This is a genomic window from Streptomyces sp. NPDC027189 (genome assembly GCF_055566975.1).
In genome coordinates, this window is record NZ_JBVHRI010000004.1 from 57672 (window position 1) to 287117 (window position 229446).

The window sequence follows — 229446 nt, forward strand, 5'->3', positions numbered from 1 at the left end:
GGCCGAGGATGGTTCGCTTGGACACGGCCTCACCGGCCCTGCGTAGCAGGAACTCCAGGACGGCCAACTCCCGTGCGGTGAGCTCGACTTCACGCCCGGCACGGGTGACGGTCCGGGCGGCCGGATCGAGCCGCAGATCACCCGCGGCGAGCACCGCGGGCCGCTCCCGTGCCTCCCTCCGCAACAACGCCCGCAGCCGAGCGAGCAGTACGGCGTACGAGACGGGCTTGGTGAGGTAGTCGTCGGCCCCGGTGTCCAGCCCCTCCACCTCGTCCCACTCGCCCTCTTTGGCGGTGAGCATGAGGATCGGCGTCCAGTCGCCCCCGGCGCGCAACTCCCGGCAGACGCGGTAGCCGTTGAGCCGCGGCAGCATGATGTCGAGGATGATCGCGTCGTACGCGTTCTCGCGGGCCATCCACAGCCCGTCGACCCCGTCCGGCGCGACGTCCACGGCGAACCCCTCGGCCTCCAGCCCGTTCCTGAGCCCGGCCGCGAACCGCTCCTCGTCCTCGACGACCAGCACCCGCATGGGATTCACGCTACGCGAGAGTCGCGCCACGGGACCGGTGCGACCGCGGCCGGGCGCGGGCCCCAGACGACCGTCAGACCGGCGGCCGGGGCATCACCGTCACCTCCGGGATGGTGACGCCGCAGCGCAGCACGGTGTCGCAGCCGCGGAGGAACTCCTCCAACTCCAGCAGGGCGCCCGTGAGATGGCCCCTTTCGAGGGCCAACTCGCTCACAGATGGGCCGCGAACCCGGGCCGGGCGGGCGTGAGTGTGACGCCGAGCGTGGACACGTAGGCGGCGACGCCGACAGGCGCGGGAGCGCGGCGTTCGTGACCAACTCCGCGCCGATCGCGCTGGTGTCCATGCCCCGGCGCCAAGTGGCGGCATCGTGCTGCTCGATCCGGGCGAGGGGCCCGATACCGGTGGCGTGGACGAGGGCATCGATACCGCCCAGCCCGGCGGCGGCCCCCTCCATCGCCGCCCGGCAGGACGACTGGTCGGTCACGTCGCACGCGACGGCGAGCGTGCCCGCACTCACTTCCTTCGCCACGTCGACCAGCCGTCCGTGCCGGCGTGCCGGCAGGGCGATTTGGTCGCCACGACGGCCCAATCGGTCACGTCGCACGCAACGGCGAGCGTGCCCGCACTCACTTCCTTCGCCACGTCGACCAGCCGTCCGTGCCGGCGTGCCGGCAGGGCGATTTGGTCGCCACGACGGCCCAAGTCGATCCCGATGCACCCGCCCAGGCCACTGAATGCGCCGACCACCACAGCCCTCATCGTGAGAATTCCGTTCTCGCCGAGCGGTAACCCCATGTGGCCGCTTGCCCCACGGCTTCGGCCCGAAGGGCAGCCCCTCCGGCGGCGAGCGTCCTCGACCAGGTCCACGATGGCGCAGGCCGCCGCACCCGTGATGCGATGAGGCCATGGAGCTGCGGGAAATGCGCGCGTTCGTCGCGGTCGTCGAGGAGGGCGGCCTGTCCGCCGCGGCACGCAGGCTGCACATCAGCCAGCCCGCTCTCTCCCAGACCGTGGTGGGGCTGGAGCGCCAGTTCGGTGTGCGGTTGCTGGTGCGCAGCAGTACCGGGGTCCGGCCCACCGACGCCGGGCTCACCCTGCTCGCCGAGGCGCGCGCGGTGCTGGCCCGCCACGACCGGCCACTGGCCGCCATGGCTGCAAGCTGATCACGGGGATCGATGATCATTCTCGTTTTGTCGTGATCGCCAAGGTCGCGGCGGAGCCGTTGGGCCGGGCGGCCCCCGGCGGCGTTCGCCGAGGCCATGTGGCATTTCGGAATGCCATCCGAGGAGGTGCTGACCGGCAGCGGGGAGTAGTTCACTGGCCGGTTCACCAGGCCCGCCCCGGCTGGGTGCTCTTCGAGCGGCAACACAAGCGTGACTCACCAAGCCCTCTCTCGCCTACGGCCGCCTAGAAGATCGAGCGGTGTGGCGGTCGATGGTCTGCAGCGAGTGAGCCGCCAGTCCCGGGGAATCCTGCCGTCCCTGCCGCGGTGGCTTCGTGGACGGTGCGGTTCTACCGTGGGAGCAGCAGGCAGATCCTTGGAGCGGGTCATGATCGTCATCCTCGGACGCGAACGCGCAGGGAGGCTCACTCCACGGTGATCGCGCTCCCGCCCCGGACGGCGGTCATCGGAGCAGACTGCACTTTGTTCGGGCACCGGTCCGCCCCCCGGTAGACCGCCCCCACGCGCAGATCGGTGGCCGGCCAGCGCCACGGATCTTCCTGCCACCGAACCCCAGCAGAGAACTCACCCAGGCAGGCCATCCATGAGTCTCGCTAAGAAGATCGCGCACAAAGCCGAAGCGATGAAAGGCGGCGCCAAGAAGACGGCCGGCCGCGCCACCGGCAGTCGGCGCCTGCAGGCCGAAGGCCGCGGAGACCAAGTCAAGGGCAACATCAAGCAGGCCGGGGCGAAGATCAAGGACGCCTTCAAGCACTGACCACTCCACCCCGGGCCCGCCGAAGTACGAGTCGATGGTTCCCGTGGGGCCGTTCCGTTAGGGGTGGAAGCCGTGCACAGTGGGGAGTTTTGCTGTCTGCGGGGAGTTGTCCGCCAGTGGGGTGATCGTTTCCGCCACCGGGGAGATCAAGGTTTCCGCCGACAACCCGGGCCCTCTAACGGGTTCGCCGTGCAAGCAAGTCGGTCACCGCGACTGTCCTGTCCCTGAACTGGCGGCCAAACGATCTCAGTACGGAAAGCGGGTTTCGCCGCTACATGCCTCTTCTCCCGCCGTGAGTACGCTGAGAGTAGGTGTTCACCATGGATTGGCTGACAAGGCTTCCTGGTATCGCACGGCTGATGCGTACGCACGTGTGGCGGGCGTACGAGCGGCTGGCCAAGACCCACTGGGCCCGGCTCGCCGCCGCCGTCACCTACATCAGTTTCGTCGCGCTCTTTCCGCTGATCACTGCGGGCGCGGCGATCGGCGCCAAGCTGCTGAGCGAGGACCAGCTCAGCAAGCTTGAGGACAAGATTGCCGGCCAGGCGCCGGGCCTTTCCAACCTGCTGAACCTGAAGGGCCTCGTCGCTCACGCCGGAACCGTCGGGCTCATTGCGGGCGCGCTGCTGCTCGTGATCGGCATCAACTGGGTCGGCGCCCTTCGCGGGTGCCTGCGTGCGGTCTGGGAGAAGGAGCAGGACCCGGGAAATCCGATCCTGCTCAGGATCAAGGACACCGGGGTGCTGGTCGGTCTCGGAGTGGTCGGGCTGGTCGCGATGGGCAGTTCGGTCTTCGCGAACAGCGCGGTCGGCTGGGCAGCCGACAAGGTCGGGATCGAGGGCGGGGCGGGACGGGTGCTGCTGTTCTTCGCGGGCTTGGCCATTGCCCTGCTCGTCGACTTCCTGCTCCTGGTCTACCTGCTCACCCGGCTGCCGCGGGTGCATCCCGGCCGACGTGCGGTCGTGGTCGCCGGTCTGATCGGTGCGGTCGGCTTCGAACTGCTCAAGCTGCTGCTGACCGGCTATTTCCAGGGCGTCGCGGGAAAGAGCATGTACGGCGCCTTCGCCGTCCCGGTCGCCGTCGTGCTGTGGATCAACCTCATGGCCAGGCTGCTGCTGTACTGCGCCGCCTGGACGGCGACGGGCACAGCAGCGCAGCCCAGCGAAGCAGACGCAGGTGAGGTCCCGGTTCCCGGGACCGGACCCGCAGTGACCGACGAACCCCAGCGGGCAGCGGACGGCAGCGGTCCACCAACAACACCGCGCAGGCCCTGATACCGAGCGGTCACCGACCCGCCCCTTGCGGCGAGTGCCCACCGCCACCCACCGAGGGGCGAGTGGGGTGGGGCTCCCCGGCCAGTAGCGCGTTCCCGGCTCGCCCCGGACGAAGCGACCCACCGCCCACGGGGGTCTCAACCAGAGGAGAGGCCGATGTACGAGATGATCGCCGACCCTGCGACGACCGGTGCCGGGGTCATGTGGCACGTCAGGGCCAAGGGTGATGCCCGCACCACACTGTGCGGACAGGAGGTCGCACGAACCGTCGGTGCCAGACCGGTCCTCGATGACACACCGGCCGAACGCTACTGCTCGCCGTGTATGGCCGTCGTCCACGCGAGGATGCGGTCTGATGCACGCTGATCAGGCGCACGCCCCCGGCGTCGGGCGTTCGGGCGTGAGCAGCTCCGGGCTCCGAGGTTCCCGTCTCATCCTCGCCGTTTCAGTGCACGTGCCACGCGTGGGAGCTCCTCGTGCAGCAGCCGGCCGACCAGGGCACCGCCGAATACGACGACGCCCACACCGACCAGCCAGGACTGGATGACCAGGACGGTTCCGACGGGGCCGTAGGTGACGGCGTTGGAGGCGATCAGCGGCGAGTAGACGAGCCGGGAGAAGATCCTGAGACCGAGCAGCCCGACCGTGGTAGCCACCGCGCCGGGCACCAGGGCGCGCCAGCGAACCCGCCCGCCCAGCAGTATGCGCTGCGACCACCAGAAGAACAGGACGGCGCTCAGCGATGCGACGAACCCACCGGCCAGGGATTCGGGTCGCAGCGTGGTGGTGGCGGAAGCGAAGAGGTAGCCGATGAGTACGCCGAGCCACACCACATGGCGCCACCTGGCCCACCAGCGGGCCGGGGGCAAATCCCAGACCTTCTCATAGCCGGACTGCACCGCTGCCCCGAAGGCCAGGCCGAAAGCGGCGAGGACGGCGAGTCCGAACGCGGTCGTGGTCCGCAGAGCCTGACCGGGACGAATAAACAACTGCTCCACATGTTCCCTGGAGGTCGTCGACACGCCGAGTCCTTCCCCCAGCCACTGCGCGAATCCCCGCCCATGCTTTGGATCGGCCGAGGAGACGATGATCAGCAGCGGCACCAGTGTGAGGAACCCCAGCGCCGCGAAACCCAGCGAACGCTGCCCCAACCCCAGGTCGCTGCTCCGCCGCCATCCGCGTGCGACTGGTGAATGGCTGATCACGCGGCCCAGCCGTTCGAACAGAGAGGAACGGCCTGCGGCACCCGGGGTCTGCATCGGCATGCCTGTCGACTACCACGGTCGACACCGGCGGCCCGCGAGGGCGCGACGCAGCTTCCCGAACGGCTCACGACGCGGCCATGATCCAGGAAGCCGACATCCGTGAGTGCGCAACCACAACATCGCGGATCCTCAAGGGGTCACAACATCGCCAAACGGCCCGTGATGATCCTGCCCTTCGCCGCGATCACAACAAGACCTACGGCAGCATGGCCGCGATCATCATCTTCCTGGTCTGGACGTGGATCTCCAACATCGCCATCCTGCTCGGCCCGGGATTCTGTCAGTGGCACGCCGAACTAGAACGCGCCCGGGCCATCGACAGCGGCCACCCGCCCGGGGAAAACCCCTACGTCGAGCCCCGCGACGCCCGCAAACTCTGACAAGCACCCCGGCTGGTGTGCCGGCCGCAGGGATGCGGGTACCCGGCTGCCGCCTCGCATCCGGCACACGGACGGACGCGGCCCATCGGCCGGGAAGGACACACCGACAGCATGACCACGCATACCCCGCCCCGTCGCCTGCCTCCCCCCGCAGGCGGCAGTGATTTCGCCCGCCTGTCCAAGAAGATCGCCGAGGCCGGCCTGATGAACAGGCGCCCCGGCTACTACACCGTCCGCTCCATCGCCGTGGCCGTCGCCTACGCCAGTGGCTGGTGCGCGTTCGTCCTCATCGGCGCCGGCTGGTGGACTTTGGCGGTCGCCGCGTTCCTCGCCGTGATGTTCGGGCAGGTCGCTCTGCTCGCCCACGACGTCGCCCACCGCCAGGTCTTCCGCCGGCGCCGGCCCAGCGAGACGTCCGGCCGCATCGCCGGGGCCGCGATCGGGATGGGCTATGGATGGTGGCAGGACAAACACACCCGCCACCACGCCAACCCCAACCACGAGGACCTCGACCCCGACATCGCCCCCGACCTGCTGGTGTGGTCCCAGGACCAGGCCCGTGCCGCGACCGGACTGCCGAGGATCATCGGCCACTGGCAGGCGTTCCTCTTCTTCCCCCTGCTCGCTCTGGAAGGAGTCAACCTGCACGTCTCGAGCGCGCGGGCACTGGGCAACCGCGCCCTGAAGAACCGCGCCCTGGACGGCACGCTGCTCTACGGGCACATCGCCTCCTACCTGACCGCAGTGTTCCTCGTCCTCCCGCCCGGCATGGCGATCGCGTTCCTGGCCGTCAACCAGGGCCTGTTCGGCCTCTACCTCGGCTGCCTCTTCGCCCCCAACCACAAAGGCATGCCCATCCTGACCGGCAACGACCGCCCCGACTTCCTGCGCCGCCAGGTCCTCACCGCACGCAACGTACGCGGCAGCTGGTTCACCGACCTCGCCCTGGGCGGACTGAACCACCAGATCGAACACCACCTGTTCCCCAGCATGCCCAGCCCCCACCTGCGCAAGGCCCGGTCCATCGTCCGCCACTACTGCCAGGACCTGGGCGTGGACTACCTGGAAACCGGACTGATCACCTCCTACCGGCAAGCACTCGCCAGCCTCCACCGAGCAGGAGCGCCACTGCGGCGAGCCCGTATCAGCACCGCCCACGTGTGACGCGCATCTGCCCCAGGAAGCTGTGACCAAAGGGCACCTCACACAGGAACTCGCGTTCAGCGCCCTGCATCGGCATTCAACCGCGGAAGGCGGGTTGGGGAGCCCGAAGATCTCGGTCGTCCCCCTATGAGGGGCCGCAAGCGATGCCCTCGGCTCCCCATTCCGAGCTGACGCGCCTCGAGCTCGACAGGGGCTGCTTTGTGGACACGCTCAAGACTCGTACTATATCTTGTACAAGTCGAGAAGGGAGGCGGCAAGCATGTCCATCACCGCCAGCGAGGCGCGCCAGAACCTGTTCCCGCTGATCGAACAGGTCAACGAGGATCACGCACCGGTTCACATCACCTCCCGCAAGGGGAACGCCGTCCTGATGTCCGAAGAGGACTTCAGCTCCTGGACCGAGACAGTGCACCTCCTGCGCTCCCCCAAGAACGCCCGCCGCCTGCTCGACTCGATCGCCGAGGCCGAGGCCGGCGAGGCCCGGCATCGTGAGCTGATCGACCCCGACGCGGAGCGTGCGTGAAGATCTCGTTCACGTCGCACGCCTGGGAGGACTACACCTACTGGGCCGAGAACGACCGCAAGATGGTCAAGCGCATCAACAAGCTGATCGACGACACCACGCGCGACCCCTTCAAGGGCATCGGCAAGCCGGAGCCCTTGAAAGGGGACCTGTCGGGCTACTGGTCACGGAGAATCGACGACACCCACCGGCTCGTGTACAGGCCGACCGACGATGAGTTGATCATCGTCCAGGCTCGATACCACTACTGACACGGCCCGAAGAACCATCGCCGGTCCCGAAGCGCGCATAACGCTGAGGCGACGCCCCCAGAACTGCGGCAGCCCAGCGCGCGAGAACACACACGCTGCGGTTCGAGATCCGCCCCGTCGAGGTGAGCCCGGCCCACGAAGCGAGCCTGCGCGCCGAGGCGGACCGAACGATGCTCTCCGCCTCTGCCAGCGACCTGACGCGCCCCCTGCCGCCTGACTGTAGGCCCCGCCCGCTTCGACGGCTTGTTCCGTCACGACAGATCCGATGGAAGCCGACCGGTCACAAGAAGAGGCCTACCGCCGGGCACTGCACGACGAACCGAGCTGAAGTTCCCGAAGCCTCGTGTCCCCTGAGTGTCCCCTGGCCTCGGCTCCATGCGATCCCACTGCCTCTCCAGTCACTTCATCACCGCAGGTCACAGCACAGATGCGCCCCCAGCCCCATGCGTTCACCGAAGTAACGGCCAACGGAGTGGAATCCGTTGCCCCAGAGCGCCGAATCCGGCCACCCGAAGAGACGTTTCTGCAGGTCGGGACACATTAAAGGTGGGGCGGGTGGGACTCGAACCCACGGCCGACGGATTATGAGTCCGCTGCTCTAACCGGCTGAGCTACCGCCCCATACGGCGTGTCGCGCACATTTGTGCGCGCCGTCTGCCGCAGCATAGCCGCTCATACGATCTCCTGCTTCGGATGGTCGGCATCGCACGACCATGAGGACTTCGGCGCGGCCTGCGCGGTTCCCGCGACATGAAAAAGGACCCCGGAGGGGTCCTCTTCCGCTGCTCTCCCGACTGGACTCGAACCAGTAACCTGCCGGTTAACAGCCGGCTGCTCTGCCAATTGAGCTACAGGAGACCGAGCTCCCCCGACTGGACTCGAACCAGTAACCTGCCGGTTAACAGCCGGCTGCTCTGCCAATTGAGCTACGGAGGATTGCCTCGTTGCATCGAACGTACCTACCTGGGTATTCGCCAGGGGGCGTGCGCTCGCTGCGACACATACATTAGCGCAAGCAGGGGGGTGGTTCGCCAATCGGTTCCCCCCGCACCGATGCCGACGCAAGGGAAGGGTGGCCGTCATGCGCTACCGGCTCACATTCGTCGCCGGACTGGCCCTGGGTTACGTGCTCGGCACGCGCGCCGGGCGCGAGCGCTACGAGCAGCTGAAGAAGTCCGCGCGCCAGGTCGCCGAGAACCCGGCAGTGCGTAACACCGCGGAGACCGCCGCCCAGCAGGGCCGCGAGTTCGCGGGCAAGGCGTACCACGTGGTGAGCGAGAAGGTGGGCGACCACGTCCCCGACTCGGTGGCCGAGCGGGTGCGCTCCCTGCGCGAGCGGAACACCAACGGCACCGGCGGGGACGACTGGGGCACCAGCAACACCTAGGGCCGGCCCTTCCGACCGCGCCCGGGACGCGAGCTCCGACCCGCCGTGCCCACGCGGCGCGGTCATGCCCCGGCGTACGGCAGAATTTCCGCCATGGGGATAGTCGCCGGGTTGGACAGTTCGCCCGATTTCACTCGTATCGTCGTCTGCGACACGGACACGGGTGCCGTGCTCAGGCAGGGGTATGCGCCGCATCCGGTAGAAGCCACCGAGGGCGGCGGGCGTCCTTCCGACGTCGACCCACAGGCCTGGCTGCTGTCCCTGGGCGAGGCCGCCGGCGGCGGACTGCTCGAAGGTGTGCAGGCCATCGGCGTCTCGGCCCAGCAGAACGCCCTGGTCCCGCTGGATGCGCAGGGCAATACGGTGCGCCCGGCGCTGGTGGGCGGTGACAAGCGGGCGCAGGTCGCCGCCGCCGATCTCATCGACGCGCTCGGCGGACGCGAGGCGTGGGCGCAGGCCGTGGGCTGCGTACCGCAGGCCGCGCAGCCGGTGACCAAGCTGCGCTGGCTGAACAAGACCGAGCCGGAGGCCGCGCTGCGGACCACTGTGCTCTTGCAGGCCCACGACTGGCTGGTCTGGCAGCTGCTCGGGCGCCCGGTGCGCAGGACCACCGACCGCGGCGGGGCCTCCGGGACCGGCTACTGGTCGGCCGCGACCGGCGCGTACCGGCCTGATCTCGTCGAGCTGGCGCTCGGACACCAGGCCGCGCTGCCGGAGGTGCTCGGCCCGTCCGACGCGGCCGGTACGACGCCGGAGGGGCTGCTGATCTCCGCCGGGACCGGCGAGACGATGGCGGCGGCGTTCGGGCTCGGCATCGGGCTCGGGGACGCGGTGGTGTCCCTGGGCGCCTCCGGGTCCGTGATGGCCGTGCACCCCGAGGCGCTGGTGGATTCCAACGGCATGATCACCTCCCTCGCGGACGCGACCGGCATGCATCTGCCGGTCGTCACCACGCTCAATGCCGTACGGGCGCTGCGCGGCGCCGCCGAACTCCTCGGCGTGCCCGACCTGGAGGGCCTGTCCGACCTGGCGATGAAGTCGACTCCGGGCGCCCACGGGCTCGTACTGCTGCCCTATTTGGAGGGCGAGCGGACACCGAATCTGCCGCACACCGCGGGGACGCTGTCCGGGCTGCGGCGGGAGTCGATGCGGCCCGAGCATCTGGCGCGGGCCGCCTTCGAGGGGATGCTGTGCGGGCTCGCGGACGCGCTGGACGTGCTGCGCGGGCGCGGTGTCGACGTACGGCGGATCTTCCTTCTGGGACCGGCCGCCGAGCTGCCCGCCGTCCAGGCGGTCGCGCCCGCGCTGTTCGGGGCGCAGGTCGTCGTACCGCAGCCCGCGGACTACGCGGCGCTCGGCGCGGCCCGGCAGGCGGCCTGGGCCCTCGGGGTCTCGCAGGGCACGCTCGACCCGCGGCTGCCTCCCGTCTGGCAGGGTGCGGTCGCCCAAGTGCTGGAGCCCGGTGAGGAACTCGCCGTGGGGCAGGCCGTACGGCAGCAGTACGTCTCCGTACGCGAACAGACGCATCCGGGGGCATTCCGGGCGTGACGCGCCCCCACCGGCCTACGTCCGAGGTCTGAGGTCTTGTCCACTCTTGGCCCGCAGTTGGGTTAATCAGTTGAGGTAACACGGGTGGAGTGTTCGACGATAGGGGGTGGTGCACCACCGATCGCCCGCCGATCGACCACTGATCGTCCGTCGATCGCCCTGCCGTCGTCGACTCCGAGAGACCCCGCGTGCTCATACGACTCCTTCGGACCTACCTCAGTCCGTACAAGAAGCCCATCTCCCTGTTGGTGCTACTGCAGTTCCTGCAAACCTGCGCAACTCTGTACTTGCCCACTCTGAACGCGCACATCATTGACAACGGTGTCGTGAAGGGGGACACGGGTTACATCCTGTCCTTCGGCGCCGTGATGATCGCAATCTCGCTGGCACAGGTGGTCTGCAACACGGGGGCCGTCTACTACGGCGCCCGTACGGCGTCGGCGGTGGGCCGGGACATCCGGGCCGCCGTCTTCGACCGCGTCCAGTCCTTCTCGGCGCGCGAGGTCGGCCACTTCGGGGCGCCCTCGCTGATCACCCGCACCACCAATGACGTCCAGCAGGTGCAGATGCTCACCCTGATGACGTTCACCCTGCTGGTGTCGGCGCCGATCATGTGCGTGGGCGGCATCATCCTGGCCCTCGGCCTGGACGTGCCGCTGTCCGGGGTGCTCGTCGCCGTGGTGCCGGTTCTCGGCATCTCCGTGACCCTCATCGTGCGCAGGCTGCGCCCGCTGTTCCGCACCATGCAGGTCCGCCTGGACACCGTGAACCGGGTGCTGCGCGAGCAGATCACCGGCAACCGCGTGATCCGTGCGTTCGTGCGCGACGACTACGAGAAGGACCGCTTCCGGGGCGCGAACACCGAGCTGACCGAGGTGTCCCTCGGCACCGGGCGGATGCTGGCGCTGATGTTCCCGATCGTCATGACCGTGGTGAACCTGTCGTCCATCGCGGTCGTCTGGTTCGGCGCCCACCGCATCGACAGCGGCGGCATGCAGATCGGCGATCTGACGGCGTTCCTCGCCTACCTCATGCAGATCGTGATGTCCGTGATGATGGCCACCTTCATGTTCATGATGGTGCCGCGCGCGGAGGTCTGCGCCGAGCGCATCCAGGAGGTCCTGGCCACGGACAGCAGCGTGGTGCCTCCCACCGCGCCCGTCCTGGAGCTGCGGCGCCACGGTCACCTGGAGATCCGCGGGGCCGGGTTCCGCTATCCGGGTGCCGAGGAGCCGGTGCTCAAGGCCATCGACCTGGTGGCGCGGCCCGGCGAGGTGACTGCCGTGATCGGGTCCACCGGCAGCGGCAAGTCGACGCTGCTCGGGCTGGTCCCCCGGCTGTTCGACGCCACCGACGGGGAGGTGCTCGTCGACGGCGTGGACGTCGCGACCATCGAGCCCAAGCTGCTGGCCAGGACGGTCGGTCTCGTCCCGCAGAAGCCCTACCTCTTCGCGGGCACGGTGGCCACGAACCTGCGGTACGGAAACCCGGACGCGACCGACGAGGAGCTGTGGCAAGCGCTGGAGGTGGCGCAGGCCAAGGGCTTCGTGCAGGCTCTCGAAAACGGCCTGGACTCGCCGATCGCGCAGGGCGGCACGAATGTCTCGGGCGGCCAGCGCCAGCGCCTGGCCATCGCCCGCACCCTTGTACAGCGCCCCGAGATCTACCTCTTCGACGACTCCTTCTCTGCGCTGGACTACGCGACCGACGCGGCGCTGCGGGCGGCACTCGCCGAGGAGACCGCCGAGGCGACCGTCGTGATCGTCGCCCAGCGGGTGTCGACCATCCGGGACGCCGACCGGATCGTGGTCCTCGACGAGGGCCGGGTCGTCGGCACCGGGCGCCACCACGAACTGATGGCGGACAACGAGACCTATCGGGAGATCGTGCTCTCCCAGCTGACGGAAGCGGAGGCTGCCTGATGGCCGGGCCGATGGGACGCATGATGGCCGGGGGCGGCCCCGATCAGCACTCGATGGATTTCAAGGGGTCCGGCAAACGGCTCCTCGCACAGTTCAAACCCGAGCGCGCCACGATGTGCACGATGCTGCTCGCCGTCGTGCTGAGCGTGGGGCTCTCGGTGGTCGGACCGAAGATCCTCGGCAGGGCCACCGACCTGGTCTTCGCGGGCATCGTCGGGCGGCAGATGCCGTCCGGCGCCAGCAAGGCCGAGGTGCTCAAGTCCATGCGGGAGCGCGGCGAGGGCGGCATGGCCGACATGCTCTCGGGGACGGACTTCACGCCGGGCAAGGGCATCGACTTCAACGCGGTCGGCGAGGTACTCGGGCTCGCGCTCGTGGTGTTCGTACTGGCCGGACTGCTGATGGCGGTGGCGACCCGGCTGGTGAACCGGGCGGTCAACAAGACCGTGTACCGGCTGCGCGAGGACATCCAGGCGAAGCTGTCGCGGCTTCCGCTGTCGTACTTCGACAAGCGGCAGCGCGGTGAGGTGCTCAGCCGGGCGACGAACGACATCGACAACATCGGGCAGACGCTCCAGCAGTCGATGGGCCAGCTCATCAACTCCCTGCTGACCATCGTGGGCGTGCTCGCGATGATGTTCTGGGTCTCCCCGCTGCTCGCCCTGGTCGCGCTGGTCACGGTCCCCCTCTCCTTCTACGTCGCCACGCGCGTCGGCAAGCGGTCGCAGCCGCACTTCGTGCAGCAGTGGCGCACCACCGGCAAGCTCAACGCGCACATCGAGGAGATGTACACCGGGCACACCCTGGTCAAGGTGTTCGGGCGGCAGGAGGAGTCGGCGGCGCAGTTCGCCGAGCAGAACGAGCAGCTCTACGAGGCCGGGTTCAAGGCGCAGTTCAACAGCGGGGTCATGCAGCCGCTGATGATGTTCGTGTCGAACCTGAACTATGTGCTGGTGGCGGTGGTCGGCGGTCTGCGCGTCGCTTCGGGCTCGCTGTCCATCGGAGACGTGCAGGCCTTCATCCAGTACTCCCGCCAGTTCTCGATGCCGCTGACGCAGGTGGCGTCGATGGCGAACCTGGTGCAGTCGGGTGTCGCCTCGGCCGAGCGCATCTTCGAACTCCTCGACGCGGACGAGCAGGAGACGGACCCGGTCCCGGCGGCCCGTCCCGACGAGCTGCGCGGGCGGGTGGCGCTGGAGAACGTGTCCTTCCGGTACGACCCCGAGAAGCCGCTCATCGAGGATCTGTCGCTGAAGGTGGAGCCCGGGCACACGGTGGCCATCGTCGGCCCGACGGGCGCCGGCAAGACGACGCTCGTCAACCTCCTGATGCGGTTCTACGAGGTCACCGGCGGGCGCATCGCTCTCGACGGGGTCGACATCGCGACGATGTCCCGGGACGAGCTCCGGGCCGGGATCGGGATGGTGCTCCAGGACACCTGGCTGTTCGGGGGCACGATCGCCGAGAACATCGCGTACGGGGCCTCGCGGGACGTTACGCGCGGGGAGATCGAGGAGGCGGCGCGGGCCGCTCACGCGGACCGGTTCATCCGCACGCTTCCCGACGGGTACGACACCGTGATCGACGACGAGGGGACCGGGGTCAGCGCGGGTGAGAAGCAGCTGATCACGATCGCTCGGGCGTTCCTGTCCGATCCGGTGATCCTCGTTCTCGACGAGGCGACGAGTTCGGTGGACACCCGTACGGAGGTGCTGATCCAGAAGGCGATGGCGAAGCTCGCGCACGGACGGACGTCGTTCGTCATCGCGCACCGTCTGTCGACGATTCGCGATGCCGACACCATCCTCGTGATGGAGAACGGTTCGATCGTGGAACAGGGCGCCCACGCGGAGCTGCTCGCCGCGAACGGGGCCTACGCGCGGCTGTACAAGGCCCAGTTCGCGCAGGCAGTGGCAGAGGTGGACTGAGTTTCTCGCCCCCGCCCCTGCCCTCCCGTACCTGGGGGCTCCGCCCCCAGACACCCGAAAAGACTGCGCAGTTCTCCGCGCCCCTGCAGGGGCGCGGAGAACTGCGCGACAAGCCGCCACCCACCCGCAGGCGAGAGACCAGTACGGGACAGCCCTGCTCAGTCCAAGTAGCCCCGCAGCTGGTCGGCGAACGCGTGATCCCTCAGTTTGTTGAGGGTCTTGGACTCGATCTGGCGGATGCGTTCGCGGGTGACGCCGAAGATGCGGCCTATTTCCTCCAGGGTGCGCGGGCGCCCGTCCGCGAGGCCGTACCGGAGCTGGACGACCTTGCGTTCACGCTCGCCCAGCGTGGAGAGGACCGCCTCCAGGTGCTCCCTGAGCAGCAGGAAGGCCGCGGACTCGACCGGGCTCGTCGCGTCACCGTCCTCGATCAGGTCGCCGAGCGCGACGTCGTCCTCCTCCCCCACGGGCGCGTGGAGCGACACCGGCTCCTGGGCCAGGCGCAGGACTTCGCTGACCCGCTCGCTGGGAAGGTCGAGGTGCGCGGCGACCTCCTCGGGGGTGGGCTCGTACCCGCGCTCCTGCAGCATGCGCCGCTGGACGCGGACCACCCGGTTGATCAGTTCGACCACGTGCACCGGGACACGGATCGTCCGGGCCTGGTCGGCGAGCGCACGCGACATGGCCTGCCGGATCCACCAGGTCGCGTACGTGGAGAACTTGTACCCACGGGCGTAGTCGAACTTCTCGACGGCCCTGATGAGCCCGAGATTCCCCTCCTGGACCAGGTCGAGCATGGTCAGCCCCCGTCCCACGTACCGCTTGGCGACGGAGACGACGAGCCGCAGGTTCGCCTCGATGAGCCGGCGCTTGGCCATGCGGCCCATGACGACCAGCTTGTCCAGGTCGAGGGCGAGCTGACTGTCCAGGTCGGGGGTGAGACGCAGCTTCTCCTCGGCGAAGAGTCCGGCCTCGACCCGGCGGGCGAGCTCGACCTCCTCCGCCGCGGTGAGCAGCGGAATGCGGCCGATCTCCCGCAGGTACTGGCGGAACAGGTCGGACGAGGGACCGCCGGTGTCGGCCGTACGGCCGCGGGGCAGTTCGACCGGCTCGGGGGCCTCGGCCTCAACCTCCGGGGCCTCGACGGCGCCCGCGGGCGGCTCGTCCGGCCCGGGCGGGCCCTCCGGCTCCGCCTCAGGGTGGTGCGCGGCACGGCTCTGCGGGGGTACCGCCGTGACGACGTCGGTATCCGCGTCCGTGTCCGTGGTGTTGTCGGTCTGGGTGAGGGTCTGGGTCTGCACGGGGGCGACCTCCAGGAATGTCGCTGCTGAGACGTGCGGCAGCGGTACGTCGGGGATGGGGTCGACGGCCTCGCCGCTGTCCATCCCGTAGTCGTTTAGCGGAACCGCGGGGATCGGGAACCCGTCGCGTTCGGGTCGGCCGCGCTCCGAGGACTCAGGCACCGGAACCCAGTGTGGAGTACGACACATCGCCGCCACGAGGGGCGTGCGGTGACTTTTTGCGTCCGGTCCGTGACCGCGTGGTTACCGCGTCGTACGAGTGCGCAGCTCACCGGGCGCGAAACAGATTGATGGGCGTACCGGATTTGGCATGTGCGCCCTGCGCCATGCAGCAGGGCCCCACAGGCCTCAGAGCGCCTCCGCGCCCCGCTCGCGCAACGCCTGCCCGTACTGCTGCAGCACCCACAACTCGTTCTGCACGGCGGCCAGCTGTGCCGGGTCGCCGTGGGCGCTCTGCCGGGCCAGGGAGCCCTGGACGTCCCGGATACGGCGGTCCACGGCGCGGCGGCGGACCATGACGAGCTGGTCGCCCGCGTAGCCCTCGTCGACGGTCTTGCGCATGATCGCCTCGACGGCCAGCTCCGTGACCATCGCGCGCACCACGTCGTCCGGGGCGGCCTCACGGACCCGGACCAGATACTCCTGGGAGTCCTGGACGCCGTACTCGGCGCCACCCGCCTCCATGATCGCCTGGCGCACGGCCGCGTACGGCGGGGCGGTGAACTCGTCGATCCCGTACGCGTCGAACGCCGGGGACACCAATTCCGGCCGCTGGAGGGCGAGTTTGAGCAGCTCGCGCTCGGTGGCGAAGACGGGGTTGCGGAGGTTGAGCGCCGGGCCGCCGACGGGTGCCTGGCCGCCGGCGTACGTCTGCTGGGGGCGCTGCCCGGCCGGCGCCGGGCCCTTGCCGCCGCGGTCGCGGGCCCAACGGGCCAGCTGGGCGACCCGCTTGACCACGAACTGGGTGTCGAGGATGCCGAGCATGCCGGCGAGCTGCACGGCGACCTCGTGCTGCGCGCCGCTGTTCTTGATGCGGGCGACGATGGGCGCCGCCTCGTCCAGGGCGGCGGCGCGCCCCGCCGGCGTCTCCAGGTCGTAGCGCAGCACGATCTGGCGCAGCGCGAACTCGAAGAGCGGGGTGCGGGGTTCGACCAGGTCGGCGACCGCCTCGTCGCCCTTGGCGAGGCGCAGCTCGCAGGGGTCCATGCCGTCCGGGGCGATCGCGATGTACGTCTCCGCCGCGAACTTCTGGTCGTCCTCGAAGGCGCGCAGGGCCGCCTTCTGGCCGGCCGCGTCGCCGTCGAAGGTGAAGATCACGCGCGCCGAGCCGTTGTCCATCAGCAGCCGGCGGAGGATCTTGATGTGGTCGCCGCCGAACGCCGTACCGCAGGTCGCGATCGCCGTCGTGATCCCCGCCAGATGGCAGGCCATCACGTCCGTGTAGCCCTCGACCACGACCGCCCGGCTGCTCTTGGCGATCTCCTTCTTGGCGAGGTCGATGCCGTACAGGACCTGGGACTTCTTGTAGATCGCCGTGTCGGGCGTGTTCAGGTACTTGGGCCCGTTGTCCGACTCGTACAGCTTCCTCGCGCCGAAGCCGACGACCTCGCCGCCGATGTCGCGGATCGGCCACATCAGGCGGCCGCGGAAACGGTCGATGGGGCCGCGGCGGCCCTCCTGGGAGAGGCCGGAGAGGAGCAGTTCCTTGTCGGTGAAACCCTTGCCGCGGAGGTAGCGGGTGAGGTGGTCCCAGCCCTGGGGGCTGTAGCCGACGCCGAAGTGGGCGGCGGCCGCCTGGTCGAAGCCGCGCTCGGCGAGGAATTTACGTCCCGTGTCGGCCTCGGCGCTGGTGTCGAGCTGCTCGATGTAGAACTGCGCGGCCGCCTTGTGCGCCTCGACCAGGCGGATGCGCTCGCCGCGCTGGTGGGAGGGGTTGTACCCGCCCTCCTCGTATCGCAGCGTGATGCCCGCCTGGCCGGCGAGGCGCTCGACGGCCTCCGAGAAGGAGAGGTGGTCGACCTTCATCACGAACGTGATGGTGTCGCCGCCTTCCTGGCAGCCGAAGCAGTGGAAGAGTCCCTTGCTCGGGCTGACCTGGAAGGACGGTGACTTCTCGTCGTGGAACGGGCACAGGCCCTTGAGGTTGCCGCCGCCCGCGTTGCGCAGCTGGAGGTACTCGGACACCACGGCGTCGATCGGGACCGCGTCCCGAACAGCCTTCACGTCCTCGTCGTTGATCCTTCCAGCCACGCGTGAATTCTACGGGGGTGGTGTGACAGTCGAGCGCCGCCGTCGGTCACGGGGCAAGGCTGTCCAGCGGAACGTGCGGGTCGGCAAGTGCCTCGGTGTCCACCTGGGCCCGGGACCGGATCAACCGTTGGATCGGCTCCGTGACGTCCCACACATTCACGTTCATCCCGGCCAGCACCCGCCGGTCCTTCACCCAGAACGCGATGAACTGCCGCTTGCCCGCGTCTCCCCTGATCACCACCTGGTCGTACGACCCCGGAGGCGCCCACCCCGAGTACTCCATCCCCACGTCGTACTGATCGGAGAAGAAGTACGGCACCCGGTCGTAGGTCACGTCGCGCCCCAGCATCGAGCGCGCCGCCGCCGGTCCGCCGTTCAGCGCGTTGGCCCAGTGCTCGACGCGCAGCCGGGTGCCGAAGAGCGTGTGATGGAAGGCTGCCACGTCACCGGCCGCGTAGATGTTGGGGTCGGAGGTGCGCAGCCGCTCGTCGACCGCGATGCCGCCGCCGTGCGCGCGGTCGGCGAGGGTGAGGCCCGCGGCCTCGCCGAGGGCGGTGCGCGGGGCCGCCCCGATGGCCGCCAGGACGTCGTGGGCGGGGTGCTCCTCGCCGTCGTCCGTACGCGCGGCGAGCACCATGCCGTCCTGGCCGACGATCTCGGTGAGCCGGCGGCCGAAGTGGAAGCGGACGCCGTGCTCGCGGTGCAGTTCGGCGAAGACCTGGCCGAGCTCGGGGCCGAGGACCGCGTGCAGCGGGGTCGGCTCGGGCTCGACGACGGTGACCTCGGCGCCGTACTCGCGGGCCGCCGCCGCGACCTCCAGGCCGATCCAGCCGGCGCCCGCGATCACGATGTGCCCGTTGTCACGGCCGAGGGCGCTGAGGACGCCCTTCAGCCGCTCGGCGTGCGCGAGGCGGCGCAGGTGGTGGACGCCAGCGAGATCGGTGCCCGGGATGTCGAGCCGGCGCGGCTCCGCACCCGTCGCGAGGAGCAGCTTGTCGTAGTGGACGAGGGTGCCGTCGTCACCGAAGCGGACGGTCTTCGCGCCGCGGTCGATGGCGTCTACGGTCTGGCCGAGGTGCAGCTCGATGTCGTTCTGCGCGTACCACGCGGGTTCGTGCACGAAGACGCTGTCGCGCTCCTCCTTGCCGAGGAGATAGCCCTTGGACAGCGGAGGGCGTTCGTAGGGGTGGTCGCGTTCGTCGCAGATCAGTATGACGCGGCCGGTGAAGCCCTCCGCTCGGAGCGTCTCGGCCGCCTTCGCGCCGGCGAGACCTCCCCCGACGATGACGAATGTCTGATCCGCGTCGACCACTTGATGCCTCCTCGTAAGGATGTCGCCACATGCGAGCGTCCCGCACAGAGCGTGATGCGGGAAGAGGGAGTGGCCCGATCAGGCCACGCAGGGTCACACTCCTCCGCTCCCATAGGAACCCGTGGTGAGCCTGAGGTGCAGGGAACGCGCCGAGGCATCGGTGAGCGAAGCGATCTGGTCGACGATCACGCGCTTGCGGGCGCGGTCGTCGATCGCGTCGTCGAACAGCGCCCGGAACTGCGGATCCAGGCCGTCGGGCGCGCGGGCCGTGAGCGCCTTCGCCAGTTCGGCGACGACGATCCGCTGGTCGGCACGGAGCCGCTCCTGCTCGGCGCGCTGCATGACGTACCGGTCGGCGACGGCTTTGAGAACGGCGCACTCGTGGCGCGCACCGCGCGGGACGACCAGCTCCGCCGCGTACCGCGTGAGCCGTCCGCTGCCGTACGTCGCACGCGTGGCGCCCTCAGCCGCCAGGCAGAAACGACCGATGAGCTGGCTGGTGGCGTCCTTCAACCGGGCCTGTGCGACGGCCGATCCGTCGTACCCGTGCGGCCACCACTCCTGGTCCAGGAGCCGGTCGAGGGCTTCGGACAGCTCGGCGTGATCCGTGTCCGCGGGCACGTACCGCCCGATGGCCACCGCGAAGATCTCCTGCCGTTCGGGCTCCGCGTGCAGGCAGTTGGGGTCGATGTGGCCCGCGTGCAGACCGTCCTCGACGTCGTGCACCGAGTACGCCACGTCGTCCGACCAGTCCATGACCTGGGCCTCGAAGCACGTACGGGTGCCGGGGGCGCCCTTGCGGACCCAGTCGAAGACCGGCCGGTCGTCCTCGTAGACCCCGAATTTCGGTGACTTGGGGTCGGTGGGGTGGGCGCCGCGCGGCCAGGGGTACTTGGTGGCGGCGTCGAGGGCGGCGCGGGTGAGGTTGAGCCCGACGCTGACCAGTTCTCCCGACTCCTCGCTGCGGACGAAGCGCTTGGGCTCGATACGGGTGAGCAGCCGCAGGGACTGGGCGTTGCCCTCGAAGCCTCCGCAGTCCTCCGCGAACTCGTTCAACGCCTGTTCGCCGTTGTGCCCGAAGGGCGGGTGCCCGAGGTCGTGGGAGAGGCAGGCCGCCTCGACCAGGTCGGGGTCGCAGCCGAGGGCCGCGCCCAGTTCTCGGCCGACCTGGGCGCACTCCAGGGAGTGGGTCAGACGCGTACGCGGGCTGGCGTCCCAGACCTGGCTCCGGGTGCCCGGGGTGACGACCTGGGTCTTGCCCGCGAGGCGTCGCAGGGCGGCGGAGTGCAGCACGCGCGCGCGGTCGCGCTGGAAGGCGGTGCGGCCGGGGCGTTTGTCGGGCTCGACGGCCCAGCGCTCCAGGGCCGCTTCGCCGTACGCGCACTGCGTGGCATGGTCTCCGTACGCCTCCGGGGCGGTGCTTTCCATGCCACGACAGTAAACGCAGGCATTGACTCCTCCCCTTCTATGACGAGGGGGATTCCTGGTTCATGCCGCTCGATCGCCCGGCGGACGAGTCTTGCACAATCAGCACCAGCCGGGTTGAGACCAGCCCGGTTGAAGCTCTATGGGTACAGCCCGCCGACAACGGATTGCGCGCTTGGTTCTCGCTACGCACAACCGTGAGGCGACGCAAGTTACCCACTCCTCTCATGCCGTAGCCAACTCGCGCGCAGCGGGCTCGGGGGTCGCGACGGCCTGGTCGTAGCGGTGCAGCACGAGGCGGGCCATCGCCGGGTGGTCGCCCAGCGGATCGGCGGCGATCCAGGGAGCGGCCGCGGCGCACTGGGTGGCGAAGCGGCCGGGGGCGGTGAAGTAGGAGGCGACCGCGACCCGGTGGCGGCCGCGGGCGGCGAGTGCGCGCAGAGCCGCGGGGACGGTGGGCGCGGCGGCGGACGCGTACGCGGGGACGACCGGAACGCCGAGGCGTTCGGCGAGCAGCTGGGCGGTGCGGCGGGTGTCCACGGCCGCGTCGGGGTCGCGAGAACCGGCGGCCGCGAGCACGACTCCGCTCGCGCGGCGGGAGCTGTCGGTCATTCTGGTGCGCCATCCGGCCTCGACGAGCCGCGCGTACAGCGTCTCCACGAGCAGCGGGTGCGGGCCGAGCGGGGCGGCGACGCGGGTGCGCACGTCGGGCGCGGCGGCCGCGGCATCGGGGATGTCGTGCTTGACGTGGTAGCCGCGGCTGAGCAGCAGCGGCACGAGGACGGCGTCCTCCTTGCCGCCGAGGGAGGCGAGCGTGTCGGTCAGCAGTGGCTCGTTCAGCTCGATGTGGCCCAGGTGCACGGACAGGTGCGGGCGCAGCTCGCGGATCCGCTCGATCAGTGTGCGTATGGTGCTCAGCGCGCGCGGGTCGCGGCTGCCGTGCCCCACCAGGACGAGCGCGGGCGGCGCCGGGCGGCGGGTGCCGTCGAGCGAGACGAGGCTGAGCTGACTGCCGAGCTGGCTGGTGATCCGGTTCATGAGTTGCGCCGTACTGTCGAGGTGACTGTCTGGGTGGGCACCACGCGGCGGCCGGCCGCCGGGGCGGTGGGGGGACTCGTCGCGAGGAGGGTTCGACGCCGTCATGGAGCGATCCTGGCGGCAGGAGGTTGCCGGGCCGTTGCGCGGGCATGACGGGTGTTTTCCAGGGGTTCACGATGGGATGCACGGGGTGTGTGAGCCTTCGTGACCTGCGGGGATACTTCCGCGAGTGAATCTGGTCACTCTCATGGCCGCGAACCGGACCGCCGCGCGCCGCGTCCTCCATGGGCGAGGCCACCTGGGGAGGGGACCGTACCGATGCGCCGTCCGAAGCTGCGTACGTTGCTGAAACCGCGCAGGCTGCGCATGCCACGGCTGCCGCGCACGCGTACCGGACAGCGGCGGGCCGTGCAGGGGATCATGCTGCTCTGCGTCCTGGCACTGCTGCCCGCGACCTGGATGTACGTGGTGACGGGCGACCGGCTGCGTACGACGGCGGACGCCCCGCGCACCGAGGTCGCGGTGGTCTTCGGCGCCGGCCTGTGGGACGGCGAGCCGTCGCCGTACCTCGCCCACCGCCTCGACGCGGCGGCGAAGCTGTACCGGGCGGGCCGGATCGAGGTGGTCCTCGTCACCGGCGACAACAGCCGCGAGGACTACGACGAGCCGGACGCGATGCGGGCGTATCTGGCCAAGCGGGGCGTACCGGACAAGCGGATCGTCAGCGACTACGCCGGTTTCGACACCTGGGACTCGTGCGTCCGTGCGAAGAAGATCTTCGGCGTCGACCGGGCCGTGCTGATCAGCCAGGGCTTCCACATCCGCCGCGCCGTCGCGCTGTGCCAGGCGGCGGGTGTCTCGTCGTACGGCATCGGTGTCGACGCGAAGCATGACGTCACCTGGTACTACGGGGGCACCCGGGAGATCCTCGCCGCGGGGAAGGCTGCCCTGGACGCGGTGTTCAAGCCGGATCCGCGGTTCCTGGGGCCGAAGGAGTCGGGGGTTGCTCGGGCGTTGGGGGCGGGGCGATAGGGGGTCGCCGCGTGGGATTTCACCCCCTCGGTCCTTACCCGTCCCGTACCTGGGGGGCTCCGCCCCCCAGAGCCCCCGTATCGCGCTTCGCACTCGTCCTCAAACGCCGGACGGGCCAAAAGTCTCCCTCACGGCGAGTCGTGCCCGGCCGGGAGGTCACCGTCCCGGCCGTGTAACGTGCCCCGCCCCTGCGTGTAACACGCCCGACGCACGCTGAGGTGTATGAACACCACCGCGACGCCCACCCACTGCCCGTACTGCGCCCTGCAGTGCGGGATGAATCTGACGCCGGCGCCCGGCGGGGGCGTCGAGGTGAGCGAGCGCGCGGACTTTCCGGTGAACCGGGGCGCGCTGTGCGGCAAGGGCCGTACGGCGCCCGAGCTGCTCTCGTCCCGGGTGCGGCTGACCTCCCCGCTGGTCCGCAACGCGGGCGTTCTGGAGCCCGCGACCTGGGGCGAGGCACTCGACCGGATCATCGAGGGGCTGTCCCGCACGCGCATGGAGCATGGCCCGGACGCGTGCGGGGTGTTCGGCGGGGGCGGACTGACCAACGAGAAGGCGTACGCGCTCGGGAAGTTCGCCCGCGTCGTCCTCGGCACCTCGCAGATCGACTACAACGGCCGCTTCTGCATGTCGTCCGCGGCGGCGGCCGGCATCAAGGCCTTCGGCCTCGACCGGGGGCTGCCCTTCCCGCTGGAGGACATCCCGCGGACCGGCTGTGTGATCCTCGTCGGCTCCAACCTCGCCGAGACGATGCCGCCCGCGCTGCGCTACCTCACCGAGCTCAAGGAGAACGGCGGCACGCTGATCGTCGTCGACCCGCGCCGCACCCGTACGGCCGAGCAGGCGGACCTGCATCTGGCACCGCGCCCGGGTACGGACCTGGCGCTCGCGCTGGGACTGCTTCACCTGATCGTCGCCGAGGGGCGTACGGACGAGGAGTACATCCAGGCCCGTACGAGCGGCTGGGAGGAGGCGCGGTCGGCGGCCATGGCGCACTGGCCGGAGTACGTGGAGCGGATCACGGGGGTGTCCGTTCCACAACTCCGGGAAGCCGTACGGCTGTTCTGCGAGCCGGAGGCCGCCATGGTGCTCACCGCGCGCGGGCCCGAGCAGCAGTCCAAGGGCACGGACACCGTGGGCGCGTGGATCAACCTGTGTCTGGCGACGGGCCGTTCGGGCCGTCCGCTGTCCGGGTACGGCTGCCTCACCGGGCAGGGCAACGGGCAGGGCGGGCGCGAACACGGACAGAAGGCCGACCAGTTGCCCGGCTACCGCAAGCTGACGGATCCGGCGGCGCGGCGCCACGTTGCCGAGGTGTGGGGAGTCGACCCGGACTCGCTGCCGGGGCCCGGGCGGAGCGCGTACGAACTCCTCGACGCGATGGGGACGGACATCCGCTCACTGCTGTTGATGGGCTCGAACCCGGTGGTGTCCGCGCCGCGCGCCGCGCACATCGAGCAGCGCCTGAAGTCCCTGGACTTCCTGGCGGTCGCGGACGTCGTCCTCTCCGAGACGGCCGCCCTCGCGGACGTCGTCCTGCCGGTGACGCAATGGGCCGAGGAGACCGGCACGACGACGAACCTGGAGGGCCGGGTGCTGCTGCGCCGCCAGGCGATCACCCCTCCCGACGGCGTACGCAGCGACCTGCACGTCCTGCACGAACTCGCCGCCCGACTGGATGTGGAGAAGGGCTTCCCGACGGACCCGCAGGAGGTCTTCGACGAGCTGCGCAGGGCGAGCGCGGGCGGGGCGGCGGACTACTCGGGGATCACCTACCGGCGGCTCGCGGAGGAGGGCGGGGTGTTCTGGCCGTGCCCGGCGCCGGCCGGCGCGGAGGGCCCCGGTGACTGCGAGGACGCCTCACTGGACGTGCTCCCGGACGACCCGGCCGAGGACACCTCGCCGGGGCTCCTCCCGGACGACCCGGCCGAGGACGACATCCCGGGCGGCGCCCACCCGGGCACACCCCGCCTCTTCCTCGATCGTTTCGCCACCGAGGACGGCCGGGCGTGCTTCGTACCGGTGTCCCATCGGCCGGCGGCCGAGGAACCGGACGACGAATACCCGCTCCTGCTGACCACCGGCCGAGTGGTCGCGCAGTACCAGTCGGGTGCGCAGACCCGGCGGGTCGACGAGCTGAACGCCGCGGCGCCCGGGCCCTTCGTGGAGATGCATCCACGGCTGGCCGAGCGGCTCGGGGCGGCGGACGGGGACACAGTGGCGGTGGTGTCACGGCGCGGCCGGGCCGTCGCACCGGCCCGGGTCACGACCGCCATCCGCCCCGACACCGTGTTCATGCCCTTCCACTGGCCGGGCGAGGGCCGGGCCAACACCCTGACCAACCCGGCCCTCGACCCGATCTCGCGGATGCCGGAGTTCAAGACCTGCGCGGTGCGGGTGGAGTCGGTGAAGTAGGGGCATCGGTCGGGCAGTTGGCATCCCGGGCACGCGGCGGCGCCGTGCGGCGGGAGCCGCACGGCGCGGGGGGATCGCACGGCTCAGGAGTCCGGCTACCGCTGGGGGCATTCGGGGCTCACCGCCGACTTCGACCTCGACGGTGACACGCCCAGACTGGTCCGGCTCGCACGTCCCTCGGCTCCGCCCTGCCGGCCGGTCCACCTCTCCGGCCACCTGGATCGCATGACGCCTGATCAGCTCGCCCTGGTGCGCGACGCGATGGCCACGTACAAGTCGATACGGGCCGATCTGGCACACAGCTACGACGACGGCGACGATCGCCACTCCCCGCCCTCGATGAGCTTGCCCCGGCCCCGCAACCGCGCGGCGACGCCGGGCGCGGCCACGTACACCCAGGCCCGTACGACAGTCCCGTCCGCGCGGGTCACGTCGCGCGCCACGCGCTCGTACAGGTTGCGGGAGTCACCCGGCACGCACTCCTCCAGCCGATCGAGCGCGGCGAGCAACTCCCCGTACACCTCGGGCAACGCGGTGACCACCTCCCCGCACACGACACCCCCGGGCTCCTCCACGGCGTACGGATACCCGGGCCCGTCGTAGAGCACGACCCCGCGCATGCGTCCCGGCTCCTCGGATTCCGTACGCCCGCGCAGGAACAGGTCGTGGTTGTGCTCGCCGGGACGCAGGGTGCCGTAGACGAAGAAGGGCAGTTCCACCTCGTTCAAGAAGCGTTCTCCTCCTCCAGCCGGCGCGGACGGTCCGCGCTCCCCCGGCCGACCGGCGTCGCGACGATCTCAGGGCTGTCGTAGTCGTGCGCTCCGCGCAGAGACGCCTCCAGCGCGTCGTACCGGGCGCCCGTCGTCTTGAACAGCACCTGCCACTCGGCGGTGGTCTCGACGGCATCGGTCGTGGTCAGCGCGGTCGGCCAGTCGTCCGTGACCATGATCGGCCTCCCTTCCGAGTTCTTGCCGAGGCCCCGTCGGAGCTCTTTGCAGAAACGATTCGTGCCCCTCTCCACACCCTCACACATCCACACACATCCGCCAGTGCGCTCTCTGGACATGGCATGTCATGGACCTTTAAATCTGAGTCAACTTCAGCGCCGCCCCCACGCGCCCCGAGGCGCCTTCCCTAGGAGACCGATGAGTCGGATACGACACATCCGAGGTTCCCGTCTGGCCACCGCCGGCGTAGCCGCGACCACCGCCACGCTGCTGGCCACCGCGCTCGCCCCCACGGCGAGCGCGGACAGCAGGCCGAGCCGGGCCACCGCGATCAGCAACGCCGTATCGGCGCTGACCGCCCAGGCCGCGCGTCTGGGCCTCACCTCGGCCCAGGGCACCAGCGTCCGCGACGTGGTCGTCGACGCGGACGGCAGCCAGCATGTGCGCTACGACCGGACGTACCATCAACTCCCGGTACTGGGCGGCGACTTCGTTCTCCATCTCGCGCCGAACGGCTCGTACCGCAGCGCGAGCCGGGCCACGGAGCGCAACATCTCCGTACCGACCATCACCCCTGCCGTACAGGCCCCGCAGGCCGCCGATCTGGCCGCGAACGCGCTGCGTGCCGCGAACGCCGGCGAGCTGCTGCGCAAGGTGACGGCCAAGCCCCAGCTCGTCGTCGACGCCCTGCACGGCGCGCCCAAGCTGGCCTGGCGCACTGACGTGGCGGGACAGGACTCACTGGGCAACCCGGTGGCCCGCACGGTGCTGACCGACGCCCGCACCGGCCGGCAGATCGACGCGTGGGACAACATCGAGACCGCGAGCGGCGACGGAAAGTCCCTGTACAGCGGAACGGTCCCGCTGCAGACGACGCTCTCCGGATCGACGTACCAGCTCAAGGACCCGACGCGCGGCAACACCTACACGGGCGACGCCGAAAACAAGACGGACCTCTGCATCCTGACGGTCTGCATCAGCCGCGCCCCCGCGACCCTCTTCACCGACGCGGACAACCACTGGGGCACCGGCACGACGGCCGACCGTTCCTCGGCCGCGGTCGACGCGCAGTACGGCACCAACGAGACCTGGGACTACTACAAGAGCGTCCACGGCCGCAACGGCATCGCGGGCGACGGCAAGGGCTCGTACAACCGCGTGCACTACGGCACCAACTACAACAACGCCTTCTGGGACGACACCTGCTTCTGCATGACGTACGGGGACGGTGACGGGACGACGTTCGGCCCGCTCGTCGCGCTGGACGTGGCGGGGCACGAGATGTCGCACGGCGTCACGTCGAAGACGGCGGCGCTGACGTACTCGGGCGAGTCCGGCGGGCTCAACGAGGCGACCTCGGACATCTTCGGCACGATGGTGGAGTGGTACGCGAACAACTCCTCCGACCTCGGTGACTACCTCATCGGCGAGAAGATCGTCCGCCCGGGCTTCGGCAAGACGGCCCTGCGCTACATGGACAAGCCGTCGAAGGACGGCAACTCCGCCGACTGCTGGAGCAGTTCGGTGGGGAACCTGGACGTGCACTACTCCTCGGGCGTGGCCAACCACTTCGCGTACCTGCTGTCGGAGGGCAGCGGCGCGAAGACCATCAACGGCGTCAGCTACAACTCGCCGACGTGCAACGGCTCGACGGTGACGGGCATCGGCCGGGACAAGGTCGGCAAGATCTGGTATCGCGCGCTGACGGTCTACATGACGTCCTCGACCAACTACGCGGGTGCCCGCACGGCCACCCTGAACGCGGCGAAGGACCTGTACGGGGCCGGCAGTGCGGAGTACAACGCGGTGGCGGCTGCCTGGTCGGCGGTGGCGGTGAGCTGATCGGCACGCCCGGCGGTGGGCCCTCGCCCATGGGCAGGCGCCGATAGGATCGCCTGTCCATGGGCGCGAACGCAGGAAACGAGACGACCCCCGTCCCGGCGGGGCGGGTGACGATGGTCACCGTCCCGGCGGGGCGGGTGACGCTGTCGGACCGGCGGACCCGGCGGAGTTGGCCGGTCGAGGTCGCGCCCTACGAGCTGGCGGCGTTCCCGGTCACGCAGGAGCTGTACGCGGCGATCACGGGTCTGTGGCCGAGTGCCGCCCGTGGGGAGCGGTTGCCCGTCGAGAGCGTTTCGTGGTGGGACGCGGTCCGGTTCTGCAACGCGCTGTCCGAGCGCGACGGGTTCGCGCCCGCCTACCGCATCCGCGGTGATGGCGAGCTGGTCGAGTGGACGGCGTCCGCCGACGGGTACCGGCTGCCGACCGAGGCCGAGTGGGAACACGCCTGCCGTGCCGGGACGACGGGACCGCGGTACGGGCCGCTCGACGAGATCGCCTGGTACCGCGACAACTCGCACGAGACGATCCACCAGGTGGGCACCAAGCGGCCCAACCTCTGGGGCCTGCACGACATGATCGGCAACGCCTGGGACTGGTGCTGGGACCTCTACGACCCCGAGGTCTACGGCAGTTACCGCGTGCTGCGCGGCGGCGGCTGGTTCGACGAACACTGGAGCTGCCGAGCCTCCGCGCGCCGCCGCAGCCATCCGACGTTCCGGGTCGACGACGTGGGGTTCCGGTTGGCACGGTCGCCCGTGCGCTGAATGAAGGTGCCGCGGAGGCCGCCTCGCGAACGGGTTCTGGGGCGGAGCCCCAGGTACGGGACGGGCAGGGGCCGACGGCGCGAAAACCCTCCCCGTTACCCCCCGTACGGCCTCCTCCCCTTCGCCTCCCTCAACGCCCGTGCCCACCATCCCAGCTGATCCAGCATCACCTTCGCGGCGGCCGCAGGAGCCGCAGGATCGCGTGGCTGCCCCTCCGCGTCGAACGCGGCACCCGCGCCATGGAAGGACACCGTGTCCCGCACGGTCACGGCGTGAAGTTCCGCGAAGACCTGGCGAAGGTGTTCGACGGCGCGGAGGCCTCCGGAGACGCCGCCGTACGAGACGAGCGCGACGGGCTTGGCGCGCCACTCGGCGTAGTGCCAGTCGATGAGGTTCTTGAGGCCGGCGGGGAAGGAGTGGTTGTACTCGGGGGTGAGGACGACGAAGGCGTCGGCGCCGGCGAGGGCGGGCGTGACCTTCGCGAGCTCGGCGGCAACCGAGGGGGACGGGGAGTGCGAGAGGGCCGTCGGGAGCTGGAGGCAGGCGACGTCGACGACCTCGGGGGCGAAGTCGTCGCGTTCGCGGATCCGGGCCAGCAGCCAGTCGGCGACGACGGGCCCGAAGCGGCCCTCTCGGTTGCTGCCGATGACTACGGCGACCCGCACGGGGGTCTCCGACGTCTGGACGGGGACGGTGGAATCGGCTGTGGCTGTCTTCATGAGGCACAGCCTCATACCTCAAGCTTCATTGAGGTCAAGTGGTACAGGCTTCACGCCGTACGGGCCACAAGCCGCACAAGCTTCAAGCCACACTGGTCCCCACTGGGCCTCCACATCGACCCCCGACCCCGACCCCGACCCCGACCCCGACTCGGAAGCGTCCCTGAACGCCCACCCCAGTCACCCGTTCACACCCCCACCCCCCACCCTTCGGGTTCTCTTCCGCAGTACACCCGCCGCATGCCAGTGACCTGCTGAAATGCCACCGACCCGCCCCCTTCCGAGCGCCCACCTGACACCCATTCACATCATTTCTGACGCCCCCTCAGCAAGCGAACGCGGCCATGTGCCACTTACCTCGGAAGGGCAGGGGCACGACCGACACAGCGGCACTTGGGGGTGTCGCGGGCCGTGCCCCCTCGGAGGTGCAAGCACGATGCGACGTACCGCCCGTCTGCTGACCGGTACCGCGCTCGCCGTCGCCGCCGCGGGCGTCGCCACCGCGCCCGCGTACGGCGGGGACGCGAGCCGCCTGGAGGTGTTCCCCTCCAGCGTCATCCCGGGCTCGGCAGTCACCGTCAACACGGCGGCGTGCGGCGCGGACGCGGCGACGGGCGACGCCAGCGCGGTGGGCGCGGGCGCCTTCGCCCTCGCCCCGAGCGCGCACGAGCACGACGTGATCGGCCAGTTCCAGGTGCCGCCGAGTGCGCAGCCGGGGACGTACGAGATCGTCGCGAGGTGCGGCGGAAGGAAGGTGACGGGGGACCTGATGGTGACCCTGACGTCCACGCGCGAACAGATCCAACCGCGTGGACATGTGAATACGGGGGTCGGCGGCGCACTGGGCCCCGATCCCGTGCAGACCGCGGCGGGAGTGGCGGCCTTGGCCGTCGCCGCCGCGGGCGGTACCTGGCTCCTGCATCGCCGGGCGAGAGGCGACGGGATCTGACGGACACCCTCCGCTGTCCGTCCACCGGTACCGCCGTCCCCTCCCCCTCCGTGGCCCGACGCCCCTCGCGGCCCGGAGGGGGAACGGGGCTCAGAGAGGAGCAGCAGAGAGGAGGCTCACGTGCGGCGTTTCAACAGGACCGGCAAGGTTTACGAGATCGGCAGGATCCGAGCGGCCGGTCACGCCGGCAACATCGCCATAGCGTCCGTCACCATGGTCGCACTCTGCTCCGGCGCCTGGCTGCTGCGCAGCGGCGCCGAGACCCACGCGCCGCCCCAGCCGTCCGCCGCGCAGGCCGCGGCGCCCGACACCCGTGACCGTCCCTCCGGGGCGCCCGCGCTGCCGCACTCCCCGCCCGAACGCATCCGCATCCCCTCGATCCGGGTGGACGCCCCGCTGATGGGCCTCGGCCTCACCCCGCAGGGCAGCCTGGACGTCCCGCCCCCCGAGGAGAAGAACCTGGCCGGCTGGTACGAGGCCGGCACCACCCCCGGCGAGCAAGGCACCGCCATCGTCGCCGGACACGTCGACAACGCCGAGGGCCCGGCCGTCTTCTACGACCTCGGCGCCGTCAAGAAGGGCAGTGCCATCGAGGTGGCGCGCCGCGACGGCGGCACGGCCGTCTTCACCGTCGACGCCGTCGAGGTGTACCAGGCCCGCGACTTCCCCGACGAGAAGGTGTACGGCGCCGCGCCCCGCCCCGAACTCCGCGTCATCACCTGCGGCGGCGGCTACTCGAAGACGACGGGGTACGAGGGGAATGTGGTCGTCTTCGCCCATCTGACGGGGAGCCGCCCCGGAGCAGCCTGAGGGGCCGGCTGACCAGCAGTGCGCCTTCACCGCGACAGCGGCCCAACCTGCCGTCCGCCGTGCAGCCTTCGGCGACGCCTGGAACGCCGGCTCACGCTGAAGCAGTGACGCCCCGCCACCGCACTACGCGATCCACTGCTGATACGCCAGATTCGCCACCAGCGCGAACACCACCGTCAGCAGCACCACCCGTACGAATCCACTGCCCTTCTTGAGCGCGGTGTGCGCCCCCACCGTGCCGCCCACCAGATTGAAGACGGCCATCAGGGCGGCCAACTGCCAGTGCACCGTGCCCTTCCAGGCGAAGGTCGCGAGGGCGCCCGCGTTGGTGCAGCAGTTGACGATCTTGGCGGTGGCGGAGGCGGTCACCAGGTCGAGGTGGAGGAGCGCGGAGAGGGCGAGCACGAGGAAGGTACCCGTGCCGGGTCCGATCAGCCCGTCGTAGAAGCCGATGCCGAGGCCCGCGAGCCCGATCGCGGCGAGGACACGGCGCGGGGAGACCGCGGTGGTCGAGGGCGCCCTGCCGAAGGCGGGCTTGAAGATCACGAAGGCGCCGACGCCGACGAGGACGACCATGACGACCGGCTTCAGGACGTCGGTGCTCAGCCCGGCCGCGACGAACGCCCCCGCCGTCGAACCGGCGAGCGCCGCGAGTCCGATCCGCACGGCCAGGCGCACATCGACGGGCGCCTTGCGCGCGTACGTCACCGCCGCGCCCGTCGTGCCGACGATCGCCACCGCCTTGTTCGTACCGAGCGCGTACGCCGCCGGGGTGCCGCTCGGCAGCCCGAGCAACAGCGCGGGGAGCAGAAGCAGCCCGCCGCCGCCCACGACCGCGTCGATCCAGCCGGCTGCCAGGGAGGCGAGGCAGAGGACGGCGACCATGGTCAGCGATATGTCGGGCATGATCGCGACCCTATGGAGGGGATAGATGTGCCGTCCATGAATCTTGGTGAAGCTTGAGGGTCTTCTGAGGTTGAGCCCCGTTCCGCCTGTGCGGTCTCAGTTCACCGTGTCCAGGTAGCGCAGGACCGCCAGTACCCGCCGGTGTCCGGTGTCGGACGGGGGCAGGTCGAGCTTGGTGAAGATGTTGGCGATGTGCTTCTCGACGGCCCGTTCGGAGACGGTGAAGGCCGCGGCGATCGCGTGGTTCGTGCGCCCCTCGGCCATCAGGGCGAGGACCTCGCGCTCGCGGGGCGTGAGCGTGTCGAGCGCGGTGGCGCGGCGGCTCGCGCCGAAGAGCTGGGCGACGACCTCGGGGTCGAGGGCCGTGCCGCCTCCGGCGACGCGTTCCATGGCGTCCACGAACTCGCCGATGTCGACGACGCGTTCCTTGAGGAGGTAGCCGAATCCGGCCGGTTCGCCGAGGAGTTCGGTCGCGTATGTCGTCTCCACGTACTGCGAGAAGATCAGCACCCCGGTGCCGGGGTGGTCCTTGCGCAGTCGTACGGCCGCCCTGACCCCCTCGTCTGTCTGGGTCGGCGGCAGCCGGATGTCTACGACGGCGACGTCCGGGCGGTGCTCGGCCACGGCGGCCAGCAGCGCGTCGGCGTCCCCCACGGCGGCCGCGACCTCCACGCCACGCAGCTGGAGGAGCTGCACCAGCCCGTCCCGCAGCAGGGCGGAGTCCTCGGCGATGACGACGCGCATGCGACCCATGTGACTCTCGTGACCCTCGTGATCAGTACGGCAGCTCGACCGTGACCACCGTAGGCCCTCCTGGCGGGCTGTCGCAGGTGAGCGTGCCGTCGACGGTCCGGGCCCGGGTGACCAGCCCGGTAAGGCCCGAGCCCGCGCCGACCACCGCTCCTCCGCGTCCGTCGTCGCGCACGCCCAGCCGCAGCAGCCCGTCCCGCGCGCTCACCGTCACGGTGGCACCGCTCGCCCCGCTGTGCTTGGTCGCGTTGGCGAGGAGTTCGGCGGCGCAGAAGTACGCGATCGACTCGACCGCCGGGCTCGGGCGGGCCGCGATGTCGGTGCTGACCTCGACAGGCAGGGCGCTGTCGGCGGCGAGCGTGGCCAGGGCGGTGTCCAGGCCCTGGTCCAGTACGGGCGGGTGGATGCCCTTGACGAGATGGCGCAGGTCGGCGATGGCCTGTGTGGCGTTGCCCTGCGCAGTGCCGACGACGGCGAGCAGCTGTTCCGGGGAAGCCCCCGCGCCGATCAGCTCGCGGATCATCGTGAGGTGCATCGCGAGGCCGACCAGCCGGGCCTGTGTGCCGTCGTGCAGGTCGCGTTCGATGCGCCGCAGGGTCGCCGCCGCGTCGTCCACGGCCTGGGCGCGAGTCTCCTCCAGGGCGCGGATGCGGCGCTCGGCGGCATCGGGGCCGAGCAGCACCGTGAGCAGCGCGCGATGCGGGCCGAGCGCGTACCGCAGCAGCCAGGAGGCGGTGCCGAGGAGCAGCAGTCCGAGAGCCACGGGGATCAGCCACCGTGGCCAGGAGTCGACTTGGAACCCGAAGAACTCCAGCGACACACGGCGCTCCGTGCCGTCGCTCGCCCGCTCGGTGTTGTAGTTCCAGTGCTTGAGGAGGGGGTGGAGGGTGAGCAGGACGCCGTACACGTAGCCGATGACGATGGCGGCGTACGCGAAGACGGCGGTGAAGGGTGTCGCCAGCGCGCAGGCGACGGCGCGCCAGCCGCTCCGGTCGCCGAGCAGAGCGCGTCGCCAGCCCAGGATCCCGGCACCCTCACGGCGCGCCGGGTCCTCGATCTCCAGCCCCAGCAGGCGCCGGGCCAGCGCGCGCTGGAGCCTGCCCAGGGCGAGCGCCCCCCGTACGGTGACGGCGATCAGCCACAGTCCCAGCGTGGTCACGGACAGCACGCTGCCGACCAGCAGCCCCACGAGGGTGAGGACGAACCCGAGCAGGGCGAGCGGGAAGGCGATCAGCCCGTAGAGGAGGGCCGCGAGGGCCTGCCGCCCGAAGGGGAAGCGCAGCGTGGCGCGGAGGCGGTTCATGGGATCAACCTAGGAGAGGAGCGCCGCCGCGAGGCGGAGCTGTACGGACGCCATGACCCGGCCGAGCCACGGCATGAGGAGCAGGAAGCCGAGCCCGCCGACGATCGCGTGGAAGGTCCAGGCCCCGGCGAAGGTGGGCCCGCCCCAGGCGTCCGCGTAGTCGGATCCGGCGGCGCGCAGGGGCCAGCCCAGGTTCATCGGCACCAGGGACCAGCCGTAGACCGTGACCGCCAGCACGAGGAGGTTGAGGGGTGCCGCGAGGACCGCGTGGGCCAGACCGCGCGAGGACCCGGGCGGCTCGCTGCCGGGGACGCCCGGGACGCCCAGGAAGCGGCGTACGAGGGCTCGCTGCGGGTGCGCCGTCGCAGCACCCACCAGCGCCGGTGGGACGCAGATCACCCCCACCGGGAAGGCCAGCAGCGCGTACGCGACCCGGCGCCAGGTGTCCGCCGTGAACGGTTCCCGGACGACCCGCCAGACGCGTACGGCGGAGTCGTCGCGGACGGGCGGCGGCTGGGGTTTCCGGGCGATGGCCATGATGTGTCCCCCTGGGCGTGAGCTGGTGGAACCCGATGCCTCAAGGCTTCCGCGCCGGCCCGCCGAGATCGATCGTGCCTGCACGGAAACCGCAGGTTCGGTCAACCCCACCTCACACCCGTCCCCGGCGGGTGCGCCGAACCCTCACATCCCGACCCCGCCCCCGCTGAGGGCAGCGTTCCTCCCGGGAAACAGTCGTGATGCGGCCGGGTAACACCGGCACCGCACGGTGTGGTCATGACCTCGAATACGCGTGTGGTGGTGATCGGCGCCGGGCTCGCGGGTGCCCGGCTCGCCCGGCGGCTCGAAGAGCTCGGCGCGTCCGGCGGTACGGCGGGCGCCCCCGCCCTGTCCGTCGAGCTCGTCGGCGAGGAGGAGCACCGCCCCTACAACCGCGTCCTGCTCGCCGAGGTCCTGGCCGGCCGGTACGCACCGGAGGTGATCGCCCTCCCGGTACCGGGCGGACTGACCCGCGGCCGGGTCACCGGCATCGACCGGGCCGCGCGCACGCTGCACTGCGCGGACGGCTCGGCGATCGCATACGACACGCTGGTCCTCGCGACCGGCTCGAACCCCGTGCTCCCGCCGCTGCGCGGCCTCTTCGGCCACGGCGGGCACGAACTCCCGGAAGGCGTCCACGCGTTTCGCACCATGGACGACTGCCTGGGGCTGTCGAAGGCGGTACGGCCCGGCGCCCGCGCCGTCGTGATCGGCGGCGGCCTCCTCGGCGTCTCCGCCGCCCGCGCGCTCGCCGTGCGCGGCGCCCAGGTGGTGCTGGCCCAGCAGGCCGAGCGGCTCATGGAGCGCCAGCTCGACCCGTCCGCGTCCCGCCTGGTCCACCGGCACCTCACGGAACTGGGCGTCGAGGTGCACACCGAGTGCCGGGTGCGCGACGTGCGCTGTGTCGGCGGCGCGGTCCGCTCGGTCGAGATGGCCGACGGATACGCCCTCGACGCCGACCTCGTCGTCATGGCCTGCGGCGTCCACCCACGGGTGGGCCTCGCCCAGGACGCGGGACTCGCCGTCCACAAGGGCATCCTCGTCGACGACGAACTGCGGACGTCCGACCCGCACATCCGGGCGATCGGCGACTGCGCCCAGCACAAGGGCACGCTCTACGGACTGGCCACACCGGCGCTCGAACAGGCCGACATCCTCGCCGAGTTGATCGCCGGGGACGCGAGCGCCCGCTACACCGGCACCCGTTCCCTGACGCGCCTCACCCTCACGGGCGGCGACACCCCCTTCGACCTCGCCGCGTTCGGCGAGCCCGAACCCCGCCCGGGCGACGACGTCGTCCAGCTCACCGACGCCACCCGCGGCACCTACCGCAAGGTCGTCGTCCGCGACGATCGCGTGGTCGGCGGCGTACTGGTCGGTGAACTCGGCACCGTCGGCGCGCTGGCCCGCGCCTGGGAGGGAGCAGAGCCGCTCCCCTCGGACGGCGCGCCCCTGCTCCACCTGCTCACCAACGATGGAGGCTCCTGAATGTCCACGGACGCGACGAAGGCGGCGAACGCCACCGACGGGACCGCACACACGATCGTGCTCGTCGGACACGGCATGGTCGGCCAGCGCTTCCTCGAAGCGCTCGCCGAGCGCGGCCTGACCGCCACGCACCGCGTGGTCGTGCTGTGCGAGGAGCCCCGCCCGGCGTACGACCGGGTCCAGCTCACCTCGTACTTCTCGGGCCGCACGCCGGACGAACTCTCGCTCACCGACGAGGAGTTCATCAAGGAACACGGCATCGAGCTGCACCTCGGCGACCCGGCCGAGTCGATCGACCGCGAGGCACGGACCGTAACGGCCCGCTCGGGCCTGGTGGTCTCGTACGACACCCTCGTCCTCGCCACCGGCTCCTACCCCTTCGTCCCGCCGGTCCCCGGCAAGGACACCGAGGGCTGTTTCGTCTACCGCACGATCGAGGACCTCCTCGCGATCGAGGAGTACGCGAAGGCGCGGGCGACGACGGGTGCGGTGGTCGGCGGCGGGCTGCTCGGACTCGAGGCGGCCGGCGCGCTGAAGGGGCTCGGACTGACCACGCACATCGTGGAGTTCGCGCCGCGCCTGATGCCGGTGCAGGTCGACGAGGGCGGTGGCGCCGCGCTGCTGCGCACCATCGAGAACATGGGCCTGACGGTCCACACGGGCACGGGCACGCAGGAGATCGTCGCCGGCGACGACGGCGCCGTGACGGGCATGAAGCTGTCCGACGGCTCCGAACTCCCCACGGATCTGGTGGTGTTCTCGGCGGGTGTACGCCCCCGGGACCAGCTCGCCCGCGACACCGGACTCGACATCGGCGAGCGCGGCGGCATCAGGGTCGACGAGCAGTGCCGCACCTCGGACCCGCACGTGTTCGCGATCGGCGAGTGCGCGCTGGCGTCGGACGGCCGTGTGTACGGCCTGGTCGCGCCGGGCTACGAGATGGCCGAGACGGCCGCCGCCACGATCGCGGCCGACGAGGCGAGCTTCACCGGCGCCGACCTCTCCACCAAGCTCAAGCTTCTCGGCGTCGACGTCGCGTCCTTCGGCGACGCGCACGGCGCCACCGCGGACTGCCTCGACGTCGTCTACGCCGACTCGCGCTCGGGCACGTACAAGAAGCTCGTCATCGGCCGCGACGGCCGGCTGCTGGGCGGCATCCTGGTCGGCGACGCCGAGACGTACGGCACCCTGCGCGCCCTGACGGGTTCCGTCCCGCCGATCGCCCCCGAGCAGCTCGTCCTGCCGGCGGGCGCGGGCGCCCCGGTCGCCCTCGGCCCCTCCGCGCTCCCGGACTCCGCGGTCATCTGCTCCTGCCACAACGTCACCAAGGGCACGATCCGCGGCGCGGTCACCGAGCACTCGTGCGCGACGGTTCCGGAAGTCAAGAAGTGCACCAAGGCCGGTACGGGCTGCGGCAGTTGCGTCAAGGTCCTCGGCCAGCTGGTCACCGCGGAGCTGGAGGCGAGCGGCGTCGAGGTCGACAAGGGCCTGTGCGGCTGCTTCGCGCAGACCCGCGAAGAGCTGTACGAGGTCGTCCTGGCCCTGAGGATCACTTCGTACCAGCAGCTCCTTGACCGCTACGGGCGGGAGAACGCGCGCGGCGGCGACGGCTGCGAGACCTGCAAGCCCGCCGTCGCCTCGATCATCGCCTCGCTCGCCCCGACGATCGGCGCGGACGGCTATGTCCTGGGCGGCGAACAGGCCGCGCTCCAGGACACCAACGACCACTTCCTCGCCAATCTGCAGAAGAACGGCTCGTACTCGATCGTGCCGCGCATCCCCGGCGGCGAGATCACCCCCGAGAAGCTCATCGTGATCGGCGAGGTGGCCAGGGACTTCGGCCTCTACACGAAGATCACGGGTGGTCAGCGCATCGACATGTTCGGGGCGCGGGTGGAACAACTCCCCTTGATCTGGGCGAGGTTGGTGGACGCCGGCTTCGAGTCGGGCCACGCGTACGGGAAGTCGCTCCGCACGGTCAAGTCGTGCGTGGGCCAGACCTGGTGCCGCTACGGCGTCCAGGACTCGGTCCGCATGGCCATCGACCTGGAGCTGCGCTACCGGGGGCTCAGGTCCCCGCACAAGCTGAAGTCGGCGGTCTCCGGGTGCGCCCGGGAATGCGCCGAGGCCCAGTCCAAGGACTTCGGCGTGATCGCCACCTCGAGCGGCTGGAACCTGTACGTCGGCGGCAACGGCGGCGCGACCCCGCGCCACGCGGACCTGCTGGCCCAGGATCTGTCCGACGCCGAACTGGTCCGCCTCATCGACCGGTTCCTGATGTTCTACATCCGTACGGCCGACCGCCTGGAGCGCACATCGACCTGGCTGGAGCGGATCGAGGGCGGCCTGGACCACGTACGCGATGTGGTGGTCCACGACTCGCTGGGCATCTGCGAGGAGCTGGAGTCGCTGATGCAGGCGCACGTGGCGAACTACCGCGACGAGTGGGCCGAGACCATCAACAACCCCGAGAAGCTGGCCCGGTTCGTATCCTTCGTGAACGCGCCGGACACCCCCGACCCGGTCGTCGGCTTCGTCCCCGAGCGCGACCAGATCAAGCCCGACCTGCCGCTGCTGACCATCGGCACTCGTCCCCTGGAAGGAAGCGCCCAGCGATGACCCTGGCACCCGAGACGACGGCCCTTAGGCTCCAACTCCGCCTGGAGGACGACTGGTTCACGGTCTGCGACGTGTCGCTGCTGATGCCGGGCCGCGGAGTCGCCGCACTCCTCCCCGACGGCCGCCAGGTCGCGCTGTTCCTCGACCGCGCGGGCCGGACGTACGCCATCGACAACCGCGACCCGTTCAGCGGCGCGGCGGTGCTCTCCCGCGGCCTGACGGGCACGCACCAGGGCCGCCCGTTCGTCGCCTCGCCTCTCCTCAAGCAGCGCTTCGACCTGGAGTCGGGGCAGTGCCTGGACGACGAGACGGTACGGGTGACCACGTACGAGGTACGCACCTCCTGACCGCCGGGGTGGCCGGACCAGCCCACGCCCATCGGCCACCCCGGATTTACTTGACCGATCGTTCCTGAAAACCCTAGGGTCACGCTTGTGGCCAGGACCAAAGAGTTCGATCCCGACGCCGCGCTGCAGGCAGCCCTGGAGCTGTTCTGGCGGCGCGGCTACGAGGCGACGTCCATGGCGGACCTCGTCGAACACCTCGGCGTCGGACGCGCCAGCATCTACGCGACGTTCGGCAACAAGCACGAGCTGTATCTCAAGGCGCTGGACCGCTACCAGCAGGCGCGCGACCCCAGGCTGCTGCGCGAACTCTCCCAGCCGGGGCCGGCGTTGCCCGCCGTACGCACGGTGATCCGCCGTTTCGCGACCGAGGCGGCGACCGACGAGCAGCGCCTGAGCGGCTGCTTCGTCACCAACACGGCCGCCGAGCTCGCCCCGCACGACGCGGCCGCGGCCCGCCGGGTCGAACACAGCTGGGACCACATCGAGACCCTGCTGCACTCGGCACTCGTCCGCGCACAGGCGCGGGGGGAGCTGCCGGAGGACCGCGATCCACGGGCACTGGCCCGCATGCTGCTGGTCCTGATGCAGGGACTGCGAATCGTGGGCAAGGCTTCCACGGACCCGACCCGCGTCCAGGACGCGGCGGAGCAGGCACTGACGCTGCTCGACTGATCCACCACCCTCACCCCGGGGCTTTTCAGCATGCTCCCATACTGAACCGATCGGTCAAGAAAAGAGACCTCATGGCTACGCGTTTCCCCGGCCGGACGGCCCTCGTCACCGGCGCCGGCTCCGGCATCGGCCGTGCCACCGCCCTCGCACTCGCCGCCGAGGGCGCCCACGTCGTCGCCGCCGGGCGCACCGCCGCCCCGCTCGACGAGACCGTCGCGTTGATCGAGGAACGGGGCGGCAAGGCCCTGGCCGTGACGGCGGACGTGTCTCGCGCCGCCGACTGGCGGACCTTGATCGCGGCGACCGTGGACCGCTTCGGCTCCCTGGACGTGGCGGTGAACAACGCGGGCGTCTTCCGCGGCGGGCAGCCCCTCGCCGACCTCGCGGAAGCGGACTGGCACGCGCAGCTCGACATCAACCTCACGGGCGTGTTCCTCGCCCTCCAGGCCGAGATCAAGCAGATGCGCACCCAGCCGTCCGGCGGCGCGATCGTCACCATCGCCTCCAACATCGGCCTGCACACCCGCCGCCCGGGCGTCGCCGCCTACGCCGCCTCCAAGGCCGCCGTCGCCTCGCTGAGCCGCGCCGCCGCCCTGGACCACATCGCCGACGGCGTCCGGATCAACGTGGTCAGTCCCGGCGCCTCCGCCACCGCCATGTCGCTGCGGCCCGGCGAGACGGAGAGCGAGCGCGGGGACCGCGTGAAGCACGAGCTGCCGCTCGGCCGGGTGTCGGCGACGGAGGAGGTGGCCGCGGCCGTCCTCTACCTGGCGTCCGACGACGCGGCATCGGTGGTCGGCACGGATCTGGTGGTCGACAGCGGCGGCTCCCTCTGACTCAGCTCGCGTCGGGGTGGTCGGCGCTCAGCGTGAGATCGCGCCAGGTGTCAAAGGCGGTCCTGAGGGAGTCGAGCCTGGCCGTGGAGATGTTGGTGGTCGTCCCCGTACGGCAGGGCTGACGACGGGACCGGCCGGGAGGGCGGCGGGGCCGGCCGGGAGGGCGGCGAGGCCGGCCGGGAGGGCGGCGGGAGCAGCCGGGGAGGGCCGCAGGAGCAGCCGGGGAGGGCCGCAGGAGCAGCCGGGGAGGGCGGCAGGGCTGGCCGGGAGGGCCGCAGGGCTGGCGGCGGGAGCAGCCGGGAGGGCGGCGCGGCCGCGAAGCCCGCTCCCCGGGCCGTCACACCTTGAACGCGTCGTACGTGACTCCGGTCAGCCGCTCCGATGCGGCCCAAAGCCGTTCCGCCGCCATGTCGTTGAGCGTCCACCCGGCACGCCAGGACTTCCCGGGCGAGCCGCGCCACATCGCGAACGACGGTCCGATGAACGCGTCGGGCCGCACGTCCGGTGCGGTGGCCGCGTACAGCGAGGGCAGCGCCCCCGCCTCGGCGCTCTGCGCGAAGACCCGGTTGCCGATCTCCATGAACCGCTCGGCGCCCTTGCGTCCCTCCAGCTTCGGCCCGGCGGTCTGGAGGTTGGTGGAGGCGTATCCCGGGTGCGCGGCGGCCGGGACGACATCGGACCCGACGGCGGCCAGCCGCCGTGCGAGCTCATGGGTGAAGAGGAGATTGGCGGTCTTGGACCGTCCGTAGGCGATCCACTTCCGATACGGCCGACGCTCGCTGTTCAGATCATCGATGTCGATGTTGGCAAGCGCGTGGACCACGCTCGACACGGTCACGACGCGCGCGCCCGGCGTGGCGAGCAGTTCGGGCATCAACAGCCCGGTGAGCGCGAAGTGCCCCAGATGATTGACCCCGAACTGCGTCTCGAACCCGTCGGTGGTGCGCCCGAGCGGCAGCGCCATGACACCGGCGTTGTTGACGAGCAGATCAAGGCGGTCGTACGCCCGCTCATACGTGCCCGCGAACTCCCGTACGGACTGCAGATCCCCGAGATCCAACCGTACGAACTCGACATCGGCGCCGGGCACTTCGGTGGCGAGCCGGTCCCCCGCCTCGGCCCCCCGCACCTCACTCCGACAGGCGAGCACGACCCGGGCACCACGCCGGGCGAGCTCACGTGCTGTCACGTACCCGAGGCCACTGTTGGCTCCCGTGACGACGGCGGTGCGCCCACTCTGATCCGGGATGTCGCTCAGATTCCAGACCGCCATGACGCATTCCCTCTCCGGTGATCTCCGGCCCCACGGTACGCCGCATCGCCCCCCCGAAGTCCCGTTGAACCCCAAGAGGGCGGCACCCCCCGCACAGGGGTACCGCCCTCTCGTGGTGGACCGGGACCGCGGCCGGCCGGTGAGGGTCAGGATGACCGGCTGCGGTCCCGGGGGTCGGGTGGGTCAGCGGTGGTCGCTGCCCTTCGACGTCGACGCCGCGCGCCCCGCCTCCAGGCGGGCCACCGGGATCCGGAACGGCGAGCAGGAGACGTAGTCGAGACCCACCTCGTGGAAGAAGTGGACCGACTCGGGGTCACCCCCGTGCTCGCCGCAGACGCCGAGCTTCAGGTCGGGGCGCGTCTCGCGGCCGGCCTTCACCGCGGACTTCACCAGCGAACCGACGCCGTCCTTGTCGATCGTCTCGAAGGGGGAGACACCGAAGATGCCCTTCTCCAGGTACGCCGTGAAGAAGGAGGCCTCCACGTCGTCCCGGCTGAAGCCCCACACCGTCTGGGTGAGGTCGTTCGTGCCGAAGCTGAAGAACTCCGCCGCCTCCGCGATCTGGCCTGCCGTCAGGGCGGCGCGCGGCAGCTCGATCATCGTGCCGATCGCCAGCTTCAGCTCCGTACCCGTCGCCGCCTGGACCTCCGCGATGACCTGGTCGGCCTCGTCGCGGACGATCTCCAGCTCCTGGACGGTGCCGACGAGCGGAATCATGATCTCCGCCCGCGGGTCGCCCTTCGCGTTCTTGCGCTCGGCCGCGGCCTCCGCGATCGCCCGTACCTGCATGGTGAAGAGACCGGGGATGACCAGGCCCAGGCGCACGCCCCGCAGGCCCAGCATCGGGTTCTGCTCGTGCAGCCGGTGCACCGCCTGGAGCAGGCGCAGGTCGTTCTCGTTGGAGTCCTTGCGGGACTCCGCGAGGGCCACACGGACCGACAGCTCCGTGATGTCCGGGAGGAACTCGTGCAGCGGCGGGTCCAGGAGACGGACCGTCACCGGAAGACCGTCCATCGCCTCGAAGAGCTCGACGAAGTCCTGCTTCTGGAGCGGGAGCAGCTCCTTCAGCGAGTCCTCGCGCTCGGCGTCCGTGTCCGCCAGGATCAGGCGCTCGACCAGCTCGCGCCGGTCACCGAGGAACATGTGCTCGGTACGGCACAGGCCGATGCCCTGGGCGCCGAAGCGGCGGGCCCGCAGGGCGTCTTCCGCGTTGTCGGCGTTGGCGCGAACCCGGAGGCGGCGCACCCGGTCCGCGTACGCCATGATCCGGTGCACCGCGGCGACCAGCTCATCGGCGTCGTCGGCGCCCGCGTGCATCCGGCCCTCGAAGTACTCGACGACCGGCGACGGGACGACCGGGACCTCGCCCAGGTACACCTTGCCGGTGGAGCCGTCGATGGAGATGAGGTCGCCCTCCTCCACGACGTGCCCGCCGGGCACCGTCATCCGGCGCCGCTTGGTGTCGACCTCCAGCTCCTCGGCGCCGCAGACACAGGTCTTGCCCATGCCGCGCGCCACCACGGCCGCGTGGGAGGTCTTGCCGCCGCGGGAGGTCAGGATGCCCTCCGCCGCGATCATGCCGTCGAGGTCGTCCGGGTTGGTCTCACGGCGGACGAGGATGACCTTCTCGCCGGAGCGCGACCACTTCACCGCGGTGTACGAGTCGAAGACCGCCTTGCCGACCGCCGCGCCCGGCGAGGCAGCGATGCCGCGGCCGACCTGCTCGACCTTGGCCTCGTCGTCGAAGCGCGGGAACATCAGCTGCGCGAGCTGGGCGCCCGTCACGCGCTGGAGCGCCTCCGCCTCGTCGATCAGGCCCTGGTCCACCAGCTGCGTGGCGATGCGGAAGGCCGCACCCGCCGTGCGCTTGCCGACGCGGGTCTGCAGCATCCACAGCTGGCCGCGCTCGATGGTGAACTCGATGTCGCAGAGATCCTTGTAGTGGTTCTCCAGGGTCTCCATGATCTGCATCAGCTGGTCGTACGACTTCTTGTCGATCTGCTCCAGCTCCGCGAGCGGGACCGTGTTGCGGATGCCCGCCACCACGTCCTCGCCCTGGGCATTCTGCAGGTAGTCGCCGTACACGCCCTGGTGGCCGGAGGCCGGGTCCCGGGTGAAGGCGACGCCCGTGCCCGAGTCGGGGCCCAGGTTGCCGAAGACCATCGAGCAGATGTTGACCGCCGTGCCGAGGTCGTGCGGGATGCGCTCCTGGCGTCGGTACAGCTTCGCGCGGTCACCGTTCCACGAGTCGAAGACCGCCTTGATGGCGAGGTCCATCTGCTCGCGCGGGTCCTGCGGGAAGTCGCGACCGGCCTCGGTCTTGACGATCTTCTTGAACTTGGTGACCAGCTTCTTCAGATCGGCCGCTTCGAGGTCCGTGTCGACCGTGACCTTCTTGGCGTTCTTGGCCGCCTCCAGGGCGTCCTCGAAGAGCTCCCCGTCGACACCGAGGACCGTCTTGCCGAACATCTGGATGAGACGGCGGTACGAGTCCCACGCGAAGCGCTCGTCGCCGGCCTGCTTGACCAGGCCCTGGACCGACTTGTCGGAGAGGCCGATGTTCAGGACGGTGTCCATCATGCCCGGCATGGAGAACTTCGCCCCGGAACGGACGGATACGAGCAGAGGGTTATCGGCCTGGCCGAGCTTCTTGCCCATCTTCGCTTCGAGGGCCTCGAGGTGCGCACTCACCTCGTCACGCAGTGCCGCCGGCTCCTCGCCACTGTCGAGGTACGTCTTGCACGCCTCGGTGGTGATGGTGAAGCCGGGAGGGACCGGAAGGCCCAGGTTGGTCATCTCGGCAAGGTTCGCGCCCTTGCCGCCCAGGAGGTCCTTGAGGTCCTTGTTGCCCTCGGTGAAGTCATAAACGAACTTCACGCCCTCGACGCCGCTCTCAGCTACGTGGGGATCTTTGTTTTCCGACACGAGTCTCGACTCCTCGACGTCGCGGTGGCTGCCCTGACGACGGGGAACATACCCAGATCGAAGGCGCCTGGGTACGTCCACTTGCGCGTCATACGCCTGTAACCACTCGTCCGCCAGCAGATCGAAAGTCAAGGCTTGGCAAGTCCTCACGGGCTGATGTTTTCACTTCTTGAACGAATCAATGCCCGAAGATACCCGCAGACGCTCAGGTGAGCGACGTCCAGCACGTCTGAGTTTAATCGATGAACGATCAAGGGGTGGCACTGAGTGCCACCCCTTAGGGAAGTGCAGTCGCCCAAGATCCGCTCATCTGAGCGGAACCCTTATCAAGGGTGGCGAGAATCACGCCGCATGAGGCGGCCAAATTTTACTATTCGGACCACGATGCGGACACGACACATGGATGTCACACGCCTGGATGTGCCCTGATGTGCCCGGATGCTCCTGCGTATGCGTGGTGCTCCTGCGCATGTCCGGCACTCCGGCGGGCGTGCCCTGGTGTGCCCTGGTGTGCCCTGGTGTGCCCTGGTGTCACACGCCGAGCGCGGCCAGTCGCTGCTCGGCCCGCTCCGGCGCGTACAGGTACTCCACGACCAGCGCCCCGGCCCCGACCAGCCCCGCCCGCTCGCCCAGTTGCGAGGTCACCACGTCCAGATGAGCGGTGGAGCGGGGCAGCGCCCGCTGGTACAGCAGCTCGCGCACACCGGTGAGGAAGGGAGTTCCGGCCAAATCCCCGGCGATCATCAGCACACCGGGGTTGAGCAGCGTCACCACGGTGGCCAGTACGTCACCGACCTGCCGCCCCGCCTCCCGCGCGAGCGCCATCGCCTCGGGGTGCCCGGCCGCCAGCAGGTCGCGCACATCTGAGCCGGAGGCGGCCGGAACCCCGGACTCGGCGAGCCGTCGGGCCACCGCGCCACCACTCGCGACGGCGGCCAGACAGCCGTACGAGCCGCACCGGCACAGCGCGTCGGCGCCCACCCGGATGTGCCCGATGTCGCCGGCGCCTCCGTCGACACCGCGGTAGATGGCGCCGCCCACGACCATGCCCGCGCCGATGCCGGTGGAGACCTTGACCAGGGCGAACGCCGAACAGTCCGGGTATCCGGTGCGCTGTTCGCCGTACGCCATGAGGTTGGCGTCGTTGTCGACGAGTACGGGGATGTCCGCCCTGGCGCCCGAGCGCTCGGCGAAGGCGCGGCCCAGGCGTCCTCTTATGTCGTAGCCGTCCCAGCCCGGCATGATCGGCGGCTGTACGACGCGGCCGGTGTCGCTGTCGACGGGGCCCGGCACCGCGAGCCCGATGCCGCACACCGCGTCCGCCGGATGCCCGGCCTTCTCCAGCAGTTCGGCGAACCAGCGCGCGAGTTCGCCGAGGACCGCCTCCGGGCCCTCGTCGATCACCACGACACCCGTGTGCTCGGCCAGGATCTCGCCGGTCAGGGTGAGGACGGCCGCCCGGCCGTGCCGGGTGTCGAGGTCGGCGGCGAGGACGACGGCGTGGGCGTCGTCGAACTCGAGGGTGATGGAGGGACGGCCGCCCAGCGGCGAGTCCACCGGACCCCCCGCACCCTCGCGCAGCCAGCCCGCACGGAAGAGCCGGTCGAGCCGCTGGCCGACCGTGGCCCGCGACAGGCCGGTGGCCTGCTGCAGTGCGCCGCGCGTCGTGGCGCGGCCACTGCGCACCAGTTCGAGCAGATCTCCGGCGCTTGCCTGGTTCCCGGCCTTCACGGTTCTCCCTGCCCTTCCTGTCATGCGCACCCCCTTGCGTTCCTCAACTCTGCATTACATATTGAGTTTTGCGTGTTAAATAGACGTAACCCTACGGTACCTACTGCCGAACTGGCCGGCCGGACGTCTTCGGGGAGACCTGAGTGGACAGCACAACCCAGCTCACCGCCCTGCGCACGGGTATCACCACCCCCGTGCGCACCTCCGGCACTCCCGTGCACACCGCCGGCCCGCCCTCTTCGCCCGGTCCGGGCGAGATCAGCCATTCAGGATCACTTGTATACGATTCCGCCGACCCGACGGGTTCACTGCACCTCAGGGCCGCCCGGGTCCTGAACGGCAACTGGACGGGAACGTCCACGGTGCCCTCGCGCGGTCTGTATCCGCACCAGTGGTCGTGGGACTCCGCGTTCATCGCGATCGGACTGCGCCATCTGTCCCCGCTGCGGGCACAGACGGAGCTGGAGACCCTGCTCGGCGCGCAGTGGGCCGACGGGCGGATCCCGCACATCGTCTTCAACCCCTCCGTGCCGCTGGACGCGTACTTCCCGAGCCCCGACTTCTGGCGCTCCTCGACCGCGGGGCGCGCTGCGGGCGCCCCGCGCACCGTACAGACGTCGGGCATCGTGCAGCCACCGGTGCACGCGCTCGCCGTGTGGCTGGTGCACCGGGCCGACCCGGGGCTGTCCCGGGCCCGCAACTTCCTCCCCCGGATGTATCCCCGCCTGGCGGCCTGGCACCGCTACCTCCTGCACCGCCGGGACCTGGGCGGCGGGGGGCTCGCCTCCGTGGTCCACCCCTGGGAACAGGGCATGGACAACAGCCCGTGCTGGGACGCCCCGCTGAGCCGGATCACCCCGGCCCCGGCCCGCTCCTTCCGCCGCGCCGACCTCGACCACGGGACCCCCGAGGACCGTCCGACCGACCTCGACTACGGGCGGTACGTTCGCCTCGCCACCGACTACCGGGACCGCGGGTACGCGGACGGGGTAGACGAAGGGGTGGCCCGCAGGGCCTCGGTTGAGGGTGGCGGTGGGAGACGGGCGGGCGAGTTCGCGGTCGAGGACCCGGCGTTCAACGCCCTGCTGATCGCGTCGGAACACGCGCTGGCGCGCATCGCGCAGGAGCTGGGTGCGGCGGGGACGGCCCGGCACGCCCGCGCCGAGCGCCTGACGGCGGCGCTGGTGGAGCGGCTGTGGGATCCGGCGGCGGGGATGTTCTTCTGCCGGGATGTGTATGGCGGGGACGGGGACGAGAGCGGTGCTCTCGATTCGGAGCGGGTGACACGGAGCGGTGCTCACATTCCGGAGCGGCGCTCGCAGAGCAGTGCTCACGTTCCGGAGCGGGGCTCACAGAGCAGTGCTCACGATTCGGAGCAGCGCTTCCAGAGCACTGCTCACGGTTCAGAGCGGCGCTCGCCCAGTGGTGTCCTGATCCCCGAGCGCAGTGTCGCCGGGCTGCTCCCGCTCATCCTCCCCGCGCTGCCCCGCGACATCGCCGCCACTCTCGTACGCACCGCGAGCGGCCGGCACTTCGGGCTCGGCGGGGCCACCCGGCTCGCGCCGAGTTACGACCTGACCGGGCACGCGTTCGACCCGCACCGGTACTGGCGGGGACCGGCCTGGTTCAACACCAACTGGCTGCTGGAGCGGGGGCTGCGGCTGCACGGGCAGCACGCGCGGGCGGACGGGCTGCGGGCCGCGCTGCTCGACACGGCCGGGGAGTCCGGGTTCGCGGAGTACGTGGACCCGTACACCGGCGAGGCCTGCGGAGCACTCGGCTTCAGCTGGACGGCCGCGCTGACGCTGGACCTGCTGCACGATCCTTCGGGGGCGGACCAAGTCGTGTCCCACCCGGGGCACGGCGCGTTCGACAAGGCACACAGCTCCACGGGGAACGGCACAACACGACACAGCGCATTCGAGACGGGCGCCAAGGGAGGGGACCGGGGATGACGGACCGGCATCATCTGCTCGTGCACGGTGGGACGTTCGCCGCCGTGGGCGACGGCGGGGACATCAGCGGCGTGCGGGGCGGCAGCTCCCCGGACGGGTTATTCGTACGGGACGCCCGGCACCTCAGCCGCTGGCAGCTGACCGTCGACGGCGCGGTGCCCGAGGCGCTCACGCCGGTCACGGACGGCGACACGGCACGCTGTGTGCTGGTGCCGCGCGGCGGTCGCACCGAGCCGCCCGCGTACACGCTCTTCCGTGAACAGGCGGTCGCCGACAGCGCGTTCGTGGAGGCCCTGCGCGTCACCAGTAACCGTCCGACGCCCACGACGGTCCGCATCGCGGTCACCGCGGACGCCGACTTCACGGACCAGTTCGAGCTGCGCTCCGACTACCGTACGTACGCCAAGACGGGCGTGGTCCGCCAGCGCCAAGTCCTCGACGACGGCGTGGAGTTCAGCTACCGGCGCGGTGAATGGCGGTCCTCTACGACCGTCACCTCCGAGCCCGCCCCGGACGGCGTCGAAGAGACGGGCACGGGCGCGCGTCGCCTCGTATGGACCCTGGATCTCGAACCGCACGGTTCGGCGGAGCTGTCGCTGCGGGTCGCGGCGCGGCCGCACGGTGCCGCGCACGATCCGCGCGTACCGCTCTCCCCCGCCGCCGCCAACGAGCAACTCCTGGCTCTGGAGGGCGAGTTCGCGGAGGGCGTGCCCTTCCCGACTGGCTGGCCGGAGCTGGCCGCGGCCTGCGCGCGGGGCCTGTCCGACCTGGCGGTACTACAGGTCCCTGCGACGGGCCCGGACGGTGAGGAGCTGCGTGTCCCGGCGGCCGGAGTGCCGTGGTTCCTCACCCTGTTGGGCCGCGACGCCCTCCTGACCTCCCTGTTCGCGCTCCCCTACCGCCCCCAGCTCGCCGCTGCCACGCTGCCCGCGCTGGCCGCGACCCAGGCGACGGAGACGGGGGCAGGGGCGGTGGCCCAGCCCGGCAAGATCGTGCACGAGGTGCGGCACGGTGAACTGGCGCACTTCGGGCAGGTGCCGTACGGGCGCTACTACGGTTCGGTGGATGCGACACCACTGTTCCTGGTGCTGCTCGGCGCCTACACCGAGCAGACCGGTGATCCGACGCCGGCCCGGCGCCTGGAGGCCAACGCCCGCGCGGCGATCGGCTGGATGCTGGACCACGGCGGGCTGACCTCGCGCGGCTATCTCGTCTACCGCGCGGACCGCGGTGGTCTCGCCAACCAGAACTGGAAGGACTCCCCGGGCGCCATCTGTTCGGCCGACGGCAGCCGTCCCACCGGCCCGGTGATGGCGGCGGGCGCGCAGGGGTACGCGTACGACGCCCTGCGCCGCACCGCGCACCTGGCCCGCACGGTCTGGGACGACGAGGTGTACGCGGCCCTGCTCGAACAGGCCGCAGGTGACCTCCGCGACCGCTTCCAGCGGGACTTCTGGATGGCCGAACACGCTTTCCCTGCACTGGCGTTGGACGGCGACGGGCATCACGTCGACGCTCTCGCGTCGGACGCGGGCCACCTGCTGTGGTCCGGCCTTCTGGACAAGGAGTACGGCGAGTTGGTCGGCCGCCGACTCCTCGAACCGGACTTCTTCTCCGGCTGGGGCGTGCGCACGCTGGCCGCCGACCAGCCGGCGTACCACCCGCTCTCGTACCACCGCGGCTCGGTCTGGCCGCACGACAACGCGCTGATCACGCTGGGGTTGGCGCGGTACGGCCTGCACGACGAGGCCCGCACGGTCGCCCACGCCCTCGTCGACGCGGCCACCGCCGCCGGCCACCGCCTCCCCGAGGTCCTCGCGGGCTACGGCCGAGACACCCACGGCGAGCCGGTGCCCTATCCGCACGCGTGCGTACGGGAGTCGAGGTCGGCGGCGGCTCCCTTGGCGCTGCTGACGGCGGTGGGGGGCGCTTGACTACCTCAGCTCGTCCTTGCCCTTTGATCGGTGAGGCTACGTTGTCCTTTGCCCGGTGAGGAGTCGAGCCGGCCGCTCCACCGCACGCCTGCGCGGCCCTGTTGTGAACCCTGCCGCCTGCACGGGTGTCGGACGAGTGTTCAGGTGGAGGAACCCTCAGGGCGCGGCCATGGCGACTCGGGCCGCCTCGATGAAGCCGTCCAGCCTCTGGCGGAACACTCCATGGGCCTCGTCGAAGCGATCACGGGCGCCCGAGTCGCCCTCCGTGACCCGCCACAGCGCACGGCTCGCATGCACCGCCGCGAGCTGAACGGCCTCGGCCGCCTCGGCGGCGCGGGCGGGGCCTTCCAGCAGGATGACCCTGACGCTGCGCATGAGAGGGTCGAAGGCGGCGCGCAGTTCGACACGGATTTCCTGAATGCGTGCCAAACGGGCACCGGGGTCGGAGAGTTGGACGTAGGCGTCGCCGACTCGCCAGTACAACTGGCCCGCAGCGTGCGCCTGTTCCATGAGGTCCAGGTAGGCGGCCCGCCGGAGCTCCCGGATCCGGTCGCGGTGCTGGACCTGCGCCGATGCCTCCGCCTGGACCTTGGCCGCCCGGGCGTTGCCCTGGGTGGTCACCCAACTGGCCAGCACCGCCGTGGCGCCGGTGAAGACCGCGACCCACACCGTGCTGTCCGTCACGCCGCCCAGTGTCGGGGAGTCGGCTCCCGGCTGTCGAGGGCGCCCGGCCTCGCGGCAGCGGCCCGGCCAAGGGAGCGCGGGCCCGGTAGGGACGGGTATCAGCCCCCGGACGTGTCCAGTTCCGCGTCCTCGCTGATCCCCGCGCAGTCGTAGGGGTCCTTCAGCCAACCGTCCGGCAGGACGACCCTGTTGTTGCCGGAGGTACGGCCGCGGGGCCCGTCCGCGCCGAGGGGCCAGGGCTGGTCGAGGTCCAACTCGGTGAGGCCCTCGGAGAGTTCGGCGAGCGACGAGGTGATCGCGAGGCGCTTGCGCATTTCGGAGCCGACCGCGAAGCCCTTCAGGTACCAGGCGACGTGCTTGCGGAAGTCGATGACACCGCGCGTCTCGTCGCCGATCCACTCGCCGAGCAGGGTGGCGTGCCGGACCATGACGGCCGCGACCTCGCGCAGCGTCGGGCGGGCATAGGCGTCCGTACGGCCCTCGAAGGCGGCCACCAGGTCGCCGAACAGCCACGGCCGGCCGAGGCAGCCGCGCCCGACGACAACCCCGTCGCACCCGGTCTCCCGCACCATCCGCACCGCGTCCTGCGCGGACCAGATGTCGCCGTTGCCGAGCACCGGGATCTCCGGCACGTGCTCCTTGAGGCGCGCGATGGCGTCCCAGTCCGCCGTGCCGCCATAGTGCTGTGCGGCGGTGCGCCCGTGCAGCGCGATCGCCGTCACGCCCTCCTCGATCGCGATCCGGCCGGCGTCGAGGAACGTGATGTGATCGTCGTCGATGCCCTTGCGCATCTTCATCGTGACGGGCAGGTCCCCGGCGCCGCTGACGGCCTCGCGAAGGATCGCCCGCAGCAGGTTCCGCTTGTACGGGAGGGCGGAGCCGCCGCCCTTGCGGGTCACCTTCGGCACCGGGCAGCCGAAGTTCAGGTCGATGTGGTCGGCCAGGCCCTCCTCCGCGATCATGCGGACGGCCTTGCCGACGGTCGCCGGGTCCACGCCGTACAGCTGGATCGAGCGCGGCTTCTCGCTCGCGTCGAAGTGGATCAGCTGCATGGTCTTCTCGTTGCGCTCGACCAGCGCCCGCGTGGTGATCATCTCGCTGACGAACAGGCCCTTGCCGCCGCTGAACTCGCGGCACAGCGTGCGAAACGGCGCGTTCGTGATCCCCGCCATGGGTGCGAGGACGACGGGCGGCTGCACCGTGTGGGGGCCGATCGACAGCGGGGACGCGGGAGCGAGGGTCGGCGTGGACATTCCCCCATTGTCGCGTACGGCGGCGTGTGCTCGTACGGCCGTATCTCGCGTAGCACGGCGCGCGCCCGGACCGCTCTGGGGCGGGCGCCTCACCGAGATGCGAGAGAGAAGATCATGTAGCAGTCATTAGTTAGACACACTATCGAAAACGGCGTACCCTGTTGGAATGCCAGAGCTCAGCCACCGTCACCGGATGCTGGTGCTCGCGATCTGCTGCATGAGCCTGCTGATCGTGAGCCTCGACAACACGGTTCTGAACGTTGCCCTGCCCTCGATGCAGAAGGAACTGCACGCGAGCGTGGCGGGCCTGCAGTGGACGATCGACGCGTACACCCTGGTGCTGGCCTCGCTGCTGATGCTCGCGGGCTCGACCGCCGACCGCATCGGGCGGCGCAAGGTCTTCATGGCGGGCCTGATCATCTTCACGATCGGCTCGGTGCTGTGCTCCCTCGCCCCGAACCTCGACTCCCTCATCGCCTTCCGCATGGTGCAGGCTGTCGGCGGTTCGATGCTGAACCCGGTGGCGATGTCGATCATCACCAACACCTTCACGGACCCGCGCGAGCGCGCCCGCGCGATCGGTGCGTGGGGCGCCGTGGTCGGCATCTCGATGGCCGCCGGTCCGCTGGTCGGCGGCCTGCTCGTGGACTCGGTCGGCTGGCGGTCGATCTTCTGGATCAACCTCCCGGTGGGCCTGGCCGCGCTGCTGCTCACCCTGCGCTACGTCCCCGAGTCCCGCGCGCCCAAGGCCCGCCGCCCCGACCCGGTCGGCCAGTTCCTCGTGATCGCCCTGCTCGGCTCGCTGACGTACGCGATCATCGAGGCGCCCAGCTCCGGCATCCCCAAGACCCTCGCCTTCGGCGCGATCGCCGTCGCCGCGCTGCTCGGCCTTCTGCGGTACGAGCCCCGGCGCGCCGAACCCCTCATCGACCTGCGCTTCTTCCGCTCGGCGCCGTTCAGCGGGGCCACCGTCATCGCCATCAGCGCGTTCGCGGCGCTCAGCGGCTTCCTGTTCCTGTCGACGCTCTATCTGCAGAACGTCCGCGGCCTGGACGCACTGCACGCGGGCCTGTGGATGCTGCCGATGGCGGCCATGTGCTTCGTGTGCGCGCCCGTGTCGGGCCGACTGGTCGGCAGCCGCGGCCCGCGCTTCTCGCTCCTGGTCGCCGGGGTCGCCATGACCGCGAGCGGCATCCTCTTCGCCGCCTTCGAGGCCGAGACCTCGAACGCCACGCTGGTCCTCGGTTACGTCCTCTTCGGCCTGGGCTTCGGCTTCGTGAACGCCCCCATCACCAACACCGCCGTCTCCGGCATGCCCCGCAGCCAGGCGGGCGTCGCCGCCGCCGTCGCCTCGACCAGCCGCCAGATCGGCGGCACCCTCGGCGTCGCCGTGGTCGGCGCGGTGCTGGCCTCCGGGGTGGGGGCGTCGGCGTACAAGGACACGTTCGTGTCGGCCGCCCGCCCCGGCTGGTGGATCATCGCCGGGTGCGGTCTCGCGGTTCTGATCCTGGGCGCGCTGACCAGCGGACGCTGGGCGCGCGGCACGGCCGAGCGGACGGCGCAACAACTGGAGTCCCCGGAGGCACGGGACCAGGTGCGCGTACGGGCCCAGGACGCACCCGCCGCCTAGGCGACCTGGCCGGACCGCCGCTCGGCCGGGCACCGCCGACGCGACGATCTAGGCGACCGCGGCCTCGGCCTCCGCCGACAGCGCGCGCTCGTACAGCTGCTCCAGGCGCTCGCGGCTCTCCTCGTCCGTGGGGGCGTACGTCACCATGCGGGCGCCCATGTCGGGCGCCAGCCACAGGTCGGTGTGGTCGAGGGTGAGCAGCCCGACGTACGGGTTGAGGAACTGCTTGGTCTTGCTGCGGGCGCCGCCCACCACCTCGTACCGCTCCCAGATCTCCCGGAATTCCGCCGACTCCGTCTTCAGCCGCTTGACCAGCATCTTCCAGGCGGGTTCACCGAGGTGTCCGGCCATCGACGCGCGCAGTTTGGCGGCCATCATGCGCATGGTCTCGTCCAGGAGCACGATCGATTTGCGCCACTCCTCGTTCGTGTAGACGAGGATCATGCAGTTGCGGTCCTCGGGCGGTACGGCGTCGAGGTCGCTCATCATCAGACGGGCGTACGTGCGGTTGTACGCGAGGATGTCGTACCGGCTGTTCTGGATGCAGGCCGGGACCGGCTCCAGCTGGGTCAGCATCAGGCGCAGGGCCGGGGTGATGGTCGGGCACTGCGCGGCGGGCGAGGGGTCGACGGCGCCCGCCAGCTGGAAAAGGTGGGCGCGCTCGCTGGAGTCCAGCAGCAGGGTGCGGGCCAGGGCGTCGAGGACCTGCTCGGAGACCTGGATGTCACGGGCCTGTTCGAGCCAGGTGTACCAGGTGACGCCGACGGCGGAGAGCTGCGCGACCTCCTCGCGGCGCAGGCCCGGGGTGCGCCGGCGGCGGCCGCGGGGCAGTCCGACCTGCTCGGGCGTGATGCGTTCGCGGCGGTTGCGCAGGAAGGCGGCGAGTTCGTTCCGCCGGATCTCGCTGCCGCGGGGGGCTGCGGTGCCGTGCGGCTGCGGGGGCTCGGGGGTGCCCATCGGGGCGACGGTGCCAGTCGTCGTCTCCGGGGCAGCGGTGCCGGGCGTCGCATCCGGCGCGGCGCTGCCGGGCCTCGTCTCCGGCGCGGCGGTGGTGGGCGTCGGGGCAGGGTTGCTGGTCGTCGTCTCCTGCGCCATGGTCGTCATGCCTCCAGCCTGCCGCTCACCGGAACCTGTTTCCAGGTACTGCTTCTACCAGGATAAGAAGACTCTGGTACCAGCCTGAGACCGGGAGAAGGCTGGACCACGTGACCGAAACCGGAACTATCACGACCCCCGTCCGTTCCCCCGTCGCACCACCCGTGCTCGGCGGCCTCGGACTCTTCACCGTGCTGCTCGGTGCGGCACTGCCTCTCATCGACTTCTTCATCGTCAACGTAGCCCTGCCGACCATCGGCCGTGACCTGAACGCGAGCGAGGCCGTCCTCGAACTCGTCGTCGCCGGCTACGGAGTCGCGTACGCCGTCCTGCTCGTCCTGGGCGGACGCCTCGGTGACCTCTTCGGGCGGCGTCAGTTCTTCCTCGGCGGCATGGCGGCCTTCGGCCTGACCTCGCTGGCCTGCGGGCTCGCGCCCACCGCCTGGACGCTGGTGGCGGCGCGCGTCGCGCAGGGCGCGGCGTCCGCGGCCATGCTGCCGCAGGTGCTCGCCACCATCCAGTCGGCGACCGCGGGCACGCGCCGCGCCAAGGCCATGGGTCTGTACGGGGCCACGGCCGGCCTGTCCATGGTGGCCGGGCAGATCCTCGGCGGCGTCCTGGTCGCGGCGGACATCGCGGGCACCGGCTGGCGTGCGGTGTTCCTCGTCAACGTGCCCGTCGTGATCCTCGGTCTGATCCTGGCCGCGCGTGCCGTGCCCGAGACGCGCTCGCAGCACCCGGAGCCGATCGACGCGCCGGGCACGGTACTGCTCGCGATCTCCCTGCTGACTCTCCTCGCCCCGCTCACGGAGGGCCGGGCAGCGGGCTGGCCGCTGTGGACCTGGGTGTCACTCGTCCTGTTCCCCGTCGCGGCGGCGGCGTTCTACTTCGTCGAACGCCGGGAAGACCGCAGCGGCCGTACGCCCCTGGTCCCCCCGAGCCTCTTCTCGCTGCTCTCGCTGCGCCGTGGCCTCGTGATGATCGTGCCGTTCTCGATCGGCTTCAGCGGGTTCATGTTCGTGATCGCCGTGGCGTTGCAGCGGGGCGCGGGCCTCGGTCCGGTGCCCGCGGGCCTGGCTCTCGCGCCCATGGCGGTCGTCTTCTTCGTCGTCTCCCTCTGCGGTCCCAGGCTGGTCGCCCGCTACGGAACCCGGGTCGTCACCGCCGGCGGGCTGATCCAAGCGGTGGGTGTGGGCCTACTGGTGGTGACCGCCTGGCGGTCCTGGCCGAACCTCGGAGTGTGGGAGCTGGCACCGGGCGCGGCGGTCGCGGGCGCGGGGCAGGCCCTCCAACTCCCCGTCATCTTCCGGATCATCCTCTCCGAGGTCCCGCCCGCCCGGGCCGGCGTCGGCAGCGGCGTCATGATCACCACCCAGCAGTCGGCCCTCGCCCTGGGCGTCGCCACCCTGGGCACCCTCTTCCTCTCCCTCGTACCGAGCCACGGCATGCAGAACGCCCTGGTGACCACCCTCCTCGTCCAACTGGCAGGCGTGGCCCTGACCACGGCCTTGAGCCTGCGCCTGCCGCGTACGATCAGCTGAGCGCGGGGCCGGATCCCAGGTAGGGCGGGGGACGGCCGTCCGGGGTCCCCTCCCTCCGCGCGCCCCTACGCAGGCGGAGCGACCAGCGTCTCCGGCTGGTGCGCGCGGCGAAGGGCGGCCGCGACGAAGCCGTTCGTCTTCAGCTCCTCGACGACGTCGTGGAGGAAGCGGACGGTCTCGGGGCGCCGGGTCGTGGTCGTGCCGACCGCCTGGCGGATCTGCATGAAGCGGTCCTCGAGCAGGCGGAGTTCGGGGTGCGCCGCGACAAACTCGGTCATCGGCCGGCGGATACCGGCGGCGGCCTCCAGGCCCTCGGCGCGGAACACCTCGACCCCCTCCTCCCCGCGCACGACGCTCGCGTGCCGCAGCGTGCGGGAGAGGAAGAGGTCGTAGGCGGAACCGCGCTTCACGCCGATCCGTACGCCGGAACGGTCCACGTCCGCGACGGTGGTGAGGTCCGAGTCCCGGGGCACGGCGTACACACCCTCGATCACGACGTACGGCGCCGTGAAGGCGACCTCGGCCTCGCGCGCGGGCTCCACGGCCAGGAAGCAGATGTCTGCACGGTCCTGCGCCATCGCCTCGTACGACTTGCGCGCGGCGTCGAAGCAGAGGAGTTCGACGGGCAGTCGCAGCCGCGCGCCGATCTCGCGCGCAAGGTCGACGGTGATGCCGGCCGGGGCCGCCGGGGTGCCCTGGGCGAGTACCGGATTGCCCAGGTTGATCGAGGCTCGCAGGGTGCCATTCGGGGCGAGGTCCTTGGCGATGGCGGCAGTTCCGGTCCCGGTCGTCATGGAACGGAGTGTAGGTCGGAGGCAAGGGGTGGGTGCGGGGCCGCGGCCCGATGACCGGTTACGCCGGGCTCGGCTCCCGTGCCGGATTCCGTGGCACCGGTGGCTCTCGTCGCCCACTGGTGTGCCACCCGCTTCACGAGCCTCACGGCCACCTGGCTCCCCGTGAACCACCAGGTGGAGCAGCAGGTCAGCGTGACCACCATCGCCGTCGAGGCAGCCGAGGGTCACCTGAACCCTTCACGACCGCGACCGACCCCACACCGAACTCGCCGCCGAAGAACCCCCGTTGATCTTCGCCATGATGCACACTCCTTGCTGCGCAAGCGGAGCGGTAACACCTGGAGGTGTCATGCTGCAGATCAACACGAGCAAGGTAAGCCGCTGGGACCAGCACGGCCGCGAGCACGTCGTACGCGTCCAACGAGCGGGCGTACAACGCACGATCAGATGCGACACCTGCGGCTGGCGCAAGGGCGCGCAGTTCCTGCCGTGGCTCAAAGCGGAGGAACACCTGGCGGAGGCACATCAGGCGACGGTGGATCCGGCGGAGGCGTAGGCCCGGCGGGCGGCCCTCCGCCGGGCGCCGGTCAGCGGCGCAGTCCGCGCAGGACCAGGTCGACGACCGCCGTGAACTCCGCTTCGATGCCGGGCTGTTCCCATTCGTGGGCGTAACACGGGTCGTGGAAGCGGTTCGTGGCATCGAAGATCGCGCGGGCCGTCGCAGCGGAGTCGCCGTCCACGGCCGTGAAGTCGCCCTCCTGTACACCACGGAACACGATCTGCGTGAGCTGCTCGACCAGGTCGGTGATGTGTTCCTGGACCACCGCACTGGCCTCGCCGAGCAGCACCGAGTACGTGGCGAACAGCTCGGGATCGTCGCCCGCCTTGTGCCGCTTGGCCGTGAACAGCGCGCCCAGCCAGTGCCGCAGGGCCACAGGAGGAGTCTGGTCCCGAGTTTGGGCGATCTCCTCCAGCATCTGCGACGTACGGTCCAGCCAGCGCTTCGTGACCGCCTCCCGCAACGCCGCCTTCGTGCGGAAGTGACGGTAGACGCTGCCGTGGCTGACGCCGAGCGCGCGGGCCACGTCCACCACGGTGGCCTTGGCGGGCCCGTGGCGGCGCAGCACCTCCTCGGTCGCTTCGAGGATGCGCTCGGCGGTCAGTGCGTCGGTGGTCGGTGCCATGACGAAGACCGTACCTGCCGGTACCGTCAGCGCTCCGTGCCGAGGTGCGACATCTGCGCCTGCGGGTAGCGGTCGCCCGCTGCGGCGCCGTCCGGTACGGCCGCCTCGATCGCGGCGAGGTCGTCCGCTTCGAGCGTGACGTCCAGCGCGCCCAGCGCCTCCGCCAGACGCTCCCGGGTCCGCGCGCCGACCAGTGGCACGATGTCCTCGCCCCGAGACAGCACCCAGGCGATCGCGATCTGCGCCACCGAGACGCCCTTCTGCTCGGCCACCTTCCGCAGCGCCTCGACGAGACCGAGGTTGTGCCGCAGGTTGTCGCCCTGGAAGCGGGGGCTCATGGAACGGAAGTCGGTCGGGGCCAGCTGCCGGTCCGGCGTGAAGTGTCCGGAGATCAGACCGCGCGACAGCACTCCGTACGCGGTGATGCCGATGCCCAGCTCACGCGTGGTCGGCAGGACCTCGTCCTCGATGCCGCGCGAGATGAGCGAGTACTCGATCTGCAGGTCCGAGATGGGCGCGGTGGCGGCGGCCCGGCGGATGGTCTCCGCGCCGACCTCGCTCAGGCCGATGTGCCGTACGTGCCCGGCCTCCACCAGCTCCGCGATCGCCCCGACCGTCTCCTCGATCGGCACGTTGGGATCGGCCCGCGCGATCCGGTACACGTCGATGTGGTCCACGCCGAGGCGCTGCAGCGAGTACGCGGCGAAGTTCTTCACGGCGGCCGGGCGACCGTCGTAGCCCGACCACCCGCCGTCCGGGTCGCGCAACGCGCCGAACTTCACGCTGGTCAGCGCCTGCTCACGCCGCGCCGCGGGAGCCGCGCGCAGCGCCTCGCCGATCAGCATCTCGTTGTGACCCATGGCGTAGAAGTCACCGGTGTCGAGCAGGGTCACGCCGGCCTCCAGGGCGGCGTGGATCGTCGCGATGGACTCGGTCCGGTCGGCCTCGCCGTACAGCGCGGACATGCCCATGCAGCCGAGGCCGAGGGCGGAGACCTGGGGGCCGGTGGCTCCGAGGGGGCGGGTTTGCATGAGGACTCCTTGGGTGTCCGTGGGGGGTGGTGCATCCACCATGACATAACAGATGACAGATTTCAATATCTGTCATCTGTTATCTGTTATCTGACATCCGTCATCTGTTAGTTGCCATCTGCTATCTGTCACCTACCGTCCGTCACCTGACATCCGTCACCTGACATCTGTTAGCCGTCACCCCCTCCGACCGCCCGGCCACACAGACTCAGCCCTGATTTGGTCCAGACCTATTGACGACAGGTCTGGACCGCGCGCACTGTCATGCCTACGACACATACGGCACCTACGACACCTCGCCGCACCCCCACCGGGAGGCCTCGCATGATCCGTCGCAAGCTGCGCCTGCTCGCCGTCGCGCTGACGGCAGCCGTCCTCGTCCCCCTGTCGATCGCCACCGCCCCCACCGCATCCGCGGCCGACACCTGCGCCGTGAAGTCCCGCCCGGCAGGCAAGGTCCTTCAGGGCTACTGGGAGAACTGGGACGGGTCGTCCAACGGTGTGCACCCGCCCTTCGGGTGGACGCCGATCACCGACTCCCGTATCGCCGGGCACGGCTACAACGTGATCAACGCGGCGTTCCCGGTCATCCGCTCCGACGGCACCGCGCTGTGGGAGGACGGGATGGACACGGGCGTGAAGGTGGCGACACCGGCCGAGATGTGCGCGGCCAAGGCGTCCGGCCAGACGATCCTGCTGTCCATCGGCGGGGCGGCGGCCGGGATCGACCTCAGTTCGTCCACCGTGGCCGACCGGTTCGTCGCGACGATCGTGCCCATTCTGAAGAAGTACAACTTCGACGGCATCGACATCGACATCGAGACGGGGCTCGTCGGCAGCGGCAACATTGGTCAACTCTCCACCTCGCAGGCCAACTTGATCCGCATCATCGACGGGGTGCTGTCCCGGATGCCGTCCAACTTCGGGCTGACCATGGCGCCGGAGACCGCGTACGTCACGGGCGGCAGCATCACGTACGGCTCGATATGGGGCGCGTATCTGCCGATCGTCAAGAAGTACGCGGACAACGGGCGCCTGTGGTGGCTGAACATGCAGTACTACAACGGCAGCATGTACGGCTGCTCCGGCGACTCGTACTCCGCGGGCACCGTCCAGGGCTTCACCGCGCAGACCGACTGCCTGAACAAGGGGCTGGTCGTCCAGGGCACCACCATCAAGGTGCCGTACGACAAGCAGGTTCCCGGGCTGCCCGCCCAGTCGGGCGCCGGCGGCGGCTACATGTCACCGAGCCTCGTCTCCCAGGCATGGAAGCACTACGGCACCAGCCTCAAGGGCCTGATGACCTGGTCGATCAACTGGGACGGCTCGAAGAACTGGACGTTCGGCGACAACGTGAAGGCCCTCCAGGGCCGTTGAGACGCCTCAACTCGTGAAACACCTCAACTCGTGAACTCCTCAACTCGTGAAACGCCGCCGCTCGTGAAACGCCTCTCGTGAGAGGCCTCAGCCCGCAACCTCCAGCGACAGCAGCTCCCCCGGCCCGCCGCCAGGCCGGCCCGAACCCGGAGTACCTGCTGCTGGTGGCGCCGATGATGGCGGCGGGCTCTGCTGCATCCCGCGGAAGGCACCCCGCCACGTCACCGGCTGAACAGCCGCGGGCCCGGGCAGGTACGCCAGGGAAAGGGACATTCACGGCGTCGAGGCAGCACGAAGCCCCCGGTTCCCACGGAGGGAACCGGGGGCTTCCACACGCGAAGCCGCGCGGACAGCCGAGTCGGCAGTCAGGTCGGCGGTCAGGTCAGCAGCCGGGTCAGCAGCCGATCAGACGCGAGGCCAGGTAACCCTCGATCTGGTCCAGCGACACGCGCTCCTGCTTCATCGAGTCGCGCTCGCGCACCGTCACCGCGTTGTCCTCGAGCGTGTCGAAGTCGACCGTGACGCAGAACGGCGTACCGATCTCGTCCTGACGGCGGTAGCGGCGGCCGATGGCGCCGGCGTCGTCGAACTCGATGTTCCAGTGCTGGCGCAGGGCGGTGGCCAGGCCCTTGGCCTTCGGGGAGAGCTCGGGATTGCGGGACAGCGGGAGGACGGCGACCTTGACCGGCGCGAGGCGCGGGTCGAGGCGCAGCACCGTGCGCTTCTCCATCTTGCCCTTGGCGTTGGGGGCCTCATCCTCGACGTAGGCGTCCAGGAGGAAGGCCAGCATCGCGCGGCCGACACCGGCGGCGGGCTCGATGACGTACGGAGTCCAGCGCTCGCCGGCCTCCTGGTCGAAGTAGGAGAGGTCCTGGCCGGAGGCCTTGGAGTGGGCGCCCAGGTCGTAGTCCGTGCGGTTGGCGACGCCCTCCAGCTCACCCCACTCGTTGCCGCCGAACTGGAAGCGGTACTCGATGTCGGCGGTGCGCTTGGAGTAGTGGGAGAGCTTCTCCTGCGGGTGCTCGAACCAGCGCATGTTCTCTTCGCGCAGACCGAGGCCGGTGTACCAGTTCCAGCGCTCCTGCATCCAGTACTCCTGCCACTTCTCGTCCTCGCCCGGCTTGACGAAGAACTCCATCTCCATCTGCTCGAACTCGCGGGTGCGGAAGATGAAGTTGCCGGGCGTGATCTCGTTGCGGAAGGACTTGCCCATCTGGGCGATGCCGAACGGCGGCTTGCGGCGCGAGGTGGTCTGCACCTGGGAGAAGTTGGTGAAGATGCCCTGCGCGGTCTCGGGGCGCAGGTAGGCGATGGAGCCGCTGTCCTGCGTGGGGCCGAGGTGGGTGGAGAGCAGGCCGGAGAACTGCTTGGGCTCGGTGAACTGGCCCTTGTTGCCGCAGTTGGGGCAGTTGATGTCCGCGAGGCCGTTCTCCGGGAGGCGGTTGTGCTTCGCCTCGTAGGCCTCCTCCAGGTGGTCGGCGCGGAAGCGCTTGTGGCAGGAGGTGCACTCGGTGAGCGGGTCGGTGAAGGTGGCGACGTGACCCGACGCGACCCAGACCTCGGTGGCAAGGATCACCGACGAGTCGATACCGACGACGTCCTCACGGGAGGTGACCATGTAGCGCCACCACTGGCGCTTGATGTTCTCCTTGAGCTCGACGCCGAGCGGGCCGTAGTCCCAGGCGGCGCGCTGTCCGCCGTAGATCTCACTACAGGGGAAAACGAAGCCACGGCGCTTGCTCAGGCTGACGATGGTGTCGATCTTGTCGGCGGCCACGGTGCTCTCTTCATTACGAACGGACGGCAGCGAATGCTTCAGGTTACCGGCGGGGCCCACCCCCGTATCAAATCGGTTGGGCACTGTGCCCGGAGTGCGGGCTTACCGACTGCTTACTCAAGCGCTTGTTGACAATCGTTTCCAGATTTGTTGAAAATGAGTGTCATGAACGTACGACGACGCCTCATATCCGGGTCCGCGGTCGCGGCGGCCACCGCCCTCGGCCTCGGCACCCTCTCCGCCTGCTCGGGTTCCGCCTCGGCCGACGGCAAGAGCAGCGGGAAGCTCGACGTGGTGGCGTCGTTCTACCCCCTGCAGTATCTCGCCGAACAGATCGGCGGGACGCATGTGAAGGTCACGAACCTGACCCAGCCCGGTCAGGAACCGCACGACCTGGAGATCAGCGCCCGGCAGACCGCGCAGCTCCAGGAGGCGGACGCCGTTCTCTACCTCAAGAACCTGCAGCCGGCCGTCGACGACGCCGTGGCGCAGTCCGAGGTCAAGACCAAGATCGACGCCGCGTCGCTGACCACGCTGGAGAAGCACGGCAACGAGGTCGGCGGGCACGCGGCCGCCCACGACGACACCAAGGGCGAGGAGAGCGGCGGCACCGACCCGCACATCTGGCTCGACCCGGTGCGGTACGCCGAGGTCGCCCGGGGTGTCGGCAAGGCCCTGGAAAAGGAAGACCCGGACCACGCGGCCGACTACAAGAAGAACACCGAAGCCCTGGTCAAGAAGCTGGACGCCCTCAACACCCAGTACAAGGACGGGCTGGCGAACACCAGGACCAAGGTCTTCATCACCACACACGCCGCCTTCGGCTACCTCGCCGAGCGCTACGGCCTCACCGAGGAGGCCATCAACGGCCTGGACCCGGAGTCGGAGCCCAGCGCGAACCGTGTGAAGGACCTTGAGAAGATGGCGAAGGCCGATGACGTCTCCACGGTCTTCTACGAGACGCTCGTCAGCGACAAGACCGCCAAGACCATCGCCAAGGACGCGGGGCTCGGAACCGCCGTCCTCGACCCGATCGAGGGCATCACCGACAAGTCCAGGGGCAGCGACTACCTGCAGGTCATGGAGTCGAACCTGAAGGCGCTGCAGACGGCTCTCGGAGCCAAGTGATCATCGTGGAGGACCCCGTGAGCGAGCCCGTCATATCCCTGCGCGGCGTGACCGCCGAGCTGGGCTCGCGCCCGGTCCTGCGTGGCATCGACCTCAGCGTGCACCGCGGTGAGGTCGTCGCGCTGCTCGGCGCCAACGGCTCCGGCAAGTCGACCGCCGTACGCAGTGTCATCGGCCAAGTCGCCATCAGCGGCGGGGAGATCGAGATCTTCGGCACCCCGCGGCGCCGCTTCCGGGACTGGCACCGCGTGGGGTACGTCCCGCAGCGCACGACCGCCGCCGGTGGCGTGCCCGCCACGGTGACCGAGATCGTCTCCTCCGGGCGGCTGTCCCGCGCCCGCTTCGGCATGCTGCGCAAGGCCGACCACGAGGCCGTACGACGGGCCCTGGAGCTCGTCGGGATGGCGGACCGCGCCAAGGACTCGGTGAACGCGCTGTCGGGCGGCCAGCACCAGCGTGTGCTGATCGCCCGCGCGCTCGCCTGCGAACCCGAGCTGCTGATCATGGACGAGCCGATGGCGGGCGTCGACCTGGCCAGCCAGGAGGTGCTGGCGGCGACCCTGCGCGAGCAGGTCGCCCAGGGCACCTCCGTGCTGCTCGTCCTGCACGAGCTGGGCCCCCTGGAGCCGCTGATCGACCGCGCGGTCGTACTGCGCGACGGCTGCGTCCTGCACGACGGCCCGCCCCCGCAGGCGGTCGGCCAGCACGCGCTGCCCGGCCACGACCACGTACACCCGCACGCGGCTCACGACGCCGAACCGATCCGGACCGGACTGCTGAGCTGATGGGACCGCTGAACTGATGGACATCCTCGACTACGCCTTCATGCAGCGGGCCCTGCTCGCCGCCGTCCTCGTGGGCATCACCGCGCCCGCCGTCGGCATCTACCTCGTGCAGCGCCGCCAGGCCCTCATGGGCGACGGAATCGGCCACGTCGCGATGACGGGAGTCGGCCTCGGCTTCCTGCTCTCGACCAATCCCGTGTGGATGGCGACGGCCGTCTCGGTCCTCGGCGCCGTCCTCATGGAGCTGATCCGCTGGTACGGCAAGACGCGCGGCGACATCGCCCTCGCCATGCTCTTCTACGGCGGTATGGCGGGCGGCGTGATGTTCATCAACCTCGCGCCGGGCGGTTCGAACGCCAACCTGACGTCGTACCTCTTCGGCTCGCTGTCCACCGTCTCCGAGTCCGACGTGACGGCGATCTGTCTGCTGGCCGCCTTCGTCGTCCTCGTCACCCTGGGTCTGCGCCGGCAACTGTTCGCGGTCAGCCAGGACGAGGAGTTCGCGCGGGTGACGGGTCTGCCGGTGCGCGCCCTGAACCTGCTCACCGCCGTCACGGCGGCGGTCACGGTGACGGTCGCGATGCGGGTCGTCGGCCTGCTGCTGGTGAGCGCGCTGATGGTGGTCCCGGTGGCCGCGGCGCAGCAGCTCAGCCGCAGCTTCGCCGCCACCTTCGCGATCGCGGTGGCCATCGGCGTGAGCGTGACCATCGGCGGCACCGTGACGTCGTACTACCAGGACGTGCCGCCGGGCGCGACGATCGTGCTGCTGACGATTGGCGCGTTCATCGCGCTGACGGCGCTGGCGACCCCGCTGGCCCGGCGCCGGGCCCGGGCGCTCGCCGCCGCGCAGGCCGCCGGGGACCCGGCAGAGTGCGCGATTCCGGCCACGCGCGGCCAGGAGACGAAGGTCGGCGTCTGACTACGCACAGTCCGGACTGGCACAATGGCCGGGCAAGGGCAGACGTGAGGAGGCAACGGTGACAACCGCTGGATCGCCCGTACGGGGCCGTTCCACCCGGCAGCGTGCCGCCGTGGCGGCGGCGCTCGACGAGGTGGACGAGTTCCGCAGTGCGCAGGAGCTCCACGACATGCTCAAGCACAAGGGCGACTCGGTCGGGCTCACCACCGTGTACCGCACGCTGCAGTCCCTCGCCGACGCCGGCGAGGTCGACGTCCTGCGCACCTCCGACGGCGAGTCCGTCTACCGCCGCTGCTCCACCGGCGAGCACCACCACCACCTCGTCTGCCGCGTCTGCGGCAAGGCCGTCGAGGTCGAGGGCCCGGCCGTCGAGAAGTGGGCGGAGGCCATCGCGTCGGAACACGGGTATGTGAACGTCGCGCACACGGTGGAGATCTTCGGCACGTGCGCGGAGTGCGCGGAGTGCGCGGCGGCCAAGGGTTAGGGCCTGTCCGAGGGGTCGTGTGACTGCTTCCCGTTCTGATCGTTCCGGTTGACGTGGGGCGGGGTGGACGGTGGAAGTGTCTCCGTCAGGTGATCAACGGGGTCCTGTTCCGGCAGCGGACGGGTATTCCGTGGCGGACCTGCCGACGCGGTCCGGGAAGTGGAAGACGTGCCACGATCGCCGGCGTCGGTGGTCGACGGACTGCACAGGGGAGAGAGTCCCGGTGAGCCCGAGCAGTCTTATCGCGTGCGGGAGTTGGGCAGGTGCGCGACTTCCAGGGCTCCTGGGGCGGCCTCCTCGACTGCCTTCGTACAGGCGGTGGCCCGGTTCCGGCAGATGATCTCCGCGCCGGGATGCTCCTTGAGCCCGGGATCGACGCGCGAGTGCAGTCACGCGAGCCCTCGGACAGGCTCTATAGCCGCTCGAGGTTGCGGTCGAGGATCGACCGCAACCTTTCGACGTCCGCGGGGGTCGGCGCTCCGCGCTTGGGCAGCAGGATCGAGGCGGGCGCGTACGAGCCCGCGCCCAGCAGCACGAAGGAGCCGGGCATCTCCGCGTAGCGGGCCATCCGCGCCCAGCGGGTGAGGTCGCTCCCCTGCTCGGTCGTGACGGTCACGCCCCACCCGTCGACCACCGTGCGGTACTCGCCGCGGGCGGCCGCGCACCGCTGGAGGTGCCGGGCCCGGAGCCATGGCAGGACGACCAGACCGAGCACGGCCGCGCCCAGCATCACGGGCACCTTGGGGTCGGCGGAGCCACCGAGGGCCACCGGCACCGCGCCGACGAGCACCCCCAGGACGGCGGAGGCGACGAGCAGGCGCCGCCCCCAGCGCCCCGCGGCCGAGGCGTTCTCCGAGGCGCGCAGCGCCTCACGGAACTCCCCTGCCGTGGCCCGGTACACCAGCTCGACGCTCTCCCCGTCATCCATCAATCCGCGTCGGGCCGGCCCTTCATGGCCTCCTCCATCGCGAGCAGCTGCTCGTTCGGGACGGCTCCGCCGAAGCGGCGGTCGCGGGAGGCGTACTCGACGCAGGCACGCCACAGATCGCGGCGGTCGAAGTCCGGCCACAGCACGTTCTGGAAGACCATCTCGGCGTAGGCGCTCTGCCAGAGCAGGTAGTTGGAGGTGCGCTGCTCGCCGCTCGGCCGCAGGAACAGGTCCACGTCCGGCATGTCGGGGTAGTAGAGGTACTTCGCGAAGGTCTTCTCGGTGACCTTGGACGGATCGAGCCGCCCCGCCTTCACGTCCTCTGCCAGGGCCAACGCCGCGTCGGCGATCTCGGCGCGACCGCCGTAGTTCATGCAGAAGTACAGCGTCAGCCGGTCGTTGTCCTTGGTCTGCTCCTGCGCGATCTGGAGCTCCTTGGCCACCGACTTCCACAGCTTGGGCATCCGGCCCACCCAGCGGACGCGGATGCCGAGTTCGTCGAGCTGGTCGCGGGTCTTGCGGATGAAGTCGCGGTTGAAGTTCATCAGGAAGCGCACCTCGTCGGGCGAGCGCTTCCAGTTCTCGGTGGAGAAGGCGTACAGCGAGATGGCGCCGACCCCCATCTCGATCGCGCCCTGCAGCACGTCGAGGACGCGCTCGGCGCCGACCTTGTGCCCCTCGGTACGGGGCAGCCCGCGATCCTTGGCCCAGCGCCCGTTCCCGTCCATGACGATCGCCACATGGTTCGGCACCAGCTCACCGGGGAGCTTCGGCGCGCGGGCACCGGACGGGTGCGGTTCCGGTGTCCTGTACTCGCGGCGCTGGCGTCCCAGGATCCCGCGTACGACCATGTGCTTCTCGTCTCCCCTGCTTGCTTGTCTTTGTGGTGCTTGCTTCGGTGCTTACTTCGCTGCGTAACGCCTACTTCGCTGCGTAACGCCTACTTCTCTGCGTAACGCCTACTTCTCTGCGTAACGCCTACTTCTCTGCGTAACGCCTACTTCTCCACGTAACGCAGGGAGCGCAGTCCGCGCTCCAGATGCCAGTGCAGATAGGCCGATACCAGCCCGCTGCCCTCCCTGACATACCGCGGCTCGCACGCGTCCGCGGTCTCCCAGTCTCCCGTCAGCAGCGCGCCGAGCAGTACGAGGGCCTGCGCCGAGGGTACGACGCTGCCGGGCACCCGGCAGTCGACGCAGACGGAACCTCCCGCCGCGACCGAGAAGAACCGATTCGGTCCGGGCATCCCGCACTTCGCGCAGGCGCTGAAGCTGGGCGCGTAGCCGTTCACGGCGAGGGAGCGGAGCAGGAAGGCGTCGAGGACGAGATGCGGTTCGTGCTCGCCGCGGGCGAGGGTGCGGAGCCCGCCGACCAGCAGCAGATACTGCTGCACGGCGGGCTCCCCCTCGTGATCGGTGAACCGCTCGGCGGTCTCCAGCATGGCCGTCCCGGCGGTGTACCGCGCGTAGTCGGTGACGATCCCGCCACCGTACGGAGCGATCGTCTCGCTCTGCGTGCACAGCGGAAGCCCGCGCCCGACCAGCTCGCTCCCCCGCGCGAAGAACTGCACGTCCACGTGCGAAAAAGGCTCGAGCCGCGCTCCGAACTTCGACTTGGTACGCCGGACACCCCGGGCTACGGCGCGTACGCGGCCGTGACCGCGGGTGAGCAGCGTGATGATCCGGTCCGCCTCACCCAGCTTCTGGGTGCGCAGCACGATGCCGTCGTCGCGGAACAGACTCATGGGCCCATTCTCGCGTACAGAGTCAGCGTGCGTGGTCGGGGTGGCTGATCGCTTCCCACGGCGCCATGTTCCAGGGGCTCGCCCGGTTCGCCGGGTCCAGGAGGGACTTCAGATGCGCGTCGGACACGGCCTGCGGGGCGGGGAAGTTCGCGTCCGGCGTGCCCTTCAGATTGTCCCGCCAGACCATCCGGCCCAGCAGATAGTGCTCGGCGTACTCGTTCCAGGAGGCGTACGACCGCACCACCGCCGGCACGATGTTCTTGAGCGCGGTCCACGCCTCTGCCTCGCTCAGCATCCCGCAGGCGAAGCCCCTGCGGGAGATGTCCACATACAGCCCGGCGTCCCACGCCAGTGGTTCGACGCCGAGCCGCAGCCGCGCCCGGGTGCGGTACCCGGTCCGCGCGAGGCCGTCGAGCCGGCCGACCAGAGCGTCACGCGAGGTGATTTCCCACTGTTCGGCCAGCCACCGCCGAGCCTTCTCGTCGTCGATGCGGGTGAACGGGTACAGGGTCGTCCGCGACGCGTCCCGGTCCCGGCTCACCGGCGCACTGAGCGACACCATCCACAGCTGGTGCGTGGTGAGGGGAACGGGGTACTTGCTCGCGGCCTTCGGCTTGCGACGGTTCCATATCGCCATGGCGCCGCACCCTATGTCACGATGTCACGCCGCTGCTCAGGGGATCAGATGGTGTCCCGCGAAGTGGTGTAGCAGCGATCTCCGCATAGCCCCTGGTCATGGGGCGGCCATCGCGCAACTCTCCGAGTAGAGAGGCTCGTTGAGAGAGGTGACGCGATGGCCTTGTCCCAGCATGACTTACTCCGGCTGATGGAGTCACTGCGTACGGCGGACGGAATCGAGTTGGTCCGGGTCCTGGCCCAGCGGATCCTGCAGGAGCTGATCGAGGCCGAGGCCACCTCGTTCATCGGGGCCGAGCCCGGCGAGCACACCGAGACCCGGACCAACCTGCGCAACGGCCACCGTGGAAAGACGCTGACCACGCAGGCCGGGGATCTCGACCTGGCGATCCCCGAGGTCCGCACCGGCAGTTTCTTCCCCAGCCTGCTCGAACGCCGCCGCCGCATCGACCGGGCCTTGTATGCCGTCATCGTCGAGGCATACGTCCACGGGGTGTCCACCCGCAGCGTGGACGACCTGGTCAGGGCCCTGGGAGCGGACAGCGGGATCTCCAAGAGCGAGGTCTCCCGGCTCTGCGCCGCCCTGGACGGCGAACTCACCGCCTTCCGCACCCGGCCGCTGGACCATACCCGCTTCCCTTACGTGTATTTGGACGCGACCTACTGCAAGGCCCGCGTGAACCACCAGATCGTGTCCCAGGCCGCGGTCATCGCCACCGGCATCACTGAGGATGGCGGACGCGAGGTGCTGGGACTGATGGTCGGCGACAGCGAGACCGAGGCGTTCTGGACCGAGTTCCTGCGCTCGCTGCGCGAGCGGGGCCTGTCCGGGGCCCGCCTGGTCATCGCTGATCACCACAGCGGCCTGGTCAAGGCCGTGCGCAAGGTCATGCTCGGCGCCGGCTACCAAAGGTGCCGCGTTCACTTCCTGCGCAATGTCTTTGCGGTGATCCCGAAGGACTGTGCCGAGATGGTGGCGGCGACCATCCGCACGATCTTCGCCCAGCCCACCGCAGCAGCCGTCCGGGCCCAGCTCGACACCGTCGCCGACATGCTCGGCCGACAGTTCCCCAAGGTCAGGGCCATGCTCCTGGAGGCAAAGGAGGATCTGACCGCATTCGCGGATTCCCTGATCGGCACTGGAAGAAGATCCAGTCGACCAATCCGCTGGAGCGGATCAACCGCGAGATCAAGCGCCGGACCGACGTTGTGCAGATCTTCCCCAACCCCGACGCCCTCGAGCGCCTCACCACCGCCGTCCTCGTCGAGATGCACGACGAGTGGATCGCCTTCCCCCGCCGCTACCTACCCGAGGGAAGCATGGACACGATCTACAAAGATCAGATCGACCTGGCTACACCACCACAGGGGACATGACCCTGGGCCGTCTCCGCCATTCCCGGGGCGGAGGCCCTCGAAGCCTGCTCCCCGAGGCGGACCTGACGATCGCCGAGGCGGCAGCACGGCTCGTGCCGCGCGCCCGCACGGCCTCTGAGAACACCGCTTCCGCGGCGGCGTCCGAGCCCGACAGGGCGGAAGAGTCCGTGCCGGATGATGCTGATCCGTCGGGCGGTGTTCCGGAGATCAACTCCCCGTCCGCTCACGCACCCTCACGCAAACGGCCTCGGACGAGTCGTCCGAGGCCGAGTAGGGCCCCTCCCTGGGGATAAACCCCAGGTCAGAGTGGCAATGCGTTGCGCCCCCGGCAGGATTCGCCTGCGACACCCGCTTTAGGAGAGGCGCTATAACCTTCCCCGTTAGTGGTGATCTTCCCTGGGATTCACTGTTCGTACTGGTCAGCGAGGTGTTGCCTTCCGTCCCTGCCTGATCGTTCCCCGCCTTTACACGGCCTTCCGTTCCCATAAGGGCCCCACGAGCCCGTGGTAACCAAGGCGGGGGAGCCGGCTGAGGTCAGCTGCGGTCGCCGAAGCGGTGAGCACCGCAGAGCCCTTCGGGGGCGACAAAGGCCCCGCCCCCATCAGCCATCAGGGGGTCGGGGCCCTCGGCCGTCCACACGGGCCCGTACAGGCCGCTGAGCACAGGCTACAGCGCGCCACGGTCTGGCACGGCGCAGCTCAGGAGTACGACTCGAACCAGGATTTCAGTCATCAGTCATCACCAGGCTCCGCTGCTGTGTAACGGTGGGCAGGACCTGTTCGCCAAAGGCGTCGGCGCAGCGTAGGGCCATCTCGATGTGGGTACGCCGTTCCTCGATGGGGCGGCCGAGCAGCTTTTCGACCCGGCGAATGCGGTACCGCACGGTATTGAAATGCACACCGAGTAGCTCTCCGGCGGCGCGCGCGTTGCTGTTTTTGGCCAGATAGGCTGCGGCGGTCTGGCGCAGCCGAGCTGTGGCGTCGTCTGCCTCGGCCAACGCGCCCAGTTCTCGTTCGACAAACGTGCGAATTGCGTCGAGCCCACCATGCCCCGTGGTCAGGCACACCAACTCGACATCGGAGTATCGGGTCAACAGCCTGTCGTGGCGCCCGGCGATCGCGACTCGTTGAGCGGCGAGGGCCTCACGATTGCTACGTCGGAAGCCAGCGAGACCAGGTGCACTGCACCCTATGGCGGCGCGCACGCCACCCTCCGACACTCGCAGATCGGTCAGAGCGTCCGGGTCCGGAAGGCGCCGTGTGGCAGCCCACCCCCACAGGCCACGTGCTCCGCTGCTCACGGTGAGTGGTCGCGCCGCCCCCAGCGCACTCGCCAACTCCCCGGCCAGTCCCTCGAGTGCACGGGCCAGGTTGGCGTCTGCGGCGGTCTCGTCTGCCCAGAGCACGAACGCGGTCTGATGAGAGCGCAACGGGTGCCCGAGGAGTCCACTGGCGGCGTCGACGTCGACGTTGTTCCCTCGCCGGATTGCACACACCGTCGCTACGCGGCGTGCGAGCACGCTGCGTTCGGCTTGTTGGCGCTCCTCGGTGTAGCTCTTGATGAGGGCTTCCACGGTAGTGTCCAGCCACTCGGTGACGCGGTCCCAGAAGTGGACGAGTACCGCCGACCGCAAGGTCACATCGGCGATCTGCTCGTCCAGTGTGCGAGTGACGTACCGCCACATCGCACGCTGCCCGACCCGGTAAGTCTTGAGCAGCACGCCCAGCTCCAGCCCGCGGCGGGCGATGGTATGGGCGAGATCGAACGCCTCGGGCTGGACGAGGACTTGGAACTGCTCGCGAGCGATCACCTGCAGGATTCCACGCCAGTTCGCGCGAGTGCTTGCGTGCAAGTCAGCGAGCAGCTGCTCATCGGCGGCAAGCTCTGGCACCTCGAGGGTGATCTCCTGGTCGATTCCCAGGGCCACCTGCTCCAGCAGCTCACCGCGCTCGATGTGCGCAGCGTAGCTGGTCAGCCACTGCACGACGTCATCGTCCAACATGGTTCACCTCACGACCTTGTTCGGAGAGAACAATGACCCGGCGAACATTGGCTGGCAAGCCCAAGACTTTGTCCCACGGCATACGAGACCTTTGTGCCCGCTCGCGGGGCCGGCATGGGATCTGGTCCATGCGAGAACGACAATCTTGGAGGATCCATGAGTGCAGGCGCGAGATACCGCGCTGCCGTCGGGGCGGGTTGCTTCGCCTGGTGGCGCAGAGCAATCGCCGCCGTTGTGGGCACGGCTGTGGCGGGGACGGCCTTTTTCCTCGTGACGCCGGTCGCGCAGGCCGAGGAAGTCTCGTCGGTGATCCAGGTCGACAGCACCGCTGACGCACCGTTGGCGAGCACCGACGGCAGCTGTGCTGATGCCCAGGGCCGCTGCACACTGCGTGCGGCGATCATGTTGTCCAACCGCAGGGGCGGTGGCACGACGATCGTGGTGCCGGCCGGCCATTACGGGTTGACGATTCCACCCAATCCGGCCCTGATCGTAGGAGATGTTCCGGATGACTCGACGGGCGACCTGGACGTCCTGGCGCCGACCAAAATCACAGGCGCCGGGGCTCGCAGGACAACCATCAATGGCAACGGCCTCGACCGGGCAATCTTCCACTCCGCCCCGAACGGCATGAGCGTGCTCAGTGACGTGACGATCACCGGGGGCATCGACCGCGAGCAAGATGTGCCCAATGCGACCGGTGGTGGAGGCGTCTGGAACGGCAATGGGCAACTCACCCTGGAGCGAGACACGGTGACCGGCAACCGCGCCGACTACGGTGCCGGGGTATTCAGCACTCCCTCGGCTACGACTGTCGTGGACTCCAGCACCGTCAGCAACAACGTGGCGTACCACGAGGCGGGAGGGATCCGCTTCGATGGTTCTGGCACAGCCGTCAATTCGACGATTACCGGCAATCGAGTGCTCTCTACGTGCTGCTCCGACACCACTTCCGACGGCGGTGCCTATGGCGAAGGTGGTGGCATCGACGTCCGTGGCGCCGGCCCTGTCAGGATCATCAACTCGACGATCACAGACAACCATGCCGTCATCGGCGGCGGGGGCGTGAACGCTGCCTTTGCCTACCAGGACACCGTGCGTACCAGCCCCACGCCACAGGGCGGCGAAGTACTGCTGGTCAATACGATCATCGCAGGCAACACCAGCGACTACGGATCAGGTGATTGCAAGCAGAGCTCGGCTCCCATCGTGTCGCTGGGTCACAACATCGACACTGATGGAAGCTGTGGCCTGGATTTTCGTGGAGACCAGCCGCGAACCAATCCCGAACTCGGCCCGCTCTCTGACAACGGCGGCCCCACGGACACCCAGGCCGAACTCAGAAACAGTCCCGCCATCGACGCCGGCGACGAGTCGGCATGCCCCACCTATGACCAGCGCGGAATCCTCCGCGGCAGCCCCTGTGACATCGGCTCCTTCGAAAGCGAAAAGTGACGGGTCAGGGATCGTCACCGGCGCCCCGTCGGGTGACGATCCCTGCCTCCTTCTGGCCGGCACCTCATTGCTGCGGGAGCAGACGACGCGGCGATCGCGGCTGCGGTCGCGTCGTGCAGCGACGTGGCGGACGACGCCGCCGAGGATGTGGCGCAACTGCACGGCGGTAGCGGAACGACCTCGGAACACCCCACTGACCTTCACCTCAAGCGGGCGAGTGCGGGCCGGATCAGCCGGGGCCTTCTGGCCTACCACCGCCGTGTGCTCGCCGGTCTGTTGGACCTGCCGGCCTGAGCGCGTTGTCGTAGTTGATGACGCCGTATTCATCTAGGTCTCTTGGATCGCCTGACTCGAGGAGGAGCCGTGTCGAACGTCGCCGGATCGGTATGGGAGCACGCCGCCGCAACGCCGGAGGCCGCGGCGTTGAGGGCAGGCGAAGAAGTGTGGAGTTATGCCCGGCTGCGCGATGCTTCCGCTGCCTTCGGCGGGGAGCTGCGGGCGCGCGGTGTCCGGGTGGGGGACCGGGTGCTGCTGGTGGCGCCCACCGTCCCCGAGTTCGTGGTCGCCTACCTCGGCGCCCATCTCGTCGGGGCCGTGGTCATCACGATGAACACCATGGCCACCGCGCCCGAAATCGACTACGTCGTCGAGGACTCCGGCGCGGTCCTTCTGATGGCCTGGCACAGGGCCACGCAGGCCGCGCAGCGTGTGGCTGACGATCGCGGCCTGCCGCTGCGGATCGTCGAGCCGGGCGCCGTGGCCGGCGGCGGCGAGGGCATCGACGCGCCGGTGGACCAGGACCGCGACGAGACGGCCGTGCTGCTTTACACCTCCGGGACGACCGGTCGGCCGAAGGGCGTCGAGCTCACCGTGGCCAATCTTCTCGAGGTCGCGCATATCCTCGTCGACGAGCTGCGTCTGACCGCGGAGGACCGCTTCGGGTCCGGCCTGCCGCTCTTTCACGTTTTCGGCCAGGCGGTGTGTCTGAACGCCAGCTTGGCAGCGGGTTGCTCGATATCCCTGCTGTCGCCCTTCGACCCGGTTGCCATGCTAGAGATGGTCCGGCGCGACCGGCTCACCTGCGTGGCCGGTGTGCCGACGATGTGGAACGCCATGCTGCACGCCGCAGGCGACTTCGGCCCCGACGGCTTCGCCTCGCTGAGGCTGGCGGTGTCGGGCGGCGCGTCTCTCCCAGGCGGGGTGATCAGAGCGTTCTCGGAGCGGTTTGGCTGCACCATTCTTGAGGGCTATGGGCTGACCGAGTCCACGGCCGCGTCGACGTTCAACCGCTTGGCCATGGAGCAGCGCGTCGGGTCGGTGGGGGTGCCGCTGCCTGGCACGACGGTGGAGATCCGGGACCCGCTTGGCTGCGTGGTGCCGACAGGCCAGGTGGGGGAGGTGTGGCTTCGTGGCCCGGGTGTGATGAAGGGGTATTGGAAACGGCCGGACGCTACCGCAACCGATTTGGTGGACGGCTGGCTGAGGACCGGTGATCTCGGCCGACTTGACGAGGACGGCTACCTCGCCATCGTCGATCGCGCCAAGGACATGATCATTCGCGGTGGCTACAACGTCTACCCGCGTGAGGTCGAGGAGGTTCTGTACCAGCATCCGGACATAGTCGAAGTGGCCGTGATCGGCGTTCCCGACGAGAAGTACGGCGAGGAGGTCGCCGCTGTCATCGCGGCCCGCCCAGGTGCCGCCATCAACCCCGCGGAGCTTCGCGTATGGGCGAAGGAGCAGCTGTCCGCGTACAAGGTGCCGCACCTGGTCCGATTCGTCGACGCCCTCCCCAAGGGAGCCACCGGCAAGATCCTCAAGCGCGAGTTGGACTGGGACACGCTGGACACAGCGACGAGCTGAACGTCTGCAGATGCGGGCCGCATGACGACCGTCCAAACAGCTATAGGTCCGATGGACCCCAGCGAGCTTGGCCGATGCTGGTCCACGAGTACGTCTTCGTGATGGGTGAGAGGTTCCGGCAAAACTGCGCGGAACACCCGTACTTCGAAGGCAGCGCGGCATGAGCGACACCCGGGGATCCGGTGCTTCGCGATTGGGAACCTCCGAGCGCTCCGCCGTCGAGATCCTCCGCTCGGTCGGCAGGACCACCTCTCCGCGATCAAGGACACGGCCGATGGAGGAGCGATCACCGTTACTGCGCGGGCGCCTCTAGTAAGGCAACTGGCGTGGCAGTCGTCGGTCACGACCGTGCCCCGGCACCCGAACTCGTCCCGGCCTCACCTGCGGCATCAGCCTGCCTGCACCCATATCACAAAGAAACTGCAGCGCCCGTCGGGAGTCAGAGCTTTGTTCCGATGCCTCCGGGCGCATGGAAGAGTCGAAGGAGTCATCTCATGCGGATGAAGGAAGAGCTCGCCAGCGCCTATGCACGGGCCACCTGGAACATGGTGGAGCCCTTCCACGGAGCCGTGTACTTCGCTCCGGAGGCCCAGGCCCGATACGCGGAGCTCGGCGTCGAAGGCAGGGCCGGCTACTTCGGCTCGCGTGCCGCGGCCCTCGGCCCGGCATCCGCCGAATTGGTGATCGCCACCTTCTACAACTTCAACCCGGAACTGGTGCGCAGTGTGGTCCCCGCGGTATGGAAGACAGCGTCGCCGGAGAGACTGCTCGCGGCCCGGCTGGCGGCCGTCGATGCCACGCTGCGCCGCATCCTGGGCCCCGCCGTGCAGTCCCCCAAGATGGAGCGCGCTGCGGAACTGGCGCAGGAAGCGGCCCGAGCGACGCTGCTCCACCCGCAGGGTCGCCCACTCTTCGCCGCGCACGCTGCCCTGCCCTGGCCGCACGAACCACACCTGACGCTTTGGCACGCACAAACGCTGCTGCGTGAGTTCCGCGGCGACGGCCACATTGCGACGCTGCTCGCCGCCGAGCTGGACGGGATCGAAGCGCTGGTCACACATGCTGCCGCGGGCCCGGTGACGGCCGCGGCCCTTCGGACAACACGGGCCTGGTCCGAGGAACAGTGGGCACAGGCAGTGCAGCGGCTCCGCGAGCGCGGCTGGCTGGCAGAGGGCCCCGACCTTGCCTTCACCCCGGAAGGGCGGGAGCGGCGCGAGATGGTGGAGCACACCACCGACGAGCTGTCCGCGCTGCCGTATGTCGCGATAGGCCCCGAGAAGTGCGCCGAACTTCGCCGTCTGGTCAGGCCCTACAGCCTGGCCTTGGCCGAGGAGCTGTTGCCCTGGCGTGTCGGCAACTTGTGAAGCCCGATGCCGATGCCGATGCCGATCGTGAGCATGCAGTCAAGACGCGCTTGCCAGAGCGTTGTTCCACCTGGCGACACCGACCAGATCGCGCGCCGGCACGTGACGAGGCCTGCGGCGACTGCGCCCACGCAACTCGATTGGCCGGGTCCTCTGCGCGCGAGCAAACCCGAGCAACCTCGGCTGCGAACGCAGAACGGACAGTCCCTACCCATCTGGTCCGCGCCCGGCCCGCCCAGCCCCGCCGACTCTCTATTCAACCCACAGTCCTCACATTCCTCCCTGAGCGCTTGCTTACCGGTTGCACGACAACCGGTCGGCAATCGCGCAGGCAGACACTCAACACTAGGAGCCAACGTGCACGAACCCACCGGAACCGAAGCGCCCCCGAGACGTGATCAGATCGCACGCCTGGACCGGATCCCCGTTTGGCCGTACCGGCGGCGGGTCATCGTGACCGTCGGGGTCAGCTACCTCTTCGCGTTCTTCGACATCTCGACGTACGGGCTCACGTTGCCGGTCATGGTGGACCAGCTGCACTCCACACTGGCGGCGCTCTCGGTTGCACTCACGACGAACCTGATCGGCTACGTAGTCGGCGCGTACCTCATCGCCACGCTGTCCGACATGTACGGCAGGAGACCTGCCTTCCTGGTGGCGGCGCTCGCAGTCAGTATCGGTTCGCTGTCCACGGCAGCCACCATGAACGGCGTCTGGCTCGACGCGTGCCGGTTCGTGACCGGCATCGGGATCGGTGCCGAGATCGCGCTCGCCGCCACCTATGTCGGCGAGATCGCGCCACGGGCGGTCCGCGCCCGCTACAACGCATGGGCCACCGTCTGGGCAGGCGTCGGCATAAGCCTGGTGCCGTTCGTGGCGCTCGCATTGGTGCCGCACCTGACATGGGGCTGGCGCGCGCTGTACGTGCTCGGCGGCCTCGGTGGGATAGCCGCGATCGCCACGCCGTGGGTGCTGCCGGAATCGCCGCGATGGCTGATCGCCAAGGGCCGGATCGTCGAGGCGGAGGCGATCGTCACCGAGGCGGAGCGGACCGCGCTGCAGCGCCACGACGGCCCGCTGCCGGAACCCGCACAGGCCGCTGCCGACGCGCCCGCCGAGCGATTCCCCACCACGGAAATCCTCCGGCGTCCCTACCTTGCCCGGGTGCTGCTGTGGATCGCTGTGTGGTTCTTCATGTACATCGCCAACTACGGCTGGCTCGGCCTGGGCCCCACGCTGCTGGAGAAGCAGGGATTCAGTCTGAGCAGCACCTATACCCTCCTGCTGTTCAGCAGCTTGGGCATCATGGTCGGCGTCCTGAGCGCCACACGGCTGGTGGATCGGATCGACCGGAAGTACATGGCCAGCGGCGCTGCGCTGACGGCGGCGATCGGGATGCTGGCGATCGCCTTCTTCCCCAACGCCGCAGTGATTTTGATCAGCGGATTCACCGCAGCATTCGGGACGGCTGTCGGCACCGCGGTGCTCTACCTGTACACCGCCGAACACTTCCCGACCCGCGCCCGGACAACCGGTGTCGCGTTGACCGACGGTCTCGGGCACCTCGGCGGCGCACTTGCCCCGGTGCTAGTGCTGGGAGCGTACGCGCAGCTCGGGTTCCGCGGCGCCTTTGTGTTCCAGGGGGCATGCCTCATGGTGGCGAGCGCACTGGTCGCCCTCTTCGGTCTGCGCACCAGGGACATGTCGTTGGAACAGCTCGCCTCGTAGCGGACCGGCGAGTTCGGTCAGCGAGGCACGAAGCCGGCGATGCCCGGCCGGGACCGCTGAAGCCGGTCGAGGCGGAGAACCACCGGTCGCGCCACACGGTGGAAAGTCAGAAACCAGGAGGCCATCTGTGACGAGCAATTCCGCCGATCAGTTCAAGCAAGGAGGGATGTCATGCGCATGCCATTGAGAAGGGTGCTTCGCTGGACAGTTGGGTTGCCCGTGTGCGCGGCGCTGCTGGCCGTGCCCGCTCAGGCCAATGCTGGACAGGCGACAACCCTCGCCGGGCCGCCGATAGTCGTTAACAGCATGGCTGACGCGCCGCTCGCGAGCACGAGCGTCGACAGCGGCAAATGCGCCGACAGCCTCGGGCGCTGCACGCTGCGCGCCGCGATCATGCTCTCCAATGACCTGGGCGGCGGCGCGACGATCATCGTGCCGGAAGGCCATTACAAACTGACGATTGCACCCAATCCAGCCTTGACCACAGGCGACGTTACGGATCCCTCAACGGGTGACCTGAACGTTCTGGTGCCGACCACGATCAAGGGCGCCGGCGCGCGCAAGACGATCATCGACGGCAACGGGCTCGACCGCGTGATCACCTTCGATGACTTCAACGGCTCGAGCACGATCAGGGACGTGACGATCACCGGGGGCGTCGACCGTGAGGAGGACGTGCCCGGAGCAACCGGTGGCGGCGGCATCTGGAACTGGGGCAACCTGACGCTCGAACGCGTCACCGTCACGCACAACAATGCCGGCTCGGGCGCCGGTGGAAGCTTCGGCGGGGGAGTCTTCTCCGCCCCCGGCAGCTTCCTGACGCTTGTCGACAGCACGATCAGTGACAACGTGGCCGGGATGGCAGGCGGGGTCCGCTTCGATACCGCTGGGAACGTGATGAACACCACGATCACAGGCAACCACGCGGTCGGCAACGCCGATGCCGGCAGCGGAGTCGGCGGCGGCATCGACCTTCGCGGCGAGATGCACCTCACGATCTCCTACTCGACGATCGCCGGCAACAGCGCCCGCGACGGCGGCGCCGGCATCAACGCCGCCCCGGCCTACAGCGACCAAAATTGGCCCGCCTCGACCGTACCCTCGCCATCCCAGCAGGTCAGCCACGTGTACCTCGACAGCACGATCGTCGCTGACAACACGGGGCCCAGTGAATGCACGGAAGTGTTCTCCGGCTACGTCTCACTCGGCAACAACATCGCTGGCGACGACACCTGCGAGCTCACACAGCCCACCGACCATCCCGGCGTCAACCCGCGCCTCGGCCCCCTGACTGACAACGGCGGCCCGACCGCCACGCTCGCCCTGCTCCGCGGCAGCCCAGCCATCGACGCCGGCAACGACGCGACATGCCCGTCCGCCGACCAGCGAGGCGTGCCTCGCCCCCAGGGGCCGCACTGCGACATCGGCGCGTTCGAGTTGCAGCGGTAGCCGACGCCCGCGCTCGCACCACAAGGCCGGGAGCCCGTCAAAGGCAGAGGCCAGTCTCAACTCCGTCAGCCGTACGCAGTGACTCCAGCAGCCGCATCAGGTCAGACTGGGACAAGGCCATCGTGCGCTCCTCCGGTTGAACTGCCCGTTCACCAGGGAGACTTGCGCGATGGCCTGCCCATTGTTCAGGGAGCGGTCGCAGACAGCGGATGCGCACCCGGAGCAGAGACCGCGCGTGCCCGACGCTTGACCGGCTACACCATTCGACGGGACGCCATCGGGGATCAGGGCACTTCCCCCTTCAAGCCCCTTCAAGGGACCTCCCCCCGACTGCGTGCATTGGCGTACGCCGTCGCCGCGCTCAGCCGCTCCGCCGCGGTGGCTCGCCGGACGGCGTCCGGTTCGCAGTCCCACTCCTTGCCGCCGCCGTACGGTCTCAGCTGTACGTACGGTCCCTCGTGCCCCATGACCATCCCCACCTTCCCGGTGCGCGTGTCCACGGCGTAGGAGCCGATCGGTGGCAGCTTCACCGCAGGGCCGCCGCGAGCCGGGCGGCGACCTCGACGGAGCAGCCGCCTAATTCGACCCGTGGACAAGGTGCCTCGCGCGCCAAAGTCGCCGGGTCGATCCGCAGTGACGGCAACGAAATTCCGGCGTCGGCGAGCGCCGCCCGCAATTCCTTCACTGTTTCCTCCGCCTCTTCGACGCACTGCGCCGAGTGTCGTCCCCCGAGTGATGCGTGTTGTTCCCTCACCGTGTTCCCCTGTCTCTTTGAGTTTCACGCTTCGCATCCCCAGGGTGACGCTCTGCATCTACACTCGATAGGAGTCTGTCCTCTACAAGTGCGGCGCAGCGTAAGGGGGTTGACCTGTGGCCAACGGTTCGCGGCAGGCGGCCTGGGAGTTCTTCGGGGCGGAGCTGAAACGACGCCGCGAGGAGGCCGGTTTCACTCAGGTGGAGTTAGGGGCGCGCGTATTCGTCTCCGGGGGCTACATCGGCCAGTTCGAACAGGCCATTCGGAAACCGCAGTTGGATGTGGCACAGAGGATCGACGAAATCCTGCAAACCGACGGTTTTTTCGAGCGCACCTGGCGAAAGCTGATCGACGACAAGCGGTACGCAGACTATTTCGCGGAGGTTGTGGAGCTTGAGCGGACGGCGACGAAGATTGCCGAGTTCGCGCCGACGCTTGTGCCGGGCTTGTTGCAGACGGCCGCGTACGCACATGCGGTCACGCTCGCGGCCAACCCCTTCGTCACGGACGAGTACGTCGAGGAGAAGGTGACCGCCCGACTGGAACGGGCTCGCATCCTCGGCGACGCCGCAAGGCCTGAGTATTGGGTGGTCCTGCACGAGAACGCGTTGCGTATCCCGGTGGGCGGGGCGCCGGCGATGGCCGAGCAGCTCGACGGCATCGCCGGGATGGTGCGGGAGCACAAGGTGGTGGTGCAGGTACTGCCGTACGTGGCTGGAGCGCACGCTTCCATGGGCGGGATGCTGACGCTCCTGGAGTTCGAGGACGCCCCGCCAACTGCCTATACAGAGACGTCGTTTTCGGGAACTCTCGTTGACAATCCGGCGGTGGTGAAGCGCGCGCAGCGAGCATACGATCTGCTCAGGGCCGTCGCACTGTCGCCGGAGGCGTCCCTCGCCCTGATCGAATCGGCGGCGGAGGACTCCAGACGATGCGCGAGTACGACCTGAGCAACGCCCGCTGGCGCAAGAGCAGTTACAGCAACGGCGAGGGCGGCAGCTGCATCGAGGTCGCGTACGACTTCATCGGCGCCGCCCAGTGGCGTAAGAGCACGTACAGCAACGGCGAAGGCGGCGACTGCGTCGAAGTAGCCGACGGAGTCCCCGGCGTCGTACCCGTTCGTGACAGCAAGGTCCCGGACGGCCCCGTCCTGCTGGTCAGTGCCCTCGCCTGGACGGAGTTCGTCGGCGCCGTTACGAAGTGACCGGCGCCGCAAGTTCTCAAGTGACCGTCGGGGCCGCCCGCTCGCTTCTCCCCCGTGCTGGAGCGCGCCGAGTCAAGGGTGGAGCGCAGCGGAATCGGCGCAGCCGACGCGGAGCGAAGCGGAGCGCCCTTTACTCGGCGCGCGGAAGCACGACACTGGCCAAGAAGCGGGCGGCCCCAACGGCCACGTCACCAACCAACGCTCACCGAACCGCAGGTACTGGGCCACCCCCGGTCAACCGACCTTGCGCAACTCGCCGTCACCAAAGACCGTGACCAGCACCAGGCTTCCGCCCAGCGCTTCGACGTACCGCGCCACGACATCCGTACCGGACACCTGACCACTCTCGATCTGCGAGACGCGCCCCTTGCTCACGCCCATGCGCTCGGCCACCTGCGCCTGGGTGAACCCGCGCTCCTGACGTATGTCGACCAACCGCCAGGCCCGGGCCTCGGCGAGCATCCGCTGAGCGCCCTCCAGAAACGCGTCCCGGCCGCCCGCTAGCTCTTCCGCCCTCTCACGGTGCCCATTGGCCGACCACCTGGCGTGTTCGCTCACTTCCCCGACTCCTTGTTCCGATCAGCCACGTACCCAAAGGCGCCCGCCACCCGTGCCAGGGGCGTGTCCAACTCCTCACCGGTTCGCAGAAACCAACCCCGCCTCATAGGCGATGATCACCAGCTGCACCCGGTCCCTCGCGTCCAGCTTCGACAGCAGGCGGGTGAGGTACGTCTTCGCCGTGGCGACGCTGATGAAGAGCTGTTCGGCTATCTCGGTGTTGGACAGGCCCGTGCCGACCAGGGTCAGGACCTCGCGCTCCCTCTCCGTGATGCCCTTCAACTGCCGGTGCGCGCGTGCCTGTTCGGGGCGTGAGGCCGTGAAGTCCTGGATCAGGCGGCGTGTGACGCTGGGGGCGATGAGCGCGTCGCCGGCCGCCACGACCCGTACCGCCCCGATGATGTCGTCCAGCGCCATGTCCTTGACGAGGAAGCCGGAGGCGCCCGCGCGGAGCGCCCCGTACACGTAATCGTCGTCGTCGAAGGTGGTGAGGACGACGATCCGCGCGTCGCCGGAACCGTCCGCCGTGATCAGGCGAGTCGCCTCGATGCCGTCCATGCCCGGCATGCGGATGTCCATGACGACGACGTCCGGGGCGAGTCGCCCGGCCAGCTCCACCGCCTCCTGGCCGTTGGCGGCCTCGCCCACCACCTCCAGGTCCTCGATGTCGGCGATGACCATCCGCAGGGCCGTACGGATGAGTTGCTGGTCGTCGGCCAGTACGACCCGGATCGTCATCGCGCTCCCACCTGGACCGGGACGGGGAGGCGGGCCGTCACGCGGAAGCCGCCCTCGGGGCGCGGTCCTGCTGTGAACTCGCCGTGCAGCAGGGCCACTCGCTCGCGCATGCCGACGAGGCCGAGCCCGTGTCGGTGGTGCTGCCCCAGCCCCTGCCTTCGTCGGTGACGTCGACGGCGACTTCCTCGTCCCGGTAGTCGACGGTCACCCGGCAGGCGGTCGTGCCCGCGTGGCGTACGACGTTGGTGATGGACTCCTGGATGATCCGGAACGCCGACAGGTCTATGTCCGAGGGGAGTTGGCGCGGCTCGCCCCGCCGGCTGACCTGCACGCGCACGCCCGCGGCCGTCGTCGCGGCGGCCAGCCGGTCGAGGTCGGCCAGCCCTTCGGCAGGGCTCAACCGCAAGGGGTCGGGAACCCGGCCCTGGTCCGCCTGCCGCAGCGCCACCAGCATGCGCCGCAGCCCGGCGAGGGTCTCCCGCCCCGCCGTCTCCACCGCCGTCATCGCCTCGCGCGCGGCGCCCGGCTGGGTGTGCACGACGCGGGCCGCCGCCCCCGCCTGGAGGGCGATGATGCCGATGCTGTGGGCGACCATGTCGTGCATCTCGCGTGCGATGCGCAGGCGTTCGTCGGTGACGGCCTGGGTCGCTGCCTGGAGACGCAGCTTCTCGGCGTACACGCGAGTGCGGTGGGAGGCGTCGCCAAGCAGCCAGGCCACGACGGCCGTCAGCGCGACGGCGAGTTCGACCGACATACCGATGCCCCAGCCGCGCAGCAGCCGTACGGCCAGCCAGGCCACCAGCATGCCGAGCGCCATGGAGACCGCGGTGACCCCCGTACGGCGCGGGCGGGCGGCCGCGATGAAGTAGAGGGCGACGTCGACCGCGAGGAACTGGGGCAGCTGGATCGCCCCCACCCCCAGGTTGATGGTCGTGAAGCCGGCGGCCGCGAGCAGCAGCGCGAGGGCCTTCAGCGGCCGTCGCGCCAGCAGCCGGCCGCCCGCCAGCGCCAGCGCGGTGGCGAGCGCGAGGATCACCAGTCCGTCCCAGCGGTAGAACTGAGCCGCGGCCCGCTCGTCCGGTGTCTCCTCGCCGGGGAGCCTGATGCGCGCGAGGAACGTGAACACGGCGCTCGCGCACCCGGCCAGCGCCACCCAGGTACCCGGCGGCACGCGCTTGAGCAGGGGAAGCGGTGGCGTGACATGCATGCGGCGATCGTAGGCTCGCGCCCCCGGCACGGCATCGGCCCGCGGACGTACAACCCGGGTCGACATCCGCCCGTGGTGAGTGTCGGCGCCGGGCCGATGTCCCGGGCCCGTCCCCGGCGAGACGGTGTTCCGCGTGATCGAAGTCGATGGACTGACCAAAGGCTACGGCGACACCACGGCCGTACGACAACTGACGTTCCAGGTGCGCCCGGGGCATGTCACCGGGTTCCTCGGCCCGAACGGCGCGGGCAAGACGACGACTCTGCGCATGCTCCTCGACCTGATCGCCCCGACCGGCGGAACCGCCACCGTCGGCGGACGCCCCTTCCGGGACCATCCGCGCGGGTTGCGGCACGTCGGCGCGCTGCTCGACGCGGGTGATGTGCACGGCGGGCGCAGCGCACGGGCCCATCTGTCGGCCCTGGCGCGCAGCAACCGCATCCCGTACGGCCGGGTGGACGAGGTGCTGGCGGAGGTGGGGCTGTCGGGCGCGGCGGCCCGGCGCCGCGTCGCCGAGTTCTCGCTCGGCATGCGACAACGCCTGGGCATCGCCACGGCGTTGATCGGCGATCCCCCGGTGCTGATGTTCGACGAACCGCTCAACGGGCTTGATCCAGACGGTGTGTTGTGGGTACGCGGCTTGTTCCGGCGACTCGCCGCCGAGGGCCGCACCGTCTTCGTCTCCAGTCATCTGATGTCCGAAATGGAGAACGCCGCCAACCAGTTGATCGTCATCGGGCGCGGTGAGCTGATCGCCGCGGAGAGCGTGACGGAGTTCGCGGCGCGCGGCACCCGGCTCACCGTGACGGTCCGTACGCCGGACGCCGACCGGCTGACGGCCGTGCTCTCCGCCGAGGGCGCCGCGGTGGCGCCGTACGACGACCGGACCCTCAAGGTGACGGCCCTGAGCGCGGCGCGCATCGGTGAACTCGCCTTCCACCACCGGATCCTGCTCGAAGAGCTGACCCCGCAGGCCGCCTCCTTGGAAGCGGCCTTCATGGAACTGACCGCCGACAGCGCCGAATTCCTCGCCGGAGACTCCCGATGACGCCGACCACGCCCACGGTTGCCCTCGCCCTGCCCGCTCCCCGGTTCATGGACCTCCTCGCCGCCGAGTGGATCAAACTCCGCTCGCTGCGCTCGACGTACTGGGCGCTCGGCACCGGTGCCCTGGCGGTCATCGCCTTCAACGCGAACGCGGCACGGGTGGACGCGAGCGACTTCCCCAGGTTCGACCCGCGCATGCGGGCCAACATGCAGTGGCTGGCCCTCCGCGACGCGTTCACCGACGGCTCCGCCATGATCCTGATCCTCGCGGTGGCGGGCATCGGCGCGATCACGGTCGTGGGCGAGTACTCGACGGGCCTGATCCGTACGACGTTCGCGGCCGTTCCGGACCGCCGCGCGTTGATGGCGGCGAAGGTGACCCTGGTGACCGCGGTCATGACGGTCTACGGCGCGCTCGTCGCGGGCGCCTCCTTCGCCTTGACGCAGGCCATCCTCGACACCCGTGACCGGGGTCTTCCGCTCTCCCACCCCGGCGCCCTCCGCGTCGTCGTGGCCTCCGCGCTCCTCGCCCCGGTCTGCGCCCTGGCGGGCATGGCCCTGGGCGCCCTGATCCGGCACAGCGCGACCACGATGATCGCCACCACCGCCGTACTCCTCCTGATCCCCGCCTTCATCACCGACCGCTATCGGTGGACGGCCGCCGTGAAGCACGCCCAGCCCATCAACGCCTGGACCCGCCTGACCGACATCGCCTTCGGCCACGACCCCTTCACCCTGGTCCCCCGCCACCCGGCGACGGTCACGGGCGCCTGGATCACGTTCGCGGCGTGGGCGGCGGTGTCGGCGGTGGTCGCGGTGGTCACTGTGGATCGTCGGGACGTGTGAGTCCCCGCGTCGCCTCCCAGAGGCTGTTGAACCGCTGGACTCGCTGGCTGACGTGGTGATCACGCGCGTTCAGCGTGGTCCTGGCGTTCACCCGGAACAGATCGGGATCGACCTCATAGCACAGTGACCCGTCGAAGATGATGAAGTCGTTCGTCGTGCCCCGTCGGTCGTTCAGCGACAGCTCGGACAGAGCGACCACCCGTGCTTCGATGCCCAGATCGCTCTGGTCCCGGCAGAAGCGGGTCAGCTCTTCGTCGATGTCCTCGGGCCGCTCCACGATGAACAGGCGCCTCACCTTCACCTCACGCAGTTCGATCGCCTCGCGCTGCGCCTGCAGATAGCGGCTGGCGGGCTCGCTGTTCCAAAAGTCCCGGTCGACGGAGGTGCTGGTGGCGTCGATGCTCTTCTTGGTGCACTTGGTCAGTCCCAGGAGCCAGTCGTGATTCTCGCCCTGGCAGTCGGCGCTCTGATTGGTGAGGTCCTCCATCACCGAGGCGAGACGGTTGATCTCCTCGAGGGCGAAGGCATGCATGATCTCCGGGCCCAGGGAGACGACCTGCGTGGCGCTGCTGGCCAGCCGGGGCACGCCGTCGGATCGCAGTTTCTCCACTTCGCTGAAGAGCTTGGTCGCCACGCTGATACGGGCGAAGCTCTTGTCGACCACCTCTTTCATCTCGCTGTTGTGTTGGGCCAATCCGTCCTTCAGTTGGCTCAGTTGCTGTGCAAAGGTGATCATGTACTGGACGATCAGTACCGCCCCGCTGCACAGGACCGAGACGACCATCTTCCACACGTCGTCCTGGTCCGGGTTCAGCACGTTGGTGAGCACGTACACGAAGCCGCCCACCACCACGGTGACCACGAGCTTCTGCAACAGCGGACGTACGCTTTCGCCCTCTTCCGTCGGCCCGGTCCGGGCCTGTGATGCCGTTGGTGCGTTCATCTCTCTTTCTCCCCCCGTCGGGATCGTGCGCGGTTCCTGTCGTCAGCCCGGTGCCAGCGCGTCGCGCGGCAACGGGATGGCGTGCAGGGCCAGTTGGTCCCGGATGCGCTGGACCAGCGTCTGCCACTGCCGAGTGAATCCGGGCTCCTCCTCCAGTGGCTCCCACAGCGTGGCCAGTGTCCGGTCCAGCCGTGCCCTGGGCATCCACAGATGCAACAGATGGTCGACCGCGGGCCGCAGCGCCCGTACGACGGCCGCTCCCTCCGCGGAGCCGAGCCTGCCGGCGTCGAGCATCCGTACGACGGTGGTGAGCAGCCAGTCGTGGAGGGCGAGGTCCTCGCACAGGCCCGCCACCGCGGCCGGATTCGTCCCGTCGGGCACCCTCAGCCGCAGCGTACGCAGCTCGTCCTCGGCGAGCGTGAAACGCTCGATCTCGGGGCCCCGGCCGTCCGGGGCGGGAAGGGCGGTCCAGCGCAGCCGGGTGCGACGGGTCTTGAAGGGTGCCTTCTGGTCGATCATCGGGTGCCGCAGCAGCCGTGTGAGCAGGCCGTCGGCGATCAGCCCGAGGTTCAGCTCGCCGGGCCGACAGTCCATCAGAATGCCCTGTGCGGTGGCCTCTTCGGGCATCTTCCCGAGGGGCTCCACCACCCCGGGCCGTACGAGGTAGCGCCCCCAGGGCTGCCGCTGGTCGGGCCCTGCGGCGGGGGCGCGGAAATACGCGGTGGCCTGCAGGACACGGCCCTCGGTGAGCGCCGCGCGGGCCGCGACCGTGCCCACGGCGCGCACCTTGGCGCCGTTGGAGGTGGGCAGCAGACAGTCCACCCCGGTGAGCGTGTCCGGCGAGCGCGCGTACAGATTGGGACGTTTGGAGACGAGGACCCGTTCGTCGGCGCGCAGCCGCAGGAAGTGAGCGGCGGCATAGACGTCGAGCGCTTGGAAGGACGGCAGCAAGCGGGTGTGCACTTCGCCGCACGCGAGCACCGAACGCGTCGTGTCCCCCGGGGTCCCCATGTCATAACCCCTGGTAGAAGACGTACGAGGCACGGTCCGCGACGGAGTCGGACACCGCCATTCCCTCATGGGCGGAGCGCTCGGCCGCCTGCCGCAGCGCGCCCGCGTCCACGTCGGTCTGATCGAGGATGACGCGCACAGCGTGCTCGATGGGCAGAAACCGGGAGGGCAGCACGGAGTAGGTGCGGTAGGCGCTGAACGGGGCGGCGGAGGCGTTGAGCTGGAGCAGCGGTGCCAGTTCGTCCCACTCGCCGGGGAGGTCGCCGGCGTCACGCCCGCGGGGGACGAGGACGGGCTCTCCCTCGTTGCGCAGGAGCCCGAGGCGGACCAGCTGCCAGACCGCCGCGAGGAACGGGCAGGACCAGGTGCGGTGCCCCGCCGCGTCGATGTCCCACAGCTCGATGTCCATGAAGACGGAGTGCCGGCGCGCCGCGGTCTCGCGGGGCGGCTGCCAGGCGTCGGTCTTCTTCATCGCCTGCGGGGTGCGCGGTGCCGGGGTGCGTTCGCCGTTGGCGAGCCAGCCGGTCTGGCCGACGGGCGGGCGCAGACCGTAGCTGCCGGGCGGTGGTGACTCGACCAGGCGGTTGGCGACGGATTCCGCCAGTGCCACCTTGTCCGCGACGGAGCAGCCGGACTCCCTGGCCAGATAGTCGATGACCAGCCCGGCCCGCTCAGCCTCGGCGAGCAACTGCGGTACCAGTTCGGCGGGCGACGAGAAGCGGGTGAAGTAGTCGTCGATCAGGAAGCAGGTGCTGATCCTGGGCCGCTTGCCGCCCGCGTGAACCGTGGCGACGGCGCGGACCGCGTCCGCCCACGGGCGTACCTGGGCGAAATGCGCCCGCAGTCGCTCTGGGCCGCCCTCGAAGTCCTCCATGTACAGGTGCCCCAGTTCCAGGGACACATGGGCGAGCGGCACGGACTGGGTACGGGGCTCGGCGGTGGTCTCCCGGAATACCGCTTCCGTCACGGCCGCCCCCAGAGGGTTTCGTCGGTCAGTCCCCGGGCGAGGTTCTCCAGTGCCTCCAGGGTCTCCTTGTTGGCGATCTGGGTGGAGATCACGTCCTCTTCGGTGATCAGCTGCTCGCGATACTGCAGGACGGGCTCCAGCGGCACGGTTCCCAGCACCACGCTGTCTCCGATCCTGAGGTCGGAGGCAAGCTTCCTCAGCCGCTCGTCGCAGCGTTGCATCCAAGTGGACTGGGCGGCCGACACCTGGGCCGCCCCGGGGTCGGGAACCGCGGCCCGTACGAAGCGGATGGCGTCCCGCAGCGCGGCTCTGTCGTGTCCCCTGGCGGCTCCGCCCTCCAGGATGCCGTGCTCTTCGAAGGCCAGCCCGGCGGCGCTCAGCACATGTTGCGGGGTCCAGCGATGGAAGACGAGCCAGCGGCATTCAACACCCCTCATCTCGCGCTGCGCGGTCGCTTCCAGCACCATGTCCATGGCGTAGCTGCGGCCTGCGCTCAGGTCCACGAGGATCATGTCGAACTCGCTGTTGAGACGGAGCAGGAGATCGACACAGCGGCGCAGGGTCTCCTGGTCCGTGGCGAATTCGCCGCCGCCGCGGTCGCCCGGGATCAGGACCAGGCGGCCGGATCCGTTGGGCCTGCTGCCCAGCACCGGGTGCTGGGTCCTGGCCCAGACGTCCACCCGGACCGGTTCACCAGCAGTGCCCTCCAAGTAGGAGTGCAGGCCGCCCCGCTCGACCCCGCGCAGCGCCTCGGGGACGTCGAAGACCACGGCGGCGGTGGGAGAGCCGAAGTCGAAGTCGACGTAGGCCACGTCGTCACCGGTGAGTGCTCGCTGGTAGGTGAGGTTCGCGCTGGTGATGGAGCGGCCGGTGCCTCCTTTGTCGGAGACCGCGAAGACGAGCAACGCTCACACCTCCTGGCCGGCCGCGTTCCTGGCCTGGGCCAGGGTGTCCAGTTCACCGAGCACCGACAGGGTCAGCGCGCAGGCCGTGGCGGGCTGATCGTCGACGATGTCGCGGGCGCGGCGGAGTCTGATCTCCATGCTCTTCAGCGCCTTCGCCCGGCTGCCGTCGACCGCCAGGGTGGGCTGCAGCCGTTCGGTGCCGAAGAGGTGCATGGACTCACTTAGCAACGCGTGTGCGTGAAGGGCGAGTTCGGTGCTTCGGATCGGGGGCTGCTTGTAGAGGTCATGGGCGGCGACCAGGCACTCGCTGACCCGTTCGGTGATACTCCACGACAGCGGTCCCTGCTTCTTCGGTGAATCGGGATAGACGGAGTGGACGTTGTCCCACAGGCCGATACCCTCGCCCTCCTGGACGCGGCGCTTCCACAGATGGTCGAGGGTCTCCTCCGCGAGCAACAGCAGCCGGTCCTGGGCGGTGATGTTGCGCGACAGCGCGCTGAGCTGGACGGTCCGCTTGAGCAGCTGCGCCGAGAAGTCGGTCATCGTCCACCACAGGGGCGGGCCCAGACGCTCGCTGCCCTCCAACGGAAGGCTGACACCGGGGTTGTGGAGTTGTACTGCCGGGTCGTCGACCGTCACGCTGCTGGTGATGCGGCCGCGTTCGGCGAGCCGCTCCATGACGGTGACGGTGCGGGTGAGGTCGTCGTCCGTGGCGCGGCGCCGCAGCAGGTCGTGTACGAGGATCGCGGCGACCGAGAGCGAGAAGTACGCGGACTCCAGCGGCTGTCCCGTGGTACGCCAGGGGATGTCCTCCAGGGGCCAGCGCTCGGCGTTGAAACGGGCGATCCCCGACCAGTACCGCTGGGTGACCGACCAGCGCAGCTGCAGCGCCTCGGCGAGCTTCTGCTGGTCGGGGTTGAGCAGGCGAAGGGTGAGGGTACGGTCCGAGAACAGGTCCTGGATGCCGTCGAGGGCGACCACGGTGAAGTAGAGGTACGACACGGGATCGGCCACGCCGTCGGGCTGCGGTCTCCTGTCGTCGATCTCCTCCACCTTCGGCGCGTCCTTGACCAGGCCCCATGACCAGCCGCACTCGAACAGTTTGCTGTCGTCCTTGAGACCGTCCTCGATGCCGACACCGAGTTTGACGCTCTCGATGATCGTGGCGCGCAGCGGCTGGAAGCGGCGTCGGAACTCCTGGAGGACGGCCCGCTCGGACATCCGCCCCTGGCCGACCAGCCCGCACAGTCGTCGGCCCTGGCTGGATTCGGCGTCGAAGACGTTGACGGTGTAGGAGCGCAGCAGGCTGACCATCGCGGCGGTGAGGCGGGCGCTCGTGGCTTCCGTGAGCCGCGCGATGGCCTCCTTCGTCTCGGTGCGGGACGTCTCCTTCTCGTACTTCTTGAGGAAACCTAGCGTGGAGAGGCAGAGAGTGACCGACATCGAAAAGGAGTCGACCACTCCCAGTCCCAGCTGCTCCCGCGTGACGTCCTGCTTCGGGTCCTCGGAGCTGAAGTAGTAACCACCGGCGAAGGTGGGAGTCGCGTCCGGGGCGGCGTGGGTGGACATGAACTGATTGAGGACCGTCACGAGATTCGCGGGGATCTCCGAGCGGCCGCCGGCCCCTTTCAGGACCCTCAGAATGTCCTGGTGAGTGGTGTCCGGCTCATCGAGGCGGAATTCGGGAATCTCGGTCGCGGGGTACATAAGGCAGAGCAGTCGTTCGGCGTCCGCGACGCTGCTCAGGGCTCCCCAGTCCCCCCAGGACCATTTGCCGCCGTCGAATGAGTGACGGGAAATTGCCTGCCAAATATCCAGCAGGTTCTGACGTGGCTCGATCTGCATCCCCATGCCCCTCACACAGGTCGCTTTGCCCGCTCTCGGGAGTTGACCCTAAGAGTCTCGATGGCCGCAGGCCAGGATCATTCCCGTGTGTCCCGGTCGCACCACGTCACCCGGTTTGGCAAGGCGGTGAATTTCCACCTTTCCCGCAAACGGAACCAGACTTTCGTGCACCTGCGCCTCATTGACCTTGCAGGCGGGAAAATGCTGATCCCCGACGTCGTAACCCGTCGAGTCCCTCATGAACGCCGCGGCGAAGGGAGCACCGTGCGCCAGCGAACGCATAAAGCATTCGACACCGCGCCGGAACTCGTCATGGGAAGTGGACATGGACTCGGCCACGAAGAACATGGTGCCGATCGACCAGTGCCCCTGACGGCGTCTCAGCCCGAACAGGCTCCGGCGCCCCAAGTCGAACAAGTTGCCCTGCCGCACCCGGACGGCGTCCCTGAACCGCGCCCTCCGGTCGGCGTCGATGTCGCGGTAGGCCGCGTCCTCGCACAACACCTTCCAGAAACTGTCCCAGTCCTGGTCGAAGTGGGCTCGCTGGCCCTTCAGGTAGTCGACATTCCGGGCAGAGCGTTCCAGCAGGGTGATCTTTGTGCACCAGGGCAGCATGGACAGTGCCGGATAGAGGTTCGCACCCGCGCCGACGTCAATACCCAAAACCGGACGCTCGAATTTCTCACGAAAATGATCGCTGAAGTGATCGCGTACGAGACCGACGATCTCCGCGTCGACGTCGAGCAGATCACGGTAATTGTGATCAATATATGCGCGAGGGTCGAATGCGTCCCACGGTGCGTCAGCATTGAGCGTGCCGGTGCCCTCTCGGGCTCTCAAGTCCATGCTCCACGGTACCAACACCGGGGACAAGCGGGACCCCTTTCGACATGTTGAAGCGGGCACGTGACACAAGGAGTTGCGGGACAACCAATCGACATTTGGCCCTGAAGTGCCCTTGAAGGGCCGGATGATGGCGAGCGATGCTGGTCCAATCTCTGCCGAACACACTCTCAGAGCGGGGCGTGTGGCACTTGATCCGGATTCACCCAAATGAGGCGACACGCCCTTGACTCCCGACTCAAGGGGTGGCATGACCGTTCATCCTGCGGACCGCTCCGGAGATCGTTTCGCGCTGCCCGCCGGCTCGGCGCTGTACCCGCCGTCCCGGGGCCGCCCCCTTCGGATGAGAGGGGTCACCGAGTCGGACCTGCCCGGACTCGTCCGCCTCGACGAAGAGGTGTTCGAAGAGGGCGCGTACCCCTACTTCGTCCTGCGCCAGCACTTCGACGTACGCCCCGAGGGCTTCCTCGTCCTGGACGACGGCGAAGCCCTCCAGGGTTACATCCTCGTCGACACGGAACGGGACGCCGCGAGCAGCTGGGTCCTCAGCCTCGCCGTCAGCGCTGCCCGGCGCGGCAACGGTCTCGGCCGGCGCCTCATGGCCGAGATCCTGCGCCGTCTGCGCTCGGACGGGGTTCGGGAAGTCCGCCTCACAGTGGAACCCACCAACGCTCCCGCCATCGTCCTCTACACATCCCTGGGCTTCACCCCCGAAGGAGGCATACACAAGGGCCACTTCGGCCCGGGTGAGGACCGCCTCGTGATGACACTCGGACTGTGACGCCGACCGGCGGAGCTCAGTGACTCAATGACTAAGCGGCTGAGTGGCTCAGAGGTGCAGTGGGTCAGTGGTGCAGTGGTGCAGTGGTGCAGTGGTGCAGTGGGTCAGTGGGTCAGTGGGTCAGTGGGTCAGTGGGTCAGTGGGTGAAGCGTCGTACGTACCGCCGCTGCCAAGGCGTTTCGACGGCGTGGCGGTCGTAGTGCCGACGTATGTACGCAACCGCCTCCCGCGGGGGCACTCCGTCGAGGACGGCGAGGCAGGCCAGGGCCGTGCCGGTGCGGCCGCGGCCGCCACCGCAGGCGATCTCGACACGGTGGGTGGGGGCTCGCTTCCAGGCCTCGGCGAGTACCCTGCGGGCCTCGCCCCGGTCGGCGGGCAGACGGAAGTCCGGCCAGCGCAACCAGTGGGTCTCCCATGGGACTTCGGGGGGCTGCTTGCCGAGCAGGTACACGGCGTACGTCGGTGCCGGGCCGTCTTCCGGGAGCGGCCCGCGCAGGGCGCGGCCCCGCACCAGCCGCCCGGAGGGCAGACGCAGCACGCCGGCGCCGTTCGGGTCCCAAGTCTCGTTCATGGGTGTTTCGCCCCCTCCGCCCCTACGGGGAACCGACGCACCACGTCCTCCGCGTCGGCCGCCGACCCAAGCATCTCGTAGGCGACCGTGAACAGCAGGCTGCGATGGGCGACGAACGGGTCCTCGGTCATGCCGTCGATGCCACGCCGGACTTCTCGGGACGCGCGGCCAGCGGAATCTCGCACGCATCGGAGTAGCCCTGCGACGTGATCTCGTGCGCCGTGTTGGTCCTGGTCGAAAGGTTCACAAAGCCGATGAACACGGTGAGCTCGACCATCGCCCCCGGGCCGAGCCGGTCGAGCAGACTCGCGGCCCGCGCCCCTTCAGGGGCGCGGGGAACTGCGCGACAAGCCCCCGTTCAGCTCACCCCGCGTGACTCCTGTGCCGCCCGTGCCTCGATTCCGCGGAAATGGTCCGCCATCGCGCGCTGCGCGCCCTCGACGTCGCGGGCGCGCAGTGCGGTGACGATGTCGCGGTGGCGGCGGACGGTCACCTCGGGTGCCGGGTCGTCGGTCCAGCCGCGTGCGCCGGCGACGCGGCGGAATACCGTCCAGAAGGCGCTGAGGAGCTGCGGCACGAAGGTGTTGCCGAGGGACGCGTACAGCAGCTCGTGGAATTCGCGGTCGAGTTCGGGGAAGGGACGGCCCGCGCGGCCCGCCGCCTCCATCTGGGACACGACGGATTCGAGGCGGTCGAGCTCCGCCTCGGAGAGCGTCGCCGCGACCCGGCGGATCAGCCCCTCTTCCAGGACCTCGCGGACCTGCAGTATCTCCGTCAACGCACCCGTCTCGTCGTCCGGCTGGGCGAGCGTACGGAAGGTGAGACCGTCGACGAGCGGGGTCAGGGAGGCCTGGCCGACGTAGGTGCCGTAGCCGTGTCTGATCTCGACTATGTCCAGCGCCTGCAGGGCCTTGAGCGCCTCGCGGACGGAGTTCCGGCTCACGCCGAGGTCGGTCATCAGCTCGGTCTCGGTGGGCAGCGGCGCACCGGCCTGGAGCTTGCGGTCGAGGATCAGCTGCATGACCTCGCGCTGGATCTGGCCGCTCACCCGGCGCTCGGGCCGGCGCCGGTTCCCGGTCTCCTCAGACATGCGCCGCATCGTACGCTCGCTGGACATCGGACGTCCCACCTCCGGGCTGATTAAACGCCAACTGCCGCCAACTACCCTGCTTCACACCGCCATTGGTCGCACCTCTGGAAGATACGCCATTCGTGTGCGATCCCTTGACCCCCTCCACGCCCCCTCTTATGGTCACGCTGCCCCCTATGACGTAGGACGTCGTATCTCCTACGCACTGGATCACTTCACTGGACCACTCCTTGCTGGAGGAACCGTGCGCGACGTGACCCACACTCCGGCGCTGCACCGCCGGTCGTTCCTGAAGTACACCGGCGCCCTCGGCGCGGCCGCCGCCCTCTCCTCGTCGCTGGCGGCCTGCTCGTCCGGGCCGGAGTCCACGAACGACACCGGAGGCGGAGGCGGCGGCAAGAACGCCACACTGACGGCGGTCATCGGCTACGGGAACGACGGCAGCTGGGATCCGACGCAGACCGCGTCCGCCTTCTGCATGGCCGGCAACAACCACATCTACGAGGGTCTGCTCGACACGGACCCGATCTCCCGCGAGCCGTACGCCGCGCTCGCCACCGAGGTGCCGTCCGATCTCAGCGGCACGTCCTGGAAGTTCACGCTGCGGGCGGGCGCCAAGTTCCACGACGGAAAGCCGGTCACCGCCGACGACGTGGTGTTCGTCTTCGACCGGATACTCGATCCGAAGACGCCGTCCCTCGCCAAGGGCTTCTTCGCCAGCTGGCTGAAGGAGGTCAAGAAGATCGACGCGCAGAACGTCGAGCTGGTCCTCAAGTTCCCCTTCCCCGAGGGCATTTCGCGGCTCACCCTGGCGAAGATCATGCCGAAGCACATCTTCTCCCAGCCGGGCGCCTGGGACGACGCGATCAAGGGCAAGGCGGTCGGCTCGGGGCCGTACCGGCAGACCGCGCACCACCCGAAGTCGAACACCACCTTCGAGGCGTTCGCCGACTACAACGGGCCGCGCAAGCCCGCGTTCAAGAAGATGAACTGGCTGACCATAGTGGATGCCGCGCCCCGGGTCGCGAAGATCTCGGGCGCCAGCGCCGACGCGCAGATCGCCGACAACATCCCGTACGCCAACATCGAGCAGCTCAAGAACAGCGGCATGACCGTCCAGGGCGGCGCGGGCATGAACAACCTCTTCCTCATGTTCAACACCCAGCACAAACCCTTCGACGACGTACGGGTCCGGCAGGCGCTGCACTACGCCATCGACACCGGCAAGATGGTCGAGGTCGCGCTCAAGGGGCACGGAAAGCCGTCGAGTTCCTTCCTCAACGAGGGCAACCCGAGCTACCGACCCGCGAAGACCGTCTACTCGTACGACCCCGAGAAGGCGAAGAAGCTCCTGAAGGAGGCCGGGGTCAAGGGGCTGAAGATCGAGATCCTGTCGGTGAACGTCAGCTGGATCGTCGACTGCCTGCCGACCATCAAGGCGTCCTGGGACGCGATCGGTGTCGAGACCACCCTGTCCCCGCAGGAGACGACCGCCGTCTTCACCAAGATGGACCAGAAGCAGGACTACCAGGTCGTCGCGGCCGCCTCGAATCCCAACCAGTTCGGGCTGGATGCCGACCTGATCATGCACTACAACTACGGGCCCGAGAACCTGTGGATGGGCTACGCGCGCTGGGCCGGCAACTCCGTGGCGAAGAAGCTCTTCAAGGACATGGACCAGGCAACGCAGGAGCCGAACGCCGACAAGAAGAAGGCGATGATCCAGGACTACATCGACATCGTCGCCGAAGAGGCCGTGCTCTACCCGGTCGTGCACAACGAGCTGATGACGGCATGGAACCCGAAGAAGCTCACGGGGATAAGGGCACAGCCGTACCCGGGCATCAACCTGTTGCAGGCCAAGTGGGTCTAGGCGACGAAGGAGTTCGTACGTGGTCGCCATTGCCAGGATCCTGCTGCGCCGCGTGGCGCTGCTCGTGCCGCTGATGCTCGGGATCGTCCTGTTCGTGTTCTTCGTAATGCGGTTCTCCGACGTCGATCCGGCGTCGGCGTTCTTCCAGGGCGCCAATCCGACCCCGCAGCAGCTGCACGACTTCCGGGAGCAGAACGGGCTCCTCGACCCACTGCCGGTGCGCTACTTCCACTTCGTCGGGGACCTGCTCCACGGCGACATGGGCACCAGCGCGCTGACCCGGGGGTCGGTCCTCGACCAGGTCACCACCGCGCTGCCGCTCACGCTCCAGCTCACCTTCCTGGGGCTCGGCATCGCGGTGGTGCTCTCGTTGCTCGGCGGTGTCACCGCCGCGATCTACCGCGACCGGCTGCCGGACCAGATCATCCGGGTCGTCTCGCTCACGGGGGTCGCGGCGCCGGGCTTCTGGCTGGCGCTGCTGATGATCCAGTATCTGGCCGTCGACCAGGGCTGGTTCCCGACCGGCGGCTACATCAACCCGGCCGACTCGCTGAGCGGCTGGCTGAAGACCATGGCCCTGCCCGCGCTCGCGCTCTCCCTCCCGGTCGCCGCGCAGCTCACCCGGATCGTGCGGACCTCCGTGGTGGAGGAGCTGGACAAGGACTACGTACGGACGGCGATCGGGAGCGGTCTGCCGCCGCGGGTGGTGGTCGGGCGGAACGTGCTGCGCAACGCCCTGATAAACCCGCTCACCGTGCTGGGCCTGCGCGTGGGCTATCTGCTCGGCGGCGCGGTCGTCATCGAGACGATCTTCTCGCTGCCGGGCATGGGCAAGCTGATGATCGACGCGGTGAAGAACGGCGACCCGGCGGTCGTGCAGGGCGTCGTGCTGACCACGGCCACCGGATTCGTGGTCGTGAACCTCGTCATCGACATCCTGTATCTGCTGGTCAACCCGCGGCTGAGGGAGGCCACCTGATGTCGCTGCCCGGGGGTGCGACCTGATGTCACTACTGAGGGATGCGACCTGATGTTCACGCGCAAGAGCCTCACCGAGGCCCTCTCCCGGCCCGGCGTCCGGCTGCGCGGCTGGCGCCGGCTGCCGCTGCTGTCGAAGGTCGCCGTCTGCTTCCTGGCCGTGGTCGTGCTGGTGGCGCTCTTCGCCCCGCTGCTCGCCCCGCACGACCCGCTCGACCAGCAGGCGCCCGTGGACGGCACCGGACACCCGTCCGCCGACCACTGGATGGGGCAGGACAGCCTCGGCCGGGACATCCTCAGCCGGCTGATGTACGGCGCCCGCTGGTCCCTCGCGATCGGCCTGGGCGCCACCGCGCTGGCCCTCGTCGTGGGAGCGCTCCTCGGCGCGGTCGCGGCGACGTCCCGCAAGGCCGTCGACGAGACGCTGATGCGCTGCCTGGACGTGGTCATGGCGTTCCCCGGCATCGCGCTGGCCGCGGTCCTGGTGGCCGTCTTCGGCGGCGGCATCACGGTGCTGATCTGCGCCATCGCCTTCCTGTTCACACCGCCGGTCGCCAGGGTCGTACGGGCCAACGTCCTCGATCAGTACGGGGAGGACTATGTGACCGCCGAGCACGTGATCGGCGCCCGCACCCCGCACATCGTCCTCAGGCACGTGGCCATCAACTGCGCCGCCCCCGTGCTGGTGTTCTGCACCGTGCAGGTCGCGGAGGCCATCGTCTTCGAGGCGTCGCTGTCGTTCATCGGCGCGGGCGTACGGCCCCCGGACCCGTCCTGGGGCAGCGTCATCGCGGACGGCAAGAACATGGTGCTGACCGGCGGGTGGTGGGCCACGGTCTTCCCCGGCCTGCTGATGCTGATCACCGTACTGTCGCTGAACATCCTCTCCGAGGGCGTCTCGGACGCGTGGGCGGCACCGGCGGCCAGGGACGTGTCCGCGCCGGCGGCGGAGGACCGGCTGGAGGCCCCCGAGCCGGGCAGCGGCAAGGTCCTGGAACTGCCGGGCCTCGCGGAGGCGGCCGCGCGACTGCGCTCACTGGCCCGTCCGCTCCCCTCCGGTCAGCAGCCCGTCCTCGCCGTCGAGAACCTGGCCATCGGCTTCGACGCCCGCCACGGAGGCGTGGACATCGTCGACGGCATCAGCTTCGAGGTGCAGCCGGGCGAAGTCCTCGGTCTGGTCGGCGAGTCCGGCTGCGGCAAGTCGCTGACGGCGCTCACGGTGATGGGCCTGGAGCCGAAGGGGGCGCGGGTTCGCGGCCATGTCCGGTTCAACCAGCGGCAGTTGATCGGCGAGCCGATGCGTGTACGACGCCTGCTGCTGGGCCACGAGATGGCGATGATCTACCAGGACGCGCTGTCGTCCCTGAACCCGGCGATGACGATCAGGGCGCAGCTGAAGCAGGTCGTACGCAGGGGCGGCAAACGCTCCCCGGCCGAGCTGCTGGAGCTGGTCGGCCTGGACCCCGACCGCACCCTGCGCAGTTACCCCCACGAGCTCTCCGGCGGCCAGCGCAAGCGCGTCCTGATCGCGATGGCCCTGTCCCGCAGCCCCAAGCTGATCGTCGCCGACGAACCGACCACGGCCCTCGACGTGACGGTGCAGGCGCAGGTCATAGAGCTGCTGCTGCGGCTGCGCGCGGAGCTGGACTTCGCGTTGATCCTCGTCTCGCACGACCTGGCGCTGGTCTCGGCGGTCACCGACCGGGTGGTCGTCATGTACGGCGGCCAGATCGTCGAGACCGGGGTCACCGCCGACCTGGTGGAGGCCCCGGCCCACCACTACACGCGCGGGCTGCTGGGCAGCGTGCTCTCGCTGGAGTCGGCGGCGGAGCGCATGACCCAGATCAAGGGGGTCGTGCCCTCCCCGGCCGACTTCCCGGCCGGCTGCCGCTTCGCCGACCGCTGCCCGATGGCAAGCGAGGTGTGCCGTACGACGGTGCCGGACCTGGTGGGGACACGGACGCACACGGCGGCCTGCCATCACCCGGCCGCGGACCTGGGGACCATGGCGAGGGAGAGCGGGGGCGCCATCGCGCTGGCCGATCCCAACGGAAGCGAGGGGGCCGTCACGTGACCGCGCGGACCGGAGAAGCCGAGGCCAGCAAGTGACCGCGCCGACCGGAAACGCCAAGGCCAGCAAGTGACCGCGCCGACTGGGAAAGCCGAGGCCCTCAAGTGACCGCACTGGTATCGCTGTCCGACACCCATGTCGTCCACAAGGCCCGCACCGGCGGTCTGTTCGCCCGCGACCGGGTGTACGCCCTCACCGGCGCCGACCTCGCCATCGCGCCCGGCGAGACGGTCGGCGTCGTCGGCGAGTCCGGCTGCGGCAAGTCGACGCTCGCGAAGGTGCTGGTGGGGGTGCAGCGGCCGACGTCCGGCACGGTGACCTTCCGCGGCCAGGACGTGTGGTCCATGAAACCCGCGGAACGGCGCACGGCCATCGGCAGCAGCACCGGCATGATCTTCCAGGACCCGTCGACGGCGCTGAACCGGCGGCTGACGATCCGCCAGATCCTGCGGGACCCGCTGGACGTCCACCGGCGCGGCACGACCGCCGAACGTGCGGACCGGGTACGGGAGTTGATGGCACTGGTCGGCCTGCCCCGCGCCCTCGCGGACGCCCTGCCCGGCCAGCTCTCCGGCGGCCAGCGCCAACGCGTGGCGATCGCCCGGGCCCTGGCGCTGGACCCGGACCTGGTGGTGGCCGACGAGCCGACGAGCGCTCTCGACGTGTCGGTCCGCGCCCAGATCCTGAACCTCCTCCTGGACCTGAAGGAGCGCCTCGGCCTGGCCCTGGTGTTCGTCTCGCACGACATCCAGACGGTACGACGGATGAGCGACCGGGTGATCACGATGTACCTCGGCCGGATCGTCGAGGAGTCACCGGCCGACGAGGTCACCGACCGCTCCCGCCACCCGTACACGCGAGCCCTCTTCTCGGCGACCCCGGGCCTGCTCGACCCCATCGACCCGATCCCGCTGGTGGGCCCCGTCCCGTCGGCGACGCGTCCGCCGAGCGGCTGCCCGTTCCGCACCCGCTGCTGGAAGGCGGACGAGGCATGTGGCGCCTCGATGCCCGACTTCACGGCCGCGTCGGCCCCCGATCACCGCTACCGGTGCCACCATCCTGTGGAGGAGGGCCAGTCCACGCGCGCGCTGGTCGCGCAGGCCGAGTCCGCCGCCCCGGCCACCGCCATGGCCGACGTTCCGTTCCAGCAGCACATCAGGGAGCCTTCATGACCGCCCACCCGTCTCCCACCACCGCCCTTTCAAGGCCGCGCTTCGCGCCTTTTTCAATTCCGTTGACCGGTGTCGTACCGCCCGTCTGCACTCCCCTGACACCGGAACGCGAGGTGGACGTCCCCTCGCTCATCAGGCTCGTGAACCATCTGGTGGACGGCGGGGTGGACGGTCTGTTCGTGCTCGGCTCGACGTCGGAGGCGGCGTATCTGACGGACGCGCAGCGCAGGCTGGTCGTGAAGACCGTGGCCGGCCATGTCGCCGGCCGTCTCCCGGTGCTGGCGGGTGCGATCGACATGACGACGCCGCGCGTCCTGGACCACGTTCGGGATGTGACGGCGGCGGGCGCGGATGCCGTGGTGGTCACGGCCCCCTTCTACACCCGCACCCATCCGGCGGAGATCGCCCGCCACTACCGCGTGATCGCCACGCGGTCGCCCGTGCCGGTCTTCGCCTACGACCTCCCCGTCTCCGTCCACACCAAGCTGAGCGCGGACCTGGTGCTGGAGCTGGCCGCGGACGGTGTTCTCGCCGGCCTCAAGGACTCCAGCGGCGACCTCGGCGCCTTCCGCACCGTCGTGACCGGTGCCCGCTCCCACCCCGACATCAGCGGATTCACCCTCCTCACCGGTTCCGAAGTCGTCGTCGACTCCGCGCTGGCGCTCGGGGCGGACGGGGCGGTGCCCGGGCTCGGGAACGTCGATCCGGTCGGATACGTGCGTCTGTTCCGGCTCTGCCGCGACGGTGACTGGGAGCGGGCTCGGGCCGAGCAGGAACGGCTGTGCGCGCTGTTCCGGATGGTGGGTGTGGGGGATCCCGCCCGGATGGGCGGTAGCTCGTCGGCCCTCGGGGCGTTCAAGGCCGCGCTGTATCTGCGGGGGATCATCGACTGCCCGGCTACGGCCGAGCCGCAGGTTCCGTTGGCGGAGGGGGAGGTCGAGCTGGTGGGGAAGTATCTGGCGGGCGCGGGGTTGCTGTAAGGGGTGGTTTTCGCCCCCACCGCCCCTACCCTCCCCCGCTCTCGGCTTCGCTCGAGCGGGGGACCCCCATCGTCCCTGGGGGCTGCGCCCCCAGACCCCTAAAAGATCGCGCAGTTCCCCGCGCCCCTAAAAAGGGGCGCGGGGAACTGCGCGAACACCCCCCGGCCCGCGGCCGAACCCTCACCCCAGCAAGTCGCTCACCGGCACCCGGCGGAACTCGATCGTGTCGTAGGTGCCCGTCGCGCCGGTCTCGTAGAGGATGCCGACCCGGGCGGCGCTGAGCTGCACGAGGTCGGAGTACGCGGCCCGCAGCGAGGAGAGCGTCTTCGCCTTGGTGAAGGAGCCGCCGGCGTCCGTGCTGCGCCAGATGGCCATGGACTGACGGGCGGTGGGAACGGAGGGGCCGGAGAAGAGGAGAGGGGCGGAAGGACCCTTCAGTTGGAGGACGCTCGCTTGGACGACGGGGACGTCGTTCAGGGCGGGTTGGACGGCGTAGGGACGGTCCAGGGTCTCGCCGCCGTCGCTGGAGTACGAGTCGAGGCGGTTTCCGGTACTCGTGCCGTTCTGGTCACGGGACGTGAAGTACAGCCGACCGTCGGGGAGCTCCGCGGCGCCGCTCTCGTTCGCGTTGTCGACACCGTCGTACGAGTCGTCCACAAAGCCCAGCCGCCAGGTGACCCCGCCGTCGTCGCTGTAGATGGCGTGCGCGCCGTAGTACTTGGGCTCCTGCCCGGTGTCGGCGGAGCCCACCGGCGGGGCGGCGGAGTGGTTGGCGGCGACGACCAGGCGCCCGGCATGCCGGCCGTGGCGCAGCGCGATGGCGTGGCCGGGGCCGGTGGCGTACCACCGCCAGCCCGGCAGCTTCACCTGAGCCGTGATGTCGCGCGGAGCGGAGAAGTGCCGGCCGTCGTCGCGGCTCGTCTGGACGAAGACCCGACGACTCTGTTCCGGCGTGACCTCGCCTCGCATTATCTGCGCCTCGGTCACGGCGCCGCTGTTGTAGGACGTGACCAACACGATCCGGCCGGTCTTCGGGTCCACCACCGGCGCCGGATTGCCCCGGGTGTCGCCGTCACCGGAGGCGACGACCCGGAGCGGGCCCCACGTACAGCCGCCGTCGGAGGAGCGTCTGAGGACGACGTCGATGTTGCCGGTGTCGCCCGCGCCGTTGTGTCTCCCCTCGGCGAAGGCGAGCAGCGTGCCCGCGCGCGTGGTGACCGTCGCCGGGATGCGGTACGTGTCGTAGCCGTCCTGCCCCGCCGTGTACGGCACGGAGGAGGTGCAGCCCCGGCCGGCGAGCGGCGCGCCGGACGCGGTGCCGGTGACGGCGAGCGCGGTGAGGAGCCCGACGGCTGCCGCCAGCGCGACCTTGCGGCTCGTGATGCTCATGGCACTCCCTGGACTCCGGGGACATAGGACGTGGGATGTCCAGGAGAACGTAGTGCGCCCGGGGTGACGTATCAATATCCGTGCGGCTACGGCGTGTTGATGTCGCGTCAGTTCAGCAGGCGGTGCCGGGGGTGACGAGTCCCGACTCGTACGCCACGATCACCAGCTGGGCCCGGTCGCGGGCACCCAGCTTGCCCATGATGCGGCTCACGTGGGTCTTCGCGGTGAGCGGGCTCAGGCCCAACGCACCCGCTATCTCGGTGTTGTTGAGGCCGCGCGCGACCAGCGTCAGCACCTCGCGCTCCCGCTCGGAGAGGCCGTCGGGACCGCCCGCCGCGGGCGCCGGAGCCGACGGGCTGCGCAGGAAACGGGCGATCAGCCGGGCGGTCGGGCCCGGCGAGAGCAGGGCCTCGCCACCGGCCACCGTACGGATGGCGTCGAGGAGCTCGGCGGGCCTCGTGTCCTTCACCAGGAAGCCGGATGCGCCCGCGCGCAGCGCCTCCGCGATGTACTCGTCGGTGTCGTACGTGGTGAGGACCAGGACCCTGACCCCGGCCAGGTTCTCGTCGGCCGCGATGAGCCGGGTCGCCTCGATGCCGTCCAGGTCGGGCATGCGGATGTCCATGACGACCAGATCGGCCCGCGCGCTGCGCGCCAGCTCCACGGCCTCCCGCCCGGTGGCCGCCTGCCCGACCACCTCCATGTCCCGCGCCGACTCGACCAGCATGGCGAACGCAGCCCGCACGAGCGTCTGATCGTCGGCGAGGAGTACACGGATGGTCATCGGGACTCGCCTCGCTGGAGTTCAGCCGCACGCACGGGATCAGATTCACTTACGGCATCGGACGCACGTACGGAACCAGACTCACGTACGGCTTGAGGATCAGGTACGGAACCAGACTCACGCACGGCTTGAGGATCAGGTACGGCTTCGAGATCACGTACAGCCTCAGGATCATGTACGCCGTCCCGCCGGGACAGCTGCTCAGGCACCCCGGCTCCCAGTGGCAGCACCGCCGACACCCCGAACCCGCCCCCCTCCCGCACCCCGGCCTCCAACGTCCCGCCCACACTACGGGCCCGCTCCCGCATCCCCACGAGCCCGAACCCGGGTGTGCCGCCCGCGTCGCCGACGCCGTCGTCCGTGACCGTGACGTGCAGCGCCCAGTCCTCCGCCCGCAGGTCCACGCCTACCGTCACGCCGGGACCCGCGTGGCGGACCACGTTGGTGAGCGCCTCCTGGACGATCCGGTAGGCGGCGGCGCCGACGGCGGACGGGACGTCACCCGCTTCCACCGCGACCGCGGTCTCCACCGTGGCGCCCGCGGTCCGTGCCGCCGCCACCAGGTCCGGCACCCCGTCGAGCCCGGGCAGCGGCCCGCGCCCGTCCCCGCCGTACTCGGAGGCGCGCAGCACTTCCAGCGTGGTGCGCAGCTCGCCGCGCGCGGTGCGGCAGGTCTCGGAGATGTCGTCGAGGGCCTGGGCGACCGCCGTGCGGTCGAGGCGGTCGGGATCGGCGGCCAGGACGTGCGCGGCGACGGACGTCTGGACGCCGATGAGGGTGATGCTGTGGGCGAGCAGATCGTGCAGGTCGCGGGCGATGCGCAGGCGTTCCTCGGCGACCCGGCGGCGGGCCTCCTCCTCGCGGGTCCGTTCGGCGCGTTCGGCACGCTCGACGACCGAGGTGACGTACTGCCCGTGCACGCGCACGTACACGCCGAGGACGATGAACGCGACGATCCAGCCGGCCACGCGCAGCGCCTGGGCGCCCTCGGCGGCGCCCTGCCCGAACTTGACCGCGAGCATCAGGCCGATGACGCCGCCGCCGACCAGCAGGGAGCGCAGCGGGCGCCCCGTCACGGCGACGGTGAACAGGGCGACCATCGAGACGGCCAGCGGCGCCGTGTGGTTGAAGTCGAGCGCGTGGTAGGGGCCGGCGCAGGCAACGAGCGCGAGGAACGCCGCGAGCGGGGCGCGGCGCCGCCACACCAGCGGAATGTGGGCGGCGATCAGCAGGGTCCAGCCGAGCGCGTCGAGCCGACGGCCGTCGGTGTCGACCGTGAGTGCCACGGTCACGTCGACGACCAGCACCGCGGTGGCGAGCAGCGCGTCCTGGCGCAGCACCCGTGCGGGGGCGACGTTCCCCCGGTATCCGGAGCCGGTGAGCAGCAGCATGCGTTTGACGTCCACCGCTTCATCCTCCGTGAGGGGGCGCCCCTCCGGGAGGGAGGGGCGCCCGATGTGGTTCAACCGACGGCGACGGGTGTCTGCCGCTGGGACTCCTGCTCCGGCTCGCGTGACAGCCGGCCCGGCCACCACACCCTCCGTCGCAGCGCCACACTCGCACTGGTCACCAGATATGTCCGCACGAGGAACGTGTCGAGCAGCACCCCGACCGCGATCACGAACCCGAGCTCGACGAGCTGCACGAGCCCCATGTTCGTCAGCACCGCGAAGGTCGCCGCGAGGACCAGGCCGGCCGAGGCGATCACACCTCCCGTCGTCCGCAGCGCGGTGAGCGCGGCGGTGACGGGCTCGGCACCGGACAGCGACTCCTCCCGCATCCGGTGCATGAGGAAGATCCCGTAGTCGACGCCCAACGCCACCAGGAAGACGAAGGACAGCAGCCCGAGCCCCGGATCCGTCCCCTCGAACCCGAACAGCGGCCCGAAGACCAGCCCGCCGATGCCCAGCGCCGCGCCCCACACCGCGATCACGGCGACGACCAGCAGCAGCGGGGCGACGAGCGAACGCAACAGGGCGATCAGAATCAGCAGCACGGACACCAGCACGATCGGTACGACGACGAGCCGGTCGCGGGCGTTGGTGTCCTGCAGGTCGATCTGCTGGGCGCTCGGGCCGCCGACGTACGAGCCCGAGCCCTTGAGATCTTCCCGGAGCGACTTGATCGTGGCGGTCTCGGCCGCCGACTGGGGTGCGCCCCGCGCGATGACGGAGATCTCCGTCCAGCCCTTTCCGCTGCGGCCCCGTTCGGCGCTCGCGACGCCCTGGTGGTCCCGCACCGTGGCCAGCGCGGCGTCCGCCCGTCCGGTGGGGGTGATCACGGTGATCGGCTGGGTGCCCTGCCCCGGGTAGGCCTTGGCGAGGGTCTCGATCGCGGCGACCGAGTCCGGCTTGTGGACGAAGGAGTCCTGCTGTTTGAGCGAGCCGGGCAGATTCAGCGTGCCGAGGGCGAGTGCCCCGAGCAGTACGGCGCCGCCCGCGAGGACGGCGTACGGCCGGCGTCCGGCGGAGGACCCCATCGCGGCGAACAGACTCCGCCGCTGCCTGGGCTCGCTCCCGTACGCGGGCACGAGCGGCCAGAACACCCGCCGCCCGAGCAGGACGAGTACGGCGGGCAGCAGGGTCAGCATGGCGACGAGCGCGCACAGCACGCCGAGCGTGCCCATCGGTCCCATGCCCCGGCTGCTGTTGAGGTCGGCGGCGAGCAGGCACAGCAGTCCGGCGGCGACGGTGCCGGAGGAGGCGAGCACGGCGGGCCCGCAGCCGCGCAGGGCCTTCCGCATCGCGTCGTACGGCCGCTCCACGCGTCGCAGCTCCTCGCGGTAGCGGGAGATGAGCAGCAGCGCGTAGTCGGTCCCGGCACCGAAGACGAGGATCGTCATCACGCCCGAGCTCTGGCCGGAGATGGTGGTCCCGAAGGCCTGGTGGAGGCCGTACGCGACGCCCGTCGACAGGTAGTCGGCGACGCCCGCCACGGCGAGCGGTACGAGCCACAGCAGCGGGCTGCGGTAGATGAGGATCAGCAGGACGGCGACCACGGCGACGGTGGTGTAGAGCAGCGGTCCGCCGAGGGAGTTGTAGACCTCGGCGGCGTCGGTGGCGAGCGCGCCGGGACCGCCCACGTCGACGCTCATGCCGTTCTCGGTGCGGGCGACATCGCGTACGTCGTTCACGAACGCGTCCCGCTTCTTCTCGTCCGTCCCGGGCGCGGAGCTGGCGACCGGGTACATCAGCGTGGTGCCGTCCCGGGACGGCACACCCTTCGGGGGTGCCGTGAGCGGGTTCTCCTTGGTGATCTCGGCGACCTGGCGCGTGGCCGTCGCGCGGTCGGCGGCGCTCAGCCCGCCGTCGCGGTGGTAGACGAGGACCAGCTCGGTGGTCTCGCCACCGGGCAACTGGTCCTCGATCTTCGCCACTTGGGTGGAGTCCGCGCTCGCCGGGAGATAGTCCACGGCGCGGTCGTGCTGCACGTCCGCGAGCTTCGACGCGAACGGCCCGACGACGGCCAGCACGGCCACCCAGAGCCCGAGCAGCACCCAGGGCACGGCCCTGCGCCGACTGTGCGTGGTTGTCTTTCCGGGCCCCATGACGGGGTCCTCCCCTCCTGGCCGGTGTCTGGACAGACACCAGACTCCCGGCGCGCGGGACCGGAATCGTCGCGCGGGAGGGCGAGTTCGGGGCTACTCCGAGGGGTGGCGAGACAGGGGCATTACTCCCTGGGGAGTACTACGACGGCGTACGCGCCGCCACCAGCAACCGCGTCACGTCGTCCGAGCAGATCGTCAGTGCCGCGCCCACGGTGGCCAGCACGTCCCGCTCGGCGGGGGTGTAGGGGCCGTCCGCCAGCGCGATGCGCGCGCCCTGGAGGAGGATCGCCTCCCGGCCGGTCGGCGCGAGGTGCGGGGCCAGCGGGTCCAGCGCCTCGTGGAGCTCTATGGCCAGACTCGCGCCGCACGGCTCCCCGAAGACCCGGCCGGTGTCCGCGGCGAGCGCCTCGACGAGCGCGCCGAGCTGGTCCTCCGTGCAGTCGTCGAAACCGGCCGAGCGCACGGCGCCCGCGGCCGTCTCCAGCGACGTACGGGCGCAGGTGCCGCCCGCGGCGAGCACGGCGAGGGCGACGGTGTGGACGGCGTCGCGGAGCATCGCCGCGAAGCGGGTGGTGGTGGGGTGGTCGAGGACGTCGGCGCCGTAGTGGTGGCTGCAGGCGGCGCATTCGACGACGGGCCCGGTCTCGCCGCGCGGGAGAACGGGAACACCGAGGAGGGTGAAGCGGCGACGGCCGGTGAGGCGCTGGTAGTTGCGGTCGCCTCCGCAGCCGGGACAGAAGAACTCGCCGTCGCCGACGGTGGTCCACGCGGTACGGGTGCCCAGGACGCGGGAAACCTGAACTGCACGACCGTTTCGTCCCCGTTCTGGCAGCACCGTCGCACACCTCCGTAACCCTGCGGCAACATCGCCGCGCTGGCGTGATGTTAGCCACATTGTTGATGCGGAGTCAGTACCCCGGACGAGACCTGCTCGTGACCTTCACGCGGATTGGCCGGTAAACGACGCGGCTCCGCCCGCCTCGAAAGGCGGACGGAGCCGGAAAGAACCAGGTGAACGAGGTCAGCGGGCCGCGCGGTTGACGGCGGAGACGACAGCCTTCAGCGAGGCACGTGTCGTATTCGCGTCGATGCCGATTCCCCACAGAACCTTGTCGTCGATCGCGCATTCGATGTACGAGGCGGCCTGCGCGGAGGCGCCCTCGCTCATCGTGTGCTCCTGGTAGTCCAGGAGGCGTACGTCGATGCCGATGGACTGCAGGGCGTCGAAGAACGCGGAGATCGGACCGTTGCCGGAGCCGGTCAGGACGGTGTCCTGGCCGTCGACCGTGGCCTCGACCTTCAGCGTGTCCACACCGTCGGTGTCGGTGGTCGACTGGCCGTTCTTGACCTGGATACGGCCCCACGCGTTGTCGGGGTTCGGCAGGTACTCGTCCTGGAAGGTCGCCCAGATGTCCTTCGGCGTGACCTCGCCGCCCTCGGCGTCCGTCTTCGTCTGGATGATCTTCGAGAACTCGATCTGCATCCGGCGCGGCAGGTCCAGCTTGTGGTCGTTCTTCAGGACGTACGCGATGCCGCCCTTGCCGGACTGCGAGTTGACGCGGATGACGGCCTCGTAGGAGCGGCCGACGTCCTTCGGGTCGATCGGCAGGTACGGGACGGCCCACTCGATGTCGTCGACCGTGACGCCCTTGGCAGCCGCGTCGGCCTCCATCGCGTCGAAGCCCTTCTTGATGGCGTCCTGGTGGGAGCCGGAGAAGGAGGTGTAGACGAGGTCGCCGACGTACGGGTGGCGTGCGTGGACCTCCATCTGGTTGCAGTACTCCCACGTACGACGGATCTCGTCGATGTCGGAGAAGTCGATCTGCGGGTCGACACCCTGCGAGAACAGGTTCATGCCCAGGGTGACCAGGTCGACGTTGCCGGTGCGCTCGCCCTGCCCGAACAGACAGCCCTCGACGCGGTCGGCGCCGGCCATCAGCGCCAGCTCGGCGGCGGCGACGGCCGTACCGCGGTCGTTGTGCGGGTGGATGGACAGGCAGACGTGCTCGCGGCGGGACAGGTTGCGGCCCATCCACTCGAAGCGGTCCGCGTGCGTGGAGGGGGTCGAACGCTCCACCGTGGCGGGCAGGTTGAGGATGATCTCGCGGCCCGGGCCGGGCTGCCAGACGTCCATGACCGCCTCGCAGACCTCCAGGGCGAAGTCCAGCTCGGTGTCGGTGAAGATCTCGGGGCTGTACTGGTAGCCGAATTCCGTCTCCGGACCCAGCAGCTTCTCCGCGTACTCGATGACCAGCCGCGTGCCGTCGACCGCGATCTGCTTGATGTCGTCCTTGGAGCCGCGGAAGACGACTCGGCGGAAGACCGGCGCGGTCGCGTTGTACAGGTGCACGGTGGCGCGCTTGGCGCCCTTCAGCGACTCGACGGTCCGCTCGATCAGGTCCTCACGGGCCTGGGTCAGCACGGAGATCGTCACGTCGTCCGGGATCGCGTTCTCGTCCTCGATGATCGACCGTACGAAGTCGAAGTCCGTCTGGCCCGACGCCGGAAAGCCGACCTCGATCTCCTTGTAGCCCATCTTCACCAGCAGGTCGAACATCGCGCGCTTGCGCGTGGGTGACATGGGGTCGATCAGGGCCTGGTTGCCGTCGCGCAGGTCCGTGGAGAGCCAGCGGGGGGCGACGGTGATCCGGTTCTCCGGCCAGGTACGGTCCGGGATGTCGACCTGGTCGTACCGACCGTACTTGTGGATCGGCATGGACGTGGCCTGCTGGCGGTTCTGGCTGTTCGCCATGATGCGTGGGCTCCTCGTGGTGTCCGGAAAGGACGGCCGACGGCGCAACGCCAGACTCCGCGGGGAGGGGGTCGGCCTCGACTACAGGCCCTCGCCGCGGCAGCTAAGGAGAAGCAGCCCGAAACGCATGATGCTCTGCAGCCTAGCCGAGCCGTGCTCCGTGCGGGGGGCTGTATCAGTATGCGGGATCGCGACCACGAAAGGAACGAAAGGTGCAAAAAGGTGCGCCATACCACTCCCGGCCGGACTTCGAGGCTCCTTATTGCCCCATTTCACCAATCATGGTTGCAGGTAGTGACAGAAAGATAACTCAGTGCAAAGGTGCCGGGCATGACGACCAACGGGGGCTTCGAGCCCGTCTTCTGCCCCATCGTGCCGCCCCACGTCCTCGACAAGCTCGCCCAGCACGAGGACCCCGCGCTCGCCGGTCCCGCGCGCCAGACCCTGGAACGCGACGCCTACGAGCGCACCCACCGCCGGCTGACCACGGTCATCGGCGCCCCGACCATCGCGCCACCCAAGGAAGCGGCCGAGCAGAAGCCGCACCGCACGATCTACGACGCCCGCCACCACCAGGACCTGCCCGGCAAGAAGGTCCGCGGCGAGGGCGACAAGCCGGGCAAGGACGCCACCGTCAACCGCGCGTACGCCGGTCTGGGCGCGACCTTCGAGCTCTACCTGAACGCGTACCAGCGCAACTCGATCAACGGCGAGGGCCTGCCTCTCGACGCCACCGTGCACTTCGACCAGAACTACAACAACGCGTTCTGGAACGGCGAGCAGATGGTGTTCGGCGACGGTGACGGCGAGATCTTCCTCGACTTCACCATCCCGGTCGACGTCATCGGCCACGAGCTGACCCACGGCGTCACCCAGTACACGGCGAACCTCACCTACTTCGGCCAGCCCGGCGCCCTGAACGAGTCCATGTCGGACGTCTTCGGCTCGCTGATCAAGCAGTACACGCTCGGCCAGACCGCCACCGAGGCCGACTGGCTGATCGGCGCCGGCCTGCTCGCCCCGCGCGTCACCGGCACGGCGCTGCGCTCCATGAAGGAGCCGGGCAGCGCGTACGACGACGATGTGCTCGGCAAGGACCCGCAGCCCGCGACGATGGACAACTACGTCCGCACCGGCCGCGACAACGGCGGCGTCCACATCAACTCCGGCATCCCCAACCACGCCTTCTACCTCGTCGCCGAGACGCTCGGCGGCCACGCGTGGGAGCGGGCCGGGCAGATCTGGTACGACGTCCTGACCGGCGGCGAGCTTCCTTCGCAGGCACTGTTCTCGGACTTCGCGCGACTCACACTCGCCGCGGCCCGCTCCCGGTACAGCGAGGGAGAGGAACTCCAGGCCGTGGTGAAGGCCTGGGAACAGGTCGGAGTGCCGACCGCGTAGCCCCGGCCCCCGACTCGTACTAGACAGGACCCATGCGTATTCAGGTGAGGCGCACGGGCGGATTCGCGGGCATCGAGCGCCATGCCGAGGTGAACACCTCGGGACGGCCCGACGCCCATGAGTGGCACGCCCTGGCCGAGCAGGCGATCGCCGCCGGCCGGGGCGTGCCCCCCATCGGTGTCCCGGACGGCTTCAGCTACGAGATCACGGTGGACGGGAAGACGGTGTACGCCGCGGATCCCCGCCTGACCGAGGAGCAGCGGAAGCTGATTTCGCGGGTGCTGAAGGAGGGTGCCTAAGAACGGGGGCCCAGGGCGACGCCGGTCAGGGGCGGGGGGCTGTGACCTATGCGGCTCCGCCGCGTGGGCGCGACCAGCCCAAGACGGCCCGCAGTCGCCCGATCAGAGCACCACCCCTGTGATCGGGCGGACCCCAAAAACCCGTAACTCGTAGTTCACGCCGCCCCGTTGACTTCCGTTACCGCCGGTACGGATGATCGCGCGCATGGCGACGAACCCCCTACCGCAGTTCCCGCCCGGCTTCCTCTGGGGCGTGTCCACCTCGGCCCACCAGATCGAGGGGGCCGCGGACGAACGCGCCCCCTCGGTATGGGATGCCTTCACCGCCGAACCGGGGCGGGTGAAGGACGGCTCCACCGCGACGGTGGCCTGCGACCACTACCACCGCTACCGCGAGGACGTGGCACTCCTCGCCGACCTGGGCGTGGACGCCTACCGCTTCTCCGTCTCCTGGCCCCGCGTGAACTCCCCCGGCGGCCTCGACTTCTACGACCGCCTGGTCGACGAGCTGTGCACCGCCGGCGTACGCCCCGTGCCGACCCTCTTCCACTGGGACCTGCCAGTGGAGCTGGACTGGCTGAACCGGGACACGGCGGAGCGCTTCGCCGAGTACGCCGGTGTCGTCGCCGCACGCCTCGGTGACCGCGTGAAGAAGTGGATCACCCTCAACGAGCCCGCCGAACACACCCTGCTCGGCCACGCGCTCGGCGCGCACGCACCCGGCAAGCAGCTCCTGTTCGACGCGCTGCCGGTGGCCCATCACCAGCTCCTCGCCCACGGGCTCGGCGTACGGGCCCTGCGCGCGGCCGGCGCCACGGACATCGGGATCGCCAACTCCCACGGGCCCACCTGGGCGGCATCGCGCCGGACCGAGGACGTGGAAGCCGCCGACTTCTACGACATCCTCCTCAACCGCCTGTTCGCCGACCCGCTGCTGCTCGGCCAATACCCGGAGGGCATCGGGGAGTTGATGCCGGGAGACGTCGAGTCGGACCTGAAAATCATCGCGGAGCCGCTGGACTGGTACGGGATCAACTACTACCAGCCGACCAAGGTGGGCGCCCCCGAGGGCGAGGAGATCGAGTTCAGCGGACTGACGCTGCCTGCCGAACTCCCCTTCTCCGTCCGCGAATTGGAGGGCTATCCGGTCACGAACTTCGGCTGGCCGGTCGTCCCCGAGGCACTCACCGAGCTGCTGGTCGGCTTCCACGAGCGCTATGGAGACCGGCTCCCGCCCGTCGTCATCACCGAGAACGGCTGCTCGTACGAAGGCGTCGACGACCAGGAGCGGATCACCTTCCTGGACGGTCATGTCCGGGCGCTGCACCGGGCGTTGGAGCAGGGCGTGGACGTACGCGGCTACTTCGTCTGGTCGCTGATGGACAACTTCGAGTGGGCGGAGGGATACGCGCGCCGCTTCGGTCTCGTCCACGTCGACTACGACACACTGGAGCGGACACCCAAGGCGTCGTACGCGTGGCTGCGGGATGCCCTGCGGGCGCGGAGATGACCACCGAGGACCCCGTACGGGTCACCGCTCTCACCGAGCCCGTCGAGCGGGTCGGCCGGGGCTGGACTTCGGCGCTCTCGCTCGCCAACGGGGCGATCTGGGTGGGCTGGTACGGCCCCCTGCAGATCCTCCTCGCCTCACAGGCGGAGGACTTCGCGCCCGGTACCGGCATGTCGAAGGAGACGATGCTGGCATGGGTCACGGGCGCGGGCGCGGTCGTCTCGCTGGTCGCCAACCCGCTCTTCGGCGCGCTGTCCGACCGCACGACCGCGCGCTGGGGCCGCCGTACGCCCTGGATCGTGGCGGGAGCGGCGGGCGGCGCACTGTCCCTGCTGCTCCTGGCGGGCGCGGGCGGCGTGTGGACGATGGCGGCCGGCTGGTGTCTGGTCCAGCTGACGCTGAACGCCGCCTTCGCGGCGGTCACGGCGGCCGTGCCCGACCGGGTGCCGCGGCTCCAGCGGGGTTCCGTGGGCGGCTGGCTGGGCGCGGCGCAGATCCTGGGCGTGGTCGGCGGGACGGGCCTGGCGACGGTGGCGGGGGGTGTGGGCGGCGGGTACGCGGCCTGCGCGGTGTTCACGCTGGTGGGCGTCCTGCCGTACGTACTGCGCTACCCGGACCTGTGCCTGCCCGCCGCGGCCCGCCGCGCCTGGTCCTGGCGCGCCTTCCTGGCCTCCTTCTGGCTGAGCCCGCGCCACTATCCGGACCTCGCCTGGGCCTGGCTGACCCGCTTCCTGATCAACCTGAGCAACGCCCTCGTACTCCTCTACCTGCTCTACTACCTCAGGGACCGGCTGCACTACGACGACCCCGAGAACGGCGTGCTGATCCTGACGGCGGTGAACGGTGTCACGCTGCTCGCCACGGTCGTGGTGGGCGGGGTGTGGTCGGACCGGTTGGGCCGCCGCAAACCGTTCGTGATCTGGTCGGGCGTCCTGATGGCGGTGGCCACGGCGGCCCTCTCCGGCTGGCAGACCTGGCCGGGCGCGATCGTCGCGGCGGCGGTCCTGGGCGTGGGCTTCGGCGTCTTCACGTCCGTCGACTTCGCCCTGATGACGGACGTCCTGCCCAAGGCCCTGGACCGCGGCAAGGACCTCGGCGTCATCAACATCGCCAACGCCCTGCCCCAGGTCGCCGCGCCGGCGCTGGCCGCGCCGATCGTGACGTATCTGGGCGGATACCGGGTGCTGTACCTGGTGGCGGCGGTGATCGGCCTTGCGGGGGCGGTGCTCGTGGGGAGGATCAGGGGCGTGGACTAACTAGGTCCTGTCGTCTAGAGGGCGCCCGCATCAGCCGCCGTCCATACCGACGGGTACAGCGGGCGGTAGCCCAGCTCCCGGCGTATCCGGGCCGTGGACACGATCCCGAGCCAGGGATCGGGGTCCGTGCGCTCGTACAGCGCGGGCGGGATGTCGACGCCGTTGAGCTGGTGGAGGTCGACGGCGGTGACGGGGGCGTCGTCGGCGATGTTGTGGATGGCACCCGCCGCGCCCGGGGCGTACAGAAGGCGGCACAGGCCCTGCGCGACATCCGCGTGGTGGACCAGCTGGAGGCGCTGGGTGGCGGCCCAGTGCGCGGCCCACCGCATCGACGCGGCGAGATGCGGGTCGCCTTCGCCGTAGACGAAGGCGAGACGCCCGATCCGCACGTCCATGCCGCCCTCCAGGGCGAGAAGGCCCCGCTCCGCCTGGCCTTTCGACTCCGGGTACGCGCCCCACATCTCGCCGCCGGGCATGCTCGGGTCCTCCTCGGCGAGGGGACGGCCACGGCCCGTTCCGTAGACCAGGTTTGTGCTGACCTGCACGAAGCGGCGTACGCCGGAGGTCTCGGCCGCGCGGCCCAGCTCCACGGCGCCGTCGCGGTTGACCGCCCAGACCTCCTCGTCGGGCACGCCACGGAAGGCGGCCGCGATGTTCACCACCGCGTCGACGCCCGCGAGGGCCTTGCCGAGCGCCTCCGCGTCCCGCAGGTCACCGACCGCGACCTGCGCGCCGAGGTCGGCGAGGGCGGCGGCCTTCGCCTCGTCGCGGACCAGGACCCGTACGTGATCACCGGGGTGCGACTGCCGCAACAGCCGGGGGACGAAGCGGCGGCCGACCTGACCGGTGGTTCCTGTCACCAACGTAAGCATGATGGGTTCCTCTCGTAGGGCTTCAGCGTCTCCCCGCGCCGGGGGCGGCGGGAGAGACCCGCTGATCCGGGGACTGGCAGTGCCTGGATAAGACGGGCGGGTTCGGCCAGGCTGGAGAGGTGAACCGAGCCGAACTCGCCGACTTCCTGCGCCGCAGCCGCGCCCGGCTGGAGCCCTCCGACGTGGGGCTCACGGCCGGGGCCCGACGCCGTACGCCGGGCCTGCGCCGCGAGGAGGTGGCGGCGCTCGCGGGCATGTCCGTGGACTACTACACCCGGCTCGAACAGTCGCGGGGGCCACGCCCGTCCCGCCAGATGCTGGCCGCGCTGGCGCGGGCACTCCGGCTCACCGGCGACGAACGGGACCACCTCTTCCACCTGGTGGGCGAGGAACCGCCGCGGGCCGAGAGCGCCTCGGCGCATGTCCGCCCCGGTCTGCTGCTGATCCTCGACCGGCTGCACGACGCACCCGCGCAGGTGATGACCGACTACGGCGACGTGCTCGCACAGAACGCGATGGCGGCGGCCCTGGTGGGCGAGGCGGGCGCCGACCGCAATGTCGTACGGCGCTTCTTCACCGACCCGCGGGGCCGTGCCCTCTTCCCGCCCGAGGACCGCGCCGAGCACGCCCGCGGCCATGTCGCCAATCTGCGTGCCGTCACCGCGGCCCGGCCCGACGATCCGGGGCCGGCGCGCCTGGTGGCCGAACTCCGTTCCGCCAGTGAGGAGTTCCGCCGGCTCTGGGAGTCGCACGAGGTGGCGGTGCGGCGCGCCTCGACGAAGAGGTTCCTGCACCCCACGGTCGGGCTGCTCGACCTGGATTGCGAGGTCCTTCTCAGCTCCGGAGACAACCAACTCCTGATCGTCCACACGGCCCGTCCCGGCACCGAGTCCTACGAGCGCCTCCAACTCCTGCGGGTGGTGGGCCTCCAGGACATGTCGCCCACCGCGGGCCGCTCCTGACGGCTTTTTTCGCCCCCTCCGCCCCTAGCCGTCCCGTACCAGCCTTTCGGCTGCGGGTGCGTGGGGGCCGGCCGCGCAGTTCCCCGCGCCCCTTTCAGGGGCGCAGCCCCAGGGACGGAACCGGTAGGGGCGGAGGGGGCGAACAACCCGACCCGGCACCCAACTTCGGCCACTTTTGATGACCCTTGAAGGAAAGCCTCGGCACCCCTTGCAATCGTGAGCCGCCCGCGCATCAATGGAACCGCACATTCCGACGGACCGTCAGATACGCCGCCGCATGGCGTCCCGCACCCCACTCGCGGACGGTCCGCGCACACATCTCCCCGCACCCTCACCGGCACAGAAGTGAGCAGCCCGTGTGCCCGGACAGGGCGGTCCGGTCCCACCATCCCCACATGGCAATTCCCGTACAAGGGAAGGGAATCCGATGAGAGGCAAGCAACTCGGAATCGCCGCGGCGTTAGCCGCCGGCACCCTCGCCGCGACCGGCCTGGCCTTCGCGCCCGCCGCCGCGGCCGTCACCCCACAGACGGCCACCATCAACGCGACCTGCAGCATCGGCGGCAGCGGCGCGGCCACCCTCACGGCCACCCAGGACGGCACGGCCGCGACCATCACGCTCAGCTCCACCGAGATCACGGCCCCGATCGACGTGGCCCAGGACTCGGTCAGTTCCACACTGACCATGGTGAAGGCGAGCGGCGGGACGAGCGTCTTCTCCGGCACGAAGAACCCCGCCATCTCCGCGGGCGGCGGCGTCTCCGTCGGCCCGCTCGACGGCACGGTCGCCTCCGGCGACAGCCTGGAGGCATACGGCGGCTCCCTGCAGATGGTGGTCTTCGGCATCACCATCACCTGCACGGCGGACGCACCGCAGTCCCCGGGCCCGTTCGTGTTCGACTGAGCCCGCACACGTGAAGACCGGTGCCGCCCGCGCGCAGCGGCACCGGTTCATGCACCGCCGAGTCGTCGTAGCTGTGGGCATGCGTGCCGCTAGGGGCGGCACGGGTGGGCACAGCGGCACCCCGTACAGCGCCGGGTCGCGCGACCCACCCCCGACCTCAGCCCCGGTGCCGGGAGCCTTGATTGCAACGGCACCCGGCGCTGGTGGCTGTGCCCACCCGTCCCGCCCAGCGGGACGATTGCCCACAGCAGTAGCGGCAGGCGTGCAACCTGCCAGGCGAACCCACAGCGGTAGCGGCAGCGGCGGCCCCACCGACTCCGACGTCAGCGGGAGCGGCAGCGGCACGGCCCGCAGCCAGGCGGAGGGTCAGAGCGCGTCCGGCCCGCGCTCACCCGTCCGTACCCGCACCACCGTCTCCACCGGCACCGCCCACACCTTCCCGTCCCCGATCTTCCCGGTCTGCGCGGCCTTCACCACCGCGTCGATGACCGCGTCGGCGTCCGCGTCCTCGACGACGACCTCGATCCGCACCTTGGGGACGAGGTCGACCTGGTACTCGGCCCCGCGGTACACCTCGGTGTGCCCGCGCTGACGCCCGTACCCACTGGCCTCTGTGACGGTCAGCCCGTGCACGCCGATTTCCTGCAGGGCGGTCTTGACCTCGTCGAGGCGGTACGGCTTGACGATCGCGGTGATGAGCTTCATGCCTGGGTCTTGACCTTCTGCGCGGTGGGGAGGGACGACGAGACCGGGGCACCGTGGCCCAGGACCCCGTGATCGTAGGCGCTCTCGGCGTGCACCGTAAGGTCCAGTCCGGTCTGCTCCTGCTCCTCGTCCGCCCGGAAGCCCATGAGCCGGTCGATCAGCTTCCCGATGCCGTACGTGACGGCGAAGGCGTACGCCCCGACGGCCACCACGGCGACCAGCTGCTTGCCGAGCTGACCGAGCCCGCCGCCGTACAGGAGCCCCTCGGCCCCACCCGTCATCTCCTTGGCCGCGAAGACCCCGATGAGCAGTGTGCCGATGATCCCGCCGACCAGGTGCACACCGACGACGTCCAGCGAGTCGTCGTAGTTCAGCTTGAACTTCCAGCTCACGGCGTACGAGCAGACGACACCGGCGGCGAGACCGACCACCAGCGCGCCCAGCAGCGACACGGACCCGCAGGACGGGGTGATGGCCACCAGACCCGCGACCGCGCCGGACGCCGCCCCCAGCGTGGTCGGGTGCCCGTCGCGCTTCTGCTCGACGAAGAGCCAGCCGAGCAGCCCGGTGCACCCGGCGGCGAGCGTGTTGAGGAACGCGGCTGCGGCCAGACCGTTGGCGCCGAGGGCCGAGCCCGCGTTGAAGCCGAACCAGCCGAACCACAGCAGTCCGGCGCCCAGCATCACCATCGGCAGGTTGTGCGGCCGCATGGCGTCCTTCTTGAAGCCGAGGCGCGGACCGAGGACCAGACAGAGCGCGAGCCCGGAGGCGCCCGAGGTGATCTCGACCGGCAGACCGCCCGCGAAATCCAGCGCGCCCAGCTTGTCCAGGACCCAGCCGCCGGGACCCCACACCCAGTGGGCCACCGGAACGTATACGAGCAGCGCCCAGACCGGCACGAAGACCAGCCAGGCCCCGAATCTCGCGCGGTCCGCGATCGCGCCGCTGATCAGCGCGGCGGTGATGATCGCGAAGGTGAGCTGGAAGGTGGCGAAGAGGAGGGTGGGGACCGTGCCCTGGACACTGTCCGGGCCGAGGCCCGCCATGCCCGCGTGCTTCAGCCCTCCGATGAGCCCGCCGAAGGCGTCGTCCCCGAACGCGAGCGAGTAGCCGGCGGCCAGCCACACCACCGTGACCAGGGCGATCGACACGAAGCTCATCATCAGCATGTTGAGGACGCTCTTCGTGCGGACCATGCCGCCGTAGAACAGGGCGAGGCCCGGCGTCATCAGCAGGACGAGCGCGGTGGCGGCGAGCAGCCAGGCCGTGTCACCGGTGTCGATGTGGGGGGCAGCCAGGGTCACGGTCTCTCCAGCGGTCCGAGGGCGTCGTCAGAGCGTCACGGGCGCGCGTTTCCGGTTGTGCACACCCGCGTTTCCGACGTGTTTCGTGTTGCGTGGGGGTTTCCGGAACCTCACGGCGCACGGCCGGGGTGCACGGCGTGCGGCGGGGGCTTGTGGATCAGGGACAATGGGCGCCATGAGCGTTCGTACCCCGTCATCCAAGCCGTCCGAGGCCCCCCACCGCGCCGGCTTCGCCTGCTTCGTGGGCCGCCCCAACGCGGGCAAGTCCACCCTTACGAATGCTCTGGTCGGCCAGAAGGTGGCGATCACCGCGAACCAGCCGCAGACGACGCGGCACACGGTACGGGGCATCGTGCACCGGCCCGACGCCCAGCTGATCCTGGTGGACACCCCTGGTCTGCACAAGCCGCGCACGCTCCTCGGCGAGCGGCTCAACGACATCGTGCGGACCACCTGGGCCGAGGTCGACGTCATCGGCTTCTGTCTGCCGGCCAACGAGAAGCTCGGGCCCGGTGACCGTTTCATCGCGAAGGAACTGGCGTCCATCAAGAAGACGCCGAAGATGGCGATCGTCACCAAGACGGACCTGGTCGACAGCAAGACGCTCGCCGAGCAGCTCATCGCGATCGACCAGCTCGGCAAGGAGCTGGGGTTCGACTGGGCGGAGATCGTGCCGGTGTCGGCGGTCGGCGACAAGCAGGTGGGCCTGCTGGCCGACCTGATCGTGCCGCTGCTGCCGGAGGGCCCGGCCCTCTACCCCGAGGGCGATCTCACCGACGAACCCGAGCAGGTCATGATCGCGGAGCTGATCCGCGAGGCCGCGCTGGAGGGTGTGCGCGACGAGCTGCCGCACTCCATCGCCGTCGTCGTGGAGGAGATGCTGCCGCGCGAGGACCGGCCCGCCGACAAGCCCCTCCTCGACATCCACGCCTTCGTCTACATCGAGCGGCCCAGCCAGAAGGGCATCATCATCGGCCCCAAGGGCAAGCGCCTGAAGGAGGTCGGCATCAAGTCCCGCAAGCACATCGAGGCGCTGCTGGGTACGCCGGTCTTCCTCGACCTGCATGTGAAGGTCGCCAAGGACTGGCAGCGGGATCCTCGGCAGTTGCGCAAGCTGGGGTTCTGAGGCGAGGGCCGGCAGGTGGCCGTCGCAGGTTTTCGCCGCCTCCGCCCCTACCCGTCCCTTCCCCGGGGGCTCCGCCCCCGGACCTCCGCATCGGCCTGAACGGCCTCGTCCTCGAACGCCGGACGGGCTGGAACGACCAGTCCCGTCTCGTACGCCAGCACCACCGCCTGGGCGCGGTCGCGCAGGGCCAGCTTGGCGAAGATGCGGGTGACGTGGGACTTCACGGTGGCTTCGCTCAGGGTCAGCTCCGCCGCCAGTTCCGGAGCCCCCCGTGGCCGGCGACGAGACCGCCACCCTGCTCGGCTCGCTGGAGCGGCAGCGCGCGACCCTGGCCTGGAAGTGCGGGGGGCTGGACGCGGCCGGCCTGACGGCGACGGTCGGAGCTTCGTCGATCACCCTGGGCGGGCTGCTCAAACATCTGGCCCATGTCGAGGCGAGGACCCACCACGCGGTCTTTAGCCCGTCCGGGGTTTGAGGACGAGGCCGTCAAGACCGAAGCGGGGGTCTGGGGGCAGCAGCCCCCAGATACGCGACGGGCAGGGGCAGAGGGGGCGAAAGACCCTTGCCTCAGCCCGCGGTGACGACGGCGCGCACCGCCCCGTCGGGCCCCGCGAGGAGCACCGGCGTCCCGGCCCCGCCGAGGTCCCGCACCGCAGCCCGATCCTCCGCGGACACGGCCTCCGTCTCGGACACCACAGCCGCCGCCTCCAAGGACTTCGCCCCCGAAGCGACCGCCATGGCCACGGCGGTCTGCAGGGCACTCAGCCGCAGGGAGGGCAGAGCCACCGTCCCGGCGACATACGTACGGCCCGTCTCGTCCCGCACAGCCGCCCCCTCGGGCACACCGTTGCGGGCCCGCGCGGAACGGGCCAGGGTGACGATCTTGCGGTCCTCGGGGTCAAGCGCGCTGCTGTCGGTCATGCCCTGAGCATACGAAGCACCACTCCCACCCCGCGCGGCGGTACGCGGCTACCCGGCCACCGGGTACATCGACCCCCGCCGCCCCTCCGGCGAAGCCAGCCACTCCAGCTTCGCCGCCGTGTTCGCCTCCGGCAGCGGCGTGTGCAGCACGATCGTGAGGTCGGGCCGCGCCGGCACCTTCATGGCGGTGGACTCGACGGCCAGCAGACCGACCAGCGGATGGTCGAGCTCCTTGCGGATCTGCCCGGCGTCCTCGATGTCCCGCCGCTCCCACAGCTCGGTGAACTCGGCGCTGGATTCCCGCAGTTGGGACAGCAGCTCCTGGAAGCCCTCGTCCGTGGGGTCGGCGGCACACGACGCGCGGAACTGGGCGACGACCGTGCCCGCGTTCTCCTCCCACGTCCGGGACTGGCCCCGGTAGAGCGGGTCGGTGAAGAAGTCGACGATGCAGTTCTGCGTGTTCTCGGGACGCATGCCGAGAACCATCCCGGCGGCGTCGTTGTACATCACGCAGTTGTAGTACCGGTCCATGATGTGCGCCGGATACGGCATCCACGTGTCGATCAGCCGACGCAGCCCCTCGCACATGTCCCGGTCCTCCGGCGCGACCTCGGGCGCCGGCGGGTTCAGCCCGGCGAGCACATACAGATGGCGCCGCTCGGCGTTGCTGAGCCGCAGCACGCGGGCGACCGAGTCGAGGACCTGCGGCGAGACGGAGATGTCCCGTCCCTGCTCCAGCCACTGGTACCAGGAGGCGCCGACACCCGCGAGCACGGCGACCTCCTCGCGACGCAGACCGGGGGTGCGACGGCGCGCCCCGCCGTCCGGCAGCCCGGCCTCGGCCGGTGACACCCGGGCCCGACGGCTCATCAGGAAGTCCCGCAGTTCCCGCCGTCGGTGGGTCCTGAGCGCGTCCTCCGTCACGTTCGAATCCCCCTCTTGGTGACTGGTGGTGCGACCACCAGCATAAGTTCCCGCTCCCCACGGTTATTCCGGCCGCAGGAAGCTCTTGCCATGGCGATCGAGACCACGACCGAGACGACGGCCGAACCCCTCACCGGCACCTCCCCAGGCACCCCCACCCGCACCTCCAGCAGCCCCGTACAAGACCCCCAACCCCCGCTCGGCACCCGGCTGTCGACCCGTGACAAGCTCGTCCTCTTCGTGCTGTGCGCGGCGCAGTTCATGGTCGCGCTCGACTTCTCCGTCCTGAACGTGGCGCTGCCCGTGCTCGGCAAGGACCTGGGCATGAGCCAGTCCGCGCTCCAGTGGGCGGTCACCGCCTTCGCGCTGCCGTCCGGCGGCTTCCTGCTCCTCTTCGGCCGGATCGGCGACCTGTACGGCCGTCGCAGGCTCTTCCTGACGGGCCTGGCCCTGTTCGGCGCGGCCTCGCTGCTCGCGACCTTCGCCTGGGACCCGGCGTCGTTCCTGACCGGGCGGGCGTTGCAGGGCCTGGGCGCGGCGGCGATCGTGCCGACGGGCATGTCGCTGCTGACGACGACGTTCCCGGAGGGCCCGGCGCGCGACCGTGCCCTGGGCATCTCGGGCACGCTGCTGTCCCTCGGCTTCACGGTCGGCATGGTGGCGGGCGGCGTGCTGACCGACGTACTCAGCTGGCGCTCGACGATGGGCCTGCTGTCGCTCTTCGCGCTGATCGTGCTGCCGCTGGCCCCGGGCCTGCTGCCGGAGTCCCGCACCCCCGACCGACCGCGACTGGACTTCCCCGGAGCGGTCACCGTCACCGGCGGTCTGCTGTCCCTGATCTACGCCCTGTCGACGGCCGCCGAGCGCGGCTTCGGCGGCGCCGACGTCATCGCGAGCCTCGCCGGGGGCGTCCTCCTGCTGGCCGCGTTCGCATACGTCGAGTCGCGTGCCCAGGCCCCGCTCGTCAGCCTCCCCATGCTGCGCCGCCGCACGGTCGCGTGGGGCAATCTGGGCGGCCTGGTCACCTTCTCGATGATGTCGACGGTGGTCTTCGTCCTGACCCTGTACCTCCAGGAGACCCTCGACCTCTCCGCCTTCGAGACCGGTCTGGTCTTCGGCGTCCAGGGCGTGCTGTCGGCCGTCGCCGGGGTGTACGCCCCCAAGGTCATCGGCCGCTTCGGCGCCCGCCGTGCGCTGGTCGGCTCGCTGGCGGGGCAGGGCCTGTTCGTGGTGGCGCTGGTGGGGCTGAACGCGCACACCTGGTCCGTCTGGCTCGCCACCGCCGCGGTCTCCCTGGCCAGCATGTGCCACCTCGGCGCGATCATCTCGTACGGCCTGACCGTCACCTCGGGCGTCCCCGACGAGGAACAGGGCCTGGCCACGGGCCTGGTGACCTCCACTCAGCAGGTCGGCCTCACCGTCGGCATCCCGCTGCTCGGCGTCCTCGCGACGACGTCGGACGACCTGCTGAGCGGCGTCCACACGGTGCTCGCCCTGGATGCGGCGATCGTCCTGGCGGCGGCGGTGCTGGTCGCGGTGGGACTCGGCCGACGAGGCCCGAAGGCTGGTTCAGGACCGGTCGAGGCGGAGGCGCTCGGCCTTCGGTAGACCGGCGACGACGAGATCGTACGAATCCTCGATGAGCTCCCGGACCAGCCGGTCCGGGAGTTCGCCGTCGACCGTCACCGTGTTCCAGTGCCGCTTGTTCATGTGGTAGCCGGGGATGATCAGCCCCGGGTGCTCGCCGCGCAGCCGGACCGCGTCCTCCGGGTCGCACTTCAGATTGACCGTCAGCGGGCGTGCGCCCAGATGGCTCAGGGCGAAGAGCTTGCCCAGCACCTTGAAGACCGAGGTCTCCGGGTTGAAGGGGAAGTCCTCGACGGTGGCGTTGAAGGACAGGCAGAACGCGCGCAGCTGCTGCGGGGTCACTCCGGCTTCTCCTCCTCGGGGGGCTCAATCGGGCCGTCCGGCTCGACGAGCACCGTGACGATCTTGTTCCGGCGCCCGGCGGCGGCCTCCGCGGTCAGCCGCAGTTCGCGCCCGTCGGGCAGCTCGACCACCGAGGAGGCCCCGGCGATCGGGACCCGCCCGAGCGCCTTGGCGAGCAGCCCGCCGACCGTCTCCACGTCTTCGTCGTCGTACGCCTCGAAGCCGTACAGCTCGCCGAGGTCGCCGATGTCGAGCCGGGCGGTGACGCGGTAGCGGTCGTCGCCGAGCTCCTGGACGGGCGGCAGCTCGCGGTCGTACTCGTCGGTGATCTCGCCGACGATCTCCTCGAGGATGTCCTCGATGGTGACGATGCCGGCCGTGCCGCCGTACTCGTCGATGACGACGGCGACGTGGTTGCGCTCCTGCTGCATCTCGCGCAGCAGGTCGCCCGCGTTCTTGGTGTCGGGCACAAAGGTGGCGGGCCGCATGGCCGTCGACACCAGCTCGGACTCGGCGTCGCGGCTGATGTGCGTCTTGCGGGCCAGGTCCTTCAAGTACACGATCCCGACGATGTCGTCCTCGCTCTCCCCGGTGACGGGGACACGGGAAAAGCCCGAGCGCAGCGCGAGGGTCAGCGCCTGACGGATGGTCTTGTAGCGCTCGATGACGACGAGATCGGTCCTCGGGACCATAACCTCGCGCACGAGGGTGTCGCCCAGCTCGAAAACGGAGTGCACCATGCGGCGCTCCTCGTCCTCGATGAGGGACTCCTTCTCGGCGAGGTCGACCAGCGCGCGCAGCTCGGCCTCGGATGCGAACGGGCCGCGCCTGAAGCCCTTGCCGGGCGTCAGCGCGTTGCCGATGAGGATGAGCAGGGGCGGGATCGGGCCCATCACCCGGGCCAGCGGAAGCAGTACGTACGCTGCCGCCGTCGCCGTGTTCAGCGGGTGCTGGCGGCCGATGGTGCGCGGGGAGACGCCGACCGCGACGTACGAGACGAGGACCATGACGCCGATGGCGACGGCCAGCGCCTCCCAGGTCTTGTCGAACTCTTTCAGGCAGGCGTACGTGACGAGTGCGGCGGCCGCCATCTCGCAGGCCACGCGCACCAGCAGCGCCACGTTCAGATAGCGGGTCGGGTCGGCGGCGACCTGCGCGAGCCTGGCACTGCCGCGCCGGCCGCTGCGTACGGCCTCCTCGGCGCGGAAGCTGGAAACGCGTGCGAGGCCCGCCTCCGCGCAGGCGGCGAGCCAGGCGACGACGACCAGCAGGACGGCGCCGATGACGAGTTGAGGACTCATGACACGGTCGGGGCCGGCGAGGGGCCCGACATGCCCTTCTCCGCGCGCCAGCCGTCCACGATGGCGGCCTGGAGGCCGAACATCTCGGCCTTCTCATCGGCTTCCTCGTGGTCGTAGCCGAGCAGGTGCAGCACCCCATGGACGGTGAGGAGCTGGAGCTCCTCGTCCATGGAGTGCTGCGTCGCGGCTTCCTTGCCCTGCCGCTCGGCGACTTCCGGGCAGAGCACGATGTCGCCGAGCAGGCCCTGCGGCGGCTCGTCGTCGTCCTTCGACGGCGGCCGCAGCTCGTCCATGGGAAAGGACATGACATCCGTCGGTCCCGGCAGGTCCATCCACTGGATGTGCAGTTGCTCCATGGCGTCGGCGTCCACGACGATCACCGAGAGCTCGGAGAGCGGGTGGATGCGCATCCTCGCGAGCGCGTAGCGGGCGATGTCGAGGATCGCCTGCTCGTCGACCTCGGTTCCGGACTCGTTGTTGACGTCGATCGACATGGTCGTGCTGGTCTACTTCCCCTTGTGGCCGGCTTTGCCGCGGCCCTTGTGGGAGCCGTTCTCGGTGCCGTTCTCGCTGTCGTACTTCTCGTACGCGTCGACGATACGGCCGACCAGCTTGTGCCGTACGACATCGTGGGACGTGAGCCGCGAGAAGTGGACGTCGTCCACGCCCTCCAGGATGTCCTGGACCTGGCGCAGACCCGACTTCGTGCCGTTCGGAAGGTCGACCTGCGTCACGTCGCCCGTGACCACGATCTTCGAGTCGAAGCCGAGGCGGGTGAGGAACATCTTCATCTGCTCGGCGCTCGTGTTCTGGGCCTCGTCCAGGATGATGAAGGCGTCGTTGAGCGTGCGACCGCGCATATAGGCGAGCGGCGCGACCTCGATGGTCCCCGCCGCCATGAGGCGCGGGATGGAGTCCGGGTCGAGCATGTCGTGCAGCGCGTCGTAGAGCGGGCGCAGGTAGGGGTCGATCTTCTCGTAGAGCGTGCCCGGGAGGAATCCCAGGCGCTCCCCCGCCTCCACCGCCGGGCGGGTCAGGATGATCCGGTTGACCTGCTTGGACTGAAGCGCCTGGACGGCCTTCGCCATGGCGAGGTACGTCTTGCCGGTACCGGCGGGGCCGATGCCGAAGACGATGGTGTGCTTGTCGATGGCGTCGACGTACCGCTTCTGGTTGAGCGTCTTGGGGCGGATGGTGCGGCCGCGCGAGGACAGGATGTTCTGCGTGAGCACCTCGGCCGGGGTCTCCTGGCCGTCGCCCTCCCCGTTCTCGCTCGCCCTGAGCATGGCGATCGAGCGTTCCACTGCGTCCTCCGTCATCGGCTGCCCCGTGCGGAGCACCAGCATCATCTCGTCGAACAGGCGCTGGACGAGGGCGACTTCACCGGCGTCGCCGACCGCACTGACCTCATTGCCCCGGACATGGATGTCGGCCGCCGGGAAGGCCTTCTCGATCACGCGCAGGAGGGAGTCGCCGGAGCCCAGCACGGTCACCATGGGGTGCGCGGCCGGAACGGTGAACTGCGCTCTCGCTTGTCCCTGCGCGGGGGTGTGAGCTGTGGGTGTCTGAGTCATGGGCCGGCTCTGTAGGCCTGCTTTTCCTCCTTGATCGGCACGCTTGCCACGGGGGCAGCCTTGCGGTTCCAAGCGTACGTCGCCGCACTGACAGAGCCGTAGGGCTTTTCCTCACCTCACACGGAGCCCCGCACAGAGCGCCACACGGGGCCTCACGCGGAGCGCCCGAACCCGATCGTCGGCACCGCCCGGCGCAGCGGCCACGGGCGCGTCACCTGGGGCAGCAGCCCCTCCAGGAACGCGTAGCGCCGCAAGGCCGTCGGATCCTGGTCGTCGACCGACTGGACACGGCGCCACCAGGCGGCGATCTCGGACCAGCCGGGCGCCGACAGCGACCCCCCGAACTCCTGGACCGAGAGGGCGGCGGTCAGCCCGGCGAAGGCGAGACGGTCGGCGAGGGGCCAGTCGGCCAGGGTGCCCATGACGAAGCCCGCGACGAAGACGTCACCGGCGCCGGTGGGGTCCATGGCCTCGACGGCGATCGCCGGGACCTCGGCGGTCTCCCCGGTACGGCCGTCCACGGCGTACGCGCCCTCCGAACCGAGGGTGACGACCGCCAGCGGCACGTGCTCGGCCAGCGCGTGCGCCGCCGCGCGGGGGCAGTCCGCGCCGGTGTACCGCATGGCCTCCTCGGCGTTCGGCAGGAACGCCTCGCAGTGTTCGAGATCGGCGAGGCCCGCCAGGTCCCAGCGGCCGGTGTCGTCCCAGCCGACGTCCGCGAAGATCCGGGCGCCCTTGCTCGCGGCCTGCCCGATCCATGGCGCGCGCGTGCCCGGCGTCAGCGCGGCGACGGCGGCACGCGCGCGTGGCGGGCAGTCCGGCGCCGGTTCCTCCGGTGGCGGCTCGTGCCCGTGGCTGACCATCGTGCGCTCGCCCTCGTACGCCATCGACACGGTGACCGGGGAGTGCCAGCCGGGTACGGTGCGGGACGGGGTGAGGTCGATGCCCTCACCCTGCTCCAGGGCGTCCCAGCAGTACTCCCCGTAGTGGTCGTCGCCGAACGCCGCCGCCAGGGAGGTTTTCAGCCCCAGCCGCGCGAGGGCGGTCGCCATGTTGGCGATTCCGCCGGGGCTGGAACCCATCCCCCGCGCCCAGGACTCCGTCCCCCGCACAGGGGCGGAATCGAGCCCGGTGAAGATGATGTCCAGGAAGACCGTGCCCGTGAGATAGACGTCCCAGGGCGGGTCCTGGGGGGTGCGCAGCCCGGCGAGCGGGTCGACGTGGGCCTGGCAGTACGGTCGCTCTCCGTTGGACGCGATCACGGTGCGCTCCCTGACGTGGTGCGGATCTGGCCAGTGTGCACCACCCGACCCACCGTGCCCCGCCCGGTGAAGCCTGTTTCGCCCCCTCCGCCCCTACCCGTCCCGCACCTGGGGGCTGCGCCCCTGAAGGGGCGCGGGGAACTGCGCGACAAGCCCCCACCGGACCAGGCCCCGTTGGGGTCGAGCCGCAGCGGATGCCCGGGGAACGCCTCCGCGAGCGCCCGCACGGCGGCGATCTCCTGCTCCGGAGGAAAGACCCCGCCCTTGAGCTTGAACGAAGTGAACCCGTACCGCTTCCGTTCGAGCGAACAACCGGCCGTCAATGGGCCCGCCACGGGTCACGCCAATGACCCGTCGCGGTGGCAGGCGGAACCAGCCCACCTACCCCGACGCCCTCACCCCAAACAGAAGGTGCTCCACATCACACCACCTCACCTTCTTCGCACCCCCACCCCCTTGATACAAATTGCCCGCGCGTTCCTGTCCGTCGACAGCCGCCCGACCCCCTTCTTGAGCCGCTTCTTTCGCATGCCCTGGGAACGCCCGTGTCCGCCCGCACCACCACGCCCTGGCCCCTCGTCGCCCTTTTCACGGCCGGGTACCTCGCCGCGTATCTGCTGCCGACCACCGTCGGCAGGCTCGACGCGGGCCTCCCGCTCTCGGCCACGCAGGCCGGCGCCATCGGCAGCGCGCTGCTGCTGAGTTCGGCGACGGCGGGCTTTCTGCTCGCCTCCCGCGTCGATCGCTTCGGCCCGCGCAGGCTCGCCCGCACGGGCCTGCTCCTCGCGGCCGCCGGCTACGGCACCGCCGCCCTCACCTCGGCCGTCCCGCTGGTCATCACCGGCGCGATCGTCGGCGGCTTCGGTTCCGGTACGGCCACCACGGTCGCCGCGACCGGCATCGCCGCCCAGCGCAACCCCCATCGCACCACCACCCTGGGCCTGCTCGGCGTCTCCGCCCTCGCGGGCACGCTGTACCTGACGATCCCTCATCTCGGCCCGGCCCACGGCCTCCCCCTCGCCGCGATCGCCTGCACGGCGCTGCTCGTGCTGCCCCTGACGGGGCGACTCCCGGCCCACACCCCCGCGACCCAGGCCCTGCGCACCAGGACCCCGCTCCCCCACCCCCGCTCCGGCCTGGTCCTCGCCGCCGCCATGCTCTTGTGGTCCCTCGCCCAGAACTCCCTCTGGGGCGTCAGCGGCCGCATCGGCCTCACGCAGGCGGGGCTCGGCGAAGTCACGGTCGGCGTGGTCTTCGCGGTGGCGCTCGGCGCCGGGCTGCTGGGCGTGATCGGGGCGGGCGCCCTGGGCCCGCGGCTCGGCCATGCCCTGCCGATCGGCGCGGGTACGGCACTGATCGCCGGCTGCATCGCGCTCAGCGCGGCGGCGAGCGACCTGTCCTCGTTCGCGACGGGCGAGATCGCCTGGAACACGCTCTACCCGGTCGTGCTCTCGTACGTGATCGGCCTCGCCGCCTCCCTGGACCCGCGCGGACGGTGGGCGGTCCTCGTCGGCTCCGCCTCTTCGCTGGGCACGGCGTGCGGCCCGCTCGCCGGCAGTCTGCTCTCCGCGTGGGCGGGGTTCCCGGCGATGGGCGTGATCCTGGCGCTCGGCCTGCTCCTGGTCACCGTCCCGATGACGGCCGTGGCGCTCCGCCCCAGGCACGGCACCCCGCAGGAACACCCGGTCGTCGAGATCCCGCTGGAGGCCGTGCCCGCCCAGCGGACGGCGTACGACACGGCGGGACCCCGGCAGGCGGCGGGGGCGGCCACACCGGGGTCCGGAACCGGCTGACGGCCACCCGAACTCGAGCTACCCGAGCTACCCGGGCGAGCGCGACCTACTCGAACTCGTACGCGTCGACCTCGGCGATGTACCGGGCCCGCAGCGCCTCGTCGTGCTCCAGGAAGGACGCCTCGAACGAGTTGCGGGCCAGCTCCCGCAGCCGCTCCTGGTCCAGCCCCAGCGCCTCGTGCACGGCGTGGAAGGTGTCGCCGACATAGCCCCCGAAGTAGGCGGGGTCGTCGGAGTTGACGGTGCACAGCAGCCCGGCATCCATCATGGCGGGCAACGGGTGGTCCTCCAGGATGTTCACGGCCCGCAGCCGTACGTTCGACAGCGGGCAGAGCGTGAGCGGGATCCGCTCCCGCACCAGCCGCTCGACCAGCTCGGGGTCCTCCATGCAGCGCAGTCCGTGGTCGATGCGCTCGACGCCGAGCACGTCCAGCGCCTCGGTGATGTACGCGGGCGGGCCCTCCTCGCCCGCGTGCGCGACGCGCCGCAGGCCGAGCGCGGCGGCGGCCTCGTACACCTCGCGGAACTTGACCGGCGGGTGTCCGACCTCCGCGGAGTCGAGTCCGATGCCGACGATCCGGTCGAGGTACGGCTTCGCGGCCTCCAGCGTCTCCATGGCCGACTCGGCGGACTCGTCCCGCAGGAAGCACATGATCAGCTGCGTGGAGATGCCGTGCGTCTCCACTCCCCCGCTCTCGGCTTCGCTCGAGCGGGGGGACCCCCACCGGGCCAGCGCGCGATGCAGGCCCTCGACGACCGTCCCCATGTCCACTCCGCGCGCGATGTGCGCCTGCGGGTCGAAGAAGATCTCCGCGTGCCGGACGCCCTGCGCGGCGGCCCGCGCCAGATAGGCGTCGGCCAGGTCGGCGAAGTCCTGTTCCGTCCGCAGTACGGCCATGAGCTCGTAGTACAGGTTCAGGAACGACTGGAGATCGTCGAAGAGATACGCCTTGCGCAGCTCCTCGGTGTCCGCGTACGGCAGCGTGACGCCGTTGCGCGCGGCGAGCGCGAAGGCGAGCTCGGGTTCGAGGGTGCCTTCGATGTGGAGGTGCAGTTCTGCTTTGGGGAGGGACATCGAAGCATCGTACGGTCGATTCCCCAGCGCCCGGAATCGGCGCCCGGGCCGCGATCAAAGATGCCGATTCCGAGCGCTCGGGAAGGGCGTCCGGGCCGCGCTCACGGACGCCCCGGAGCCAACTCGCTCACCGGCGCCCCGGAGCCGACTCGCTCACCGGCGCTTCGGAACCGGTACCCGCACCAGATCGTGCGCCACGGTCAGTTCTCCGTCGAACCCCGCGGCCCGAGCCTGCCGCTCGAACTCGTCGTGCTCGGAGTAGCGCTGGCTGAAATGGGTGAGCACGAGATGCCGTACGCCGGCCTCCATGGCCACACGTCCCGCCTGACCTGCCGTCAAGTGGCCGTGATCGAGGGCGAGTTGCTCGTCCTCGTCGAGGAACGTCGACTCGATGACGAGCAGGTCGCACCCTTCGGCGAGCGCGTCCACCCCCTCGCACAGCCGGGTGTCCATGACGAACGCGAACCGCTGCCCGCGCCGCAGCTCGCTGACGTCGTCGAGGGAGACCCCATGAAGCGAGCCCTCCCGCTGCAGACGTCCGACGTCGGGCCCCCTGATGCCGCGCTCGGCGAGCCGCTCCGGCAGTATCCGCCGCCCGTCCGGCTCGACCAGCCGGTACCCGTACGACTCCACGGGGTGGGAGAGCCTGCGGGCCTCCAGGGTGTACGAGGGCGTGGTCGCGAGCACGCCGTCGACCTCGACCGGGGCTTCCGTCAGCTCGACGGTCTCGCGGTAGGCGGTCGCGTACCGCAGCCGGTCGAAGAACCGCTGTCCGGAGCGCGGATAGTGGGCGGTCACCTGGTGCGGCACGCGGTCGAGGTTGATGCGCTGGATCACGCCGGCGAGGCCGAGCGAATGGTCCCCGTGGAAGTGGGTGACACAGATCCGGTGCAGGTCGTGCGCGGCGACCCCGGCACGCAGCATCTGGCGCTGCGTGCCCTCGCCGGGGTCGAAGAGCAGCCCCTCGCCGTCCCACCGCAGCAGATAGCCGTTGTGGTTGCGATGCCGGGTCGGGACCTGGCTGGCGGTGCCGAGGACCACCAATTCACGTACGGACAAGGCCGGTTACCCCGGGGGCCACTGCATGCCGCGACCGCCCAGCACGTGGGCGTGGGCGTGGAAGACGGTCTGGCCCGCGCCGCTGCCGGTGTTGATCACGACCCGGTAGCTCTCCAGCTTGTCCTCGGCCGCGACCTCGGCGGCCTCGCGCAGCACATCCGCGGCGACCGTGGGTTCGGCGGCCGCCAGCGAGGCCGCGTCCGGGTAGTGCACCTTGGGGATGACCAGGACGTGACTGGGCGCCTGGGGGTTTATGTCGCGGAAGGCGACGGTCGTCTCGGTCTCCCGGACCACGGTCGCCGGAATGTGCCCGGCGACGATCTTGCAGAACAGGCAGTCGTCCTGCGGCTCTCCCGCCATGCGTGTGCCTCCTCACGCCAGCCGATCATTACGTCCGCATGCTATCGGCCCGACGGAGCGGGCCGCTTGCGGCGCTGCCCCGCATGGCTGGGTCGCCCCCGACTCCACCGTCCGGAACTCCCGGAGGTCACAGCGGCGGCAGAGCGGGCGCAGCCTTCGCCGGGTTCTCCGTGAGGGCCGCCAGGGCGATCCGGATCGCCTCGTCGAGCTGGCTGTCACGTCCGGCGGCGTAGTCCTGCGGAGCCTGGACGACCTCGACGTCGGGTTCGACACCGTGGTTCTCGACGCCCCACTCGTAACCCTCCAGCCAGAAGGCGTACTTGGGCTGGGTGACGAGCGTGCCGTCGACGAGCCGGTAGCGGCTGTCGATGCCGATCACACCGCCCCAGGTGCGGGTGCCGACCACGGGCCCGATGCCGAGCGCCTTGATCGCCGCGTTGACGATGTCGCCGTCCGAACCGGAGAACTCGTTGGCGACGGCGACGACCGGGCCGCGTGGCGCGTCCTCAGGGTAGCTGTACGGGCGCAGGCCGCGCGGCAGGTCCCAGCCGACGATCCGCCGCGCCAGCTTCTCGACGACGAGCTGGGAGGTGTGGCCGCCGCGGTTCTCGCGGACGTCCACGACCAGCCCCTCCCGGGCCACCTCGATGCGCAGATCGCGGTGAAGCTGGGCCCACCCGGAGCCGACCATGTCCGGCACGTGCAGATACCCGAGGCGGCCCCCGGACTGCTCGTGGACGTACGCCCGCCGGTCCGCCACCCAGTCGTGGTAGCGCAGCGGCTCCTCGTCCGCGAGCGGGACGACGACCGCGTGACGTGGATCGCCGCCGCCCGAAGGCGAGATGGTCAGCTCCACCGGCTTGCCCGCCGTGCCGACGAGCAGCGGCCCGGGCCCGGCCACCGGGTCCACCGGCTGCCCGGCGACCGCGACGATCGCGTCTCCGGCGCGCACCGCGACCCCCGGCGCGGCGAGCGGCGCCCGCGCGTCCGGGTCGGAGGTCTCGGACGGGAGGATCCGGTCGATGCGCCAACTGCCGTCCTCATGACGGGAGATGTCCGCGCCGAGCAGCCCCTGCGCCCGGTCGCCGCCGCCCCCGCCGCCACGCGGCATGACGTACGCGTGCGAGGTGCCGAGCTCGCCGTGCACCTCCCAGAGCAGGTCGACGAGGTCGTCGTGCGTGGCGACCCGTTCCAGAACCGGCCGATAGCGGTCGAGTACGGCGTCCCAGTCGAGCCCGCCCAGGTCGGGCCGCCAGAAGTTGTCCCGCATGAGGCGGCCCGTCTCGTCGTACATCTGCCGCCACTCGGCGGCCGGGTCGACGGTCTGGCGGACCCGCGACAGATCGACGGTGATGTTCGTGTCGCTCTCGTCGTCGTTCGAGGCGCGCCGGTCGCTGGGTACGACCTTGAGCTTGCCGTCGGTCCACAGCAGGACCCGCTTGCCGTCGCCGCTGACGGCGAAGTGGTCGGCGTCGGCGGCGAGATGCTCGATGCGCTGCTGGGCGAGGTCGTACCGCTCCAGCTCGGTCTGCGGGTCCGGGTCGTCGGGCGTGGCGCGGGAGGCGCCGAGCACGCCGCGGACCGGGTGCCGCAGCCACAGCAGCCCGTCCTTGGCGGCCCGCAGCGTCGAGTAGCGGGCGGCCTCGACGGGGAACGGCACGATCCGGTCGGCGAGCCCGTCGAGGTCGATGCGAGTGGTGGGGGCGCCCTCACTGTCGGGCGTCTCGTCCTTGTCCGGCGCCTCGAAGGGGCGGCCGTGCCGCTGCGGCCCGAAGGGGGACGGCGTGGTCGCGGCCAGGGTGATCAGGTACGGCCGGGAGCCGCCCACGAACGCCAGGTCGAAGACGTGCTCGTCGTAGACGGGGTCGAACGCGCGCGCCGAGAGGAAGGCCAGGTGCTTGCCGTCGAGCGTGAACGCGGGCTCGTAGTCACGGAACCGGAGCGGCGTCGCCTCGGTCACCGACAGGTCGGCGGTGTTGGCCAGCTTGAGCTGGCGCAGCGGGCGCGGCCCGGGGTGCGACCAGGCCAGCCAGGCCGAGTCGGGCGAGAAGGCGAGCCCGCTGACCTCACCGTCCTCGCTGCGGTCGACCTCACGCACCTCGCCGCTCTCCCGCTCGACGAGCAGCACGCGTCCGTCGTGCGAGGCGACGGCGGCGCGGCTCCCGTCGGGCGCCATCGCGAGCCCGAGGACGCGCCCGAGCTGTCCGGCGGCGAGTCGGCGCGGGGTGGCCCCCGGCGCGACTCCCGTCGCCGGGGCGAACTCCAGGGCATCGTCGCCCTCCGCGTCGGTCACCCACACCACGTGCTCCTCGCCCTCCGCCCGGAAGGTGCGGGGCAGCCGGGAGCGCACGCCCTGCTCGGCGGCGAGGGCACGGGCCGGACCCGAGCGGTGGGTGACCCAGTGGACGGCGCCGCGCACGGAGACCGCGCTGCCGCGTCCGGTGTGGTCGGGCGCGGCCGCGGAGAACCAGCGCGACGCGCTCACCGGGTGCGGCTGCTGGTCGACGCGCTGGCCGCCGAGCCGGATGTCCAGCCGGCGCGGCTCGGCGCCCTCAAGGTCGTCGAGGAGCCACAGTTCACCGGCGGAGGCGTACACGACCCGCGTGCCGTCGGTGGCCGCGTGGCGGGCGTAAAACCCTCCCCCACTCTCGGCTTCGCTCGAGCGGGAGGTGCCCCCAACGGGCGTGTGGCGCCGCAGGTCGGACCCGTCGGCGAGGGAGGAGTAGAGCGCCCCGATCCCTTCGTGGTCGGACAGGAAGGCGATCCGCTCGCCCACCCACAGGGGATATTCGATGTTCCCGTCGAGCTCTTCATGCAGCCGTACGAAGGCGGAGTCCCCGTCGCCCTCCCGGTCGATCCACAGCTTGCCCGCCGTACCGCCGCGATACCGCTTCCACCAGGCGGCCTCGCGCCCCATGGGCGCGGACAGCAGCACGACACCCGGGCCGCCGTGGGCGACGTCGCCGACGGGCCCGTACGGAAGGGTCGTCGCGGGGCCGCCGTCGAGCGGGACGGCCCGGGCCCAGCTGCGCCGCAGGCTCGCCTGCCCCTGGGTGCTGAGCGCGAGCACCTGACCGTCCGGGGTCCAGCCGCGCACCTGGGTCTTCGAACTGCCCCAGTACGTCAGCCGTTTGGACGGTCCGCCGGCCAGGGCGGCGGCGTGCACCTCGGGCGCCCCGTCACGCGTGGACGTCCAGGCGACGGTCGCGCCGTCCGGGGAGATGCGCGGATGGTTCACCGGGACGTTGTCGGCGCTGACCCGCCAGGCCCTGCCTTCGCCGTCGAGCGGAGCGGCCCAGACGTCGTCCTCGGCCGTGAAGACGACCAACTCGCCGTGCAGATGCGGAAACCGGAGGTACGCGGAGGCTGCGGACTCTGTCACCCGATCACCCTATGCAGCGACCGCACCCCTTGAAAGGGGTTTCGATCACTTGATCCGCGTGGGCCGGGCAGGTCACTGGGCAGGTCACTTGCCCTGGGAGGGCCAGCAGGTCGGGTCGCCCTTGCACCACATGGTCCTCGTCACGGTGACGGTGACGGTGGGGTTGGGCTGCCCGTTCGTGGGGTGGTACGAGATGGGCGGGTTGGGGGCGTTCGTGGCGTTGCAGTTCCCCAGGCCGCTCACGTGGAACCACTCCTTGCCGCCGACCGTGGCGCGCAGGTCACCGCGTACGCACGCGCCGTCGACGGCGCGGGTGACCTTGCCCTTGACGACGATCTCCCGTCCGTCGTCCGTCTGCCCCTGGCAGTCGACGGAGGCGGCGGTGCTCACGGTCGGCGCGGGCGACTTCCCGGGGGTGTAGGCCTTGTTGGCCCCCCCGTAGGACGCCGTGCAGCTGAGCCAGCGAACGTTCACATGCTGGCGTTCGAGTTCCTTGGTCGCGGTGTGGTCGGTCGTGTAGGCCACCGTGGCCGAACTCAGCCCGTCCGCCGGCTCGCACGCGGCCACCCCGAACACTCCGGCCGCTCCGAGCCCAACGGCCACCAGCACCTGCCGACGTCCTGTCCGACGCCTTATCCGCCTCAAAGCCCCCATAGACGGCAGCCTGCCACTGTCCCGCGAACGACGATAGACCGCATGCGGCCACGATCCCCACGACCACCCGAAGGAGGGTCTTTTTCGCCCCCGCCGCCCCTGAAAAGGGGCGGCGGGGAACTGCGCAGTCTTTTGGCGGGTGTCCGGGGGCGCAGCCCCCAGGGACGGGACGGGCAGGGGCGGAGGGGGCGAAAAAGGCCTGGACCTCAGGTGCGCAGCAGCAGCCACTCCTGGAGTTCCACCAGGTTGCCCTCCGGGTCCTTGAGGTGGGCGACGCGCATGCGGTCGGTCATGGGGACAGGACCGTGCAGGATGGTCGCGCCACGCGAGGCGATCTGCTCGCAGTACGCGTCCAGGTCATCCACCCGCAGCACCACCAACGACCGATGCCCGGTCGCCAAGTCACCCAGCTCGCCCAGGACTTCGGCCATCACCGACCGGTCCTGTATGGCGATGCCCGCCGATCCGGTGGTAGGGCTGAACTTCTCGTACGGCCCCTCCGTCGCACCCGACTGGGGCTTGAGGCCCAGCACCTCGGCGTAGAAGCGGTAACACGCGGCGAAGTCCGAGACGAGCAGCCGTACCTGAGCGAGTTCCAAGGCGATCCCCCGTGAGTGTCAGGACCAGCGACCGGTACGGGCCAGCAGCAGCGCCGCCGCCACGGTCCCGGCGGTCGAAGTACGCAGCACGGTACGCCCCAGGTGGAACGTCCGCGCACCCGCCTCGGTGAACAGCGCGACCTCCTCGGGCGAGATGCCGCCCTCGGGGCCGACCACCAGCACGATCTCCCCGGAGGAGGGAAGCTCGGCCGTCGCGAACGGCTCGGTCCCGAGCTCCGTGTCCTCGTGCAGCACCGCCGCCAGGTCCGCTTTGGCCAGAAGTGCGGCAACCTGCTTGGTCGACATCGCGTCCGCGACCTCGGGGAAGCGGACGCGCCGGGACTGCTTGCCGGCCTCCCGGGCCGTGGCCCGCCATTTGGCGAGCGCCTTCAGCCCCCGGTCGCCCTTCCACTGCGTGATGCAGCGGGAGGCCGCCCAGGGCACGATCGCGTCCACGCCGGTCTCCGTCATGGTCTCGACGGCGAGCTCGCCCCGGTCGCCCTTGGGCAGGGCCTGCACGACGGTGATGCGCGGCTCCTCCGCCGGCTCCTCGGCCACCGAGTCCATCCGGACGATCAGCCGGTCCTTGCCCTCGGTCTCCAGCACCACGCAGTCCGCCCAGCGCCCGGCCCCGTCGGTGAGGACGACGTCCTCGCCCGGCCGCAGCCGCTTCACCGAGACGGCGTGCCGTCCCTCGGGCCCGTCGAGGACGTAACGTCCGCCGCCCTCCGCGTCGAAGTGCTCGACCACGAACACCGGGGCGGTCATCGGCCCGCACCCCCGTCCTCTTCCGGGAGCGCCGACAACGCTGTCGTCGCGGCGGCGAGTTCGGCGTTCAGCACCTCCACCAGCTGCCCCGCGGGCAGTTCGCGGGCCATGCGGTGGCCCTGCCCGGCCCACAGCGCCATGCCCTGCGCGTCGCCCGCCGCGGCGGCCGCCTTGCGCAGCGGTGAGGTGAGGTGGTGGATCTCGGGGTACGCGGCGGGCGCGTACGGGCCGTGTTCGCGCATGAAGCGGTTGACCAGTCCACGCGCCGGGCGGCCGGAGAACGCACGCGTCAACTCCGTCCGCACGAACAGGGGGTTGGTCAGCGCCTGCTTGTGCACGACGTTCGCGCCGGACTCGGGGGTGGCGAGGAACGCGGTGCCGAGCTGGGCCGCGCTCGCGCCGGCCGCGAGCACCGCGGCGATCTGGCTGCCGCGCATGATGCCGCCCGCCGCGACGATCGGGATCTGCACGGTCTCGCGGACCTGCGCGATCAGCGAGAGCAGCCCGATGCCGGTGCCGTCCGTCTCCGGGTTGTCGCGGTGGGTGCCCTGGTGGCCGCCCGCCTCGACGCCCTGCACGATCACCGCGGCGGCGCCCGCCCGCTGCACGGCCAGCGCCTCCTCGGCGGTGGTCGCGGTGACCATCGTCAGCGTGCCGGCGCGGGCGAGCGAGTCCAGCACGTCGCGGGTGGGGACGCCGAAGTGGAAGGAGACCACCGGGACCGGGTTGTCGAGGAGGACGGCGAGTTTGGCGTCGTAGCCGTCGTCACGGCCGCTGTCGGGGTCGCCGAGCTCGGTCTCGTACCAGGCGGCCTCACCCGCGAGCTGGTTGGCGTACACCTCGACGGCGGCGGAGTCCGCATACTCGGGCTGCGGCATGAAGAGGTTCACGCCGAAGGGGCGGCCCGTGAGTCCGCGCAGCTGCTTGATCTCCTGGTACATGCCGTCGGCGGTCTTGTACCCGGCGGCGAGGAACCCGAGCCCACCGGCCTCGGACACGGCGGCCGCGAGATGCGGGACGGAGACGCCGCCCGCCATGGGGGCCTGCACGATCGGGTGTGGGAAGAGATCGGTCAGTGCGGAGGACATGACGGCATGTTGTCACGTCCTCCGTACAAGTCCGAATCCGGCCTTCCGCCTGGCATAGGCCACCGGGATGGGCGGTCGCGGGCCGGATTTCCCGCCCCTCAGAACCCCGCCCCGCAAGGGGCGCGGGGAACCGCGCGACCAGCCCCCACCCACCCGCAGTCAAGGAAACACCCGGGGTCTGGGGCGGAGCCCCAGGTACGGGACGGGTAGGGGCGGAGGGGGCGAGCGCATCCATCAGCGGCTCCGCCGCGGGCCACCTCAGCGCCCGTTGAACGCGTCCTTCAGCCGCGAGAACAGCCCCTGCTGCCCGGGCTGGAACTGCCCGGTCGGCCGCTCCTCACCCCGCAGCTTCGCAAGCTCCCGCAGCAACCGCTCCTGCTCGGGATCGAGCTTCGTAGGCGTCGTCACCTCGACGTGCACGATCAGATCGCCCCGGCCACCGCCCCGCAGATGCGTGATGCCCCGCCCGTGCAGCGGAATCGACTGCCCGGACTGCGTCCCCGGACGGATGTCGACCTCCTCCAGGCCGTCGAGCGTCTCCAGCGGAACCTTCGTGCCGAGGGACGCCGCGGTCATCGGGATGGTGACCGTGCAGTGCAGATCGTCGCCGCGCCGCTGGAACACGGCGTGCGGCAGCTCGTGGATCTCGACGTAGAGGTCACCGGCGGGCCCGCCACCGGGGCCGACCTCGCCCTCGCCCGCGAGCTGGATCCGCGTGCCGTTGTCGACACCGGCCGGGATCTTCACGGTCAGTGTCCGACGGGAGCGGACCCGGCCGTCGCCCGCGCACTCCGGGCACGGGGTCGGGACCACGGTGCCGAAGCCCTGGCACTGCGGGCAGGGACGGGACGTCATGACCTGGCCCAGGAAGGACCGCGTCACCTGCGACACCTCACCGCGACCGCGGCACATGTCACACGTCTGCGCCGAAGTGCCCGGCGCCGCGCCTTCCCCATTACAGGTGGCGCAGACGACGGCCGTGTCGACCTGGATGTCCTTCGTCGTACCGAAGGCGGCCTCGTCCAGCTCGATCTCGAGCCGGATCATGGCGTCCTGGCCACGTCGCGTACGCGACCGGGGGCCGCGCTGCGACGCCGTACCGAAGAAGGCGTCCATGATGTCCGAGAAGTTCCCGAAGCCGCCCGCGCCGAAGCCGCCCGCGCCCGCGCCGCCCGACTGGGACAGGGGGTCGCCGCCGAGGTCGTAGACCTGCTTCTTCTGCGGGTCCGACAACACCTCGTACGCGGCGTTGATCTCCTTGAACCGCTCCTGCGTCTTCGGATCGGGATTGACGTCCGGGTGCAGCTCGCGCGCGAGCCTCCGGAACGCCTTCTTGATCTCGTCCTGGGACGCGTCGCGGCGCACGCCGAGTACGGCGTAGTAGTCCGTGGCCACTTACGACTCCGCCAGGATCTGTCCGACGTACCGTGCCACCGCTCGTACCGCTCCCATCGTTCCCGGGTAATCCATGCGGGTCGGGCCGACCACGCCGAGTTTGGCTACTGCCTCGCCGCCCGAACCGTAGCCGACCGAGACCACGGACGTGGAGTTGAGTCCCTCATACGCGTTCTCGTGACCGATTCGCACGGTCATGCTCGAATCCCCGGCCTCACCAAGCAACTTGAGGAGCACGACCTGCTCCTCCAGCGCTTCCAGCACCGGCCGGATGGTGAGAGGGAAGTCATGTCCGAAACGGGTGAGATTGGCGGTGCCGCCGATCATCAGCCGCTCCTCGGTCTCCTCGACGAGCGTCTCCAGCAGGGTGGAGAGCACCGTCGAGACCGTACCGCGGTCCTCCGCCTCGAAGGCCTCCGGCAGGTCCTGCACGAGCTGCGGGACGTCCGCGAAACGGCGGCCCGCGATCCTGCTGTTGAGCCGGGCCCGCAGATCCGCGAGCGTCGTCTCGCCGAACGGCGCCGGGCAGTCGATCATGCGCTGCTCGACCCGGCCGGTGTCCGTGATCAGCACGAGCATCACGCGCGCGGGGGCGAGGGACAGCAGTTCCACGTGCCGCACGGTCGAGCGCGTCAGCGAGGGGTACTGCACCACGGCGACCTGCCGCGTGAGCTGGGCGAGCAGCCTTACGGTCCGGCCCACGACGTCGTCGAGATCGACGGCGCCGTCGAGGAAGTTCTGGATGGCGCGCCGCTCGGGCGCGGTCATCGGCTTGACGCCCGCGAGCTTGTCGACGAAGAGGCGGTAGCCCTTGTCGGTGGGGATGCGCCCGGCGCTGGTGTGCGGCTGGGCGATGTAGCCCTCGTCCTCCAGCGCGGCCATGTCGTTACGCACGGTCGCGGGCGAGACGCCGAGGCGGTGCCGCTCGGTCAGCGCCTTGGAACCGACCGGCTCCTCGGTGCCCACGTAGTCCTGGACGATGGCGCGCAGCACCTCAAGCCTGCGTTCACTGAGCATCGCGCACACCTCCAGAAGTCTTCCCCGTGGCCTTGATGGCCTTCGTGACCTTCTTCCTGGCACTCAGCGCACGCGAGTGCCAGCGTTCCCCGGCCCAGTGTACGGCGGTGAGGTACGGCCCCGGCAAGGGCGGGCCTGCGATGTCGTGCCTGGCAGGCTCTCACGGCTAGCGTCTCCGTATGAGGCTGACTTGGGAAGAGCTGGGGTGGGAAACGGTGGCACCCCGGGTCGGGCGGAAGCGGCTTCCGGTCTGGGACTGCACGGCCGGGCTCGTGGTGGGCGAGGGCGCGGCGCTGATGATCGATCCGGGGTCGAGCCTGCGGGAGGGCGCGCGGCTGCGGACCGAGGCACGACGGATCCTCGGTGGCGACCGCCGCGTGACGCACCTCGCACTCACGCACCCCCACTTCGACCATGTCTTCGGGGCGGCCGCGTTCGCCGGGGTGGAGGTGTTCGGCGCGGTCGGCCTGGACGCGGTCCTCGCGCACCACCGCGAGGAGCTGCGCGCGGACGCCGTACGCAACGGTCTCGACCCGCGCCAGGCGGCGGAGGCCGCGGACCTCCTGGTCCACCCCCGCCATTCGGTGTCCGGCGAGTGGACCCTCGATCTCGGAGGCGGCGTACAGGTCCTGCTGGCCAATGTGGGCCCCGGCCACACCGGCCACGATCTGGTGGTCCTGGTCCCCGGCCCACCCGGCTCCCCGGAGACCGTCTTCTGCGGCGACCTGGTGGAGGAGTCGGGCGAACCCCAGGCGGGACCCGACGCCGTCCCCTCCCACTGGCCGGCGGCGCTGGACCGGCTGCTCGACCTGGGCGGGGAGGACGCGGTGTACGTGCCGGGACACGGCGCGGCGGTGAATGCGGCGTTTGTCCGTGCGCAGCGGGACGCGTTGGCCACACGCTTCGGCGTGTCTTCCTAGCGGGCCGGGAGCTTCTCCTATCGTCATCCGAATGCGCCAGTACTCTCCGGACCTGACCCCGCCGTGGAAGAAGCCCCAAGCCGTGCCCGAGGTCCCCGCCGACCCCGGCCTGGTGGTCGAGGAGCCCGGCACCGGCTTCTGCGGCGCGGTGATCCGCTGCGAGGCGGGCACGGTGACCCTGGAGGACCGCTTCGGCAAGTACCGCGTGTTCCCGCTGGAGCCGCGCGGCTTCCTTCTGGAGGGCAAGGTGGTGACGCTGGTCCGCCCCGCCTCCGGTCCGGTACGTCCCACCCGCACGGCCTCCGGTTCGGTCGCCGTCCCCGGCGCGCGGGCCCGGGTCGCGCGGGCCGGGCGCATCTACGTGGAGGGCCGCCACGACGCCGAACTGGTCGAGCGCGTCTGGGGCGACGACCTCCGTATCGAGGGCGTCGTCGTCGAGTACCTGGAGGGCATCGACGACCTCCCGTCGATCGTCGCGGACTTCGCGCCGGGGCCGGACGCCCGCCTCGGCGTCCTGGTCGACCACTTGGTCCCCGGCACGAAGGAGTCCCGCATCGCGGACGCGGTCACCAGCGACCATGCCCTGGTGCTGGGCCACCCGTACATCGACATCTGGGAGGCCGTGAAGCCGTCCTCGGTGGGCATCGGGGCCTGGCCCAGGATCCCGCACGGCCAGGACTGGAAGACGGGCGTCTGCCGGACCCTGGGCTGGCCGGAGAACGCCGGCGCGGCCTGGCAGCACATCCTGTCCCGGGTGCGGTCCTACAAGGACCTGGAGCCGGAACTCCTGGGCCGGGTGGAGGAGTTGATCGACTTCGTGACCGCACCGGCGTAGCTGTGAGCAGGCGTGCCGCTGGGGCGGCGCCCGTCCCACGGAAAGCGGCACCCTGCGAGCGCCGGCAGGCGCACCGCCCCCGACCCCAGCCGCGCCCCCGGGGGCCTCAGTCCACCAGGTCCCGCACCACCGCGTCGGCCAGCAGCCGCCCCCGCAGCGTGAGAACGGCGCGACCGGCGTCGTACGGGCCGGGTTCGAGGAGTCCGTCGGACAGGGCCCGGCGGGAGGCGGCCAGCCCGTCCGGGCGGAGCAGGGACAGCGGGCAGCCCTCGCGCAGCCGCAGTTCGAGCAGGATCCGCTCGACGCGGCGGTCCTCCTCGGAGAGGAGTTCGCGGCCCGCGCCCGGGGAGCGGCCGGCGGCCAGGGCGGCGGCGTACGCCCCGGGATGCTTCACATTCCACCAGCGCACGCCGCCGACGTGGCTGTGGGCGCCGGGACCCGCGCCCCACCAGTCGGCTCCGCGCCAGTACAGCTCGTTGTGCAGGCAGCGACCGGCCTCGGAGGTGGCCCAGTTCGACACCTCGTACCAGTCGAAGCCGGCCGCCGACATCACCTCGTCGGCGATCAGGTAGCGGTCCGCGTGGACGTCGTCGTCGGTCATCGGGACCTCGCCACGGCGGATGCGGCGGGCGAGCTGGGTGCCCTCCTCGACGATCAGGGCGTACGCGGAGATGTGGTCGGGGCCGGCGCCGAGGGCCGCTTCGAGCGACGCGCGCCAGTCGTCGTCGGACTCCCCGGGCGTGCCGTAGATCAGGTCGAGGTTCACATGCTCGAAGCCCGCCGCGCGGGCCTCGGCGACGCAGGCCTCGGGGCGGCCGGGGGTGTGCGTGCGGTCGAGCACCTTCAGTACGTGCTGCCGGGCGCTCTGCATACCGAAGGAGATCCGGTTGAAGCCCCCGGCGCGCAGGGTCGCGAGGTACGCCGGGTCCACCGACTCAGGGTTCGCCTCGGTCGTGATCTCCGCGTCGTCCGCGAGCCCGAACTCGTCGCGGATCGCCCCCAGCATCCGTACGAGATCGTCGGCGGCCAGCAGGGTCGGCGTACCGCCGCCGACGAAGACCGTGCGGACGGGGCGCGGGTCGTCGCCGAGCACCTTGCGGGCGAGGCGGACCTCGTCGATCAACGTGTCCGCGTAGTTGTCGCGGGAGGCGAGCACGCCTCCGCTGCCCCGCAGCTCGGTCGCCGTGTAGGTGTTGAAGTCGCAGTAGCCGCAGCGGGTCGCGCAGTACGGCACGTGGAGATAGAACCCGAGGGGTCGCTCGGCCTCCCCCAGTGCCTTAAGGGCCTGGGAGGTACCCCCACCGGCCAGGGCGTGCGCGGGCAACGCCCCGTCGTCGGGGACGGGCTCACCGTCGGGAAGTGCGGAAGGCATGCCTTCCATTGTCCAGCACGCCCGGCCATGCCCTCATGCGCCAGGACCAGGAGCGCCCCGTAAGGGGCGCGGGGAACTGCGCGACCAGCCCCTACCGGCCCGCACCAAAAGGACAACGCAGGTACCTGGGGACAGGGCCCCCAGGTACGGGACGGGGTAGGGGCGGAGGGGGCGAAAACCCGCCGTCCCCCTACTCGGCCTGCAGCACCAGCAACGCCATGTCGTCCTCCGGCGGCCGCGCCCCGAACTCGTGCACCAGCCTGCGGATCCGTTCCGCGATCAGCTCGGCGCTCAGCCCCGCACACCCCTCCAGGGCCTTCGCGAGCCCGTCCTCGTCGTCGAACTGCCGGGACCCACTGCGCCGCTCCGTCACACCGTCCGTGACGCACAGCAGGGTGTCACCGGCATGCAGCTCAAAGGTCTCGGAGCTGTAGCCGGCGTCCTCGAAGACACCGAGAAGGGTCTGCGGCCCCGCCACTTCCCGTACGTCACCGTCGGGCCCGAGGAGCAGCGGCAGCGGATGCCCGGCGGAGGCCAGAGTGCAGCGCACACCACCGTCGAAGGGGACGAGCTCGCCGTACAGCATGGAAAGGAACCGCGTCTGCGGGCCGAGGTCCGCACCGAGCCCTGGCCCGCCCGCCGCCACGAGCGCACGGGCCGCCGCGTCCGCGGCCTCCGTCGCGTCGTCGAGCAGGAGCTGGTTGAGGCGGTCGAGGACGTCCGCGACGTGATAACCCTCGCGGGCCAGCAGCCGCAGCCAGGGCCGGGCCAGGCCGATCACGACGGCGGCCTCGGGGCCCTTGCCCTGGACGTCGCCCACCGCGAAGCACCAGCGCCCGTCGCCCGCGGGGAACAGGTCGTAGAAGTCGCCGCTGGGCCCGCCCTTGTCGAGCGGCTCGTACACGAGGGCGCTGCGTACGCCCGGGATCTCGGCGACCGCGCCGGGCAGCAGGCCGCGCTGGAGGACCCGGCTGATGGTGGCCTGGCGCGCGTACTGGCGAGCCGCGCCGATGGACAGGGCGATACGGCGGCTGAAGTCCTCGACGAGCCCGGTGATCTCGTCGGGGAAGTCGACCAGCCCGGCCCGTCCGATGACGAGCGTGCCCAGCGGCCGCCCGCCCGCGATCAGCCGGTACGCGAGCGCCGCACCCCTCGCCCCGCACCCGCCCAGCGCCTCGCCGGGCCAGGGCACGGGGACGGCTCGGGAACGCACCGCGTCGGGCAGCAGCGGCGGGTCCTTCTCCAGGGCACGGCGCAGCTCCTCGATGCGGTTCTCGCTGCCGTGCCAGACCCGGGCCAGCCGGGGTCCCAGGGCGAAGCCGAGACCACCCGCCCGGTCGGTGGCCTCGTCCTCCAGCCACACCGCGCACCAGTCGGCGAGGCGCGGCACGAGCAGCTGTCCGGCGAGCGCGGCCACCAGGTCCTCGTCGAGCTGCCCGGCGAGCAGATCGGACGCCTCGGCGAGGAAGGAGAGGGCCCCGCGGTTCAGCCAGTCCTGGTCCTGCTGGGCGTTCCGCCGCGGCTCGGGCGGGAGTATCTCGCCGACCCGCATCCCGCGCTCCAAAGCCTGCTCAGCGGCGTACGCCGCTATCTTCTCCGCGACTCCCGAAATCCTGTCTGCGCCCGAAATCCTGCCGATTCCCGAGATCCTTCCCGCATCGGAGATCAGCCGTGATTCCGAGGCCTTTCCCACGTCCGAGCCCTTTTCCGAACCCGAGATCCGTGCCGCGTCCGAGCCCGAGCCCGACCCCCTTCCCGCGTCCGAGATCCGCCCCGAATCGGATCCCCCTCCTGAGTCCGGGATCTGTCCCGCATCCGAGATCCCTCCCCTGTCCGAGATCCTTCCCGCATTCGAGATCCTTCCGGATTCGGAATTCCTGTCGGCTTCCGAAATCATTTCGACTCCCGGGACACCTTCCGCAGCCGGGACGCCCTGCGCACCCGAAACGCCTCCCGCCTCCATGATCGCGCTCCCGTCGACGGACAGCCGCGCCCACACGGTCTTGACCCCGGTGCGATAGGTGATCCCCCAAGCGTCGGAGAGGGCGGACACGAGCCGCAACCCGCGCCCGAACTCCGGTGTGCCGTACGGCCGTTCGACGCCGTCGTCGCGTACCGCGCGCGAGGGGTGATGGTCGGAGACCTCGACGACCAGCGGGCCCGGCGTCCCGTCACCCGCGGTTTCGAGGCGGCACAGCAGTTCGACGTCGGTGCCCGCGTGCACCACGGCGTTGGTGACGAGTTCGCTGATCACCAGGGTGGCGTCGTCGGTGAGGCGGTCGTCGATGATCTCGGTGCCCGGAAGGGCGAGTTCGGTCCAGTCGGTGAGCGCGCCGCGCACGAACCGGCGGGCGGCTCCGGGGGCGAGCGGAGTACCCGGCAGCGCGGTGCGGGCCACGACTTCCTGGCCGGCGCGGTTGTGCGCAGGCGCATCAGGGGCACGCGCCATGGACTCCCGTTGCGTCGGAATGGCCCCCACTGTGCAGCTCCCTGAGCAGTTCGGACGAATACGCCTCAGGCGATGCGGACAGAGTGACAGACTGGCCACGCCCATAAGCGTCGAGTTACCGAAGTGGGCCGCCATGAGTGAGAACAGTGGTATGCATGTGCTCGAAGACGGACAGATTCGAGCATCGGATCTGCGTCCGCTGCTTGCCGCGATGACCGCCGCACGGGACGGCGACTTCAGCAAGGTGCCGGAAACGGGGCACGGGCTGGTGGCCGACCTCAGCACGATGTTCAACCAGATCATGGACCGCAGCACCCACTTCAACTCCGAGGTGCAGCGTGTCCGCCGGGAGTTGGTACGGCACGGGCGGCTCGACGAGCGCCTTTCGGCCAGCCCTGGCCAGGGCGGCTGGACGGCGCGCGTCAACGACGTGAACCAGCTGCTCGACGCCCTGGTGGCCCCCGCGGCGAACGCGACCCGGGTCCTCGACGCGGTGGCCGGCGGCGACCTGACCCAGCGGGTCGATCTGCACGACGGAAACCGCCAACTCCGCGGCGACTTGCGCAGACTGGGCCGCGCCGTCAACAAGATGGTCGACCAGCTCTCCCTCTTCACCGGCGAGGTCACCCGCGTCGCCCGCGAGGTCGGCACCGAGGGGCGGCTCGGTGGCCGCGCCAAGGTGACCGGCCTGTCGGGCAGTTGGCGGGATGTGACCGAGGCGGTCAACACGATGGCCTCCCGCCTGACGGCACAGGTGCGGGACATCGCCCTGGTGACCACGGCGGTGGCGCGCGGCGACCTGACCCGCACGGTGACCGTCGAGGCGACCGGCGAGCTCCTCGAACTGAAGCTCACCGTGAACACCATGGTCGATCAGCTCTCCGCCTTCGCCGACGAGGTCACCCGCGTCGCCCGCGAAGTCGGCACCGAGGGCCAGTTGGGCGGTCGCGCGCAGGTGCGGGGCGTGAGCGGGGTCTGGAAGGACCTCACCGACAACGTCAACTTCATGGCCTCGAACCTGACGTCCCAGGTCCGCAACATCGCCCAGGTCACGACGGCCGTGGCGAACGGCGACCTCAGCCAGAAGATCACGGTCGACGCGCAGGGCGAGATCCTCGAACTCAAGTCGACCATCAACACCATGGTCGACCAGCTCTCCGCCTTCGCCGACGAGGTCACCCGCGTCGCCCGCGAAGTCGGCACCGAGGGAAACCTCGGCGGCCGGGCGCAGGTGCGCGGAGTGAGCGGCGTATGGAAGGACCTCACCGACAACGTCAACTTCATGGCGGACAACCTGACGTCGCAGGTCCGCAATATCGCCCTCGTCTCCACCGCCGTGGCGCAGGGCGACCTCGGCAAGAAGATCACCGTCGAGGCGAAGGGCGAGATCCTCGAACTCAAGTCGACCATCAACACCATGGTCGACCAGCTCTCCGCCTTCGCCGACGAGGTCACCCGCGTCGCCCGCGAGGTCGGCACCGAGGGAAACCTCGGCGGCCAGGCCCAGGTACGCGGCGTGAGCGGCGTATGGAAGGACCTCACCGACAACGTCAACTTCATGGCCCTGAACCTGACGTCCCAGGTCCGCAACATCGCCCAGGTGACCACGGCGGTCGCGAACGGCGACCTGTCGAAGAAGATCACCGTCGACGCCCGCGGCGAGATCCTGGAGCTGAAGGACACCGTCAACACGATGGTGGAGCAGCTGCGCGCCTTCGCCGACGAGGTCACCCGCGTGGCCCGCGAGGTCGGCACCGACGGACGGCTGGGCGGCCGCGCCCAGGTGCTCGGCGTGTCCGGCGTCTGGCGCGATCTGACCGACAACGTCAACTACATGGCCGACAACTTGACCTCACAGGTACGGAACATCGCGCAGGTCGCGACAGCCGTGGCCCAGGGCGACCTGTCGAAGAAGATCGACGTGGACGCCCGCGGCGAGATCCTCGAACTGAAGACGACCATCAACACCATGGTCGACACCCTCTCCTCCTTCTCCTCCGAGGTCACCCGCGTGGCCCGCGAGGTGGGCTCCGAGGGCCAACTCGGCGGCCAGGCACGGGTGGAGGGCGTGTACGGCACCTGGAAGCGCCTGACGACGAACGTCAACGAGCTCGCCTCCAACCTCACCACCCAGGTCCGCGCGATCGCCGAAGTGGCGTCCGCCGTGGCTCAGGGCGACATGTCCCGCTCCATCACCGTGGAGACCCAGGGGGAGGTCGCCGAGCTGAAGGACAACATCAACCTGATGGTGGCCAACCTCCGCGAGACCACGCGCGCGAAGGACTGGCTGGAGTCGAACCTCGCCCGGCTCGCCGCGCTGATGCAGGGCCACCGCGACCTGATGGAGGTCGCCGACCTGATCCTGCGCGAGCTGACCCCACTGGTGAACGCGCAGTACGGCGCCTTCTTCCTGGCCGACCCGGAGGAGGACGGCACGTCACTGCGAACGGCGGTGCCCACCAAGGGACTCGCCTTCATCGCCGGGTACGGCTCGGCGCAGGGCGCGACCGTCGACACGGGCGGCATGCCGGTGCACGGGCTGGTCCGGCAGGCGGCCCGCGAGAAGAAGCGGATCCTCGTCGAAGAGGCGCCGCCGGACTACATCAAAATCAACAGCGGTCTCGGCGAGGCGGCCCCGGCGAGCGTCGTGATCATCCCGATCCTCTTCGAGGACAAGCTGCTCGGCGTCATCGAACTCGCCTCCTTCTCCCGCTTCTCCGACGTCCACCTGGCCTTCTTCGACCAGTTCGTGAACACCATCGGCGTCGCCATCAACACCATCATCGCCAACTCCCGTACGGAGTCCCTGCTCGGCGAGTCCCAACGGCTGGCCATCCAGCTCCAGGACCGATCGGACGAACTCCAGTCACAGCAGGCCGAGTTGCAGCGCTCGAATGCCGAACTAGAGGAGAAGGCCGCCCTGCTGGCGACCAGCTCGCAGTACAAGTCCGAGTTCCTGGCGAACATGTCGCACGAGCTGCGCACACCGCTCAACTCGCTGCTGATCCTCGCCCGGCTGCTCTCCGACAACCCGGACGGCCATCTCTCCGACCAGGAAGTGCAGTTCGCGACCACGATCCACCGCTCGGGCTCCGACCTCCTCCAGCTGATCAACGACATCCTGGACCTGTCGAAGATCGAGGCCGGCCGGATGGACGTACGCCCCAAGAGGCTCCCCCTCATCAAGCTCCTCGACTACGTCCATGCGACCTTCCGCCCGCTCACCCTGGACCGCGGGCTCGCCTTCGAGGTGGCGGTCGGTGAGGACGTACCGCGGGAGATGTACTCGGACGAGCAGCGGCTCCAGCAGATCCTGCGCAACCTGCTCTCCAACGCGATCAAGTTCACCGCGACCGGCCGCGTCGAACTGCGCGTCAACCGCCTCAAGGACCCGGAGCACAACTTCACCCGCGAGAACAGCGACGACGTGATCGCCTTCGCGGTCTCCGACACCGGCATCGGCATCGCCGCGGAGAAACTCCCGGTGATCTTCGAGGCGTTCCAGCAGGCCGATGGCACCACCAACCGCAAGTACGGCGGCACGGGCCTCGGTCTGTCCATCAGCCGGGAGATCGCCGGGCTGCTCGGCGGCCGGATCATCGCGGAGAGCAAGCCCGGCAAGGGCTCCACCTTCACGCTGTACGTGCCTGTCGTGAGCCCCGGGCACACGGCGACCGGCCCCGCCCCCGAGGACCGCCAGGTGCACGTGCCCGAGCAGCTGTCCAGCGAGCCGTACACCGCGCACGACACCGACGACACCTGGCCGGCACCCACCAAACTGGAGGCATGGAAGTCCGGCCGGGCAGGCCAAGTCCTGCCGGGCCGACGGGTGTTGATCGTGGACGACGACATCCGCAACGTCTTCGCGCTCACCCATGTGCTGGGCCGCGTCGGTATGCCCGTCCTCTACGCGGAGAACGGTCGCGAGGGCATCGAGACGCTTGAGCGCAATCCCGACGTCGAACTCGTCCTGATGGACATCATGATGCCGGAGATGGATGGATACGAGACGATCTCCGCCATCCGCCGCACCCCGCGCTGGACCGGCCTGCCCATCGTCGCGCTGACCGCGAAGGCGATGCCCGGCGACCGCGAGAAGTCCATCGCACGGGGCGCCAACGACTACGTACCGAAACCGGTGGACGTCGACCAGCTCCTCACCGTCGTCTGTGCCCTCCTCGACCCGGAGAGCGCGGACGAGCCGGAGCAGGACGCCGCGGACGGTGCGGTTGTACCGGGACCGAGCACATCAGGGGAGTCCGCGGTTCCACCGACGACTGAGTGAGGCAACAGTCATCATGAGCGCTGAGGAAACGACCGACGAGCGCGCCAGCATCCTTCTTGTCGACGACATGGAGGACAACCTGATCGCATTAGAGGCCGTCCTGGGGTCCCTCAACGAACCGCTGGTGCGCGCGCGTTCCGGCGAGGAGGCGATGAAGGCCCTGCTGCGGCAGCGGTTCGCCGTCGTCCTGCTCGACATCCGGATGCCGGGCATGGACGGCTTCGAGACCGCCGCGAACATCAAGCGGCTCGACCAGACGAAGGACGTTCCCATCATCTTCCTGACGGGCACGGACGCCGACGCGGGCTACGCATTCCGCGGGTACGCGACCGGCGCCGCCGACTATCTGACGAAACCCTTCGACCCCTGGGTCCTGCGCGCCAAGGTCACCGTCTTCCTCGACCTGCACCGCAAGAACCAGCAGCTGGAGCGGATGCTCGCACGCGAACAGGAGCAGTTCGACGAGCTCTCCAATCGCCTGAAGAAGATCGAGACGCACATGGCGGCCAGCAGCCTCCAGGACGTCTTCGAACTGCGCCATCAGGTACGCCAGATGGCGGAGCTGCTGAGAGACATGCGGAGGGGGCGGGGCCTGTAGCCCCGCCCCGGGCGCCGGGCGAGGTCCGGCCTCGCGTGGACCGCGCGAGTTCCGGCCTCGCGTGCGCCCCTTGAGGTCAGGCCTCGCGCGTTCCCGCGTACATCTCGTCGATCAGGTGCTTGGCTGCAACACCACGGGGGGCGACCCCCGCACCCCCAGCAGGTCCAGGGGGGCGCCCCGAGCCGAGTGACTACGCCTCGCGCGTCCCCGCGTACATCTCGTCGATCAGGTGCTTGGCTGCAACACCACGGGGGGCGACCCCCGCACCCCCAGCAGGTCCAGGGGGGCGCCCCGAGCCGAGTGACTACGCCTCGCGCGTCCCCGCGTACATCTCGTCGATCAGGTGCTTGGCTGCAACACCGCGGAGGGCGACCCCCGCACCCCCAGCAGGTCCAGGGGGGCGCCCCGAGCCGAGTGACTACGCCTCGCGCGTTCCCGCGTACATCTCGTCGATCAGGTGCTTGTACTCCCGCTCGACGACCGGCCGCTTCAGCTTCAGGCTGGGCGTGATCTCACCGTGTTCGACGTCGAGGTCGCGCGGCAGGAGGCGGAACTTCTTGATGGTCTGCCAGCGCTGGAGGCCTTCGTTGAGTTCCTTGACGTAGCCCTCGACAAGGGCGACGGTGGCGGGCGCGGCGACGACGTCGGCGTACGACTTGCCCCCCAGGCCGTTCTCCTTCGCCCAGTCCAGGATGGACGGCTCGTCGAGAGCGATGAGCGCGGTGCAGAAGTTCCGGTCGGCGCCGTGCACGAGGATGTTGGAGACGTACGGGCAGACGGCCTTGAACTGGCCCTCGACCTCGGCGGGCGCGATGTACTTGCCGCCGGACGTCTTGATGAGGTCCTTCTTGCGGTCGGTGATGCGCAGGTAGCCGTCGGGGGACAGCTCGCCGATGTCGCCCGTGTGGAACCAGCCGTCCGGCTCCAGGACCTCGGCGGTCTTCTCGGGCAGCCCGTGGTAGCCCTCCATGATGCCGGGACCGCGCAGCAGGATCTCGCCGTCGTCCGCGATGCGCACCTCGGTGCCGGGCAGCGGCTTGCCGACGGTGCCCGTGCGGTACGCCTCGCCGGGGTTCACGAAGGAGGCCGCGGAGGACTCCGTGAGGCCGTACCCCTCCAGGATGTGGATGCCGGCGCCCGCGAAGAAGTAGCCGATCTCGGGCGCGAGCGCGGCCGAGCCGGAGACGCAGGCGCGCAGGTTGCCGCCGAAGGCCTCGCGGATCTTGGCGAAGACGAGCGCGTCGGCGACCTTGTGCTTGGCGCCGAGTGCGAAGGGGACGGAGGCGGTGCCGGTGCGGCGGAAGTTGTCCTGGCTGGTCTTGGCGTACTCGCGGGAGATCTCGGCGGCCCACTGGAAGATCTTGTACTTGACGCCTCCGCCTGCCCGCGCCTTGGCCGCGACCCCGTTGTAGACCTTCTCGAAGATGCGCGGGACGGCCGCCATGTACGTGGGCTGCACGACCGGCAGGTTCTCGATGATCTTGTCGACGCGGCCATCGACGGCGGTGACGTGGCCGACCTCGATCTGACCGGAGGTGAGCACCTTGCCGAAGACGTGCGCGAGCGGCAGCCACAGGTACTGCACGTCCTCGCCGCTGACCAGCCCGGTCGCGGCGATGGCCTTCGCCATGTACGCCCAGTTGTCGTGCGGGAGACGGACGCCCTTGGGGCGACCCGTGGTGCCGGAGGTGTAGATGAGGGTCGCGAGCTGCTCCGCGGTGATCGCGCCGACCTTCTCCTTGATCAGGTCGGGGTTCTTCTCCAGGTAGGCGGCGCCGCGCGCCTCCAGCTCGGCGAGCGTGAGCACCCAGTCGCCGGTCTCGACGCCGGCCGGGTCGATGACGACCACATGGGTCAGCTCGGGCAGCTCGGCGCGCTTCTCCTGGGCCTTGGCGAGCTGCGCCGCGTCCTCCGCGATGAGCACCTTGCTCTCGGAGTCGGAGAGGATGAACGCCGACTCCTCGGCGTTGGTCTGCGGGTACACGGTCGTCGTGGCCGCGCCCGCGCACATGATTCCGAGGTCGGCCAGTATCCACTCGACCCGGGTGGAGGAGGCGAGCGCGACGCGCTGCTCCGGCCGCACACCCAGTTCGATCAGACCGGCCGCGATGCCGAAGACCCGCTCGGCGGCCTGCGCCCAGCTCAGCGACTTCCACTCGTCCGGGCCCTCGCCCGAGGCGGGTGGCACCGGGTAGCGGTAGGCCTCGGCGTCCGGTGTGGCCGCCACGCGTTCCAGGAAGAGGGCCGCCACGGACGGCGGACGGTTCTCGATCAGGGTCTGTGTGTCGCTCACGACATCCTCCGGTGCCCGCGACAGTGCGTGTGTCTGGCTCGGCCGGCTGTTGGCTGCTGCCAACTGCTGTCTCTTGGCTGCCGACTACTGCTGTGCGGCTGGCTGGTTGCGGCTGTTGTTTAACTCGCGAGTAACCATCGAGCAGAGATCAGAGTAAAGCGCGTCCGGCCAGTGCGTAAGGGGCGGCGGCCTGTCACTTCCTACAGACAGCAACCCTACGCACGCGTACGGGCTCGCCGCGCCGAAGCGCGACGAGCCCGCATTGTGTCCGAGTTTCCGGGGGTAACAGACGACTGTTCCCGAGGAACGGACGACTACTTCTTGCCCTTGGCAGAGCCACCGCTGTCGTCGCTGGACAGCACGGCGATGAAGGCCTCTTGCGGAACCTCCACAGAGCCCACCATCTTCATCCGCTTCTTGCCTTCCTTCTGCTTCTCCAGCAGCTTCCGCTTACGGGAGATGTCACCGCCGTAGCACTTGGCCAGGACGTCCTTGCGGATGGCACGGATGGTCTCGCGGGCGATGACCCGGGAGCCGATGGCCGCCTGGATGGGCACCTCGAAGGCCTGCCGCGGGATGAGCTCGCGCAGCTTGGCGACGAGCCGCACACCGTACGCGTACGCCTGGTCCTTGTGCGTGATCGCCGAGAAGGCGTCCACCTTGTCGCCGTGCAGCAGGATGTCGACCTTGACCAGGCTGGAGGTCTGCTCGCCGGTGGGCTCGTAGTCGAGCGAGGCGTAACCGCGGGTCTTGGACTTCAGCTGATCGAAGAAGTCGAAGACGATCTCGGCGAGCGGCAGCGTGTAACGGATCTCGACCCGGTCCTCGGACAGATAGTCCATGCCGAGCAGGGTGCCGCGCCGGGTCTGGCACAGCTCCATGATCGAGCCGATGAACTCGGAGGGCGCGAGGATCGTGGCGCGTACGACGGGCTCGTACACCTCGCTGATCTTCCCCTCCGGGAACTCGCTCGGGTTGGTGACCGTGTGCTCGGTCCCGTCCTCCATGGCCACGCGGTACACGACGTTCGGCGCGGTGGCGATGAGATCGAGTCCGAACTCACGCTCCAGCCGCTCACGAATGACGTCCAGGTGCAGCAGCCCCAGGAAGCCGACACGGAAACCGAAGCCGAGAGCAGCGGAGGTCTCGGGCTCATAAACGAGCGCGGCGTCGTTGAGCTGCAGCTTGTCGAGGGCGTCTCGCAGCTCGGGATAGTCGGACCCGTCCAGCGGATACAGCCCGGAGAAGACCATGGGCTTGGGGTCCTTGTACCCGCCGAGCGCCTCGGTCGCGCCCTTGTGCAGGGTGGTGATGGTGTCACCGACCTTGGACTGGCGGACATCCTTCACGCCAGTGATCAGATATCCCACCTCGCCGACCCCGAGCCCGTCGGCCGGAAGCATTTCCGGCGAGTTGGTCCCGATCTCCAGGAGCTCGTGCGTGGCTCCCGTGGACATCATCCGGATCCGCTCACGCTTGTTGAGCTGCCCGTCGATGACTCGTACATACGTCACGACACCCCGGTAGGAGTCGTACACGGAGTCGAAGATCATCGCGCGGGCGGGCGCGTCGGCGACGCCGACCGGTGCCGGGATCTCGGCGACGACCTTGTCCAGCAGCGCCTCGACACCGAGCCCGGTCTTGGCGGAGACGCGCAGCACGTCGCCGGGCTCGCAGCCGACGAGATTCGCGAGCTCCTCGGCGAACTTCTCGGGCTGCGCGGCCGGCAGATCGATCTTGTTGAGTACGGGGATGATCGTGAGGTCGTTCTCCATCGCGAGGTAGAGATTCGCGAGGGTCTGGGCCTCGATGCCCTGGGCGGCGTCGACGAGGAGGATGGTCCCCTCGCAGGCGGCGAGCGACCGGGACACCTCGTATGTGAAGTCCACGTGCCCAGGGGTGTCGATCATGTTGAGGATATGGGTGTTGCCCGGGTCCTCGGTCGGCGCCCAGGGCAGACGGACCGCCTGGGACTTGATCGTGATGCCACGCTCGCGCTCGATGTCCATGCGGTCGAGGTACTGGGCACGCATCTGCCGCTGCTCGACCACCCCGGTCAACTGGAGCATGCGGTCGGCGAGCGTGGACTTGCCGTGGTCGATGTGCGCGATGATGCAGAAATTGCGGATCAGAGCCGGGGCGGTACGGCTCGGCTCGGGCACATTGTTAGGGGTCGCGGGCACGCAGGGTCCTGTCTCTTGAGGCGCCTGTCGCCTCGGGTCGGATCGATACGTAGGCTCCATGGTCCCACGGGTGGGGAGCTGCGACCGGTTTGGGCCGCATGATCCGATGGCTTCGGGCCGCGGGAGCGGGCAGCCGACGACCGGTTTGGGCTGGTCCTACGACGGCTGGTAGCCTGGGTCGCTGTGTCTCATGCCCTCTCTGCAGGAGGCACACCCCAAGGAAATCAAAACGGCGAGTGAGACGTGCTGTCTCGCGCGCCTGAACCTGTAAAGGCTCATTTCGTGGCGAACATCAAGTCCCAGATCAAGCGGATCAAGACCAACGAGAAGGCCCGGCTGCGCAACAAGGCCGTCAAGTCTTCCCTGAAGACCGCGATCCGCAAGGCCCGCGAGGCCGTTGCCGCGGGTGACGCCGAGAAGGCCACCGAGTACACGCGCGCCGCGTCGCGCGCCCTCGACAAGGCCGTCTCGAAGGGCGTCATCCACAAGAACCAGGCCGCCAACAAGAAGTCGGCGCTTGCTTCGAAGGTCGCTTCCCTCAAGGGCTGAGTCGGCTGAGCCCTGCTGGGCTCACCCCTGACTTGACCACCGGAAAGGACCAAGCGGGCCCTCTGACCCACTCCTGACCGGCACCCCCGGATCCGTGCGCGTCCTGCGTTCGCAAGCCTGGGGAACGTTCCATCCACCGTGAGGACACGTCGAGCCCTCTACCTCGACTCACGGACAGACATCGTGGTCGCCACGCCGCGTACAGTGCCCCCGGACCCACTTCGGGGGCATTGCTGTATCCACCTGCGGAAACGCCGAAGCCCGCTCGCGGGAACTCTCCTCCGTGGCGGGGCTGTGGTCGGGAGGACGGATTCGAACCGTCGGTCCCTGGCGTTTGAGGACGGGGCCGTCCAGGCCGATACAGAGGGTCTGGGCGCGGAGTCCCCAACGGACGATGGGGTCGTCCCCCTTGCTCGAGCGAAGCCGCGAGCTTGGGGAGCGTGGGGGCGGAGGGGCGGAGGGGCGAAAACCCTCGGCCGACACCACCGCCGGAACCCGCCGACACCACCGCCGGGAACCTAACCCCGACGAGACCGAGCCGCCCGAGCGATGACAACAACCGCCTTCTCCAGGGCGTACTCGGGATCATCCCCACCACCCTTGACGCCGGCATCGGCCTCCGCGACGGCCCGCAGCGCAACGGCGACCCCATCAGGAGTCCACCCCCGCATCTGCTGCCGCACCCGATCAATCTTCCACGGCGGCATCCCGAGCTCGCGCGCAAGGTCGGCAGGACGCCCCCCACGGGCGGAGGACAGCTTGCCGATGGCCCGCACCCCCTGCGCCAACGCGCTGGTGATCATCACGGGCGCAACCCCCGTGGACAGAGACCACCGCAATGCCTCCAACGCCTCCGCGGCCCGCCCCTCCACGGCCCGATCAGCAACCGTGAAGCTCGACGCCTCAGCCCGCCCCGTGTAATACCGCCCGACGATGGCCTCATCGATCGTCCCCTCGACATCGGCGGTCAGCTGAGACACCGCGGAAGCCAGCTCCCGCAGATCACTCCCGATGGAATCGACGAGCGCCTGACAGGCCTCCGGCGTGGCAGACCTCCCCAGCGCCCGGAACTCCCCCCTCACGAACGCCAGCCGATCCGCCGGCTTCGTCATCTTGGGGCACGCCACCTCCCGCGCCCCCACCTTGCGCGCGGCGTCGAGCAGTCCCTTGCCCTTGGCGGCACCCGCGTGAAGCAGCACAAGGGTGATTTCCTCGGCCGGAGCCTCCAGGTACGCCTTGACGTCCTTGATGGTGTCGGCCGACAGATCCTGCGCATTGCGTACGACCACGACCTTGCGCTCGGAGAAGAGCGACGGACTCGTCAGCTCGGCAAGCGTGCCGGGCTGCAACTGGTCCGCGGTGAGGTCCCGTACATCCATGTCGGCGTCGGCGGCCCTGGCGGCGGCCACCACCTCCTGCACGGCACGGTCGAGCAGGAGATCCTCCTGGCCCACGGCAAGCGTGACGGGGGCGAGAGGGTCGTCATGTGCTGTCTTCCTGGCCATCAACGAAAGCATCCCATGCGCCACTGACAACGCGGACCGGTCGGACCGCCCTCCCCCCGCGGAGCGCTACGGCTCCTCACGCCAGCCGTCCCACTCCCCCGCGAACTCGTCCAGCTCCCGCGGGTCGAGCCGCTCCTTGGGGTCCGTCAGGACCACCAGCCACTGGGCGTCCTCGGCATCGTCCTCACCGGCCAGCGCGTCCCGCACGAGCTGCGGCTCCTCATCGAGCCCGAACCGGTCACCGAGCGCCTCCGCCGCCTCTTCCGCTGCATCGCGGTCGGGCAGCACCAGCACATGTCTCACATCACTCACATGGACATTTTCCGATACGCCCCACAGCCCCGACGACGGGGTCTGCCCTCGCGGCAGCCATGCCCGAGCGCCATGTCAGCCCGGGTCTCTCTCCCCCCAGCCACCGCACCTCCCACAGCCGCCACACCTGCCTCACCGCCTCACCGCCGCACCCGCCGCACCCGCCGCACCCGCCTCAGCCGATGCGCCCCTGGCTCCGACGCGCCTCCCGACTCCGACGCGCCTCCCGCGGCAATGGCACCTCCCGCCCCTCACCTCACCTCACTCCCGCGCCTTCCTCACCTCCGGCACCTCGTCCAACTCGATCCCGAAGCGCTCCCGATACGTGGCCAGCACCTCCTCGTCCGTGGCCAGTTCCGACACCTCCTTCGTCCCGTCGGCCGTCGTCACCGTGAAGCTCCGCCCGCTGAGCGTGATCCTCCCCCCGTCCTTCGTGACCCGCGAACAGACCAGCGACCGCCCGAAATGCGACACCGGCGAGGTGCTGTGCCACCAAGCCCCCACGACGAAGTCCCCCAGCACCCGCGGCCGCACCTCCAGGCGGTACTGCGCCTTGTCGTTCCGGATGACGTCGAGGTCCTCGCCCTCGCGCGAACCGCCGACGCCGCGAACCCCCGCAGCGTCCGGCCCCGACTCGACGACCCGGAACGTCCCGCCCGGATCCTCCTGTTCCCCTCTCTCCCCGAAGGCCAGCGGGTAGGCGCTGTGCGCCCCGAACCCAACGTCGGCCAGCCAGTCGCCCCCGTCCACCGTCCTCACCCGCAACACGAGATGGTCGTACGGAATCCCGAGCCGCCCCTCCTTGCCGTACACCCGCGCCGCGAGCAGCGTCACGTCGAAGCCCAGCGCCCCCAGCAACGCCCCGAACGCCCCGTTCAGTTCGTAGCAGAACCCGCCCCTGCGAGCGCCCACCAGCTTGTCCACCAGGCTGTTCTCCTCCAGCACGATCTCCTCACCAAGGTGGATCGACAGGTTCTCGAACGGCACCGTCTGCAGATGGCGCAGCTGTAGCTCCCGGAGCACATCGGACGTGGGCCACGCGGGGTGCTGGGCCCCGATCCGGCGGAGGTAGGCGTCGGCCTGTGCGGAATTCATGAGTTCAGTCTCTCGCCACACTCAACCCTCCGCCCGCACCGACGACGGCCAGCGCCCCGTCCTCGTCCGTCCGCAGCACCACCGCACCTCCGGCCCGCAGCGCCGCGACGGTGCTCGGCGCGGGATGCCCGTAGGGGTTGTCCTTGCCGCACGAGATCAGCGCGAGGCGCGGAGACACCCTGCGTATGAGGTCCGGGTCCTGGTAGGCCGAGCCGTGATGGGCGACCTTGAGAACATCCACTCCTTCCAGCTCAGCGGCCGTCGGCGATCTCAACAGGGCGCGCTGGGCCGGGGGTTCGAGGTCGCCGAGCAACAGCAGCCGCAGTCCCGCCGACCGTACGATCAAGGCGACACTGGCGTCGTTCGGGCCGTCCGGCATCGGGGCCGGGCTCGGAGGCGGCCACAACACCCGCCAGTCGAGGTTTCCCGTGCGCCGCCGCTCCCCCGCCACGGCCCGAGTCACGGGGATGTGCCGTGTCGCCGCCTCCCTTCGTACGAACTCGACCTGGTCCGGCGGCTCTTCGAAGCCGGTCGTCTCGATCGCGCCCACCGAACGCCCGCGCAGCACGCCCGGCAGCCCCGCGACATGATCGGCGTGGAAGTGCGTCAGTACGAGGAGCGGAATCCTGGTGATGCCGAGCGCGCTCAGGCAGCGGTCGACCAACACGGGATCGGGCCCGGCGTCCACCACCACCGCTGCGCCGTCGCCCGCCGAGAGCACCGTCGCGTCCCCCTGCCCCACGTCGCACATCGCGAACCGCCAGCCGGGCGGTGGCCACCCCGTGATCACCCTGGTGAGAGGCGGTGGCTGCACCACGACCAGCACAAACAGCAGCACGCAGACGCCGCTCAGCCACGGATGTCTCAGGAGCCGTCGCCCGACTAGCACGACCACCGCCGTGAAGAGAGCGAGTAGCAGCGCCCCCGCCCAGCTGCCCGGCCAGTCCACTCCCCCTCCGGGCAGAGCCGCCCCGGTACGCGCGATGTCCGCGATCCACCGAGCGGGCCAACTCGCGCACCACGCCAGGGCCTTGGCGACTGGCATCGCCACTGAGGCCGTCGCCAGCGTCGCGAAGCCCAGCACCGTGGCCGGCGCGACCGCGAACTCCGCGAGCAGATTGCACGGCACCGCCACCAGGCTCACCCGAGCCGACAGGACGGCGACCACCGGGGCGCACAGAGCCTGCGCCGCGGCGGCCGCGGCGAGCGCCTCGGCCAGACGCGGCGGCACACGTCGCCTCTGGAGCGCCGCGCTCCACCGCGGGGCGAGGGTGAGCAGGGCGCCAGTCGCCAGGACGGAGAGCAGGAAGCCGTAGCTACGGGCCAGCCACGGGTCGTACAGCACCAGCAGCAGGACGGCCGTGGCCAGCGCGGGAATCAGCGATCGGCGGCGCCCGGTCGCGATGGCGAGCAGTGCGATCGATCCGCAGGCCGCGGCCCGCAGCACACTCGGATCCGGTCGGCAGACGATCACGAAGGCGAGCGTGAGCGCTCCGCCGAGCAGCGCGGTCGCCCGGAGCGGAATACCGAGCCGCGGTGCGAGACCCCGCCGCTCGGCACGCTGGGCCAGGCCCGGCGGTCCGATGAACAGGGCGATCAGGATCGTGAAATTACCGCCGCTGACGGCCAGGAGGTGCGTGAGATCGGTCGCCTTGAACGCGTCGTCCAACTCCGGCGTTACTCGCGAGGTGTCCCCCACGACCAGCCCGGGCAGCAGCGCCCGCGCGTCCGTCTCCAGCCCGTCGGTCGCCTCCCGCAGGCCTGCACGCAATCGACCGGCGAACCGCTGCGACGCGGACGGCTCTCCCACCACCTCGGGCGGCGCGCCGCCCCGCACTCGCAGAACGCCCGCGATGTCATCGCCGTCCGACAGGGCGGGCACGAGCCGCGCCGACACCCGCAGCCGCGTGGACGGCAGCAGCGACAGCCAGGGCGAACCCTCAGAACCCCCGCCGGAGAGCCGAGGCGAATCCCTTGGCGAGCGCGCGTCGACGATCACCAGCACCGGCGCACGGGTCGCCACGACCGTCCCGTCCGCTTGCGTCACCCGCCTGACCTCCGCGTCCAGCAGTAAGGCCGTCGGAGCCATGTGATCCCCCTTGATCCGGGGCCGGGTGATCCGCGGATCGGAGGTGATCTCCACCTCTGCGGTCACGCTGGCGAACTGCCTTGCCAGGGCAGGAACGGGCCCGCGTCGCAGATCCGCCCCGTGCAACCCCGCCGAGGCCGCGGCCGCGGCGACACAGAGCAGCGCTGCGGCAACGGAGACCCGCCGCCACGAACCCGCCCCCTCTCCCCCGTGTCCCTTCGCGCCGCGCGTCCCTCTCCGCCCTGCCACCAGCAGCACGACGGCCACGACCAGGGAGACCGCGACCTCACCCGTGACCCAGCCGAGCGGGGCGCCCACCGTCACAGCAGCCGTCACCCACGCCGCCAGAGCGGGCGGCACGAGCCGGAGATCCGTCGGTCCCTCCTCCCGGGGGTGCGAGGCCCCTAACCGCTTGCCCGAGGCGGCATGCACCGGGCATCGACTCGCGGCACCGGGGATGCTTGGCCGGTTCGGCGCGGCGCGCTCCGGCACCTCGGGATCCTCCGGCCCGCTCGGTGCCCTCGTCTCCTCCCGCCCTCTCGGCGCTGTCGCCTCCTCCCGCCCTCCAGGCGCCTTCGTCTCCCTCCGCTGCTTTGCCTGCTGCGGCACCTTCGCCGCCTCTGGCGCCTCCGGCCCGGTCATGGCCGTACCAGATTCCGAAGATCGGAGAACCGGCGATCCCCGATTCCATTCACCTCGCGGAGCTCGTCGACCGAGCGGAAGCCGCCGTGCTGGGTGCGGTAGTCGATGATGTGCTGGGCCAGGACGGGGCCCACGCCCGGGAGACTGTCGAGTTGGTCCACTGTGGCCGTGTTGAGCGCGACCGGAGCGGAGGGTGCCGCGCCGGCGGCGGATCCACCTGTGCCAACTGGGCCCGTGCCGCCTGGGCCTGGTCCCGCGACAGGCGCGGGAGCACCGACCACGATCTGTTCGCCGTCCACAAGGAGGCGCGCGCGGTTGAGACCGTCGGTGTTCGTACCGGGTCGAACCCCGCCCGCCGCGCGCAGCGCGTCCGCGACCCGGGAACCGGACGGCAACCGTTGGAGCCCAGGGCTGCGCACCTTGCCGCTGACGTCCACGACGATCGCGGTCCCTCCTGCGCCAACGGGGCCAGACGCTCCGGCCGAGGCATCCGGTCCCGCGTCCGACTGCTCCCCCTGTCCAGCCCTTCCGCCGTAGGGAGCCGCCGCACGCACCACCTCGGGGGCCCGGACCGACTGAGTTCTGCCGACCCAGAAGTGCTGCACCGCGAAGACCGCGGCGACGACCAGCACCACGGTGAGTGCGGCCAAGCTCTTGCGCTCAAGACCACACCTCGACTGCAGCCACAGCGGCATCCGCTCCCGCACGGCAGGCCCGACCCGGTCCCGCCAGGACGCCCCCGACTCCGCCGTACTCGACACGACTTCGGCGTGCGCGTGCGCGTCCATGTCCGCATGCGTGTCCGTGTCCGGGTGCCTGACCGTGCGCCTGTCCGTGTCTCTGTCTGCGGGCTCGATAGAAGCCGCACCCATGTCCGGCGCGTCCCGGTCCGCCGCCACGGCACCGCTGACCCGGGAGCCGCCAGAGCCCAGTAACCCGCGGGCCCAGGCCCCTTCAGAGCCCGGCACCTCCGGCGCCCAGGACTCTTCAGGGTTCACCACCCCACGTGCCCGAGCGCGAGCAGAGCTCAGCCTCCCGTGCACCCCGACGCCACCAGACCTCGGCGTCCCATGCACCCCGGCGCCCAGCGTCCCGTGCACCCCGACGCCACCAGACCTCAGCCTCCCTTGCACCCCGGCGCCGGCAGGATGCAGGCTTCCACCCGCCGTTGACCCGCCGCGCCCCAAGGACCCGCCGACCCGGTTCTCCAGTCCCCACACATCGGCAACGCCCAATCCCACCGCGGTGCTCGCCCGCGGCCCGTGTCCCCCATCGCGGTCCGCCCCCGGCGGTCCGTTCCCCAACTCACGCCACTCTCCGGCCCTTTCGGCGAAGAGTGCCTCGGCGCGCAGCCGGAGTGCCTCGGCCGATGCCTCGCGGCGTCGGGCCCGGCCGCGCGGGTGGCGGCGGCGATGGCGGCTGCGGCCGTCGGAGACGGGGCCGCGACCCGGACCGCTGGTGGGTGTGGCTGTGCGTGAGCGTGATCGAAGTGCCATGCGACGAGGATCGGACACCTCGGCACTCTCGCGATGATCTTGCTCAATTCCGGTGGGCTACCGCCCAGTTGTGGATAACTCCGCCACCCACATGAGTGGTGCGCGCTCACCGAGGCGAGACAACCGCCCCCAGCAGCCCAGGCCCCGTGTGCGCCCCAATCACCGCGCCGACTTCGCTGACATGCAGATCGGCCAGGCCAGGAACGCGCTCCCGCAACCGGTCCGCGAGAGCCGAGGCCCGATCCGGGGCGGCCAAGTGGTGGACGGCGATGTCGACCTGAGCGCTGCCGGCACGCTCGGCCACGATCTCCTCCAGCCGGGCGATCGCCTTGGACGCCGTCCGTACTTTCTCCAAGAGTTCGATGCGGCCGTCGTCCAGCTGCAGCAGCGGCTTCACCGCGAGCGCGGAGCCCAGCAGTGCCTGTGCGGCTCCGATCCGGCCGCCGCGGCGCAGATAGTCGAGGGTGTCGACGTAGAAGTACGCGGAGGTGCCCGCGGCCCGCTTCTCCGCGGCCGCGACCGCTTCGTCGATCGTGCCGCCCGACTCCGCGGAGACGGCCGCGGCCAGGGCACAGAACCCGAGGGCCATCGCGACCATCCCGGTGTCCACCACCCGCACGGGCACCGGGGCCTCACGTGCCGCGAGTACCGCGGCGTCGTACGTGCCCGAGAACTCGGACGACAGATGGAGGGAGACAATGCCGGTGGCCCCGGACTCGGCAACCTTGCGGTAGGTCGCGGCGAAGAGCTCGGGGCTGGGCCGGGACGTCGTGACGGGCTGCCGCTTCTGCAGCGCCTGGGCCAGGGAGCGAGCCGAGATCTCGGTGCCCTCTTCGAGTGCCTGGTCGCCGAGGACCACGGTCAGGGGCACCGCTGTGATGCCGTGACGCTCCATCGTCCGCGGCGGCAGGTAGGCCGTTGAATCGGTGACGATCGCGACATGGCGGGACATGAGCTGGAGGTTACCTGTCGGGGCGGGCGGGCGGCAGCCCGGCCCCTCCCACCTGCGGCTGGAGCGGCCGGATCAAGTCGTGCTTTCGGGACGGGGCTTCTTCTGCCAGGGGTAGGCGGGGCGTCGGCCGGGCGGTGTGATGGCGGAACGCGTCGGCTCCTCGTCCTCGGCCGTCCGGGACTCCGTGCTGTCCGGCCAGGTCTGCCCGCCGGAAGTGGCCGCGTCCGGCGCCGGTGCCTCGGGCCAGGAAGCCGCGGGCTTCGGCTCGGTCGTCCAGTGCCGCAGTGCGCCGGCCTCCACGTCTATTTGGGCGCTCAGCGAGTCAAGGTCATCGTCCGCGAAGCGACGTGCCCGGTCGCGCGCGGCCCAGCGCAGCGAGTCCGCCGACTGTGTGATCCGCTCGGTGCGCTCGCGCAGTCCGGGCAGCCGCGAGGCGAGCGCGCCCCGGTCGGGCTCGGTCTCCAGGCGCTTGAGCTCGTCGTCCAGTTCGTGCCCATGCACGCTGAGCCGCTCGAAGAGGCCCAGGGACTCCTTCAGCGACTCGTCCTCCGCCACGCCTGCGTGCAGCGCGTCCTGCGTGGCCCGCATCGAGGTGCGCAGCTTCAGGCGGAGCTGGGCCAGCTCGCCCAGCGGGCCCGGCTGGGCAAGGGTCTTGGCGCGCAGGGTGGTGTCCTCGACCGTGCGTCGCGCCTGCGAGATCGTACGGTCGACACCGCGTTTGGCGGCGCCGATCACCTTCACCGTGGCATACGCGCCCAGCACCACGAACAGCAGGAAGAGCAGGGCGATAACTGTGATCACGGCTTCCACCACGCTCCTCCTCCAACCGGTCGCGACAGCTGCCGCCGCGCCCTTCAACGGTAAACGCTGCGGGCAGGTTCGGAGTTCCAGAAGAACCCCGAACCTGCCCGTAGGGGACTACCCCGAGCCGGCCAGAACCGGACAGACCGAGTCGGCCGCACCCGGAAAGACGCGGCGGCCGAGCCGAAGCCCACCCGCCACGCTCACCAGCCGAAACGACTAAGCCGTCACGATGTTCACCAGCTTCGGCGCCCGCACGATCACCTTGCGGATCCCCGCGCCGTCCAGCGCCGCGACGACCTTCTCGTCGGCCAGCGCGACCTTCTCCAGTTCCTCGTCGGAGATCGACGGGGAGACCTCCAGGCGCGCCTTGACCTTGCCCTTGATCTGCACGACGCAGGTCACGGTCTCATCCACCACGTAGGCCGGGTCGGCGACCGGGAAGTCCTGGTGGACCACCGAGTCGGTGTGACCCAGCTTGCGCCACAGCTCCTCGGCGATGTGCGGCGCCAGCGGCGCGATCAGCAGCACCAGGGCCTCGGCGACCGTCCGCGACACCGGACCGCCCGCCTTGGTCAGATGGTTGTTCAGCTCGGTGACCTTGGCGATGGCGGTGTTGAACCGCATGCCCTCCAGGTCCTGGCGTACGCCGTCGATGGCCTTGTGCAGAGCACGCAGCGTCTCCTCGTCCGGCTCGGCGTCGACGACCGTGACCTCACCGGTCGCCTCGTCGACGACGTTGCGCCACAGCCGCTGCAGCAGCCGGAACTGGCCCACCACCGCGCGCGTGTCCCACGGCCGGGACACGTCCAGGGGACCCATCGCCATCTCGTACAGGCGCAGCGTGTCCGCACCGTACTCGGCGCAGATCTCGTCCGGAGTGACCGCGTTCTTCAGGGACTTGCCCATCTTGCCCAGCAGCCGGGAGACCTTCTCGCCCTGGTAGTAGTACGCGCCGTCGTGCTCCTCCACCTCGGCGGCGGGCACCGCGATGCCACGGCTGTCGCGGTACACGTAGGCCTGGATCATGCCCTGGTTGAACAGCTTGTGGAACGGCTCGGCCGAGGAGACGTCCCCCAGGTCGAACAGGACCTTCGACCAGAAGCGCGCGTACAGCAGGTGCAGCACGGCGTGCTCGGCGCCGCCGACGTACAGGTCGACGCCGCCGTGCGGCTGGCCCTCACGCGGGCCCATCCAGTACTGCTCGATGGCCGGGTCGACCAGCTTCTGGTCGTTGTGCGGGTCCAGGTAGCGCAGCTCGTACCAGCAGGAACCGGCCCAGTTGGGCATCGTGTTGGTCTCGCGGCGGTACTGCTGCGGACCACGGCCGTCGCCCAGGTCCAGGGTGACGTTGACCCAGTCCTCGTTGCGGGACAGCGGCGTCTCCGGAGACGTGTTCGCGTCGTCCGGGTCGAAGGTGCGCGGCGAGTAGTCCTCGACCTCCGGCAGCTCCAGGGGCAGCATCGACTCGGGCAGCGCGTGCGCGATGCCGTCCTCGTCGTAGACGATCGGGAAGGGCTCGCCCCAGTAGCGCTGACGGCTGAACAGCCAGTCGCGCAGCCGGAAGTTGACCGTGCCCTCGCCGATGCCCTTGCGCTCCAGCCACTCCGTGATGCGCGCCTTGGCGTCGACGACGCCCAGGCCGTCCAGGGAGACCTCGTCACTGGACGAGTTGACGATCCTCGCGTCGTACGAGGCGAAGGCGTCGTCCCAGGTCGACGCGTCCGTGCCACGGTCGTCGGAGGGCTCCACGACGCACCGCATCGGCAGCTCGAAGGCGCGCGCGAAGGCGAAGTCGCGGGTGTCGTGCGCCGGGACGGCCATGATCGCGCCGGTGCCGTAGCCCATCAGTACGTAGTCGGCGATGAAGACGGGGATCTGCTCGCCGTTGACCGGGTTGGTCGCGAACGCGCCGGTGAAGACACCGGTCTTGTCCTTGGCCTCGGCCTGGCGCTCGACGTCGGACTTCGAGGCGGCCTGCGCGCGGTAGGCGGCGACGGCCTGGGCCGGGCTCGCGTGCCCGCCCGTCCAGACCTCGTGGGTGTTCTCGGGCCAGGTGGCCGGGGTGAACTTCTCGACCAGCGGGTGCTCGGGCGCCAGCACCATGTAGGTCGCCCCGAACAGGGTGTCCTGGCGCGTCGTGAAGACCGTGATCGCTTCACCGTCGATCGGGAAGTCGACGCGGGCGCCCTCGGAGCGCCCGATCCAGTTGCGCTGCTGCAGCTTGATGGCCTCGGGCCAGTCCAGCGCGTCCAGGTCGTCCAGCAGACGGTCGGCGTACGCCGTGATCCTCATGTTCCACTGGCGCAGCTTGGCCTTGAAGACGGGGAAGTTGCCGCGCTCGGAACGGCCGTCGGCGGTGACCTCCTCGTTGGCCAGTACGGTGCCCAGTCCGGGGCACCAGTTCACGGGCGCGTCGGAGGCGTACGCCAGGCGGTATCCGCTCAGGACGTCGGCACGCTCGGCGGCGCTCAGCTCGTTCCACGCGCGCGTGGCGCCGTCGATGGCCGGTACGGCACGCTCACCGCTCTCGAACTGGGCGACCAGCTCGGAGACCGGGCGGGCCTTCTTGGCCTCGTCGTCGTACCAGGAGTTGAAGATCTGCACGAAGATCCACTGGGTCCACTTGTAGTAGTCCGGATCGATCGTGGCGAACGACCGGCGCTTGTCGTGGCCCAGGCCCAGCGCGCGCAGCTGGACCTTCATGTTCTCGATGTTGGCCTCGGTGGACACGCGCGGGTGCGTGCCCGTCTGCACGGCGTACTGCTCGGCAGGCAGACCGAAGGCGTCGAAGCCCAGGGTGTGCAGGACGTTGTGGCCGGTCATCCGCTGGAACCGGGCGAATACATCGGTGGCGATGTAGCCCAGGGGGTGACCGACGTGCAGGCCCGCACCGGACGGGTACGGGAACATGTCCATGATGAACTTCTTGGGCTTGGCGACCAGCTCGGGGTCCCCGGCCAGGTCGCCGCTCGGGTTCGGTGCCTCGTACGTGCCCTCGGCGTCCCAGAAGTCCTGCCAGCGTGCTTCGATCTCAGCGGCCAGGGCGGCCGTGTAGCGGTGCGGCGCTGCCACCTCGGCGGTGGCAGCGGTATTCGTCTCGCTCATGATCCTCAAAGCTCCATCGATCGTCTCTGCCAGCGGAAATGAAAAATCCCCTCGCACAGGAGGGGACGCCGCGCCGATTCCGACCACGATTCCTCAGCGGTCGGGACTGATCAGCGCGGCTCGCTAAGCAGAAGGCGTACGGCACGCATGGCGTCAGGGTACCGCAGCCCCCGCGGGCGCCGCGACGAGCTTCCAGGGACCGTTCGGCACGCCGTGCCACCCCTTCGACCGCCGTGCGATCACCGGAAAAGCTGAACGATATTCAAAAGTTACCTGGCGTAACGGACGCTAAGGGGCAACACAAAGAGCTCATTGCCCTTTGATAACAACGCAATAACTCAAACCTCGTACCCATCGGTATGGCTCGACTTAGAGTGCCGCTTCGGGACCGCTTCCCCGAACCGTTGGGAGTAACCCCCCATGAACCCTCGTCGCAACAACAGCTCGCTACCCCGACCGGGCCGCTCGGCCTACGGGGTGCTGACGGCTGCCGCTCTGTTGCTCATACCCATGGTCGTGCTGGTCGGAGGCGACAGCCTGCGCGACTTCCTCAACTTCGGCGCCGGCGTGCTGTCGCTGGTCGCCCTCACCTGCTCCGTGGTGTGGGGCCTCGTCGCCACCGACCGGCTGTTCCTCAACACGCGTCAGCGGCTGGTCGCCCAGGCCGTGCACAGGACGACCGCCGTCTCCTCGGTCGCCTTCCTCCTGCTGCACATCACGGTCAAGCTGGCACTCGACCACACCACTCTGGTCGCCGCGCTGATCCCCTTCGGGCTCGGCATCACGGGCACCAACGGCCTCATCGGCTTCGGCTCCCTGGCCGGCCTGCTCATGATCTTCACGGCCATCACCGGCGCGCTGCGCAGCGCCTTCGCGTCCCCCGCGCCGGTCGCGGCACGCTGGCGGGCCGTGCACATGCTGGCGTATCCGGCCTGGTGCTCCGCCCTGGTGCACGGCCTGTACGCGGGACGCCCCGCGAAGACGTACGTCACGGTGCTCTACAGCCTCTGCCTGGTCGCCGTGATGGGCGCCCTGGCGCTGCGCTCGGCCTCCGGCCCCGTCAAGCGCAAGGTCGCCGACCGGATTCTGGCGATCATCGGGGAGAACAACAGCCCGGGCGCCCGCGCCCGCGAGGAGCTGGAGGCATCCCGTGCCGCCGCCGCGGACTCTTCGCTGCCGGGCTTCGCCGCGCGCTCCGCCCAGGCTCAGTCCGTGGGCGACTCGTTCGTGCCCCCGCAGCGCACCCAGTCCCCCTCGCCGCTGTACGAGGCCGCGCCCGACCCGGCGACCACGGGGAGCGTGCCCGGCTTCGCGGCCGCCTACCGGGCGGTATCCGGCGGGGCGTCCGGCGGAGACGGCTTCGGCCCCACGCCGACCGAGCGCTTCCAGATGCCCATGGACATGCAGCCCACCGAGTCGTTCCCGCGCGTCGACGGCAGCAGCCCGTCGGGCAGTTGGCCCATCCCCTCCCCGCCCCCCGTCGGCGAGGCGCCCCAATCGGCGTACGACCCCCTCAACGACACGGGATACAACATCCCTGTCTATGACAATTCGGCCGCCAATGCCTACGGCACGAGTGACGTGTACGACACCGGTGAGACGAACCCCGCCTACGGCACGTACAACACCAACGACACGTACGACAGCGGTCCCACGACTGAAGTACTGCCGGGCGCCTTCGACGCTCCTGGCTCCGGTGAACCATGGAACGCCCCTTCCGGAGGCTTTTAAGTGAACGAGGCCCTGCCCGACGTCCCGGAGGTCCGCGTCGTCGGGCTTCCGCAGCTCACGTCGGGCTTCGACCTGGTTGAACGACTGGATCTCCCCATGCACCTCAAGGTGCACGGGCCGCTCGAACCCATGGGCGGTGAGCAGCTCGCGGGCCTCGCCGAGGCGATCTCCCTGAAGGGTCGCGGCGGGGCGGGCTTCCCCTTCGCCAAGAAGCTGCGCTCGGTCGCCGAGTCGGCCATCCAGAAGGGCATCCGCCCCGTGGTGGTCGTCAACGGAAGTGAGGACGAACCCGCCTGCCGCAAGGACACGGTGCTCATCAACCGTGCCCCGCACCTCATCCTGGACGGCGCCCTGCTGGCCGCGGAGGCCATGGGCGCCCGCACCCTGGTCGTCGGGGTGACACGTGCGTCCACGCAGGCCTCGATGGAAGCCGCGCTGGCCGAGCGCGGGCTGAGCAACCGGCGCGGAGCGCCCCTCCGCGCGCGCGTGCAGCGCAATCCGGTGCGCATGGTGACTGGAGCGGCCGCCTCGCTGATCCGGTCCGTCGACGGCGGCCCGGCAATCCCGCCCGGCCGCAAGATCAGCGCGTCGCAGAGCGGCGTCGGCGGCGCGCCCACGCTGCTGTCCAACGCAGAGACGTTCGCCCAGCTGGCCATCGCCGCACGCATCGGCCCTGACCGCTACCGCAACACGGGCCTGTACGACGAGCCCGGCACCGTCATGCTCACCGTCTCCGGCGCGGTCGCCCGCCCCATGGTGATCGAGGTCCCGACCGGCGTGCCGCTGCGCTACGTGCTCCAGCTCGCCGGCGCCCCTCCCATGCCCCAGGGCGTGCTGACCGGCGGCTACCACGGCAAGTGGCTGGACGCGGCGGCGGTCAACGAGGCGATCGTCTCGCGCAACTCTCTGGACGCCGTGGGCGGTGCGCTCGGCGCGGGCGCGATCCTCCCGATCAGCCAGCAGACGTGCCCGCTGGGCGAGTCACTGCGGGTCGCGCAGTGGCTGGCCGAGGAGAGCGCGGGACAGTGCGGTCCCTGCTACCTGGGTCTACCCGCCGCGGCGCGCGGCCTGGAGGACATCCTGAACGGCGGCGGCCCGGCAGCCCTGGAGGCCGTGAAGCAGGTCGCCAAGGCCGTGAAGCGGCGCGGTGCCTGCTCGCACCCGGACGGCTCGGCGATGTTCATCGAGTCGACCATCAAAGCATTCACGGACGACCTGGCCGCGCACGTCCTCGGCAATGGCTGCGGAAGGCCCGTGGAGGGCGTTCTGCCGCTCTTCGAGGGCGGCCAGGCCCCTACGGGCATCCCGGGCGGCCAGGGGCAGCAGGAGGCCGGCCCCAGCCGTCAGAAGATCTACGTCGACTGGACGCTGTGCCGGGGTCACGGACTGTGCGCGGACATCCTTCCGGAGGTCTTCGAACTGGGCGCCGACGGCTTCCCGACCGTCGCGCAGGCGCAGGTGCCCCGGTACGCGGAGGCGAAGGCCCTGCGCGCCGTACGTCGCTGCCCGGCGCTCGCGCTGCGCATCGAGGAGGACACCCGGTCCTCCGCCCCGGCGCGCAACAACCTGCCGGTCCTCTCCCAGGGGCGCGGCCGCCGGGCGCTCGGCAGCGGCCGCTGAACACGAAGAAGCGGGCCACCCTAATCGGGTGGCCCGCCTTCAACGTTTGTGGAGCTAAGGAGAATTGAACTCCTGACCTCCTGCATGCCATGCAGGCGCTCTACCAACTGAGCTATAGCCCCTTGCGGCCACGCGGCGGAGCCGCATGTTGACCGTGCCGCCCGGTTTCCCCGGCGGCGACGCCAACATTACACGGTCCTCCGGGTGCACCACCAAATCGTTTCCGTCCCGCGCAGACAATACGGACAAGCGGGATAGTGTCGGACTTCGTGACCGTGATCGCGCTCCCTCGTGTCCACCGCCGTGCGCCAGTCGCTCTGGGGGTGTGCCTGTTGTCGTTCGCGGCATTCTGGTGTGCGCAGCGGGCCGCGCACGTGTCGATGATCGACCTGATGGTGTACCGCGCGGAGGGCGAGACCGTCCGCGCGGGCGGCGACCTCTACGCGCTGCGCACGACCGAGGCCCATCTGCCCACCACCTACCCGCCGTTCGCGGCGCTCCTGTTCACACCGCTGACACTGCTGGACACGGCGGCCATGCGCACCCTGGCGACGGCCGGAAACCTGACTCTCCTTGTGGTGTTCGTGGCCCTCTCACTGCGACTCGTCGGCCACGCGCGTGTGGAGTGTGTCTGGTGGGTCGCCGCGGCCGCCGTGTGGTGCGAGCCGGTGTGGACGACGCTGCGGTACGGCCAGATCAATCTGCTGCTCGCCGTGCTGGTGCTGTGGGACCTGTCACGGCGCCCCGGACACCGATGTGCCGGAGTGGGCATCGGGATCGCTGCGGCGATCAAGCTGACGCCCGCGCTCTTCGCGGTGTCCCTGCTGGTCACCGGCGTCGTGGAGCACACGAAGCGGGGTTCCGGTGGGCTGTGGCTGCGGCACGCGCGGGGGGCCGCCGCCGCGTTCGCCGGCGCGACACTGCTGGCGGCGGCCGTCCTGCCGTACGACTCGTGGCGCTTTTGGACCCGCATGGTCTTCGCGGCGGGCCGGGTCGGGCTCGTCGAGGACACCGCGAACCAGTCGCTGCGCGGCGTCCTGGCCCGACTGCTGCACACCACGGAGCCCGGCGTCTGGTGGGGCGCGACCGCGGCTCTGGCGGGCGTCACGGGCCTCGCGATCAGTGTGGCCGCCGAGCTGCGTGGGCGGCGCGCCTGGGCGACGACCTCCTGCGCGGTGACGGCCCTGCTGGTGAGTCCGGTGTCGTGGTCGCACCACTGGGTGTGGTGCGTACCGATGGTGCTGGTCCTCGCGGCGAGGAGCCGGACGGCCGCCGTCTGCACGGCCCTGGCCTTCTGCACGTACGCGCTGTGGTGGGTGCCGCACGGGCCGGGCAGACTCGAACTGCACCAGGACGGCGCCGAGTTGACGCTGTCCGCCCTCTACGTAGGAACCGGTTTCGCTTTCCTGACCCTCATCGGGTTCAGGCTGTGGCGAACGAGTAGAACCGCTTGAGCGTGCAGTGCTCGTCGAGGAGCCGGCCGTAGATCGGCTCGCCCTCCAGCTCGCGGTACGTCTCGATCGGGTCGCCTTTTATGATCAGCGCCCGCGCGCACTCCTCGCACCAGTACTGGTAGTCGTGGTTGACCGGTTCCATGTCGCGGACGATCGGCGTACCACTGCCGCACCAATCGCACTTCCGCCTGTGTGCACCCATCGATCAGCTCCAGCTGTGGCCGCAGGCCGTGCACACGTAGGAGATCCCACCGTTGTCACCGAGGACCTGGGCGACGTGGACCGATCCGCAGGAAGGGCAGTTGAGAAGAGTGGCTTTTTTCCGCGTCAGTGCCACTTCGAGGAGAATGTCGACCTCCTCGAGGATGCTCGCAGGCATCGCTTCTCCCTCCCGTCGGGCCGCGCCCCCTTCCGGCCGTTTGATTCTGCCACGGCCTGAGCAATACGGTCAGCGACGCCTTCGTACCAGTCCGGACACGGCACCCAATGTGGCCGTCGCGGCCAGCGCATACGTGCACGCGAGGAGCGCGTCCGCAGAGGTATACGCCCCGGGGGCCCCGAGTGACTCAAGCCGGTTCAAGAAGAGTGTGCCGAAGGCCGCGACACCGATCAGCTGACCGAGCTGGGTGACCGTCGCGAGCAGTCCGCTGGCGTCCGCCGCGTCCTCGGGGCGCACCGTGGCCAGAGCCCTGGTGAGCGTGGGGCTGAAGCCGAGCGCGAGCCCGGCACCGACACCTGCGAACGCCACGTACAGCCACGGGCCGCCGTCGCCCCCGTCCTTCAGTACGCCGCCGACCCCGGCCACGGAGACGGCCGCGAGCGCGAACCCGATCGGTATCAGACCGCCCTGCCAGGAAGCGGGCCAGGCGCGCCAGGTCAGACCGACCAGACCGAAGACCGCCGCGGTGGGTGCGAAGGTGAGTCCCGCGCGCAGGGCGCTGTAGCCGAGGCCGCCCTGGATGTGCAGGGTGAGCGCGAACAGAAAGCCCGCGTTGACCGCCATCACGGCCAGGAGCCGGAACACCGCGAGGCCGATGCCGGGGTGGCGCAGCACCCTCGGCGCGATCAGCGGCACCCCGCCACGCCGGGCCAGGCGGAACTCGTACAGACAGAACAGGGCGAAGAACACCGCGGCCGCTCCCAGCGACAGCCAGGACCACAGCGGCCAGTCCTCCTCCTGTCCGAGCACGAGCGGCACGGTGAAGAGGGAGACGGCGGCGGCCAGCAGCACGAGCCCCGGCAGGTCGAGGCCCCGCGAGCGCTCAAGAGCCGACACGTCGTCCCGCGGCAGTACGCGGCTGCCGACGGCCAGAAGTACGACGCCCACGGGCACGTTGACCAGGAACACCGGCCGCCAGCCGGTGCCGAACAGATCGGCGCTGACCAGAACTCCGCCCAGCACCTGGCCGGCCGCGGCGCCGGTGGCGAGGACGGCCGCGTAGGCGCCGAGGGCGCGGGCCCGTGCCTCGCCGGTGAAATTGCGCTGGATCAGGCTGAGCACCTGCGGGATCATCACGGCCGATCCAGCGCCCTGGATCAGCCGAAAGGCGATCAACTCCCCTGTTCCCTGGGCGAGTCCACAGGCCAGCGAGGCGGCGGTGAACAGCGCGAGCCCGGCCAGATGGACCCGGCGGTGGCCGAGCCGGTCGCCCAGCCGGGCTCCGGTGATCAGCAGCACGGCGTACGAGATGGAGTATCCGGCGACCACCAACTGCACTCCGGCGCCGGACGCATGGAGTTCGGAACCGATCGTGGGCACCGCGACGTTCACGATGAAGACGTCGAGCAATGCCATGAACTGGGCCGCGAGCACGACCGCGAGCAGCCGTCCGGGCCGATTGTCAGTGCCGGGGTCTTTACTGGTCTCAGGACTTGGACCGCGTGCGGGACCTGTTCCCGCGGGGGTTGTCGTCGTCATGCCGTCGAGCGTGACGGCGGCCGGATACGGGTAACGAGAGCCCGCCGATGCTGGTACTGACAGCACCTGGCAGCAGACGGGTTCGGCACGGACGATGAGTGACGGGGGATGTGAAGCCGATGAACACGACACAGCGCCGCAGGCCGGAGCTGGCCGCTTTCCTGCGCAGCAGGCGGGCGCGGGTGACCCCGGCCGACGTGGGGATGCCGCCGGGCTTACGGCGCCGTACGCCGGGGCTGCGCCGCGAGGAGGTCGCACAACTCTCCGGCGTCGGCGTCACCTGGTACACATGGCTCGAGCAGGGGCGCCCGATCAACGCGTCCTCGCAGGTCCTGGACGCGGTGGCGCGCACGCTGCGCCTCGACCAGCCCGAGCGCGAGCATCTCTATCACCTGGCCGAGGTGCCCTACGAGCCCGAACGCGAGGGCCCCGCGCAGACCGTGAGCGAGGAGATCCAGGGCATCGTCGACGCCCTCGCCCCGCGTCCGGCAGCGGTCTACAACTCGCGGTACGACATCCTGGCCACCAATCCCCCTTACCGCGACCTGTTCTTCGTGTCGCAGACGCTCCACATCGGCGTTTCCAACGCGCTGTGGACGCTGTTCACCGTGCCCGAACCGAACTGCCCGGTCGTGTTCCGGGACAGCGAGCTGCCGTTGATGGTGGCGACCATGCGGTCGTCGTACGGAAGACATGTCGGCGAGCCCGCCTGGGAGGACTTCATACGCAGGCTCTCGGCCGCCAGTCCGTACTTCGCGGAGCTGTGGTCGGGAGGCGATGTGGTGCCGCCGGGACCGCGTGTGAAGACCTTCCGGCACGAGGCAGTGGGCGAACTGCACATGACCTCGGTGTCGCTGTCGATCGACGGCATGCCGGAGTGCCGGATCGTGGCCTACACACCGGAAGACGAGGAGGCGAGGAGAAGGCTGTCCGTCTTGCGGGATCTGCGGGAGGAGTTGTGGCCGCCGTCACACTCCCTGGGTGCCGAGGCGATAGGGGCGGGGACATGAAAAATCCCGCCCCCTGATGGGAACGGGATCTTCACCACTGATCTTTGACAACTCAAAAGAGAGTCAATCTGTGGAGCTAAGGAGAATTGAACTCCTGACCTCCTGCATGCCATGCAGGCGCTCTACCAACTGAGCTATAGCCCCTTGTGTTCTTCCCGCCCGGCGGGGCGAACAAGAAGAACTTTAGCCTGCGACCAGCCGGAAAGTGAAATCCGGTCCCGACGGGCCCGCGGGACCGGACAGGGGTCCGCTCAGTCGTCGTCGCCGAGCACCGGCTCCGGCAGCGTGCCGGCGTTGTGCTCCAGGAGGCGCCAGCCGCGGGCGCCCTCACCGAGGACGGACCAGCAGCAGTTGGAGAGGCCGCCGAGACTCTCCCAGTGCTGGGACTCCAGGCCGAGGAGACGGCCGATGGTGGTGCGGATCGTGCCGCCATGGCTGACCACCACGAGGGTGCCGTCCTCGGGGAGCTTCTCGGCGTGCCGCAGCACCACGGGGGCGGCGCGGTCGGCGACCTCGGTCTCCAGTTCGCCACCGCCTCGGCGCACCGGCTCGCCCCGCTTCCAGGCGGAGTACTGGTCGCCGTACCGGGTGATGATCTCCTCGTGCGTCAGCCCCTGCCAGACGCCCGCGTAGGTCTCCCGCAGGCCCTCGTCGTGCGTGACGTCGAGGCTGGTGAGGGCGGACAGCTCAGCGGCCGTGTTCGCGGCGCGCTGGAGGTCCGAGGCAACGATCGCGTCGGGCTTCAGCGAGGCGAGCAGCCGGGCGGCCCGGCGGGCCTGGCCCACGCCGGTCTCGGTGAGCTCGACGTCCGTGGTGCCCTGGAAGCGGCGCTCCACATTCCAGGAGGTCTGGCCGTGCCGCCACAGGATGACGCGGCGGCCCCGGCCCGGCTTCTTCCCGGCCTCGGTGCTCACCGCAGCTCCCCAAGTTCGGCGGAGTCCTCCTCAGCCTGGAGCTTTGCGTGCTCGGCTGCCTTGCCGCGGGTGGCCTTGGCGTCGGCGGGCAGTTCCAGCTCCGGGCAGTCCTTCCACAGCCGCTCCAGGGCGTAGAAGACACGCTCCTCGCTGTGCTGCACGTGCACCACGATGTCGACGTAGTCGAGCAGGACCCAGCGGGCCTCGCGGTCGCCCTCGCGGCGCACCGGCTTGGCGCCGAGCTCCTTGCTCAGCCGCTCCTCGATCTCGTCGACGATCGACTTGACCTGGCGGTCGTTGGGCGCGGACGCCAGCAGGAAGGCGTCGGTGATGGAGAGCACGTCGCTGACGTCGTAGGCGATGATGTCGTGCGCGAGCTTGTCTGCGGCCGCCTGTGCGGCGGTGTTGATGAGCTCGATGGAGCGGTCCGTGGCGGTCACTACGCGGCTTTCCGTCGGCGGTCAGTAATGACACCAGGGTCTCACGGACCGCCGACGACACCCCACGCGTTTCTTCGGCCCCGCCCCGGGTGCTCCCGGGACGTGGCGTCCGTCACCCCGTCGAGCCGCTGGTCGCCTTGTAGTCCTGGCCCAGGACCACGGACACGTCCGAGTTGGACGTGGCCTTGCCCTTCTTCACGCTGCTCGTGGGCAGGCCCAGGGTCTTGGCGACCTCGACGGCGTCGTTCTTCTTGGCGGCGTCGGTGTATGTGATCTGGGACACGCTCTGGGCGGCGGCAGCGGTGCCGGAGTCGAGGAACGTGTAGCCGCCATTGACCAGGACGACGCGGGCCTGCTCGGCGGCCGCCTTGTTGCCGGTGGCGTTCCTGATGCCGACGCGCACGGCGGCGCCCGCGTCGGGGCTCTTCGCGGTACCGCCGAGCACGTCCTTGACCACGCTGTCGGAGGCGCTCTCGCTCAGGGTGCCGTCCTGCTGCACGGGCAGCAGCGCGGTCTTGTAGTCGCCGCCCTTGGCGAGGTCGGCGAGCTTGGCGAGGAAGGCGCCGAGGTCCTGGTCGGTCAGGGACGGATCGAGGATCTGCGCCAGGGTCTGCACGGTGGTGGTAGCGGCCTGCTTGTCGGAGGACAACTTGCGCAGCACGCCCTGCATGACCTGTCCGAACCGCTCCAACTGCGCGTTCTGGGACTCGCCGGAGGCCCGGTAGGTGGCGTAGGCGACGGCCATCTTGCCGCTGAGGGTCTGCTCCTCGCCCTTCTTGACGAGGGGCGACTCGCCCTTCTTCTTCGAATCGGGGTCCGGCACATTGGCGTTGGTGGTGATGTCGATGTTGCCGACGAGCTCGACGAGGTTGTTGAGGTAGGGGGTGTCGAGGCGCCAGGTGCCCTGGATGTTGGTCCCGAGCACCGTGTCGATCGCGTCCTGGGTCCCGGAGGAGCCGTCGTCGTCGACGGACTTGGCGAGCGTGGTCGTCGAGCCGTCGTCGCCCGTCATGGCAAGGGAGTTGGGCAGCAGGACGGTGGTGCCCTGCTTGGTGGTGGTGTTGTCGACGAGCAGCGCCGTGGAGGTGCCGCCCCCCTTGGTGTTGTGCAGGTGGACGACGATCACGTCGCGGTTCTGGGCACCCACGGCGGTCGTCGTAGGGGACTTGCCCTTCGAGGACGTGCCGGGCAGCTTGCCCGCGTACCAGAGGTAGCCGACGCCGCCGACCGCGACCAGGGCGAGCACCACGACCAGGGCGACGACCCGGCTGCGTGCGCGGCGCCGGGCCTCTTCGCGGCGTTCGGTGCGGTTCTCGGTGAACTTCAGCCAGTCGATGACGTCTTCGGAGTCGTCCTCCTGCTCCTCGACGAAGGCGAACTGCTCGGTGCGGTAGTCCCGGTCGGCCCGACCGGCCCGGGGTTCGCCGTCCTTGGCTGGTCCGGCCTGCTGGGGGATATAGGCGGTCTGCTCGGCAACTCGGGGCTGCTGACCGGTACTCGCGGCACCGGCCGGACCCGCGGACTGCCCGTAGCGGTCGTAGGCGGGCGAGGTGTTCCCGGCGGGGCCGGGCGCGCCGGTGCCGTAAGGGTCGTACGAGGGGACGGACGGCTGCTGACCGGTGTCATAGGGCGACACAGGGGTCTGCTGACCGGTGTCATACGGCGACACAGGCGGCTGCTGGCCCGTGTCGTACGACTGCACCGGCTGCTGCTGACCGGTCGCGTACGGGTCGTAGCCGTACCCCTGCGGCTGGGCGCCGTAGGGGTCGTACCCCTGGGGAGGCTGCTGCGGCACCTGTCCGTACACAGGCTGCCCGAACTCGTCGTAGCCGACGAGCTCGTACTGGTCGCCGCCCGCGTATCCGTCGTATCGGTCGTTCACCGGTGCCCCTCTCGGCTCACTCGCCGCGGTACAGCTCACGCTTGTCGATGTAGCGCACCACACCGTCCGGCACCAGATACCAGACGGGATCGCCCTTGGCGACTCTCGCACGGCAGTCTGTGGACGAGATGGCGAGTGCGGGAACCTCGACGAGCGAGACACCGCCCTCCGGAAGCCCCGGATCGGTCAGCGTGTGGCCGGGCCGGGTGACCCCGATGAAGTGCGCGAGGGAGAACAGTTCTTCCGTGTACCGCCAGGTAAGGATCTGGCCGAGCGCGTCTGCGCCCGTGATGAAGAAGAGGTCGGTGTCGGGGTTGAGCGCCTTCAGGTCGCGCAGGGTGTCCGTGGTGTAGGTCGGGCCGCCGCGGTCGATGTCGATGCGGCTCACCGAGAACTGGGGATTCTCGGCGGTCGCGATGACGGTCATCAGATAGCGGTCCTCGGCCGGGGTGACCTTGCGGTCGGTCTTCTGCCACGGCTGCCCGGTCGGCACGAACACCACCTCGTCGAGGTGGAACTGCGCGGCGACCTCGCTGGCCGCCACGAGGTGCCCGTGGTGGATCGGGTCGAAGGTTCCGCCCATGACGCCGAGGCGGCGCTTGCCCGGATTCGAGGGGCCGTTTCCGGGGCCGGTCGTCAGACGCTTCGCCGCACTGTCGTCGGCCACTCCGTTCGCGCCACCCGTGGCGGCGCCGGCGGCGCCGCTCTCCGTGTCACTCGCCGGACCGGTAGGCATGTGCTGCTCTCCCATGCGTGCAGACCCTACCGGCCCGGCCTACGGGCTCCGGCCGACAGGGGCCCCGAGCGGGCCCAGTAGGGCTCAGCGGTCCCGGTTGAAGCGCGTGGTGATCCACAGCAGCAGAAGCAGGATGAAGAGGGCCCCGCCGCCGGTCAGGAACGGGCTGAGGCTCTCGTGGTTGCCGCCATTCTCGCCCTCGGCGGCGACGGTGACCAACTGTGCGGCGGTGCTGTGGAAGCTCATCTCGGCAGGACCTATCCGGTGTGGGCGGGATAAAGACGTCGGCCCATCGTAAGCGGGTGCCTCCGCCACGATCACCCCGACTCCGCCGTTGGGGACGCCGGTTGCCGCGCACGCCCCGTGTCGGCTGCCGCGGCCTCCCTCCATGACGTGGCGCTCAGTCGTCCCGCTTGTACCCCCGCAGCAGGAACCAGGCGGTCAGAGCCACTCCGACGACCATCACGATCAGCACGACACGGAGCAGATTGCCCGGGCCCTGCTTGTCTGCCGCGTCCGCGGCTTCGGTGAGCCAGGCGGCTGCGGGGATGTGCTCCATGGCGTACGACTCCTTCTCTGTACTGCCCGTCCACGGTATCTCCGCCTAGGCTGGGCTCTGCCTTGGGGGCACATAGGGCACTCAGACGCACATGGGGGAACACATGTCCGACGACGGTCACGAGCAGAACGGGCACGAGAACGTGCCGAGCAGGCAGCGCAGGCGCTTCGAGGGGATCTCCTCTCGGGTGTACGAACACCCCGCGGACCGCTCGGCCCTGGTGGCCCTGCGCAAGCTCAGCGGCTTCGACACCGTCTTCAAGGCGCTCAGCGGTCTGCTGCCCGAACGCAGCCTGCGGCTGCTGTTCCTGTCCGATTCGGTGCGCGTCTCGGACGCCCAGTTCGCGCACCTCAACGACATGCTGCGGGATGCCTGTTACATCCTGGACCTGGAGAAGGTCCCGCCGATGTACGTCACCCAGGACCCGCAGCCGAACGCGATGTGCATCGGCCTGGACGAGCCGATCATCGTCGTGACGACGGGGCTCGTCGAGCTGCTCGACGAGGAGGAGATGCGGGCGGTCGTCGGCCATGAGGTCGGCCACGCGCTCTCCGGTCACGCGGTCTACCGCACGATATTGCTCTTCCTCACCAACCTCGCGCTCCGGGTCGCCTGGATCCCGCTCGGGAACCTCGCGATCATGGCGATCGTCACCGCGCTGCGCGAGTGGTTCCGCAAGTCGGAGCTGTCCGCGGACCGCGCCGGGCTCCTGGTCGGCCAGGACCTGCAGGCCTCGATGCGCGGCCTGATGAAGCTCGCGGGAGGCAATCACCTGCACGAGATGAACGTGGACTCGTTCCTCGCCCAGGCCGAGGAGTACGAGGCCGGGGGCGACCTGCGCGACTCCGTGCTCAAGATCCTCAATACCCTCCCCCGCACCCACCCCTTCACCACCGTCCGCGCGGGCGAGCTGAAGAAGTGGGCCGAGTCCCGCGACTTCCAGCGGATCATGGACGGTCACTACGCTCGGCGCAGCGAGGACAAGGACACCTCGGTCTCGGACTCCTTCCGGCAGTCGGCGGCCAGCTACGCCAGCGACGTGAAGAACTCCAAGGACCCGCTGATGAAGCTGGTCAGCGACATCGCGGGCGGTGCGGGAGACCTCGGGGGCCGGGTGCGACGCGGCTTCGGCGGCTTCGCCGGCGGCGGTTCCAGCAAGGACTCGTCCGGCTCACCGAAGGACACGCCGCCGCGGGACACCGACGCGCACCCGGACGACGAAAGCCCCAACGGCAACGGCTGACCTGGAACGGGCCCAAGGGCCGACCGAAACCGGCCGAGCCACCGGATACGCCGCCCGAGACGCCGCCGGCAACGACTACAGCTTCGGCTGCGCGCTCGTCGCCAGCGACCCGCACAGCGCCGTCGCGCTGCCGGTGGCGTACGGGTCGGTGCCGGCCGGGCCGCCCGCCTTCGCCGTCTGTCCCGCGAGCAGCGGGTGCAGGTGGTTGACGGAGTCCTCGGAGCAGGCGAGCGGCCCGGCCTGGACGTAGGAGACGACCAGCTCGGCCTGGTGCATGCGCAGGTCGTCGCGGTCGAAGCGGAAGTGCAGCTCGCGCCGGACGGTGAACAGCGAGGCCTTCGCGTTCGCGTCCGAGCCCGTCGGCTTCAGCGCGTACACGAAGGTGTGGTCGGCGATGACCTCAAGGGTGTTCGAGTCGAACTCGGCGGCCTGGAGGGTGCCCTGCACACGGATCTTCTTGTCGGCGAGCTGGACCTGGGCCGCGTCGAAGCGGACCAGCCAGCCGGTGGGCGCGTGCCGGCCGTCCGCGGTCGGCCGGTCGAGGCTCTGGTCGAACTGGTCGAGCTGCTGCGGGTCGAGCAGTATCCGTACCGGCCGGGTGGCGCCGCCGGTGAGCACGTCCGGGTCGAGGGAGGACTCGACGAGGTAGTCCTTGGCGGTGGTCAGGGCGGTGACGACCTGGCTGTCGGAGAAGTGTGCGGTGCGCCGGGAGGCGGGCAGCGTGATGCCCTCGGCGCCGATGCGGAACTGAGCGGCCGGGCTGTGCCCGTACAGCTCGTCGGCGCTCGTGGAGCCGGGCACGGCGGTCTGCGGGGACAGGGGTATGACCGTCATCCGCAGCGGCTCGGGGGGCTGGGCGGTGGGGGTCTGGTACGGGTGGCGTACGCCCATGTAGATCGCGGTGCCGAAGGCTATGGCGATCAGCAGGACGAGGATCAGTGCCTGCCGGGACAGCCCGCGCTGGAGGGCCGGGCGGCGGCGTACGGCGGGGGCGTGGTCGGCCATGCGCTCCTGGGCCGAGAACTCCTGGAGGCGGGCAGCACGGACGAACGACTCGTCGAAGACGACGGATCGGTACTCGTCCTCTCCACCAGCGGGGGCGCCCTCGGGTGTCCCCTCAGGTGGGTCTCCAGGCCCGCCCATACATTCAGAGTAGGTCTCCCGGAGCTCAGGTAAACGCCCTGCTACACGACAAGTTCTGACAGGTTCTCACCAGGGTCGTCACGGCGTTCGAAGGGTCGTCCGCAGCGCTCGTGTCAGGGTGTCCGGGGGACCGCCGACACCGCTGGCTGGGAGTAGTCGGCCGAAGCGGAGGGACCGGTGCTGCCGGTGACCTTGTCCTGGCCCTGTTCCAGGCCGGTCGAGGCGGGCGGAGGGACCTGTTCCTGCCGGCCCGAGGACGCGCCCCGGTAGACCGCCGTGAAGGCCAGCGCGACCATGCCGATGCCCATCACGAGGGCGAGGACCCAGGCGACGGGGCGGTGCCAGCGGGTCTGTTTCCCGTAGGTCCTGCCGTAAGTCCCCGGTGCGCCGTAGCGGCCTTCCAGGACCTCGGTGTCATCCAGATCGTCCAAGTCGGGATCGTGGCCGAAATCGCCACGGTCGTCGGGCCCGAAGCCGTCCTCGTAGCGCTCGTCGTCGCCGCGTGCACCCCGGGCGTGCGTCCGGCGCGCCTCGGCCTCGGAGGCCTCTGCGCGGGCCTGAGCGGCTGCCAGGAGTCTCTCCACGGCGGTCGGCTCATGGATCGCCGCCGCCCGTACGAAGTCCTCGTCGAAGACCACGGAGGCGAACTCTTCGTCCGCACCTCCGCGGTCGCGGTCGTCGTCGGGCTCCCAGCCGTCAGGGAACGGCGTGCCCCCCACGTCCTCCGGCACGGATCCAGAGTAGACCTGGGGGGTCATTTTGGGCAGACGGTATGGAAATTCATCCACCTGACGAGACGCGCCTCGCGCGAACCGCGGGCCGTGCACCGCACGCCGCGCGCCCCCGGCGCTCCAGAGCCGGCGCAGGCCGCTCCTGCACCGGCGTCTCAGCGCCGAATGTGCCCGTCCCCCGTGACGATGTACTTCGTGCTCGTGAGCTCCGGCAGCCCCATCGGCCCCCGCGCGTGCAGCTTCTGCGTGGAGATGCCGATCTCGGCGCCGAAGCCGAACTGACCGCCGTCGGTGAAGCGGGTCGACGCGTTCACGGCGACCGTCGTGGAATCGACCAGCTGGGTGAAGCGGCGGGCTGCCTGCTGCGATGTGGTGACGATGGCCTCGGTGTGGCCGGAGGTCCACAGCCGGATGTGCTCCACGGCCCTGTCGAGCGAGTCGACGACGGCGGCGGCGATGTCGTACGAGAGGTACTCCGCCTCCCAGTCCTCGGGGGTCGCCTCGACGACGGTGGCCTTGGAGTCCTTGGCGTAGGCGAGGACGCGCTCGTCGGCGTGCACGGTGACCCCGGCGTCCGCGAGGGCGTCCAGGGCGCGCGGCAGGAACTCGGGGGCGATGTCCTGGTGGACCAGGAGCGTCTCGGCGGCGTTGCAGACACTGGGCCGCTGGGCCTTGGAGTTGATCAGGATGTCGATCGCCATGTCGAGGTCGGCGTTCGCGTCGACGTAGACGTGGCAGTTGCCGGTGCCGGTCTCGATGACCGGGACGGTGGACTCCTGGACGACCGTGCGGATCAGCGAGGCGCCGCCGCGCGGGATGAGGACGTCGACGAGGCCGCGGGCGCGCATCAGCTCGCGTACGGACTCGCGGCCCTCGCCGGGCACGAGCTGGACGGCGTCGGCGGGCAGCCCGGCGCCGCCCACGGCGTCGCGCAGGACCCGTACGAGCGCCGTGTTCGACTCGTACGCGGACGACGAGCCGCGCAGCAGCACCGCGTTTCCGGACTTCAGGCAGAGCGCGGCGGCGTCGACCGTCACGTTCGGGCGGGCCTCGTAGATGATGCCGACGACACCGAGCGGCACGCGGACCTGGCGCAGGTCGATGCCGTTCGGGAGGGTGGAGCCGCGGACGATCTCGCCGACCGGGTCGGGCAGCGCCACCACGTCGCGGACGTCGGAGGCGATCGCACGCACGCGCTCGGGCGTGAGCGTGAGCCGGTCGATGACGGTCTCGCTGGTTCCGGCCTCGCGGGCACGCGCGATGTCCTTGGCGTTGGCGGCGACGATTTCGCTGGTACGGACTTCCAGCGCGTCCGCGATCGCGAGCAGCGCGTCGTCCTTCTCGGCCCGCGGCAGGGGCGCCAGGTCGGCGGCGGCTGCCTTCGCGCGGTAGGCGGCCTGGGTGACCGGGGACATCGAGTCGTACGGCGAGAGCGTGGTCATGAGGGAAGGGTAGTGCGCCGGGCGAGCCGGTCCACCGGCTATCCCACACCGCGAGACGGGCTCAAAAGGGGCGAACTCCGACGTGGCGCCGGGCGCGGCCGCAAGAGGGGCGAACTCCGACGTGGGCCGGGACGCGGACTCGGACGCCGACTCAGCGGACGCCGACGCCGACTCAAAAGGGGTGCACTCCGACGGGCGTCGCCGGCAGCGATCCGTAGCCCTCCGCGATCCGCTGGTGGTACGTCTCGCGGTCGATGACCTCCAGGCCGACGATCTCCCAGGGCGGGAGCTTGGCGGTCTGCCGGTGCTCGCCCCACAGGCGCAGTGCGACCGCCGCCGCGTCGTGCAGGTCGCGGGCCTCTTCCCAGTAGCGGATCTCCGCGTGGTCGTTGGCGTACCGGCTGGTCAGCAGAAACGGGTGGTCGTGGGCGAGCTGTTCGAGACCGCGCCTGACCTCCTTCAGCGGGGCCTCGTCGCCCGAGACGCTGAGCGTGACGTGCCACAGCCGGGGCTGGTCCGCCGGTTCCTCGCCCTCGTATGTGTCACCGGCCGCGACGCTCGTCAGGGCCCGTTCCTCGCCCGCCGCACGGGAGGCGGCACCACCCGACCGGGAAGCAGCGCCACCCGCACGGGAAGCGGCTCCACCTGCACGGGAGGCGGCACCACCGCGGGACGCCGCCGCCTCAGGGCGCACTCGTCTCACGACGGCCTCCTTTACGCAATGGTCGTACCGAATACCGGGGTCTCCCTGTCACAAAGTTGAGCAGGTGGGAAGCCGTCGCGTGGCGGTTTTACGGAACGTCCCCCACTGGGGGCGGGGGAATCGGCCGTTTACGGATGTAGTGGGCAGCTGTTTTACGGGTGCGCAGAACGTCTGTCGTACGGACTCACGGGCGCGGCAGGAACGGCTGTCTTACGGATTCCGAGGCGCGCGGCAGAACGCCTGTCGTACGGAGAGGCACGCGGCGGAACGGCTTTCTTACGTATTCAGCAGTACGAGGTCGTCCCTGTGTACGACCTCACGCTCGTACGCGGGGCCCAGCTCGCGCGCCAGTTCCCTGGTCGAACGGCCGATGAGCTGCGGAATCTCCTTGGCGTCGAAGTTCACCAGGCCTCGCGCGACCGCCCGGCCCGTGCTGTCGCGCAGCTCGACCGGGTCGCCCGCGGTGAACTCGCCCTCGACGGCCGCGATGCCCGCCGGCAGCAGCGACTTGCGCCGTTCGACGACCGCGTGCACTGCCCCGTCGTCCAGCGTGAGCGCGCCCTGCGGGGTGGAGGCGTGCTGAAGCCACAGCAGCCGGTCGGCGGACCGCTTGCCGGTGGGGTGGAAGTAGGTGCCGGTGTCCCGGCCCGCGAGGGCGTCGGCGGCGTGGATGGCGCTGGTCAGCACGACCGGGATGCCCGCCGCGGCCGCGATCCGGGCCGCCTCGACCTTGGTGACCATGCCGCCGGTGCCGACGCCCGCCTTGCCCGCGCTGCCGACATCGATGCCGTCGAGGTCGGCAGGCCCGCGTACTTCCGCTATCCGAGAGGTACCGGGCTTGCTGGGATCGCCGTCGTACACACCGTCCACGTCGGAGAGCAGGACGAGCAGATCGGCCCGTACGAGATGGGCGACGAGCGCGGCGAGCCGGTCGTTGTCGCCGAAGCGGATCTCGTCCGTGGCGACGGTGTCGTTCTCGTTGACGACCGGCAGGGCACCCATCGCGAGGAGCTTGTCGAGGGTGCGGGAGGCGTTGCGGTGGTGGGCGCGGCGGCTGGTGTCGTCGGAGGTGAGGAGCACCTGTCCGACGCGAATGCCGTAGCGGGCGCAGGAGGCGGTGTAGCGGGCGACCAGGAGGCCTTGGCCGACGCTGGCGGCGGCCTGCTGCCGGGCGAGGTCCTTGGGGCGGCGGCGCAGCCCCAGCGGCGCGAGCCCCGCGGCGATGGCGCCGGACGAGACGAGGACGATCTCCTTCTCGCCGCCGCTGCGGGCCTTGGCGAGGACGTCGACCAGGGCGTCGACCCGGTCCGCGTCGAGGCCGCCGGACGCGGTGGTCAGCGAGGAGGAGCCGACCTTGACGACGATCCGGTGGGCCTGCGCCACGGCATTTCTGTGGGCTTGCCTCAGGGCACTCGTACCGGCCTCTGCCACAACACTCGCATCGGCCTGCGCTACAGCACTCGTGTCGGCCTGCGCCACGGCACTCGTGTCGGCCTGCGCCACGGCACTCGCATCGGCCTGCGTCACGGCACTCGTGTCGGCCTGCGTCACGGTCTGCCTTGCCCCTGCCACCTGCTGTGTGTCCCCTCGCGTCGATCCGGGTGCCCCGCCTGGCAATCTACGCGAAGAGGGCGGGCCGATGCCCGCCGGTCCAGTCCCCGGACGCGACCGCCGCCCGCCGCCGGCCGACCGCCGGCCGCAGTGGACGTGCGGCTCACCCCGCGCGCCGCGCCCCCAACACCCGCCGGGCCACCCGCCGCAGCCGTGGGAAGTGCGTGGTGCGCGGCTTGAAGCCCTCGATGGTGACCGTCTCGCGGGTCGTCGGGACGTAGCAGCTGTCCGGGATGCCGGCGGCCGGGTCACGGAAGTGCGGATAGGCGAGGAAGGCCTTGCGACCGCGGGACTCCAGCAGGACCTCGGGCGCCTTCTTCGCCTTGATGAACTCCAGTACGTCGACGAGGAGATCGCCCCGGCCCTGGGCCACGAGGTGCAGGCGCAGCCGCTCGTGCACCTTGAGGCGCGAGGCGACGCCCTCGTGCCAGTAGGCGTCCAACAAGGGCTTGGCCAGCTCGAGTTTGTGACGCCGGATCTTCTCGCTCTGCTTGAGGAATCCGGGGCCGAACTGCGGGAGCAGGGTAATAAGTAAGGGGCGGATCATCAGCGCGTCGCGGCGCGGACCGGCGGGGACGTGCTCGGCGATCAGCCCCATCAGGGCCCGGGCCGAGTCGAAGCGCAGGGTGTAACTGCCGCTCTTGGTCACATGCTTGCCGTCGTCGCGCCCGACCAGGTAGTAGCACTCGTAGTCGGCGATCACGGAGACTCCGTCGGCGCGGAGGTAGGCCTCCATCGTGAACAGGGCGTCCTCGCCGGTCTTCAGCGACTCGTCGAAGTGCATGCCGTGCCGCGTGAGCAGCTCGCGGCGGAAGAGCTTCTGCGCGCTGAGCGTGAACTTGATGTTCGAGGAGAAGACGTCGGTACGGGGCCGGTCCTTGCCCCACATCGACTTCGGAGCGTTCCTGTTGACCCCGACGACCTTGCCGAGCACCACGTCCGTGCCCTGCTCGTCGGCGATGGCGACCATGCGCTCCAGTGCCTCGGGGCCGAAGTAGTCGTCGGCGTCGAGGAAGAAGACGTAGCGTCCGCGCGCCTTGCCGAGGCCGATGTTGCGCGGGCCGCTGGGGCCGCCCGAGTTCGGCTGCCTGATCACCGTGACGGACATCGCCGACTGCTCGGCGAACTTCTCCAGATACTCCCCCGTGTCGTCCGTCGACCCGTCGTCGACCGCGATCACCTCGATCCGTGCCGCGTCGAGCGTCTGGTTCTCCACGGATTCCAGGCACTTGACCAGGTACGGCATCGCTTCGTACGCCCCGATGATGACGGTCACATCAGGCTGCGTCACGTTTCCCCCTTGATACGGGAAGTGCCACTAGAACATTTCCCCCTTATCACCTCAATCGCTACCTGGAAGACGACTGAAAGTACGTATGGGTTGCCATCAGCCGCTCATTTCGTGACCCAGCTCACAGGAAACGACGGGTGGCTTCAGAGTGAAGGCTGGCAGAAGCACGTAAGAGAAAACGTAAGGAACGTAAGAAATGGGCATGGCCCCGAGGAGTGCTCCTCGGGGCCATGCCCTTGCGCGAAGGTGGACTCGGTCAGCCCGTGACCGCCGCACCGTCCGTGTCGCCGGTCACCCGCTGGCCGGGCAACGCGGTCGCCAGGTCCACGGCGGCGGCCGAAGTACCGGTCTCCTGACCGAGGTTGCGCCGCTCGGCCTTCCGCGCCAGCTCCCGCACCGCGGAGTTGAACTGGTCGATCGACGCCGGCTCGTCGGGGCCGAGCAGATACCGCTTCAGCTCCTGGCGGTCGGCGGCCTGCGCGTCGGCGGCCGGGTCGGTCAACGCGGCGAGCAACTCGCCCAGTTCGCCTGCCGAGTTGGACAGGATCACGGCTGCGCGCACCGCGGTGTTCTGCCGCTTGAACTCCTCGACGCCGAGCTCCGCGGAGTCCGTGACCGCGTACGGCTTGCCGCTCGCGATGAAGTCGGAGACCACGGACGAGATGTCCGAGACCATCGCGTCGGAGACGTTGAAGCAGTCGTACAGGCGCGGCTCGGCACCCGTGATGACACGGTGCTCCGAGGTACCGAAGGAGCGCCAGTACGCGTCGTTCCACTCGCCCCGCAGCCGGGCGACCTCGGCATGCTTGACCGTGTCGACCATGCCGTCTCGGGTGGCCTCGGCCTCGTCGCCGGCCTCCGCGGCGCCGGACAGCTCGGCGATGCGGGCCTCGATGCGGGCCAGCTCGCTCTTGGCCGCGCTCTGCACGGCGGCGTCGGCGGCGAAGCGCGGGTCGGCGACACGCTCGGCGGCCGCCTTCTCCACCAGCGCGGTGATCCGCTCGTGCGCGGCCTTGGCCTGCGCGCTGCGGGTGCCGGTGAAGGGGTGCGGCTTGTAGAGGACGCGGACCGGCTGGTCGGCGGCGAGCAGCCGCTTCACGATGTTCTCGCCCGCGAGCAGGATCGAGGTGTTGCCGGGGTTGTCGTCCCAGCCCTCCCACGTGGGGGCGTACAGGATGGTGGGGATACGTCCCTCGGGCACGCCCTGCCAGGACTGAATCGGGGCGAGCTGCGGGCGGCCGACCTCCACGATGTCGTCGTCGCGGACGCCGACATCGGCGATGGCGTAGCGGTCGCGGCCCGCGCGGCCCGCGGTCCACACCTCGTCGTACACCTTGCTGAACGGGTTGACGCTGGCGAGCTTGTCGCTGTCGCCGTGGCCGATGAAGACGTGCTTGATGGTCGGCACGCGCAGCATGTGGATGTTCTTGCCGACATTCGCCGCGTACAGCGCGACCCGCACCGTGGACAGGTCCATGTTCATCAGGTGCACCCCTCCGGGCACGCAGATGACCGGCACGGTGGTGGGCGCCATGCGCTCCAGGATGGCGCGCTCGCGGAGGATGATCAGCGGCTTGGTGTCCAGCTGCTCCATCGTCTCCAGCCACATGTTGACCTGGTAGGCCGAGTCCTTGGAGCCGGAGAAGTAGAGCACCGTCTCCGGGCGGTACTCGCGCAGCCAGTCGTCGACCGCCGCCAGGACCTTCTCCGCGTTCGGCAGGATCTTCCTTCCGCGCACGAACGGGACCAGCGCGGCGACGTAGCCGAACGCCAGCACCAGCGTGACCGCAATGCCCGCGAACCCGTAGACGTTGTCGTCGGTCGCCGCAGTGAGAAGCACACTGGCGACCGCGACGAGGTCGAGGTGGAGCATCTTCTCGGCGGACCGGTGCAGCAGTCGGCGCGGGGGCGCGTCCGGGATGCGGATGCGCGAGCCCAGGTCGACATTGCGGGTGGCGACGGGCATCTTGCGGCGCAGCCGGATCAGCGTGATCAGCGCGCCGTGCGGGGCCTGGAAGCCGTAGAAGGCCAGGAAGCACGCGATGGCCGCGTAGAAGACCATGCTGTCGGACAGGTCCAGCCGCGCCAGCAGCAGCACGAGGAGCAACTGGCGGATGAGGAACCTGATGGACAGACCGGCCCGCACCTTGCTGAGGCGGTTGATCAGATAGCTGCCGCGCCGGTGCAGATAGTGGTCCGCCAGGTACGTCACGGCGGCCGCGGCCGCGAAGGCAGCGACGCTCGGCAGGAGCGCGGCCAGCATCAGGCAGGGGAAGCCCAGCATCATGAGGGCCGCCGCAGCCAGCTCGGCCGCACTGCCCACCCGGGCAACGCGAATAGCGGTGGAAATCACGGAGAAACCTGCTCTTGAGGGGTGTGTGCCGGTTTGGTACTAAAAGTGAATTAAAGGCGAAAAAGCGAACTTTACAGATTCAGGCCTCTGTGAATGCGCGGCAAATGCGCAGACACAGAGGCCTGAATTCCAAAAGGCTATTAGTTGATTATGCCACGCCGGCCTGGCGGTCCAGGACGCTGGCCAGGGCCGCCTCGAAGCCGGAGGCCCGGCCCGCGCCCGCCGTCGGGTCCTGCTGGCGGACGTCGATGACGTGGCCGGTGAGCTCGGAGAGCAGGACGTCGAGCGAGGTGTGCGCGACGGCCTCGGAGGACAGCAGCGAGCCCGCGGGCTCCTGGCCGAACGCCTTGGTGCGCATCGGGGTCGCGGTGCGCTCGGGGTTGATGCAGTTGACGCGGATGCCGTCGCCGGCCCACTCGTCGGACAGCGCCTGGGTGAGGTTCACCATGGCGGCCTTGGTGGAGGAGTAGAGGCTGTACTCGGCGCGACCGCGGGTGTAGCTGCTGGAGGTGTAGAGCAGCAGCTGGCCCTTGGTCTCGGCCAGGTACTTGTACGAGGAGCGGGCGATCTGCACCGGGGCCAGGTAGTTGACCTTCAGCGCTTCCTCGATGGTCGCGTTGTCCGTCTCGGCGAGCTTGCCGATGCGCAGCACGCCCGCGGTGTTGATGACGTAGTCGATGCGCCCGGTCTCGGCGTACGCCGTGGACAGCGCGTCGTCGACCTCCTCCGGGTTCTCGACGTGCGTGCCGGTGGTCGAGCGGCCCAGGGCGTACGTCTTCGCGCCGTAGCCCTCGGCGAGTTCGGCGATGTCCTTGCCGATGCCGTACGAACCGCCGAAGACCACCACGGTCTTGCCGGTGAGCAGCTCGCGGTAGGCCTCCTCGTCGGCCTGCTCGGGCGCGGCGGTGGAGGCGAGCTGGAAGAGCTTGTCGGCGATGAAGACGTCGACGGGCTGGGTGACCTTCATGTTGTACTCGTCGCCCGCGACGACGTGGATCGGCACGTCCGGCAGGTACTTGAGTACGACGGAGCAGTCGTCCGTGGCCTGGAAGTTGGGGTCACCGGCGGCGACCTCGTAGGCACGGCGGATCGTGGACAGCTTGAACGCCTGGGGCGTCTGGCCGCGGCGCAGCCGGGAGCGGTCCGGGATCTCGGTGATGAACTCGCCGTCCTCGCCGTGCGTGCGGGTCACGATGATCGTGTCCGCGGACGGGATGGCGACGTCGACGGCCTGGTAGCGCTCAAGGGCCGTGACGCAGTCGTCTATGACGCGCTCGGACAGCAGCGGGCGCACGGCGTCGTGGAACAGGACGTTGCGGTCCTCGCCCTCGGCCAGCCCCTCACCCAGGGCGGCGATGGCGCGCTCGGTGGTCTCGTTCCGCGTCGAGCCGCCCTCGATGATCCGGGTCACCTTGGTGAAGCCCGCCTTCGCGACGATCTTCTCGATGTCCGGCACATAGCCGGGAGCCATCAGCACGATGATGTCGTCGATGGAGTCGGCCTGCTCGAAGGTGGTCAGCGTGTGCTCGATGACCGCCTTGCCGGCGATCTTCAGCAGCTGCTTCGGAATCGACAGACCCACGCGCTGACCGGTTCCGCCGGCCAGGATCACTGCGGTGGTACGGGGCTTGGCAAAGTGCTCAGACACAAGTGACCTACCTTGGGGCGACAGGGAACCCGGGAATGGTCCCACTTACGGTTACTGCCATGCAAGGTGAGCGCCGTCTGCTGCATATGTGCGCGCAACCGGTTATTCACCTTGCATGCAGGCGACTTCCGGGAACCCGGACCGAATTGTCCGGATTTGCTGTGAGTAACTGCACACGTTTCTTGTACGTGTTCTCCTCAGCTCCGATTGAGGCGCTTGAGGCGCTTGAGCACACGGTGGCCGAGGACCCGGACGAGTTCCCCGGACGACGTCTGGTGAACCGTGCGGGCGGCGGGGTGCGCGGGGACCTCGGCCGCCACGACGAGCGCCCCGTACAGCGCGTGGGCCGCCACGTCCGGATCGATGCGCGCGGGCTCCGGCTCCGCGCTCGCCGACGTGGGTACGGCGGACAGCAGCGCCGGATCGCCGAGGATCCGTACGCCCATGGTGCCGATCCGCTCGGCCATCTCCGCGCCGATGCCGGCCGCCGCCTCCAGCGCCCACGTCGGGGTGGTGATCCGCGCGTCGTCCGGCGCGGGGCGGCAGGTGTTCTTCATATGCATGACCGCGCCGTTGCGCACCAGCTTGGAATACAGCTCGTCGGGCAGGCCATTCCCGCGGAATTCCATGTTGAGTTTCCGGAGCATTTCGGTCTCGGCGAGCGTGAGGGAACGGTTCGCCGTGTCCGGCACCTCCACCAGGAGACCGTCGGGCAGGCCGAGGAGGGACTCGAAGGTGCGTATCAGACCGCCGCGGTCCCGGTCGTCGACCACGACGACGGTGATGTTCTCGGCACCGACGACCCGCGTCCAGCGCTCCACGAGCCGGTCGTGGCGGTGCCGGCGCCAGAAGCTCGGGTTGGGCTTCTCGTACGGGGCCTTGCGCAGCATGTGGTCGAGCCAGTCCTCGTACCCCATGCGCAGACCGTTCTGCACGTACTGCTGCCACTGCGAGGGCATGATCTTCGCCAGCGGGCGCAGCGTGACCAGGATGTGCACCCGGTCCCGGCCCAGGTCGTCGACGATCCGGGCGATGGTCTCGTCGTCGGGCGCGTCCGCGAAGAACTCGCTGCTGATCACCGAGGTGCGCTTCCCGGTGGCGCGCACCGCGTCCAGGAGCCGCTGCCAGTGACCCTCGGTGGGCCGGGTGTCGCCCATCATGCCGGGCCGGGCGCAGACCGCGAGGGCGGCTTCCATGGGGTGCCTGCTGTGCGCGGGGAAGGCGACGCCGTGCTCGGCCATCGCGTCCTTCGCGGCGAACAGCGCGCCCTGGATCGACGTGGTCCCGGTCTTGTGCGGGCCTATGTGCAGCAGCCGGGTGCCGGAGGGCAGCGGCTGCGACCGGGTGCCGGAAGGCAGGGGCGCGGGAGCAGCCGTCTCAGCGGCTGTCGTGTGGCGTATCGAACAGTCGGTCTCCATGGTAAGAGGACGTTAAGGAGCCTTCCTGAGCGCAGGCTGAGAAAGCCCTGGGACTCATGTGAGTCCCAGGGCGTCACTCACGGTTCAGCGTCGGTTCATACGAGCCGCACGCCCGGCTCAGGTCTTCAAGTGACCGTCAAACGAGCCGCACGCCCGGCTTCCCCGCCTCGACCCGCAGCCGGGCCAGCGTGCTGGAGGCGGCGTCCGGCTGCAGCACCGTCTCCGGAACACGCACCTGGGCGTCGATGCCGTCGCGGCGGATGTCGAACAGGTGGTAGCCGCGGTGGGCGTCGATGAACTTCCAGTGCGGGTTGTCCGCCATCCGCGGGTCCCACTCCTTGTGGAAGGCCACCTGATCCTGGTCGCCACCGCTGGAGATGGAGGTGCCGACGAACTCGGCGCCGACGACGTCGGAGTCCGGGTCCGCGAAGTCCTCCTTGAGGTCGCTGATCATCGAGAGATGCCGGTCGCCGGTCAGGACGACCGGGTTGCGGATGCTCGCGAACTCCTCCATGAGGGCGTTGCGTTCGACCTGGTAGCCGTCCCAGGCGTCGTAGTACCAGAGCTTGCCCTCGCCGACCTGGAGGTCGGTCTCGGCCATCATGATCTGCGAGGCGATCAGGTTCCAGCGGGTGGGCGACGTGTGCAGGCCATCCAGCAGCCAGTCCTTCTGCTCGGCGCCGAGCATGGTGAGCGAGGGGTCCTCGGCGCCCTGCCGGCTGGTCGCCTGGTTGCTGCGGAACTGCCGGGTGTCCAGCACGTTCAGGCGGGCGAGGCGCCCGAAGTCGAGCCGCCGGTACATCTGGATGTGCGGCCCGTTCGGGATCGCGGTGGCCCGGACCGGCATGTGCTCGTAGTACGCCTGGTAGGCGGCGGTGAGCCGGGCCACGAAGGCGTCGTGCGACTGCTTGTCGGGGTCCTGCGGGATCTCGCCGGCGAAGTCGTTGTCGACCTCGTGATCGTCGAAGGTGACCACCCAGGGGGCATTGGCGTGCATCGCCGCGAGGTGCGGATCGGTGCGGTACTGCGCGTAGCGGTTGCGGTACTGGACGAGGGTGTACGGCTCGTCGCTGCCCTCGTGCTTGCGTACGGCGGTGGCCGCCGGCTTGGACTCGTAGATGTAGTCGCCGACGAAGAGGACGAAGTCGGGGTCCTGGTCGAGCATGTCGGCGTACGGCGTGAAGTAGCCGTTCTGCCAGTTCTGGCAGGAGGCGAGCGCGACCCGCAGGGAGCCGCCCGAGCTGTGCGGGTGGGGGGCGGTGCGGGTGCGGCCGGTCGGCGAGAGCTGTCCTTCGGCGCGGAAGCGGTACCAGTACGCGCGGTCGGGGCGCAGCCCGCGGACGTCGACGTGCACGCTGTGCCCGTACTCGGACCGCGCCTGGGCGGTGCCGCGGCGCACCGGCTTCCGGAAGCGGCTGTCCTCGGCGATCTCCCAGCCCACCGACACCGTGCGGTCGGGCATGCCGCCGCCGTTCAGCGGGTCGGGAGCGAGTCGGGTCCACAGCACGATGCCATCGGGCAACGGGTCACCGGAGGCGACACCGAGCGTGAACACGCCGTCGGGCAGCGGTGTTTCGGCCGCGCGCGCGACGCTGGGCAGCCAGAGCTGGGCGGAGGCGGCGGCGCCGAGCACGGCGGCCCCGGCGGTGAGAAAGCGGCGTCGATCGCTTGAGATTGCTCCGGTCATCGGCGAACTCCCCTGCGTCGGTGGCCTCTTGGACACCGGGAAGCTCACACGGCGCAGCAGCCCGCTCGTTGAACGGAACGCATCGTAGGCATGACAAATGCACGAGGAACGAACGACCCGCCGCGACACGGAGGTTTTGGCGAAACTCGAGCCAATTTTGGCGAAGCTCCCCCGCACCGCGGGCTTGATGGTGCGTCAGTAGGCGAAGCCCTGGCCCAGCCGGGCGCCCGCCGCCACGGTGCCCAGCGTGCCCGCGCCGAAGGTGTACGAGCCGGTCGGGGTCACGCCGGACGCGGTGGACTTGAACACCCACACCGAGCCGGCGTTCGTGTTCTCGCCGGGGGCGCCGACGGCGAGATCCCCGTACCCGTCACCGTTGAAGTCGACCCGCACACTCGTCGCGGCGGGGCGGGCGTGCGCGATCGGGACGGCGGTCGGGGCCGCGGCGGGCAGGGCGGTCGCTACGACGGCCGCGCGGCACGTTCTCGGCAGAGCGGGCTCGGACACGTCGGCTCCGGGCGTCTGGAACGAAGTTGGGCGCGAAGAGGAAGATCCTCATCCGCGCCCACTACGACTTCCGGCCCGCCCGGCTGGTTGCCCTGTCCATGCCGTGGATTTCCCTGGCATTCACTTTGGGGAACTCCGCCCGCACCCTTGGACCCTCCGGCGTTTGAGGAGCGGGGGTTTGGGGGCGAAGCCCCCAAGTGACGGGAATGGGCAGGGGCGGAGGGGGCGAAAACCCACCCCCAAGCCCCCACCGACCCGTCCCCCTAGAACGGCTCGAAGTCGTCGTACTCCTTCTCCGCCTCGTCCCGCTCCGCCTGCTTGTCGCGGCGGCGCTGCGCCGCGGGCCGCGGGGCTTCGAGGCGGTGGTCCTCGCCACGGCGGCCGAGCATCTCCGCGCCGGCCATGACGGTGGGCTCCCAGTCGAAGACGACCGCGTTCTCCTCGGGGCCGATGGCGACGCCGTCGCCCGAGCGGGCACCCGCCTTCATCAGCTCCGCCTCGACGCCGAGGCGGTTGAGGCGGTCGGCGAGGTAGCCGACGGCCTCGTCGTTGTTGAAGTCCGTCTGGCGGACCCAGCGTTCGGGCTTCTCGCCGCGCACGCGGTAGAGGCCGTCCTCCTCCTGGACCACGGTGAAGCCGGCGTCGTCGACCGCCTTCGGGCGGATGACGATCCGGGTCGCCTCCTCCTTGGGCTTGGCGGCCCGCGCCTGCCCGACGAGCTCGGCGAGCGCGAAGGACAGCTCCTTCAGGCCCATGTGCGCCACCGCAGACACCTCGAAGACGCGGTACCCGCGCGCCTCCAGCTCCGGGCGGACCATCTCGGCCAGGTCCTTGCCGTCCGGCACGTCGATCTTGTTGAGGACGACGACGCGCGGCCGGTTGCCGAGGCCGCCGTACTGCTTCAGCTCCTCCTCGATGGTGTCGAGGTCGGAGACGGGGTCACGCTCGGACTCCAGCGTCGCGGTGTCCAGGACGTGGACCAGGGCGCTGCAGCGCTCGACATGGCGCAGGAATTCCAGGCCGAGGCCCTTGCCCTGGCTCGCGCCGGGAATGAGTCCGGGCACGTCGGCGATCGTGTAGACGGTCTCGCCCGCGGTCACGACACCCAGGTTGGGGACGAGAGTCGTGAACGGGTAGTCCGCGATCTTCGGCTTGGCGGCCGACAGCACCGAGATGAGCGACGACTTGCCGGCGCTCGGGTAGCCCACGAGGGCCACGTCCGCGACCGTCTTCAGCTCAAGGACGATCTCCTGCAGGTCCCCGGGCACGCCGAGCAGCGCGAAGCCGGGCGCCTTGCGACGGGCCGAGGCCAGCGCCGCGTTGCCGAGGCCGCCACGGCCACCCTGCGCGGCGACGTACGACGTACCGTGGCCGACGAGGTCCGCGAGCACATTGCCCGCCCTGTCGAGCACGACCGTGCCGTCCGGCACCGGCAGGATCAGGTCCTGGCCGTCCTTGCCGGAACGGTTGCCGCCCTCGCCGGGCTTGCCGTTGGTGGCGCTGCGGTGCGGTTTGTGGTGGTAGTCGAGCAGCGTGGTGACGGACTGGTCGACGACCAGCATCACGTCACCGCCACGGCCGCCGTTGCCGCCGTCGGGGCCGCCGAGCGGCTTGAACTTCTCCCGGTGAACGGAGGCACAGCCGTGGCCTCCGTTACCCGCGGCGACGTGCAGCTCGACGCGGTCCACGAAGGTGGTCATGGGGGGTGCCTCCAGCACTTCGGTTACTTCGGTTGCGTACGGAAATGTCTTGCGCACGGACACGTACGGAATGGTCTTCCGTACGGAATGTCCCTTGCGTAACACGCGAAAGGCGGACCCGCCTTCCCGATCGGGAAGTGAGGTCCGCCTCGCGAAGAACTCTGTTCTACGGAGCCTGTGTCCTAAAGGGACTGGATCAGGCGACCGGAACGATGTTCACGACCTTGCGGCCACGGTGAGTACCGAACTCCACCGCACCGGCGTCAAGGGCGAACAGCGTGTCGTCCTTGCCACGGCCGACGCCGTTGCCCGGGTGGAAGTGGGTACCGCGCTGGCGGACCAGGATCTCACCGGCGTTGACGACCTGACCGCCGAAGCGCTTCACGCCGAGCCGCTGAGCATTGGAGTCGCGACCGTTCCGAGTGGACGATGCGCCCTTCTTGTGTGCCATCTCTCCTCAGTCCCTTACTTCGCAGCCGCGGGGATCTCAGTGACCTTGATCGCCGTGTACTGCTGGCGGTGGCCCTGACGACGGCGGTAGCCGGTCTTGTTCTTGTAGCGAAGGATGTCGATCTTCGCGCCCTTGTGGTGATCCACGACCTCGGCCTGGACCTTGATTCCGGCCAGCACCCACGGGTCGCTGGTCACGGCGTCGCCGTCGACAACGAGCAGGGTCGAGAGCTCGACCGTGTCGCCAACCTTGGCAGTGGAAATCTTGTCAACCTCAACGATGTCGCCGACAGCAACCTTGTGCTGGCGACCACCGCTGCGCACGATGGCGTACACGCGGATCTCTCTCTCGCTCGGAACGGAATCCCCGCAGTCCAGCCGCGCGCTTGCGCGAACGGCCTCTCCCGAAGCGCCGAGCGCCGGGAGGAAGAGGTTTACGGGAATGCGGCGCGTCTATGGACACGCCGACGGTCAAGGTTACGGGGCCACGACCGAAAGGGTCAAACCAGGCCGGGCCCCGCAGGTGTGCCGCCAGTCACGCCAACGCCGCCTGTCCTGCGAATCCGCAGAGCAGGGGCGTCGGTCGAGCCGGCCTGCGGAGCGCTCGCGCGCTCCGCAGACAGTGACTCAGCCCTCGTCGGTCGAAGCCGAGACGGAGGACAGGGTCTGCTCCGCCGCCGCGGTCTTCTTCGCCGTCGCCTTGGTGGCCGCGGCCTTCTTCGCGGTCGCCTTCTTGGCCGTGGCCTTCTTGGTGGCCGTCTTCTTGGCAGCGGTCTTCTTGGTGGCGGCCTTCTTCGCCGTCGCCTTCTTCGCCGTCTTGCGTGCGGCCGCCTTCTTGGCGGCGGCCGGAGCCTCGGACTCGGCCGTCTCGGCCGCCTCGACTGCCTCGGCGGTCTCCTCTGACGCCATCGCCGACGGGACGACCACGACGGCGGCCTCCTCGGACGCGGTGGGCGCGGTGGCCTTACGGACGGCACGTCGACGCGGACGAGCCGGGGCGGCGCTCTCGGCGGGCGCCTCGGCGACCTGCTCGGCGGCCGGCTCGACCACGGGCTCGGGCTTCGGCTCGACGACCTCCGAGGCGACCTCCGAGGCAGCTTCCGGCACGGAAACCGGCTCCGTGACCGTCACGGCCTCTTCCGCCGCCTTCGGCGAACCGGCCGGGGCCGACACCTTGCGGGTCGCACGACGGCGCGTACGGCCCTTGGGAGCGGCCTCCTCCTGTACGGGGGCCTCCGCGACCGCGGGTGCCTCGGGTGCCTCGACGACCGGGTCCTCGACCGCGACGGGCTCGGACTCGGCGGCCTCCCGCGACTTGAGGGCCCGCTCGGCGCGCTCCTCACGCTTCGTCGGGGGACGCCCCTCGGCCTTCGGCGCACCCGCCGGAGCCGACGCGCGCCGGGTCGCCCGGCGCCGCGAACGGCCACGGGTGGCCGCGGCCTCCGCCTCGGCGGCGCTGCCGTACAGCTCCTCGTCCGGCGCGAAGCCGGGCGCGGGCAGCGCGGTGGGCTCGGCAGCCTCGGCGGCCACCTCGGCCTCGGTCTCCACCTCGATGACCTCGGCGGCCTCGGTCGTCTCCGTGGCCACGGCCTCGTGCTCGTGCTCGGGCGCCTGCTCGGCACCGCCACGGCCGCGCTTCTTGCGCTTGCCGCCGCCTCCGACGGAGGTCGGCTGCTCCATGTGCACGATGACACCGCGGCCGTTGCAGTGGACACAGGTCTCGGAGAAGGACTCCAGCAGGCCCTGCCCGACGCGCTTGCGCGTCATCTGCACCAGACCCAGCGAGGTCACCTCCGCCACCTGGTGCTTCGTACGGTCGCGCCCCAGGCACTCGAGCAGGCGCCGCAGCACCAGGTCCCGGTTGGACTCCAGGACCATGTCGATGAAGTCGATGACGACGATGCCGCCCAGGTCGCGCAGCCGCAGCTGGCGCACGATCTCCTCGGCCGCCTCCAGGTTGTTCCTGGTCACGGTCTCTTCGAGGTTGCCGCCCTGACCGGTGAACTTGCCGGTGTTGACGTCGACCACGACCATCGCTTCGGTCTTGTCGATCACCAGCGAACCGCCGCTGGGCAGCCAGACCTTGCGGTCCAGCGCCTTCATCAGCTGCTCGTCGATCCGGTACGTCGCGAAGGCGTCGACCTCGGAGGTCCACTTGGACAGCCGGTCGGCCAGGTCGGGCGCGACGTGCGAGACGTACCCGTGGATGGTCTCCCACGCCTCGTCGCCGCTGACGATGACCTTGGAGAAGTCCTCGTTGAAGATGTCGCGGACGACGCGGACGGTCATGTCCGGCTCGCCGTACAGCAGCGTCGGAGCGTTGCCGTTCTTCGCCTTCTTCTGGATGTCCTCCCACTGCGCCTGCAGTCGCTCGACGTCACGGCGCAGTTCGTCCTCGCTCGCGCCCTCGGCGGCGGTGCGCACGATGACGCCCGCGTCCTCGGGGACGATCTTCTTGAGGATGGTCTTCAGACGCGCGCGCTCGGTGTCGGGCAGCTTGCGGCTGATGCCGGTCATCGAGCCCTCGGGCACGTAGACCAGGTAGCGGCCGGGGAGGGAGACCTGGCTGGTGAGGCGGGCGCCCTTGTGGCCGATCGGGTCCTTGGTGACCTGCACGAGAACCGACTGGCCGGACTTCAGAGCGGACTCGATGCGGCGCGGCCCGTTGGCCATGCCCAGCGCCTCGAAGTTGACCTCACCGGCGTAGAGCACCGCGTTGCGGCCCTTGCCGATGTCGATGAAGGCGGCCTCCATCGACGGCAGCACGTTCTGGACCTTGCCCAGGTAGACGTTGCCGACGTACGAGGTCGACTGCTCCTTGTTGACGTAGTGCTCGACGAGCACGTTGTCTTCCAGGACGCCGATCTGCGTGCGCTCGCCGCTCTGGCGGACGACCATCACGCGCTCGACGGCCTCGCGGCGGGCCAGGAACTCGGCCTCGGTGATGATCGGGACGCGGCGACGTCCCTGCTCGCGCCCTTCACGACGACGCTGCTTCTTGGCTTCGAGGCGGGTCGAGCCCTTGATGGACTGCACCTCGTCCGTGCCGTCGCCGGGCCGCTCGTCCTTCTTGCCACGGGGCTCGCGAACCTTCACAACGGTGCGCTCGGGGTCGTTCTCGCCGGGCTCGACGTCGGTGCCGGAGTCACCGGCACGACGACGGCGACGACGACGGCGACGGCTGCTGCTGGAGCCGGAACCGCCCGACTCCTCGCGCTCCTCGGCCTCCTCGGCGTCTTCCTCGGCCTGCTCGGCGGTGTCCTCGGCGTCCTGCGCGGCCTGCTCGGCTGCGTACTCGTCCTCGCCCGCCTCGGCGTCCGACTCGGCGGACTCGCCACGGCGACGGCGACGGCCGCCACGACGGCGACGGCGACGGGAGCCCGCGGACTCCTCCTCGCCCTCGTCACCCTCGACGGCGTCCTCGGCGGACTCCTCGGTCTCCTCGACCTCGTCGGCGGCCTCCGCGGGCACGGCCGCGGTCTCCTCCTCGACGGCCCGGCGACGACGGCGACGGCGCGGCCCGGTCTCCTCCTGGACGACCTCGGCGGCCTCGACGCTCTCGGTGACCCCCGCGGCCTCCTCCGCCGCCTCGGCGGCAGCCGCGGCGGCGGCCCGCTCGGGCGTCTGGAACATCGGCTCGGTGAACACGGGCGCCTGGAACACGGCGACGGCAGGACGCTTGGGCCGCTGCGCGGACTCGGCTTCCTGCGGCGCGGGCGCGGAGAAACCGACGGCGGCCTTGCGGGTGGCACGGCGGCGGGTACGACGCGGGGCGCCGTCCTCGGCGCTCTCGGTCTCGGCGCCTTCGGTGCCCTCGGCGGGCTTGTTCTCGCTGGTCACGGGCGCCTCCACACGCTCGTCGGCGGCGTCACCCTCGGGCGCACCGGCGGGTGCGGAGACGCGCCGGGTGGCGCGACGACGGGTGGTGCGGCGGGGTGCGGCTTCCTCGACGGCGGCGGGGGCCTCGGCCTCGGCGGACACGTCGGCGCTCGCCGACTCCTCGACGGCCTCAGCCGTCGCCACGGCCTCAGGGGTCTCAGCGGCCTCGGCCGCCTTGGGCGTTCCGGTCGGCGCGGAGGCGCGACGCGTCGCACGACGACGCGTACGACCGGCGGGCGCGGTCTCCTCTACAACGGCGGGGGCGGGGGCCTCTTCGGCCTCGGCCGCGACTTCGACCTCGGTCGCGACCTCGGCCTCGCCCTCGGCCTGAACGGCGGGCACCACGGTCTCCGCCGCCTCGGCCGTCACCGGGGCACCGGCGGGCGCGGACACCCGACGGGTGGCACGACGACGCGTACGACGCGGGGCGGCTTCCTCGGTCTCGGCAGCGGACGGCTCCGGCGTCTCCTCGACCGCGGCGGCCTCTTCGGCCTCAGCCGTCGCTACGGCCTCAACGGCCTCTTCTGCCTCTTCTGTCTCGACAACCTCGGCGTGCACGGATGTCTCGTCCTGCGCGAGGTCGGCGGACGCCACGGCCGGTATGGCCGGCGCGGTGGTCTCGGCCGCGGCCTCGGAGGCGGCGGCCGGCGGACCTGCGGGGCGCGACGCCGCACGGCGACGGCGCCGCGGCGGCAGGGTGTCGCTCGGGGTGTTGTTGTTTTCGGAACCCTCAGTGGGTTCAGTGGGCTCGAGCATGCGGGTGGATCTCCCGTCAGGCTCCCGGGCGCCGCGCCTGGTCCGGCAGTGCCGGTGACGTCCGCGGCTCGCGCGATGCGCGGTGCCGCCGTCCGGGGCGCGGGCGCCGCACGGGAGCTCTCTGTGTCCTGTCTCGCCGGTTCCGTACGCCATGTGTGCATACGGCCTGGCGAAAGTCTTCTGGTCGGTGCGCTGCCCGACCCAGGTGGCTCCCGGATACGAGGGCGGCGCTACGACATCTGTCCTTACGCGGAACCTTCCGGCACCGGCGCCTTCGCGGCGGCAGATGCGGCGACCGCCTCTTCGTGAGAGGGCGGGACGGCCGTGACTGCCTCGCGGTCGGGCGCGAGCGGGTCGGTCACCGTGCCGGTCTCTTCATCGAACAGCCCCTGCGCCAGCCTGGTCACCGCTGCGGCGACCGGCGGCGCCAGGTCGGCCACGGCGCGAAGACCGGACAGGACGTCGTCGGGTCGTACGGCAGGCGTCACGTGCCGAACAACCAGCCGCAGTATCGCACAGGGCTGGTCGGTCGGCCTATCAGCCTGTGGACTATGCGTCTCGCTATGCGTCTCAAGGCTTGCTACGGCGCTGCGGGCGTCGAACGTCCGCATGCCGTTCTTCGTCCTGCGCTGTACCTCGACGGCATCGGCTGCCTTGAAGGCCTCGACCGCGCGCTCCGCGTCTGCCGGGTCCACACCGTCCAGGCGCAGTTCCCACACGGAAGCGGTGAGCCGGTCGGCGAGACCCGAGGTACGGGCCTCGACCGCGTCGATGATGTCGAGCCCTGCGGGCAACGACTCGTCGAGGAGCTCGCGCAGCTTGTCCGGGTCACGCGTCTCGGTGAGCGCGATCTCCAGATACTCCGCCTCACTGCCCGTGCCGGTGGGTGCGGCATTGGCGTACGACACCTTCGGATGCGGCGTGAACCCCGCCGAGTACGCCATGGGCACCTCGGCACGGCGCAGCGCACGCTCGAAGGCGCGCTGGAAGTCACGGTGGCTGGTGAACCGGAGGCGGCCGCGCTTGGTGTAGCGCAGTCGGATGCGCTGCACCGCGGGTGCGGGCGGCGGGCCTTCGGGCTGTCGCTTGCCCAGTGTCGTTCAGTCCTTCGTGAGAGCGGTCGTACTGCTACCTAGAGTACGTGTCTCACCGGGCTGTGGTTCCCGACCGGGCTTCGCCAAAGGCACCCGCTCCGGCTCGCGCGGGGCGCCGAAGAGCATCCGCCGGAAGTCGGCTCGGGCCTGCCGGGCGGACTCGCGGGCGGCGGCCAGGGCCTGCCGCGTAGCCCGTCCCACGCTGCGCGCGGCCTCGGCGGCGGGCCGCAGGACCGTGTCGCGAATGACGTGCCCGACAGGCGTCAGCACGGCCTGGTACACCCAGCGCACCGGCTCCACGAAGATCCACCGGAAGAGTCGCCCGAGGAACCGCCCGACCGCGAGCGAGATGTGCCCGGCGACGCGCCAGGCGTGCCCCAGGGCCTCACCGATCTCCCTGCCGATGACGGCGAGCACGCGTCCGACCGGCACGAGCACCCGGCGCCATACGGCGAGCGCGGGCAGCACCAGCAGGATGCGCAGCGTCCAGTAGATCGCGGCACCGATCCCGGTGAAGATCATCCGTACGAGCCACACGAGACCGCCCGCCAGCCAGGCGATCCCCCTGCCTACGGGCGTGAGGACCCACTCGTACAGCCACCGTGCCGGTATGACGAGGAGGTACCGCGCCAGCCAGGCCACGGCGGTGTACACCCCGATGCCGACGGCCGCGAGCAGCAGCCCCAGGCCCTTGAACAGCCAGGCGATCGCGTGTCCGACGGGCGTGAGCACCCGTGTGTACACCCGGGCGAGCCCGACCGCGATGCCGCCGAACACCAGGGCGATCCCGGCCCCGATCCCCCGCGCCGCCCACGCGATCGCGTGTCCGACGGGTGTAAGCACCCGTGTGTACACCCGGGCGAGCCCGACCGCGATGCCGCCGAACACCAGGGCGATCCCGGCCCCGATCCCCCGCGCCGCCCACGCGATCGCGTGTCCGACGGGTGTCAGCACCGTGCGGTACAGCCACACCGCGGGTACGACGATCAGCACATGGCCGAGCCACGCCAGCACCCTGCCGGCCGGCACGAGGACGTACCGCCACAAGGCCACCCACGGCCAGACGAACACCGCCCACGCCACGCGAGCCAGCGCCCGCAGCACGGTGTCCCGCAGGAACCGTCCGCCCACGACCAGCGCGTCCCACGCCATCCGCACCGGCACGACCAGGACGAGCACCACGATCCGCACCGGAATGCGGATCGCGACGGCGAGGCACCCCTCGGCCTGCGCCATGGGCGGAGGGGTGCCCTCGGCCTGTGCCACGGGCCGTTCAGCAGGCGGCTTTTCCAGATCCATACCTGCGTAGACGCGTCAGCCGCCGCGATGGATGCGGTCGGTGGACACCCAGTACCGGAGCTTCCCGTCCCGCTCGTCCTCGTAATCCCCGTCGGCCGCCTCGATCACCTTTCGGGAGCCGATGTTCGTGTTGTCGCAGGTGACCAGCACCCGGTCGAGCCCGAGGGCGCGGGCGTACGGCAGCACGTCCCGGAGCATCGCCGTGGCGTGCCCCCTGCGGCGGGCGCTCGGCCGCACCCCGTACCCGATGTGCCCGCCGACCTCGAGCAGCGAGGGCGTCAGCCGGTGCCGTATCTGGATGCGCCCGAGGTAGGAGTCCCCGTCCACGTACCAGTACCAGCTGGCGGGCACGAACCCCTCCGGGCGGCGCCCCTCCTCCAACTCCTCCTCACGTATCGCGGCGACATACCGCGCGAAGCCGTCCGGCTCGTGCCAGGTGCCCCCGTACACGTCCAGCTCTCTTTTGATGGTGTCGCCGAAGAACTCCCCCTCGGCGACGTTCTCCCGCACGGCCTCCAGAAAGGGGGCCTGGTAACGGACATGAGGCGTCGTCAGCTGTGGCATGGGGGCAGTGTGCCGGGGCGACCGCTTTGCGCGCAGGCCTTATTTCTTCGTGGTTCTGGCGGCCTTTCGCGCCGGTGGAGACCTGGGCGGCCTTGTCGCCGATCGGTTCATGGACACCTCGTACTGGCTGTGCAAGGCGTTCGCCTGCTCCTGGTTGATGGCACTGAAGGGGAAGTCGGCGCCCCGGGGCAGCAGCCAGATGGGCTGCTCCCGCTTGAGGCGCAGGGGCGGGACGGAGCAGTGGCGCGCTTGAACAGCGCGTAACTGGAATTCCGGCGAGAATCCCGGAACGGTGTCCGAAGAACCGGTCTCCCATGAGACTCACTACGGACGCGGTTCCGACCACGGCCGACGCGACGGGAATCCGCAGGGAAATGACGGAATCGCCGAAGAGACCCACCCACAAACGCGCCACCAGGTAATACGCGCCGTGCACGACGTCGACGTTCTGGAGAGTGGCGCGGATCTGGCGGCCGGTGCGTGATGACCATGAAAATCTCTCACGCCCGGCAGCAGGAATTGCTCACTTATGCACAGGCGCAGGCAGCCGGAACGGCAGGCAGGTCGAGCCACCAGCGGTATGGGCGTCAAGTCTCCGGCGGCGGTCCTTGCTTGGGGTTTCACGACTCACTAAAGTCACCGCTCGATCCTTTTCGTCACAGAAAAGAATAAATACATGAAAACGGTCTGCCTCAATATGATCGTGAAGAATGAGGCGCATGTGATCCGCCGCTGCCTCGAGTCCGTTCGCCCCCTTGTCGACACCTGGGTGATCCTCGATACGGGCTCGACCGACGGCACCCAGGACGTCATCCGCGAGACGCTCGCCGACCTGCCCGGGGCGCTGCACGAGAGCCCTTGGAAGGGCTTCGACCTGAGCCGCTCCGAGGCGATCGATCTGGCGCGGGACCGGGCGGACTACCTCCTTTTCATCGACGCCGACGACGTGATGGACACCGACTCCGGCTTCACGATGCCGGAACTGACCCACGACTGCTACGACTTCGAGGTACGCCACGGCTCCCTCGTCCACTGGCGCCCGACGATGGTCTCGACCCGCCTCCCCTGGCGGTACGCCGGCGTGCTGCACGAGTACCTGGAGTGCGACACGCATTTCGGCCGTGCGACCTTCGAAGGCGCGCGGATGGTCATCGTGGGCGGCGGCGGACGCCTCCAGGGCAGCGAGCGGGAGAAGTATCTCCGCGATGCCGCGATCCTCAAGGAGGCGCTCGCCAAGGAGCCGGACAACGCCCGTTACGCCTTCTACCTCGCCCAGAGCTGGCGCGACGCCGGTGAACCCGCGAAGGCGCTCCCCGCGTACGACCGGCGCGCGGCCATGGGCGGCTTCGCCGAGGAAGCGTTCTGTTCCCGGCTCTACGCGGCCCGGCTCGCGGTGGAGCTCAAGCGCCGGATGCCCGAGGTCATGTCCCGCTTCCTGGAGGCGCACGAGTACCGGCCCACACGGGCCGAACCGCTCGGTGAGCTCGCTCACCTGTGCCGTGTGAACGGAGAGCGCTGGCCGCTCGCGTACATGTTCGCGCGGCGCGCGGTGGAGATCCCGCAGCCGGAGGACATCCTGTTCGTGGAACATGCCTGGTACGACTGGCGAGCGCTGGACGAGCTGGCCGTGACGTCGTACTGGGTGGGCGCGTACCGCGAATCCCTGGAGTGCTGCGAGAAGCTACTGGACGCCGGAAAGTTGCCCGAAGCCCATCGCGAACGAGTTGTCGCGAACAGGGACTTCGTGCTCGCCAAGCTCCGCCTGGGCTCCGGGGCGGGCGCAAGAACTCTCGTCAGCAGCTGATCCGACGGCAGGACAGCCGTCGTCCCACGCGGAGGCCGGACATCGGTAGGGGAATCGGCCGCCTACGCCGACAACCTCCGGGCGGCCGGGGTCCCGGTCACCGCCGTCCGCCCCGCTCAGGACTTGCTCCGGCTCCGGGCCTCGGCTTCGGCCATGGCCTCGGCGTCGGACTCGCCCACCTCGATGGCGAAGCCGAGCGCCTCGGTTATGTGACCCGCTGCCGCCATGACGCGTGCCGTGCCCACAACGGGAGCGATCGCCACGAGAACGTCTTGCACTTGCTCCAGCGTCAGGTTGGCCTTGAGCGCAGGATCGACGTGAGCGAGATAGGAGATCGCCGGTGCGTCCATGGCCGCGAGCGCGGCAATGCGGGTGAGGATGAGCGCGCCTGAATCCATGCCACAGCGCTCTATCGAGTCAATGGTCATGGCGGCGAGCGTGTCGAGAACGGGAGCGTCTGACGTTATAGCCATTTCCGGACCGCCTTCCGATGCTGTCGGAACCGGCACGCGACACCCGCGGAGCAGGCACCCACGCGACGGCTGCTTGCCCTTCCACCATATGGGCCACCTCAGCCTGAAGCATGGTGGGCGGTGCGGGGACAACCGAGGTGTGAGCACTCGCTGGGGTCGACGCCCGGCTACGACGGACCTCGGCGGTCTCGTCGTCCGCCCACGACTCACGCTGCATCTCTCCCGGGGACGGAGGAGGATGGTCTCGGGGAGGTGCGGCAGGCGCTCTCAGCCAACGCAAGGGGGATGCGTTGTTGCCGCGTTGTCTCTTTCCGTTCCGATGAAGTGGGGCTGAGATGTCCGAATCATCGCGCACGCATTCCCGGAAACCAGGAGATGTGGCGGAAACCGCAGTGAACGTGGCACGTGCGGCCGGGCAGGCGGTTCGGCATCCCAAGGCCACGATCGAGCGCGCCCGCCGCCTGCCGCAGATCTTGCCCACGCTGCGCCAGGCCGTAGGTCCGATCATCACGGGACGGGTCGGCGACTGGCGCGGGGAGTACGCCTACACCCTCGGTGAGCAGGCGTTCATCTACGGGTTCCCCTACATTTACAACGCGCAGCTGCGATACGACTGGGTGACACAGCCGCGAAACCCGGCGACGGTGCCGTACGCCCCGGTCAACCATTTCTGGCACGCCGAGCGCCTGCTCGACGCGTCCTACCGCGACGGTGGGTGCCCCAACAACGACACCTTGTACTCGGTCGCCTGGGTGAACCTCGGCAACGAGCCCGTCATCCTGTCCCACCCGGACATGGGCGACCGCTACTTCACCTTCGAGCTGATCGGGATCACCTCGGACAATTTCGACTACGTCGGCCAGCGCACGACCGGTTCCGCAGCCGGGCACTTCGCCTTGACCGGTCCGGGGTGGAGCGGAGACCTTCCGCCCAACGTGCAGCCTCTCAAGACCGCGCCCAGCCCGTGGATCCTGATCCTGGGCCGCACCTTGGTGAGCGACACGAACGACGTGGCGAACGTACGGGCGTTGCAGGAGCAGTACCGGCTCACCCCGCTGAGCCTGTTCGGCAAGCCGGATGCGAAGGTCCCGGAAAACCGTGACGTACCCAAGCCGATCAAGGCCGAGGATGATCCGCTGGGGCCATGGAAGACGCTGAACGCCATGCTGGCCGAGAATCCTCCACCGGCTCACCACGAGATCCTGCTCAAGCAGTTCGCGCAGATCGGCGTGGGGCCCGGTCTGGACGTGGACGCCCAGCCCGACGTGGTCAAAAGGAGCCTGATCCGGGCGGCCGCTGTCGGAGTGCCCATGCTGAAGCAGCAGATTCTCAGCGGCGACTGGGCGCATCTCGTCCACGGCTGGCGCTACCCACCCCCGCAGATGGGGCGCTTCGGGGACGACTTCCTCAAGCGTGCCGCCGACCAGTCGCTGGTGGGGATCACCGCCAACGACCCTGCCGAGGCGGTGTATCTCGTCAACTTCGACGACTCGGACGGCAACAAGCTGACCGCCGGTGGTCACTACGAACTGCACTTCGACGGGGACAAGCTGCCACCGGTCGACGCCTTCTGGTCGCTCACGGCCTATGGGGAAGACATGAACCTGATCCCCAACCCCGTCGACCGCTACTCCATCGGCGACCGCACCCCAGGCCTGAAGCAGGCCGCCGACGGGGCGCTGACCATCCATCTCCAGCGCAAGCCGCCGGATGAGGACAAGGAATCCAACTGGCTGCCCACTGCTCAGGAGGGCGCCTGGTTCGTGGTCCTGCGCATGTACGGGCCCCGCCCCGAGGTAGTCGACGCCACCTGGGAGTGCCCTCCGCTCCACCGCATCGGCTGACGACCATCTCCCATGCCCTCGATCCTTCCAGCGGCCACAACCGTCCGCAGGGGGCCGAAGACGGACCTGCCCAGGGCCTCGGCATGTGCTTGGTCCACTGCCTTGCCGCTGTAGTCGGGGTGCTTCCTCGCCCAACTGCGGGCGCTGCGACGGCTCGTGAAGAAGTTCAGTGCGCCGCAGGCCACCTCGGCGGCGGGGCCGGCGCAGGAGCGTTGCCCGATGTAGACCACGGCGCCGGACGGCTCCCAGGTCATCTGTCCGCCGGTAGAGGTGACCGTGATCGTCTCGCCGGTGACGGGGTCGGCGGAGGTGATCACGGCGTCGCTGCCGAGCATGTCCGGGATGCCCAGCGCGTCCACGGCGCACATCGACCAGACTTCCGCGCCGTCGGAGAGCCGGACCCGGTGAGTGGTGGGAACGGCGGAGAACGGGTAGGCGGCCCGGATCCGCCCTTGGTCGTCGAGGGTGAGGAAGTCCTCGGCCGCCAGGTCGGACAGGACCTCAGCGGCGGCACGATCATGAGCGGCAGCCGCTCGCTCAAGGGCTTCGGGCTCGGGTGCGCCCCCTGTCGCCACGAATTGCCGCAGTACGGCTTGCTGAACCGCACGCAGGCCACCGGCCACTGGTGCGAGCCGGCCCCACCCGTCGCGGCCGGCCGCATCCATCGGCGGGCACTCACGGTCCTCGGTGGCGTCCGCGGCGTCCAGTGCTCGCCTCAGATCGTTGACGCTCGGCGCCCCGTCGACTCGGCCATCCGGTGCCCGGTACAAGCGGCACGACAGGGACGCGGGTGTGCCCGGTACGGCGAAGGGGTCCACGCCGTCGATCAGGACGGTGGGCGATCCTGTCATCCCGAGTCGGGCGGCCTGCTCCTGATCGGCAACCTCGATCAGCTCCACGTCCGCGCTGCGTCCGTCGACGGCACGGGCGATCCGCTTTTCGATCACCGAGGCGTTGGGGCAGTCGGGCACACTTAGCACTGTGATGCGCACTGCATCGTCCTCCCGGCTCAGAGCCTCTGTGACCGAAGTTAGACCTTCCAGTGCACTGGAAGGTCAAGGCGTAGCCTCAGGGGTATGCGCACCGGAGAATTGGCAGCCGCAAGCGGACTGACGGCCAAAACCATCCGCTTCTACGAACAAGCCGGACTGCTGGCCGAGCCCCCGCGCACACCGGGCGGCTACCGCGATTACCCGCCGCAAGCCGCATACCGGCTCGCCTTCATCCGCGACGCGCAGTCGGCCGGTCTCACCCTTGCCGAGATCCGTTCCATCCTGACGCTGCGCGATTCCGGTGAAGCGCCCTGTGCTCATGTCACGGACTTGATCCGCCATCACCTCGCGGACATCGAGCGCCGCATGGCCGAACTGCGCAAGACCCGCACCGCCCTGCGCGGTCTGGCGGAACGGGCCGCCGCCACGGACCCGAGCACCTGCACCGAGGAGGAGATCTGCCGCATCATCGGCGTCCCGACCACGATGTGACAACTATGGGTTCGGAGAGTGCGCAGGCCAGCACTGATGAAGACACGTAGTTGGCTTCGCCGCGCCTATGGGGTGGCGCTGGTGTCTGCGGGCATCGGCTCCACTCCCCCCTTCGCCCGCCTCTGCGTGGATTCTCCGGGACAGCTCAAGGTCTTCGGCGACCCCAGGACTTCGTGAGGATGTGCCCCCCGGTAGCCGAGTGTGTGAGCTCACGAAGGCAGGTGCAGCGGCGCGTCCTTGGAACGGGCCAGATGTCCAGCTGCGAACAGCCGGCCCCGCACAGCCGCCCGGCTCCAGAGGACGGAGGAGCCGGCCGCCCTGCCCTGCTCCTCACGGGAGCGCCAGGGCCGCACTCGTTCCGGACTGCGCTCCTGGCGTCGACCGAGCCGCAGCCTGTGCGGACCTTGGGAGGTGCTACTGCCGGTCCGCCGGCGGCAAGTCCTGCTCGGTCCAGATGGTCTTGCCGGTGGGGGTGTAGCGCGTGCCCCAGTGGTGGGTCATCTGGGCGATGATGAACAGCCCCCGGCCGCCCTCGTCGTCGCTCGCGGCGTGCCGCAGATTGGGCGCGGTGTGGCCGGTGTCGGAGACTTCGCAGATCAGGGTCCGGTCGCGGATCAGGCGTACCTGGATCGGGCCGCCGACGTAGCGGATGGCGTTGGTGACCAGTTCGCTGACGATGAGCTCGCTGGCGAACGCCAGGTCGTCCAGTCCCCAGTCGCCGAGCTGCTTGCTGACGGCGGTGCGGATGGTGGCCACCGCCGCCGGGTCCGGGGGCAGTTCCCACTGGGTGAACTGGTTCCGGTCGAGCAGGCGGGTGCGGGCCAGGAGCAGCGTCGCGTCCTCGTCCACCGGCCCGGGCAGCAGGGTGGTCACCGCCCGGTCGCACAGCTCTTCCAGGGAGGCCCGGCCGTCGGCGAGGACCTGTGCCAGCTGCGCGAGCCCGGCGTCACGGCCGTCGGCCGCCTGGAGGAGGCCGCCCGTGAAGAGGGCGACGAGACTGCCCGGCGGGAGTTCCAGTTCCGTGCTCTCGTAGGGCAGGCCACCGATTCCCAGCGGCGGTCCGGGGGGCATCTCCGGATACTCGACGACGCCCGTGTGCGGTTCGACGACCGCCATCACCGACTCCCCGGCCCGCGCCAGCCTGCACTTCCCCGCGACGGGGTTGTACACCGCGTACAGGCAGGTCACGCCCAGGGCCTCGTCGGCCTGCGGCCTCAGGTGGCCCGGGCCGTGGCCGACCCCGCGCTCGTGCGCGGTCTGCTCGACCAAGTCGTCCAGGCGGGACAGGAGCTCGTCCGGGCTCAGGTCCAGCCGGGCCAGGACGCGCACACCCGTGCGCAGGCGTCCCATGGTGGCCGCGGCGCGCAGGCCGTGACCGAGCACGTCCCCGACGACCAGGCCGACCCGGGTGCCCGACAGGGGGATGACGTCGTACCAGTCGCCGCCCACCCCGGACCCGCTGTCGGCGGGCAGGTAGCGGCTCGCCGAGTCAAGGGCGGTGTGCTGCGGCAGGTGGCGCGGAAGCAGGCTCCGCTGGAGCTTGAGGGCCACGCTGTGGCCACGAGTGACCACCGGCATCAGCAGGAGACCGAGCAGCAGGGCGCCCAGGCCCACGACGGTGACCCCGCCGGTGGGTCCGATCAGCGGCAGGTCGACGCTGGTCGCGCCGTACCCGGGGTCCGCGTAGACGAAGGTGGCGTAGAGGAACAGGCAGAACATGATCAGCCCGCCCAGCCCTGGCAGCACTCCCTTGAAGACAAGGTCCTTGGTGCTGCGGGTGAGGATCTTGCGGTGGTACCACAGGCAGGCGAACCCGGTCAGCCCGTAGTGGAACGTGATCGCGATGCCGACCGAATCGACCGAGTCGGCCAGCACGTTCCCGCTGAAGGAGGTCAGCAGGACGAGGAAGGCGCTTGAGACTGCTCCCATGCCGACGGTCGACCAGGTCGGGGTGAGGAACCTGCGGTGGACCCGGGCGAACCGGGAGGGGAGGGCCTTGTGCACCGCCATGGAGAAGACGGTCCGGGCCAGGGGCAGGATGGTGGTCTGGGTGGAGGCCAGCGCCGAGGTCAGCACCATCAGGATCAGCAGTGTCGTCAGGAGAAGCCCTGTGGTGTGGCTCCCGAAGACGGCCTCGCCCAGTCCGGAGAACACATCGTCCGAGTTGTCGGCGTTGCTCAGCCCGACGCCCGAGGAGCCGACTCCGGCGACGGCCTGCGCAGAGGTGGTCACGAGCGCGTACATGATCAGGAGCAGCACGGTCGACATGACTGCGGCGCGCCCGGGGATGCGTTTGCTGTCGACGGTTTCCTCGTTGATCGAGACGGCGGTGTCCCAGCCCCAGTAGATGAAGACTCCCGCCAGGAGGCCCGAAGTGAGGGCCTTCACCGAGGACACCTCGAAGGGGTTGAACCAGGAGGCGGAGACATGGATCGCAGTCGGGGGAGGGCTGGTGTAGGCCTTGACCAGTGCGGCGACGGCGAAAAGGACCAGCATCCCCACTTCCAGGCACAGCAGCCAGCGCTGGAGGGCGGCCGAGAACTCGATGCCGACGTAGCAGACCATGGTCATCACGGCGATCCAGACGATGCCCGCCACGGTGGTCCACAGCCGGTCCTCCGCCAGTTCGTTCAGGCCCACCAACCGAAAGCTGTAGGTACCGGCGATCTTGGCGAGGCTCGCCATGACGATGACGTTGGCGACGATGATGCCCCAGCCGCCCATCCAGCCGGTGCGTGGACCGAAGGCGCGGGTTGCCCAGGTGAACGTGGTTCCGCAGTCGGCGTTGCTCGCGTTGAGCTCCCGGAAGGCGTACGCGATCAGCAGCATCGGGACGAACGCCAGCATGGTGACGATCGGGGCCTGCAGGCCGACCGCCGCCACGATGAGGCCCAGCGTTGCGGCGAGGCTGTAGGCCGGGGCGGTGGAGGCCAGCCCGATGACCACCGAGGAGAACATGCCCAGGGCGTTGTTCTTGAGCCCCTTCCGGCCGGCCCCCGTCCCGGGAGCGGGGCGGCCGGCGGACTCGGCGCCGCCAAAGTGCCTCACACTTGATTGCAACGCCGGGCCACTCACCTCCGCAACAGCGCAGGGGCAGCAGGACAGCCGCCGGCCACCCAACCGGGCAGCCCGGGTGACGCCCGCGCGCCGGCCGCCCCCTGTGGCCGCCACGGTGCACGACGGCGATCCGGCCCTTCCCTGCCCTCGGGAGACGCCCGCCTTGTCCGCGATTCCCTGGACGCCAGGCGCGCGAGCTGGACCGACTGCCCGGCCCGGACCAACCCGAGCACCACTTCATAAGAGACCCGGGCAAGTGGGACTTTTACGAGATGACAGAAGAGGCCGTGGCCATGGGCACAACGGCCCTTGCCGCCGACCGCAAGTCGCTCCCCGCCCTGCTTTTGGTCGCCAACGAGTTGGACAGGGAACTCCGCTCCCGGTACCCCCGCGAGACCGCTTCTCGCGACTTCCATGCACGGATCTCGACCATCACGCGAGGCACGGCGACACCAGAGCTTCCCTTCCGACCGTTCGCAGCGCCGATCGAAGGACGAACGTCGGCGCCGCAAGAGAGGGGCTGCTCGCTCAGCCGGCCAGCTCGGCCACCAGGCCGCGGATGCGCCGCTCGATCTCGTCCCGGATCGGCCGGACCGCGTCGACGCCCTGCCCGGCCGGGTCGTCGAGTTGCCAGTCGAGGTACCGCTTACCGGGGAAGACCGGGCACGTGTCGCCGCACCCCATGGTGATCACGACGTCGGATGCCTGCACGGCTTCCACGGTCAGCACCTTCGGTGTCTCGGCGGAGATGTCGATGCCGGCTTCCTTCATCGCGTCGACGACCGCCGGGTTGACCGTGCCGGCGGGAGCGGAGCCCGCCGAGCGGACTTCGACCCGGTCGCCCGCGAGGTGGGTGAGGAACGCGGCGGCCATCTGGGACCGCCCGGCGTTGTGGACGCAGACGAACAGCACGGACGGACGCGGGGTGGCAGTGCTCATGGCAGGTGTCTTTCCAGGGAGGAGGTGGGCTCAGGGAGCGGACGGGGCGAGTTCGGTCTCACCGTGAGGGACGACGACGTCTGTCTCAGCGGGCGCCGGTCGGCCGAACACCGCCGCCAGCAGGCCCAGGCCGACCATGGCACCGACCAGTTGCGCGGCGATGAACGGGACGACGGAGGCCGGGGCGATCCCCGCGAACGTGTCAGTGAAGGCCCGGCCGACCGTCACCGCCGGGTTCGCGAACGATGTGGAGGACGTGAACCAGTACGCGGCCCCGATGTAGGACGCCACCGCAGCTGATGCGAGGTGGGCGCGATCGGTTCGGGTCAGGCCGAAGATCAGCAGGATGAGCCCGGCGGTTGCCACGATCTCGCCCAGCCACAGGTGGCCGGCGGAGCGGTCGTGCGTGGACCACGTCACCAACGGTTCGGCGAACATCGCGTCGGCCAGCACCGCGCCGCCGATGGCGCCCACGATCTGGGCAGGGACGTACGCGGCTACTTCGCGTGCGGTCATCCCGTCGCCGCTTTTCCGTCCGGTGAACCAGGCGGCCAGGGTGACTGCCGGGTTGAAGTGGGCCCCGGAGACCGGCCCGAGCAGCGTGATCAGCACGGCCAGGCCGAAAACGGTGGCGAGCGAGTTCGCGAGCAACTGCACGCCGACGTCCCGTGACAGCTCAGTCGCCTGGATACCGGATCCGACCACCACCGCGACCAGCGCGGCCGTCCCCACCAGTTCGGCCACGGCACGCCGCCCAAGCGACGCGCTCACGAGGTCACCCCAGCGGGCTCAGGAGTGGTCAGGAATGCGCCCAGCCGGTCCAGGACGCCGGGCAACACCCAGTAGTAGACCCAGGTTCCACGACGCTCACAGTCGATGAGTCCGGCCTGCCGCAGCAGCTTGAGGTGGTGGGAGATCGTCGGCTGGGACAGCTCGAACGCGGGCGTCAGCTCACACACGCACACCTCGCCGCCCTCCCTCGAAGCGATCATCGAGAGCAGCCGCAGCCGCACCGGGTCCCCCAGCGCCTTGAACGCCTTCGCCAGTTCGACGGCCTGATCCTCGGCCAGCGGGGCGGAGGCCAGTCCCTGACAGCAGGCGCCATCCGTGTCCTGGCCGATCACCGCGAGCTCTTGTTTCGACATGCCTCTATGTTGACGTTTTTCGATCCAAGGCGCAAGGTTGCATCAATGGACGTCAATACAAGCCCTTCCGGGGCCTGCCATGCCCCGTCATCCAGGAGTGAGCCATGAGCGAGCAGTCCACTGAACTGCGCGAGACCGTCCGCCAGCGGTATGCCGCCGCAGCCGTGAAGGTGACCGAGGGCGGCACCGCCTGTTGCGGGCCGCAGCCGGTCGAGGCAGACGAGAACTTCGGCTCCACCCTCTACGCCGCCGACGAGCGCGACGCCCTGCCTGCCGAGGCCGTCGCTGCCTCACTGGGCTGCGGCAACCCGACCGCCGTTGCCGATCTCCACGAAGGCGAACGCGTCCTCGACCTCGGCTCCGGCGGCGGCATCGACGTCCTGCTCTCGGCCCGTCGCGTCGGCCCCACCGGCAAGGCATACGGCCTCGACATGACCGACGAGATGCTCGAACTCGCCCTGGCCAACGCGAAGAAGGCAGGCGCGACGAACGTCGAGTTCCTCAAGGGCACCATCGAGGCCATCCCGCTCCCTGCGAACACCATCGACGCGGTGATCTCCAACTGTGTGATCAACCTGTCGACCGACAAGGCGGCGGTGTTCGCCGAGACGTTCCGCGTCCTGAAGCCCGGCGGCCGCATCGGTGTCTCCGACGTGGTCGCCGACGACACCCTGACACCCGAGCAGCGCGCGGAACGCGGCGACTACGTCGGCTGCATCGCGGGCGCCCTGTCGTTCACCGAGTACCGCGAAGGCCTTGAGGCGGCAGGGTTCGTGAACGTCGAGATCACCTCTACGCACCTCGTGGCCGACAGCATGCACTCCGCCATCGTCCGCGCCACCAAGCCACAGACCGAGACGCAGGCGTCCCACACGACCCGGTCGGCCGATGCGTGCTGCGGCGTCAACGCTTGCTGCACAACCGCCGAAACCTCGGCCGACCCCGGTGTCACGGTCACAGAGGCGAAGACCGCAGCAGGCTGCGGCTGCCAGAACTGACCCGGACAGCCTTGTGTGAACGTATCCATCTGCGGGCAGGCAGCCACCCGTAACCGCCCGGTGGCTCTTGGAGGACTTGAAGAGGGCGGAGGCCCTCTGTCGCCTTCCTAAGCCTCCTTACCAGTGGTGATGCCGAGTTTTGGGCATCCTGCTGCCTCGTCGGCCGGGCGACCGATGAGTTCCGGAGCCCGGTGGGGTCTACCTCTGCACAAGCGAAAACTGCGCACGAGCTCTGTGAGGGGACCATGACCACCCACGCACTACCACCCGTCGTCGACGCCACAACTTGGGAGCGCCGGCTCGAGGCACTGCGCGCCCGGGAGAAGGCCGCGACGCGGGAGCTCGACGCCATCGCAGCCGAACGTCGTCGCCTGCCGATGGTCGAGATGCCCGACTACACCCTCGAGGGCGAGGACGGCCTCGTTCGGCTGGCGGACGTCTTCGCAGGCAAGAGGCAACTGATCGTCTACAACCACATGTGGTTCGCCGGCAAGGAATGGCAGTGCCCGGGCTGCACGGGGTTCACCTCGCAGTACACCCGCCTGGAGTTCCTGGACAACTACGATGCGCGATTCGTCATCGTCACCCAGGGCCCGATCAAAGAGGCACTCGCCTACAAGCAGCGGGTCGGCAACCAGATGGCGTGGTACTCGACTGCCAACAGCTCATTCGGGTCCGACGTCGGCGCACCGCCCGACGGAGGATTCGCGGTCAACGTGTTCCTGCGCGACGGCGACACCGTCTATCGCACCTGGCACACCAACGGTCGGGGTACCGAGCAGCTCAGTCACACCTTCGCGCTGATCGATGTCCTACCGTACGGACGGCAGGAGGAATGGCAGGACTCGCCCGAGGGCTGGCCTCAGTCGCCCACCTACAGCCGGTGGGCGACGTCCAAGGACATCGCTGCGCTCTACGGCTCGGGCCCTGGCGGCTGAACTGATCACGGCAGATGAGCGGGTGGGCTCGGTGATGCCGCCGGTGCACGACGGGGTGACCATCGCCCGGCGTCGCCGACGCCCAGCAAGTGGGTGCCGCGCTTGTGCGGGTCTGGCACAGCCTCTTCGTCCCGAACTCTCGGCTGGGTGGTCACTGAGGTCTAACGGGCTGGTCAATCGGCTATAGACGGCTGCTGAGGGTCAGTTGCGGTTGTTGATGACTCAGCCGCGGTTACCGGACCCACAGGGCCAGACTCACGAACTCCAGGCCAGCGAGCCCCCCTCCCCATCGGGAAGGGGGCTTTACCGATCACACAGCCGCCCAAGAGCCTGGAACGGCCCTCAGACCCACTCCACCTCTGACGCGATCTGCGAGACGCCTCCAGGGCCTGGCAACGGCGCCCGGGAGGAGGACGCCAACACCTGGGGGCGAGGACGCGAGGCGCCAACAGCGCCCGCCTCCTCCTCACTCACCCCCGCAGGGCCTCAGTCACCCCTTCGAGTGCCTCGCCCACGTCAGTGCGCATGACCACTCGACGCGGCCGTCGACGCAGCGTTCTTGGGCCACGAAACGCACCACGACGTCTTCGTCCCGAACTCTCGGCCGGACGACGATTGCAGTCCAGGGCACTGGCCAATGGGGCATCGACGGCCTTTGACAGCCACCTTCGGCTGTAGCGGTTGGAGAACTCCGCTGCTGTACAGCGACCGCCGCCGCATGTCTGTGAGCTGCGCGTCATGGATGGCCCTCTGGACCGACGGCGAGAACAGCGGCGGACCAGTGAGGGATCCCACAAGTGGCTCGACCAGTGGCATGCGGACGCCAAGGGGGGTTATCGTCGACAGGTAGAACGACCGGTCTTCCTACCTCTTGAAGGATGGCCTTCCGGGCGGGACTGCCTCCAGCCGGGGAACTGCCAGTGGGTCCCCGGCGCACGTCGAAGAGAGATCAAAAGGTTCCATGAAAGCAACCCGCGCCCCGGCCTGGCCGGGGTCCGACAGAGGGCCGGTGTTTCCCGCGGCCTCGGTGGGGTCAGCCGCCCGATCGGATCAGCCGGACCGCGTTCAGCAGGGTCTTGTGGGCGGCCGTCGAGTCGTCCAGGTAGCCGGCGGCCATCGCGCCGTCGTACAGCATCAGCAGCGCGCCGGCGGCCGACTCCGGGGCGGCGTGGCCGAGCCGGGTGAGCAGTTCCTGGAAGAGGGTGCGGATCCAGTCCCGGTGGGACGCCACCAGGCCGCGGACCTGATGGGTGGCGTCCGGGTACTCGGCGGCCGCGTTCAGGAACGGCGATCCGCGAAAGCCGCGCTCGCGGGCGTGCTCGGCGATCGCCTCGAAGATCAGGTCGATCGCCTCCGCGGGCGGATGCGCGGCGGCCAGCGGTTCGGCCACCTCCTTGTAGTAGGCGTCCTTGGTCAGCAGATAGGCCACGACCAGGTCGTCCTTGGAGGCGAAGTGCCGGTAGAAGGTCGCCTTCGTCACCCCGGCCTCGGCGATCAGCCGCTCCACGCCGATCGCGCGGACACCCTCGTAATAGAACAGCCGCGACGCGGCCTGCACGAGGCGCTCGCGAGGCGGCAGGTCTCCCGCAGTCTTGGTCCCGTGACGTGCGGCGTCGGTGGTCTTCTGCCCAGTGATGCTCACTTCCCCATTGTGCCCTCGGCCCGGCCTTGAGCGGCCTCCACCCCGTACGGCCCCACCAGCAGGGCCGTATTCCCCTTATCCCGCGCGGTCCGCAGCAAGGTGGCCGTGCCTCGTATCGAAAGGCTTGAACTATGACTCGTCGTCTTGAAGGAACCGTCGCCCTGGTCACCGGGGCCTCCAGCGGCATCGGCCACGCCACAGCGCTGGAGCTCGCCCGCGAGGGCGCCTCCGTGGCCCTGGTCGGCCGGCGCGAGGACCGGCTCACCGGCCTCGCCGCGGAAATCTCCGAGGAGGGCGGGAAGGCTCTGGTCGTGCCCGCCGACATCACCACCGCCCAGGCCGCCGCGGAAGCGGTCGAGCGGACCGTCGAGGACCTTGGCCGCCTGGACATCCTGGTCAACAACGCCGGCCTCATGCTCCTCGGGCCCACCCCCGGCGCGGACCTGAACGACTGGCAGCGCATGATCGACATCAACCTCATGGGCCTGATGTACACCACCCACGCGGCCGTCCCCCACCTGGTCAAGGCCGCCGCCGACGCGCCGCGCCAGGTCGCCGACATCATCAACATCAGCTCGGTGAACGGCCGCACCGCCTTCGCCATGTCCGCCGTGTACAGCGCCACCAAGTTCGGCGTCGGAGGCTTCAGCGAGGCACTGCGCCAGGAACTGGGACGCCAGCACGTCCGCGTGTCCGTCGTCGAGCCGGGCAGCGTCGACACCGAACTGCGCACCCACAACTCGGAAGTCGTCCAGCAGCTGATCGTCGCCGGCCTGGGCGACATCGAGCGGCTGCAGAGCCAGGACATCGCCGACGCCATCGGCTACATCGCCACCCGCCCCCGGCACGTCGCCGTCAACGAGATGCTCGTACGCCCCACCGAGCAGGCCTGACCACCGAGCCCGAGACGAGCAGGGAGGGACCATGGCGGCAAGCAGGATCCTCGCCGTTGTCACCAACCAGGCGACCTACGGGATGAACCCCACCGGACCGGAACACCGATGGGCGGTGTCAGTTGGCTGACCTTGGCCTGCGCTCGACGCCCGCGCCAGGAAGGCCTCTCGCTCTACGAAGTGCCGTTCGGGGCCCTGTTGCCAAGGCGGTTGCGGTGTCGAGGCGGCCGGGGTGTACGGACCAGGTCGTCATGGACTCCCTGTGCCTGGTCCGTACGCCATCGGGCAAGCGACTACCGGTGGTCTCGGTCCGACAGACCTGCCGAGGCCATGGCGGGCTGCACCTTGTCGGTCACATCGTCATCGACGTCGGTCGGGTCGAGCAGTCCTGGCCAGGCGTCGGACTTGCCATAGTGGATCCTCTTGCAGACGGTGGCGCTGGAGGCCTCGTAGGTGTCGTCACCGGCGAACGTAGCGGTGTAGCAGGTCTTCTTGTCCTGCTTGCCCGGGACCTTGCAGGTGGCCTTGCCGTTGCTGTCGGTCGTCTCGGTGCACCGCAGGGTGGAGTCGGTGGTGAAGTCGATGGTCTTGCCTTCAAGGGGCCGGCCCTCGGTGGTCAGCTTGGCCTTCAGAGTGACACGGTTGTTGCCCCAGGCGTCCTTCCCTTTCTTCACCTTCAGGCTCAGGGTGGTCGGGGTGCGCTCGGTGGTGACGGTGCCGATCGCCACACCGAAGGGGCCGTTGCCGGCGGGGATGGTGGTGGTGACGGTGTTGGTGGCGGTGTCGATCACCGACACACTGCCCCCGATGAGTTGACGGTTGGTGACGTAGCCGCGGGTGCCGACCCGGAGTCATACACCACCCATTACCGCTATCCGGAGGCCGGCGGAAAGGCGACCGTCACGGATCCGCTGGGCAACACCAAGACCACGGAGTACGACAGCCGAGGTCTGATCAGCGGGCAAGTCGATGCCAACCAGCACAGAACGGACTACGGCTACGACGCCCTCGCACGACTCAAGACGATCACTGCTGCAGACGGCGGCGTTACGACGTACGCGTACGACACGGCCGGCAACGTCAAGACGCGCACCGACGACAACCAGCACACCACCACGTACGACTACGACGCGGCACATCGGCTGAAGTCGATCACCGATCCACTCAACCACACCGTCACCTACGGCTACGATCCGGACGGAAACCACGACACGGTCACCAACGCACGGGGCACGTTGGCGACCACCACATACAACGCGAACAACTGGCCGGACTCGACGGTGTACTCGGACGGCACACCCAGCGTTTCCTTCACCTACAACGCGGACGGCACACGCAAGACCATCACGGACACCACGGGAACCCGCACACTCGAGTACTACAAGGATTCTCGTCTCAAGTCGGTCATCACGAAGGGCCAGGCCCAGGGCTTCAGCTACACCTACGACGACGCGGGCCAGCTCACCGGGCGCACCTACCCCGATGGGCGCACCACCACCTTCACCTACACCTCCGACGGCAACAGGGACTCCAGCACTACCGACGGACTGAAGACCACCTACGGGTACACCGCCGCACGCCAGCTCTCACGCGTCACACTGCCGACCGCCAACGGTCACCAGGAGACGCGAACCTACGACCGCGCGGGCCGACTGACCGACGTCACCAGTGCCAAGAGCACCAGCGTCCTTTCGTCCTGGCACGCGGAACTCGATCCCACGGGACAGCCCTGGCGCGTGGACAAGGCCCACGGGAGCAGCGCCAAGTCCGCGTACTACACCTATGACCAGGTCGGCCGCCTGCTCACGGAATGCACCTCCGCCACCAAGGCCGCGGCATGCCCTGCCGGTGAACCTACGGACACCTACACCTACGACAAGGTCGGCAACCGCAAGACGCGCACCGCCTCCGGTGGGGCGATCACCAACTACAGCTATGACAACGCCGACCGCATCGCGCAGACGGTTACTGGTACGTCCACCACGCCATACGACTACGACGCCGACGGCAACCAGACCAAAGCGGGCAGCACTACCTTTGGCTACGACGCCGAAGACCGCCTGACCGGCGTCACCACCAGCTCCGCAAACTACGGATTCACATACGACGCAGACGGCCTGCGCACCCAAGCGACCAAGAACGGCGCAGCACTACGCACCACCACGTGGGACATCAACTACGGCGACGACTTGCCACGCGTTGCGACCGAATCCAACGGATCCGGGAGCCTCATCGCCGATTACCAGTACAACCCGGGTGACCAGATCCAGGCTGAGACCACCGGATCCGGTGCCTTCTACTACCACCACGACCTGCTCGGTTCCGTCACCGACATCACCGATTCGGCCGGCGCCGCACAAACCGCGTACGACTACAACGCCTTCGGCGAGCTGACCACCACGAACATCGCGGCCAGCCCGCCAGTCAACAGGTTCACCTTCACCGGGGAGTACAAAGAGCCGACAACCAGCGCTGCGGGCTACTACCTGCGGGCTCGCAACTACGACCCGGGCACAGGACGCTTCAGCACACGGGATCCTTACGTCCCCGAACAAGACACGGCGTACACCCAGCCCTACGCCTACGTCGAGAACATGCCGACCAGCCGCACCGACCCCAGCGGCATGTGCAGTGTCACCACTCAGCTGAAGGACGCCTTCACCGGCAATTGGGGATGGAACAACAACTGCCAGAAGGAAGACCGCGAGGCAGCTCAGAAGTCCGCTGCCGCCCAGGAGGCCAAAGCCCTCTCTGACACCTTGACGAACGGGGCTGTCAACGTAGTGGGCCAGGCGGGCCTAGGCTTCGTTGACGGCTTCACCTTCGGCACCTTCGGCTACATCACTGGCGTCCAGCCGACATGCCCGAAGGTGTACAACTTCGGGCTCTACGCAAGCATGGTGCCGTTTCCCGTCCAGGGCGGAGGCAAGCGCCTTGCCGCTGAGGGCGCGGAAGTCGTCGGGCGTGGCCTATGGCACCTCACTGCCGAAGGTTCCTCGAAGATCATGAAGGGTGGGCCGTTTAATACGACGTTCTACAAGAGCACCTCGGACGGCCTGTGGTGGACCGCTGATGTGGCCAACCACGGAAAAACTGCACAGTCGGCCTTCAAGGTGTTCAAGGAGACCAAGAAGGGACTGGAGTGGGTCCGGGACGCGGACAAGTACGGTGACTACATGTACGACAAGTGGAAGGGCGAGGTCGGTCGATTCATCCCCTGGAGCCAGCTGAGGGGCGTTGGAAGGTGATCCAGTCAGCCGAAGAGTTCATCCAGCTGCGCTTCAGCGAGGACCCCGACGAACAGCGACGGGCGAGCGTCGAGTCGGCAGCCCTGGAAGTGTGGACAGAGCTCGTCGAGCGCCATCCGGACACTCGCGTCTGGGTGGCGCAGAATAAGACGGTGCCTCTTGAGATTCTTCGGGTGCTTGCGGCGGACCCCGACTCCAACGTGAGATTCATGGTGGCCATGAAGCGCAAGTTGCCCTCTGAGGTACTGACGGAAATGGCGATGGATCCTGATGAGTCTGTGAGGTTGGCGGTCGCTCGCCACAAGCGGACGCCCAGAGCCGTGCTCGAAAGACTCCGATCCGATCCGTGGAGTGAAGTCAGAGACGTGGCAAACGAACGGATCGACAGGGATTAGGCAGAGTCATTCGGGACGCATTTTCCGCACCTGGCCTTGGCTGCACCTATCTCGGCGAGAAGACGTATAAGGCGACAGGCGGTTGCCGGAGAGAAGAGGCGATCAGAATGCAGACCCAGCTTCTGCTCCTCCGGCTTCCGCTAGGCCCAAAATTAGGTTGGTCGGCATCGCACCCGCCGTATGCGCGGTAGAGCGAAGTCGCGGATCGGGTGCAGCTTTCTGGCGGCGCGGACGCGCCAGGCGATGGGCGGGCTGGTGGACCTACACGCCGTCGGTCGCGCCATGGTCCAGTGGCGGGCGCACAGCGTGCGGGCGGGGACGGGTTGCCGGCTTGGGTCGATTGATCAGATGCTCTCTGAAAAGGACCGGCCTCCCTTCGCTCGCCCTGCCTGGCCAATTACGCGTCTTGATCACTCCGGACTCGGCTTCCGCCGAACCACGTTGACAGATCGAATAGTCTCTCCGTGCCGTCGGCGTCCACGATGACGATCTCGCTCTCGATCGTGCTCTTCCGTTCGGCAGCCGAGAGCCGCGGCAAAGGAGTCTTGCGGGGAGCCCCGGCGTGATGCTTGGCTGCGGCTCTTACCGGCTCCACTCCCCCTCTTCCTCCGCCTCTGCGTGGAATGTCCGGGACAACTCGAGGTCTTCGGCGATGCCAGCCGCGATCAGGGCGGCTCCGGAAGTGTGGCCGGAGCCGACGTAGCGCCAGTGCGCATCAGTGACCGTGCCGGGGGTTTGCGGGAAGCTCACGTGATGGGCACGTTCGGCACGCAGCGCTGCGTAAGTCGTCGAGTACGCACGGGACTTCGTGAGGATGTGCCCCCGGTAGCCGAGTGAATGAGCCCACGAACGCAGGTGCAGCGGCGCGTACTCGGGAAGACCTCCAAGGCACCAGCAGGTACGCATGAGCGCCCGTACATGGTCGGTGACACGCGCCGCGCCTATGTCGTCCCAGGTGGTCAGCCGGTAGTCGGTGCCGGCGCCTGTCTCACCTGCGCCCTTGGTGACGTACTTCGCGACGTACGGGGCCACGGCGTCGTCGTCCGAGCCGGGGCCGCCGGCGCGCAGAGGACGGGCGTCGATTTGGGCGCCCCAGCGAAGGTCGAGTTCGCCGACGGCGGGACTGTGAGAGGTGCGAAGCACGACCCGTTGTGCGGATCCTCGTACAGCATTGATGAGTCGGTCCACGGATCCCCAAAGCGGGGGTTCGTCGCTCGGTCCGGCCGGGCCGTCGAGGCGCACGACAGCGTGCACATGGACGGCAGCCCGCTTCTGATACTCGGCGACTCGCGCGAAGGAAAGCCGTGCGTGGTCCGCGAAGCGGGACTGCGCCAGTCCCACCGCCGAGGCGAGTTGGCGTCGGACGCCGATGACGAAGCGGTCCCAGAGCTTGCCCGCATGCGTGCGCCAGAGAACGTGTGCCGCGTAGTCGTAGCAGTCGGCGCAGACAGGTTGCCCGACGGCGGAATCAGTCACGTCGTGTACGGCACCGCAGCCGAGGGGCTGTCCGTGCTCGCACCGCCCGCCGTCGCGAAACGGGGTCGGCAGCGCTCCCCAGCACGGTGAACAGGCCCGAACGACGGAGCGGTGAGGGTGATGAAGAGCCGCGGTCGGTGCCGGACAGCATCAGGGACGTTCTTGCCGCCAAGGAGCGAGTCCACCTTGCTCGCTCGGCTGATCACTCAACTCTCACCGCAACTGAACGTATCCATCTGCGGGCACGGTCCGAACCGCAACCGCTCAGGCTTGCCGCCGAGAGAGCGACAGTCGGCGTCGCTCTAGGTCGATGTCCGTGACGACGACCGTCAGCTGATCGCCGATCTGTACGACATCCTCTGGCGCCGCCACGGGCACCGAGCTCAGCTCAGACAGATGCACCAGGCCCTCAAGGCCATCGGCGACCTGTACGAAGACGCCGAACGGGACCAGCTTGGTCGCCCGCCCGCTCAGTCTTTGGCCCACCACGATGCCTTCGGCGAACACCAAGAAGGGGTCCGGCCGCATCGCCCGCAGGGACAGCCGAGCCTCCCCGTTCCATGTGTCGAACTGCAAGAACTCGCACGACACCCGCTGCCCGACCTCAACGACATCGGACGCCGCCTCGAAACGACGCCAGGACAGCTCGGGATAGGTGATGAAGCCGACGCCGGGATACACCGGATGCTCAGGGCCCTCATCCAACGCCACGAAGACGCCGAACCGCTCGATCGCCGCCACCGTGCCGGCCAGGAACTCACCACGACGAAGCCGCTTGAGGAACGCCCAGAGCTCCGGGTTCTCAGTGGCCGCCGTCGACAGCCGCACCCGGCCCGCATCCAGATCCACAGCAGTCACCTCACCGGTGATCCTCTGCCCGACCACAGCAACGTCCGCGAAGCGCCGATGCCAGGAACCGTCCAACGGCCACACCGTCCCGAGCGGCTGGGCGGTGAAGCCGTCCAGGATCACCGATATCTCAGACCGAGAAACCGCAGCGACCGTCCCGTGGCAGACGTCACCGACACGGAACGCCGCCAGAAACTTTCGGACGGCCGGTCCAGCCGGCGCATCCCCCATACCGCAAAGGCTCTCACGGAGAGATCGCTAAACCCACTCCACCT

General features: G+C 69.8%; 193 protein-coding genes, 5 tRNA genes and 10 pseudogenes (1 of these 208 cut by a window edge). 80 read left to right on the top strand and 128 right to left on the bottom strand.

The window, feature by feature from the left end:
* From ACZ4RZ_RS11200 to ACZ4RZ_RS11215, 4 genes and pseudogenes are all read right to left on the bottom strand, one after another.
* A protein-coding gene (locus ACZ4RZ_RS11200) for a response regulator transcription factor (RefSeq protein WP_467743725.1) crosses the window boundary here: on the bottom strand, nt 1-529 show its 5' portion. It extends 152 nt beyond the left edge of the window; 529 of the gene's 681 nt are visible here — the first part of the coding sequence; the start codon lies at nt 527-529; its stop codon lies beyond the left edge, outside the window.
* A gap of 73 nt (nt 530-602) precedes the next feature.
* Entirely contained in the window at nt 603-743 is a 141-nt protein-coding gene (locus tag ACZ4RZ_RS11205) for a hypothetical protein (RefSeq protein ID WP_467744344.1), read from the bottom strand.
* A 130-nt stretch (nt 744-873) separates the two neighbouring features.
* A pseudogene (locus ACZ4RZ_RS11210) lies at nt 874-1134 on the bottom strand (SDR family NAD(P)-dependent oxidoreductase); the annotation flags it as partial.
* Nucleotides 1044-1325, bottom strand: a complete 282-nt coding sequence (locus ACZ4RZ_RS11215; protein ID WP_467744346.1) for a hypothetical protein — start codon at nt 1323-1325, stop codon at nt 1044-1046. The gene ACZ4RZ_RS11215 and the pseudogene ACZ4RZ_RS11210, both read right to left, overlap by 91 nt.
* 110 nt (nt 1326-1435) lie before the next feature.
* Here ACZ4RZ_RS11215 and ACZ4RZ_RS11220 point away from each other — a divergent pair, with 110 nt between their 5' ends.
* From ACZ4RZ_RS11220 to ACZ4RZ_RS11235, 4 genes are all read left to right on the top strand, one after another.
* The gene (locus ACZ4RZ_RS11220) at nt 1436-1693 is read left to right on the top strand and encodes a LysR family transcriptional regulator (RefSeq protein ID WP_467743726.1); all 258 of its coding nucleotides are present in this window, start codon (nt 1436-1438) and stop codon (nt 1691-1693) included.
* Nucleotides 1694-2296: 603 nt separating this feature from the next.
* Nucleotides 2297-2470, top strand: a complete 174-nt coding sequence (locus ACZ4RZ_RS11225) for a CsbD family protein (RefSeq protein WP_467743727.1) — start codon at nt 2297-2299, stop codon at nt 2468-2470.
* Nucleotides 2471-2790: 320 nt separating this feature from the next.
* A complete protein-coding gene (locus ACZ4RZ_RS11230; RefSeq protein WP_467743728.1) occupies nt 2791-3744 on the top strand; it encodes a YihY/virulence factor BrkB family protein in 954 nt (317 codons plus the stop codon).
* Between the two features lie 156 nt (nt 3745-3900).
* The gene (locus ACZ4RZ_RS11235) at nt 3901-4110 is read left to right on the top strand and encodes a hypothetical protein (RefSeq protein ID WP_095849775.1); all 210 of its coding nucleotides are present in this window, start codon (nt 3901-3903) and stop codon (nt 4108-4110) included.
* A gap of 65 nt (nt 4111-4175) precedes the next feature.
* Here the strand turns inward: ACZ4RZ_RS11235 and ACZ4RZ_RS11240 are convergent, their stop codons facing one another.
* A complete protein-coding gene (locus ACZ4RZ_RS11240; RefSeq protein WP_467743729.1) occupies nt 4176-5009 on the bottom strand; it encodes a YhjD/YihY/BrkB family envelope integrity protein in 834 nt (277 codons plus the stop codon).
* Nucleotides 5010-5194: 185 nt separating this feature from the next.
* On the opposite strand from ACZ4RZ_RS11240, the pseudogene ACZ4RZ_RS11245 reads away from it, so the two are divergent.
* The 4 genes and pseudogenes from ACZ4RZ_RS11245 to ACZ4RZ_RS11260 all read left to right on the top strand — a co-directional run.
* Nucleotides 5195-5389: pseudogene (locus ACZ4RZ_RS11245) on the top strand (ribonuclease); the annotation flags it as partial.
* Between the two features lie 111 nt (nt 5390-5500).
* Nucleotides 5501-6553 (top strand): fatty acid desaturase family protein, encoded by a 1053-nt coding sequence (locus ACZ4RZ_RS11250; protein ID WP_467743730.1) that lies wholly within the window; start codon nt 5501-5503, stop codon nt 6551-6553.
* Between the two features lie 259 nt (nt 6554-6812).
* A complete protein-coding gene (locus ACZ4RZ_RS11255; RefSeq protein ID WP_453273391.1) occupies nt 6813-7076 on the top strand; it encodes a type II toxin-antitoxin system Phd/YefM family antitoxin in 264 nt (87 codons plus the stop codon).
* Nucleotides 7073-7327, top strand: a complete 255-nt coding sequence (locus ACZ4RZ_RS11260) for a Txe/YoeB family addiction module toxin (RefSeq protein WP_453273392.1) — start codon at nt 7073-7075, stop codon at nt 7325-7327. Before ACZ4RZ_RS11255 ends, ACZ4RZ_RS11260 begins: the two co-directional genes overlap by 4 nt.
* Before the next feature lie 547 nt (nt 7328-7874).
* On the opposite strand, the gene ACZ4RZ_RS11265 is transcribed toward ACZ4RZ_RS11260, so the two are convergent.
* From ACZ4RZ_RS11265 to ACZ4RZ_RS11275, 3 genes are all read right to left on the bottom strand, one after another.
* Nucleotides 7875-7948 (bottom strand) — tRNA-Ile (locus ACZ4RZ_RS11265).
* A 164-nt stretch (nt 7949-8112) separates the two neighbouring features.
* A tRNA-Asn gene (locus tag ACZ4RZ_RS11270) sits at nt 8113-8185 on the bottom strand.
* A gap of 5 nt (nt 8186-8190) precedes the next feature.
* A tRNA-Asn gene (locus ACZ4RZ_RS11275) sits at nt 8191-8263 on the bottom strand.
* A 145-nt stretch (nt 8264-8408) separates the two neighbouring features.
* On the opposite strand from ACZ4RZ_RS11275, the gene ACZ4RZ_RS11280 reads away from it, so the two are divergent.
* The 4 genes from ACZ4RZ_RS11280 to ACZ4RZ_RS11295 all read left to right on the top strand — a co-directional run bounded on the left by ACZ4RZ_RS11280 (nt 8409) and on the right by ACZ4RZ_RS11295 (nt 14112).
* Nucleotides 8409-8714, top strand: a complete 306-nt coding sequence (locus tag ACZ4RZ_RS11280; RefSeq protein ID WP_467743731.1) for a YtxH domain-containing protein — start codon at nt 8409-8411, stop codon at nt 8712-8714.
* A 93-nt stretch (nt 8715-8807) separates the two neighbouring features.
* Nucleotides 8808-10262, top strand: coding sequence for a xylulokinase (locus ACZ4RZ_RS11285; protein WP_467743732.1), 1455 nt, complete (start codon nt 8808-8810; stop codon nt 10260-10262).
* Nucleotides 10263-10450: 188 nt separating this feature from the next.
* Complete coding sequence (locus tag ACZ4RZ_RS11290; RefSeq protein WP_467743733.1) at nt 10451-12184, top strand: ABC transporter ATP-binding protein; 1734 nt, start codon at nt 10451-10453, stop codon at nt 12182-12184.
* Nucleotides 12184-14112, top strand: a complete 1929-nt coding sequence (locus ACZ4RZ_RS11295) for an ABC transporter ATP-binding protein (protein WP_467743734.1) — start codon at nt 12184-12186, stop codon at nt 14110-14112. The genes ACZ4RZ_RS11290 and ACZ4RZ_RS11295 overlap by 1 nt, the downstream gene beginning before the upstream one ends.
* 158 nt (nt 14113-14270) lie before the next feature.
* Here ACZ4RZ_RS11295 and ACZ4RZ_RS11300 read toward each other — a convergent pair whose 3' ends face one another.
* From ACZ4RZ_RS11300 to ACZ4RZ_RS11320, 5 genes are all read right to left on the bottom strand, one after another.
* Nucleotides 14271-15575: an RNA polymerase sigma factor gene (locus ACZ4RZ_RS11300; RefSeq protein ID WP_467743735.1), complete on the bottom strand. Its 1305-nt coding sequence runs from the start codon at nt 15573-15575 to the stop codon at nt 14271-14273.
* Between the two features lie 186 nt (nt 15576-15761).
* Nucleotides 15762-17663 carry a DNA primase gene (gene dnaG, locus ACZ4RZ_RS11305; RefSeq protein WP_467743736.1) on the bottom strand — a complete coding sequence of 634 codons (1902 nt, stop codon included), beginning with the start codon at nt 17661-17663 and terminating at the stop codon, nt 15762-15764.
* A 46-nt stretch (nt 17664-17709) separates the two neighbouring features.
* A complete protein-coding gene (locus tag ACZ4RZ_RS11310) occupies nt 17710-18975 on the bottom strand; it encodes an NAD(P)/FAD-dependent oxidoreductase (protein ID WP_467743737.1) in 1266 nt (421 codons plus the stop codon).
* Nucleotides 18976-19068: 93 nt separating this feature from the next.
* A complete protein-coding gene (locus ACZ4RZ_RS11315) occupies nt 19069-20403 on the bottom strand; it encodes a deoxyguanosinetriphosphate triphosphohydrolase (protein ID WP_467743738.1) in 1335 nt (444 codons plus the stop codon).
* 222 nt (nt 20404-20625) lie between these two features.
* Entirely contained in the window at nt 20626-21543 is a 918-nt protein-coding gene (locus ACZ4RZ_RS11320) for a sirohydrochlorin chelatase (RefSeq protein ID WP_467743739.1), read from the bottom strand.
* A 213-nt stretch (nt 21544-21756) separates the two neighbouring features.
* Between ACZ4RZ_RS11320 and ACZ4RZ_RS11325 the strand changes: the two genes are divergently transcribed.
* Nucleotides 21757-22470: a SanA/YdcF family protein gene (locus ACZ4RZ_RS11325; RefSeq protein ID WP_467743740.1), complete on the top strand. Its 714-nt coding sequence runs from the start codon at nt 21757-21759 to the stop codon at nt 22468-22470.
* A 222-nt stretch (nt 22471-22692) separates the two neighbouring features.
* Nucleotides 22693-24888 carry a molybdopterin oxidoreductase family protein gene (locus ACZ4RZ_RS11330; protein WP_467743741.1) on the top strand — a complete coding sequence of 732 codons (2196 nt, stop codon included), beginning with the start codon at nt 22693-22695 and terminating at the stop codon, nt 24886-24888.
* 302 nt (nt 24889-25190) lie between these two features.
* Here the strand turns inward: ACZ4RZ_RS11330 and ACZ4RZ_RS11335 are convergent, their stop codons facing one another.
* Nucleotides 25191-25607, bottom strand: a complete 417-nt coding sequence (locus ACZ4RZ_RS11335; RefSeq protein ID WP_467744306.1) for a gamma-glutamylcyclotransferase family protein — start codon at nt 25605-25607, stop codon at nt 25191-25193.
* A 5-nt stretch (nt 25608-25612) separates the two neighbouring features.
* A pseudogene (gene cutA / locus ACZ4RZ_RS11340) lies at nt 25613-25795 on the bottom strand (divalent cation tolerance protein CutA); the annotation flags it as partial.
* A 238-nt stretch (nt 25796-26033) separates the two neighbouring features.
* Here cutA and ACZ4RZ_RS11345 point away from each other — a divergent pair.
* Nucleotides 26034-27677, top strand: a complete 1644-nt coding sequence (locus ACZ4RZ_RS11345) for a M4 family metallopeptidase (RefSeq protein WP_467743742.1) — start codon at nt 26034-26036, stop codon at nt 27675-27677.
* 113 nt (nt 27678-27790) lie between these two features.
* The gene (locus ACZ4RZ_RS11350; RefSeq protein ID WP_467744308.1) at nt 27791-28441 is read left to right on the top strand and encodes a formylglycine-generating enzyme family protein; all 651 of its coding nucleotides are present in this window, start codon (nt 27791-27793) and stop codon (nt 28439-28441) included.
* Between the two features lie 95 nt (nt 28442-28536).
* Here ACZ4RZ_RS11350 and ACZ4RZ_RS11355 read toward each other — a convergent pair whose 3' ends face one another.
* Complete coding sequence (locus ACZ4RZ_RS11355) at nt 28537-29160, bottom strand: NADPH-dependent FMN reductase (RefSeq protein WP_467743743.1); 624 nt, start codon at nt 29158-29160, stop codon at nt 28537-28539.
* Nucleotides 29161-29596: 436 nt separating this feature from the next.
* Here ACZ4RZ_RS11355 and ACZ4RZ_RS11360 point away from each other — a divergent pair, with 436 nt between their 5' ends.
* The gene (locus ACZ4RZ_RS11360) at nt 29597-30109 is read left to right on the top strand and encodes a hypothetical protein (RefSeq protein WP_467743744.1); all 513 of its coding nucleotides are present in this window, start codon (nt 29597-29599) and stop codon (nt 30107-30109) included.
* 213 nt (nt 30110-30322) lie between these two features.
* A complete protein-coding gene (locus ACZ4RZ_RS11365; RefSeq protein WP_467744310.1) occupies nt 30323-30919 on the top strand; it encodes a class F sortase in 597 nt (198 codons plus the stop codon).
* 123 nt (nt 30920-31042) lie between these two features.
* Here the strand turns inward: ACZ4RZ_RS11365 and ACZ4RZ_RS11370 are convergent, their stop codons facing one another.
* The 4 genes from ACZ4RZ_RS11370 to ACZ4RZ_RS11385 all read right to left on the bottom strand — a co-directional run bounded on the left by ACZ4RZ_RS11370 (nt 31043) and on the right by ACZ4RZ_RS11385 (nt 34415).
* The gene (locus ACZ4RZ_RS11370; RefSeq protein WP_467743745.1) at nt 31043-31825 is read right to left on the bottom strand and encodes a sulfite exporter TauE/SafE family protein; all 783 of its coding nucleotides are present in this window, start codon (nt 31823-31825) and stop codon (nt 31043-31045) included.
* A gap of 96 nt (nt 31826-31921) precedes the next feature.
* Nucleotides 31922-32569 (bottom strand): response regulator, encoded by a 648-nt coding sequence (locus tag ACZ4RZ_RS11375; RefSeq protein ID WP_467743746.1) that lies wholly within the window; start codon nt 32567-32569, stop codon nt 31922-31924.
* Between the two features lie 31 nt (nt 32570-32600).
* A complete protein-coding gene (locus ACZ4RZ_RS11380; protein ID WP_467743747.1) occupies nt 32601-33878 on the bottom strand; it encodes a sensor histidine kinase in 1278 nt (425 codons plus the stop codon).
* 9 nt (nt 33879-33887) lie between these two features.
* Nucleotides 33888-34415 (bottom strand): hypothetical protein, encoded by a 528-nt coding sequence (locus ACZ4RZ_RS11385; protein WP_467743748.1) that lies wholly within the window; start codon nt 34413-34415, stop codon nt 33888-33890.
* A gap of 237 nt (nt 34416-34652) precedes the next feature.
* On the opposite strand from ACZ4RZ_RS11385, the gene ACZ4RZ_RS11390 reads away from it, so the two are divergent.
* From ACZ4RZ_RS11390 to ACZ4RZ_RS11410, 5 genes are all read left to right on the top strand, one after another.
* Nucleotides 34653-35903, top strand: coding sequence for an NAD(P)/FAD-dependent oxidoreductase (locus ACZ4RZ_RS11390; RefSeq protein WP_467743749.1), 1251 nt, complete (start codon nt 34653-34655; stop codon nt 35901-35903).
* A complete protein-coding gene (gene nirB, locus ACZ4RZ_RS11395; RefSeq protein ID WP_467743750.1) occupies nt 35904-38522 on the top strand; it encodes a nitrite reductase large subunit NirB in 2619 nt (872 codons plus the stop codon). It abuts the gene before it with no gap.
* Nucleotides 38519-38869: a nitrite reductase small subunit NirD gene (gene nirD, locus ACZ4RZ_RS11400; RefSeq protein WP_467743751.1), complete on the top strand. Its 351-nt coding sequence runs from the start codon at nt 38519-38521 to the stop codon at nt 38867-38869. The genes nirB and nirD overlap by 4 nt, the downstream gene beginning before the upstream one ends.
* Nucleotides 38870-38956: 87 nt before the next feature.
* Nucleotides 38957-39541, top strand: coding sequence for a TetR/AcrR family transcriptional regulator (locus tag ACZ4RZ_RS11405; protein ID WP_467743752.1), 585 nt, complete (start codon nt 38957-38959; stop codon nt 39539-39541).
* 71 nt (nt 39542-39612) lie between these two features.
* A complete protein-coding gene (locus ACZ4RZ_RS11410; RefSeq protein ID WP_467743753.1) occupies nt 39613-40377 on the top strand; it encodes an SDR family NAD(P)-dependent oxidoreductase in 765 nt (254 codons plus the stop codon).
* 337 nt (nt 40378-40714) lie between these two features.
* On the opposite strand, the gene ACZ4RZ_RS11415 is transcribed toward ACZ4RZ_RS11410, so the two are convergent.
* The 3 genes from ACZ4RZ_RS11415 to ACZ4RZ_RS11425 all read right to left on the bottom strand — a co-directional run bounded on the left by ACZ4RZ_RS11415 (nt 40715) and on the right by ACZ4RZ_RS11425 (nt 46330).
* Nucleotides 40715-41650 carry an oxidoreductase gene (locus ACZ4RZ_RS11415; protein WP_467743754.1) on the bottom strand — a complete coding sequence of 312 codons (936 nt, stop codon included), beginning with the start codon at nt 41648-41650 and terminating at the stop codon, nt 40715-40717.
* 183 nt (nt 41651-41833) lie between these two features.
* Nucleotides 41834-44575: a pyruvate, phosphate dikinase gene (gene ppdK, locus ACZ4RZ_RS11420; protein ID WP_467743755.1), complete on the bottom strand. Its 2742-nt coding sequence runs from the start codon at nt 44573-44575 to the stop codon at nt 41834-41836.
* Nucleotides 44576-45106: 531 nt separating this feature from the next.
* Nucleotides 45107-46330, bottom strand: a complete 1224-nt coding sequence (locus ACZ4RZ_RS11425; protein WP_467743756.1) for an ROK family transcriptional regulator — start codon at nt 46328-46330, stop codon at nt 45107-45109.
* 119 nt (nt 46331-46449) lie between these two features.
* Between ACZ4RZ_RS11425 and ACZ4RZ_RS11430 the strand changes: the two genes are divergently transcribed.
* Nucleotides 46450-48261, top strand: coding sequence for an MGH1-like glycoside hydrolase domain-containing protein (locus tag ACZ4RZ_RS11430; protein ID WP_467743757.1), 1812 nt, complete (start codon nt 46450-46452; stop codon nt 48259-48261).
* Nucleotides 48258-50195, top strand: a complete 1938-nt coding sequence (locus tag ACZ4RZ_RS11435) for an amylo-alpha-1,6-glucosidase (RefSeq protein ID WP_467743758.1) — start codon at nt 48258-48260, stop codon at nt 50193-50195. Before ACZ4RZ_RS11430 ends, ACZ4RZ_RS11435 begins: the two co-directional genes overlap by 4 nt.
* Nucleotides 50196-50351: 156 nt before the next feature.
* Here the strand turns inward: ACZ4RZ_RS11435 and ACZ4RZ_RS11440 are convergent, their stop codons facing one another.
* Nucleotides 50352-50879, bottom strand: coding sequence for a hypothetical protein (locus ACZ4RZ_RS11440; protein ID WP_467743759.1), 528 nt, complete (start codon nt 50877-50879; stop codon nt 50352-50354).
* Nucleotides 50880-50977: 98 nt separating this feature from the next.
* Nucleotides 50978-52132, bottom strand: coding sequence for a tRNA dihydrouridine synthase DusB (dusB, locus tag ACZ4RZ_RS11445; RefSeq protein ID WP_467743760.1), 1155 nt, complete (start codon nt 52130-52132; stop codon nt 50978-50980).
* A 166-nt stretch (nt 52133-52298) separates the two neighbouring features.
* Between dusB and ACZ4RZ_RS11450 the strand changes: the two genes are divergently transcribed.
* Complete coding sequence (locus tag ACZ4RZ_RS11450) at nt 52299-53762, top strand: MFS transporter (RefSeq protein WP_467743761.1); 1464 nt, start codon at nt 52299-52301, stop codon at nt 53760-53762.
* A 48-nt stretch (nt 53763-53810) separates the two neighbouring features.
* Here the strand turns inward: ACZ4RZ_RS11450 and ACZ4RZ_RS11455 are convergent, their stop codons facing one another.
* Nucleotides 53811-54719: a helix-turn-helix transcriptional regulator gene (locus ACZ4RZ_RS11455; RefSeq protein ID WP_467744311.1), complete on the bottom strand. Its 909-nt coding sequence runs from the start codon at nt 54717-54719 to the stop codon at nt 53811-53813.
* Between the two features lie 248 nt (nt 54720-54967).
* Between ACZ4RZ_RS11455 and ACZ4RZ_RS11460 the strand changes: the two genes are divergently transcribed.
* Complete coding sequence (locus ACZ4RZ_RS11460; protein ID WP_467743762.1) at nt 54968-56398, top strand: MFS transporter; 1431 nt, start codon at nt 54968-54970, stop codon at nt 56396-56398.
* Nucleotides 56399-56463: 65 nt separating this feature from the next.
* Here ACZ4RZ_RS11460 and ACZ4RZ_RS11465 read toward each other — a convergent pair whose 3' ends face one another.
* On the bottom strand, nt 56464-57192 hold the full coding sequence (locus tag ACZ4RZ_RS11465) for a transporter substrate-binding domain-containing protein (protein WP_467743763.1): 729 nt from the start codon (nt 57190-57192) through the stop codon (nt 56464-56466).
* A 349-nt stretch (nt 57193-57541) separates the two neighbouring features.
* On the opposite strand from ACZ4RZ_RS11465, the gene ACZ4RZ_RS11470 reads away from it, so the two are divergent.
* Complete coding sequence (locus ACZ4RZ_RS11470) at nt 57542-57748, top strand: hypothetical protein (protein ID WP_467743764.1); 207 nt, start codon at nt 57542-57544, stop codon at nt 57746-57748.
* Between the two features lie 31 nt (nt 57749-57779).
* On the opposite strand, the gene ACZ4RZ_RS11475 is transcribed toward ACZ4RZ_RS11470, so the two are convergent.
* Nucleotides 57780-58376, bottom strand: a complete 597-nt coding sequence (locus ACZ4RZ_RS11475) for a TetR/AcrR family transcriptional regulator (protein ID WP_467743765.1) — start codon at nt 58374-58376, stop codon at nt 57780-57782.
* Between the two features lie 26 nt (nt 58377-58402).
* Nucleotides 58403-59407 carry an aldo/keto reductase gene (locus ACZ4RZ_RS11480; RefSeq protein ID WP_467743766.1) on the bottom strand — a complete coding sequence of 335 codons (1005 nt, stop codon included), beginning with the start codon at nt 59405-59407 and terminating at the stop codon, nt 58403-58405.
* A gap of 324 nt (nt 59408-59731) precedes the next feature.
* Here ACZ4RZ_RS11480 and ACZ4RZ_RS11485 point away from each other — a divergent pair, with 324 nt between their 5' ends.
* The gene (locus tag ACZ4RZ_RS11485) at nt 59732-60784 is read left to right on the top strand and encodes a chitinase (protein WP_467743767.1); all 1053 of its coding nucleotides are present in this window, start codon (nt 59732-59734) and stop codon (nt 60782-60784) included.
* A gap of 394 nt (nt 60785-61178) precedes the next feature.
* On the opposite strand, the gene ACZ4RZ_RS11490 is transcribed toward ACZ4RZ_RS11485, so the two are convergent.
* Complete coding sequence (locus tag ACZ4RZ_RS11490) at nt 61179-62561, bottom strand: glycine--tRNA ligase (RefSeq protein ID WP_467743768.1); 1383 nt, start codon at nt 62559-62561, stop codon at nt 61179-61181.
* A gap of 165 nt (nt 62562-62726) precedes the next feature.
* Between ACZ4RZ_RS11490 and ACZ4RZ_RS11495 the strand changes: the two genes are divergently transcribed.
* From ACZ4RZ_RS11495 to ACZ4RZ_RS11515, 5 genes and pseudogenes are all read left to right on the top strand, one after another.
* Nucleotides 62727-63689, top strand: coding sequence for a metal ABC transporter substrate-binding protein (locus ACZ4RZ_RS11495; RefSeq protein ID WP_467743769.1), 963 nt, complete (start codon nt 62727-62729; stop codon nt 63687-63689).
* Nucleotides 63690-63706: 17 nt separating this feature from the next.
* The gene (locus ACZ4RZ_RS11500) at nt 63707-64474 is read left to right on the top strand and encodes a metal ABC transporter ATP-binding protein (protein ID WP_467743770.1); all 768 of its coding nucleotides are present in this window, start codon (nt 63707-63709) and stop codon (nt 64472-64474) included.
* 16 nt (nt 64475-64490) lie between these two features.
* The gene (locus tag ACZ4RZ_RS11505) at nt 64491-65393 is read left to right on the top strand and encodes a metal ABC transporter permease (RefSeq protein WP_406168745.1); all 903 of its coding nucleotides are present in this window, start codon (nt 64491-64493) and stop codon (nt 65391-65393) included.
* A gap of 58 nt (nt 65394-65451) precedes the next feature.
* Nucleotides 65452-65877, top strand: a complete 426-nt coding sequence (locus ACZ4RZ_RS11510; RefSeq protein WP_467743771.1) for a Fur family transcriptional regulator — start codon at nt 65452-65454, stop codon at nt 65875-65877.
* 23 nt (nt 65878-65900) lie between these two features.
* Nucleotides 65901-66097 (top strand): annotated as a pseudogene (locus ACZ4RZ_RS11515) (transposase); the annotation flags it as partial.
* Nucleotides 66098-66289: 192 nt separating this feature from the next.
* Here the strand turns inward: ACZ4RZ_RS11515 and ACZ4RZ_RS11520 are convergent.
* The 4 genes from ACZ4RZ_RS11520 to ACZ4RZ_RS11535 form a co-directional block, all read right to left on the bottom strand.
* A complete protein-coding gene (locus ACZ4RZ_RS11520) occupies nt 66290-66805 on the bottom strand; it encodes a YcxB family protein (RefSeq protein WP_467743772.1) in 516 nt (171 codons plus the stop codon).
* Nucleotides 66805-67656, bottom strand: a complete 852-nt coding sequence (locus tag ACZ4RZ_RS11525) for an isoprenyl transferase (protein WP_467743773.1) — start codon at nt 67654-67656, stop codon at nt 66805-66807. Before ACZ4RZ_RS11525 ends, ACZ4RZ_RS11520 begins: the two co-directional genes overlap by 1 nt.
* Before the next feature lie 146 nt (nt 67657-67802).
* Nucleotides 67803-68549, bottom strand: coding sequence for a DNA repair protein RecO (recO, locus tag ACZ4RZ_RS11530; protein ID WP_467743774.1), 747 nt, complete (start codon nt 68547-68549; stop codon nt 67803-67805).
* Nucleotides 68550-68571: 22 nt separating this feature from the next.
* Complete coding sequence (locus tag ACZ4RZ_RS11535; protein WP_467743775.1) at nt 68572-69186, bottom strand: DUF1266 domain-containing protein; 615 nt, start codon at nt 69184-69186, stop codon at nt 68572-68574.
* 156 nt (nt 69187-69342) lie between these two features.
* Here ACZ4RZ_RS11535 and ACZ4RZ_RS11540 point away from each other — a divergent pair.
* Nucleotides 69343-70562: pseudogene (locus tag ACZ4RZ_RS11540) on the top strand (IS256 family transposase).
* 724 nt (nt 70563-71286) lie between these two features.
* On the opposite strand, the gene ACZ4RZ_RS11545 reads toward ACZ4RZ_RS11540, so the two are convergent.
* Nucleotides 71287-72564: a PucR family transcriptional regulator gene (locus ACZ4RZ_RS11545; RefSeq protein WP_467743776.1), complete on the bottom strand. Its 1278-nt coding sequence runs from the start codon at nt 72562-72564 to the stop codon at nt 71287-71289.
* 156 nt (nt 72565-72720) lie between these two features.
* Between ACZ4RZ_RS11545 and ACZ4RZ_RS11550 the strand changes: the two genes are divergently transcribed.
* The 6 genes from ACZ4RZ_RS11550 to ACZ4RZ_RS11575 all read left to right on the top strand — a co-directional run bounded on the left by ACZ4RZ_RS11550 (nt 72721) and on the right by ACZ4RZ_RS11575 (nt 80423).
* On the top strand, nt 72721-74019 hold the full coding sequence (locus tag ACZ4RZ_RS11550) for a choice-of-anchor Q domain-containing protein (RefSeq protein WP_467743777.1): 1299 nt from the start codon (nt 72721-72723) through the stop codon (nt 74017-74019).
* Between the two features lie 66 nt (nt 74020-74085).
* Nucleotides 74086-74313, top strand: coding sequence for an acyl-CoA dehydrogenase family protein (locus tag ACZ4RZ_RS11555; RefSeq protein ID WP_467744313.1), 228 nt, complete (start codon nt 74086-74088; stop codon nt 74311-74313).
* A gap of 69 nt (nt 74314-74382) precedes the next feature.
* Nucleotides 74383-75882 (top strand): long-chain-fatty-acid--CoA ligase, encoded by a 1500-nt coding sequence (locus ACZ4RZ_RS11560; RefSeq protein WP_467743778.1) that lies wholly within the window; start codon nt 74383-74385, stop codon nt 75880-75882.
* A gap of 494 nt (nt 75883-76376) precedes the next feature.
* On the top strand, nt 76377-77246 hold the full coding sequence (locus ACZ4RZ_RS11565) for an SCO6745 family protein (protein ID WP_467743779.1): 870 nt from the start codon (nt 76377-76379) through the stop codon (nt 77244-77246).
* Between the two features lie 453 nt (nt 77247-77699).
* A complete protein-coding gene (locus tag ACZ4RZ_RS11570; protein WP_467743780.1) occupies nt 77700-78974 on the top strand; it encodes an MFS transporter in 1275 nt (424 codons plus the stop codon).
* Nucleotides 78975-79145: 171 nt separating this feature from the next.
* Complete coding sequence (locus ACZ4RZ_RS11575) at nt 79146-80423, top strand: choice-of-anchor Q domain-containing protein (protein WP_467743781.1); 1278 nt, start codon at nt 79146-79148, stop codon at nt 80421-80423.
* 311 nt (nt 80424-80734) lie between these two features.
* On the opposite strand, the gene ACZ4RZ_RS11580 is transcribed toward ACZ4RZ_RS11575, so the two are convergent.
* Nucleotides 80735-80953 carry a hypothetical protein gene (locus tag ACZ4RZ_RS11580; RefSeq protein ID WP_467743782.1) on the bottom strand — a complete coding sequence of 73 codons (219 nt, stop codon included), beginning with the start codon at nt 80951-80953 and terminating at the stop codon, nt 80735-80737.
* A 340-nt stretch (nt 80954-81293) separates the two neighbouring features.
* Here ACZ4RZ_RS11580 and ACZ4RZ_RS11585 point away from each other — a divergent pair, with 340 nt between their 5' ends.
* Nucleotides 81294-82127 carry a helix-turn-helix domain-containing protein gene (locus tag ACZ4RZ_RS11585; RefSeq protein ID WP_467743783.1) on the top strand — a complete coding sequence of 278 codons (834 nt, stop codon included), beginning with the start codon at nt 81294-81296 and terminating at the stop codon, nt 82125-82127.
* On the top strand, nt 82109-82381 hold the full coding sequence (locus tag ACZ4RZ_RS11590) for a DUF397 domain-containing protein (RefSeq protein ID WP_467743784.1): 273 nt from the start codon (nt 82109-82111) through the stop codon (nt 82379-82381). Before ACZ4RZ_RS11585 ends, ACZ4RZ_RS11590 begins: the two co-directional genes overlap by 19 nt.
* Before the next feature lie 234 nt (nt 82382-82615).
* On the opposite strand, the gene ACZ4RZ_RS11595 is transcribed toward ACZ4RZ_RS11590, so the two are convergent.
* The 3 genes and pseudogenes from ACZ4RZ_RS11595 to ACZ4RZ_RS11605 form a co-directional block, all read right to left on the bottom strand.
* Nucleotides 82616-82939: a helix-turn-helix domain-containing protein gene (locus ACZ4RZ_RS11595; RefSeq protein ID WP_467743785.1), complete on the bottom strand. Its 324-nt coding sequence runs from the start codon at nt 82937-82939 to the stop codon at nt 82616-82618.
* Between the two features lie 75 nt (nt 82940-83014).
* Nucleotides 83015-83677, bottom strand: a complete 663-nt coding sequence (locus tag ACZ4RZ_RS11600) for a response regulator (protein WP_467743786.1) — start codon at nt 83675-83677, stop codon at nt 83015-83017.
* A pseudogene (locus ACZ4RZ_RS11605) lies at nt 83674-84884 on the bottom strand (sensor histidine kinase). Before ACZ4RZ_RS11605 ends, ACZ4RZ_RS11600 begins: the two are co-directional and overlap by 4 nt.
* Nucleotides 84885-85017: 133 nt before the next feature.
* Between ACZ4RZ_RS11605 and ACZ4RZ_RS11610 the strand changes: the two are divergent.
* Entirely contained in the window at nt 85018-85932 is a 915-nt protein-coding gene (locus ACZ4RZ_RS11610) for an ABC transporter ATP-binding protein (RefSeq protein ID WP_467743787.1), read from the top strand.
* A complete protein-coding gene (locus ACZ4RZ_RS11615) occupies nt 85929-86777 on the top strand; it encodes an ABC transporter permease (protein WP_467743788.1) in 849 nt (282 codons plus the stop codon). The genes ACZ4RZ_RS11610 and ACZ4RZ_RS11615 overlap by 4 nt, the downstream gene beginning before the upstream one ends.
* Here ACZ4RZ_RS11615 and ACZ4RZ_RS11620 read toward each other — a convergent pair.
* The 6 genes from ACZ4RZ_RS11620 to ACZ4RZ_RS11645 are packed head-to-tail and all read right to left on the bottom strand — an operon-like array spanning nt 86752 to nt 93294.
* Nucleotides 86752-87720, bottom strand: a complete 969-nt coding sequence (locus ACZ4RZ_RS11620) for a hypothetical protein (protein ID WP_467743789.1) — start codon at nt 87718-87720, stop codon at nt 86752-86754. The two genes, ACZ4RZ_RS11615 and ACZ4RZ_RS11620, sit on opposite strands and share 26 nt — an antisense overlap.
* A 42-nt stretch (nt 87721-87762) precedes the next feature.
* Nucleotides 87763-88731 carry an SCO2521 family protein gene (locus ACZ4RZ_RS11625; protein ID WP_467743790.1) on the bottom strand — a complete coding sequence of 323 codons (969 nt, stop codon included), beginning with the start codon at nt 88729-88731 and terminating at the stop codon, nt 87763-87765.
* A gap of 1 nt (nt 88732) precedes the next feature.
* Nucleotides 88733-89698: an SCO2522 family protein gene (locus ACZ4RZ_RS11630; protein WP_467743791.1), complete on the bottom strand. Its 966-nt coding sequence runs from the start codon at nt 89696-89698 to the stop codon at nt 88733-88735.
* Nucleotides 89695-90603 carry an SCO2523 family variant P-loop protein gene (locus tag ACZ4RZ_RS11635; RefSeq protein ID WP_467743792.1) on the bottom strand — a complete coding sequence of 303 codons (909 nt, stop codon included), beginning with the start codon at nt 90601-90603 and terminating at the stop codon, nt 89695-89697. The genes ACZ4RZ_RS11630 and ACZ4RZ_RS11635 overlap by 4 nt, the downstream gene beginning before the upstream one ends.
* A 3-nt stretch (nt 90604-90606) precedes the next feature.
* Entirely contained in the window at nt 90607-92448 is a 1842-nt protein-coding gene (locus tag ACZ4RZ_RS11640; RefSeq protein ID WP_467743793.1) for an SCO2524 family protein, read from the bottom strand.
* Between the two features lie 48 nt (nt 92449-92496).
* The gene (locus tag ACZ4RZ_RS11645) at nt 92497-93294 is read right to left on the bottom strand and encodes an SCO2525 family SAM-dependent methyltransferase (RefSeq protein WP_467743794.1); all 798 of its coding nucleotides are present in this window, start codon (nt 93292-93294) and stop codon (nt 92497-92499) included.
* A gap of 247 nt (nt 93295-93541) precedes the next feature.
* On the opposite strand from ACZ4RZ_RS11645, the gene ACZ4RZ_RS11650 reads away from it, so the two are divergent.
* Nucleotides 93542-94072: a GNAT family N-acetyltransferase gene (locus ACZ4RZ_RS11650; protein ID WP_467743795.1), complete on the top strand. Its 531-nt coding sequence runs from the start codon at nt 93542-93544 to the stop codon at nt 94070-94072.
* 136 nt (nt 94073-94208) lie between these two features.
* Here ACZ4RZ_RS11650 and ACZ4RZ_RS11655 read toward each other — a convergent pair whose 3' ends face one another.
* From ACZ4RZ_RS11655 to ACZ4RZ_RS11670, 4 genes and pseudogenes are all read right to left on the bottom strand, one after another.
* Nucleotides 94209-94643, bottom strand: a complete 435-nt coding sequence (locus tag ACZ4RZ_RS11655) for a protein-tyrosine phosphatase family protein (protein WP_467743796.1) — start codon at nt 94641-94643, stop codon at nt 94209-94211.
* Nucleotides 94644-94678: 35 nt separating this feature from the next.
* A pseudogene (locus ACZ4RZ_RS11660) lies at nt 94679-94774 on the bottom strand (RNA polymerase subunit sigma-24); the annotation flags it as partial.
* Nucleotides 94771-94956 (bottom strand): annotated as a pseudogene (locus tag ACZ4RZ_RS11665) (carboxymuconolactone decarboxylase family protein); the annotation flags it as partial. The pseudogenes ACZ4RZ_RS11665 and ACZ4RZ_RS11660, both read right to left, overlap by 4 nt.
* A gap of 45 nt (nt 94957-95001) precedes the next feature.
* Entirely contained in the window at nt 95002-95742 is a 741-nt protein-coding gene (locus ACZ4RZ_RS11670; protein ID WP_467744315.1) for a FadR/GntR family transcriptional regulator, read from the bottom strand.
* Between the two features lie 235 nt (nt 95743-95977).
* On the opposite strand from ACZ4RZ_RS11670, the gene ACZ4RZ_RS11675 reads away from it, so the two are divergent.
* From ACZ4RZ_RS11675 to ACZ4RZ_RS11695, 5 genes are all read left to right on the top strand, one after another.
* On the top strand, nt 95978-97606 hold the full coding sequence (locus tag ACZ4RZ_RS11675) for an ABC transporter substrate-binding protein (RefSeq protein WP_467743797.1): 1629 nt from the start codon (nt 95978-95980) through the stop codon (nt 97604-97606).
* 19 nt (nt 97607-97625) lie between these two features.
* The gene (locus ACZ4RZ_RS11680) at nt 97626-98585 is read left to right on the top strand and encodes an ABC transporter permease (protein ID WP_467743798.1); all 960 of its coding nucleotides are present in this window, start codon (nt 97626-97628) and stop codon (nt 98583-98585) included.
* 51 nt (nt 98586-98636) lie between these two features.
* The gene (locus tag ACZ4RZ_RS11685) at nt 98637-100658 is read left to right on the top strand and encodes a dipeptide/oligopeptide/nickel ABC transporter permease/ATP-binding protein (RefSeq protein ID WP_467743799.1); all 2022 of its coding nucleotides are present in this window, start codon (nt 98637-98639) and stop codon (nt 100656-100658) included.
* 101 nt (nt 100659-100759) lie between these two features.
* Nucleotides 100760-101827, top strand: coding sequence for an oligopeptide/dipeptide ABC transporter ATP-binding protein (locus tag ACZ4RZ_RS11690; RefSeq protein ID WP_467743800.1), 1068 nt, complete (start codon nt 100760-100762; stop codon nt 101825-101827).
* The gene (locus tag ACZ4RZ_RS11695; protein WP_467743801.1) at nt 101824-102807 is read left to right on the top strand and encodes a dihydrodipicolinate synthase family protein; all 984 of its coding nucleotides are present in this window, start codon (nt 101824-101826) and stop codon (nt 102805-102807) included. Before ACZ4RZ_RS11690 ends, ACZ4RZ_RS11695 begins: the two co-directional genes overlap by 4 nt.
* Before the next feature lie 180 nt (nt 102808-102987).
* Here ACZ4RZ_RS11695 and ACZ4RZ_RS11700 read toward each other — a convergent pair whose 3' ends face one another.
* The 6 genes from ACZ4RZ_RS11700 to leuA all read right to left on the bottom strand — a co-directional run bounded on the left by ACZ4RZ_RS11700 (nt 102988) and on the right by leuA (nt 111279).
* Nucleotides 102988-104196, bottom strand: a complete 1209-nt coding sequence (locus ACZ4RZ_RS11700; protein WP_467743802.1) for a sialidase family protein — start codon at nt 104194-104196, stop codon at nt 102988-102990.
* A 112-nt stretch (nt 104197-104308) separates the two neighbouring features.
* Nucleotides 104309-104980 carry a response regulator transcription factor gene (locus ACZ4RZ_RS11705; protein WP_467743803.1) on the bottom strand — a complete coding sequence of 224 codons (672 nt, stop codon included), beginning with the start codon at nt 104978-104980 and terminating at the stop codon, nt 104309-104311.
* On the bottom strand, nt 104977-106371 hold the full coding sequence (locus tag ACZ4RZ_RS11710; RefSeq protein ID WP_467744317.1) for a sensor histidine kinase: 1395 nt from the start codon (nt 106369-106371) through the stop codon (nt 104977-104979). The genes ACZ4RZ_RS11705 and ACZ4RZ_RS11710 overlap by 4 nt, the downstream gene beginning before the upstream one ends.
* Before the next feature lie 71 nt (nt 106372-106442).
* Complete coding sequence (locus ACZ4RZ_RS11715) at nt 106443-108527, bottom strand: MMPL family transporter (RefSeq protein ID WP_467743804.1); 2085 nt, start codon at nt 108525-108527, stop codon at nt 106443-106445.
* A 139-nt stretch (nt 108528-108666) separates the two neighbouring features.
* On the bottom strand, nt 108667-109362 hold the full coding sequence (locus tag ACZ4RZ_RS11720) for a tellurite resistance TerB family protein (protein WP_467743805.1): 696 nt from the start codon (nt 109360-109362) through the stop codon (nt 108667-108669).
* Nucleotides 109363-109548: 186 nt separating this feature from the next.
* Nucleotides 109549-111279: a 2-isopropylmalate synthase gene (leuA, locus tag ACZ4RZ_RS11725; protein WP_467743806.1), complete on the bottom strand. Its 1731-nt coding sequence runs from the start codon at nt 111277-111279 to the stop codon at nt 109549-109551.
* Nucleotides 111280-111609: 330 nt separating this feature from the next.
* Between leuA and ACZ4RZ_RS11730 the strand changes: the two genes are divergently transcribed.
* From ACZ4RZ_RS11730 to ACZ4RZ_RS11745, 4 genes are all read left to right on the top strand, one after another.
* A complete protein-coding gene (locus ACZ4RZ_RS11730) occupies nt 111610-112680 on the top strand; it encodes a M4 family metallopeptidase (protein WP_467743807.1) in 1071 nt (356 codons plus the stop codon).
* Between the two features lie 32 nt (nt 112681-112712).
* A complete protein-coding gene (locus tag ACZ4RZ_RS11735) occupies nt 112713-112979 on the top strand; it encodes a protealysin inhibitor emfourin (protein ID WP_467743808.1) in 267 nt (88 codons plus the stop codon).
* A 193-nt stretch (nt 112980-113172) separates the two neighbouring features.
* Nucleotides 113173-114489 (top strand): GH1 family beta-glucosidase, encoded by a 1317-nt coding sequence (locus ACZ4RZ_RS11740; RefSeq protein WP_467743809.1) that lies wholly within the window; start codon nt 113173-113175, stop codon nt 114487-114489.
* Nucleotides 114486-115745 (top strand): MFS transporter, encoded by a 1260-nt coding sequence (locus ACZ4RZ_RS11745; protein ID WP_467743810.1) that lies wholly within the window; start codon nt 114486-114488, stop codon nt 115743-115745. The genes ACZ4RZ_RS11740 and ACZ4RZ_RS11745 overlap by 4 nt, the downstream gene beginning before the upstream one ends.
* Nucleotides 115746-115759: 14 nt before the next feature.
* Here the strand turns inward: ACZ4RZ_RS11745 and ACZ4RZ_RS11750 are convergent, their stop codons facing one another.
* Complete coding sequence (locus tag ACZ4RZ_RS11750; RefSeq protein WP_467743811.1) at nt 115760-116617, bottom strand: NAD-dependent epimerase/dehydratase family protein; 858 nt, start codon at nt 116615-116617, stop codon at nt 115760-115762.
* Between the two features lie 119 nt (nt 116618-116736).
* On the opposite strand from ACZ4RZ_RS11750, the gene ACZ4RZ_RS11755 reads away from it, so the two are divergent.
* Both ACZ4RZ_RS11755 and ACZ4RZ_RS11760 read left to right on the top strand, forming a co-directional pair.
* A complete protein-coding gene (locus tag ACZ4RZ_RS11755; RefSeq protein WP_467743812.1) occupies nt 116737-117579 on the top strand; it encodes a helix-turn-helix transcriptional regulator in 843 nt (280 codons plus the stop codon).
* A gap of 427 nt (nt 117580-118006) precedes the next feature.
* Nucleotides 118007-118483 carry a hypothetical protein gene (locus tag ACZ4RZ_RS11760; RefSeq protein ID WP_467743813.1) on the top strand — a complete coding sequence of 159 codons (477 nt, stop codon included), beginning with the start codon at nt 118007-118009 and terminating at the stop codon, nt 118481-118483.
* 366 nt (nt 118484-118849) lie between these two features.
* Here the strand turns inward: ACZ4RZ_RS11760 and ACZ4RZ_RS11765 are convergent, their stop codons facing one another.
* Both ACZ4RZ_RS11765 and ACZ4RZ_RS11770 read right to left on the bottom strand, forming a co-directional pair.
* Nucleotides 118850-119188: a P-II family nitrogen regulator gene (locus tag ACZ4RZ_RS11765; protein ID WP_388864606.1), complete on the bottom strand. Its 339-nt coding sequence runs from the start codon at nt 119186-119188 to the stop codon at nt 118850-118852.
* A complete protein-coding gene (locus ACZ4RZ_RS11770) occupies nt 119185-120492 on the bottom strand; it encodes an ammonium transporter (RefSeq protein ID WP_467743814.1) in 1308 nt (435 codons plus the stop codon). Before ACZ4RZ_RS11770 ends, ACZ4RZ_RS11765 begins: the two co-directional genes overlap by 4 nt.
* 166 nt (nt 120493-120658) lie before the next feature.
* On the opposite strand from ACZ4RZ_RS11770, the gene era reads away from it, so the two are divergent.
* Nucleotides 120659-121618 carry a GTPase Era gene (era, locus tag ACZ4RZ_RS11775; RefSeq protein WP_467743815.1) on the top strand — a complete coding sequence of 320 codons (960 nt, stop codon included), beginning with the start codon at nt 120659-120661 and terminating at the stop codon, nt 121616-121618.
* 47 nt (nt 121619-121665) lie between these two features.
* On the opposite strand, the pseudogene ACZ4RZ_RS11780 reads toward era, so the two are convergent.
* Nucleotides 121666-121881: pseudogene (locus ACZ4RZ_RS11780) on the bottom strand (response regulator transcription factor); the annotation flags it as partial.
* Nucleotides 121882-121889: 8 nt separating this feature from the next.
* Here ACZ4RZ_RS11780 and ACZ4RZ_RS11785 point away from each other — a divergent pair.
* Nucleotides 121890-122093 (top strand): mycothiol transferase, encoded by a 204-nt coding sequence (locus ACZ4RZ_RS11785; RefSeq protein WP_467743816.1) that lies wholly within the window; start codon nt 121890-121892, stop codon nt 122091-122093.
* A gap of 92 nt (nt 122094-122185) precedes the next feature.
* Here ACZ4RZ_RS11785 and ACZ4RZ_RS11790 read toward each other — a convergent pair whose 3' ends face one another.
* Both ACZ4RZ_RS11790 and ACZ4RZ_RS11795 read right to left on the bottom strand, forming a co-directional pair.
* Nucleotides 122186-122539 carry a cytidine deaminase gene (locus tag ACZ4RZ_RS11790; RefSeq protein WP_467743817.1) on the bottom strand — a complete coding sequence of 118 codons (354 nt, stop codon included), beginning with the start codon at nt 122537-122539 and terminating at the stop codon, nt 122186-122188.
* Nucleotides 122540-122587: 48 nt separating this feature from the next.
* Complete coding sequence (locus tag ACZ4RZ_RS11795; protein ID WP_467744319.1) at nt 122588-123409, bottom strand: helix-turn-helix transcriptional regulator; 822 nt, start codon at nt 123407-123409, stop codon at nt 122588-122590.
* A gap of 144 nt (nt 123410-123553) precedes the next feature.
* Between ACZ4RZ_RS11795 and ACZ4RZ_RS11800 the strand changes: the two genes are divergently transcribed.
* A complete protein-coding gene (locus ACZ4RZ_RS11800; RefSeq protein ID WP_467743818.1) occupies nt 123554-125071 on the top strand; it encodes an MFS transporter in 1518 nt (505 codons plus the stop codon).
* Here ACZ4RZ_RS11800 and ACZ4RZ_RS11805 read toward each other — a convergent pair.
* The 6 genes and pseudogenes from ACZ4RZ_RS11805 to ACZ4RZ_RS11830 all read right to left on the bottom strand — a co-directional run.
* Nucleotides 125033-125392, bottom strand: coding sequence for an MmcQ/YjbR family DNA-binding protein (locus ACZ4RZ_RS11805; protein ID WP_467743819.1), 360 nt, complete (start codon nt 125390-125392; stop codon nt 125033-125035). The genes ACZ4RZ_RS11800 and ACZ4RZ_RS11805 overlap by 39 nt on opposite strands.
* Entirely contained in the window at nt 125389-126693 is a 1305-nt protein-coding gene (locus ACZ4RZ_RS11810) for a hemolysin family protein (protein ID WP_467743820.1), read from the bottom strand. The genes ACZ4RZ_RS11805 and ACZ4RZ_RS11810 overlap by 4 nt, the downstream gene beginning before the upstream one ends.
* A complete protein-coding gene (ybeY, locus tag ACZ4RZ_RS11815; protein WP_467743821.1) occupies nt 126690-127187 on the bottom strand; it encodes an rRNA maturation RNase YbeY in 498 nt (165 codons plus the stop codon). Before ybeY ends, ACZ4RZ_RS11810 begins: the two co-directional genes overlap by 4 nt.
* Before the next feature lie 12 nt (nt 127188-127199).
* Nucleotides 127200-128267: a PhoH family protein gene (locus tag ACZ4RZ_RS11820; protein ID WP_467743822.1), complete on the bottom strand. Its 1068-nt coding sequence runs from the start codon at nt 128265-128267 to the stop codon at nt 127200-127202.
* Between the two features lie 152 nt (nt 128268-128419).
* The gene (locus tag ACZ4RZ_RS11825; RefSeq protein WP_467743823.1) at nt 128420-129529 is read right to left on the bottom strand and encodes a carbohydrate kinase family protein; all 1110 of its coding nucleotides are present in this window, start codon (nt 129527-129529) and stop codon (nt 128420-128422) included.
* A 161-nt stretch (nt 129530-129690) separates the two neighbouring features.
* A pseudogene (locus ACZ4RZ_RS11830) lies at nt 129691-129825 on the bottom strand (enolase C-terminal domain-like protein); the annotation flags it as partial.
* A 249-nt stretch (nt 129826-130074) separates the two neighbouring features.
* Between ACZ4RZ_RS11830 and ACZ4RZ_RS11835 the strand changes: the two are divergent.
* Nucleotides 130075-131322 carry an MFS transporter gene (locus ACZ4RZ_RS11835; RefSeq protein ID WP_467743824.1) on the top strand — a complete coding sequence of 416 codons (1248 nt, stop codon included), beginning with the start codon at nt 130075-130077 and terminating at the stop codon, nt 131320-131322.
* Between the two features lie 46 nt (nt 131323-131368).
* Here the strand turns inward: ACZ4RZ_RS11835 and ACZ4RZ_RS11840 are convergent, their stop codons facing one another.
* The 10 genes from ACZ4RZ_RS11840 to hrcA form a co-directional block, all read right to left on the bottom strand.
* Nucleotides 131369-132397 (bottom strand): adenosine deaminase, encoded by a 1029-nt coding sequence (locus ACZ4RZ_RS11840; RefSeq protein WP_467743825.1) that lies wholly within the window; start codon nt 132395-132397, stop codon nt 131369-131371.
* Nucleotides 132398-132550: 153 nt separating this feature from the next.
* Nucleotides 132551-133456: a ribonuclease Z gene (locus ACZ4RZ_RS11845; protein WP_467743826.1), complete on the bottom strand. Its 906-nt coding sequence runs from the start codon at nt 133454-133456 to the stop codon at nt 132551-132553.
* Nucleotides 133457-133462: 6 nt separating this feature from the next.
* Nucleotides 133463-133816 carry a histidine triad nucleotide-binding protein gene (locus ACZ4RZ_RS11850; RefSeq protein ID WP_467743827.1) on the bottom strand — a complete coding sequence of 118 codons (354 nt, stop codon included), beginning with the start codon at nt 133814-133816 and terminating at the stop codon, nt 133463-133465.
* Between the two features lie 127 nt (nt 133817-133943).
* Nucleotides 133944-137198 carry a S41 family peptidase gene (locus ACZ4RZ_RS11855; RefSeq protein ID WP_467743828.1) on the bottom strand — a complete coding sequence of 1085 codons (3255 nt, stop codon included), beginning with the start codon at nt 137196-137198 and terminating at the stop codon, nt 133944-133946.
* An 84-nt stretch (nt 137199-137282) separates the two neighbouring features.
* Nucleotides 137283-137852, bottom strand: a complete 570-nt coding sequence (locus ACZ4RZ_RS11860; RefSeq protein WP_467743829.1) for a hypothetical protein — start codon at nt 137850-137852, stop codon at nt 137283-137285.
* 206 nt (nt 137853-138058) lie between these two features.
* Nucleotides 138059-138451 carry a VOC family protein gene (locus ACZ4RZ_RS11865; RefSeq protein ID WP_467743830.1) on the bottom strand — a complete coding sequence of 131 codons (393 nt, stop codon included), beginning with the start codon at nt 138449-138451 and terminating at the stop codon, nt 138059-138061.
* Between the two features lie 18 nt (nt 138452-138469).
* Nucleotides 138470-139219: a 16S rRNA (uracil(1498)-N(3))-methyltransferase gene (locus ACZ4RZ_RS11870; RefSeq protein ID WP_467743831.1), complete on the bottom strand. Its 750-nt coding sequence runs from the start codon at nt 139217-139219 to the stop codon at nt 138470-138472.
* The gene (locus tag ACZ4RZ_RS11875; protein ID WP_467743832.1) at nt 139216-140307 is read right to left on the bottom strand and encodes a nitronate monooxygenase; all 1092 of its coding nucleotides are present in this window, start codon (nt 140305-140307) and stop codon (nt 139216-139218) included. Before ACZ4RZ_RS11875 ends, ACZ4RZ_RS11870 begins: the two co-directional genes overlap by 4 nt.
* A gap of 258 nt (nt 140308-140565) precedes the next feature.
* The gene (gene dnaJ / locus ACZ4RZ_RS11880) at nt 140566-141702 is read right to left on the bottom strand and encodes a molecular chaperone DnaJ (protein WP_467743833.1); all 1137 of its coding nucleotides are present in this window, start codon (nt 141700-141702) and stop codon (nt 140566-140568) included.
* Complete coding sequence (gene hrcA / locus ACZ4RZ_RS11885; RefSeq protein WP_467743834.1) at nt 141703-142719, bottom strand: heat-inducible transcriptional repressor HrcA; 1017 nt, start codon at nt 142717-142719, stop codon at nt 141703-141705.
* A 179-nt stretch (nt 142720-142898) separates the two neighbouring features.
* On the opposite strand from hrcA, the gene ACZ4RZ_RS11890 reads away from it, so the two are divergent.
* On the top strand, nt 142899-143639 hold the full coding sequence (locus ACZ4RZ_RS11890; protein ID WP_467743835.1) for an MBL fold metallo-hydrolase: 741 nt from the start codon (nt 142899-142901) through the stop codon (nt 143637-143639).
* A 31-nt stretch (nt 143640-143670) separates the two neighbouring features.
* On the top strand, nt 143671-144474 hold the full coding sequence (locus ACZ4RZ_RS11895) for a DUF3097 domain-containing protein (RefSeq protein WP_467743836.1): 804 nt from the start codon (nt 143671-143673) through the stop codon (nt 144472-144474).
* A 106-nt stretch (nt 144475-144580) separates the two neighbouring features.
* On the opposite strand, the gene hemW is transcribed toward ACZ4RZ_RS11895, so the two are convergent.
* Both hemW and ACZ4RZ_RS11905 read right to left on the bottom strand, forming a co-directional pair.
* Nucleotides 144581-145855, bottom strand: a complete 1275-nt coding sequence (hemW, locus tag ACZ4RZ_RS11900) for a radical SAM family heme chaperone HemW (protein ID WP_467743837.1) — start codon at nt 145853-145855, stop codon at nt 144581-144583.
* Between the two features lie 181 nt (nt 145856-146036).
* Nucleotides 146037-148325 (bottom strand): SpoIIE family protein phosphatase, encoded by a 2289-nt coding sequence (locus tag ACZ4RZ_RS11905; protein WP_467743838.1) that lies wholly within the window; start codon nt 148323-148325, stop codon nt 146037-146039.
* 103 nt (nt 148326-148428) lie between these two features.
* Here ACZ4RZ_RS11905 and ACZ4RZ_RS11910 point away from each other — a divergent pair, with 103 nt between their 5' ends.
* Entirely contained in the window at nt 148429-152580 is a 4152-nt protein-coding gene (locus tag ACZ4RZ_RS11910) for a HAMP domain-containing protein (RefSeq protein ID WP_467743839.1), read from the top strand.
* Between the two features lie 13 nt (nt 152581-152593).
* A complete protein-coding gene (locus tag ACZ4RZ_RS11915) occupies nt 152594-153178 on the top strand; it encodes a response regulator (protein WP_467743840.1) in 585 nt (194 codons plus the stop codon).
* A 418-nt stretch (nt 153179-153596) separates the two neighbouring features.
* Here the strand turns inward: ACZ4RZ_RS11915 and ACZ4RZ_RS11920 are convergent, their stop codons facing one another.
* Nucleotides 153597-155471 carry an AMP-dependent synthetase/ligase gene (locus tag ACZ4RZ_RS11920; RefSeq protein ID WP_467743841.1) on the bottom strand — a complete coding sequence of 625 codons (1875 nt, stop codon included), beginning with the start codon at nt 155469-155471 and terminating at the stop codon, nt 153597-153599.
* Nucleotides 155472-155785: 314 nt separating this feature from the next.
* A complete protein-coding gene (gene lepA / locus ACZ4RZ_RS11925; RefSeq protein ID WP_467743842.1) occupies nt 155786-157654 on the bottom strand; it encodes a translation elongation factor 4 in 1869 nt (622 codons plus the stop codon).
* A 282-nt stretch (nt 157655-157936) separates the two neighbouring features.
* Here lepA and rpsT point away from each other — a divergent pair, with 282 nt between their 5' ends.
* On the top strand, nt 157937-158203 hold the full coding sequence (gene rpsT, locus ACZ4RZ_RS11930; RefSeq protein ID WP_467743843.1) for a 30S ribosomal protein S20: 267 nt from the start codon (nt 157937-157939) through the stop codon (nt 158201-158203).
* Between the two features lie 518 nt (nt 158204-158721).
* On the opposite strand, the gene holA is transcribed toward rpsT, so the two are convergent.
* From holA to leuS, 8 genes are all read right to left on the bottom strand, one after another.
* On the bottom strand, nt 158722-159708 hold the full coding sequence (holA, locus tag ACZ4RZ_RS11935; protein WP_467743844.1) for a DNA polymerase III subunit delta: 987 nt from the start codon (nt 159706-159708) through the stop codon (nt 158722-158724).
* 66 nt (nt 159709-159774) lie between these two features.
* Entirely contained in the window at nt 159775-160020 is a 246-nt protein-coding gene (locus tag ACZ4RZ_RS11940; protein WP_467743845.1) for a hypothetical protein, read from the bottom strand.
* A 261-nt stretch (nt 160021-160281) separates the two neighbouring features.
* The gene (locus tag ACZ4RZ_RS11945) at nt 160282-161115 is read right to left on the bottom strand and encodes an arylamine N-acetyltransferase family protein (protein WP_467743846.1); all 834 of its coding nucleotides are present in this window, start codon (nt 161113-161115) and stop codon (nt 160282-160284) included.
* 4 nt (nt 161116-161119) lie between these two features.
* The gene (locus ACZ4RZ_RS11950) at nt 161120-163636 is read right to left on the bottom strand and encodes a ComEC/Rec2 family competence protein (protein ID WP_467743847.1); all 2517 of its coding nucleotides are present in this window, start codon (nt 163634-163636) and stop codon (nt 161120-161122) included.
* A 206-nt stretch (nt 163637-163842) separates the two neighbouring features.
* Nucleotides 163843-164718, bottom strand: a complete 876-nt coding sequence (locus ACZ4RZ_RS11955; protein WP_467743848.1) for a ComEA family DNA-binding protein — start codon at nt 164716-164718, stop codon at nt 163843-163845.
* A 730-nt stretch (nt 164719-165448) separates the two neighbouring features.
* Nucleotides 165449-166294, bottom strand: a complete 846-nt coding sequence (locus ACZ4RZ_RS11960) for a DegV family protein (protein WP_467743849.1) — start codon at nt 166292-166294, stop codon at nt 165449-165451.
* Nucleotides 166295-166366: 72 nt separating this feature from the next.
* Nucleotides 166367-167104, bottom strand: coding sequence for a hypothetical protein (locus ACZ4RZ_RS11965; protein WP_467743850.1), 738 nt, complete (start codon nt 167102-167104; stop codon nt 166367-166369).
* Nucleotides 167105-167314: 210 nt separating this feature from the next.
* A complete protein-coding gene (gene leuS / locus ACZ4RZ_RS11970) occupies nt 167315-170203 on the bottom strand; it encodes a leucine--tRNA ligase (RefSeq protein WP_467743851.1) in 2889 nt (962 codons plus the stop codon).
* A gap of 420 nt (nt 170204-170623) precedes the next feature.
* On the opposite strand from leuS, the gene ACZ4RZ_RS11975 reads away from it, so the two are divergent.
* Together ACZ4RZ_RS11975 and ACZ4RZ_RS11980 are read left to right on the top strand one after the other, a co-directional pair.
* A complete protein-coding gene (locus ACZ4RZ_RS11975) occupies nt 170624-171934 on the top strand; it encodes a cytochrome b/b6 domain-containing protein (RefSeq protein WP_467743852.1) in 1311 nt (436 codons plus the stop codon).
* Nucleotides 171935-173554, top strand: coding sequence for an NADH-ubiquinone oxidoreductase-F iron-sulfur binding region domain-containing protein (locus ACZ4RZ_RS11980; protein ID WP_467743853.1), 1620 nt, complete (start codon nt 171935-171937; stop codon nt 173552-173554).
* A 49-nt stretch (nt 173555-173603) separates the two neighbouring features.
* Here the strand turns inward: ACZ4RZ_RS11980 and ACZ4RZ_RS11985 are convergent.
* Nucleotides 173604-173676: transfer RNA gene (locus tag ACZ4RZ_RS11985), tRNA-Ala, on the bottom strand.
* Between the two features lie 147 nt (nt 173677-173823).
* Between ACZ4RZ_RS11985 and ACZ4RZ_RS11990 the strand changes: the two genes are divergently transcribed.
* The gene (locus ACZ4RZ_RS11990; protein WP_467743854.1) at nt 173824-175008 is read left to right on the top strand and encodes a glycosyltransferase 87 family protein; all 1185 of its coding nucleotides are present in this window, start codon (nt 173824-173826) and stop codon (nt 175006-175008) included.
* Here ACZ4RZ_RS11990 and ACZ4RZ_RS11995 read toward each other — a convergent pair.
* The 3 genes from ACZ4RZ_RS11995 to ACZ4RZ_RS12005 form a co-directional block, all read right to left on the bottom strand.
* The gene (locus ACZ4RZ_RS11995; protein ID WP_010986886.1) at nt 174977-175210 is read right to left on the bottom strand and encodes a hypothetical protein; all 234 of its coding nucleotides are present in this window, start codon (nt 175208-175210) and stop codon (nt 174977-174979) included. The genes ACZ4RZ_RS11990 and ACZ4RZ_RS11995 overlap by 32 nt on opposite strands.
* Nucleotides 175211-175213: 3 nt before the next feature.
* On the bottom strand, nt 175214-175387 hold the full coding sequence (locus tag ACZ4RZ_RS12000; RefSeq protein WP_399074570.1) for a hypothetical protein: 174 nt from the start codon (nt 175385-175387) through the stop codon (nt 175214-175216).
* 69 nt (nt 175388-175456) lie between these two features.
* Complete coding sequence (locus ACZ4RZ_RS12005) at nt 175457-176926, bottom strand: MFS transporter (RefSeq protein WP_467743855.1); 1470 nt, start codon at nt 176924-176926, stop codon at nt 175457-175459.
* A gap of 119 nt (nt 176927-177045) precedes the next feature.
* Between ACZ4RZ_RS12005 and ACZ4RZ_RS12010 the strand changes: the two genes are divergently transcribed.
* The gene (locus ACZ4RZ_RS12010; RefSeq protein WP_467743856.1) at nt 177046-177936 is read left to right on the top strand and encodes a helix-turn-helix transcriptional regulator; all 891 of its coding nucleotides are present in this window, start codon (nt 177046-177048) and stop codon (nt 177934-177936) included.
* Between the two features lie 71 nt (nt 177937-178007).
* On the opposite strand, the gene ACZ4RZ_RS12015 is transcribed toward ACZ4RZ_RS12010, so the two are convergent.
* The 7 genes from ACZ4RZ_RS12015 to ACZ4RZ_RS12045 all read right to left on the bottom strand — a co-directional run bounded on the left by ACZ4RZ_RS12015 (nt 178008) and on the right by ACZ4RZ_RS12045 (nt 182467).
* Nucleotides 178008-178080 (bottom strand) — tRNA-Ala (locus tag ACZ4RZ_RS12015).
* 107 nt (nt 178081-178187) lie between these two features.
* Entirely contained in the window at nt 178188-178850 is a 663-nt protein-coding gene (locus tag ACZ4RZ_RS12020; protein ID WP_467743857.1) for a histidine phosphatase family protein, read from the bottom strand.
* Complete coding sequence (gene rsfS / locus ACZ4RZ_RS12025) at nt 178847-179290, bottom strand: ribosome silencing factor (protein WP_467743858.1); 444 nt, start codon at nt 179288-179290, stop codon at nt 178847-178849. Before rsfS ends, ACZ4RZ_RS12020 begins: the two co-directional genes overlap by 4 nt.
* A gap of 112 nt (nt 179291-179402) precedes the next feature.
* Nucleotides 179403-181172, bottom strand: coding sequence for an LCP family protein (locus ACZ4RZ_RS12030; protein WP_467743859.1), 1770 nt, complete (start codon nt 181170-181172; stop codon nt 179403-179405).
* Between the two features lie 16 nt (nt 181173-181188).
* Nucleotides 181189-181755 carry a nicotinate-nucleotide adenylyltransferase gene (gene nadD, locus ACZ4RZ_RS12035; protein ID WP_373294454.1) on the bottom strand — a complete coding sequence of 189 codons (567 nt, stop codon included), beginning with the start codon at nt 181753-181755 and terminating at the stop codon, nt 181189-181191.
* A gap of 237 nt (nt 181756-181992) precedes the next feature.
* A complete protein-coding gene (locus tag ACZ4RZ_RS12040; RefSeq protein WP_327428662.1) occupies nt 181993-182154 on the bottom strand; it encodes a hypothetical protein in 162 nt (53 codons plus the stop codon).
* Nucleotides 182155-182308: 154 nt separating this feature from the next.
* On the bottom strand, nt 182309-182467 hold the full coding sequence (locus ACZ4RZ_RS12045; RefSeq protein ID WP_467743860.1) for a hypothetical protein: 159 nt from the start codon (nt 182465-182467) through the stop codon (nt 182309-182311).
* Nucleotides 182468-182570: 103 nt separating this feature from the next.
* Between ACZ4RZ_RS12045 and ACZ4RZ_RS12050 the strand changes: the two genes are divergently transcribed.
* Complete coding sequence (locus tag ACZ4RZ_RS12050) at nt 182571-183710, top strand: M48 family metallopeptidase (protein ID WP_467743861.1); 1140 nt, start codon at nt 182571-182573, stop codon at nt 183708-183710.
* Between the two features lie 75 nt (nt 183711-183785).
* On the opposite strand, the gene ACZ4RZ_RS12055 is transcribed toward ACZ4RZ_RS12050, so the two are convergent.
* From ACZ4RZ_RS12055 to ACZ4RZ_RS12140, 18 genes are all read right to left on the bottom strand, one after another.
* Nucleotides 183786-184853: an SCO2583 family membrane protein gene (locus ACZ4RZ_RS12055; RefSeq protein ID WP_467743862.1), complete on the bottom strand. Its 1068-nt coding sequence runs from the start codon at nt 184851-184853 to the stop codon at nt 183786-183788.
* 113 nt (nt 184854-184966) lie between these two features.
* Nucleotides 184967-185584, bottom strand: a complete 618-nt coding sequence (locus ACZ4RZ_RS12060) for an SCO2584 family spore wall biosynthesis protein (RefSeq protein WP_467743863.1) — start codon at nt 185582-185584, stop codon at nt 184967-184969.
* A gap of 155 nt (nt 185585-185739) precedes the next feature.
* On the bottom strand, nt 185740-187026 hold the full coding sequence (locus ACZ4RZ_RS12065; RefSeq protein ID WP_369246539.1) for a glutamate-5-semialdehyde dehydrogenase: 1287 nt from the start codon (nt 187024-187026) through the stop codon (nt 185740-185742).
* A 172-nt stretch (nt 187027-187198) separates the two neighbouring features.
* Nucleotides 187199-187729 (bottom strand): hypothetical protein, encoded by a 531-nt coding sequence (locus tag ACZ4RZ_RS12070; protein ID WP_467743864.1) that lies wholly within the window; start codon nt 187727-187729, stop codon nt 187199-187201.
* Between the two features lie 276 nt (nt 187730-188005).
* Nucleotides 188006-189112 (bottom strand): glutamate 5-kinase, encoded by a 1107-nt coding sequence (proB, locus tag ACZ4RZ_RS12075; protein ID WP_467743865.1) that lies wholly within the window; start codon nt 189110-189112, stop codon nt 188006-188008.
* 331 nt (nt 189113-189443) lie between these two features.
* The gene (locus ACZ4RZ_RS12080; protein WP_467744321.1) at nt 189444-190586 is read right to left on the bottom strand and encodes a glycosyltransferase family 2 protein; all 1143 of its coding nucleotides are present in this window, start codon (nt 190584-190586) and stop codon (nt 189444-189446) included.
* A gap of 301 nt (nt 190587-190887) precedes the next feature.
* Complete coding sequence (locus ACZ4RZ_RS12085) at nt 190888-192984, bottom strand: hypothetical protein (protein ID WP_467743866.1); 2097 nt, start codon at nt 192982-192984, stop codon at nt 190888-190890.
* Nucleotides 192985-193132: 148 nt separating this feature from the next.
* Entirely contained in the window at nt 193133-194632 is a 1500-nt protein-coding gene (locus ACZ4RZ_RS12090; protein WP_467743867.1) for a D-ribitol-5-phosphate cytidylyltransferase, read from the bottom strand.
* Nucleotides 194633-194829: 197 nt separating this feature from the next.
* Nucleotides 194830-196050 (bottom strand): hypothetical protein, encoded by a 1221-nt coding sequence (locus tag ACZ4RZ_RS12095; RefSeq protein ID WP_467743868.1) that lies wholly within the window; start codon nt 196048-196050, stop codon nt 194830-194832.
* Nucleotides 196051-196186: 136 nt separating this feature from the next.
* Nucleotides 196187-197737 (bottom strand): alkaline phosphatase D family protein, encoded by a 1551-nt coding sequence (locus ACZ4RZ_RS12100; protein ID WP_467743869.1) that lies wholly within the window; start codon nt 197735-197737, stop codon nt 196187-196189.
* A gap of 195 nt (nt 197738-197932) precedes the next feature.
* Nucleotides 197933-198244, bottom strand: coding sequence for an FG-GAP repeat protein (locus ACZ4RZ_RS12105; RefSeq protein ID WP_467743870.1), 312 nt, complete (start codon nt 198242-198244; stop codon nt 197933-197935).
* Nucleotides 198245-198507: 263 nt separating this feature from the next.
* On the bottom strand, nt 198508-199944 hold the full coding sequence (gene obgE, locus ACZ4RZ_RS12110; protein WP_467743871.1) for a GTPase ObgE: 1437 nt from the start codon (nt 199942-199944) through the stop codon (nt 198508-198510).
* Between the two features lie 196 nt (nt 199945-200140).
* The gene (gene rpmA, locus ACZ4RZ_RS12115) at nt 200141-200395 is read right to left on the bottom strand and encodes a 50S ribosomal protein L27 (RefSeq protein WP_028802588.1); all 255 of its coding nucleotides are present in this window, start codon (nt 200393-200395) and stop codon (nt 200141-200143) included.
* 14 nt (nt 200396-200409) lie between these two features.
* Entirely contained in the window at nt 200410-200730 is a 321-nt protein-coding gene (gene rplU, locus ACZ4RZ_RS12120; RefSeq protein WP_028802589.1) for a 50S ribosomal protein L21, read from the bottom strand.
* A gap of 291 nt (nt 200731-201021) precedes the next feature.
* Nucleotides 201022-205029 (bottom strand): Rne/Rng family ribonuclease, encoded by a 4008-nt coding sequence (locus tag ACZ4RZ_RS12125; RefSeq protein WP_467743872.1) that lies wholly within the window; start codon nt 205027-205029, stop codon nt 201022-201024.
* 245 nt (nt 205030-205274) lie between these two features.
* Nucleotides 205275-206081 (bottom strand): TIGR03936 family radical SAM-associated protein, encoded by an 807-nt coding sequence (locus ACZ4RZ_RS12130; protein WP_467743873.1) that lies wholly within the window; start codon nt 206079-206081, stop codon nt 205275-205277.
* A gap of 48 nt (nt 206082-206129) precedes the next feature.
* Nucleotides 206130-207422 carry a hypothetical protein gene (locus ACZ4RZ_RS12135; RefSeq protein WP_467743874.1) on the bottom strand — a complete coding sequence of 431 codons (1293 nt, stop codon included), beginning with the start codon at nt 207420-207422 and terminating at the stop codon, nt 206130-206132.
* A gap of 15 nt (nt 207423-207437) precedes the next feature.
* Nucleotides 207438-207986 carry a GNAT family N-acetyltransferase gene (locus tag ACZ4RZ_RS12140; protein ID WP_467743875.1) on the bottom strand — a complete coding sequence of 183 codons (549 nt, stop codon included), beginning with the start codon at nt 207984-207986 and terminating at the stop codon, nt 207438-207440.
* Nucleotides 207987-208689: 703 nt separating this feature from the next.
* Here ACZ4RZ_RS12140 and ACZ4RZ_RS12145 point away from each other — a divergent pair.
* Nucleotides 208690-209790, top strand: a complete 1101-nt coding sequence (locus tag ACZ4RZ_RS12145; protein WP_467743876.1) for a glycosyltransferase — start codon at nt 208690-208692, stop codon at nt 209788-209790.
* 116 nt (nt 209791-209906) lie between these two features.
* On the opposite strand, the gene ACZ4RZ_RS12150 is transcribed toward ACZ4RZ_RS12145, so the two are convergent.
* Nucleotides 209907-210263, bottom strand: a complete 357-nt coding sequence (locus tag ACZ4RZ_RS12150) for a carboxymuconolactone decarboxylase (RefSeq protein ID WP_467743877.1) — start codon at nt 210261-210263, stop codon at nt 209907-209909.
* A 392-nt stretch (nt 210264-210655) separates the two neighbouring features.
* Here ACZ4RZ_RS12150 and ACZ4RZ_RS12155 point away from each other — a divergent pair, with 392 nt between their 5' ends.
* A complete protein-coding gene (locus tag ACZ4RZ_RS12155; RefSeq protein WP_467743878.1) occupies nt 210656-212107 on the top strand; it encodes a DUF1254 domain-containing protein in 1452 nt (483 codons plus the stop codon).
* Here the strand turns inward: ACZ4RZ_RS12155 and merB are convergent.
* The gene (gene merB, locus ACZ4RZ_RS12160) at nt 212008-213099 is read right to left on the bottom strand and encodes an organomercurial lyase (RefSeq protein WP_467743879.1); all 1092 of its coding nucleotides are present in this window, start codon (nt 213097-213099) and stop codon (nt 212008-212010) included. The two genes, ACZ4RZ_RS12155 and merB, sit on opposite strands and share 100 nt — an antisense overlap.
* An 84-nt stretch (nt 213100-213183) precedes the next feature.
* Here merB and ACZ4RZ_RS12165 point away from each other — a divergent pair, with 84 nt between their 5' ends.
* Together ACZ4RZ_RS12165 and ACZ4RZ_RS12170 are read left to right on the top strand one after the other, a co-directional pair.
* Nucleotides 213184-213591 carry a heavy metal-responsive transcriptional regulator gene (locus ACZ4RZ_RS12165; protein ID WP_467743880.1) on the top strand — a complete coding sequence of 136 codons (408 nt, stop codon included), beginning with the start codon at nt 213184-213186 and terminating at the stop codon, nt 213589-213591.
* A gap of 36 nt (nt 213592-213627) precedes the next feature.
* The gene (locus ACZ4RZ_RS12170) at nt 213628-213768 is read left to right on the top strand and encodes a hypothetical protein (RefSeq protein ID WP_467743881.1); all 141 of its coding nucleotides are present in this window, start codon (nt 213628-213630) and stop codon (nt 213766-213768) included.
* A 237-nt stretch (nt 213769-214005) separates the two neighbouring features.
* Here the strand turns inward: ACZ4RZ_RS12170 and ACZ4RZ_RS12175 are convergent, their stop codons facing one another.
* The 4 genes from ACZ4RZ_RS12175 to ACZ4RZ_RS12190 all read right to left on the bottom strand — a co-directional run bounded on the left by ACZ4RZ_RS12175 (nt 214006) and on the right by ACZ4RZ_RS12190 (nt 218732).
* Nucleotides 214006-216639, bottom strand: coding sequence for an amino acid permease (locus tag ACZ4RZ_RS12175; protein ID WP_467743882.1), 2634 nt, complete (start codon nt 216637-216639; stop codon nt 214006-214008).
* Nucleotides 216640-217176: 537 nt separating this feature from the next.
* Nucleotides 217177-217587, bottom strand: a complete 411-nt coding sequence (locus ACZ4RZ_RS12180; RefSeq protein WP_467743883.1) for an arsenate reductase ArsC — start codon at nt 217585-217587, stop codon at nt 217177-217179.
* 30 nt (nt 217588-217617) lie between these two features.
* The gene (locus ACZ4RZ_RS12185; protein ID WP_467743884.1) at nt 217618-218358 is read right to left on the bottom strand and encodes an aquaporin; all 741 of its coding nucleotides are present in this window, start codon (nt 218356-218358) and stop codon (nt 217618-217620) included.
* Nucleotides 218355-218732, bottom strand: a complete 378-nt coding sequence (locus ACZ4RZ_RS12190) for an ArsR/SmtB family transcription factor (protein ID WP_467743885.1) — start codon at nt 218730-218732, stop codon at nt 218355-218357. The genes ACZ4RZ_RS12185 and ACZ4RZ_RS12190 overlap by 4 nt, the downstream gene beginning before the upstream one ends.
* Before the next feature lie 104 nt (nt 218733-218836).
* Here ACZ4RZ_RS12190 and arsM point away from each other — a divergent pair, with 104 nt between their 5' ends.
* Nucleotides 218837-219730 (top strand): arsenite methyltransferase, encoded by an 894-nt coding sequence (gene arsM, locus ACZ4RZ_RS12195; protein ID WP_467743886.1) that lies wholly within the window; start codon nt 218837-218839, stop codon nt 219728-219730.
* Between the two features lie 245 nt (nt 219731-219975).
* On the top strand, nt 219976-220668 hold the full coding sequence (locus ACZ4RZ_RS12200; RefSeq protein WP_467743887.1) for a DUF899 domain-containing protein: 693 nt from the start codon (nt 219976-219978) through the stop codon (nt 220666-220668).
* 1033 nt (nt 220669-221701) lie between these two features.
* On the opposite strand, the gene ACZ4RZ_RS12205 is transcribed toward ACZ4RZ_RS12200, so the two are convergent.
* Nucleotides 221702-222310, bottom strand: coding sequence for a TetR/AcrR family transcriptional regulator (locus tag ACZ4RZ_RS12205; RefSeq protein WP_467743888.1), 609 nt, complete (start codon nt 222308-222310; stop codon nt 221702-221704).
* A gap of 131 nt (nt 222311-222441) precedes the next feature.
* Here ACZ4RZ_RS12205 and ACZ4RZ_RS12210 point away from each other — a divergent pair, with 131 nt between their 5' ends.
* Nucleotides 222442-223203: an SDR family NAD(P)-dependent oxidoreductase gene (locus tag ACZ4RZ_RS12210; RefSeq protein WP_467743889.1), complete on the top strand. Its 762-nt coding sequence runs from the start codon at nt 222442-222444 to the stop codon at nt 223201-223203.
* 293 nt (nt 223204-223496) lie between these two features.
* On the opposite strand, the gene ACZ4RZ_RS12215 is transcribed toward ACZ4RZ_RS12210, so the two are convergent.
* Nucleotides 223497-223994, bottom strand: a complete 498-nt coding sequence (locus tag ACZ4RZ_RS12215; RefSeq protein WP_467743890.1) for an Ig-like domain-containing protein — start codon at nt 223992-223994, stop codon at nt 223497-223499.
* 21 nt (nt 223995-224015) lie between these two features.
* Here ACZ4RZ_RS12215 and ACZ4RZ_RS12220 point away from each other — a divergent pair, with 21 nt between their 5' ends.
* Together ACZ4RZ_RS12220 and ACZ4RZ_RS12225 are read left to right on the top strand one after the other, a co-directional pair.
* A complete protein-coding gene (locus ACZ4RZ_RS12220) occupies nt 224016-226451 on the top strand; it encodes an RHS repeat domain-containing protein (protein ID WP_467743891.1) in 2436 nt (811 codons plus the stop codon).
* Nucleotides 226448-226846 carry a hypothetical protein gene (locus ACZ4RZ_RS12225; protein WP_467743892.1) on the top strand — a complete coding sequence of 133 codons (399 nt, stop codon included), beginning with the start codon at nt 226448-226450 and terminating at the stop codon, nt 226844-226846. Before ACZ4RZ_RS12220 ends, ACZ4RZ_RS12225 begins: the two co-directional genes overlap by 4 nt.
* A gap of 582 nt (nt 226847-227428) precedes the next feature.
* Here the strand turns inward: ACZ4RZ_RS12225 and ACZ4RZ_RS12230 are convergent.
* Nucleotides 227429-228394: a replication initiator gene (locus ACZ4RZ_RS12230; protein WP_467744323.1), complete on the bottom strand. Its 966-nt coding sequence runs from the start codon at nt 228392-228394 to the stop codon at nt 227429-227431.
* A 192-nt stretch (nt 228395-228586) separates the two neighbouring features.
* The gene (locus ACZ4RZ_RS12235) at nt 228587-229402 is read right to left on the bottom strand and encodes a S1 RNA-binding domain-containing protein (protein ID WP_467743893.1); all 816 of its coding nucleotides are present in this window, start codon (nt 229400-229402) and stop codon (nt 228587-228589) included.
* Nucleotides 229403-229446: the final 44 nt, after the last annotated feature.

Coding starts and splice junctions, on each gene's coding strand:
- ACZ4RZ_RS11215 (WP_467744346.1), bottom strand. CDS start 1,325: ATGGGGTTACCGCTCGGCGAGAACGGAATTCTCACGATGAGGGCTGTG.
- ACZ4RZ_RS11220 (WP_467743726.1), top strand. CDS start 1,436: ATGGAGCTGCGGGAAATGCGCGCGTTCGTCGCGGTCGTCGAGGAGGGC.
- ACZ4RZ_RS11225 (WP_467743727.1), top strand. CDS start 2,297: ATGAGTCTCGCTAAGAAGATCGCGCACAAAGCCGAAGCGATGAAAGGC.
- ACZ4RZ_RS11230 (WP_467743728.1), top strand. CDS start 2,791: ATGGATTGGCTGACAAGGCTTCCTGGTATCGCACGGCTGATGCGTACG.
- ACZ4RZ_RS11235 (WP_095849775.1), top strand. CDS start 3,901: ATGTACGAGATGATCGCCGACCCTGCGACGACCGGTGCCGGGGTCATG.
- ACZ4RZ_RS11240 (WP_467743729.1), bottom strand. CDS start 5,009: ATGCCGATGCAGACCCCGGGTGCCGCAGGCCGTTCCTCTCTGTTCGAA.
- ACZ4RZ_RS11250 (WP_467743730.1), top strand. CDS start 5,501: ATGACCACGCATACCCCGCCCCGTCGCCTGCCTCCCCCCGCAGGCGGC.
- ACZ4RZ_RS11255 (WP_453273391.1), top strand. CDS start 6,813: ATGTCCATCACCGCCAGCGAGGCGCGCCAGAACCTGTTCCCGCTGATC.
- ACZ4RZ_RS11280 (WP_467743731.1), top strand. CDS start 8,409: ATGCGCTACCGGCTCACATTCGTCGCCGGACTGGCCCTGGGTTACGTG.
- ACZ4RZ_RS11285 (WP_467743732.1), top strand. CDS start 8,808: ATGGGGATAGTCGCCGGGTTGGACAGTTCGCCCGATTTCACTCGTATC.
- ACZ4RZ_RS11295 (WP_467743734.1), top strand. CDS start 12,184: ATGGCCGGGCCGATGGGACGCATGATGGCCGGGGGCGGCCCCGATCAG.
- ACZ4RZ_RS11315 (WP_467743738.1), bottom strand. CDS start 20,403: ATGGAAAGCACCGCCCCGGAGGCGTACGGAGACCATGCCACGCAGTGC.
- ACZ4RZ_RS11320 (WP_467743739.1), bottom strand. CDS start 21,543: ATGACGGCGTCGAACCCTCCTCGCGACGAGTCCCCCCACCGCCCCGGC.
- ACZ4RZ_RS11325 (WP_467743740.1), top strand. CDS start 21,757: ATGCGCCGTCCGAAGCTGCGTACGTTGCTGAAACCGCGCAGGCTGCGC.
- ACZ4RZ_RS11330 (WP_467743741.1), top strand. CDS start 22,693: ATGAACACCACCGCGACGCCCACCCACTGCCCGTACTGCGCCCTGCAG.
- ACZ4RZ_RS11345 (WP_467743742.1), top strand. CDS start 26,034: ATGAGTCGGATACGACACATCCGAGGTTCCCGTCTGGCCACCGCCGGC.
- ACZ4RZ_RS11350 (WP_467744308.1), top strand. CDS start 27,791: ATGGTCACCGTCCCGGCGGGGCGGGTGACGCTGTCGGACCGGCGGACC.
- ACZ4RZ_RS11355 (WP_467743743.1), bottom strand. CDS start 29,160: ATGAAGACAGCCACAGCCGATTCCACCGTCCCCGTCCAGACGTCGGAG.
- ACZ4RZ_RS11360 (WP_467743744.1), top strand. CDS start 29,597: ATGCGACGTACCGCCCGTCTGCTGACCGGTACCGCGCTCGCCGTCGCC.
- ACZ4RZ_RS11365 (WP_467744310.1), top strand. CDS start 30,323: ATGGTCGCACTCTGCTCCGGCGCCTGGCTGCTGCGCAGCGGCGCCGAG.
- ACZ4RZ_RS11370 (WP_467743745.1), bottom strand. CDS start 31,825: ATGCCCGACATATCGCTGACCATGGTCGCCGTCCTCTGCCTCGCCTCC.
- ACZ4RZ_RS11375 (WP_467743746.1), bottom strand. CDS start 32,569: ATGCGCGTCGTCATCGCCGAGGACTCCGCCCTGCTGCGGGACGGGCTG.
- ACZ4RZ_RS11380 (WP_467743747.1), bottom strand. CDS start 33,878: ATGAACCGCCTCCGCGCCACGCTGCGCTTCCCCTTCGGGCGGCAGGCC.
- ACZ4RZ_RS11385 (WP_467743748.1), bottom strand. CDS start 34,415: ATGGCCATCGCCCGGAAACCCCAGCCGCCGCCCGTCCGCGACGACTCC.
- ACZ4RZ_RS11390 (WP_467743749.1), top strand. CDS start 34,653: ATGACCTCGAATACGCGTGTGGTGGTGATCGGCGCCGGGCTCGCGGGT.
- nirB (WP_467743750.1), top strand. CDS start 35,904: ATGTCCACGGACGCGACGAAGGCGGCGAACGCCACCGACGGGACCGCA.
- nirD (WP_467743751.1), top strand. CDS start 38,519: ATGACCCTGGCACCCGAGACGACGGCCCTTAGGCTCCAACTCCGCCTG.
- ACZ4RZ_RS11410 (WP_467743753.1), top strand. CDS start 39,613: ATGGCTACGCGTTTCCCCGGCCGGACGGCCCTCGTCACCGGCGCCGGC.
- ACZ4RZ_RS11415 (WP_467743754.1), bottom strand. CDS start 41,650: ATGGCGGTCTGGAATCTGAGCGACATCCCGGATCAGAGTGGGCGCACC.
- ACZ4RZ_RS11425 (WP_467743756.1), bottom strand. CDS start 46,330: ATGACAGGAAGGGCAGGGAGAACCGTGAAGGCCGGGAACCAGGCAAGC.
- ACZ4RZ_RS11435 (WP_467743758.1), top strand. CDS start 48,258: ATGACGGACCGGCATCATCTGCTCGTGCACGGTGGGACGTTCGCCGCC.
- dusB (WP_467743760.1), bottom strand. CDS start 52,132: ATGTCCACGCCGACCCTCGCTCCCGCGTCCCCGCTGTCGATCGGCCCC.
- ACZ4RZ_RS11450 (WP_467743761.1), top strand. CDS start 52,299: ATGCCAGAGCTCAGCCACCGTCACCGGATGCTGGTGCTCGCGATCTGC.
- ACZ4RZ_RS11455 (WP_467744311.1), bottom strand. CDS start 54,719: ATGGGCACCCCCGAGCCCCCGCAGCCGCACGGCACCGCAGCCCCCCGC.
- ACZ4RZ_RS11465 (WP_467743763.1), bottom strand. CDS start 57,192: ATGACGACCGGGACCGGAACTGCCGCCATCGCCAAGGACCTCGCCCCG.
- ACZ4RZ_RS11470 (WP_467743764.1), top strand. CDS start 57,542: ATGCTGCAGATCAACACGAGCAAGGTAAGCCGCTGGGACCAGCACGGC.
- ACZ4RZ_RS11475 (WP_467743765.1), bottom strand. CDS start 58,376: ATGGCACCGACCACCGACGCACTGACCGCCGAGCGCATCCTCGAAGCG.
- ACZ4RZ_RS11480 (WP_467743766.1), bottom strand. CDS start 59,407: ATGCAAACCCGCCCCCTCGGAGCCACCGGCCCCCAGGTCTCCGCCCTC.
- ACZ4RZ_RS11485 (WP_467743767.1), top strand. CDS start 59,732: ATGATCCGTCGCAAGCTGCGCCTGCTCGCCGTCGCGCTGACGGCAGCC.
- ACZ4RZ_RS11495 (WP_467743769.1), top strand. CDS start 62,727: ATGAACGTACGACGACGCCTCATATCCGGGTCCGCGGTCGCGGCGGCC.
- ACZ4RZ_RS11505 (WP_406168745.1), top strand. CDS start 64,491: ATGGACATCCTCGACTACGCCTTCATGCAGCGGGCCCTGCTCGCCGCC.
- ACZ4RZ_RS11520 (WP_467743772.1), bottom strand. CDS start 66,805: ATGGATGACGGGGAGAGCGTCGAGCTGGTGTACCGGGCCACGGCAGGG.
- ACZ4RZ_RS11525 (WP_467743773.1), bottom strand. CDS start 67,656: ATGGTCGTACGCGGGATCCTGGGACGCCAGCGCCGCGAGTACAGGACA.
- recO (WP_467743774.1), bottom strand. CDS start 68,549: ATGAGTCTGTTCCGCGACGACGGCATCGTGCTGCGCACCCAGAAGCTG.
- ACZ4RZ_RS11535 (WP_467743775.1), bottom strand. CDS start 69,186: ATGGCGATATGGAACCGTCGCAAGCCGAAGGCCGCGAGCAAGTACCCC.
- ACZ4RZ_RS11545 (WP_467743776.1), bottom strand. CDS start 72,564: ATGTTGGACGATGACGTCGTGCAGTGGCTGACCAGCTACGCTGCGCAC.
- ACZ4RZ_RS11550 (WP_467743777.1), top strand. CDS start 72,721: ATGAGTGCAGGCGCGAGATACCGCGCTGCCGTCGGGGCGGGTTGCTTC.
- ACZ4RZ_RS11565 (WP_467743779.1), top strand. CDS start 76,377: ATGCGGATGAAGGAAGAGCTCGCCAGCGCCTATGCACGGGCCACCTGG.
- ACZ4RZ_RS11575 (WP_467743781.1), top strand. CDS start 79,146: ATGCGCATGCCATTGAGAAGGGTGCTTCGCTGGACAGTTGGGTTGCCC.
- ACZ4RZ_RS11590 (WP_467743784.1), top strand. CDS start 82,109: ATGCGCGAGTACGACCTGAGCAACGCCCGCTGGCGCAAGAGCAGTTAC.
- ACZ4RZ_RS11600 (WP_467743786.1), bottom strand. CDS start 83,677: ATGACGATCCGGGTCGTACTGGCCGACGACCAGCAACTCATCCGTACG.
- ACZ4RZ_RS11615 (WP_467743788.1), top strand. CDS start 85,929: ATGACGCCGACCACGCCCACGGTTGCCCTCGCCCTGCCCGCTCCCCGG.
- ACZ4RZ_RS11620 (WP_467743789.1), bottom strand. CDS start 87,720: ATGAACGCACCAACGGCATCACAGGCCCGGACCGGGCCGACGGAAGAG.
- ACZ4RZ_RS11625 (WP_467743790.1), bottom strand. CDS start 88,731: ATGGGGACCCCGGGGGACACGACGCGTTCGGTGCTCGCGTGCGGCGAA.
- ACZ4RZ_RS11640 (WP_467743793.1), bottom strand. CDS start 92,448: ATGCAGATCGAGCCACGTCAGAACCTGCTGGATATTTGGCAGGCAATT.
- ACZ4RZ_RS11645 (WP_467743794.1), bottom strand. CDS start 93,294: ATGGACTTGAGAGCCCGAGAGGGCACCGGCACGCTCAATGCTGACGCA.
- ACZ4RZ_RS11650 (WP_467743795.1), top strand. CDS start 93,542: ATGACCGTTCATCCTGCGGACCGCTCCGGAGATCGTTTCGCGCTGCCC.
- ACZ4RZ_RS11655 (WP_467743796.1), bottom strand. CDS start 94,643: ATGAACGAGACTTGGGACCCGAACGGCGCCGGCGTGCTGCGTCTGCCC.
- ACZ4RZ_RS11670 (WP_467744315.1), bottom strand. CDS start 95,742: ATGCGGCGCATGTCTGAGGAGACCGGGAACCGGCGCCGGCCCGAGCGC.
- ACZ4RZ_RS11685 (WP_467743799.1), top strand. CDS start 98,637: ATGTTCACGCGCAAGAGCCTCACCGAGGCCCTCTCCCGGCCCGGCGTC.
- ACZ4RZ_RS11695 (WP_467743801.1), top strand. CDS start 101,824: ATGACCGCCCACCCGTCTCCCACCACCGCCCTTTCAAGGCCGCGCTTC.
- ACZ4RZ_RS11700 (WP_467743802.1), bottom strand. CDS start 104,196: ATGAGCATCACGAGCCGCAAGGTCGCGCTGGCGGCAGCCGTCGGGCTC.
- ACZ4RZ_RS11705 (WP_467743803.1), bottom strand. CDS start 104,980: ATGACCATCCGTGTACTCCTCGCCGACGATCAGACGCTCGTGCGGGCT.
- ACZ4RZ_RS11710 (WP_467744317.1), bottom strand. CDS start 106,371: ATGCTGCTGCTCACCGGCTCCGGATACCGGGGGAACGTCGCCCCCGCA.
- ACZ4RZ_RS11715 (WP_467743804.1), bottom strand. CDS start 108,527: ATGGGGCCCGGAAAGACAACCACGCACAGTCGGCGCAGGGCCGTGCCC.
- leuA (WP_467743806.1), bottom strand. CDS start 111,279: ATGGCGAACAGCCAGAACCGCCAGCAGGCCACGTCCATGCCGATCCAC.
- ACZ4RZ_RS11730 (WP_467743807.1), top strand. CDS start 111,610: ATGACGACCAACGGGGGCTTCGAGCCCGTCTTCTGCCCCATCGTGCCG.
- ACZ4RZ_RS11735 (WP_467743808.1), top strand. CDS start 112,713: ATGCGTATTCAGGTGAGGCGCACGGGCGGATTCGCGGGCATCGAGCGC.
- ACZ4RZ_RS11740 (WP_467743809.1), top strand. CDS start 113,173: ATGATCGCGCGCATGGCGACGAACCCCCTACCGCAGTTCCCGCCCGGC.
- ACZ4RZ_RS11745 (WP_467743810.1), top strand. CDS start 114,486: ATGACCACCGAGGACCCCGTACGGGTCACCGCTCTCACCGAGCCCGTC.
- ACZ4RZ_RS11750 (WP_467743811.1), bottom strand. CDS start 116,617: ATGCTTACGTTGGTGACAGGAACCACCGGTCAGGTCGGCCGCCGCTTC.
- ACZ4RZ_RS11760 (WP_467743813.1), top strand. CDS start 118,007: ATGAGAGGCAAGCAACTCGGAATCGCCGCGGCGTTAGCCGCCGGCACC.
- ACZ4RZ_RS11765 (WP_388864606.1), bottom strand. CDS start 119,188: ATGAAGCTCATCACCGCGATCGTCAAGCCGTACCGCCTCGACGAGGTC.
- era (WP_467743815.1), top strand. CDS start 120,659: ATGGGCGCCATGAGCGTTCGTACCCCGTCATCCAAGCCGTCCGAGGCC.
- ACZ4RZ_RS11790 (WP_467743817.1), bottom strand. CDS start 122,539: ATGACCGACAGCAGCGCGCTTGACCCCGAGGACCGCAAGATCGTCACC.
- ACZ4RZ_RS11795 (WP_467744319.1), bottom strand. CDS start 123,409: ATGAGCCGTCGGGCCCGGGTGTCACCGGCCGAGGCCGGGCTGCCGGAC.
- ACZ4RZ_RS11800 (WP_467743818.1), top strand. CDS start 123,554: ATGGCGATCGAGACCACGACCGAGACGACGGCCGAACCCCTCACCGGC.
- ACZ4RZ_RS11810 (WP_467743820.1), bottom strand. CDS start 126,693: ATGAGTCCTCAACTCGTCATCGGCGCCGTCCTGCTGGTCGTCGTCGCC.
- ybeY (WP_467743821.1), bottom strand. CDS start 127,187: ATGTCGATCGACGTCAACAACGAGTCCGGAACCGAGGTCGACGAGCAG.
- ACZ4RZ_RS11820 (WP_467743822.1), bottom strand. CDS start 128,267: ATGACTCAGACACCCACAGCTCACACCCCCGCGCAGGGACAAGCGAGA.
- ACZ4RZ_RS11840 (WP_467743825.1), bottom strand. CDS start 132,397: ATGTCCCTCCCCAAAGCAGAACTGCACCTCCACATCGAAGGCACCCTC.
- ACZ4RZ_RS11850 (WP_467743827.1), bottom strand. CDS start 133,816: ATGGCGGGAGAGCCGCAGGACGACTGCCTGTTCTGCAAGATCGTCGCC.
- ACZ4RZ_RS11860 (WP_467743829.1), bottom strand. CDS start 137,852: ATGGGGGCTTTGAGGCGGATAAGGCGTCGGACAGGACGTCGGCAGGTG.
- ACZ4RZ_RS11870 (WP_467743831.1), bottom strand. CDS start 139,219: ATGACCGCCCCGGTGTTCGTGGTCGAGCACTTCGACGCGGAGGGCGGC.
- ACZ4RZ_RS11875 (WP_467743832.1), bottom strand. CDS start 140,307: ATGTCCTCCGCACTGACCGATCTCTTCCCACACCCGATCGTGCAGGCC.
- hrcA (WP_467743834.1), bottom strand. CDS start 142,719: ATGCTCAGTGAACGCAGGCTTGAGGTGCTGCGCGCCATCGTCCAGGAC.
- ACZ4RZ_RS11890 (WP_467743835.1), top strand. CDS start 142,899: ATGAGGCTGACTTGGGAAGAGCTGGGGTGGGAAACGGTGGCACCCCGG.
- ACZ4RZ_RS11895 (WP_467743836.1), top strand. CDS start 143,671: ATGCGCCAGTACTCTCCGGACCTGACCCCGCCGTGGAAGAAGCCCCAA.
- hemW (WP_467743837.1), bottom strand. CDS start 145,855: ATGGAAGGCATGCCTTCCGCACTTCCCGACGGTGAGCCCGTCCCCGAC.
- ACZ4RZ_RS11910 (WP_467743839.1), top strand. CDS start 148,429: ATGAGTGAGAACAGTGGTATGCATGTGCTCGAAGACGGACAGATTCGA.
- ACZ4RZ_RS11915 (WP_467743840.1), top strand. CDS start 152,594: ATGAGCGCTGAGGAAACGACCGACGAGCGCGCCAGCATCCTTCTTGTC.
- holA (WP_467743844.1), bottom strand. CDS start 159,708: ATGGCCAGGAAGACAGCACATGACGACCCTCTCGCCCCCGTCACGCTT.
- ACZ4RZ_RS11945 (WP_467743846.1), bottom strand. CDS start 161,115: ATGAATTCCGCACAGGCCGACGCCTACCTCCGCCGGATCGGGGCCCAG.
- ACZ4RZ_RS11955 (WP_467743848.1), bottom strand. CDS start 164,718: ATGGGTGCGGCTTCTATCGAGCCCGCAGACAGAGACACGGACAGGCGC.
- ACZ4RZ_RS11960 (WP_467743849.1), bottom strand. CDS start 166,294: ATGTCCCGCCATGTCGCGATCGTCACCGATTCAACGGCCTACCTGCCG.
- leuS (WP_467743851.1), bottom strand. CDS start 170,203: ATGAGCGAGACGAATACCGCTGCCACCGCCGAGGTGGCAGCGCCGCAC.
- ACZ4RZ_RS11975 (WP_467743852.1), top strand. CDS start 170,624: ATGAACCCTCGTCGCAACAACAGCTCGCTACCCCGACCGGGCCGCTCG.
- ACZ4RZ_RS11995 (WP_010986886.1), bottom strand. CDS start 175,210: ATGGGTGCACACAGGCGGAAGTGCGATTGGTGCGGCAGTGGTACGCCG.
- ACZ4RZ_RS12000 (WP_399074570.1), bottom strand. CDS start 175,387: ATGCCTGCGAGCATCCTCGAGGAGGTCGACATTCTCCTCGAAGTGGCA.
- ACZ4RZ_RS12005 (WP_467743855.1), bottom strand. CDS start 176,926: ATGACGACGACAACCCCCGCGGGAACAGGTCCCGCACGCGGTCCAAGT.
- ACZ4RZ_RS12010 (WP_467743856.1), top strand. CDS start 177,046: ATGAACACGACACAGCGCCGCAGGCCGGAGCTGGCCGCTTTCCTGCGC.
- nadD (WP_373294454.1), bottom strand. CDS start 181,755: ATGGGCGGAACCTTCGACCCGATCCACCACGGGCACCTCGTGGCGGCC.
- ACZ4RZ_RS12040 (WP_327428662.1), bottom strand. CDS start 182,154: ATGAGCTTCCACAGCACCGCCGCACAGTTGGTCACCGTCGCCGCCGAG.
- ACZ4RZ_RS12045 (WP_467743860.1), bottom strand. CDS start 182,467: ATGGAGCACATCCCCGCAGCCGCCTGGCTCACCGAAGCCGCGGACGCG.
- ACZ4RZ_RS12050 (WP_467743861.1), top strand. CDS start 182,571: ATGTCCGACGACGGTCACGAGCAGAACGGGCACGAGAACGTGCCGAGC.
- ACZ4RZ_RS12055 (WP_467743862.1), bottom strand. CDS start 184,853: ATGGGCGGGCCTGGAGACCCACCTGAGGGGACACCCGAGGGCGCCCCC.
- ACZ4RZ_RS12065 (WP_369246539.1), bottom strand. CDS start 187,026: ATGACCACGCTCTCGCCGTACGACTCGATGTCCCCGGTCACCCAGGCC.
- ACZ4RZ_RS12080 (WP_467744321.1), bottom strand. CDS start 190,586: ATGCCGTACCTGGTCAAGTGCCTGGAATCCGTGGAGAACCAGACGCTC.
- ACZ4RZ_RS12095 (WP_467743868.1), bottom strand. CDS start 196,050: ATGGAGACCGACTGTTCGATACGCCACACGACAGCCGCTGAGACGGCT.
- ACZ4RZ_RS12100 (WP_467743869.1), bottom strand. CDS start 197,737: ATGACCGGAGCAATCTCAAGCGATCGACGCCGCTTTCTCACCGCCGGG.
- obgE (WP_467743871.1), bottom strand. CDS start 199,944: ATGACCACCTTCGTGGACCGCGTCGAGCTGCACGTCGCCGCGGGTAAC.
- rpmA (WP_028802588.1), bottom strand. CDS start 200,395: ATGGCACACAAGAAGGGCGCATCGTCCACTCGGAACGGTCGCGACTCC.
- ACZ4RZ_RS12125 (WP_467743872.1), bottom strand. CDS start 205,029: ATGCTCGAGCCCACTGAACCCACTGAGGGTTCCGAAAACAACAACACC.
- ACZ4RZ_RS12135 (WP_467743874.1), bottom strand. CDS start 207,422: ATGGATCTGGAAAAGCCGCCTGCTGAACGGCCCGTGGCACAGGCCGAG.
- ACZ4RZ_RS12140 (WP_467743875.1), bottom strand. CDS start 207,986: ATGCCACAGCTGACGACGCCTCATGTCCGTTACCAGGCCCCCTTTCTG.
- ACZ4RZ_RS12150 (WP_467743877.1), bottom strand. CDS start 210,263: ATGGCTATAACGTCAGACGCTCCCGTTCTCGACACGCTCGCCGCCATG.
- ACZ4RZ_RS12165 (WP_467743880.1), top strand. CDS start 213,184: ATGCGCACCGGAGAATTGGCAGCCGCAAGCGGACTGACGGCCAAAACC.
- ACZ4RZ_RS12170 (WP_467743881.1), top strand. CDS start 213,628: ATGAAGACACGTAGTTGGCTTCGCCGCGCCTATGGGGTGGCGCTGGTG.
- ACZ4RZ_RS12180 (WP_467743883.1), bottom strand. CDS start 217,587: ATGAGCACTGCCACCCCGCGTCCGTCCGTGCTGTTCGTCTGCGTCCAC.
- ACZ4RZ_RS12190 (WP_467743885.1), bottom strand. CDS start 218,732: ATGTCGAAACAAGAGCTCGCGGTGATCGGCCAGGACACGGATGGCGCC.
- arsM (WP_467743886.1), top strand. CDS start 218,837: ATGAGCGAGCAGTCCACTGAACTGCGCGAGACCGTCCGCCAGCGGTAT.
- ACZ4RZ_RS12200 (WP_467743887.1), top strand. CDS start 219,976: ATGACCACCCACGCACTACCACCCGTCGTCGACGCCACAACTTGGGAG.
- ACZ4RZ_RS12210 (WP_467743889.1), top strand. CDS start 222,442: ATGACTCGTCGTCTTGAAGGAACCGTCGCCCTGGTCACCGGGGCCTCC.
- ACZ4RZ_RS12235 (WP_467743893.1), bottom strand. CDS start 229,402: ATGGGGGATGCGCCGGCTGGACCGGCCGTCCGAAAGTTTCTGGCGGCG.